Raw genomic sequence first — 230,686 nt, 5'->3', positions numbered from 1 at the left:
CCAAGACAACGTGGGAGCGGAACACCGGTTACACATGATGCAATGCGGTCTCAAGCCGTCCAGCATCAACTGGACCAAAAATATCGCGGTGTTGACCGATCACATACTTCGGACTATGCGGCCTCCGCTGTTAAGCGATCCAGATCTCCATCTGCGCAGTCGAGAGTGGAAAGTCGATGTCGCGAGTTGGCCTTTCATCTGTCCCCACCTTCGATGCATCAATAGCCGCGCTAGCGTCATCTCGATGCATATCAGCCCTTCTCCCGCGACAGCTCCTGGGGAGGCAGTCACCGTGAAGTTCTCAATGGACTCCACAACGCTTCACTAGCCGGGACCTCACTCAACTGTGTGACCTCCGGGACATGGCGTCAATTGAGGGGTTAAGCTTCATCTGAACTCCTCGGAGATGAGCGCGAGACCGGGATTGTCTCAAATCGTTCACTTGCCTAGGCAATCGACGTGCCAATCAAACAAGTTGCGCAATCCTTGCTTGAGGGAAGCAAAACGGCGACGTCACGTTGTTTCACGAACGGGCGAACTGACCGTCAAGGTAAACACAAGTGCGCAGCTGACGCAGGCACTTGCGTTGAGGATCGCGACCCCGCTTTCCACCCCGCAGGCTAGCGCTATTTGAAGTACACGCAGATTCCGTTGTCCCATCGCAATGTCCACATATCTCTCAAATGTCGGACATCCGCGCTTTTTGTCGGATTTGTCGAGAATAGAACGTGTTGTTCGCCTGTCCAGCTACCCATCACCCGCTGATTGATAACCGAAACTCACCTTTTTGGAGCGTCTGAGCAGTTGGCATGGTGTTTGCTCATCCGTCGTTGCCAGCGGCAGAGAACAGTCTGCCATATGATGCCGGTTCATGAACGAGCGGAGCGGAAGCGACATGACCGATCTTTATGTGTCCGCGTTTTACGAAGCGGCCAGCAGCCACCGGCGGACGAGGTCAACCCGACGTCACAACTTACAGACAACTCAAAGGTTAAGGAAAACGCAATGACCAAGATTTCTGAAAGGCCGTTCGAAACGATCGAAAACCCGGCGTCATCGCCGCTCAAGGCGGCAGATCAGTTCGGCGCATCCGTTGAAAAAGGAAACAAGCAGGTCACAGAAGCTTTTTTGAAGCTTGCGTCCGGCGCTGAAGCGACACAGAAAATGCTGCCGCCGATCATCGAAACTACAAATCACTTCGGCAACGAATTGTCGTGGAAGACGATCGCTGCACTGCAGGGGGAGACCGAGGCCAGCTTCTCGCATTTGCAAGCTTTGTTGAGCGCGAACTCGCCGTCGCAAGTCCTCGAACTGCAGTCAGCTTTCGTGCGCAAGCGCGCTGAGACAAGTTTGCAGCAAGCCAAAGAGTTTCGGGCACTCGCAAGCAAGGCGGTGGCGGAAATCTCAAAGCCGGTTAAAGACGCTTTTGACAAGGTACTGACGGACCTTAAGGCGACGTGAACTTAACTCTGCACTAAGATTCGCCCGCACCGACCGCGATCGAAGGCGTTGTCACTTTGTTTGAAATGTGGCCATGTGAACCGACACGGTGCTTTTCAGGCAGGCCGTTGCTTCCCACGCGGCCATGGCCTGTCGTTGATGGGTTCGAATTTGTACTGCGGAGGGGTTGGTCTGGGATGGACGAAAAGGTTTCGGACGGCGGAGAAGATCGACACGAAATGTTGCAATGAGCCGACCGACCGGGAACCCTGTCGCGTTCGCTCCCGTTTTCTGAACGGCAGGTGAGAATTCTCCGCTCGGTTGTTCAAGCCTTTATGCGAGCGGTGTTCCACGTTCGGCATGACCTGCCGTTGGCCGCCCCGTAGGAGCGCAATTTGTCGGTGATCCTACGCTTTGGCGGCATGCGCTGCTTCTTCAGAAGTCGCGTCAGCAGGCGCTTGGCCGCCTCGGTGTTGCGGCGCGTCTGGACGATCTCGTCGAGCACATATCCCTCCTGATCAACCGCTCTCCACAACCAGCATTTCTGACCGTTGATGCGCACCGCGACTTCATAGAGGTGCCAGACATCGCCTTTCGTCGGCGCCTTGCGGCGTATGCGGCGCGCATAATCAGGGCCGTGTATCGGCACCATCGGCGGATCGTCTCGTAGAAACGACGATCCCGCGACAGCATTTCCTCGGCATCGCGCAGGCTCAGATTGAAGCGGAAGTAGAGCCAGACAGCACGTCTACGATTTCGATCGAATAACGGGGTTCTTGTAGGTCGCTGCACCCACGGTCATGGGCGCGTTGCTACCTCAATTCCTTACCGCTCGATCAATGTCACAGCACTTGTCCTCAACATGTCGAGATGCCATTATTGTCCCATCGTTCGCCAAGTGCCTGCCGACCCGCCACCCCGTCGATGTCTACGAGGCTGCCGCGCGCTCATTGACAGGGGGCCAGTTTCGGCGTTGGCTGCTCTTCCGAGACCGGCACGCTCCGGACTCGGGCAGATCAACCAAATCCCGAACCCCTGTTCCGCGCAAACCTATTCCGCCCAGTCCGGGGTCGATGGAGAAGCCAAGAACCCTCGACACTGACACGAGCCTCTCCCGGCTTCCCACCTTTCGTGCCAGCTGGCGATGCCGCTCCTTGAGCACGTTGAACGCGCAACCACTGGCGACGCCCTTCAAATCAAAACGTGTGGTGCTATTTCGTCACGTCCTGACGACATGCTCGATGACAGTCCCAATAATTTGGAGTTCCGAAGCCGTATAATTCTCGTCCTCCACCATGTCGACCTTTCCGATTCTCCTGCTGTCAATGCGCCGAGCATCACAGACATCAGCGCGCAGTCAAATTACCCATTCGGATAGGCCCACGCCATGGGACTACCAGCGTAACGCATAGCGGCGGCAGTAGGTAGCGCTCTTGTCGCCTAGCTGCTTGCAATCAGGCGTCCACCGTCAACCGCCGCCAACGGGCGGCTGCTCCGCCTTTTGATCGCGAGCGAAGGAACACCCATGTGCCGACACCGGACGCCCGCTCCGCCACTGCGGCTTCAATGTTCGTGGCCCCGACCACCGATCCCACTCAAGGACTCGAGGGAGGTACAGGGATGCAGTTGCATAGCTTAAGGCTGTGGCGCCTTTGGATTGCGGCATCGCGCTAAGCGGCCGAAGTCCGGGGAACAGGCCGCCTGCCGTTAAGGTAGGCACTTCCACCGTCGGCGACGGCGCCCGTGAAAAACGCTTTGAAGAACGGAACGCAGCCGGCACCAACCGCGCCGGCCTGGGGCCCAAGATGCGATGCAAAAACCGGGGCAATCGTCAGACCTCGGGATGGTCCTTCGATCGGGTCGGAGAGAATTGTTTCGACGAGCCGTTCGTTAAGTTCGCTAGGCAGGCGCCCGCCGACAACGATGCGCACAGGATCGAAAAACGCCGTCGCTGTGCGCACAGCTTGCCTAAGCTGGATGCCGGCGCGAGCTGCCCAATCGCTCACGACAGCATCAGCCGCCGCCGGCATTGAGGCCATGTCATCGAAATCTCGGAGGTGGAAGCCAGCCGCCTTCAGCGTCGCGAGAAGATCCTGCCCCGATGGCCGTGGCTGATCGTAGGGATAGAGTACGCCTGGCAAGCAAGCATTGCCGTTCGCACCGCGATAAGGCCTGCCATCGATCACAGCGCCGCCGCCGACCCCGTGGCCGATGTGGATGAAGAACAGCGGATCATCGGCGGCGTCGCTTGCGAACACGTATTCACCGAGTGCCGCGGCAGTGCCGTCGTTCTCGACATGACAAGGCGTGTCGAAAGCGTCACGGAACGCTTCCATTGCCCGGGCATCTTCAAAAGCAGGAAAAAAAGGATGCGCCTTCAAAAGGTTCGAGGCGGTGCCGAAATTTCCGGGCAACGAAACGCCGATGCTGACAAGATCGCTCTTCTGGATGGCCAACTCCCCGAGCATTTCATCGACAGCAGCCTGAGCTGCTTCCGCCACTTCTATCGGCCTGCCGGTCATCACCTCCAGGGTCCTCGTTGCCAGGATCGAGCCGCCAAGGTCGATGATGACAACCTCCATGCGCGCGACAGAGAAGGTGACCCCGGCTGCGAAAAAGCGACTGGCCCGCAGTTGTAACAGCCGACGTGGCTGACCTTGCGCGCCGCTTCGATCCGGCTCCTCCGAAACCAGGCCGAGATCGAGTAATCCCCCGATCAGGCGCGTCACCGATGCCCCTGTCATGCCGGATAGCTGGGCCAGGTCGACGCGTGCCACTCTCCTGTTCTTGAACATCAGTTCGACCAGCCGTCGTTCGTTCAGCGAAAGTTCTGGTAGTGCAGGCATATGCGGTCCTGGTGCTCAATTGATCGCCCGGGAAAGCATTGCAAATAAAATTAAATTGCGCAATGTAATTAAACTGACACGATGCCCACGTAAGAGGGCATCGTCAGATCTGGGAGAACATCATGAAGCTTGCACTGGTTGTCTCATCGGCCGTCATTGCCGTAGCCACGGCTTTTCCGGCGCTCGCCGACGCGCTAACAATCTACAGCCCTCAAGGTGGCGAACGCGCTGCATGGATCGCTGAACAGGCCAAGGCCGCCGGCCACGACATAAAGCTGCTGAACGCGGGTGGCGGCGAGCTCTTCGATCGCCTGCTTGCAGAGAGGAACAACCCCCAGGCAGACGTCGTACTCGGCATGGTGGACACGTCGATGGCTTTGCTGAAGAAGGAGGGCTTCTTCCAATCCTATTCCCCACCTTGGGCGAAAGACCTGCCGGCGCGATATAAAGACGCGGAAGACATGGTCCACAAGTTCTGGCAGACACCCATCGTGCTCGCCTATTACCCTGACCGAATGGCGGATGCCGAGGCGCCGAAGAGCTGGCTGGATCTGACACGGGACGAATACAAAGGCAAATATGTGATCGGCGCCACTGGTGGGCAGACCACGCGGATGTACCTTGCCGGCATCCTCGTCCGCTTCCTCGACGCCGACGGCGAGGTATCCGATGACGGCTGGAATTTCCTCCGCAAGTTTTACGCGCATGCGATCATCGCCAACGACGCGGATTCTCAGACGGAGGCGTTCAAATCCGGTGGCGCCTCGATTGATCTGAATTGGCTCGGCGGCACGTTCAAGCTGGCCAAGGATCTCGGCGCTAACGTCAAGGTAATCGACACCGAGGGGGGCACGCCGATCATTTCGGAAGGCATAGCGATCATGGCAAAAACCGATCACCTCGACGAGGCCAAGGCGTTCGTCGATTGGTGGGGTTCGGCCGATGTGATGGCTGCCTACGCCGCCAAGTTCGGGCAGGTGCCTGTCTTGCCGGAGGCGCTGGCCAAGTCGCCGGCCGCCGTGCAGGAGAACGCCAAGCTCGTTAAGGCACAGCCGATCGACTGGGATGCGATTGCTCCAAAGCTTGATGGTTGGCTGCAAAAAATAGAACTCGAAATCCGCTAGTCGGCATAAAGACCTGAACTGATATGGAGGTCCGACCATGGTCGACAGCGTTCTATCTCTGCAAAATCTTACCGTCGGCTACCCTGGCATGACGGTGGTCCGTGATCTGAACCTCGAGGTTGCCGATGGCGCCTTTGTCTCTCTCCTCGGCCCTTCGGGATGCGGAAAATCCACGGTGCTGCGCACCATAGCCGGGCTAATGCCCGCGTTAGGGGGAAGAATTGTCCTCGAAGGACGCGATCTCACCAGCCTTCCCCCTGAGCATCGCAACATAGGTATCGTCTTTCAGAACTACGCGTTGTTTCCAACCATGACGGCGTTCGAAAACATCGCCTTTGCCCTGCGCGTCGCAAAAAAGCCAAGGGCGGAGATCGCAAGGCGTGTGCACGACGTCGCCGCGATGGCCGGAATCACCGACCAGTTGGACAAGAAGCCGGCAAGCATGTCTGGCGGACAGCAACAACGCGTGTCGATTGCCCGCTCGCTGGTGACCGGATCGCGCGTCCTGCTCTTTGACGAACCATTGTCTAATCTCGACGCCAAGGTCCGGGCCTCGATGCGCCAGGAGATCAAGCGTCTTCAAACGGAACTTGGCTTTACCGCCATCTTCGTCACGCACGACCAGGAGGACGCGCTAACCATGTCGGACGTCATTGTGGTCCTCAATAACGGCAGGGTTGAGCAGATCGGCGACGGTCGTACCCTTTATCGCAAGCCCGCAACGTCGTTCATTTGCGAGTTCATCGGCCTCTCCAATGAGCTTGCCCCGCCCTTGGCGGCTCGCCTTCTTGGCGGCCCAATCCAGGGGCGCAGCTTCGTGCGCCTCGAAGATGTCGAGCTTGGAACATCGGAAGGCATTCCGGCGCGGGTGAAACATGTCGAATTCCTGGGCGCCTACAGCCGCATCGACCTCTGTGTCGAGGGACACGCCCTTTCGGCGATGCTGATCGGCGATGCGCTGCCAGAGCCCGGAACTACCGTCTCTCTCGCTGTCCGGGCAAATGCTGCGCATGTCTTCGCCGAGGCCGCAGCATGACCCGCACGCCCGGCGTCGACCGCCTCCTCCACTGGCTCGGCTTGAGCGCGATCGCCTGGGCCGTGCTGACCTTTCTTCTCGTTCCGATAGCTGCCGCCCTGCACGCCGCCTTGTTCAGGCATGGCGGGCTGGAGATCCTCGGCGCCGTTGCCGAACTGGCGCACTCTCGCCGTGTTCAAGCCGCGCTGTGGAATACTATGTGGATGACGGGGATCACGATCGTCACCGTCACGATCGTCGGGATGTTTCAGGTTGTGGCGCTCGAATATTTCCGTGTCCGCGGGCGAGGTTTCCTCAAGATTGCCTTCTCCACACCTCTGGTCTTTGGCGGCGTCGTTGCGGCCGCCGGCTACAACTTCACGTATGGACCGGGCAGCGCCGTCACCGCCGCGCTTACGGCCCTCTTCCCGTCCATCCCGCGAGACTGGTTCATCGGCTGGTTTGGCGTTCTCTATTCCCATACGTTTCTTATGACCAGCTTCCACTTCCTGTTTCTGCGCGCCGCCATGCGCCGCGTCGACTATTCGACAATCGAGGCGGCCCGCAGCATGGGCGCGTCGGACATGACGATCCTGCGGCGCGTCGTCCTGCCGGTCATCATGCCGACCTTGCTTGCTGTCACGCTGCTGACGCTCCACACGGCCATTGGCTCATTTGCCGCGCCACAGGTCCTGGGCGGACGGGACTTCCACATGCTGAGCCAGATGGTCCTGACGCTGAACAGCCTGCGCAGGCCCGATATGGCAGCGCTGCTGGCGCTGCTGATGGGCATGGTTCTGATGGGACTGATCCTGCTGTCGCAATATTTTGAAGCCAAAGGCGTCTACAACGCTGGCGCGAAGGCCACGACAAACATACAGCTGCGGCAGATCCGCAATCCGTTTGTCGGGATTGCCATGCACGCAATGGCCTATTTGCTGGCCGCAATCTACCTGGTGCCGGTCGCGATTATCGTGCTGTTTTCCTTCGCTCCAGCTGCAAGCATCGGCATTCAGGTCCTGCCTTCCACCTTCACCCTTGACAACTACGCCCAGGTACTTGGCGGCGGCAGGGCATTCGTCCCCTTCTTCAATTCGTTGTTCATGGGGTCGCTCGCCGTCGTCGTCGGTCTCGCAATCACCCTCTTTGCCGTGCCGGTGATGGTGCGCAAGCGCGGTAGGCTGACGCAGGCGCTGAGCATCACTTTCTTCCTGCCCTGGATCATTCCGTCCATCCTGCTGGCGGTGGGATTGATTGTCGCTTTCGACGCGCCTAATCCGCTTGTCGGCAATGCGGTGCTGCTCGGCAGCTACTGGCTTCTGCCGATCGGATACGTGATCTTCAGCCTGCCGCTCATGGTCCGCTTCATGCGCCCGGCCTTCATCGGCATCGATCCCGCCTTTGAAGAAGCGGCCCGCGCCATGGGTGCCTCCGGTCCCTATCGTTTTCGCCGGGTCGTCCTGCCACTCGTGGCGCCGACCGCCATTCTCGTTGGCGGCATGAAGTTCAATAATCTGATGACCGAATATCCGCTGTCGGCCTTCCTTTACAACGTCAACAACCGACCGTTGCCGATCGCCATCGTTGACGGCGCGGTTTCGGCCGATCCCGACCAAGCCGCAATCAGCCTCGTCTACGTGACGCTGGTCATGGTCTTTTCGCTCACCGTCATACTCATCGCCGAACGCCTCAGTCTTGGCCGCACTCCGCAAACAAGCAACCTTTGAAATGGACACCAGAAAATGGACACTTGCATCACGGTCTGGCATTGGGCGACGCACGAACGCTGGTACGACGAGGGCATTCGACGTTCGCTCGAGCTGATCCGTGAAGCAGGCTTCACGCATATCAACTGGAACCCCGATTCCGGCAGCTCCTACTCGCTCGCAGACGCCGAGATCGAGTTCACCCGCCGCATCGTTGCCGAGGCTGGCCTGAAAACGCATTCGGTTCACGCCAGCAATGGCGTCAACCCCGTAAGCGAACTCGCCCATGCCGGGCCGGCGCCCTATGCCATGGAGACGCGCAAGAACATCCTTTCTCCCCACGAATGGCAGCGGCAGAGTGGCGTCGAGCTCTTGAAAAACCGTGTTGACCTGGCCGCTGCGCTCGGCGCGCCGAACGTCGTGTTGCACGTCGACATCACCGACGACACGTTTCGCGACTCAGGGACCGAATACTCTTTCTTTGAACCGCTTTACCGCTCGCTCGATGACATCGAAGCCTATTGCATGGAACGCAAGGTCCAGATCGCCGTCGAAACACTCGTCAAGGCAAGTGCTGAGAACTATCACAAACTCTATGCCCGGCTGTTTGACCACTATGACGCCAGTTTCATCGGTCTCTGTTACGACAGCGGCCATTGGGAACTGGTCGAGCCGGGCAAGGTATCCGTGCTGGAGCTCTATGGCGACCGGCTGTTGGCGACGCACATTCACGACAATTTCGGAGCAAGGGACGACCATTTGTTGCCTTTCGACGGCAGGCTGGATTGGAACGCCATCACCAAAGCCATTGCGGCGACCAGTTACGTCACGCCTTTGAACTTCGAGACGCCGATGGACCGCTACGTCCTGGCTGAGCTTTCCTACTATCGACGGGCACAGTCGATCGCTGTCCGGCTTGAAGGGATGATCGCAGCAGCACGCGGTCGAGCAGCAAATTGAACCACCATATTCAAAGCGCGGCCTGACTTGCTTCAGGCGTCACCGATGAAATTGCGGCCCTGGCGTCGCTGGGTTTTGCAGTCCTTCAAAAACTGCCACGAGATGAACGGCGGGGCGGGCGGCGTCACCGCCGTCGGCCGTGATGTCAAAAGCCTCGCCCGGAGGCTCATTCTAGCAAGGTTCCCGACGACGCCACCCTTGACTGATTATACTCAAGCGACGATCGGTCGATCGATCTCGACGGTGGAACCGCAAATTTGCCGCCGGCGTCCCGTTTATTCGGCGGCGGATCGACAGGACTGCTGTTACCGCAGGGCGTTTTAATCTCGCGAGAAATATACTGGCCACTGTTGCAGGGCAGGTCGTTGACGTCGAGAAAATAACTTTCTCTCATCGCGTTCTGATAAGCGACAACTTCTTTGACCGACAACGGCGCCGAGAAGATCGTCACTCCTTCAAATCCGGGCAATGCCTCTGTCCCATCGATCATCGGCCGGGTTTGCCCCGGCACACTGGCAGCGCCGATGACCCACGGCCCGACCGACCCGAATGTGACCGGCTTCGGCCGGCCGGTCGGCGTACCGGTGTCGAAAGGGAAATGCGGGAAGCCACCATCAAGCACAGCCTCATCCCACTGGTAAGCGGTAAATGTCAGAAAATAGGTGTATGGCGCGAACCGGTCGATGCGAACTTTGCCGTCAGGTGTGAAGGTATAATAAATCCACTCGGTCCCCGAGAAATCGCCTTTTGGTCCCAGGAGGCTCATGTCCCAAGGCTTCTGCCAATAAGCCGTTTGCTCCATCTTGCCTTGAAGCAAGCTTTTGGCAAAAGACCACTTTTGTCCACTTCGACTCGGCATGGCTCCTAAAGCGAAGGACAGATATGCGTCGTTGGAATTGGAACTCAGCAGGGATAAAGCGCTACCGCCATTGTCAACGGTATTTCCACGGGTCTTTTCGACCAAAAGGACCGTGAAACCTGTGGACGGGCTGACCGATGCGATCTGCTTTGTTTCGATCGACCAGCTCGGCGGAAAATTGAATGCCGTCTTATGCGTGTAGGTGTCAATTACCTGTTTTGTCTCATCGGGCACGGGATAATCGGCCTCTGCGGCAGAGTCGTGTATATACAGCTTCGGATAGGCGTCAAAAACAGGCACGATCTTGGGCGTGAGCGTCTGAGACACCTTTGCCGACGCGCTCTTAAGGCAAGCAGACTGGTCGGCGCATGAACCAGCATGGCTTGCCGCCGCAACAAGATACGCCATCATGAACAACGGCAGAGAGATGGTCTTTCCATATTTCATCGGAAGTTGCTCCTTGAGCGTGTGCGTTGCATTCAGCGGCTGAGTTCGCTGGTGTTGCGGCGCCCCAACGCGCGCAGCATGTCGCCGACCACATCGGGCCAGTCAGTGGTGATCAGATTGGTACGATTGACGATCGCCATCTCCGGATCGCCACGATAGTCCGGTACGATGCCTCCGGGAGCGTTCGACGTGGGATCGGTATTGTGCCCGAAGCAGCATTTTCCAGCGCTGTTGGCCACACCCTCCGGATAGTAATTACTCTCGTGATAGGTGGCGAAGCCCTGCTTTTGATCGACATAGCCGAAATAAGCCTGAAGACCGTCACCTCTATAGAATTGGTTCATTTCAAACTGGACTGGGAACGGCGCTCCATTCCACTGATCATAGACCGTGTCCTGATGAGGATCATTATTGGAAACCTTCACGCTGTCGTCGTCCGGGTTTTCGACTATGATCAACCCGCCAACGGCATTAGGATCGTAGGTGGTTCGATGTAGAAACGTGCCAACATCCACCGCATCCTTGCCTTTCAGCTTGAACACCACCGCCTTGCTGAGCTGCGGGTTCCCCTTGGCCGCGAGGATGTCAAGACAGTGTTGGATGAGCTCTGTGGGATCAGTGGGATCCTGGTCGTCGACCGCTCCCTTCACATCGACGATCATGACATAACCGCGCCCATCGTCAGTGAGATATTGGGCCAGGAGATCAAGTGCTGCAGAGAATGTCAGGAACTTCGCTGTGCGCCCCTGCGCGTCCTTGAACACGCGCCCATGGCGGTCGCGCAGATCGGCTTGCTGTATCTGCGAATAGCTCTGCTCATACAGCAGGCCGCTTCCGGTGGATTCCCGCTCGATCCGGTAGTCGTGAGATAAAATGACTTCCTTGTCTGCGGTAAACCGGGCATCGACCTCGACGGTCTCAATCTGTGAATTCCAGGCATCTTGCAGGGCGTAGGCTGAATTCTCGGGATAGACCTCCCAGGAGCCGCGATGCGCAGATAGCAGGACAAGGTCTTGGTCGGGCGTTGGCAATCTGAACATGTTCCTTGTGATTGCGCTGACGAGATATTGTGAAGACTTCACCGGGAGCAACGTCTCTGCACGGGCGTGGAATGAGAAACACAAAGCAACAACTGAAGTACAAATTAGTGATGCACGCATGATCAATCCTCAGAATAAGGTTTAGTCGCGATGTTTTGCCGATTGCTGTCGCGTTAAGCTCGAGATGTTGGCGATCGCCCTGCAAAGAGGTCGTCGTGGCGGTATGCGACCTCTTCAAGCGCCGATCCGCGAGGTATCTGCAAGTCTCGTGCCTATTCGCGCACCGCTTGCGTTTCCTCATTTGCCGGTGGACGCGGCCCGACCATGGCGACCCTTTTGTCGGGCCTCGAACATTTGTGTCCGGCATCAGACAAAAGGAAGGTGCGCAGGTCGACACGCGCACGGGTAGAACCTCAAAACACAGTGTCCCGCACTGGATCATCCGCACGAACCGCCGGCAGGCAGATCGAGATGCGTGGACAGAGCGCCCGACCGCCGGCGCGACAAGAAGTCTTCACAATTCACCATGACCGCTTAGGCACGCTCGAGTACGGCGACAAAGCCTTGTTTGAACCAGAACTCCGGCTCCTGCAGTTCAAATGGCATGACGCTTGCTTGCCCAGGCAAGGTGGGCCGAGGTTGGCTTGCGTTAGCCGCAACCCGAAAAGCCCCACGAAATTTTCCCAGAGGAGCACCATTGATGATCATGGAAAAGCAGGTCCCCATTGTCACCTTTCGCACTCGGGTCCGCGACGAGTCTATACCCGGCCCCAACCCCTACCGCTGGGAAGACAAGACAACCGACGACTATTTCGGCGGTAAGCGGGTAGTTCTTTTTTCGCTGCCAGGCGCCTTCACGCCGACCTGCTCCGCCTTCCAACTGCCTGATTTCGAGAACCATTATGCCGAGTTTCAGAAGAAGGGCATTGACGAAATCTACTGTCTCTCCGTCAACGATGCCTTCGTCATGAATGCTTGGGGCAAGGCCCAGGGGCTGAAAAATGTCAAGCTTATCCCCGATGGCACGGGGGAATTCACTCGAAAAATGGGCATGCTCGTCGCCAAGGACAATCTCGGATTCGGACTGCGCTCCTGGCGCTACGCTGCCGTAATCAACAATGGCGTCGTGGAGAAGTGGTTCGAGGAAGAAGGTTTGGCCGACAACTGCGAAACCGATCCGTATGGCGTTTCTTCGCCGCAAAATATTTTGAAATGGCTCAAGGCCCCAGCCTTCGCATGAGCAGAGGAGGCAACGACCAGCAGCTACCACTTTTCGCGCACAGCTGCGCCGAACGATAGGAGTTTGCTCGAACCATGAAGTCCTTTACAAGCCTTCATCAGCGTCAGCAGCAGTCGCTGGTTATTACACCTCAACTCATCGAGTCTATTCGCTTGCTGCAGCTGGCGCACACCGAACTGCATCAGTTCGTGGAACAGGAAATCGAGAAGAACCCATTTCTTGACCTGGCGTCGAATGACGGCGAGGCTCCAGGCGACGCATCGTCGGTTTCAGTGGAAGATTTGAATATTGGTGTGCGCGAGGACCACGTTGATCGACCGGCCGGGACGGACATGCCCGAGCTGTCCAGTCTGTGGAAATCAACCCGCGACACAGGCAACCTTCCGCCCGGGGAAAGGCCTTCGCTAGACGAGTTTGCCGCCTCAACCGAAACATTGCACGAGCATGTCGCTCATCAGATCGCCCTCACCGCCTTCACACCGCAGGAGCGCCTGATTGCTGGGGCGCTTGCCGATCATCTGGAAGAGACCGGGTATCTGCAAGCGGACCTTCAGGAGCTCGCCGAGAGGCTGAACATCCAGGAGGCTTATGTGGAGCGGGTTCTCGGGGCCTTGCAGCTCTTTGATCCACCGGGAGTTTTTGCGCGAAATCTCAGCGAATGCCTTGAGATACAGTTGCGTCAGCGCGATCGTTTCGACCCCGCAATGGCAGCTCTGGTCGCAAATCTCGAGCTGCTTGCGAGACGCGATTTTCGGGCATTGAAGCGTCGTTGCCGGGTGGATGAAGACGACCTTCTCGACATGTTGAAAGAAATCCGCGCCCTCGATCCCAAGCCTGGAAACCAATTCCAGTCCGCAGGGTCGGAACCCATCATACCGGATGTCTCCGTCATGCCCTCGCCTGGCGGTGGGTGGCATATCGAACTTAATCGGGACATCCTGCCCAAGGTTTTGATCAACCGGAATTATTTTGCGGAAGTGACCCGTCTGACCGCCCAAAGCTCAAAGGATCAGTCCTTCCTCAACGAATGCTTTCAAAACGCGAGCTGGTTGGTTCGCAGTCTCGATCAGCGCGCCACGACAATTCTCAAGGTGGCGACCGAAATCGTGCGCCACCAGGATGTCTTTCTGGAAGATGGCATTGCCCATCTTCGTCCTCTCAATCTCAAGACCATCGCTGACGCAATCAACATGCACGAGTCCACTGTAAGTCGGGTGACGTCGAACAAATACATGCTCACGCCTCGCGGTGTGTTCGAACTCAAGTATTTCTTCACGGTCGCCATCCCCTCCTCCCAAGGCGGTGACGCGCACTCGGCCGAAGCTGTGCGCCATCAGATCAAGGCAATGATTGACGCAGAAACGCTCGATGATGTGCTCTCCGACGATGGCATCGCTGCCAGGCTCAAGGACACTGGCGTCGACATTGCTCGCCGCACCGTCGCCAAATATCGCGAGGCGATGAACATCCCCTCGTCCGCGCAACGCCGCCGGGAGAAGCGGTTTGTATCGGCGGCCGCGGAGGGATAACGGTCTTCTCACCGCGAACCGACGTATCCTCAATCCAAATCGACCCCGCCCTTGGTCCCAACGAGGCCGCTTTTGCCTTCCTCTGCGCCGAAGCAGCCTTTGAAATCCCTGCACTCGTGGCAACTGGCCGCTGTACACGGCGAGAAACCTTCGGCCTCGTAGAGCGTACGGTAGAGATAATTCTTCCATCTCATATTTTGAGTGTTGCCGGACGCCAGCTTGGGGAAATGCGTGGCGAGCAAGCGGCTGAGCTCGACCGGGTCGCAGAGACCGAGCTCCTGCCATAGGTCGTCATCGCGCAAGGCACGCCGGGCGATGATTTTGGCAAAACGGGCGCTCGCGACATCGCCCACCAGGGCATGCGCGAACAGCATGCCTCGCAGAAGTTCTTCCTCCGCACCAATCGCGGGATCGCTCGCCTCTTCCAGCGAGAAGGCCGAGATGCACACCGCAGGGAACCCGCAGTTTATGATTTCGCGCAATTCGGTACGCGAAAGCCCTGTCGCCTCGGTCACCGTCGCCTCGCCGGCATCTATCTCCTCAAGCGCCCGTGAAAGGACGCATGCAAGCACATATTCATCAAATTCCCTCTCTACGTCCATCCAAGGCCACCGGCAGCTGCTGGGCGATTGTGGGGGTGGTCGCCGACTGGAGCCAGAGGACATCCGCACTCTGCGGGCGATGCCCTTTTCCCACAAACCGCGAATCTGAGGCATATGTGACATTGTGCTTTCGTTCCCTCGTTCCATTGATCGATTTCATCTGGGCGGCGACCGCAGCCTCGTCACGGGCCTTCAAGAGTTGTGCCAACTGCGCAAGCGAACTTCGGGAAACATTATGCTTTTCGCTCCACAGCTTAAGCGCCTAGGCGCTCAAGCCGGAAGCTCGTGCCAAATACTGATGTCGCACATTCGACAAACCCGGATGTAGTTGTCGGATCCCGATCATTTGTAGCCTAGCCGCTCGGATTGGAGCGGCGGCAACGAGAGCTCAACCGGAAGTGACAGACAGAGATGCGCGGGCGGACGTTTGGAAGTTGACGGGTTTCGGGATCTGCGATGTTTTACGACACAGGAAATACAACCCCGGGCGGTGAAGCTCTTGGTCTTCCCAGACGTCTTGGCACGGTACATGCACGGTCAACCGAAATGCGCCATCGACCAAAAAGGAATGATCTCATGATCACACTCACCGAGAATGCCGCCGCCGTAATGAACGTCACGCTTTCCCGAGCCGGGCAGGAGGGCTTTCGCATCGCGGTCGAGCCGGGCGGCTGCGCCGGCTATAAATACCTGGTGGGGCTGGAGAGCGCCCAGCGTCAGGGCGACGCCGTCATCGAAACAGATGGGGTCAAGGTGTTCGTTGACGCAAGCTCGCTACCACACGTCAACGGCATGACCATCGACTTCGTGATGGGCCCCGAATCCTCCGGTTTTGTTTTCGACAATCCCAATGCGCAAGAGAAGTGCACTTGCGGCAAGTCCTTCGGATGATCCCCGGCCAGGTGAGAGAGAGCCCATGTGGAACGACCGAAAAAAGGTCATGGCTCATATTTCATTCAGAAGAACACCGGTCTGGCGAGCAACCGAACATGCGAGAGACGCCCGAGCACATCATGCCATCCGCATCAGTCGAGATTGACCCATGAGATCAATCTATCTCGACAATAATGCAACGACCAGGGTCGATCCTGAAGTGGTTGAAGCCATGCTGCCGTTCTTTGCGGATCAGTTTGGAAACCCTTCGTCGGCGCACGCTTTTGGGTCCTCCATCCGCGGGTCGGTGAGGAAGGCGCGCCGGCAGTTGCAAGCGCTGATCGGCGCCGAGTTCGATCATGAGATCGTGTTCACCTCGGGCGGGACCGAAAGCGACAATGCGGCGATCCTTTCAGCGCTGGAGGTGATGTCTGACCGCACAGAGATCGTGACTTCCGCAGTCGAGCATTCAGCGGTGCTGACGCTTTGCGCTTATCTGGAGAAGACGCGCGGTGTTAAGGTTCACAGGATCCCTGTGGACCGGCATGGGCGTCTCGATCTTGACGCCTACGAGACCGCCCTCACCCCTCGTGTCGCAATCGTTTCGATCATGTGGGCCAACAATGAGACGGGTACCATTTTCCCTGTGGCTAGGCTTGCCGAAATGGCCAAGAACATCGGGGCGCTTTTCCACACGGACGCGGTCCAGGCGGTCGGCAAGGTTCCAACGGACCTGCAATCTACTGCAATCGACATGCTGTCGCTGTCCGCACACAAGTTTCACGGACCGAAAGGCATCGGCGCACTCTATCTTAGACGGGGCGTACCCTTCTCCTCACTGATCAAGGGAGGCCATCAAGAGCGCGACCGACGCGCGGGGACAGAAAATACGGCCGGGATCGTAGGTTTAGGCAAGGCTGCCGAACTCGCCTTGAAATCAATGGACGACGATACCCGATTAATCTCGCTCCGAGACCGGTTGGAGAACGGGATTCTCCAGCGTGTCCCAGGCGCCTTCGTTACCGGCGATCGGCTCAAGAGGTTGCCGAATACGGCGAGTATCGCCTTCCGACATGTCGAAGGTGAGGGGATGCTTCTTCTCCTCAATCGCTATGGCATCGCCTGCTCTTCCGGCTCTGCCTGTTCCTCCGGCTCGCTGGAGCCGAGCCACGTCTTGAGGGCAATGGGCATCCCTCACGCTGTGGCGCACGGAACAATCCGCTTCTCGTTCTCGCGCGATAGCTGTGACGAGGATGTCGACCGAGTACTCGAAGTCATACCTGGCATCGTGGAGAAGCTGCGGGACGATTCCCGTTTCGGCCGCGTGGCCAAAGCGAGCGGTCCGGCCCGTTCAGGGGAGATTTAGAAGCGCCATCATGGAACGACAAATCTTCCTCAGCGATACGAGCTGCATGACGGCTAGCGCTCACCCGGCATCGTTCAGTCACGCCGATTGCCAGGTCACCGCCAGTGCGGTGGTCACGGAGTACGTCCCGCGGCGTGTCATCGCAATGGACCTCTCGCTAACATCGGTGGATTGATTTCAACCTCCAGCCTATGCACCGTCCAGTGGCGACGCGACTGCCTTGCGATGGACTGCATATTGCTCCTCGAACCGCGCATTTCGCATGTTGCAGCGTGAGCTAGGGGAGAACGATCTGAAGATCACCAATCACGACAGGGGGAACCCAATGTGCCTTTGTTCCGCTGACAGCAGTCCCATTGATGTCAAGGACATCCTCAATCGGCTGAAAGGCCTATCGGCCGCGGAGGAGTTCTTCGAACTCCTTGGCGTCCTCTACGATCCGAAGGTTCTCGATGTCTCCCGGCTCCATATCATGAAGCGTATGGGCCAATACCTGGCGGCGGAGGACTTCTCCGACCTTCCTGACCAGGTAATCGCTGCCCGTGCCTGTGCCATACTGGAAAGAGCCTACGGGGATTTTGCGACCTCTGCGCCCCTCGCACACCGGGTGTTCAAGGTGTTGAAGGACCACAATCCGGACAGAGCGGTCACACCCGGCCGCGCCTTTGTTCCGTTATCATCCTTCCTGATGCCGTTCGAGAAGGAATGAGCACGGTTGCGACACGACAATGTCGGGAACCCTACAATCCAGTCATACGCTGACATGGCCCAAACCAGAGAGGTTTCAACGGGATAGCGAATGTCAGAGGGTTGGCACGGATGATGCAAGCAAGGTTATGAACTGACAAGCCCGCCATCCATCTAGGGAGGGAGTAAGAACCGGCCATGCACATCGTTATCTGTATCAAACAGGTGCCGGACTCCACACAAATACGTGTCCATCCGGTGACGAACACAATCATGCGTCAGGGTGTGCCAACCATTATCAACCCCTATGACCTATTTGCCATGGAGGAGGCCCTTAGATTGCGCGACCGTCATGGCGGCGAGGTGACCGTGCTTACCATGGGGCCGCCAATGGCAGAAGACGCGCTGCGCAAAGTGCTCACTTATGGTGCGGACCGCGCGGTACTCCTGACCGACCGCCATTTTGCCGGTTCCGACACTCTTGCGACCTCATTTGCTCTATCTCAAGCGATCGCGAAAATCGGTGAGAGCTTCGGCACACCTGACATCGTCTTCACCGGCAAGCAAACGATCGACGGCGACACCGCCCAGGTCGGGCCCGGCATCGCCAAGCGCCTTGACCTCCTGCAACTCACCTATGTCGCGAAGATCGCTTCCATTGATCTCGATGCGCGGGAGATCACTGTTGAGCGCCGCTCGGAAGGGGGCACGCAGACGCTGAAGAGCAAGCTCCCTTGCCTCATTACCATGCTGGAAGGCAGCAACGAGATCCGCCGCGGTTCGCTCGACGACGCGCTGCGCGCTGCGCGCAGTGCGATCGTGAAGTGGAGTGCAGCCGACGCCGGCATCGAGGACCTCACCAAATGCGGCCTGCGTGGCTCGCCAACCGTCGTCAAGAGAGTCTTTGCCCCGCCTGAGCGGGCGGAAAAGGCCGAGCAGATCGACACCACGGAAAAAACGCCGCGGGATCTCGCGGAAGAGTTGATCGCCGGGATCTTTTTGCGCCAGCCGGCGCTGAAAAGCGAACTCGCCTTCTGCGGCGATGCGTGAAAGGCAAGGAGCGACAATGTTGAGCACCAATCGAGAAAGCCCTCCTCCAGCCGTTGGCCGCGCCGCCATGAAGAAGGAGCTGCCCGAGCAGTTTAAGGCCCATCGGCACGTTTGGGTCTTCATCGAGCTGGAGCGCGGCAAGGTCCATCCCGTCTCCTTCGAGCTGCTCGGGGAAGGCCGCAAACTCGCCGACAAGCTCGGCGTCCAACTTGCCGGCGTCGTTCTCGGACCGCCGGGAGAGTTCACCTGGTTTGCCATTGCCGAGGCTTTTGCTTATGGCGCCGACCTTGCCTACCTCGTCGAAGCTCCACTGCTCGCCGACTACCGGAACGAGCCATTCACCAAAGCATTGACGGAGCTGGTTACCACCTACAAGCCGGAAATCCTGCTTTTAGGGGCAACGACGCTCGGCCGCGACCTTGCCGGTTCCGTGGCGACGACCTTGTTGACAGGCCTCACGGCGGACTGCACCGAACTCGATGTGGATGCGGACGGCTCGCTTGCGGCGACCCGGCCGACCTTCGGCGGCTCCTTGCTATGCACGATCTACACGCTCAACTGCAGGCCGCAGATGGCAACGGTTCGACCGAGAGTCATGGCCATGCCGCAGCGCGGGAATAACCAGATCGGACGCGTCATTCAACACGATGTGCCGATGATCGAGGAAGAGATCGTTACCAAAGTCGTCGGCTTCCTGTCTGATGGCCTGTCCGCGACGGCCAATCTCGCCTATGCTGATGTCGTCGTTGCTGGAGGCCTCGGTCTCGGCGCGGCGGAGAACCTGAACCTTGTGAAGAAACTCGCGCAGACGATCGGGGCCGATTATGGCTGTTCGCGCCCTCTCGTCCAGAAGGGCTGGATGCCGGCTGATCGGCAGATCGGCCAAACCGGCAAAACTATCCGGCCGAAGCTCTACATAGCGGCCGGCATTTCCGGGGCCATCCAGCATCGGGTTGGCGTCGAGGGAGCTGATCTCATTCTAGCCATCAACACCGACCCCAACGCGCCGATTTTTGATTTCGCCCACCTCGGCGTCGTCACCGATGCGATCCGTTTACTGCCGTCATTGACTGAACTCTTTACCCATCGGCTATCGCCGCACAGTCGCGATAAGCTTGCAAACTGAGGGCGCGCACCATGACCGAGGAAAAGTTCGACGTCATAGTTATCGGGGCCGGCATGGCCGGCAACGCAGCTGCTTACACGATGGCAAGCCGCGGCATGAAGGTGTTGCAGCTGGAGCGCGGTGAGTACCCGGGCTCCAAGAATGTGCAGGGCGCCATCATGTACGCGGACATGCTGGAGAAAATCATGCCGGATTTCCGGGATGACGCGCCTCTGGAGCGGCATCTGGTCGAGCAACGCTTCTGGATGATGGACGACACATCCCACATCGGGATGCAGTACCGCTCGGACGACTTCAATGAGTCGAGACCCAATCGTTACACCGTCATTCGCGCCCAGTTCGACAAATGGTTTTCACGCAAAGTGCGCGAGGCCGGAGCGACGCTTCTATGCGAGACGACCGCGACCGAACTCGTCCGCGATCCAAAAGGCAAGGTGATCGGCGTCCGCACCGACCGCGCCGGCGAGGCGATCCTCGCTGACGTGGTCGTTCTCGCAGAAGGCGTCAACGGACTTCTCGGCACACGGGCCGGTTTGCGAGACACGCCAAAGCCGGAAACCGTGGCGCTCGCCGTCAAGGAAATGCATTTCCTGCCCGAAGAGGTGATTGACCAGCGATTCGGCCTCAAGGCCAACGAAGGCTGCGTCATCGAGGCAGCTGGCACTATCACTCGCAACATGGCCGGGCTCGCCTTCCTCTATACCAACAAAGAGTCGATTTCGATCGGCATCGGTTGCCTCGTCTCGGAATTCGCGGTAACCATGGAAAGCCCTTATGACCTGCTCGAAAGATTCAAAAACCATCCTTCGGTGAAGCCGCTGATCGCCGGTTCGGAAGTCAAGGAATATGCGGCTCATCTCATTCCCGAAGGTGGTTACAAGGCAATCCCGCCGCTTTTTGGCCACGGCTGGGTGGTCGTCGGCGACGCGGCGCAGCTCAATAATGCGGTGCACCGCGAGGGATCCAACCTCGCCATGACGTCGGGGCGCATCGCCGGCGAAGCGATCGCCCAGATCAAGAACCGCAAGAAGCCGATGATCAAGGAGAACCTCTCCCTTTACAAGTCGATGCTTGAACAATCTTTTGTTATCAAAGACTTGAGGAAATACAAGGACATGCCTGCCCTGCTACACACCAATTCCCGCAACTTCTTCACAACGTATCCAAAGTTGCTGTCGCAGGCAGCGCAGAGCTTTATGCGAGTGGACAGCACTCCGAAGCTCGACAAGGAACGGGCGGCGACGGCCGCCTTCATCAAGGCACGCTCGCGCTTGGGTTTGGTTAGTGATGCGGTCCGCTTGGCGCTCGCCTGGCGCTGAAGGAGACATGAGATGACGACTGCAGTGACGAACATACGTGTAGAGGACAAGCTTTACCAAAACCGTTATGTCGTCGATTCAGGACGCCCGCACATTAGAGTGCGACCGCACGAGTGGCCGAGCGTAAATCTGTATGCCCTGACAAGTGTCTGTCCGGCCAAGTGCTACGAATTGAATGATCAGGGCCAAGTGGAGATTATTGCCGACGGGTGCATGGAGTGCGGCACGTGCCGCATCCTCTGTGAGGCAAGTGGAGACATCGAGTGGAACTATCCGAGAGGCGGCTTCGGGGTTCTCTTCAAGTTCGGATGAAGGCTTGCGTGAGGCAACGGCCGAGACCAACATCGCGCGTTTGCCGCCAGGCGCTTCATAAACTTGCAGAGGTGCGTGTTGTAAAATCGCATGAGAGATTACTGCAAATACACGCCAGCAGAGGTTCTGACAAAACGCTAGACAAACCCAAGGCCATACAATGACCCACATGCCCGCGCGATCGGCCGATGGAGTGGAATCCCTATCTGCGCTACCTGCTGAACCTGTGCGCCAAGCGGGCACGCAGCTCAGCGGAATCTATGAGATATCGAAGGTCCTGACTGCCCCCGCCCGGCTAGAGATCACGCTTGCCAATGTCGTGAACGTCCTCTCCTCCTTTCTGCAGATACGGCACGGAGCAATCGTTGTGCTCGACGCTGAAGGACAGCCCGAGATTGCCGCCACTGGCGACATTCCCCCCGCCTCTCCATCAGCCGCTCGAGGCGTCATACCGAAGGCCGTAATTGACCATATCGTGACGACCGGCACGCCCTTTGTCGTACAGGATGTTGGCAAGTCCGAGTTATTTCAAGCCGATCCGCAACCGCCTTGGAGCAGCGGCACTGTCCCAGTTACCTTTATTGGCGTTCCGGTAAAGGCTGATAAAAAAATAATCGGCACAATATCGATTGACCGCGTGAGAAACGGCACCGCCACCTTCTCCTCCGACGAGGATGTTCGCTTCCTGACCATGGTCGCCAATCTCGTCGGTCGGACCATCCGGCTTCATCGTTTCCTGAACCTGGACGTTCAGCGACCTATCGGGGGACAACAGAGACCGGAGAAGCCGCTCATCGCGCAGGCAAGCGCCCCGGGCCGGCATCCATCCGTCAAAATCGACGGCATTGTCGGGAATAGCCCTGCCCTCCAGCAGGTGGTTGAAACCGTCTCGGTCGTGGCAAGGACGAATTCCACCGTGCTCCTGCGAGGCGAAAGCGGCACCGGCAAGGAATTCTTTGCACAGGCAATCCATGAGCTTTCACCTCGGAGGAAGAAGCCGTTCGTCAAATTGAACTGCGCCGCGCTGCCTGAAGGTGTCCTGGAATCGGAGCTATTCGGGCATGAAAAGGGCGCTTTCACCGGGGCCATCGGGCAGCGCGCCGGACGCTTCGAATTGGCAAATGGTGGAACGCTTTTGCTTGACGAGATTGGCGAAATTTCGCCCGCCTTTCAAGCCAAGCTGCTGCGCGTCTTGCAGGAAGGCGAACTGGAGCGTGTGGGCGGCACCAGGACGCTTGCGGTCGACGTCCGGCTCATATGCGCCACGAACAAGAACCTCGAAATGGCTGTCGCAAACGCCGAGTTCAGGGCCGACCTGTATTACCGCATCAGCGTAGTTCCAATTGTCCTGCCGCCGCTTCGAGAGCGACCCGGCGATATTCCTCGCCTGGCGAAGGTTCTTCTTAACCGGTTCAACAAGGAGAACCAAACCGAGCTTACGTTTACCCCGTCGGCGATCGACGTGATGTCGCAATGCTATTTCCCTGGCAACGTCCGGGAACTCGAAAACTGCGTGCGAAGGACAGCCACCCTTGCGCGTTCAAGCTCGATCGTTTCGTCCGATTTCGCCTGCAAGAACGGCCAGTGCCTTTCCTCGCGCCTCTGGAAAGGAACCGAAGTGTCGCCCGGCGGCAATACCATCGGTGAACTTGCACGGAACAACTCGATACCTGCAGCGTCGCCGCGCGCGGCCGGGCGCACCGTCGCGTCGGAGGACGTATCTTCCGTCAAGGCCTGTGATCCAAACAGTGCCGGTTGTCCGGCAATGGAGTCGCGTCTCACGCAACGGGACCGGTTGATCGATGCGATGGAGAAGGCAGGTTGGGTCCAAGCCAAGGCCGCTCGTATCCTCGGCCTCACGCCGCGTCAGGTCGGCTATGCTCTACGCCAGCATCGCATCGAGGTGAAGAAGCTTTAACCGTACCGGTTGCGTTTTGCGCTTCTCGCATTTCATGTGCTTGAAGTACCTTCACGGCCAATTTGTTTGTCGCTGTCTGAAAGCTGACAAATCTGCGTTTGAACAATTGGGCGGAATCGGACAACAAAGGGAAATTATCGAAGTAAAACCATTCCGTGGGATGGCATAGCTTTTGCGTTTTGAAAGGCGACGTCAATCAGCAACGGAGCCTTCAATGTCCGCACCGATGATTTCGCTTGAGAGCCTGACCAGCAGGAGACCCTTGGATCAATTGCCGGTGACCGCGAAATCCAGTGGCTGCACATCCTCGTCATGTGACGTGTCCACAAAGCCGGTCGACATGGACCAGGCTATCTGGGCGAAGATCAAGAATCACCCCTGCTATTCAGAGGAAGCGCACCATTATTTCGCGCGCATGCACGTCGCGGTCGCACCAGCCTGCAACATCCAGTGCAACTATTGCAACCGCAAATATGACTGCGCCAACGAAAGCCGGCCTGGAGTGGTCTCGGAAAAGCTGACGCCAGACCAGGCGCTGCGCAAGGTCATCGCCGTCGCCAATGAAGTGCCGCAGCTTTCCGTTCTCGGCGTCGCCGGACCGGGCGATGCCTGTTACGACTGGAAGAAGACAAAGGAAACGTTCAAACGAATTGCCGGCGAGATCCACGACATCAAGCTGTGCATCTCCACCAACGGGCTTGCGCTGCCAGACCGCGTCGCCGAACTTGTCGACATGAATGTCGATCACGTGACAATCACGATCAACATGGTCGACCCTGAAATCGGCGCAAAGATCTATCCTTGGATCTTTCACCACAACCGTCGTTACACCGGCGTCGAAGGCGCCAGAATTCTGCACGAGCGGCAGATGTTGGCCCTGGAGATGCTGACCGCGCGCGGCATCCTCACCAAGGTCAATTCGGTGATGATCCCAGGCATAAACGACGAGCACCTTATCGAGGTAAACAAATCGGTCAAGCAGAGGGGCGCCTTCCTGCACAACGTCATGCCGCTGATTTCCAATCCGGCCCACGGCACCTACTACGGCCTGACAGGACAGCGCGGTCCGCGGGCGGTCGAACTGAAGGCGCTCCAGGATCGTCTCGAAGGCGGCGCAAAGCTGATGCGCCATTGCCGGCAGTGCCGGGCCGATGCGGTCGGCCTGCTGGGGGACGATCGCGGCCAGGAGTTCACCCTCGACAAGATTCCCGGAGAGATCACCTATGACCCCCACAAGCGCGAGACCTATCGGGAAGTGGTCGCGCGCGAACGAGGCGATCACGCCACCGCCAAGAGCGAGGCACTCGAAATCGTCAAGGCAGCCGGCGACGGGTCCTTCAAGGTCGCGGTGGCGACGAAGGGTGGCGGTCGCATCAACGAGCACTTCGGGCACGCGAGGGAATTCCAAATATACGAAGCTTCGCCGAAAGGCATCACCTACGTCGCGCATCACAAGATCGAACAGTATTGTCTTGGAGGGGTGGGCGAGGAAGCGACACTCGACGGTATCATCGCCGCGCTCGACGGCGTTGACGTCGTCCTATGCGCCAAGATCGGGGAGTTCCCCAAGAATCGGCTCATGGAGGCCGGGGTTCGGGCAACCGACGCTTATGGCTATGACTACATCGAGACCGCCATCGGCGCCCTTTACGCCGACAAGTTTGGGGCCGAACCGCAAGCTGCGACGGCCTAAGCGCTCTTATTCCAACATCTTCAGGAGTTTAAAATGGCCTTCAGGATCATTGCATCCCAATGCACCCAGTGCGGTGCCTGCGAGTTCGAATGCCCCTCCGGCGCGATCCGGTTCAAAGGTGAGGCCTACGTGATCGACCCGGAAAAATGCACCGAATGCAAGGGTAGCTTCGAAACGCAGCAATGCGCGGAGGTCTGTCCCGTGCCTAAGACCTGCGTTGCCGCGGCTGCTGCAATTTAACCTTCAGCATTGTCGGGGCTCCTGCGCAGAAGCCTTGAGCCCCTTCGCTGACATCTGCAGTTCTCAGAAGGAGGAACGCCCATGGGCCTTGGACGTGAACAGGGGGTCGAAATCCACAAGCCTCCACGATTTAGACCTGGCGAGCGGGTGCGGGCCAGACTTCATGTAACGAATGACGGCACCTATGCTGGCAAGAACATCGGCGAAAATCTGGTGCGGAAGGGCGACGAAGGCTATGTGCGCGACATCGGCACCTTTCTCCAGCAGTTTTACATCTATGCCGTCGAATGGGTCGATCGCGGCACTGTCGTCGGCATGCGCGCACGTGAACTGACGAGCCTCGAAAAAGCCGCGGCTGCCCCTAATGAAGGAATATCGACATGAAGGTCATGATTCGCAGAACGAGCGCCGGCTTGTCGGCCTACGTTCCCAAGAAGGATCTCGAAGAGCCCATCGTCAATGTCGAAACCGATGAATTGTGGGGCGGCACAGTTACACTCAGAAACGGCTGGAGGCTCGTCCTGCCCAAGCTATCGCGGGATACGCCTCTGCCGATCACCGTCGACGCGAGGAAGATTTCTGACGGGGATTGATGGTGCAAACGGCAGGCAAGGGAAACAGCATGAACACAGTCCTGACCTCGGACCGTCTCCTGGTCGTTCGCAACGGCGACGCCGTAAAATGGCTTGAGCTGCTAAAGGAAGCACTGACCGCGGACGGAGTAATCCCCTATCTCGGTCCGGATCTCCTCCGGCTGCAATCCACGGAACCCCCTGTACCGCACACCCCGCAAGCCGTTTCCGCCGCACTCAACACACGTACACCTGCCCCTTCCAGGATACGTAGCAATATGTGGTCAGTCGCGCAGTTCATCGAACAGCGGCGGCATCGCAAGACACTTCAGACTTGGATGGCGGAAATATTTGGAGCGCCCGTGGCGCCGACCGCTCTTCACGACTGGCTCGCAACGCTGCCGCTCTCCCTTATCGTCGACGGCTGGTACGACGGGACAATGCGTGCGGCCTTCGCCAAGACCGGCCGAACGGACGTCGTCGAGATACAAGGGGTGGCGCGCGCAAACAGCGTCGGCGATATTTGGACGAAAAACTACGATCTTTCCGGGAGGAACGTCGAACCCGCGCCCGTGGCAAGGACGGTCCTCTATACGCCGCATGGCAGTGTTAGGCCAGCCGCAAACTTTTTGGTGTCCGATTCCGACTATGTCGAAGTCCTAACCGAAATCGATATCCAGACGCCGATCCCTGAATTGGTAAAGAAACGACGGAGGGATCGTGGTTTTCTTTTCATCGGCTGCCGCTTCGACGATCAGATGCTCCGAATCTTCGCTCGGCAGATCATAAAGCGCTCCAGCGGCCCACATTTTGCAGTGCTTGATGCAGAAAGTCTGACCAAAAACGAACGCCGTTTCCTTGCAGCGAGCTCAATCACAGTTGTCGACCTGCCGATGCGCGAAGCCGCGGCTTTGCTTGCCCCATATGGCAGTGAGGCAGAGAGTGGGCAGAACCATACAGCGGCGGCCGGCGCGCATCCCTGTAGCCGCTAGAGCCGGACGAAGGCAAAAGTCGATCCGTTGCAAACAAAGGTCGGCTGATGGACTGCCACAAACAAACAGAAGCCCGAGGCCTGAATGTCTAAGGGCTAGTGATGGGCGCTATTTGGCGACCCTGCAGCAGGGTCGTCCCAGGCGTTGGCACCCCCCGCAGCTTTGCGGGGAGTGCCGACAAGCGCTTCGCAATGATAAGCTCCCCATTCGGAACCTTCCGTCAGCCAAGTTGAGCCATAATTTCGGATTGAATGGTGGCTGCGGTATATAGGGAAGCGTCCAGCGGCAGGCTCCCGAACGCTAGTTGACACAGAAGGTAGTTCGCGCCGGCCTCTTCCAGCTGATCAAGAAGAGTTTGTCGCACCGAAGCCGCTGTTCCTGCCACGCATAATTCACTTTCGACCGCCTCGTCAAAAGTCAGCGGCAGGTTAGGAGGAGTCTGGAGTTCGTTGAGATCATAAAGAAACTTAAAACTATTGAGCCAATGTTCGTAAGCAGACGCTGCGAGCGAACAGGCATGCAGTTCTGAAGCTCCGATCACGACCATGCGGAGCAACCCACGAAATGGCGCTTGATCGCCAGCGTCCGCATCGTGCTGTTGATAGGCGCGGAAAGCGTCAGTAACTTTGCGGACGGAAGAGGAAGGTCCGACGCAGGCAATATTCGCACCATGTGCAGCCGCCCAGCGAGCTGACTCGGGCCGGTTGGTCGCGATCCACGTCGGCGGATGGGGACGTTGATGAGGTCCTAGCGTCAGAGGAATGCTGCTCAGCTCAAAATGCTCGCCTTTATGGGACAGCGTGCCGCCTTTCATCGCATTTAAAAGGATTTCACTCGCTTCCGCGTAGCAGCCTGGCGCCGCGTCCGCACCAATCCCGAAATAACCCAACTCGGCCGAGAAAGAGCCGCGCCCTATTCCGAGCTCGACCCTACCGCCGCTCAAATTGTCCAGCATGCAGATTTCTTCAAACGCCCGCAGCGGATGATAAAGTGGCAGCAGCATGACCAAGGGTCCGACACGAAGCCGGCGCGTACGCTGTGCGACGCTTGATAAAAACAGATTTGGCGATGGCCCCCTCCCATGCGGGGTGCAGTGGTGCTCGGCGAGGTGATACGCATAAAAACCGAGGTCATCGCATACCTCTGCTAACCTTAGACGATCTGAATATTGTTCGGCGATGTCGCAGCCGTTCTCATCCAGATGATCGAAGATGCCGAAGGTTAGATTTGAAGGGGCGTTTGCCATTCGATGTCTCCAAGTATTTGGACCAAAAAACCTAGGTCCAGGCGATCAAAATGTGGCTTCGATCACGGTTCGCCGCGTGAGGACTTGCGATTGATGCACCGCGGACAACCAGTCCCAGACAATGGCCGCGTCGACCTCGTGCTGTGCGGAGATCTCAGTCCGACAATGATCTTGGCTGTATGATGTGTTTGCCGACAAGCGGCGACCAGCGGTATTTAACCGGCCGGCGCTACAGGCTTTCAGAAATATCCCTGACCGCTGAAATGAACGTGTCCATTTGCGTTCTCGTACCGATGCTGACGCGGATATAATTTTCCAAGCCGTCATCGGGAAAGACGGCTACAAGTATATTGCGCCTATCCAAAGACGCTTGCCACCATTTGCCATCTTGTCCCGGTGGCACGCGCGCAAGCAAAAAATTGGTGTGGGAAGGGATCACAGAAAATCCGAATTGAGACAAGGCGGTGGTTGCTCTCTGTCTTTCATGCTTAATATATCTGTGGTTCTCGTCGTAGTCGGCGCGGTGCGAAAGGATACTGATGCCCACCGCATGGCCGATCAGGTTCATGTTGAAGACATTTTGCAGATTGCATAGCCTCCCGATAAGCTCAGGATGACCAAAGCCGAATCCGACCCGAATTCCCGCGGCGGCGTACCCTTTCGAAAACGTTCGCAATATCAGGAGGTTGGAATGGCGATCCACAAGGCGAAGGGCATCATCGGGCGCAAAGTCGACATACGCTTCATCCACCACTATCAATCGGTCGGATTGATCGACCAAGCGGTCGATTTCGGCCACCGGAACGAATGTTCCAGTCGGATTGTTCGGATTGGCCAGCAGGATGAATTTCGCATCTTTTGCGGGACCGAGAAGCAATTGCTGTATCGGCAGCGAATAAGAGTCGCCCCATCCAACTTCGAGAAATCGAGCACCCTGCAACATGGCAAGTTTGCGGTTGAAGGAAAAACCCGGCGACACCATCGCCACGCTATCGCCCGGAGATAGAAAAGCTCTGTAGATGAGCCCCAGCAGTTCAGACGATCCATTGCCGGCGATCACCTGATCCTGGGAGAGGCCATAGGCATTGGCGGCTGCGGCCCGCAGGCTCAAATTGTCATCTTCGGGATACATATAATGCCGCTCGAGGGCCGAAAGGGCGCTTTGCATCACCATCATCGGTAACGGAAATGGATTCTCGTTCGTGTTCAGTTTAACGCAATTGGCATCCGGCGCCGATTGACTTGTTGGCACCGCATTCAACTGTGTCGCCACCTGCGTAAGCGCCGAAATCACGCTTTGCAGTTTTGCATCAGACATATCTTTTCTCCGTTTCAGTTAGCCGACCCATGAGGACGTGATCGGCTGTCTCCTGCTGAAGCCCATCTGGGCCTCGGACGTTCGAGCCGCCCGGGTGGGGCGACAATGAACATCCCGTCGTTAGATAGCCCGGGACCGCCGTGGCCGCCTCAAGCCTTCGCGTTAAAGCTCATTTCCCTCCTTTCGCCTGTCCAGGAACTGTTCGATCCTGAGCGCCAGCGCCGCGGGATCGTGCCCAACCGTTTCGAGATGCAGTTCAGGGCCCTCGGGCCTCTCGTAAGGCGACGATACGCCGGTGAAGTTCGCAATCTTGCCCGCAAACGCCTTCTCGTAGAGGCCTTTTGGATCACGCCGCGCGCACTCGTCGAGCGGCGTGTCGACGAAGATCTCGATGAACTCATCCTCCTCCATCAATTCGCGCGCCATGCGCCTCTCGTCGCTGAACGGCGAAATCAAGGAAACGAGAACGATGAGGCCCGCGTCAGCCATGAGCTTGGCAACCTCTGCTACCCGCCGGATATTCTCAACGCGATCGGCTTCGGTGAAGCCAAGGTCCCGGTTCAGTCCGTGGCGCACATTGTCGCCGTCGAGCACATAGGTGTGTTTGCCGCGGGCGTGCAGCAGACGGTCGAGCGCGTTGGCGATCGTTGATTTTCCCGATCCGGAAAGGCCCGTGAACCACAGGACCGCGGGCCGCTGGCCCTTGGCCGCAGCGCGCGAGCCTTTGTTCACGTCGGTTGCCTGCCAATGCACATTGTCGGCGCGCCGGAGCGGGAAGTCGATCATGCCGGCGCCGACCGTTGCGTTGGTCGCCCGGTCGACAAGGATGAAATTGCCCGTCGACCTGTTTTCCTTGTAGGCGTCGAAGGCGATCGGCGCCTGTGTCGAGATGTTGCAGACACCGACCTCATTCATCTGCAGCGATTTCGCCGCCTCTCGGGCGAAGCTGTTGATGTTGACCTGGTGCTTCAGCGCCGTGACCGTTGCGCTAACACTGTCCGTTTCCGTCCGCAGAATGTAGCTTCGCCCGGGAAGCATGGGGTTAGCGCCGAACCAGATGACATGTGCCTGCAACTGGTCCGCCACAAACGGTCTTGATGTGGGTGCTACCAGCATGTTGCCGCGCGAAGCATCGACTTCGTCCGTAAGCACAAGTGTCACGGCCTCGCCCTCAGCGGCGACGGCCAAACTCCCGTCGGAAGTCACGATCGCCTTGACTGACGAACGCTGCCCGGACTTTGCAACAACGACCGGATCCCCAACAGAGATTCTGCCGGAAGCCACTTGCCCGGCATATCCGCGAAAATCCGCATTGGGCCGCACCGCTAGTTGGACCGGAAAGCGGAACGGCCTTTCCTCAACGGGTGGGTCGAGTTGCACCGTTTCGAGATATTCGAGAAGTGCTGGCCCAGTATACCAGGGTGTGTCCTTTGATGCAGAAATGACGTTGTCGCCGAACCGCGCCGAGATCGGGATGGGCTGGATGCTGGCAAAGCCCAGTGTCTTTGCAAAGAGCATGTAGTCCACGGCGATTTCGTCGAAGACCGATTGCCGGAAGTCGACGAGGTCGATCTTGTTAACCGCCAGCACGACATGGCGAATGCCGAGCATCGAAGCGATATAGGAGTGACGCCGCGTCTGCTGGAGGATCCCCTGGCTGCTGTCTATCAAGATCACAGCCAGGTCGGCTGTTGAAGCGCCGGTCACCATGTTGCGCGTATACTCCTCATGGCCGGGAGTGTCGGCTACAACGAACTTTCGTTTCGCCGTGGCGAAGTAACGGTATGCGACGTCTATAGTGATGCGCTGTTCACGCTCCGCCTCGAGCCCATCGAGAAGCAGGGCCAGGTCGATCTCCCTCCCGTTGCCGGCACCGATGCGACCGAGATTTGCCAACTGATCCTCGAAGATCAGCTTTGCGTCGTAAAGCAAGCGTCCGATCAGCGTTGACTTGCCGTCATCGACCGAGCCACACGTGATGAACCTCAGGATCGACTTTTTGTCGTGCTCGGTAAGATGTGCCTCGTTGTCATGCGGCGGCACCGTTTGAAGATGCGACATCAGAAGTACCCCTCCCGCTTTTTTTTCTCCAGCGCCCCGGCTTCGTCCAGATCGATCAGGCGACTCTGCCGTTCCGATGTGCGCACCGTCAGCATTTCCCGCAAGATGTCCGGAACCGTGGCAGCGTCGGATTCAATTGCGCCTGTCAGCGGATAGCAGCCGAGCGTGCGGAAACGGACCAGGCGTTCCGTAATCTCTTCTCCAGGCTGAACTGGCATTCGGTCGTCATCGACCATGATCAGCACGCCACCGCGCCGCACCACCGGCCGGCGTGCCGCGAAATAGAGCGGTACGATCGGAATGCTCTCTCGCCGGATATATTGCCAAATGTCGAACTCGGTCCAATTGGAAAGCGGGAAGACCCGCATCGTTTCGCCCTGCCCGACGCGCGTGTTATAGGTCTTCCACATCTCGGGCCGCTGATCCTTCGGATCCCAGCCATGCTGCGCGTTGCGCATCGAGAAAATGCGCTCCTTTGCCCGCGACTTCTCTTCATCGCGCCTCGCTCCGGCGAGTGCTGCGTCAAAACCGTATTTTTTAAGCGCCTGCCTGAGCGCAATCGTCTTCATGAAATGGGTGTGGACGTTGGACCCGTGGGTGAAAGGCCCGATTCCCTGATCGATCCCGTCCTGATTGACGTGCACCAGAAGGTCGAACCCTACTTCGCGCGCTGTCCGGTCACGAAACTCGATCATTTCCCGGAACTTCCATTTGGTGTCGACGTGCAGGAAGGGGAAAGGTGGTTTGGCCGGGTAGAACGCCTTCGTCGCCAGATGCAGCAAGACCGACGAGTCCTTGCCGATGGAATAAAGCATCACCGGGTTGGAAAACGTTGCAACGACTTCTCGAAGCACATGAATTGCTTCCGCTTCAAGACGTTGGAGGTTACCATGCGACATATGATGTTTATCCCTTTGAGACGAATTCGTCATCAATCTCAAAGAATCTCGCATAAGGTCCGTCTGCAAAGTGACGGCGCAACGCGTCGAAATTCTCTACCGTTTCGTCCAGCGGCCGCCATTCCTGGCGCTGAAGGATCGCGCGGCCAGAATGCTGAAGCGATGGAGCGCCCAGAAAATCCCAAATTGTTTCCAAGCATGCGGCCGGTTCACTAAGGAGCCTCTCGTACTCGATCTCGAGCAAGCTGGCCGAAGCGAATGACTGCTCGACGCGAATGTGGAAATCCTCGGCGGCATTAAAGTAGGCCTCGCAGGAGGCGATGGGCAGTTTTACCCGTGGCGGCGGTGCCGCATCATCATCCGAAGTGAACTTAAGCCATTGCCGGCTTTGCCTTGCCTGCTCCAGCGACCGCAGGGACTCCAATGTATTTCGCCGGTACAAGAAAATGACCTTGAGCCCTGGCCAGCGGGCGAGCTCGTCAAAAAAGCCCGGGCGTTCTATAAACTGAGGCTCGTTGATCTTGCACCCAACATGCGTCACCTTCTTGTCGCTACGTCTCGGGAAGCGCAAGTAGGCGAGCTCGAGGAGCTCACGATGGCTCCGTAACAGGCGATCCTTATCGGGCCAATTTGTATCATAGGTGTTAAGTAACTCGCCATTGCTCAACACGTTCGGATGCTCATTTAGCAAAGCTTCGAGATAGTGCGTTCCAGTCCTCGGCATCCCAAGGATCACAAATGGTTCAGGTGACAGTGCGGAATGGGTCATTGCTTGTGTTCTCAACATTGTTCGCGAAGGTGCGTGCGGCGCCCAGCACTAGAATTCTCTTGTCGCGCAGAGCGGCGCGAGTTCATAACGCGCGGCTTTCTTCTGACAATTTTCAAATAAAGGTTACGGATCAAGGGGCGGCGTCATTTTGCATGAGGAAGCAGCACCGGTTCATGGCGACGCGTTCCATGCGCTGCAAGGTCGATCGCTTCCATGCAGGACTTCCTTGCACGCTTGCGATTGCTGTGCTGCAGTTGCTGTATGACGGTGGCGCCTGCCCCCAAGGAAGCGCGGGGCTTCTCACGAAAAAGCTGTCCGCCAGGCCGATGCCATCTTCCTGAAACCAGTTCCCGATATAAAGCTCCTCGGGTCGAACTGTCCCGACGCGGGCTGGCACAGCGTACATTTCTGCGGCATCAACAAAATTCATGCTCGCCTCCAGGGCTGCGCCCAATTGCCAGAGCCCGGCCTCCGTGGTCTGCTCCTTGCAGTTCACGGTGCCCAGGCCCCGCATGCTTATGTTGAGGCCGCTGCGGCCTGGTTCGCGAGACTGCATCGCGCGTCTCCTTCTTGTATCGGCGACGTCAAGGCATCAGACGCCGGCGAAACAGAGCCGCCGACAGGAAGAAGGGCAGTACTGCGTAGGAGCAGAGCGCACCGATATGGAGGCCGATGTTACCAGCCGGACGGCCAAGCAACGCCGGACGAATGAGGTCGATTGCATGTGCCAGCGGCAGGAAATGTGCTGCCTGCTGAAAAACGTTGGGCAATTGGGCGACCGGAAATACGGCGCCGCACAGGAACAACATAGGCGTGAGGACGAGCGTTTGGTAAAAAACGAAGTAGTCGTAGCTGGGAGCAAGCGCAGTGATGACCATTGCCAGACTAGCGAAGGCTAACCCAGTAAGCGCGATGACTGGCAGCGCGTAGAGGATGGACGGCCACGCAGCATAGCCCAGCAGTGTGGCAACAACTGTAATTCCCGCGCCCGCGAGAAAGGCCTTTGTGGCTGCCCACGCCAATTCGCCGAGAACGATATCGCCAAGCGTAAGCTGCGTGTAGAGGATTGCTTCCCATGTGCGCTGAGCGTGCATACGAGCAAACGCCGCGTAAATCGTCTCGAATGTCGCGGCGGTCATCGCGCTTGTCGCGACCATGCCGCCCGCCAAAAATGCCACATACGAGGTGCCGTCAATACGACCAACAACCACCCCGAGGCCAAAGCCGAGACCAAACAGGTAGATCATAGGATCGGCAAGATTACCGAGGATGGACGCAAGCGCAACCTTCTTCCACGCCAGATAGTTGCGGCGCCAGACCGCAATCCAATTCCAGGGGTTGGCGGGCAGGGCCGCAGCACACAGTTCACGCATTCTTCATTTCTCCATCTCGCGCCCGGTCAGCCGCAAAAAAACATCCTCCAGATTCGGCGGACGCTGCAGAAGGCGCAATCCCGCATGCCCGCGCAGTCGCAGGCGCACCCGCTCCGGATCGGGTGCATAACAAAAGAGAGTCTCGCCGCTCACCTCGGTGCGCTGCGCATACGGGCTGATGAGCGAATGCAGTTCATGCGGATTGCCGCCATAGATCTCGATGACCTGGCACCCGATCTGCTCGTCGATCAGCGCATGAGGACGGCCTTCAGCGATCTTGCGGCCTTTTTCAAGGACACACAGCCGATCGCACAACCGCTCGGCCTCTTCCATGAAGTGGGTCGTCAAGATAATCGTCTTGCCGCGCGCCAAAAGCGAGCGCAGGCGCTCCCAAATCAGGTGGCGCGCGTGTGGATCGAGACCGGTGGTCGGCTCGTCCATGACAAGCAGCTGCGGATCGTTGATCAGCGCTCGCGCCAGCGTCAGGCGCCGCTTCATGCCGCCGGACAATTCGGAGACGCGCGCATGCGCTTTGCTCTCGAGGCGGGCGAACTCGAGCAGCGACGGGATAATCGCTTCGACCTCGCGCTTGCTCATGCCGAAGTAGCGCCCGAACACCAGTAGATTCTCGCGCACGGTGAACTCAAGGTCGAGGTTGTCGAACTGGGGGACCACGCCGATGCGTGCGCGGGCCAAGCGAGCGCGAGCCGGCACCGGCACATCGAGCACCGTAATATGCCCTGCATCAGGCGATGTCATGCCGAGTACCATACGCGCAATCGTGCTTTTGCCCGCGCCGTTCGGTCCTAGCAGGCCGAAGCATTCTCCAGCCGCAACGCGGAACGACAGCCCATCGACGACTACCTTGCCCTCATATGTCTTGCTTACCCCGACGAGATCGATCGCTACCGTAGACATATGATCATCCAACCGTGGTGGTCACGTCGTGTGGCGATTGCTCAGTTATCTGAGTTCTCGTGAAGAGCTGGCCGTCGCACCATACGTGTCCAACACGTCCCCACTCGCATGCTGCAGCGGCATCAGGGAAAAAGCCACGTCCATGATAGTTGGCACTCGTGTTGCAAAGGAGCGGAATTCCAGTGATCTTTTCATATTCGATGAGCAGCTCGACGACTTTGTGTTGAGAGCTTCTGGATATTGTCTGCAGTCGGGCAGATCCGTCGAGATGTACAACAGCGGGGACTTTGTCCTGCCATTCCATTCGCGTCTCATGATCGAACAGCATGTATGGATCGGGCGTTCCAGGGCTGAAAATTTCCGGCGCACGATCCTCCAGGCATATCGGCGCTACGGGACGGAAGTGTTCGCGAAGTTTGATTTCGTTTAGAAAATCCTTCATTTCGGGCGAAGTGGCGGCTGCGAGAATGCTTCTACCTCCCAACGCCCTTGGTCCAAGCTCGGCGCGCCCGGAAAGGAAAACGACGGGCCTGTTGTCGGCGAGAATACGGGCTAGTTCCCGCATACTGCACGGCGCCGCCTCCCATCCGGTCGGGACGTGGCCACTTTGCAGGACCGGGCCACTGTAGACCGACCATTCAAGAGGTACGAAGCCTTGCTGCGCTACCATTGCGCTGCAAGCCGCGCCGATTGCAGAGCCGCTGTCATTCGGAAAAGGCGGCACCCAGACGGAATCGAAAAGGCCCGCCCCCCGCAGTGCGTTATTCCATTTGATATTGAGGCCGCAACCACCGGCAATGCATAAGTTTTGCTGTCCCGGATACGCATAGCGCTTCAAGGCGTTTGTCATTTCGCGGACGAGGAGACGCTCGAGAAAGAGATGAAACGACGCAAGCACATCTTCAGGCGCCTTTGCGGCCAATCGGGAGACGCTGGCGCCGAAAAAACAATGCACGGCCACAAGCGTCGACTCTGCGTTGTTGATAGCGGCGCGGTAACGTTGGGCAGGCTGGGTGTTGCCCGCAAAATGCTCATCGTAGAGCTCCTGGAACACCGCCACGATGTCTTCCTCAACCGACCCAAGGGCTATATAGGCCATCAACTTGCCGGCAATACCTAGATCCCAGCCTGCGCGGCTCGCCCGCTTATAAGGTCCGAAATAATGGCCTGCGGCAGCGTAGGCTTGGCCGATCACCGGGAACAGGCATTCGAGGAACCGTGCGCTGCGGCCATCCACATAATAGAGGCGCGGAAAGATGCAGCCATCCCACACCAAGCAGAACGCGGGTTGTCCGGCCTTCGCAAAGGGACTGGTGCAGTACGCGGAAGCCACGTGGCCCGTCACATGGGGATAGCTTTTGTAAGAAAAAACGCGGTCCTCAAGCATCAAACCGGAGCCCTCGAGGCAATCGAAAAGGCCCTCGAGATGGCGTTCAACATAAGGCGCCCCCTTAAGTGTTAGGGCGACCGCGCCACTGAGGACCTGGAACTGCGACTCGTCCTCACCGTCCCAGCCGTCGATGACAAACTGATCGACATCCGCGGCATTGAGACCGTGTTCTGCCAAAGCGGTGACAACGGCGTCGAGATTGTCGATCGCTTGATATCGCGGATTGTTATCCCGCTTTTCCTGCTCCACGCAGAAGACGAGACGTCCATCTTCGATAACGGCAATTGCCCCGTCATGGGTCAGCTTGATGCCACAGATGCGCATAATATCTCCAAGTCTAGCCCACAATTCCATTCATTGGGAATCGGCAACTGGCTTCCGGAAAAGGGAGAGCAGACAATCTTCGTTGATCGTTTCACCCCGGCACTCAAGACGCTCTACCTCCACCAAGGTTTCGTTCAGCATCGCGATGACCGTCTCGGCACCGGCAGCGTGACCCCAGCGCCGGCAACTGGCATCGCGTGCGGAGCCGAAGACCAGGTGTCCGCCTGGCGCGAGCAGCTGTACTATGTTGCCGACGGCCGCGCGCATTTCGGCTATGTCTCCGACATAGTAGAGAACCTCGGCCACCACGATCAGGTCAAACGGCTCGTCAGTCGAGAACTGTTGAATATCGGAGACAATCCAGCGGATGTGCGGCGGCTCCTTCATCCGTCGACGAGCGAGCGCGATCGCTCGCGGCACCACATCGATCACCGTGAGACGTTGGCAGGAGGGAGCTAGTCGTTCTGTGAATACGCCCGCAGCGCACCCTACTTCGAGTGCATTTGTGATAGGGCCTCGACCCAGAGACAATCGAAGCATTTGCGTGTGACGTTCCCGCTCAAACGGATTGCCGGCGAGTCGCCACGGATCCTCTGTCGCCAGTTCTCTACTCAATAATTCATGATTCATGTTCTGGGTCAAACTTGTCCACCTAGGTAAAATAACTGTCACTCGTCGCTGCAGACGACATCAGATGTCATAGGCCGCGCGGAATCGCGCGCGAGATTGAACCTGCGAAGCGGAGCCGACCGAACCGAGTACTCGGCAATGTTTGATGCAGCGATCGGTTGCGCGGGGGCCTGCTTTCCGCCCTTGTTTGATGCATCTGGAGTGAAGCCGCGCGACAGCCAATCGCTATTGCTCAATGTGCACAGCGCGTAGGCTTTCAGCGGCAAGAGGAGAAAAATATTGATGAACGTGTGCAGCGAAAAACCCAGAAACCGAAGCTGACGAGCACGAAAAGCCACCACGGTACAGCGTATAAACGTCATGGACACGATCATCAGGACTGTCCACCAAGGCACGGTGGCTGTCAGTGCTAGCTCTGCGAGCCCTGTCAGCACCGAGAGCGCGAGGAGTAGCGGGCCAAGATTCTGTCCGACGACGTCCAGTGTAAGATAGCGATCCAGGCTGGGCAGTAGGCGCAGCCCGAGCAGCGTGTCCCGGAAGGTGCTGCGTGCCCAGCGAAGTTGTTGGCGCAGATACGGCCCTAGTTTGTCCGGAACGACTGTAGCCGCGATAGCGCCTGGAACGTACTCGGTCCGAAATCCTGCCTTCAGCATGAGGATGGTGAGATGGCGATCCTCGCCGAAGTCGCTTGGCTTGCCCCGAAAAAATTGCGACTCGTACTGATCGAGCAGCGCAAGGAGCGCGGACCTGCGATACATGGCACATGGGCCGCAGCAGCACATAACGGCCCCGAAGTGAGCCTGTGCCGCACGCTCCTCGTTGCAGGCCAGCCAGTACTCCATATCGATCAACCGGGTCAACCAGGTGTCGCTCCGATTACTGGCCGTCAATTGCCCCATGGCCGCGCCGACCATTGGATCTTCCATCTTCGGCACAAGCCTTGCGATGACGTCGGGGGCAAGTATCGTGTCTGAGTCGACGTTCAGCACCAAATCTCCGGAGGAGCGGCGTATCGCGGCAATCTGAGCCTTGCGCTTACCAACGTTCTCGGGAAGCAGAATGATATTGACCCTGGGGTTGCGCGCGAAGCTGACATGTACAGATTTGACAGCTTCCCGATTTCTGGAACCGTCATCAACCACATAGATTTTAACTTCCCCGGCGTATTCCTGGTCTGCAATGGAAGCCAGACACTCCGAAAGCGTGTGTGGGTCTTCGTTGAAACAGGGGACGATGACATCGACACTCGGCAGCTGGCCGGAGCTGACCAAGTCCTCCGACGCTGATGAGCTGTTTGCCGGCACAGCGTAAACGACCTGCATGCTTTTATAAGCAGTCGAGAGCAGTGCATAGAGCGAGATGGCGACCGCGCTCGTTGTATCAAGCAGATTCATGGAATATTGCCTTCAATGGTCTCGAGGAAGCGCGCTGATGACAAACCCGCGGTCATGCAAAGCTGGAATGATCCGAGACAGCGCCGAGATGGTCTGGTAGCGCAGACTGGCGTCATTGCCCGGTTGCAACTCGCTGGGAGGGCAGCCGTCGTGCAAGAGAACAATTGCGCCCGGCCGGATGGAGTCGAGCACGGCACCGACAATCGCGTCCACGCCGGGGTTAGACCAGTCGCGCGGATCTACCGACCAGTGGACGGCGGTTAGTCCAGCGCTCGCCACCGTAATGAGCACGTCTTCGGTCCAGATCCCATACGGGGCGCGGATGTGCCGCACCGAGGCCTGTCGGGACGCGCTTTTGATCGCTCTGTTCGCGTCGAATATTTGACGTTGTACTTCGCTTGGTTCGCATATGGACAAGTCCGGATGCGTCATCGTGTGGTTAGCGACCTCGTGCCCTTCCGCGATTATTCGTTGGATCAGTTTTGGCTGATCTGCCGCGTACTCGCCAATGACGAAGAAAGTCGCCGGCACCCGGTATTCGGCCAGCACGTGAAGAACTTCAGGTGTAAAAATTGGATGAGGACCGTCGTCGAACGTTAAATAAACGCTAGGCCGGCCGGTGCCATCAGCGCACTCGCTTTGCACTTCGGACAAGTACTCGAGTTGTGTCATAGCTCTGGTCCGTTCCGATCGATCATCGTTCCGGTGGGCCAATCGGACATCGGCCGTCCAACTGGCAGAACGATGACAAGTGGATCCTCGACGCGCGTGGGCGGCTTGTCGAGACGCGCGTCGGGGAGAGTGGATCGCACGCGGATTCCCGACAAGACAGTCACCGGGCCGCGTCTGCCGAACCTTTCAACATGCTTCCGAAGCTCTGGCCGAACGGTACCAAAAGCGAATGGAACTTGAAGGTCCTGCAGTGTCGGAGACAAAGCATGGATTGAATGGGAGATCCCGAGCCCCTCAAGATTCGGACGTACCCCATATAAGCCTAGTTCGGCCACCAGCAGGTCGACTCCGGCAACCTTGATGAAACGGCGCAGCAATCCCATATGAGCCGCCACGCCACTTGAGTCATAGCCGATTGCCCGAAGCTCAGGCCTTGCTCCGGCCCAGCTTTGGCTCCCGCTGAACGGCTTTGCGTTGAAGACTCCAGTCGGCCCGTAGGTTTTCCGAAAGAACTCGGCAAGTTCGACATGGTCGGCGAGTTCCAGCTCGTTTTCCCAGCACAGCTTCCACCGCACCTCAGAGCGCATGCAAAGACCTCCTTGTTCTTTTTTCTTGCTGCTTTTTGAAGACCGCATTATGGGGCCGAAGCAGCGGTCAGTTCGCTGCGTGCCAGACACCGTCACCCGGGGTTCGCGATATTGGCCAAGTGAGATGATCGATCTTTCGACAGTGCTCGCGCCTGAAGTGACAAACTTGCTCAATACTTCCGACCTTCCTGAGCCACTCGCAATTTGTGTCGACTTACTTGTCTGGTAACCACCAAACTTGTCGGGTTATCGACATTTTTCCTATGCATCATCATGGGAGATTGGTAAAATTGATTGTTTGGATGGCATGTATCCATGCTGTGGATTGACCTGAACTTCATCATGCGCTCGACGCGCAGTGATGACCGCCCCGCAATGCCACTGCGGACGGACCATTGATTTAGGGCCAGTTGGCCGTCGTATGTGGCTTCCCCCGCTTAAGCGCCTATGTCGCCGATGAGCTGTCGAAGTGAATGCTGGAGAACCTGGCTTTACGCCACGTGCGCAAGGCTCGCCTCGGCCCCCGCAACGACGCGAGCGTTTCACCAAAAACCTCATGGAGAACCTAGGGCTGCCTTATTTCTTGACGCTGTCAATCCGGGTCCTGTTCGCCATCGACTGCAGAGGAGCGTGTAGACGCTCTTTTCGCCGCAGCATCGCCGCCATCGCCGCAGATCTCTTCTATGCGGCTCAGTAAGCTGAAAACATCCTGTAAAATCTCCTCATCGAAACTCCGCAACTTCACGATGGTAGCCAATAGCAACATCGCTTTGGTTTCAGTTTCCCCCCAAAGATGGGGTGCCGCCGGCGCGATGATCTCTTCCGGAGTTGCATCCAAAACCTCACAGACATGAATCAGTCGGCTCACGGTCAACCGGGAGACTCTAGTTTCGTACCGGCCGTAGACCTGTTCGCTGATGCCCAGCAGGGGCGCCAGTTTCGAGCGAGGCAGCCTTCGCTTATCGCGGGCTTCGCGAAGGCTGATGCTGATCAGTTTTTCGAGTTCGGCGCTCAGTGCAATGCGCCCGTCAAAAGGTTTACGATAGACCGGCTTGTCTATGCCCGGATCATCGACCTGTTTCAAACCGAGTTCATTAATCCATTGCTTCAATGATGGTCCTGACATTGCTCCGACTGAGGTTAATGCTGTGAAGCTCTTTATACGAAAAAGTGAGGTGCTTGGAACCATCAATATCAGGTTTTAGATCATCTTTGGCGCATTTCAGTCGGTCGGAACCTCGCTGACTTTGTATCGATTCGCTGATTCTACGTTATTTATCAATTGCATAACTGCCTGTCGCAGCGAGATTACATCGTGCGCAGATTAACGACTTGCGCCAAATTGGATACCAACGCATCTGTGGGGCTAAGTGAGAGTCGTTGTTGCAGTTCACTCATTCCAACCGCGGATGTCCGACGCATGACGGCAATCTTGATGTACCACATGGAGCACTTTCTATTCTCGGACACTCATCGACGACTGCGTCCGGTGCCTGTTGGACGTGATGCCACGATGACCGCCGTGTTGCCACATATTGACTGATCGAATCCAGGTAGACTGCCAAATTGCTGCTTACGCTGAGCTGAATATGCCATTTGTCCACGACGATTTTGGCATTTGGGGGTCGCGTGGGCCGCAAGCTTGTATGGGACATGCATTTGTGTCGTCACGATGCGCACCCTCTCTAGATAGGGCAGAGCTTGGAGCCCCCCCGTGCCTACCAATCCATGCTCGTCATAAGACAGAGTATGCTGCGTTCACCACGTTTGTCAGGGTACATCGACGCTGGCCTGAGAGCATCAGCTCATCAATGCCGAGCACAACCAGAGCAACAGCCTGACAGCCTGCAATTCGGGTGTCGGCGCCGGTTTTGCAATCTCACCCACCGTTCGCAACCCAACATCGCGTGCCACCTGAGCAAAGGCTCGTTCGATCGCTTGATCGGCAACGAGAGGGCACAGCGGCTTGTCATATCGAAGCCGCCGTTCGATGTCAGCCGAAATTTGTTTCAGTCACGGCAACTACAGCGTCGGACAAGAGCGATGATTAACGAACTGCTCTACCCTCGCCTTACCCGTGGCTCGATAGAGCGACATTTGGAACTCTGCACGCCTTCTCCGTACATGCCTCGGGGCGGGCACCGTAAAATTGCCTGGCTTGAAGAACTGACGCCAAGCAAAGCCATCCAACCACTTGGCTCGGACCACAGCGCGAACGTTGTTTGCTACGCCTCGATGGTCATCGACGCTTTCCGTGGGCTTCCAGGGCCCGGCACGCCCCCTCGTCGAGTACAAGCCAAATTGGATCGTCGCTTGCGCCTTGCACAAGCACCGCCAAGTCAAAATACTTTGTGAATCCAATATATAATAAGCAGCAGATCGAACGGTGGCGGCGGGCTGCGCTCTTACTAGCTCGCATTTTGCGCCAAATTGCTTTGCCGAGATATGTTTTCTCGTGTTCTATAGAACGGTTCCGACACAGAAGTCGGACTTGAAACGGAGATGACGAAACGACCAGAAAAAGAAAAACCGCTCCCGAAGAAATCCGGAAGCGGGTCTGTAAGAGAATAATTTAGCCAAAACCTTTCTCGCAGATCCATCCTTCCTTGTCAACAGAAAACACCATCTCGGTGAACGGCGGAGCTTTACCTGGTCCTCTACGGAGACGAGGGCATGGAAGATATCATCAGCTATCGACGACCGATAGGCCGCAGGATAACGCCACAACGAATCGAATTCTGCCGACGCGCGCAATCGGCAGAAATCGGAACAGTGACACGCGCTCAACTGGCAGTACTTGTTCAAAATCTGACCTGCACAGGAGTGATAAACGCGACGGAAAGCCATCTTTTACTGGCATTGGTCAACACCGCTCCCCCCGAGTCTTTCAATGAGTCTGGACGACCTATTGTGTTCAAGTCGAACAGGCAATTGGCCTTTGAGATCGGCCGTTCAGTCGGTCGGGTTAGCCGAATGCTCTCCCGTCTATTCGATGCTGGTTTGATAACGACGCAGGACAGCGGGAATTACAAACGATATCCGATCCGAAACGCTGATGGCGACATAACGGATGCGTGCGGAGTTGATCTTCGAATTCTGATCGTGCGTTATGCGGAGCTTCTTGAGCTCGTGAGACAGGCCCGTGCGGAAAAGAAGGCAGCTGAAGCCGCGCTTCGGCGCTATCGAGGAGCGTTGCGCAATACCCGTTATGCCCTGGCTGTTGCTGCTCATCTTGGCGCTGCAGAGCGCCAACGCGTCGCCGGTCGCATCGAGCGTATCAGCACTTACGTGAAAGTACCTGCTAAGGCGCCAAGCGAGTTGCTGCGCCGCGCTACGTTCCTGCTTGAGTGGACCATTGACCGGCTGATGCAGCTGACTCCTAAATATCAAGGTGAGCTCGGCGCTGAGAAATCGCCATGCGTGTATGCCGAAAACGGCATTCACAAACAGATTACACTCCCCTATCAATCTAAATGTAGTGAAGATGAGCAAAGTTTGGCTCGCCCCGAACGACCTAGGTTCTCGAAAGCTGGCTCCAGTAAAGGTGCGTTTGAAGAAAGCAGGCCAGACTGGCAGAACTCAGTCAACAAGCGCAATCACCGGCAAGCGCTGGTTTCTCTTCGAGATGTCTTGCGCGCAGCGCCGGCGCTTAGGGAACTCGGATACAAACCAAACACCTGGGCGGATCTTGTCCGGCTGACACCGGTGTTGTGCCGCTGCACCGGTATCTCAGAGGACGCCCGTCGCGGCGCTATCGAGAAGATGGGTGAGCCACAAGCCGCCGTGGCAGTAGCGATTACCTTAGAAAAAACAAATCGCCAGGAGGTCAGCTCGCCAAGCGGTTATTTGCGGGCAATGACTGAGCGAGCGGCCGTCGGCAAACTTTACCTTGCGCGGTCTGTTTTCGGACTCGCTGGCCGCAATTCCGAAGAGCAGAGCGTCGCGAGATCGGACACACAACTGCGTTCGCCGCATCTTTCTCGTATATTTCCTTCCACCGGCGATAATCTCCGCAGGCAGAACCAGAGAGATCGGCGACAACCACCGGCATCAGGGTTTCTGGTCACCGGCGCGGGGTGATCAGACGAAATTCACAGGTTTAAGGCTTGGGCTTGTGAGGTAGTGGGTGTCGATTGAGGCAACCGACGAAGACACGTGGGCTGTGACATCGAGCAAAGATCAGTACTGCCGGCTGTCGACCGACAGCTCCATATGACCTGGCTGAATCAACCCTGCTTCGTCACAGCCCTCTTTCGCTCTCGTTGTCAGCAGGGATCATTCGCTGCAAGAGCCGAATAAGATCGCGCCTCGTGTCGCTCGGAAGGCTTCTTAGAATCCGAGCCAAGGTTCGACAATCCTCGGCTTCCTCTGATGTGCGGCCCCAAAGGTGGGGCGCAACTTCAAAGATCATATCGATAGGCATAAAACCGAGAATCTCACACAGATGGATCATCCGGGTGACAGTCATTTTGGAAAATGCCCGCTCGTAGCGTCCGTATACAGGTATGGAAAGACCAAGCATCGGGGCAATGTCGGCGCGAGACAGGCCTCGAGCTTCGCGCATCTTCTTCAGAAATGCGCTGATCAATTCCTCCATATCCCCCAATGTTGTAATTTTGCCATCGAAACCCGGCTTTCGATAAATCGGCTTGTCAACCTCAGGATCGGTGGTGCTGACGAGGCCTCTTGAACGTCTGTAGCTTGCTAGATCTTCCGTCACCGCCCGTCCCTTTTCTCTGCCACTCGTGCTAGGTGTGCACCAGCTTGAACCGATTTGAACCAATTGTCACCGCCACACATCAGCTGCTTCTATACCTTTTCGGGTATCTTTTGACGCTATAGCAAATTTTTGAGGACTTAGCCAAATTGCTTCAGCAATGCAGGGAAAATCGGCCGGTCTCTCAAATCTGGAGACAACCGCAACCAATCAACAATTACATTGAATTTTCACCAAAATTAACATTTTGCTGCTCGTCAGGGCTTCAGTTGTATCTGACGGCGATATCGATCACCCTTGCGAATACGATCCACTTCGGTGTCTACTCATATCCCATTTGGCTAGCTCGGACGGCCCCGTCATCGCCTCAGGCTGCTCGTCAAGGGAGCCTTATCGGTTATCGCTCTGGTAATCCGCGCACGCCAATTTGATCTCCGAAACTCCGCCTCCCTCACTAATTGCGAGCCCGCCAACGGAACATAAGTGAAGCGGTGCCATGCGGTGCGGGCGCCAAGTCCCACGGAAGACCCGCGGTGCTGCGCATTGAGCAAGACCAACACCGCTAAGAAGGTCAGAGACCAGCGAGCCATGCCCACGGGATGTGGAGGGTTTACTGATTACGCTATTGAAATGGCGCGCGCGCAATACGACTCCACCCAAGGGGCGCAGATGTCTGAGTCATGGGCAATCGATTTATGAGGAAAAACCGCCTCCGAGCCCTGGTGCGCTTGCTCGCTGGGGGTTCGAAGGTGCGTTGAACCTCGATTCATCGGTCGTCAGGATCTGCTTTAGACAAGCTATGGGCCGATTCACGCGCGAGACCATACCCGGCCTCCTTCCTCGCCCGCCAATTTGCGAAGGATAGATACCCTGAAATTCGAAACCGCCGGGTAAAATACAAACTGCATCAGTCGCCACACCCTTGCTAGGCAATTTGATTTCCTTTGGCACGATGCTTGCTCGCCAATCCGCAGGCCGGATACCAAAACGTGGCAGCAATGCTCCCACCCGATCCGCCAACATACGAGGATAGCGGCCCGGACCGCGCTGGCGCGCTTCTGGTGCCACCACAAAATTTCACGCTCGGTCTAATCATTAACGGGAGAGAGCAAATGCTTATTGAACAAGCCGAATGCACTAACCTTCCCGCGTCATTCAATTGGGGTCACGCTGCAACGTCTCATGTACTATCCAAGTTCAAAAATGATCCAGGGACGCGCGATGGATTCCCGTGCATATTTGGACACAATTCTGTCAGAAGTGGCAACGTGCGCTTTCTGCTCGTGCCGTACAATGTCGACATATCCAAGTATGATTTTCACGTTCTTGCCAATGATTTGCGGTCGTACATCGATCAAGTTGATGTCAAATCCCTCCACGTGAGCAGGCACCGGCCTCTGCTGGTGCTCTTCGAGCCGGTAGCCATATTCACGACAGCCGATCAGTTCCAACAGGTATTCATCGAAGCGATGCAGTTTCTGCTCGACGTCGATCAGGAGGCTTGGCCAACAAACGTGTCCAAGGATCCCGACCACCATACGTGGACCATGTGCTTTCAAGGTTGTGAACTCTTCGTGAATGTCAGCCATCCGGCGCATGTTAACCGGAGAAGCAGAAACTTAGGCGATGGCTTAGCTTTCGTTATCAACCCGCGTAAGATTTTCGACATCGCCGCGCCGGATGATGCGAAAGGCAGGCGCGTCACCAAAACCATTAGGAACAACATCGACCTCTACGACGATGTCCCCCACAGCGCCTTGCTCGGGTCATACCTCCTAAGAGAAGCCCAGTGGCCGCAATACATGATCCCTGACAATAATGATTCACCACCCTTAAAGTGCCCATTGCGCTTCAAGTAGTGTGACGCATTAATGTCAGTTACTTTCCAAACTCCTCTTTCAAAATATCAACTCCCTCGGAGGCATTTGTGAGTGACCGAAAAGACGATACCGAAGGCCATCTTGGCGTCGTAACAGGTATGCTTCTGATAATTTCGGTAATACTTGGCTCAGGGATTCTTGTTCTTCCCGGTCTAGTATACGAGAAAATTGGGAGAGACAGCATCTATGCCTGGATCGGTTGCGCAGCGCTCTGCACGCCAATCCTTCTCACCATGATCATTCTGGCTGGTACGCATCCGAGCGCCGGTGGCGTTGCATATTATGCCAAACTTGCGTTCGGCCAATATGCAGAGCTGTTCGTGTCGCTACTATTTCTGGGCGCGACTGTATTGGGCTTGCCTTCGATCGCCATCGTGGGGGCAAGCTATTTGGAGAAGACAACTCATCTCGGCGTGGATATTCACGTCTTCGCTGCGCTTCTTATCTTACTTGCCGCAGGTTTCGCCTGCTCGAGTGGCGGGACACTTCGCAGTGTCGTAAACCTTGTCGGTGGAAGTTCATTGTTTATATTGTTGGCTATGCTTTTGGTTTTTCTTGTGCTCGAAACATGGGACAAAGACGTGCGGTTCGATCCACCCTCAAATTTCTCGGCAATCGCCAGCCAGGTTCCGCTGATTTTCTTTTCATTCACCGGCTGGGACATCGCCTGCCACTTGTCAGAGGATTTTCGAGAGCCAAAAGTGAACTTCGGGCGAGCGATGTTCTTTGCATTCATCGTGGTCTGCGGCGTGTATGTTGCTTCTGCAGCGATTGTGCAATTGGCGGAGATCAGGGCGAATTACAATACGCCGATGTATGAAGTTGGCTTCCAAGTCTTGCCATCTGCCCCGATCTGGCTGGTTCCCCTAATAGGTGTTTCACTGATCGCCGCCAATCTCTTCGGGTCAGTTATGGCAGTCTCGCGGCTTGTTGCGTATCTTTCGAGGAGGAATTTCCTCCCTGCAAACCTCAACGTTGAGCCTCGCAACAGTGTCTATGTCGTCACGGCCGCCCTCCTCCTCGTGCTGGCATGCGATCGAATAGGCGTTCTTAATATCGAAGTTATGTTCAGTTTGGCGGGAATGAACTTTCTTGCCATATACATATTATCGGCCCTTGCGTTAGTTAAACTACTCCAGACACAGATTTCCTCGCTGCTGGCTACGCTGATTATAGTCCCTTCTTTAGCGATTATGATGAGTGTTGTTTCATCTCTCTTATACATCGCGATCATTGCTCTATTGGCTTATTGGCTTGATCGAATTAGCCGGGGTGAGTGGTTCGAATGAAACACAAACTCGACAAAGAATACAGCGAGATCGCCTTCAATGAAGGCCTATTGCCTATCAAGGTAACACCATTCTACAAAACGAAAATAGAAGCCGAAGCCAGTGCGTTGGGTGAACCGGGGCCGCTTTGCCGAGTCGCATTCCCTTCGGAAGACAAAATTTCACTACGATCCCCCATCGAGGTCGATGATTTTGTAGGCGACAGGTCGAATACACTTGGCCACACCGGCACGATAATGAAGTACGCGAACCGAGTTCTTTTCATGGCGACTTCGCGCTGCTTCGGACACTGCCAGTACTGCTTTCGTACGAGTATGCTCGCAGGAAGTGCGGTAGCAGGCGGCTCCGAGATGGAAAACGAAAATCTCAGCCAACTACTCGATTTGCTTAGGGCCAATGCGAGTGTTACGGAAGTTATTTTATCGGGTGGTGATCCGCTGACGATACCTGGACCTCGGCTAGAATCGATCCTCGAAGGAATTTCATCTGTATCCACAGTGAAATCTATTCGAATTCATACTAGAGCCATAGTATATGAGCCGCGTGCTTTTACAGCGGAAAAGATGGTTCTGCTGGCCAAGCACAATGTCCGCGTCGTTTTTCACATCGCGCACCCATACGAACTCTGCGAGGTGGTGGCTGAAAAAATCTCGGAGCTTCGAGAGAAGAACGTCAGGCTATACAACCAATTTCCATTGCTGCGCAACATTAACGATCATCCTATGGTCCTCTACCGTCTGCTGGAAATTCTAGACGAGGTGGGCGTGCGCAATCTTTCAATCTTTATTCCTGATCCGATCTTCTTCTCTGCCGCATTTCGTGTGCGCCTGAGCCGCGTCTGGCAAATCGCTGATCAGCTTAGCCTCATTTCGCCATCATGGATAAATTCGACACGCTTCGTATTCGACTCGAGTCGCGGAAAAGTCAGACGAGAATATTACATAGGGAGGGACCCTGAAGCTGATATTGCCATCTTCATGCGAGGCAATGATCTAATCCGGTTTCCCGATTTTCCCGAACACCTCGATCTGCCGGGCTCGTTACCGAATATGCTGTGGAAGGAAGAGCGCTGAGCCCAGTACGTCGGTTGCTGTTGCAGCTTTTCTATTTTGCCAGTTGCAGGCCGCGAGCTTGCGAGTGACGTGGTCAGGCAGAGGCCACAGGTGATCCCGATGGCTGGCGGCAACTGGCTAGCTTCGCGAGCGTGAAGTTTATGTCGCCAACGAGGCCCATCACCGGCCGCTTTCAGGCGGACACCGTATCTCAGCCGGCGGGTGCAGTTCGTCGTACAGCACGCCACTTTTGACGGACGTCCCAAGAGCTCTGTCTGCGAAGATATGACGGCGCGGCCGCGTGCGGAACGGACACGACCCGTACTGCCTGCTCTTTAGCGACCACAGAAAAGCATTGAGCCCAAGCGCGCCCATGAATAATGCGAGCGGAATGAGATAGACGAGCATGTTCATGGTAGCGAGACCTCCGTCAACGAGGTAAAATCCTCGACATCAAATTTTTTCTCGGCCGGCTCCAACCGATGAGCCGCAGCGTTGGTCACCACAATGAGCTAAGACGTTGACATCGCCAAAGCGGCGATAAGCGGTGTTGCGTAACCGGCGATAGCGAGAGGGACGGCCAGTACGTTGTAGCCGAAGGCACGCGTGAAATTCTGGCGGATCAAGGTTGCCGACGTTCGAGCGACGAGAACGGCTTCGGGAATAGCATCGAGACCGTCGCTCAGGAAGACGAGGTCTGCCGCCTGGCGGCCAATGTCGGAGGCGGTAGCGGAGCCATAGAAACATGCGCTGGCGCCAGTGCCGGCGCGTCGACGGCCGTTTTTTCTTGCCACTTTCAGAAACAGTTCGCACGGGCAGGGCAATAAATCATTGATCTATGTCAATGATCGCTCGGGGTTTTCCCGCTGTGCTGCTTGCTCGAAGACAGTTGCGCCTTGCAAGCTGCTGGCTTGTTGCGTGACGGTCGCCGTGCCCAACACCCTCGTCGACTGGGCGACCCGGTGCAGGTGCATGGACACCTCATTTCAAAGGACAAATCAGCAAGGATGCCCACGTGCAGCCCGACTCCAGAATATGAAACGGAATTGCTCAATCTCAAAGAATAAGCAGGAGATAAGAAATGCGTTTTAAAACCGGTCCGATCGTTACAACGGCAGCCCTGGCCTTTTCGGCGGCGCAACTCATGGCGGCGGATCACCAGATCCGGATGCTCAACAAAGGCTCAGACGGCGCAATGGTCTTCGAACCAGGTTTCGTGAAAATCGCACCGGGCGACAACGTCACCTTCATTCCCGTTGACAAGGGCCACAATGTCGAAACATTCAAAGGCCTGATCCCCGAAGGGGCCGCCGAGTTCAAATCCAAAGCGAACGAAGAATATCGGGTAAAATTCGACGTTCCAGGTGCATACGTTGTAAGGTGTGCGCCGCATGCAGCGATGGGAATGGTGGCCCTCATTGAGGTCGGGGATAACCTCGACAACCTCGACGTTATTAGAACAACTAAGCTTCCAAATTTGACGCGCAAGCGCCTCGATGCCTACCTCATGCGAGCGGATCAGGAGGGCGAAGAGAGCCATAGCTTTAAATAGGGCTAGAGACGCTTGCAACAGCCCTGCGCCGCAAGTGCATCCAGCGATATGCTTGATGGCAGTGCGATCCTGCTCGCGGTCTTTGAACTGGATACGGATGTCGGTTCGGACCAAGTGGGTTTGGCAGGGGACCACTGCGACGAGCTGGTGGAGGAAAGTAAGCCCACGGTGAAGGCCGTCTTCGCGATAGAGGGCTTCTGACTGCCAGTCCTAGTGGTAACACTAGGAGTAGTCATATGACGAAGCATCCAATTGAGGTGATCACGTCCGTAGAGCGCCCGTCGGCGCTGGTCACGCGAAGATAAAGAGCGCCTGGTCGCTGCGTGCTTTGAGCCAGACGCGGTCATCTCCGAGATTGCCCGCGCGGCCGGCATCCATGTCAGCCAGTTGTTCCGTTGGCGCAAAGAGCTTTGCCGGATCGAGGAGCCAAGGTCTGATACGGCGACTTTGGTGCCGGTGATCGTATCCGAGGCCGCTTCGACAGTCTCTCCCGTTCAACCGGAATCGCCCACCACATCCCATCCTCGTCGGAAGCGTAGCGATGTGACAATCGAGCTTGGACGGGGTCGGCGCGTGCGCGTGGATAGCGACATCGCCCTTGGCCGGATTCTCGATTGCGTGCTGGGGCTGCGATGATTCCGGTTCCGAGTGGCGTGAAGGTCTGGCTGGCGACAGGCCACACCGATATGCGAAAAGGCTTCCCCGGTTTGTCGTTGATGGTGCAGGAGGCGCTGAAGCGCGACCCGATGTGTGGACACCTGTTCGTATTCCGCGGCCGCGGTGGCGGTCTGATCAAGGTGATCTGCATGACGGTCAAGGAGCTTGCCTGTTCACGAAGAAGCTGGAACGTGGGCGCTTCATCTGCGGCCGATGCCACGGTGGTGATCACGCCTGCGCAGCTCGCTTATCTGCTGGAAGGTATCGACTGGCGGATGCCGCAAAAGACCTGGCGGCCGACGTCGGCCGGATAAGCAAAAACACTGGAATGACGGGGTCGAATATGATCCCATCCTGTCATGAGCAATGCGATCGAAGAGCTTCCGGATGACCTTACCAGTGCGCTTGCACTGCTGGCCCAGGAACGTGCTCGGCGTGTCGCAGCCGAGGCTGAAGCAGCAACTGCCAAGGCAGAAGGCGCCAGTGCAAAGGCACTCGTATCGCATTCCGAGGCGCTGATCGCGCGGCTGAAGCTGGAGACCGACAAGGTTCGCCGCGAACTCTACGGCAGCCGGTCCGAGCGTAAGGCGCGGCTCCTTGAGCAGATGGAGCTGCAGCTCGAGGAGCTAGAAGCAACCGCCGGTGAAGATGAACTGGCCGCGGAGATCGCAGCCACAATCTCAGCCGTCAAAGCCTTTGAGCGCAAGCGTCCGTCCCGCAAGCCCTTTCCCGAACACCTGCCGCGTGAGCGCGTCATCATCGCTGCTCCCACGAATTGCGCCTGCAGCGGGTCGACCAAACTGTCGAAGCTTGGTGAGGACATCACCGAGACCCTGGAGATTGTCCCGCGTCAGTGGAAAGTCATCCAGACGGTGCGGGAGAAGTTCACCTGCCGCGAGTGTGAGAAGATCACGCAGTCACCCGCACCCTTCCATGTGACACCCCGCGGTTTTGCCGGGCCGAACCTGCTGGCGATGATCCTGTTTGAGAAGTTCGCCCAGCACCAGCCGCTCAATCGCCAGAGCGAGCGCTACGCCCGCGAGGGCGTCGACCTCAGCTTGTCGACGCTGGCCGATCAGGTTGGAGCATGTGCCGCGGCGTTGAAGCCCATTGACTCCCTGATCGAGGCGCATGTCCTTGCTGCCGAACGTCTGCACGGCGACGACACGACCGTGCCGATCCTGGCCAAGGGAAAGACCGATACGGGCCGCATTGACCAACTGCTTCCGTGGAATTGGACGCCGCCAGCGGCAGACGCTCAAGCGGCGTGATCTCCAACGGTTAAGTGTCGCTGCTCTACCTCTTTAATCCGTTCCTGCAGTGAACGCACCAAATCCCTTTGCTTGGGGATTGTAGCGCGGGTTTGCCGCATCGTGGGCAGACAGTGGCAATGGAGCCAGTCTTGCAACCGCAGAATAATCGCTCGTTGATTGATAGGCGTTTACACGGGCCGTGCATTTCCGTACCCAGCTTGGGTGTCGGATTTTTAGCGAGCCATTTGTCGCCTTCTTCAAGCCGAATGACATCTGCCATCTCATTTGCGGGGGAAAGCGCGGCCGATCGCTCGGCCCCCTTTGCCGTTCCTCTTTCAGCTGCTGCCCTTGCTGAGGTCATTTGCTGTGCCCTTGCCACAGCTCGCGTTTCGACGCGCGCCGGCTAAGCTTATCCAGCTTGTTCGTCTCGCTTCCAGATATCCGTCGGGAGCTTCGAGCAGCCACAGGTGTTGTGGCTGCCATTGCTTGATTGCCTTCGACCGCGGAGTTGCGCGTAGCATTTCATGCGGTCGCTTTGCGTTTTCGAACCCGTATGCTGGGTGCTGGATGAGAAGTTGAGATGGAATTCGGTGTCGCAACGATACCTGCTGAAAGCCGCTTCATCATCGACAGCCGAAATCTCCTGCATCTAGCGCCAGGGTTTCTCGTTGGATGCCGTTGTGCCCCGCTCCGGACGCTGCTCTGGCATCGGCTGGGTATCGCCTAGCCTGCTACCGCGGCTCCGCAACACGGTCCACGCCTTTCGCACAACCGCGACCGCAGCAGACGGCATCCCCGGAGTTGTTCGAGTACCGTGCCCATGAGCAGTCTGGTCACGTGGGAAAGACCGCGTGGTAAAGTGCAGGATGATCTTAAATTCATGAGATGGATGTGTGTCATCCAAACAATCAATTTTTGCGACCGCGCTTAATTCTGCATGAAGCTGAGGAACCCATTCAAAGCACCGGCTGTACCACTGATTTTAGCTGAAGAACGTTAGCAAATGCGAAAGCTCACATGACTGATGAAAAAATTCCGAAGCAACTGCGCTTCAGATCACAAAGGAGACCTTGCATAAAGTCTCCACATTTAAAGTGACGGAGCAGACTCACCGGATTGTATGGAAATTCCATACGGTACGTCGGAGGGCGCGCCGCGCCAACCAGATGATTGAAATTGAGGGAACGAGAGCAATGACAGATAGATTGGCAATCGAAATTATCGAAAAGATAAAAATTGTTACGGGCGCCGAAAAGCAAATCGACGTTGACACGACACTTGGAGATCTCGAAATCCAATCCCTCGAACTGACCGAAATCGTGATCGATCTGGAGGATACATACGGCATAGAAATCGAGATGGATACCTCCGAGGCTTGGAGCAACCTAAAAACGGTAGGCGACATCGTCGAGGCGACGCGCGCATTGATTGCATCCAAGAACTGAGGTCATCAGGATGGCCTATCCTCGCATCGTTATCACCGGGATCGGCGGCATCTGCGCCATGGGCCTCAGCGCTCCATGCATTTGGGAAGGAATGCGTGTCGGCCGATCGTCAATCGGTGAGGTGACCACGGCGCCGGTCGATGATCTGAAAATCCGCATCGGCGCGGAGATTAAGCAACTGCCCGGAGTCGAGTTCGACCGAAAGCGCCTCGTGACCATGGACCGCTTCAGCCTTCTGGCTGTTCTTGCTGCCGGCGAGGCGCTCAGGCAATCCGGTCTCGTGGTGGAGGCAGACAACAGCAGTCGCATCGGCGTAGTTGTCGGCACGGCAATCTTCGGAACCGAGACAATTGAAAAAAACTACCGCGCGATATTCATCGAGCGGAAAACCCATACCAATGTCTTTACCGTGCCTCGTGCCATGCCTGGCGCGCCAGCCGGCCAGGTCAGCATAGTCTACGGGCTACGCGGGCCTGTTTTCGGGGTCAGCTCCGCCTGCTCGTCGTCCAATCAGGCTTTCATATCGGCGTGCGATCAGCTCAGAACCGGTAGAGCGGACGTCATGCTAGCTGGGGGCACCGATACGCCCCTCACATTTGGTTCATTGAAGGCTTGGGAGGCGCTGCGCATCCTCGCCCGCGAAACCTGCCGGCCATTCTCGGCCGACCGTGATGGATTGGTTCTCGGCGAAGGTGCTGGCATCGCAGTGCTGGAAACCTATGAACATGCCGTAGCACGTGGCGCTCCAATCCTAGCCGAGCTTGCCGGTACCGGTATGTCCGGCGATGCCTCGGACATCGTCGCTCCGACCATTGAGGGCCCGGTCGCTGCGATGAACGCATGCCTCGCCGATGCCGGGCTGCTCCCTGAAGACATCGACTATGTCAACGCGCACGGAACAGGCACCAAATTCAATGATCGTTTCGAGACCAAGGCAATCCGCCATGTCTTTGGCAAACACGCGGATGCCCTGTCGGTGTCATCGACCAAGTCGATGCATGCGCACTGCCTGGGGGCATCCGGCGCCCTCGAGTTGATCGCTTGTGTCATGGCGATCCGTGAGGGAATCATTCCGCCGACCGCGAACCACCGCAAGAAGGACCCGGATTGCGATCTCGACGTGACGCCCAACATAGCCCGGGAGCGCAAAGTCCGGGCAGCCGTTAGCAATTCCTTCGCCTTTGGCGGCATGAACGCCGTGGTGGCTATAAGGGAAGCTTGATCGGTTGACGCGGAGCGACGTTTCGCCTGAAGGCCTTGACCGAATACGCAACAGAAGTTTGCTTGATGCTTCTGAGCGTTGGGCAGCATTTGGAGCTTGGGGTAGAGACCTGTAATGTTCATTTTGCACCGGAACCAGCATCGTTGCGCTCGACCATCTGGCTAGAATGCTGGACGCCGCCTCCAACCAGCTCGTCACCTGAGCGGCGCTCCTCCCCGGCCTCACCACTCGTGGAGGCGATATCTTCAGCGGACGCCTCTGTTTGGAAGCCCACGTGAGTGACGGTGCAGTAGTCACAGAGATCCGCCTCCCTCGTAAGTTTCCAATGGTCGATTAGGCGCCAAGGACTGTTCGTCACGATTCGCCCTCGGTCGTTGCCGTCGGACCGGCGCAACCGGGAGTGCCACGTTCGGGTGTCTTCGTCATAAGGAGTGAGAAGGCATTCATTGCCGTAGCGGATGAAGCTTTCGATATCGAATTCGCGTGCAACTCTGTCGAAATAATCGTTGATTTCCTCCTCCAACGGAAAGAACTTGCTCCAGTCGCCACCGGCAAAAGTGTAGGAGTAGAGATGTCCGGGCGTGTCCACCCCGCAACGGGGGTTGTGAGTGCCAGACTCCGCCGGGGCTGGTCTTGCTTTTCGATCTGGATATCGGGATGCGCTTGAGCCGATCGAGATAGCCATCCAGCACCGCTCAGCGCTGTTCGATATGTTCTTCAGCGCCTTGACGACCGCCTCTACGGGGGATGATCACTCATGGAGGCGGCAAGATTCCCAAATGTTCGTCCAAACATGACAACAAATGCCGCCTCATCGCTGAAAAAATACCGTCGGGAGAATATATCGTGGCTTATAAATTCAATTCTCAACCCCGAAGCAGACGGCAATTGCGCTATGTCCCGTAGGAAGTCGCTCGACCGATCGACCAGTATGCACCTTGAGGTCTCCCCCACAAACTTGTCACAAGGGGAAGCGTCTTCTGTTGGAATGCTCGTACTGTTCCGGGGCCAAAGTCTAGAACCGGCACTCCGTTACAAGATCGCCCGTCCTGATGATGCCATTGGACATAATCTCTCACTCTCTGCTCAAGTTGGCGGGCTAACCTGATCTCCGCATCCACCATCTTGGCTGTGCCAGTTACAAGTGCATTATTAATCCTCTGAGTTTCAGCCTTAGCCTACAACAATGGGCCACTCATCGAATTGCCGTTCCGGTCCAGTCCAGTGTGGTGAGCGTATTGTTCAGGACCTAAGTCCGGCGCATACTTTTGCTGAAACAGCTCCAAACTCTTATCCAGAAAGCTCACAACGGTTTCCTCTCGATGTGATGATGTGAAAAGCTGCGTACCAAAAAAATGCGTGCTTCAGGACGTGTTACTCACCCCCGGGGGCGAGGCAGAGTCTTTCGGCCAAGACCGTCTTTTGCTTGACCGATCCTGCGATGGTTGTTCCTCTTCCCTTCTACAATGTCCGCACTGTAATGCATGATCCGCGCCAAACCGCGAGATCGTTCCAAGCCCGAGATGATTCCGGCAGTCTTGTCCTAAAGCCAACATTGTCGGAAAGGGGACACTGCGCTCAGCGGTAGGTCCGAGCCGCACCGATCTTCATCCACAAGGTACGGTCTTCATCAGCGTGGGGCGGCGCCCAACCTTCGACTTGCAGCTTGCACCGCGCCACATCGATCGTTTCATGATCCGGCGTCTGCGCGACGGATTAAGCTGGCTTGGATGAGGAGAACGAGCTCCGAAGCCCTTCTGAAGATCCCGCTTTGTCGCGCGCGTCTTGCACATCTTTAGTGCAACTAACCTCGACGTTCTGGCACCGGAAGCTCATCGCGCAATCGCTTGATTGAATTCGCGCTCCTCCTCGTCTATCGGACTTCACCAGCCATCTGGAACATAAATGGGTCTTATCCAAACAATCGATTTTTCCGATCTGGGAGATTCGCGTAGCGTGTTCCGGCCGTGCCCCGCTGGGCCGGCGGAATGGTCAACGTTTGAGTGCACAGAAAGGAAATTTGCGTGACGTGGCTATATGCTGTTCGTGATTTCTGCGCGGATATTGTCGGCGACCCGTTTTTATCGGGTGCCGAAGATCTTTAACTATTGGGCTCGCCTCGTGACGAGGACGACCGCGTTGACGAAAGAGTCGCTCCGACCTGAGGTCGGCGCATTAGCCGGAGCACATAAATGCACGTCTCGATGTTGATCAGATGATCCAATCCTTCGTGAAATCGCTTGAGCTGGTTGTAGTCTTCGCTACCATTTGCGCCGCGATGGAAGTAATCTTTCCAGTTTTTCGATACAGTTTTGCGTCATACGTGCGCGGCGTGCGCAATTGGGTTATCCGCCTCGGATGGGGTGCGCTCGTCTGGCGCCTCTTCGCTGTGGGCTTAAGCTGGTTAGGGGTAAAGCCGCTTATCACAATCGATTTTGGCGCGTTACTTCACGCTGACAACGCGATTATTAACTGCGGGTTTGCTGTGTTGTCAGGGGTACTAGTCGCCATCGCGGGTGACTTCTTTTACTATTGGATGCACCGCGCTCAGCACGCGGTTCCAATTCTCTGGCGCATGCACGCCACTCACCACTCGATCCGCGAATTGACGGCATGGAACTGCAATCACCATATTTCCGAGCCACTCATTTATGCAGCGTTTGTAGCATTGCCACTCGCGTTGATCCACTTCGAATCCGGCGTCGTGCCAGTTGTTGCGATGACACTGATTACCTTTCAGGCCCACCTTTCACATTCCAGCACCCGCATCAATCTTGGGCCGCTTCGATACATCATTGGCGATAATAAGTTCCACCGCATACACCACTCAATAGAACCGCATCACCGGCACCTAAACTATGGGTTCTTTACAACCATCTGGGACACCATTTTTCGAACAGCCTACTGGCCAAAAGAGAATGAGTGGCCACAAGTTGGTCTCCGAGACCAGTCCGAGCCGCTTACCGTGCGCGACTACGTAATGTTCCCATTTGACCGAAATCGCTGGCGTAGATCAAAGGTCAGCAGTGGCGTAGAGGAGTGAACGATAGGAGACGTTGCGCTTCGTAAGGAGACCGTGCGCTCTGGACGGGTTGCGCCTGATGTAAAAGGCCCTCATCCGGCCAATAGAAGCGAACCGCCTCGGCTTCAGCTGCTCGATTCCCTCGCATGAGCTGGTGTATGCATGCTGTTCGTTTCCATTTCCTGCGGCCAACATGCAAAGAGAGGAGGAAGCTGCAGTTAGCTGATCTGCCCACTAACCTGGGAATACTCGCATCCTGTAGTGGCGTCGCCGTGTCAGAATCGGCGAAACGGTTCGGCAGTTACCTGTCCAGCCCGCTTTGCGCCCGATCCTGAAGCTGTGACAATCTCTCCCGACGACAGCTCACCCTCTTAGTACCGTGATGCCCGAAGCGAAAACATCCGCCTTAACCGAGCTGCATATGACAGTCGGAAACATCCGCAGCTACTGCTTGGAAGAACTGGGGGGTGAGCGGTTGATGTATGCGTCGAAGGCGGCGGCGACGGTGCGGAGCACAAAGCGACTGTCCTGCCGTACGCGGACGAAACCATTGTCGATGTCCAATATGCCGTTCGCGGCGAGCATGCCCAACTCCTGCTCGGCCGAACGGAGAAAATGGATCGGATCGAATCCGTGCGCCAGGCAGATCGCCGGGACGTTCGCTTCCAAATTGCACATTAATTGCTCAATGATTGCGGCCCGCAGGGCGTCTTCGTCGGTGAGACGATAGCCCCTTGATGTCGCTAATCGGCCCGCTGCAATGTATTGGCTATAGGTGGTTTGTGCGAGTTCGTTCTGCACATAGCCTTTGCCGAGACGGCCAATCGCCGAGGCGCCAAAGCCTATCACGGTCTCGCATGTATCTGCGGAGTAGCCCAAGGAATTGCGCCGCAAATAACCTCTTCTCTGCGCCATTGCAAGCTTATCATTCGGCAATGCGAAATGGTCCAGCCCGATTTGGAGATAGCCGGCGGCAACGAGCGTATCGGCCATCGCCGAGGCCTGTTCAGCACGAGAAGCCATATCGGGCAGTGCTTCTTCCTCAATCAAGCGCTGATTTTTTCTGTAAAATGGGACATGCGCATAGCCGAAAACCGCAAGTCGATCGGGCCGCATCGCAACAGCTGCCATCGCGCTCTCGGCACAAGACTGAACTGTTTGATGTGGGAGCCCGAACATCAGGTCGATATTAACGCTCTCTACTCCGTGGACGCGCAGGTTTTGGACTGCAGTCATCACCTGCGCCTGACTCTGGCCCCGGTTGATAGCTTTTTGGACGATAGGATCGAAGCTCTGCACCCCGAGGCTTGCGCGGTTCACCCCGGCTATTTCCAAGGCTTCGCCCATCTCCGTCGTGAACGTGCGCGGATCGATCTCGACAGCCACCGTAGCCGCTTTCTTGAATGCGAAGCGGCTGCGCAGGATTTTCATGAGCGAAACGAAGTTCGACGGCGGCATGATGGTCGGGGTTCCGCCACCGAAGTGCACGTCGCTCACCGGCAGTGCACGAGGTGCTTGCTCCGCGACGAGACGGATTTCCTCACCTAGCATCGCCAAATAATTGAGGATCGACGTATCCTGACGGGTGGTACTGGTAGGAAAGCCGCAATACCAGCACATTGACCGGCAGAACGGAATGTGAAGATAGAGCGAAACAGCATCGTCAGGTGACAGGTCCCTCAGCCATTCCTCACAGACCTTCGTGCCGATCTCCGAGGAAAACTCCTCTACAGTCGGATAGATGGTGTACCAAGGCAAGATGGCGTTGCCATCCGTTGTCGAGGTGAAGATCGGAGCCAACGACTTTGGACTCAGATGTGACCTAGAATGTCCAGATTTCACGCCTGTTCTTCCTTTCGATTCTCGGTACCTTGAACAAGGAGACGCAAAATTCAGACCAACAGCGTTGAAGATCCGGGACTCGATTTGGCAACTCGGCGCAATGTCACAGTTCCGACAATGTCGCAAAGGACCGGCACCGCGACGCCCCCTTGGCAGGCGCTCCTATTCATCGACGAACGCTAGCGGGTTGAAACGGCAGGCGCCGGATTCTTGCGGCGGGCGGTTATGATCTGGAGAGCCCGTCTTTCCCATGGACACAACGGGTCTTCAGACGCGTGACGGCATCTCGCTTGGCGACAAGCTCAACCCATTTTTAAAAAGGCTTGTGGAGGTTGTTGTGTCCAACATCTGCGTGGCCGGCAGCTTCTTCAACCTGGCCTTCTCATCTTAGTGCGCGTTCAGCCGCTTGGCCTGGTTTGGCGGGAAAATGCTTCACTGGGTCAGTTTGCTCCCCTGCTTGCGGCAGAGATCGGCAGCCTCGCTCCGGCCGCCTGCTCCTTCAGCACCAGAAATATCTGCAGTTCGGCACATCTCTGCCTCCTCGTTTTCCGTCCTATGATGGGCCCTCGCAATGCAAGCCGACTAGTCTTCGAGCTGTAAAAACTCGAAGCGCACTCGGAATTGTTGCTCTTCTCCTGGAGCAAGGTTGATATTATATTTTCGCTCCTCGAATGGGGTGCGGCTGCCCTCCATGTCGCCGTGGCCCGTACACGGTTCCAGCGCCAGAAAGTCCTGCTCTGGAAGCGACCATACGATCCAATGACGTGCGTCTGGTGCGTCAATTTTGATCGTGACGTTATCCCCAACAAGCGACAGCCTCTTACTGTTCGCATTCAAAAAACACAGCGCTTCATTTTGGAAAAGGCCTTCATTCAGGTAAAGGCAACGTCCGTCGAATGTAAGTTTTCGTTGATGAACTTGGATTAGCCCTTGGGAAGATATAGATGGAACGAGAGTGGATTCCTTTTTATTAAATAGCAGCCGCCAATCGTCTTTGAGCGGAGATAGTAGCGGCCAATTAAATCCGGGATGTATACCGATCGAGTAAGGCAATATAGTGCAAGTTTCCTTATTTTTCACTGAGGCATCGATATGCAATCGATTGTTTGCGATTTTGTACGCAATCTTGAAATGGAAATAAAATGGAAACATTGTATGGGTGAACGCATTGTCCGATGTTTCCAGTATCACCTCACTTTCTGAGTTAGACACCACGTCAAATTCCTGCATGCTGATAAAGCCGTGAACAGGCATCGGATAAACGCGTCCTTTAATCTCGACAAGCGAAGACTCGCTCCATCCGCATGAAGGAAACATCAGGGGACACGTCTGATTCCAACCTGTGCCGCCTCGCGGCCAAAGGAGGTCGGTTGCACCGACCCGCCACCCGATGAGCTCGGCTCCTTTTCGGTTGATGACTGCCTCCGAAATACCGGAACGAATAACCTCAGCATCCTGCATGAAATGTCTTACCTTAGCATCTTGGAAGCCGCGACGCGGTCTTTGCCGTCTGCAATTTTGCGATCACGTTTAGCAAGCCCTGCACCAAAATCACGGCGGCCGGTAGACATTTTGATTGCGCGTCACGGGTTCAGGGGAGTTTTCGGGATGACTTAGGCATATTTGCGCCAAGAAGAACCTCGTAATGATGACGCCCCGTGGTCAAACCGATATGTTAGGTTTGGCATTCGTTCGGCATGCATAGGCGATTGGTGTTCGCGCTCTCCGGCAAGAAGGTCAGCTTACAAGCAAGCCAAGCCTGGCAAGCCGGATATGCGAACAAAGCTCATCTGGCTGACAGTGGGCGGTCTTTTGGCAAATTGCCTGTTGTTGTGGTTGGCTTCGATTTCGCAAAGACAATCCCCCTCACTCCGATTCCAGCAAAACCGTTCTACTCAGATGCATTGGACCAAGCAAGATGCACGCGCAGTTCGCTTAGGCACCTCTATCCCGGCTACGAGCGGTCGCATCCTTCATCGCGGCTGCCGAATGACAAAGCAACAAACCGGCCAATTTCAGGACGCAAGTGCGCACGCCTAAAGACCGAAGTGTCACGAGGTTAATGAGATCGGTGCAGCATTCAAGCTTTCGTCGCGGACATGTGCAATGGGGCGCGACGAATGGGGTTTAATCACGCCGGGAAGATTGCGTCCGATCAACAAGTGTGTTGAATTTCGATTGCGAATCAAAAATCTTAGCTCTTGGGATTCATGGAATCCTCATGCACCAAGTGTGCGGAACAAACAAGGCGCGCTGCCCGCATACGGGCAAAGGCAATCAGCATCACAGTCAATGTCGGATTCGGATTGACGCAACGAAAGGATGTTACATGCGTGCGCCATCAGGTGCTGTTGCGGGACTGTGCTCTGCCTCCGCCACCATGTTCGCGGTGGGAATGGCATTTCTTGGCTACTGGGGCTTGTATGAGGCCGGCGGCTGGCGTAGCGCCGACGTGCTCATTGTGGTTTTGACGCTTGTCGGATTTGCTGCGCTTGGCTCGGTGCCCTGGATTGTTACCACCCCCGTTGCACGTGACGGCGAGGAGAAGGTGGCAGCCGCCAGGCGAGCGTTGGCGTTGGGGGTCATCTTGATTTGGCTATCTGTTCTCATCTCAGTACTTACCTAAGTTTGGATTTAACAGAAGATTCAGGCCTGGCGAACATTCGATCTGGACCAACGGACACCGGCGAAAAAATTACTGCTAAGGCCCGCGGATCGCCTGGTAGGTTTGAGTCGTTCGAACTATCGATCAACAAGCAGTTCGCAGAGAAGGTAACGGACGTCGTCAGCGTTCGATCAGCCGGGGGAATTGAGCCATTCTAGTGCCGGAGCCCGACGGGTCGGCGGGAACGACGGCCCTGATTGTGTTCACGACACGTCCCCGAGGTCTCCAGCATGATGATCAGCGCACCTGGGTCGCCCGGGCAATTTCTCGAAGTTTGATCGCCAGGAAATAGCATGCGCAAGTGCGCACCTCAACGAACACGGTGCATTGATACCCGCGGCGTTGACCCGGTCGGCGCCAAAGAATCACGTCTTCAAAAGGCGCAATTGCCGTCCGTCATAGCTCCGGCCCCCATTCGATTGACTATGCCACCTCACGGCCAGTCGCACCTCGCAAAACGACGACAAGCGCGCCAGCGACCATGGGGGATTTTGGCTGCAAGAATGGGACGTTCTGATGTATGCCCCCTGGAGAGTTGCGGTCCGCTGAACGGCATCCAACGGGCTAGCGACGCTTGACTCCGATCAACTGATGTACTTCATGCATCCGCGCCATGGATGAAAGAGAATATGCGTTTCAAGGGCCTTGACTTAAATCTCCTCGTCGCGCTCGACGCGCTGATGACCAAGCGTAACCTCACTGCGGCGGCACGCAGCATCAACTTAAGTCAGCCGGCCATGAGCGCTGCTGTCGCCCGGTTGCGCGCCTATTTCCGCGATGAGATGTTTACAATGAATGGCCGAGTACTCGTCCCAACGCCTCGTGCGGAAGGGCTCGCCTCAGCAGTCCGCGAGACACTCCTCCACATCCGGCTCTCCATCATTTCCTGGGAGCCATTCAATGCTCTCCAATCTGATCGGTGCTTCAGGATCCTCCTTTCCGATTTTATCTCGCTTACGTTTTTTGATAAGGTCGTGAAGCGTGTGGCGCAGGAAGCTCCTGCAGTCAGCTGCGAGTTTCTCCCGCTTGCCGACGATTTCGAGGAGCTTCTGCGAAGCGGCGACGTTGATTTTCTCATTCTGCCGGAGTTGTTTATGTCGAACGCGCATGCACGCGCGAGATTGTTCGACGAGACACTCGTCTGCATAGGCTGCGGTACAAACCAGCAGCTATCAGAGCCGCTAACATTGGAGAGATACATGTCAATTGGCCATGTTGCGCCCAAATTCGGAAATGCGCAGAGGCCTTCCATCGATGAATGGTATTTGCTCGAGCGCGGTTTCACTAGACGTGTTGAAGTCGTCGTGCAGGGCTTCAGCATGATTCCTCCAATGGTGTCGGGTACTGACCGTATAGGGACCATGCCGTTGCGGCTGGCGCAGCATTTCGCAAAAACAATTCCGCTACAGATCATTGAGCTTCCTCTGCCACTTCCTGCTTTCACTGAGGCCGTCCAATGGCCTGCACTCCACAATAGTAATCCGGCGAGCCTGTGGATGCGGGAGATCTTGTTGGACGAGGCGTCACGCGTGGCTTCGCCGCGTACCGCCTGGGGAAGGCACCTCGAACCCACCCTCCCGCAATCTGAGCGGCGCTGCCGATGATGGTAGTGCAATTTCACAGGCTGCTCCCTACTCTGGTCTAGACGCGGCCCTCTCGGCCGGAAGACGCCTTATTGTTGTATGGGAAGCGGCAAAGAGGGGGTCACTACAACACGATAAATTATCCTGAAGAAGCTTTGCACGGGCCCGCCGATCTGGAACCGTCGCGAGCAACGTTAACTGGAGGGCGCTCATTGATTTGACGCAAAACGCGTGCTCGGTCTTCCTCCGATCTAAGCGCTCTGCACGGCCCTGTCCAAAATATCGAGGCCACGTTGAAGAGTCGGCCTGTCAAGGGTCAGCGGAGGAAGAAGTTTGATCACCTGGTCTTCCGCGCCGCACCGTTCCACCACAAGCCCATCCTCGAAGGCATTACGGACAATAATTTCAGCCAGATCGCTTTTACCGCAGTCCAGCCCCAGCATCATGCCCCTTCCCCGGACCGAAAGGTTTAGATCTCCGTTGCGCTGCGCGACTTGTCGAAGGCGTTCTCCTGCGATACCGCCTAGCTCGACGACATCCTTGGATAGGGAATCTTGTGTCCAGTATTTTCGCAAAGCAGCCGACGCCGTCACGAGTGCCAGATTGTTGCCCCTGAACGTTCCACTGTGTTCGCCGGGCAGCCAGACATCAAGTTCGGGTTTCAACAGCAAAAGGGACAGTGGCAGCCCACAACCGCTGAGGGACTTCGACAAAAGCACGATATCCGGAGATAGGTTCGCGAACTCGAAACTAAAAAAATCGCCCGTTCGTCCGCAGCCAGCCTGAATGTCATCAACAATCAGCAGGATTTCATTCTTTCTGCAAAGCCGCTCGATCGACTGCAACCAGTCTTTGCTCGCAGGGTTGATGCCACCTTCGCCTTGAATCGTTTCCAGAATTACGGCTGCCGGGAGGTCGACACCACTGCTACGATCGTCAAGGATCCTGTCAAGATATTCCGTGGTATCATGATCGGCTCCCAAGTAGCCGTCGTAAGGCATGAACACTGCGCCAGCAGCTGTAAGGCCTGCTGCGTCCCGGAAGTATCGATTGCCGGTTACAGCGAGCGCACCCAAGCTTAGTCCGTGATAGCCGTTCGTGAACGAGATTATGTTGTGCCGTCCTGTAGCCTTGCGCGCAAGTTTCAAAGCAGCTTCAACGGCATTGGCGCCAGTTGGTCCAGCGAACTGAAACTTGTATGCGAGACCACGTGGACGCAATATTATCTCGTTGAAAAGCTCCATAAACTCCCGTTTCACTGACGTAGCCATGTCCAAAGCGTGGAGAATTCCATTTGTTTTTAAATATTCGAGAGCATTGCTAAGGATATACGGGTCGTTGTGACCATAGTTAAGAGCACTCGCGCCGGAAAGAAAGTCGATAAACTCGCAACTGTTCTCGTCCTCCAGAATTGCTCCTGCAGCCTTTTTGAACACCACCGGGAACGTCCGCGAATATGATCGCACATTCGACTCAAGAGTTTCGAACGTAACCAACGAGTTGGAGCTACTTTCCTGAAGCATGGTCTTTCTCCATCAGGCGCAATTGCGGCATCGACTGTCCAGCGGCCAACCCGCTCGCCGGTAAGCTGCTCGGCCCGGGCCACATTAAACCGCGGCGCACGTACATGCGCCTACCCAACATGGTAGTGGCGCCCACCGGTTAAAGGATTTTCAGAAAAGCAGACAGGCGGATTGGCATGGCATCTGCCTTTACGGGGAAAATTTCACGACGGAGGAGATTACTATGAAAACAGCCGGTATGCCTCTTTTGCGAACGATCGACAGCAAGACCGCGGCTGTATCCCAAGGTCTACCTTCGAACGGTGAACGCCTTCCTAACTTCATTATAATGGGAACGCCTGCGCAGCTGAACGGTCGGATACGCTCTTTCGTGCTAGCTAGTTGCGCAGGTATATGGTGATCCGCGCACTGCCTCAAAGGCATTTGCAGCATGGGTCACCTCATGGGATCGCCTCGGCTTATCGCCGATCTTCCGGGGCGTTGTTCGTGTGGATGAGTAAAGAACTGTATGTGGAGCAATGCATTGGTACGCTCGGACAAAGTGGCTTGGTGTTTGAGTCAGGATACATTCGTTCATGAATCTGGCGCGCCCGAGCAATCGCGCCCTCGGAATTCTCTTCGAGATGGACGCGCAGACTCGCACAACCTAACTCTGTCACGGCCGATCTTGAACCAACATAGAGGGACTGGTCGCCCACCACCGTGAGAAGCCTCAGGGCGAAATCAACGTCGCATAAAATACATAGACCGGTCTCATCCGTACAAACTGCATGGATTTCCCGTTGGTCGAGAAAATCCCGGAGTCTATTGCGTTCTTCGAGACTCCTGCACGACAACAGGGCTGAGTCGCGAGCGAGCGTCACCGTGCTCGCGTCCCCTTGATCTGTCACGAATGTGCCCGCCATTACCGTTCCGTCGTTCATGAGAGATTTGCAAGCAATGGTCACAGAGTGCTGCTCAGCGTAGTCCACCGCTCGATGGTGGAGCACTTTTGCACCATGTCGTGACATCTTTGCAGCCGTGCCGTAAGCAATCTCCGGGATTAGGCGTGCTCCCGCGACGAGATTCGGATCCGCCGTGTAGATACCGGGAACATCCGAGTAAATTTCACACACGTGCTCCCCCAGCATGGATGCAATCACAATTGCTGTCAGGTCAGAACTGTTTCTTCCAAGGAAGGTTATCCGACCACTGTCATCAACCCCCTGGCCGCCCGCGGCGACCACAACGTCATTGTCCTGGAGTGCTGCAATCAAATGCCCAGGATCTGCACTTTCCACCGATGCGCGACCAAAATCCGAATCTGTGCGAATACCGAGCGAATAGCCGTTGCAAGACATCACCGCCAATCCAAGCCGACTGACGGCTGCTTCCAACAAACAGGCGCTGAGCATCTCCCCCGTCGCAAGCGCGGCGTCCAGGTTTGATGGCCGCGCTTGGTCGTTAACGTCGAGCATCACCGATCTCAGCTTGTCAGTCGTTCCCGACATCGCGCTGACCACGGCAACAATCTTGATCTGGCCATGTGCGAGACGCTCGGCCAGGTGCCGAGCGACCCGACCGTAATCTTCAGGCCTTTGAAAGCTTGAACCGCCAAATTTTAGAACGGCTACATTCATATTTCACCAACCGCATTGTTTCCGACTGCAGCCGCAAACTTAGAAGCGCCCCGAATGGCGGCTTGATTTTGGGCTGTGCCCAGATCCACGTCGGACTCCAACTGTGACGGCTATGACGTGCAAGTCTAAGCGATGATGAAGTCGTCATGAACTACCGAGATCGGTAGGGCCGGTTGTTTACCTTCCTGTGCTTCGCGCCGACACTCGCCATCGTCATACAGCTGTAGCTTATGTTGCTGATTGCCGGGTGATCAATGTCGGAGGCATCACATGGCAACCTCCCAACACGACTTGGCGCCTGCAGTGGAGCTTCTGTTACAAGGACATTGGAACGACGAAGGAACGCTCAACTAGCTTGGCTTGTCTCCAGCCTGTTTTCGGCAATTCTCATTCACGGCGTCCGTTTGAGTCTCAGCCGCCGCCAAATCGCTACAGTAGCATCGACTGATTTAGCGCGGGCTCGATATCAGCCATCAAGGAACATATAGCCGTAGCCGTTGATTGCCGGGACGCCTCCAAGATGGACGAAGAGAATCCTCGACCCATCTGGGAAGAAGCCCCCTTGGACTAGGTCGATCATGCCTTGCATCGATTTCCCCTCGTAGACAGGATCGGTGATCATGCCCTCAAGGCGCGCGCATAAACGAATCGCCTGCTTTGTTTCCTCTGACGGAATCCCGTAATGTGGGTAAGCGTACTCCTCGAACAAGACCACGTCATCGTCGACAACCTCTTTGGTGAGACCAGTGAGCTTCGCAGCATCCCGCGCAATTTTTAGCACTTGGGCCCTCGCATGGTCGGGCGTCGCAGAAGCGTCAATGCCAATCACGTTTCGCGCTCTTCCGTCCTTGGCAAAACCGACGATCATGCCCGCCTGTGTCGAGCCGGTCACAGTGCAAACCACAATGTAGTCGAAGCCGAACCGAAGTTGCTCCTCTTGGACGCGAACTTCATCTGCAAAGCCGACGTAGCCCAGAGCGCCATACTTGTGAGCAGATGCCCCGGCTGGGATTCCATAGGGGCTGCCGCCCCTCTGCTTGACCTCATTAACTGCCTCTTCCCAACTAGGACGAATACCAATGTCGAAGCCTTTGTCGACCAAGTTTACCTCTGCTCCCATGATCCGGCTCAACAGTATATTGCCGACTTGGCTGTAAACGGGATTCTGATCCGGTACCCAGTTTTCCTGCACTAGTAGGCACTTCATTCCGATCTTGGCGGCAACCGCAGCGACCATGCGTGTGTGGTTGGACTGTACTGCCCCGATAGACACGAGCGTATCGGCGTTCGACGCGATCGCGTCCGGAACAATGTATTCGAGTTTGCGGAGCTTGTTTCCGCCAAACGCAAGGCCGGAGTTGCAATCCTCCCGCTTTGCATAAATCTCGACTTTCCCGCCTAGGTGCTTACCGAGACGGTCGAGTTTCTCGATCGGCGTGGGTCCGAACGTCAGGGGGAATCGATCAAACTTTTCAAGCATATCCTCTCCGGTAAATGTCAGGAAATCAAACGCAGCGGCGGACGACTGGCGCCTCAGCCGGGGGCGCTTCTAAGCGAATGCAGCATCTCCTCCGCTGCGGCATCGCGTGGGTAAAGAGAGCAGTCGTCGCGGATCATACTGCAGTTGGTGCGATCACGATCAAGTAGTAGTTTAAGCGTGATGACTGGCCGAATGCCTACCTTAAGGGAGCCGATGGTCGCGCCTTGGGTGAAGCTGGAGGACGTTGGAGTGCTCAGTTTCAGCCTGTTTGCGCGCTTGTGGCTGGATGGCCGCTTGTCCGGGTGGTGAATGCGTAGACCTTTCGTGATCGTTCTGGGCGCGATCGGACCACCAGAACAAAAAAAGCAGACGCGCGAAATAAGTGACCTGAAGAAGCAACGAAGCCGCTAAGGTGACCACGACTGCTTTGAGGATGGAAAGCGAGGCGGCATAAGCCGAAACAGCACTGGTGAACACGACCAGCACCAGGATGCGAAAGAAGATTTCAAAGGGCAAGGCCTTACTCCGGTTTTTCCGTCCCATTATCCAACTGCACTGTCTGCCTCGACATGAGTCTGGCAGTTCTTAGCGCAGACGCGGGCGCAGGCTCCGCAGCCAATGCACCGGCCTGGATGGTCTACGACCATGATCATGCGATTGAGGTGGCCGTCGAAGTCTTCATCCTCTTCATCGCAGGCGCCGATGATTTCGCCCGCTTCATCCACGCCATAGAGGCGCATGACCTCGCGAGAGCAGACTTTGAAACACCGTCCACATCCAATGCAGGTTGCGCCATCGACAGCCACCAGATATTTCGGCACCCAGCTGGAGCCGTCCCGCGTTGTGAAAGAGCCGGTCACTGAGAATTCTCCAACGTGGCGAGTTCTTCCTTTGCCGCTTCCAACTCTGCAAATGCGTTGAACGTTTTCCGGCCTACGGTTTTGACCTCGGTCCAGTTGATCGGGAGACCCTCGGCAAGGTAGTACAACTCCATCTTCGCTGTTGTGGCGCGTGACTGCAGTTTCCGGACCTTCGCGAGCTGCTCCTCAAGATTTGACACGATATCTTTCCTCGAAAGCGGTGCTTGATCAGGCAGATGCCGCGGCCAGATGGGGCGAGATGGCTGCAAACGCATCAACGAGCCTTCTCGTGCCGGCCTCCGCGAGCTTGCGAGGCGTCTTGAAACCGAACCGCTGGACATCGCGCAGGGTCTCGCCGCATTCAGAAAGGGCCTTTGACTTATCTCCCGGCGACAGGGCTTCCCCTTTAAGCGTCCTATGGAGAGCGGTGTTGTTCTCATGGTCGAGGCTCATAGATCTGCCCTCTTCTAAAGATGGGTGACGTGATCTTGGGAAGGACGCGCTGGCTCAAGGGCCGACGCGTCCTGTCGACAGCGGCAGTTTTATTGTGCCGCAACTACCGCTGTTTCCTTGGCCTGTAGTTCGGCCAGCATTTGCTCGTCGGTCTTCATGATGCCGAAGTCGAGCAGCATGTCTTCGAGCTCTTCCATGGTAATCGGGGTCGGAATGGTCCCTTGGCCCGAATTGGCATGGATCTTCTCGGCTAACGCGCGATATTCCCCGGCCTGTTTGGAGTCCGGCGCGTACTGGATCACCGTCATCTTCCTGAGCTCGGCGTGCTGGACGATGTTGTCACGCGGCACAAAGTGGATGAGCTTGGAATTGAGCCGGGCAGCCAGCGCCTCGGAGAGGTCGAGCTCGCGGTCCGTCTGGCGCTCGTTACAGATCAGGCCGCCGAGCCGCACGCCGCCGGAATGGGCATATTTCAGGATGCCCTTGGCGATGTTGTTGGCGGCATAAAGCGCCATCATCTCACCGGACATGACGATGTAGATCTCCTGGGCCTTGTTCTCGCGGATCGGCATCGCAAAGCCACCGCACACCACGTCGCCGAGCACATCATAGGAGACGTAGTCGACATCGTCATAAGCGCCGTTCTCCTCGAGGAAATTGATCGAGGTGATGACGCCGCGCCCGGCGCAGCCGACGCCCGGCTCCGGACCGCCGGACTCCACGCACTTGATGCCCTTGTAGCCAGCCTTCAGCACGTCCTCGAGTTCGAGGTCTTCCACCGAACCTTCCTGTGCTGCCAGATGCAGAACCGTGTCCTGGGCTTTGGCGTTCAGGATCAGGCGGGTGGAGTCGGCTTTGGGGTCGCACCCGACGATGAGGATTTTCTGACCGAGGTCGACCAGCGCTGCGAGCGTATTTTGGGAGGTGGTGGACTTGCCGATGCCCCCTTTGCCGTAGAATGCGATTTGACGCAAATCTGACATATTGCCTTCCTTCTTTCGTTCCATCCGTCGCGCAGTAAAAAGGTCGGCAGCTCGCGCCGCCTCGCATTCCAGCTTTCAAAACCCGTGCCATTCGGGCTGCACCATGCACGAACTCCCCAAACCTTTAATTTTTCAGCTGTTTACGCCATAGCCGTTTAAGCTGGGTTCGACAAACTCTTGTCGTCAAGCTGCCAAACCTGGACGAAGGGGTGTGGGTATTGTCCTTTGGATGTCACTGGGGGCAGGATCAACGAACAGCTGTCGCAACGATCGAGTTTTTAAGATCCGTAGCGCACGAAAGAGGCAGCGTGCCATTCGCCAGCCAAGAGAGATCGATCTGGCTTAAGAGGCCTGTTAGGCTTTGCACCACGCGTCGTATTGACGCCAATAATCAGCAGCGCCTATGAAGGCACAGTACATTGCCGTCGCAAAAAATCTCTGCTGTGCAGCTTCCATGAGAGGAATGCTGCCAGCCTTGACAGTCGTAGTCGGATGACCTGGATTGTCTAAGGGCGCGCTCCTTGGGAGTGCGCCGAAGAGGTGCCCGATAAGAAGGTATATGCGTTAATGGTGACTGAGTCCGTGAATGCGCTGGGAGAGTGCTTGACAAGAGGGCGGCTACGCGGCAGCAAAAGCCGAGCAGGGTCGCAGCTTTCTCTCGTCGACTATTCTGAAATGCTTCTGGACGAGGACGGTTAGGTCGCAAGACGAGCGATGACCTTAACGGCTGTGGATGAGGCCAGCATACGCGCTCTTGTTGACTTTCGGAAAGCCCGACTGACTGAAGGGGTCAGACGGTCAACTAAAAGTGGCGACAAATCTATAACACGGCGTCACAGATCTTAACACCATTGCTCCTCCGAAGGCAGCGAAGCTTATGCCCAAGCTCACCACCGTCGTGCCCGAGCGATGATCGCTGCAGAATCGGCCGATATTACTCTCCGGCGACAACATCGTCGCTCATCCATGGAAAGGCGATATCGGTCTTGCCCAACGGACGGTCGCAAAATTTCGGGAAGGAGTGCATCGACTTCTCGGTTCGACGTCGTTGAGGAAAGCCAGGTTTTGCAACGGTGGCCTTATGTTCTCTCGGCCTCGCGCGTGACAAAATCTGCGGCTCTGGAAAAACCTTCACTGTTCTCAGGCTCGAAGCATTCGTTGAAATCGCCGCATTCCCTGCAGCTGGGAGCGCTGCAAAGGGAAAAGCCTTCAGCCTGGCAAAGCTTGGGATAAAAGTACTTCTTCCACCTCGTCTTATGGATGTTGCCCGCCGCGAGCGCCGGAAAATGCTCGCGCAGCAATCGCTCCAGGTCGGCTTGGTGAAGGAGGCCGAGGTCCCGCCAAAGGTGGTCCTCACGCAAACAACGCCGGCAATGATCTTAGCAAACCGGGCGCCCTCCAGGTCTCCTGGCCGCACATGCGCTAAGAGCATATCGCTCAACAGTGCTCCTCACCATCAGGCGCGGAAGCACTCGCCTCCTTCCCGGCTATGGCGCGGATGAGCCTTGCGGGCAAACTGCAGGATGGGATTTCCCGCAGCTCGGCGAGCGAAAGGCCGCTTGCCTCGGTCGCGGTCGCCATTCCAGCCTCGATCTCTTCGAGTACGCGCAAAAAAACGCAATAAAGTACATCGTCGTCAAAACTCGACTTCAGGTCCATCTGGAATGGCCTGGCGTCAGGCAGTATCTGATAATTGTCTGAGTCGTCGCCCGCTACGCTGATCTGGCGTGCGGAGCCCGCGGCCGCTACCGCCGGAATCTGGTTTGATGCATACTTGGCATGTGCTGTCTTCCCTTTATCCAATGGTCGAACTCAATTGGGCAGATGACCCTTGGCGAGGCTGACATTCAGAAATTGTACCAGCTTGAGCATGCGAAAACCCTGAATCTGTGTGGTGGGCGGCGTCGAAGTTAGGAGCGACGACGAGCTGGAAATAACTAAGAAACGGCAAATCACATCCTACCGCTGCAAACGTCATAAATCCAACTTTCGATTTTAAAATATAAATCATAATGGTATAGTAGGAGAGTTATTCGCAAGCAGCGGTTTGCAGGGGAGTGCGAGCTACAACTGGGAGTACGGTATAATGGCCAACGTCCTGCGCAACCGCGCCAATGAAGTTGAACAGTTGCCGAAGTTATCCAGCAACATGCCCAAAACAGAGCTCTTGCTCAGGGGGATTTACAGAATATCGAAACTCCTGACTGCTCCCATCCCGCTGGAGACAACGCTAGCTGATGTAGCGAAGGCGCTTCCTTCACTCCTGCGAATACGTTCCGGCGCAATTATCGTTCTGCCCGCTGGAGGTGAACCGGAATTCATTGCATCTGCGGGGGTTACAGATCCTCACCTATCCAGAGCCGGAAATGTACGGCTAGCAATAGAGAAAATCGTGACTACGGCGCGAGTGCTTGTCATACCTGATACCTGCAATTCCGAGCTATTTCGGGCCAATCTTAAATTCTCGCCGAGCCGCGATGCCGTCCCAATTGCATTCATTGGCATTCCTATCCGGGCTGGACCGGAAACAGTTGGAATATTGTGGATCGACCGCGTAAGGGACGGCGCCGACCATGACGAAGACATTGGTTTCCTGACCATGGTCGCCGATCTTGTCGGGCAAACTATTTCATTTCATCGGACCCTGAACTCGAGCGGTACGCAGGTCATTCAGCCGAGACGGAAGCGCGAAGCCGCACAAAAAAACGACTTGGGCGCGCACCCGCCTGTCGGGATGAATCTTATCGCGGGGGAAAGCCCTGCGCTCAAGCAAGTGCTCGATATCGTGTCTGCCGTTGCAATGACGAATACCACCGTGCTTCTGCGAGGCGAAAGCGGGACCGGAAAGGAAATCTTTGCCCAAGCAATTCACGAGCTTTCCCCTCGCCGGAAGAAGGCTTTCGTCAAACTGAACTGCGCCGCACTGCCTGAAAGCGTGCTGGAGTCGGAGTTGTTCGGGCATGAAAAGGGTGCCTTCACAGGCGCTGTCTCGCAGCGAGCTGGTCGCTTCGAATTGGCAAATGGCGGAACGCTGTTACTTGACGAAATAGGCGAAATCTCGCCGGCGTTTCAAGCTAAACTGTTGCGCGTTTTGCAGGAAGGCGAACTAGAACGGGTCGGTGGAACCAAGACGCTCAAGGTCGACGTCCGCCTAATCTGTGCCACAAACAAGGACCTTGAGGCAGCCATCTCCAATGGGGAGTTCAGGGCTGACCTTTATTACCGCATCAGTGTGGTACCAATCGTCTTACCGCCGCTCAGAGAGCGCACCGGGGACATCCAACGACTTTCAAAAATTTTCCTCGACCGCTTCAACAGCGAAAACAATCGTGAGCTCGCCTTCACGGCGCCGGCGCTAGATCTGGTCTCGCAATGCTACTTTCCAGGGAACGTCCGTGAACTGGAAAATTGCGTCCGAAGGACCGCCACCTTGGCGCACTCAACAATGATCGTGCCGTCGGATTTTGCGTGTCGGAAAGGTCAGTGCCTTTCTTCACGTCTTTGGAAGGGAAGTCCCGGTGGCGTTAGTGCCATCGACAATTTAGCCTCGGCGAAAACAATGCCGATGCTTTTGCCGTCCTCGACCGAGCCCCGCGACACCTCGACGACAGAGGTTCCGGTAGCCAAACATTGCGATTCGAATGATCCGGCTCGCCCAACAATGTCACCGTGCGCGACAAAGCGCGATCGCCTGATCGACGCGATGGAAAAGGCTGGTTGGGTTCAGGCCAAAGCGGCTCGCATGCTCGGCCTCACGCCGCGCCAGATCGGGTATGCTCTGCGCCAACATCAAATCGAAGTGAAAAAATTCTAAGTAGCGTGATACCGTACCTCAAATTGAAGTGCCGAACTCGTTGTTCGTCTTTGTCGAGATCGTGGCAACCCTGTGTCGGAGCGGGTTCAACGAGCGAAATGTCGCTCACGTTGTGAACGCGTGAATTTCCTAAAAATCTCTGTCGCAGCACCTCAAAGTGCACACGATCTCGATCCTCATCCTGCGGCGCCGGATCGGGCAGCCTGGATGCAGGAGAGGGAGAACCTGTCGGGCGGCTGAGTGCCACTCAGAAACCGTCCGGCATTCCCCTGCCGGCCCCCACAGAGCACACGCCTGTCTATCAGTGTCGAGGAACAAAGCTGCGACGAACGGCGAAGGGCGACCACAAAATGAACTTGCTTCGTGGCTGACATCACATTTCTCGCCGTAACCGTCACTACTGGGAAGGCTTCATATGGAGTTGCCCCATATCGCGCTTCGGTACTCCTCAGGCTAAATTCGGAGACCCACCCAGCTCCTCTTACTACGGAAACCATCGCCACAGCACTTAAATAGCAGGCGCGCCGATTCCCACCGAGATCCGCAATAAGAATCTGTCCCTTCCCCTCTCGCATGTTTTGCAGGCTAATCCGCCTGGAACCCGATCGGTGATCGGGCTGAAATCATCCGCGTCTTGGATAACGACGAAATGCGAAAGGGCTTTATCCGCCTTGCCGTTGACGCCCTAAGACCAAGCGCAACTGTAAGGGTTGCGGCACACAGCACATGGTAATTCAGCTGAGGATGAGTGCGTCCGTCGCCGAACTACCCGGACCTTTTTGGCGCGCCACTTGGCGCAGAGGCCGGTGTACATCAAGCGACAAACATCATATATACCAGTAATTTCAACTAGATGCACGCTTTTCACCATGGACATGGCGTGGCCGCATAAAAACAAATCAAATCAAATTGGCGCAGACGCCATTTACACAGCACACGAAATCAGCATATTGCCGCGCGTTGTCGCTATCCCGAGTTGGCACATGAGCCGCATCGCTTTGCCAAAGCAATCTGGGCACGTACTCTTTCAAGAATTTAGAAGGCTAGAATATGAAAAATTGCGTATATCTGCTGGAGTCAGAAACTGCCATCTTTCGCGCCGCTGAGCTTTCTGATCGAAACAGCATTGCAGCGATCTCCAACTTAATTGGCAGTGATCTGATTCAGATGATCCGCTTCGATGACATGCACTCGCTATTTCTTGAGGAAGAAGCTTTACGGGCTGGGCTAACCGCATTTACGATCTTTGACGGTTACCCGACGCCTCTTGCCGGGAAGATCGCGCTTTTGGGAGGCAACGGTAGCCAACCCTATTGCTCCCCGTCGATAACAATGACGGAGGCAGCCCGACGTTTTCAATGTTGCCGGCCGGTGCTTGACCCTGTTTTTGTTCCGGCCGACCAAATGGCGCCAAAGGGCCTCGTTCTTGCAGGAGCACTGGAAAGCCTGCAAGTGCGTATTGATTGCCGCTCCCCGCTGCTCCTGTGAGACGCGCAATCATGAATGCGAGGGTCCAGGAGATAACTCGATTGCCCCATGCGCGACAGTGGCGAACGCGGCGGTACAAAGCGCAAAGTTTGACGCATCACAAATTCGCCGCATCCCGATGCCATAGGCTCGACGCGAATGCCGCGGCTAATGCTATTCGTTATTCCTCGGTCTCACCCGATCCGTCCGCTTACCATGCGCTTTGAACGGAAGTCGGGGCAGGCGTTGCCTTCGAACGCTTTAGCTGGTTGGGAAAATACCGAATTGTCCTATCGGAGGTTCTGGTCACCGCATCCGAAAGTACCGCGCGCTGAGAGGCATGCATGTATCCCCGATCGCAACTCGCTTTGCAATCAATCCTGCTCGAAAGGGCAAAGCGCCGCAATGTCTCGTCGATCAAACCGTTCCAGCCTTTTCCGTAGCTGCGCGTTTTGCAGCCTCAGCTTTCCGGCCAACTGACTCCTGAGCACCATGATCTCTTCATCGAGGTTCACCTCGTCTGCAGTGTGGATGACTTGGCAGACCTCGGAAACGTTCCCAATCGCGACCGCCTTGCCGCGACTTCGTCGCTTGTGCGATACAACCTCGACATCTCGATTGACCTCCGTAGCATCATGTGCAGCGGTGACGTCAATACCAGTACCACCAGATAGAGCTGGATTTGCGGCCTCCACGATCTTGGCGTCTTCGCGGTCGACTTCATAGCGGTCATCGCGTACAGCGGCTTCGGAACGCACCGTCTCTGCGGAAATTGCAGCGGACTGATCACGACGCTGTTCGCGTGCCGGTCGATCAGCGCCGTTCACACTCTCTTCGGCAGGCGTTCCAGTTGGAGCGGCAATAGCCAACGCGTCCGGCGTAGCTTTGTCTGTCGAGCCGTTTTCTCTCTTTCGTTCGCGTCCCGGTGATACCAGTCGGGCAAGAAATTTCCAGGGAGACGCCATCTCTTTGACCTCGCTTTCAATTCAGCCGGCAGGCTGCGAGTTCCGGCAACAGCATCCGCCGCCATGAAAAGGCACTTCAAAAGAAGCATGGAAAGCGGCCGGCGATTGACCGGCTGTTCACATCAATCGAGCTTGAGCCTCTTGCGCAGATCGGTATTTTCAGCGCGTAGTTTTTCAGCCAGAAGCTTGCGCAGTCGCTGATTTTCCTCTTCCAACTGCAAGAGGTCTGCCATCTCGTCGATCGCCACCATCGGCGCGGCCGAGGTGGTCGCTATAGCCTTTGGAGCACGTCGCACAGGTGTACGTTTGACGACCGCCGCGGCATCGGTCACCTTTGCCTTGCGCCCTCTTCTCTTCCTACCACTGTCGCCGCTCACACCAGCTGCTGGCTCTGCCGTAGCCTCAGCTGAAGACATCTCGAGTGCCGCAGCTTTTTTGGCGCGGGGTTTACGCTGTTTCGGTGCAGTAGCGGTTTCGACAACGGTCGGTCCATCGGCCTTGGTTGTCGTATCAGTCTCGTCGGCCATGCTCATCTCCTGTGTAACTGTTGCAGTTGTCAACGGCCCGGGAGGCTGTGTCAACAACGACGCCGCCGGATCTTGTTCCGGTAGAGACATTTCGCTGTCGGATTTGCTACTCTGAGAGCCATCTGACAGATACGGCATTGCCTCTTCCTGTAGGTCGCGGGCGACGGACTTCAGATCCACGTTGCCCCAAATCGAGTTTGACCTGGAATCGAGTTTTCGTCTGCCGGTTTTGTACTCGACGGCAAAAGTGCGTTGCATTTTTTTCAATTAAGAAGCCTTGGAGAATCCACGGAAAGGTTTGGCGATATGCTGGATAACCAGGAATAGGGATTGTCGGACTGCCAGTCCATACCCCCCGACTTGCCTGCTGCAAGTTTTCTTGGGGTAGAGTGATGTTCCTCCTGAAACGAGAAAGCAAAACCCGAGAGGACTAGTTCAGATCCTTCGGCCCATTCGGCGCTGTCATGAGTAGAAAGGGTCGAGCTTCATGAAAAGACGGCCTTTCCAATGATGGGAGTGGAAGGAACGGCCATGTCGCGGGGCTCCAATGGCACGGCGCCATGCGCAATGCGGCCGGCATCGATGGCAAGCGCGAAGGCCTCGGCCATGGCGGCGGGATCACCAGCGCCGGCAACGGCGGTGTTGAGAAGAACGGCATCATAGCCGTATTCCATGACAGCGGCGGCGTGAGACGGGCGGCCGATGCCGGCATCGACGATGAGCGGTACATCCGGAAAATGTGCTCGGAATGCCCGCAGCGCCATCGGGTTCACCGGTCCCATGGCGGAACCGATCGGCGCGCACCAGGGCATCAGAACGCGGCAGCCTGCATCCAGCAGTTTTTCGGCGACGACAAGATCGTCGGTCGTATAGGGGAAGACCTGAAAGCCTTCGCCCGACAGGATGCGAGCCGCCTCGACAAGTCCGAAGACATCGGGCTGCAGCGTATCCTGATGACCGATCACCTCAAGCTTGATCCAGTCGGTGCGGAAAACGTCGCGCGCCATCTTCGCTGTCAGCACCGCCTCCTGCACGCTGTGGCATCCGGCGGTATTCGGCAGCACGCGCACACCAAGCTCGCGGATCAGCTCGAAGAAGGCGCCACCCGCCTTGCCGCCGGCGGCCTCGCGCCGAAGCGAGACAGTGACAATCTCAGCCTTCGAGCGTCTCACGGCTTCTGCAAGGACGGCGGGTGACGGGTAGCGGGCGGTGCCGAGCAGCAGGCGGGAGCGGACTTCAACATCATAAACTTTCAGCATCTCAGCCTCCTTGCATCGGTGAGAGAATTTCGATGCGGTCGCCTTCGCCGAGCCTGAAATCGGCGCGGTCCTCGCGGTGCACCAACTCGCCGTTGACCGCAGTTGCGATCCAGCCGCCTTCGTAGTCCAGAGCGAGAAGCAGGTCTGCCAGCGTCGCGGCCGCGACCTCCTGTTCCTCGCCATTGATGATGAAGGTCATGAGGGCCTCCTTTCCGGTTGTCCTTGGTCGGTGAGAAGACGCCGCGCCACCTCGCCGGCCATGGCCGGCGCCAGCAAAAAGCCGTGGCGGTAGAGGCCGTTGACATGGAGAGTGCGTCCCTCTTGTGTCACCCGCGGCAGATTGTCAGGATAAGCCGGCCGCACGCCTGCGCCGGTTTCCGTCACCCGTGCCTCGCCGAAGGCAGGATGCATCGCATAGGCGGCATTCAGCAACTCCATCAGCGAACGGGCGGTAATCGGGCCGCCATCGTCGCTTTCGATCATCGTCGCTCCGATCATGAAGCGGTTTTCGTCCCGCGGCACGATGTAGATCGGGTGGCGCGGATGCAGCAGGCGGACGGGGCGGGAGAGACTGAGCTCGCTTGTTTCGACGCAGAGCATCTCACCTCGAACGCCGCGCAATCCAGGCAGCCGGCCGATCTGTGCGGCACCGGTGCAGTCGACCACCCGGTCATGATCAACCTCCGCTTCGCCGACGACGCCCAACGTCAGTCGCATTCGGGCGTCCTCAAGTCCTGCGGCCAATGCCGCGAGCGCCTGCCGCGGATCGAGATGCGCTTCCTGCCGGAAGAACAGCGCCCTGCGGAAGCGGCCGGCGAGATCCGGTTCGAGGGCTGCGATTGCCGCCTCGTCCAGCCATTCCCATCCGCTTGTCCGGCGGGAAAAGCGCTCGAGTTCGCCGGTATCGCGCCCGCCCGCCACGACAAGCGTTCCCCGGCGATGGACATGGCCCGGCAGTGCCGCCTCCCACCAGTCCGCGGCAAGGCGACCGAGCGTCAGCACCGGTTCTTCCGTGCTTTCCCGCTCGCACCACGGCGCCAGCATGCCGCCGGCAAAGCCGGAGGCCCCGGCGCCGACCGTGCCGGCCCGCTCCGCAAGGGTGACGCGGAAGCCGTGGCGGTACAGCTGCCAGGCCACGGTGAGGCCGGCAACGCCGGCCCCGTTGACGAAAATGGACGGGCCGGCGGTGACAGACGGGGTGGGGTTCTTTGCGGCAATGCTCATGGTTTCAGGCTCCAAGTTGAGAGTTGGAGCCCCAGTCAGTCAGCCGGAAAGATGGAAAGACCTCGGCATCGATTCCACGCGTGAATCCACACCATCGAGCGCTCGCACCGTTCCTACGCCAGTATGAACTGGATCAGGTTAACGGGTCACTGCGCCACAACCGGTAGGCCGCGTTGTTCAGCAGTATCTCAGCCCCTTGCCGGGCTCCCTGGTGAAGGCGGGAAAGTTAGTTCCACAGCAGCGACACTGTCAAGCCAAGGCCTACAGATCTTCGTCTCGGCCCAAGAAGAATTGGAGCATGAAGTTTTTACGCGCGGAGATTGAGTCTGCCGACTGTCACTCAGACAATCGAAGGCCGGCGTGAGAAGTCATTAAGCTGGACGATAGCTCACTGGGCAAACACAGTGCCATCAAACAGTTTCCTCGCCGTCCTGATTGTCCCTGCCCCGATGATCGACCCGCGGTCGTCGATATTGAGGAAAACCTCCATCGAACCTGTCGGATGTTCGACCAGGTAGCGGCCGTCTGCAGGCGCTGTGACGAGCTTGGCGGCCTTTGCGACACACGGCCCGGCCTATCGGCCTAACCTTGCGCGGCAACTGGATGCCAACCGCACTCAAGCAGAGTTTTTTAGGATTGTTTCTGAAACTGTGGTGCCGCGTTAAGTTTTCTTCCCAGAAGCTGGCTGCCGAAGGGATCTGAACCGGCCGACCCTGCTCAGATTGGTCAATTGCAAATCGGACGCCGAGGCATAACGCCTGTCCACAGAATTCGCCGCCCACTAGCGTTCCCTTGCGACGGCGTACCTAACGGCCGCGATGTCTCGTTCGGCTGCGGTTTCCTGTTGCAGCATGTCCACCAAAAAGCCATCGCCGGCGCCGAGGACGCACACGCCTGGTTACCCGTATTGGACAACATAGCGAGCAAGCGATACGCCAATATTGTCTTGATCTCACTGCCGACCTTGACTTGCCCGGCAGGCTTTCGGACGATGATCTTGTTGTACTGTGCAAGTCACCCCAGCGGTCGATTGTAACGGTGCGTACGAATGCCGCGCCAACGCTTTGGGCACTCTACGACGCGCTGCCCGAACACTTTGCTCCCTTTGACATAGGCGAAGTACTCGAACCCGTCACTAGCCTCCGGGAAGACCGGTCCTTTCAAGAAAGACTCCGCCGGGCCGCGCAAGCAGCTGAGAAGGTATATCCGCCCTCTCCCCACGCACAAGAGCAACTCTACCAAGGCGGATTTCCGCCGCCGCAGGCAAGGCTCTCATGGCACAGTTTCACAGTGCCCGCTGGGAGCAAAAGGCGGCCTTGGCACACAATTTTCAGGATCAGCGATATCGCCGCCTAGCGCTGCGGCTAATCTATTTTGAGCGTCCTGATCTCATGCCGGTCGACCTGGGTCAAACCTGGCAGACTGAACTTCATGCTCGGCTAATGGCTCCAGTCGAGGCGGAATCCCGATGGCGTTCAATTTCCGCCGGGCGCCAGGAAGCCGAACGATTGATCGTCGGCGGGCTCGATGGCGATCAACTTATACGCCAACAGCAGTTCCTGCACTACCTCGATGCCGAAGTGAAGAGGATCGCATTCGCCAAGGCGGCTTAACGCCGAATTTGTCACCGGACTTGCGGCTAGCCGGCCCTCAAACCGTGTAACCTTGGCTTAGGGCGATCACTGCCTGGATAATCCGCGAGTCGGCAGCTGACGCGCTGCCCCCTCAAGTGGCCAATTTTTACGTGCGCCTTCAGGTTGCTGGATATCAAAGATCTACTTTCTACGATCTGCGCCGCGAGGGGATTTCACGATTGTGAGGCGAGCGCGCTCGATCTCGACAGTGAAATCTCGTCTTAGCTAAAGGCGCTGCCGTCGAGACCCGTTCGACGGCAGCCAAGGTGCCCTTGGGAGGGCTGGGAGAAGATTGCATGCCGGGAGTTGCCTTCCATGCGGATCAGTCGCGAATTGCCGTTCCCGTTAGCGGGTCCAACCAATGCAGCTCTTCGAGATCGATCGTCAGCGGTAGCCGCTGATCGGGCTTCGGTGTCGCCGCTGGCGGGATTCGCGCGACCAGGCGGTTCGTGGACTCCACATGGCGAGCTCTGCAGTCTGCGAGCCAGCCGCTGCGGAGCACACTTTCCAGGTCTTCGCCCTTGCCCTATTCCGTTTCACTTCGGCCTCCCCCACGCGTCTTACTTATCTCATATCGCAAGGCCCGCCCGAGATCCGACAACAGCTTTTCGCGCCGGTCCTCCGAGAGCTTGACCAGGTTGTCGACCTTCCACCGCACTGCTGGCAGCTCTGTCGCTCCAGGCACTCCAAGCAAATCCCAGTCAGGTTCGCCGGCCGAGAGGAGAAAACGGTGATCTGGAGGCATTTGCGGGCATCGTACAACGCCTCCAGGGTCACGGGCTCTTCCGTCATGCCGGCAAACCCCGCCTCAAACTCCTGGCGCAAGTCTTTGCGCGTCGGCGCCAAGACCTCCCCCATCGGCCTGTTGTTGCTCAGGATGTAGAGGCGCGCCGCAGCTCATCAGATATGCCTTCATTCGCTTGGAGATCCCTGACGTCGAACAGATCTCGCGGGTGCTGCCGATCCAAGGCGGCGACGATCTTGCCAGCATAGAGGTCCGGGAAGGACACGACAGGAACCTCGGCATAGCCGAAGAGCTCTTCCACTCGGTCGCAAACTGCTCGTGTTTCAGGAGCGTAGACGCAGCCACGAATCACAGGCGTCACCTCTATCTTGATCTGCACACCGTTCATTCCGGAAAACGAGGCCCTGTCGAAGAATACGTCGCCCCAGGAGTCAGATCACGGCTACCGGGTTTCCATGCAATGCAGAGCCAGACTGAGGGTTTCCACAACATTGGCGGCGTAATCGGCACATCCGTTTCAGCACTGTTCCTGCTGGTGATGGGAATTGCCAATATCACCATCCTGAAAACCATCTGGGGCGCCTTCTCGCGAGCGCAACGCGGTGAGAAAATGTCGATGAGGACCTTGATGCGCTCCTGGCGGGAGGCGGCATGCTGGCGCACGTTTTTCGCGGCACCTTCAAGGTGGTCACACAGTCGTGGCATATGTATCCGATCGGCTTTCTCTTCGGCCTCGGGTTCGACACCGCCACGGAAATCGCGTTGCTGGGCATTTCGGTTTCGCAGACCGTGCAAGACTTGTCGTTCTGGACCATCCTTGTGTTCCCGATCCTCTTCACAGCCGGCATGTCGCTGATGGATACGACGGACAGCGCTCTGATGACAGGCGCCTACGGCTGGGCCCTTATGAACCCCGTCCGCAAGCTCTGGTACAATCTGACGATTACCGCCGTCTCGGGGATTGTCGCGATGTTCATCGGCGGCCTAGAAGCGTTCGCCTTGATATCCGAGCTCAAGCTACAGGGCAGTTTCTGGGAGGCGGCCGCTAAACTGAACGACAATCTCGAAAACCTCGGCGTAATCGTCGTGGGCATCTTCGTCGCAAGCTGGTTCTTTTCGAGGATGATCTATCGCATGAAAGGCTATGATCGCATTCATCGAGTGCGCCCTAAGACGAGGGGACTTAAGACGATCTCCAGGGTCCAGTCGGTTCAATGTGGCAAGCAGATCGCTTGTCATCGAGCAAGGGATTTGCTCAGCAGGTGTTATGGGGGTGCTGTATTGGCGCTCAGCCTCACGCCAAAACCCGCTGTCGCAGTTCGTGGGCGGTTCCCACTCGGCGAATTAGATCGAAATTGATGGAAATGAGCTCTAGATATCCCGCAGGAGCGACAAAGCACCATTACTGAACCTGGAGAATTCATGATGAATAATAGCGCCGGTGATGCAGTTTTTCGATATCGTGGCTCAACGTTCGATAGCATGATCGAAAGCCTAGGAGGAGTTTTTGGCACATTCGACGCCGAGCTCGTCGGTCGTGCTCAAGGCTTCCATTGGGCGATCGATCTATCGGCCTGTGAGAACGCAGTATTGATTACTGGTTACCATCAAAGAGGGTTTCAGTTCCGCGCTCAGTGGTGTTCCGGCGCGACCGAGCACCTATCGATCGTAGTGCCACGCAGAGGGGGCATGGGGGTCGGGTACGGCTCGCGTATGGCCGAGGCCGAACCAGGGAAATTGCTTCTCTACAGGAATTTCGAACGTGACAGAATCGCAATGCAGGGTCAATCCAACTTGATAGACGAGCTGGTGCTTAATTGGTCGTTGATCCAACGGACGATAGGAGAAACTTTCGATGTGCCGTTTAGTGGCTCGCTCGACCTGCTGCCAGAAGTGAATCTGTCGACGCCAGTTGGTAGGACAATCGGCAATATCACGGAAGCGGTGATGGACGGAATACGCGATAATGGCCCCCTCACTCAGTCTCCTGTAGCTATGGCACATATTACGCAGGCACTCGCCGACATCGTCATAAGGATGGTTCCTCATCGGTTGTCGCATCTGCTGAATGAGAAGCCTCACATGATTGCTCCCGGACATGTGCGCCGCGGGATCGAGTTCATGTGCGCCAATATCAACAAGCCCATTACAATGCCGATGGTGGCAGCTGCAGCGGGGGTTTCCACCAGAGCACTCGAAGCGGGATTCCGTGCGTTCAAACATACAACGCCTGCAGCCTATCTACAGATGCTTCGACTACGCGCAGCGCGGGAGGACCTGCTCGATCCAGAGAACCATATGCTTTTGAGCGAAATCTGCCTGAAATGGGGGTTCTTTCAGTTCGGCAGGTTTTCTGCAGTCTATAGAGCACAGTATGGAGAAAATCCGTCCGAAACCAGAAGACGCATCTGCGGATCACATTCTCGTAGCTCCGCCGGTAATGTCGGATGACGAAGGCACACCGCAAAAAGGACGACTGGTGTGCACGCGTGGGAAACGCGCCATGCCCCTAGATAGGCGCCTGCGCCGTCGGATGATCGAATTGTGCCGCTGATGTCGCCAGCGTCAATCACTGGGGTGCTCATGTAGTCGACAATTTGTCCTCTACAGCTGATCCTCTGCCGACATGCGGGTGTTCGGGCAACGGAAGCGATCTAGCCTCACGTCGCACCGATTTGCGGAGCGGGGGGCTTACTCTCACCCATGCCGATTAACCCACCCCGGAATATGCAGATTCGCGTTCAATATCCAATTCACGCATGAAAGTCCCGGTACCGGTTTGAGTGCTGTGAAACCGCCAATTTATATTACTAATGACGAACGCAGGATACGTCCACGTTATGGAAGATACATGCGTTTCAAAGGCCTCGACCTAAATCTCCTCGTCGCGCTCGACGCCCTGATGACCGAGCGTAACCTCACGGCGGCGGCACGCAGCATTAACTTAAGCCAGCCGGCGATGAGCGCCGCCGTCGCCCGGTTACGCACCTATTTCCGCGATGATCTCTTTATAATGGCTGGCCGAGAGCTCGTGCTATCGCCGCGTGCGGAAGGGCTCGCCTCGGCGGTCCGGGAAGCTCTTCTCCACATCCAGCTCTCTATCATTTCCCCGGAGCCTTTTGACCCGGCCAAATCGGACCGATGCTTCAGGGTCATCCTCTCCGATTACGTCACACTCGTTTTCTTTGAGAAGATTATAGAGCGCGCAGCGAGGGAAGCTCCTGGCGTTAGCTTCGAGTTTAGGCCTCCTGCTGACGACAGTGAGGACCTCCTCCGTCGCGGTGAGGTCGATCTGCTAATCCTTCCGGAAATATTCATGTCGAACGCCTACCCTCGATCGAAACTCTTCGACGATATCCACGTGTGTGTGGGCTGTGGCTCGAACAAGCAGCTGTCAGAGCCACTTACATTCGAGAGATACATGTCGATGGGGCACGTTGTCGTAGGGTTTAGCGGCACCCTTAGGCTGGGGATCGAAGAACGATATCTGCTCGAGCACAGTGGCAAGAGACGGATCGACGTCGTCGTACACGGCTACAGTTTAATTCCTCCAATGCTGTCGGATACAGACCGCATAGGGACCATGCCCTTGCGGCTGGCGCGGCATTTCGCAAAAACAATACCGCTCAAGATCGTTAAGCTTCCCCTGCCCCGGCACCTGCCATTCGTCGAGGCCGTTCAATGGCATGCGCTTCACACGAGTGATCCGGCAAGCCTCTGGATCCGAGAGATGTTGGTGGAGGAAGCGTCGCGCATGGTTTCGCCGCTTGCTATCGCCGAGTCTCTCATCAATCCGGACCAGCACGAGTTTTGTCCAGCTCATCTTTGATCCGCGAACTTCATCGGGGTTGGAGATAAAAACGGGCAAAATGGCACCGCTTGGCGGCATACACCCGTTCCCCAAAGAGGACGCCGCCTGCCCCAAGTCCCAGGGCTCTTACGCGCGATCATCCGCAGATCGATCTCTTTAACCGGATTTCATGGTGCGTCAGTTTGGTGGAGCAAGGCCGGCAGCTGTTAGCCAGTGTCTACCCGCAAGTCAGGCGGTCAGCGTCGGTATCGATTTTAGAGACGAGTTCTCCCGTCTGTCATTGATCTTCACCCTCTAGATGTTTGGTCCCGGCATTTGGTGGAGCGGATTGATGATAAAACGTTCGGGCTGTGAAGCCCATGCCTTGCATATGAACTCGTAGGGTGTGAGACCCTTGAGGGTCTTGAGCCTGCGGCCGAAATTGTAAGCGGCGACAAAGTCGGCAAGATGCTGGCGCAGTTGATCGGGCTTTCATAGTAGAAGCGTCTGACGGTGGCATCCTTGATGGTTCGGTTCATTCTCTCAACCTGACCGTTGGTCCATGGATGCTTTACCTTGGTGGTGCGGTGCTCGATATCATTGGTGGCGCAGGTGTATTCGAAGGCATGGGCCCGGAAACGTTCGCCATTGGCGATTGCTTCTTTGATCAGCGGCACAGCGGAGCCTCCAGCGCCGGGCGTGGTGAACTGGATCCCGTTGTCGGTGAGCACTGTGTGGATCTTGTAGGGGACGGCTGCAATCAAGCGCAGGAGGAACTCGCGCGAGACGGCGGTGGTGGCCTTCTCGTGCAGTTCGACGAAGGCAAACTTCGAGGTGCGATCGATGGCAACGAACATGTGTAACTTACCCTGTTCGGTGCGCACCTCGGCAATGTCGATGTGGAAGTAGCCGATCGGGTAGCTTTTGAACTTCTTCTTTGCCGGCCTGTCGCCGTCGACATCCGGCAGGCGGCCGATGTCGTGGCGCTGCAGGCAGCGGTGCAGCGACGACCGCGTAAGATGGGGGATCGTCGGCTGTAGTGCATAGAGGCAGTCATCGAGCGGCAGCAGCGTATACCGGCGAAAGGCAACGATAACAGCCTCCTCCTCGACGGAGAGCACCGTCGATCTAGGCTCTTTCGGGCCGGTCGGAAGGTCCGCAACAGAGGACCGCTTCCGCCACTTGGCGACGGTCTTCTGATTGATCCCATAACGCTTCGAAAGCGTCCTCAGGCTCTCTTGACTATGTTGTATCGCTCGACGGACTGCCTCTGTCGTCGTGGCGCTCCCATGAAGAACCTGGCCCATAACGCATCCTTTGATTCGGAAGACAAGGATGCCCCATCAAAGCCTGGGATCAAACATCTAATACAACACCGGTGTTGAGTGTCACGTTGACAGGCGAAGCCGCCTTGAGCTGCGTGCTGCCCCGCGCCACCCGCCAACCATCCGCACGCTCCAGGCGCGCAACTATCCGCAGCGTCGGCGAAGCAGCTGAGCTTGCGGTCGAGGGCAGGGAAAATGCTATCACCTTGGACTCGCCGTCGCTTCTGATGCGCGTTTCCGAGGCGCGACGTCGCGGATTATTTTGACTGGCGGTGTCTTCGAGATAAATCTCGAGATGACCCTTCGGGATAACCGCGCCGCCCTCGAACGTGACCGAGCCGCTGACCAGCGCCGACGGCGCTCGACAGAGGTGATGACTTCAATTGGGATGCTTCGTCATAAGCTACTCCTAGCGTTTGCACTAGGACTTCCGATGTTTGCATCAACCTCGCAAGGCGGCCTTCGCCGGCTTGCAATTACCCACATTTGAGTGTCGCTGCCATTTCAGTTCCGAGGCGAATGTCTGTCAGCCGGCTGAGGCCGCGCCAGACGACCGTATTTCCCGGAGCGGGTCTGATGTTCTTGCAAGGTAACCACCCAAACGAGCGAGTTTGATGAGACAGAAGTTTAGCGATCCCAGCGTAGCGTGCCGGTTGCCTGCGTTGCTGACCACTTGATCGAGGATTTCAATTTCCTGTTCGGTGAAAGCCGCGGTCGGTGGTGTTTCGGGCGCAGTGCGCGCGAGCATCGTCAACCAGAGCACTCTCCAGCTCATGATGCAGAACACGGCGACGAGGTTTGCCAGTGGCTCGGCCGTTCGTAATCTTGCGTCTTCAGCCCGGCAGCCAGACTTAAGGATCTTATGGAAGACCTCAATCTTCCAGCGCATCGCATACCATTTGATTTTTTCGACCGCCTCCTCGCAGCTATTCACCTCAAGATCAGTCGGTAGCTTCCACTCGATGCGTTGCGGCCGGCCGGAGGGTTGGGCTCCACCGCGTGGATGACGGTAAGATCCAAGGCAGGATATCGCTTCTTCTTGCCGATGGGCGACAGCACCCGGATCCGTTTGAATCGGATATTCAGGTGGACTTTGGTGACCTCATCAGTATCGGCGCGAACTTCGATGAGATGCCGGCCAACAGTTTCAACATCGCGCATTTCAGCCAATATTGTGTGATCCCCGCTGCCAGCGAGGCGATCGACGACCGTGCGCACAACGAAGTGCGTGCCAAGCTCCCTGGTCAGGCAGTAGAGCTCGTAGAAATCACTTTCGCGATCGCCTACATGAATACATCGGTCTGGCTGACCGAGAAGCCCGACAGATTGGCGCAGATTTTCAAGCCAACGGATGCTCTCCTTGGTTTCGATCGGAACACGTGTCGGATTGATCTTGCGTTTGAGCTGAGCCGTACCCTTGAACTTGTCGCGGCTCCAGAACTTGACGGCCGCCAATCCTAAGGGCAGCCCATCCAAGGTCACCGCAAGGCTCGAATGCATCAAAATACCGCAGACCGTATGGTGGCGCAGCCGCTCCTGTTTGTCACGGCCACTGTTGACGCTCTTCGTAAAGCCAACTGCATGCGGATTGCGGCGCTGATAGGTAAACTCGGTCGTGTCCTGGAGCACCAAGATCGGACCATTGAAGCATCGTAGCGTTGAGCGGTCGCGGCGAAATGACCGTTGAGGATATCGCCTTCCTCAACATTCGGGTTGGAGAAAAACCGATAAGCGGCTTTTGTGTTGACCCAGTCCTGGCAGGCGAAAGGAATGGAGCCGCCCATATGCTCTCCAAGCTGTCGTAAAAGTTCTGTGCAGCGTCGGGCAAGGCGAACATCCTTGAAAGACCCCACGTCTATTTCCTGCTTGCTCCAATGGCCGTCATTATCAGCCATTACATCGTCTCGAACCGACATAAAGCACCGCCTTAAAAGAATCAGGTGCTCGGCACAGAATCAAAGGTGAATCTTTCGATTCAAGATTTCAGCAAAGCTTTCGTAACCGAGTCAACCACTTATGGCTAATTGCAAGCCCCACCGGGGGCTTACCTTCATCCCCGGGAATAGGGCATTGGTATATTGCGCTGCACGGTCCAAACATTTAGAGAGTAGTTGGCGAGGTGGTGGCCTTCACGGTCAATCGCCCTCGTGTATGACGAAATCTGCGTCTGTAGAAAGACCATCGGTTTCCTCAGGGTCGAAGCATTCATTGAAATCGCTGCATTCCTCGCAACTAGGAGCGCGGCAAAGGGAAAAGCCTTCAGCCTCGCAAAGCCTGCGATAAAAATACTTCTTCCACCTCATCTTACGAATGTTGCCCGCCGCGAGCACCGGAAAATGCTCAATGAGCAATCGCCTTAGTTCGGCTTGGCGAAGGAGGCCGAGCTCCCGCCAAAGGTGGTCCTCCCGCAAGCAACGCCGGGCAATGATCTTAGCAAAACGGACGCCTTCCAGGTCGCCTGGCCGCACATGCGCTAAGAGCATATCGCGCAACAGTTCCTCCTCCGCATCAGGCGCGGAAGCAGTCGCCTCTTCCCCGGCTAAGGCGTGGATGAGCCCTGCGGGCAAACTATGGGTTGGCATATCTCGCAGCTCGGCAAGGGAAAGTCCGGTTGCTTCGGTCGCGGTCGTCATACCCTTCTCGATTTCTTCAAGTGCGCGCGAAAAAACGCAATAGAGTACATAGTCACCAAAACTCAACTTCAGGTCCATCTGGCGTGGCCGGCCGTCAGGCAGTTTTTATAGCTGTTTGACTTTTCGTCGGCTCTGCTGATCTGACGTGCAGAGCCTGCGGCTGGTACCGCTACCGTCGAAACCTGAATTTGAAACATGTTTGGGATGGTGCTCTCGTCCCGTTTCCGCTGGTCGAACTCCGTTGACCACACGACCGTCGCAAGGCGAACATTCAAAAGTTGTGCCAGCTTGAGCATGCGAGAGCTGCAGGGCGCAATTCAACCGCTTGATCGCCCTGGAGCCGAGAGCCGATCCCGACATCAAACGTCGCCAAGCGGACAAACCCGACACAGCTTTGGCTACGAGAATAATCGCGAACCACAATCTACGATGAAGTCGAACGGCGAGGTCACGGTTGTTTCACGCGGATAGGGGACATTCCGGTGACCTGAGGCAACTACCAGTCACGGCTTCACTTCCGCAATGGCGCAGAGTGGAGTGGGACGCGGCGGATAGGCAGCGGCATTCTCCCTTTGAATCTGAAGGAGGTCTCCCTTTGGTTCGCTTTGGCACATTTATTGCCCATGGATCGGCACGTCGGGTATCGGCGAAAATTCGGCCAAAGGAAATACTCGGCCTGACGATCTCGTCCTAAGGAGAAGCTAATGGGTACAGGAATGGATCAGATCAGTCCGCTGCAAGCTTCTAGGACCCTGGAAGCAGCAACGGCCTCCGAGGACTGGCGACGCGGCCCCGAGATAGCAAGTTTTCTTTTAGATAACGGCATGGAGGTGGTCGTCATACCTGATCACCGGATGCCGATCGTCACGCACATGGTCTGGTATAAAGCTGGCGGCGCCGATGAGCCTCCGGGGAGATCCGGCATCGCCCATTTTCTAGAGCATCTGATGTTCAAGGGCACGAGAAATCACCCGGCCGGCGAGTTTGACGCAAGGGTCGCGGAAATCGGTGGCCGGCAAAACGCCTTCACGGGGTTCGACTACACCGCGTATCATCAGATGGTCACGCCAGAAGCCCTCGGAACAATGATGGAGTACGAAGCCGACCGAATGAGGCATCTTCTTCTAACGGATGAAGTGGTTGCACCGGAGCGCGAGGTCGTTCGGGAAGAGCGGCGCATGCGCTATGAGAACGAGCCTCATGCTTGTCTTGACGAGGCGCTGCGAGCGACTCTCTATCAGAACCATCCCTACCGCATCCGGGTGATCGGCTGGATGCACGAGATTGAACAGCTCAATCGTGAGGACGCCCTAGCGTTTTACGACCGTTACTATCACCCGAACAACGCCATACTGGTGGTGGCGGGCGACGTGGATTCAACAACGGTGCGCAAGCTGGCGGAGAAGACCTATGGGGCAATACCACGGGGCGGAGACTTGCCGCCGCGGGTTAGGCCGCAGGAGCCGAAGCAAGATACGAAACGAACCATTGTGCTCACCGATCCACGCGTGACTGTGCCAGAGTTTGAAAAATCATGGGTAACGACCTCCTATGGAAGCTCCGAGCCTGGCGAGGCGGAAGCGCTTGATCTTCTGTCGGAACTTCTGGGCGGAGGATGGCACAGCCGGCTCTACCAAGAACTGGTGGTCAAACGAGGGATAGCCGGCACGGCCGGCGCCTATTTCAACGGAACATCGCTCGATCCATCGAGCTTCGGCGTCTATGGCGCGCCGCGCGGCGATGCGACGATCGAGGAGGTGGAAAACGCAATCGACGACGAAGTTGAAAAAATTATCGCAGGCGGCGTGACCGGTCCCGAATTGGAAAGGGCGAAGAGCCACTTGATTCGCTCGATGATATTTAGGCGCGACAGCCCGGCGGGAGTGGCCATGCTCTACGGCAAGGCGCTTACGACCGGCCGCACCGTAGACGATTTACACGCCTGGCCCCTGAGGATCCGTGCAGTGACGCCGAAAGACGTGCAGTCAGCTGCCCGGAAGTACCTTAATCTTGACCATTCGGTGACGGGATACCTGCTGCCGTGTGAAACTTCCGTTTCGGGAGCTAAATGCCAATGACAAAACTCAACACGTCGATTGAAAGCCCCAAACAACCGCTCGCCGGGCGCAATATGGACGTTGCGGCGCCGCGCCGCACCGCCCCGGCGATACAGAAAGTCGAGACAACGAGAGGGATAAAGGCCTGGCTGGTGGAAGATTATTCACTGCCGATCGTCACCATTCTGTTCGCGTTCGAGGGTGGCACCACGCAGGATTCCTCCGGTAAGGAAGGCCAGGTCAGGCTTATGACCTGGATGTTGGACGAAGGGGCTGGGGATCTTAGCAGTGAAGTGTTCCGGGACCGGTTGGACGATGCTGATGCTGAGATGCGGTTCCGGGCTAGAAGTGATGCAGTTTACGGCTACATGAGAGTGCTTGCCGACCAGAAGGACCCTGCGTTTGACCTGCTCCAGTTGGCCGTCGAGCAGCCGCGCTTCGACCAAGCACCTTTGGACCGCGTCCGCGCGCAGATGGTCACCGGGATCATCGCGGATGCAAAGGATCCAAACGTTGTGGCAAGGCGCGCTTGGAAAAAGGCGCTCTATGGCGATCATCCCTATTCCAGGCAGGCCGAGGGAACCGAGCAAACTCTTGCCACAATCACGGCCGCCGACCTAAAGGCACTGCATAAGCGGCTTTTCGCACGCGCCAACCTCACCATCGCCGTGGCGGGCGCAATCGACGCCAGCACCCTGAAGCATGATCTGGATCGGATATTCGCCGGGTTGCCAGCCACACCCTCCCTGGTGGCCGTGTCGGAAACGGCCCCTAGATTGGGGCGGGAAATACATATTCCGTATGACCTGCCCCAGACTGGGCTGCGCCTTGCCTATCCTGGGATAGCCGTCAAGGATCCTCAGTTCTTCCCAGCTTGTTTGATGAACCAAATACTCGGCAAAGGCTCGTTCATGTCGAGACTTTGGAAAGAAGTACGCGAAAAGCGGGGGCTTACCTATAATATCAGATCGCACCTCGTGAACAGCAGTCACAGCTCTATGCTCCGGATCTCTACGGGGACAAGTCCAGATCGCGCCGCTGAGATGCTCTCCATCATTCGTGCCGAAGTCCGGGAGATGGCAGAGAAAGGCGTAAGTCAGCAGGAGCTGGAAGCGGCGAAAAAAGAGGTCATCGGCAGTTACGCGATCGAGTGTCTAAACTCGTCCAGCGCAATCGTGGACACGCTGGTCGAAATTCAGGAGCGAGATGAAGACATCGACTTTATCGAGCGCCGAAAGCAGCTGATCCAGGCCGTAACTGTCGAAGACGTGGGCTCGGTCGCAAAGAGGCTGCTCCACGCCAATCCAGCAATTATGGTCGTGGGTCAATCAATTGAAGGATAATAGGGTTTCCATAGCTTTAGCTGCTGCGGTGCAGGCATGACGGGTCGCCGCCGACATTGTTCCTCATGATTTGAATGGCGATGTCATATTGTTTCACAAACGCGCGGACTTGGCGGTGAATTCAGTCAACTGCCGGTCACGGCTTTCCACTGCGCCATGACGCGGAGCCGATGAATGTAGGTGGATAGAGCCGAGTGTTCTGGTGCCCGGGACAAAAAGAGTTTGGGACGGCTGAGAAGACTGAGACAAAACGTTGCAAGCCGCCCGCAGGTCGAAGTCCCTGCATTGTACGTCTCGATTGCGAAGTGGCACGTGAGAATTCTCAGCGCGATAGGCTAGTGCGGTCGATGTTCGATAGCGGGCATCACGTTACGTCTTGCCGCCCCAAATGATCGGAGCTTGTCGGTGCCTATGCGCGTCGGCACCCGTCCTTGTTTCTTCAGCAGTCTGACCAGCACCAGCTTGGCAGCGTTGGTATCGCGGCGGGTCAGAACGATCTCGTGGAGAACATAGCTCTCCTGATCAACGACGGTCACAGCCAACGTTTCGGCCGCCGATGGAAAATAACGACCTCATCCAGATGCCAGACATTTTCGCGGCGGCTTCTTCCTACTGCTTGGCGTAAGCGGCCCCAAAACTTGAGACCCCATCGTCGTATCGTTTCGTGAGACACAACAATGCCGCGCCCCAACAACATTTCCTCGACGAACGCGATGTTCAGCGGAACGGAAATATAGCCCAACCGCATCCGCAATGATCTGCTGCAGTGCATAGAGGCACTCATCGAGCGGCAGCAACGCATACCGGCGAAAGGCAACGATAACAGCCTCCTCCCCGACGGAGCGCACCGCCGATCTCGGCTCTTTCGGGCCTGTCGGGAGGTCCGCAACAGAGGACCGCTTCCGCCACTTGGCGACGGTTTTCTGATTGACCCCGTAACGCTTCGAAAGCGTCCTCAGGCTCTCTTGACTATGTTGCATCGCTCGACGGACTGCCTCTGTCGTCGTGGCGCTCCCAGCCCGGCATCGTAAACGGATGAAAGGCCAGCGAAAGACGCCATCCGCAGATATCTCTCATGATCGGGCAATTTTTGCCCACAGGCTCATCGCCGCCGTGCGCAGTTCGCGTTGGTGGCCGAGGAGATGTCGTGGCGCGGGATTTGAAATCGGTTGGCGATCGGATCATGATGGAGACGAAGCGTTGTAGATGTGGCTGTGACTTGAAGCGCTTCATGATCCGCTCTCGCCGCCGGACTGGTTGGTGTGAATTCTCCGCCCGATTATTCATCCCTTTGTGGGAGCGATGCTCTACCCGCATGATCTCTCGCTTTGCCGCGCCGTAGGACTGCAGCTTGTCGGTGATCATCGCACGCGGCGACCGTCCCTGACCCATCAGGCGATTGGCAGCCTTTGCATTTCGGCGGCTTTGTACGAGAACCTCCAAGACGAAACCGTCGTGATCAACTGCGCGCCAGCCAATGCTTCTTGCCGCGGATTGAAACAACGGCTTCATCGAGATGCCACTTGTCCCCAAGCCGACCGGATGATCGACGATCCTACGGGCAGCCAGCAAGTCCTCGACCACTTGCAGGCTCAGAGGGAAACGGAAATAGAGCCACACGGCGTGGGCAATAACTTCAGCGGGAAAGCAATGTCGGCGATAGAGTGGATCACGGTCTGTCATGAGCCTTCATCGCACATCGAATTCCACATTCCGTTATGTTGACGATGCCGTACAGCCAGCGACGCCTGGTAAGATGTCCGAATTCGTAGATTGAGCGTGCGTTACCAATTCGAAGGGTGCCGCCAAGGCGCCCGCGCTTCCGTGGGTTTCCGATCAGACGAATATGAAGTCGGACGCGGTAAGGTGCATATTCGCGAGGTCGGCCACGCTATGTATCCCAGATAAGTGAGCAAACACATCCACATGATTAGCCGAGGAAACGTAGGCAAGATCCGCGGTAATCTAAGAAGGGCAATGCACGAAATGGCGAGAGCCGAGGGCCTTGCGACACCTCGAATTCCTCTAGCGGGCATCATCGCCGATGCCCGCCGGAGGACGTTCACTGGACCTTGAAAGAAATTGTTAGGAAGACACACCGAAAGCCGGCTGCGGCTCCCGCCTCGCAAGAGGCGGGAAAGCAAGCGCGATCGCCGCTGCGCCGAGTCCGACCATGGCCGAGCCGATGAACAGCCAGGAATAATTGGCGAAAGTATCGAAGATCCAGCCGCCGATCAGCGGCCCGAAGGCCATGCCGAGGCTGGAGAGCATCGTCGCGGCGCCCAAGACGGTGCCGATGATACGCTGGCCGAAATATTCCCGCGCCAGCACCGCATAGAGCGGCATCACGCCGCCATAGGCACTGCCGAAGACGATGGCGAGGGCATAAAACTCGGTCAGTTCGCTGACCAGGAGATAGGTCGCGAGCGCGGCCGCCTGCACCAGGAGGCCGGCGATGAGGACCGGCTTCACGCCGAGTCTGTCGGCGAGGCTGCCATAGAGCAGCCGGCCGCCGAGGCCCGCCAGGCCTTCGACACTGTAGATGCTGACGGCCGCCATCGGTGCGACGCCGCAGATCGTCGCATAGTTCACCATGTGGAAAATCGGGCCGGAATGGGCCGCACAGCAGGCAAAGAAGGTCAGGCCGAGCACGATGAATTGCGGCGACCGGAAGACTTTCGACAGCTGTGGCCGACCGCCTTCCGCGGCAAACTCGGTGCCGGCGTCGACGGCTTCGGCAGGCGGGCGCCTGACCAGCAGGGCGGCCGGCACCAGGAGCACCCAGGTAGCGATGCCGATGATCAGCATGGCGGGGCGCCATTCATAGGCCGAGATCAGCCAGCGCGCGAAGGGCGAGATGGTCATCGGCGCCACCCCCATGCCGGCGGAGACGAGCGACACGGCAAGCCCGCGGTTCACGTCGAACCAGGCGGTGGTCGCCGCGATCATCGGCGCGAAGAAGGCGCTGGCGGCCAGTCCGACCAGAATGCCATAGGTCAACTGGAATTCGATGAGCGTTGCGGCGCGGCTGGCGAGCACCAACGCCAGGCCGAGAAGCACGGACCCTACCAGCACGACGATGCGCGGCCCGAAACGATCGCTTGCCGCGCCCCACAGGAAACCGCCGAGACCCATGACGAGGAAATTCAGCGTCATGGCGCTGGCGATGCCGACATGCGACCAGCCGGTCGCGGTGGCGATCGGCTCCTGGAAAATCGCCAGCGAGAACATTGCGCCGATCGCGACGCACGACATCAGGGCGCCAACGGCGACGATGACCCAACGATAGGAAACACTCATGGCTTCATACCTCCATGCCGACAGAGTGATCGCGACGCGCGCAGCCGGTCCGCCGCTTTCCGCGCCTTGCGATTAAAGACGTTTGAACCGCTGCGATTTCGACAGCGCCCTCACATCTTTTTACCACCGTGCCGTTTAGAGCGTGCGGAACATCACCAGGGCGTCGACATAACCCTCAGTCGGATGAAGGAAGACGCCCGGCAGCCGGCCGACGATTTCGAAGCCGAGGGACTGCCACAGCGCGACGGCGCGCTGATTGCTGCTGACAACGAAGTTGAACTGCATAGCGCGAAAGCCCCGCAAGCGGGCATGTTCGAGCGAATGTTCATGCATCCGGCGGGCGACGCCGCGGCCGCCAGCAGCAGGATCAGTCATGTAGCCGCAATTGCAGACATGGCGCCCACCGCCCGCCTGATTGGCCTTGATGCAATAGGTGCCGAGGATGACGCCATCCTCTTCCGCGACGAAGGTCTCGCGGTCCGCTCCCATCCAGTAGGCGAGCGCATCGGCTTCGGAGAGATCGTTGTCGAGCGCATAAGTCTCGCCGGCACGGATCGTCGGGCCGATGATTCTCCAGATGGCGCTTCGGTCGTCATTGTTTGCGGGTCGGATCAGCATGGCCGTTTCTATCGAAGCCCGGCACCGGAGGCAACGGGCTGAGCCCTGTCAAACCCTCTCGAGCGCGATCGCAATCCCCTGCCCGACACCGATGCACATGGTCGACAGCGAATAACGTCCGCCGGTTTCGGCAAGTTCCAGCGCCGCCGTGCCGGTGATGCGGGCGCCCGACATGCCCAAGGGATGGCCGAGCGCGATCGCGCCGCCGTTGCGGTTGACCCGCTGATCGTCATCGGCAATGCCGAGCGCGCGCAGCACCGCCAGGCCCTGGCTGGCAAACGCCTCGTTGAGTTCGATCACGTGGAACTGCTCCTGGGTCATGCCGAGCCGCGCCATCAGCTTGCGCGAGGCCGGGATCGGCCCGATGCCCATCACCCGTGGAGGAACCGCGGCGGCCGCGCCGCCGAGGATGCGGGCGATAGGGGTCAACCCATATTTCCGCGCCGCCGCTTCCGAGGCGACGATCAGCGCCGCCGCTCCGTCATTGACACCGGAGGAGTTGCCCGCCGTCACCGTGCCGCCTTCCTTCTTGAAAGGCGTGGCGAGTTTTGCCAGAGCCTCGATCGTCGTCGCGCGCGGATGCTCGTCCTTGTCGACGACGATGGGATCGCCCTTGCGCTGGGGAATGGTGACCGGAGTGATCTCCTTCGCCAGCCGTCCGCTCGCTTGGGCAGTTGCCGCCTTCGCCTGGCTGCGCAGCGCGAAGGCGTCCTGATCGGCGCGGCTGATATGATAGTCCTCGGCGACGTTCTCGCCGGTCTCCGGCATGGAATCGACGCCATACTGTTTCTTCATCAGCGGGTTGATAAAGCGCCAGCCGATCGTGGTGTCGTGGATTTCGGCCGCCCGCGAAAAGGCCGTTTCGGCCTTCGGCATGACGAAAGGCGCCCGCGACATGCTCTCGACACCGCCCGCGATCATCAGCTCCGCCTCGCCGGCGCGGATGGCGCGCGCCGCCGTGATCACCGCATCCATGCCGGAGCCGCAGAGCCGGTTGATCGTCGTGCCCGGCACCGCAATCGGCAGGCCGGCGAGCAGCGCCGACATGCGCGCGACGTTGCGGTTGTCCTCGCCCGCCTGGTTGGCGCAGCCGAAGATCACGTCGTCGACCGCTTCCCAGTCGACGCCGCCGTTGCGCGCCATTAGCGCCTTCAGCGGGATGGCGCCGAGATCGTCGGCCCGCACCTGGGAAAGCGCGCCGGCGAAGCGGCCGATCGGCGTCCGGATATAGTCGCAGATGAAAGCTTCGGTCATGGCTTTCCCTTCAGAGTTTCGGAACGACGAGATCGGCCACCGGCCCCTCGACGTGCAGTCGCGCCCCGGTCATCGCCTGCAATTCCTCCAGCGACAAGGCGGCAAGCTTCTCGCGCAGGACGAAGCGCCCATCGACAATGTCGACGACGGCATGGCTGGTATAGACGCGGGTGATGCAGGCCACACCGGTCAGCGGAAACGTGCATTTCTCCACCAGCTTCGGCTCGCCCGTCTTGGTGACATGCTCGGTGATGACGCAGACCTGTTTGGCGCCATGCACCAGGTCCATGGCACCGCCGACGGCCGGCACGCCCTTGATGCCGACCCGCCAATTGGCGAGATCGCCGTTCTCGGCGACCTGATAGGCGCCGAGGATCGCGACGTCGAGATGGCCGCCGCGCACCATGGCAAAGCTGTCGGCATGGTGGAAGAAGGCCGCACCCGGCTTCAGCGTCACCGCCTTCTTGCCGGCGTTGATCAGATCCCAATCCTCTTCACCTTCGGCGGGCGGCTCGCCAAAATTGAGAATGCCGTTTTCGGTGTGGAAGATCGCCTGACGGCCGGGCGGCTGGTAGCGGGCGACCATTTCGGGAAAGCCGATGCCGAGATTGACATAGGCGCCGTCGGCAATGTCCTGCGCCGCCCGCCAGGCGATCTGCGCATTGGAAAGTTTGATGTCGTCCCTGATATCGACGGTCATATGTAAGCCACTCCGGCTCGGATGAGCTCTTCTTCCTGCTGCGGATGCGGGACGGCGACGAGACGGTCGACGAAGATGCCGGGGGTGACGACATGCTCGGGATCGATGCCGCCGGCCGGCACGATCGAGGAGACCTGGGCAATCGTCCTGGCAGCCGCCATGCACATCAGCGGATTAAAATTGCGGCCGGCCTTGTTGTAGGTGAGGTTGCCGTGGACGTCGCCGACCTGAGCCTTGACGATGGCAAAATCGGCCTTCAGCCAGCGCTCCTGCACATAATGGCGGCCGTCGAATTCGGCGACGACCTTGCCTTCGGCGAGTTCGGTGCCGTAGCCGGTCGGGGTGTAAAAGGCCGGAATGCCGGCGCCGCCGGCGCGGATGCGCTCGGCCAGCGTTCCCTGCGGCACGAGCTCAAGCTCGATTTCCCCGGCGAGATATTTATCCGTGAAGGCGCGCGGATCGGACGAGCGCGGAAACGAGCAGATCATCTTCCTGACCATGCCGGCATCGATCATCGCAGCAATCCCGATGCGGCCGTTGCCTGCATTGTTGTTGATCACGGTGAGATTTCTAGGGCCTTTGTCGATCAGGGCATGGATCAGCTCGATTGGCGCGCCAGAACCGCCGAAACCACCGATCATGACGATCGCGCCGTCACCGATCTCGGAGACGGCCGCCGCCGTGCTCCCGATTGTCTTGTCCATGCGGGATCTCCCAGTTCTCCATCAGGCAGATATTCGTGCCGCCCTCCTCCTCAGAGATAAGGCGCAACAGGAGGCCGCCGCAAGCAAATTTGTGCGTTATTTGACATTTGTTCGTATATCGCACATAGCATTACGAGGGAGATCGACATGCGTGAAACTGATTTTGTCAGCGGCTTTGCCCGCGGCCTGAAGGTCATCGAAGCCTTCGGCGAAACGCGCCAGCGGCTTTCGATCGCCGAGGCTTCGAAATTGACGGCGCTTGATCGCGCCACGGTGCGCCGCTCGCTATTGACGCTCGCCGAGCTCGGCTATGCCGATTATGACGGCAAGTTCTTCACGCTGACCCCGAAGATCCTCAGGCTTGGCCATGCCTATCTCGCAGCGACGCCGCTTCCGGCGCTGTTGCAGCCGCATCTCGATCATCTCTCGGAACGCGCCGGCCAGAGCGCCTCGGCGTCGGTGCTCGACGGCACCGAAATCGTCTATATCGCCCGCGCCTCGCAACGCCGGGTCATGTCGATCAATCTCACCCCCGGCAGCCGCCTGCCCGCCTATTGTGCCTCGATGGGCCGGGTGCTGCTTGCGGCGCTTCCCGAGAGCGAGGCGCGCGCCGTCCTTGCCCGCAGCGAGCTGAAGCAAAACACCGCGAATACCAAGACCGATCCAGAGGAACTCATCGCCGAATTCCGCCGCGTGCGTGCTGAGGGTTACGCCCTTATCGATCAGGAGCTGGAAATCGGTCTCTGCTCCATTGCCGTGCCTGTTGAAAACGATCGCGGCGAAACGGTCGCGGCAATCAATATCGGCGCGCCGGCCGCCCTCGTCCCGGCATCCGAGATGAAGGAGCGCTATCTCAAGCTGCTAACGGAAACGCAGGCGGCCTTGCGGCCGCTGCTGCACCGCTGACGGTAGCAGTCGCTGTAGAATTGCGCACCGGCTTTACCTTGGAAAGCGTGCAGAAGGTCGACCTCGGTTCGGTCGGCCGATGAGAGTTGCGTGAGGATTGCCGCCACCGAAGCGCTCGCGACCTCCGAAGAGAGCAGCTAGCTTTCGCATCGGGCCCTTAACACGCGATAATCGTAGCGCTCACGGCTGAATGTCATCGCGATACGGCTCGGCGCGCGTGTATAGCCGTTGCTCTGTCTACGAGACGTGCGGTCATATAAGCGAAACACGTGACCGCGCCGAGAAGGACCAGGAATGCGAAAGGGACGTTCAAACCAATCGAACCGGCGAACGGCTTGAAAACACCGATCACACCTCGATGCAAGATGTAGACGGGATAGGAGATATATCCGATCCACGTCGCTAGCCTTTCTGCTTTTGCAGGCATCTCCAGAAAGAGACCGAGCGTTACGATGAGCGGCGCCAAGGCAATCGCGAAGATCAGATCGTAGTATGGCCGCAACGCGACCGGAACCGGGGCTGCGATGCAGATCAGCAAAAGGAGGCATGGCGCCATCGCCGCCCAGCCTCTCCTCCATGCAGATGCGCCGTTGAATAGACGGCAGATGACAACACCTGCGGTAAATGAAAACATCACCCTCGGCAGTCCACCTACTGCTGATGGCCACTCCCAGCCAATATTCAACATACCGTAGTTCGCACCGACCAAAACCAAGAATGCAGCTGAGACGACGGCAACTCCGCAGAGGGCACGGACAGGGAGCCGGAAAAGCCACAGTGCGAAGACTATGTTGACCAGCAATTCCCAAAACATCGACCATGCCGGGCCGTTGATCGGAAACATCCCTTGCATTGGATGCGCTTGCAGGAAATACATCGGACTAGGTAGAAAGAACGTGTTCGTCGCCGTCGACACCAGAAGATCAATGTCGCTCTGAACCCGCAGTCCCCAACTCGTCAGCAAAATGATCTGTGTGAGACCGACGAGGACGCCGATCAAATAGAGCGGATAAAGGCGTTTGATGCGGGCTTTCATGAATGACTGGAATGGCAGACCGTGCGAAAGCCGTCTCCCGTAAATGTCGGCAATGATGAACCCGCTGAGAACGAAGAAAAAGTCGACGGCCAGATAAGCTGATGGTGCGTATCTCTCCTGGAAGTGTGTGGCAACAACACATATAGCGGCAAACCCGCGCATCGCATCGAGAGTATAGTAGCGGCTGCGGCCAATGATCGAAGTGTCTGCACTGTGGATCGCCGGTGACGAGTAACCGCGCTCAAGATCAGTCATCTTGTCGATTATCCTACGCTTGCGGCTGAAGGCCGTTTGAGAATGAAATTCGAGCCGCGAACAATTCGCCGCGGTGGACCAGGAAATCACACAGGGGTCGCCACTGCGCCTCTATCGGCCTTGCGTTGCCGAGCTTGCTTGATGCTGCCGATCAAGACATCCAAACGAGCTCTGCACAGAACGAATATCAAGCTGCAGTAAGCGATGCCACCTCCCAGGACTTCTATGGCCAGACGTGGGTACGGCGACCAATGACGCAGCAGTTCGTGGAGGAGCAAAAGGACTGCCACCATCGCTGCACTAGCCACGGTAGGCCGCAGGAACTGCGCCAAATATGCCGGGATGCTCAGCTCTATATGTTGCGACACCTTCCAGCTCGTGATCGGCCAAAACAACAAAACTTCCATCATGATGGCAAAGACGATCGTCGTCACGCCATAAGGGTAGAGAACTGCGATGGTCACGAGCGTGAGGAGATTGCGTGCCAGCTGGTAGTAAAACCACCAATCCATCTCTCCCTGGCTCTTTATCAAGGATGCCTGTACGTAGCCGATCCCAGCCATCAACCCGATAACGCAGTAGAATCGCACCGGCCAAACGGCCTCGATCCAGTGCGCACCGAAAATGGTCGTGATCGCATCATCCGCAACCGCCGCGAGGCCGATGAATACGGGGTACGAAACCAGAGCACAACCAAACGTCGCCATCAGGAATGCTTCCCGGACCTTCTTCGGATCGGCCCGCAATGAAGAAAGCAGCACATGCGTCACCGACGTCAGGCCGCCGGCGATGACGTTGTTGATCATGTCAAACAGACGTTTTGAAAAGTTATAGATCCCGAGCGCAGATGGGCTCAAGAGCACGCCGATGAGCAAGTTGTCCAAGCTCATCGTCTGTAAGAAGCGGGTGCCGGATGCAAAGAAACCATAGTGAAGCAGATCGTCGAGGCTTGCTCTCTTGATGTTCAATCCCGGAAACCAACCCGCACCCCAGAATGCGGCGCCGCACGATGCTGCCGTGGCGGCGATCTGTGCAATCGCAAGCCCCCACAAGCCGAAACCTGCGAGAACCAGAACAAGGCAGATGCAAGCGGACGTAATGGTCGCGATAACTGTACGGACGGCAACCAAATGGAACGACATCTTCCTGTTCACAATCGCGTTCGGAACGACGGCCGTGAAATCGAAGAATACCTTCAATCCCATGATGTAGATGAGATAGATGACTTCCTGATGCCCGACGTAGGCCGCGATCGACGAAGCGGCTAGACATAAAGCGCCGTAAACCAAAAACGAAAAAACCAGCGAAAGCAGGAATATCGTGTCGAGATGGCTCCGCCTTATCTCGGCTCTCTGGATGATCGCCTCGCCAAATGCAGTCGGTCCAAAACTGGCTGCAAACGAGACGATGCTGAATGCCAGCGCGACAAGACCGAAGTCCCGAGGCTGGAGAACGCGGGAAGTGACCACAAAAACAGCGAAGGTGAGGACCGTCGGAATAAGGGTACTTACTGCCGACCAGAAGGCACCCTTGACGGCTGCCGTGGACCGGTTCTCACTGACATGGCTGAAGAGAATATCGTCGTCTTGCAAAACCGACAAACTGAACTCCTACCAATAATCAGACTGTGGAAGGTTGAGGGACTAGATCGGGGGTGGGAATGCTGGGACTCAGATTCATGGGTCGGCTCGACTTGTACCAGGTTCCCCCGATCTCATAGGGCAGGCGAGACATTGCTGCGAAAATCTCGCTCGCATTCGTCGCTTTCTCGACCAGGGGGCTGTCGCCGGTCTGGCTACTGATGAAAGCGTGCAGACGGCTTCCGTCTCTCGCGACCGCGATATGCGGCTTATTGAGCAAGAGACAGAGAATATGACCGTGTAAATGGTTGGTAATTATCCGTTGCGCGCCGGACAGAATCCTCACGCCATAATCTACATAACGGGCAGCGACCTCCTCGCGATGCTGGACCATCATCGCTGAGCGGCTGAAGCCATATCGCAGCGCTGCGCTGACCACACTCGACATGCGCATGCGCGACAAACGACCTGGACCGTTGATCCAGTTTGTCAGTGGGCCGTCAACTATCGCTCGCGCCCCGGCGATATCGACATCGTCCTCAAGAGGCTGCATCACATACAGCACTCTAAGGGGATCAGCTTCGAAGGGTTTGAGCGTCTCGATACCGAATGCCGTGTCCGGGCCAGACTCGACGTCGCAATCAAAGTTTGCTCTTGCCAGCTCAAAGCTCTGGTCATCCCGCGTCATGAGAAAAAAGTTGCGATGCCGTGCAATCGTGCGCTTGGCGTAATCCTTGAGCGCCTCGTTTGCGAAGTGAATCGATTGCGGCATCTGGATGATTGTCCGATCCGGATATTTCCACATCAAACGGCAACGAATATCATCCCTGCCGGCCTGCAAATCGCCAAAATGGCTCCAGCCGCAAATGAAGATGGGAGCGTCGCCCGGCGTTGCTTTTATCTCGTCTATATTCTGAGATGCGCTACACGTAAGGACAGGCATTCGGCCCGTTACTTTTTTCAATACTTCCAGAAGACCGAGCCAACTTGCATAGTGTCCCGGATCCGTTGTTGATGGAAAGTCCATTATTATGTATGGCTGTCCAGGTTTTACAAATTTCCTTACTATCTCAAATAATTTTTGTCTTTGTCTTTGCAGAACGACTTCACCAAGATGATTCATATATTCAGCTTTATCGTGATTCTATCTCGTGACACTCACACACCTCGGATTTTGAGTCAATTCGACTTCAGCGCGACATAGAAGCGCACCAACTTTACATTACATTTTGGTAAGGTTAACTCGGCACGCTCTCGCGCGACCGTCGATCCAGTCATTGCCGCCGTAATCCCAGAGCAGATCGTCACCATCACTGCCGATGAGGGTATCGGGGTCATCGCTGCCCTGGATAAACTTCTCCCAGATCTCGAACTGTCCCATTGCAAATGCTCCTTGTGATGCAGTGCCCTAACGCAGCGGGATGCCTTCATACCGTTGATCGGGTCAGCTGAGTAATTTATTGTTTTGATGGAATATATCGACGTCACGGATGGGTGTGCGCGCACTTCGTGCACGAGGCACGCGGCAGGCGACGCCGGTCGCCGAGGTCGGTAACGAGTCGCTGCCTAGAGCGGGACGATTTTAGGTGGAACCGCAATTTGGATTGAACGAAGCCGCTTTCGCGGCATTTGGAGCGCGGGATTTGCATGTTGCGCTTTTGATTTGAAGGATTGGGCTGTTTTAGCCCAACCTTTGAACAGGAGATGACGATGACAGAGATAAGCCCGCTACGCCGGCGCATGATCGATGACATGAGTCCGCAATGTTTCGCCAGCGACGCAACGATCGTATTTGCATGCGTTGACGAAGTTCTCGCGCTATTTTCGGGCGATCGCCAGACCGTCTTGGACTGGAAGACGTGCGCGCGTTTCAGGTGCATCTGGTCTCATCGGGCCTATCATGGCCGGCCTTGAACCAGACAGTTTGTGCCTTGCGGTTCTTCTTTGGCATCACGCTTGGTCATGGCGAGATACCGGAGCGCAGCCTATGCCCGGACACCGGCCAAGCTGCCGACGATCCTCAACGGCGACGAGATCGTGCGGTTTCTGGAAGCGGTTCCGAGCCTGAGGACCCGCACCGCACTGACGACCGCTTATGCGGCGGGGCTGCGCGCCTCGGAAGCTGTCCATCTCAAGGTCCGCAACATTGATGGCGAACGCGGCATCATCCGCGTCGAGCATGGCAAGGGGGAAAGGATCGCAACGTGATGCTGTCAGCGCAGTTGCTCGCGATCCTGCGGATCTACTGGCAGCTGGCGAGACCCGAGGTCTTGCTGTTCCCGGGCCGGGACGAGACCAAGCCCATCGACGTCCAGGTTCTGTATTCTGCCTGCCGTTCGGCGTGCACTGCTGCCGGCATCGACAAAAGGGTAACGGTGCATACGCTGCGCCACAACTTTGCCACCCATCTTCTGGAGAGCGGAACTGACATCCGCATCATCCAGGTTCTGCTCGGCCAAACAAGTTGGTCGGAATGCATTGGAAAATCTAGGCATCGACTACATCGAGGTGCGGAAGCAGCTGATTGAGGCGGTAAGTGTGGGAGCGTCCCTCGGCGCATCGACCGGGCCGCGATGATCGTGGGACTCTAGCGGGCAGTATCTCAGAACGAAACGGCGGTTAGATTCGCGGCTGGCGCGCTTCGGAAGTAATCTTCAGCGCATCTGGCCGTTCGGGATTCCGGGCGGTGTACGTCCGGTTCGCGCTGTTAGCATCTTCATTCGAGATCGGCAGTCTCAATCGTTGAAAGGCCCACCCGCTCCCGGGTGGCGATGGGCTCCGCTGAAACAGAACCGAGCTAACACCAAGCGCTTGCGCGCATCCATCGCGTGAAAGAGATCAATTCGCCGGACATGACCAGCACAATTGATCGCGCTGGTGCGACGGGTACGACTAGGGCTAACGCGCGGCCAACTCTGATGAAGTCCGCGGATAGATGGTGAGCAGGTCAGAACCTGCGCTGGTCCAGTTGAGGGGCTTGGCCGTGACATCTGGCGAGATCATACGAGACGCCTCCTGCATCAAAATCTCCCGCATCCAGACGCTAGCCGGGTGACAATTGTGAAGGACAGGCCATTGAATGGCCTCGGTGAGTACAGGAAATGGCACAGGAAGCTCGACAATCTTCAGAGGTATTGTTCTTGCGAAATGCTGCGCCAGCCGTAAGGGTATCGTTCCTAAACGTTCTGTACCTGATACCACGGATGGGATCATGCTGAAGCCCTGCACGACGACCTCGATACGTCTATTCAAACCGTGCTCGGCCAACCACCATTCCTCGATGGTCGGCTTTCGCAAATTTCCGAACTTGAACGCAACGTGCCCCATTGAAATGTACTGCTCCAATGTAAGCGGTTGTGAAAGCTGTTTGTTCGTGCAGCAGCCCACGCATACGAATCTATCCTCGAACAACGCCGTGTGAGGATTCTTCGACATGAACACATCCGGCATGATTAGAAAATCGATTTCGCCGCGGCGGAGCAGCTCGTCGTAATCATCTGAGAGAGACAGGAAATCGAAGCTGACGGCGGGAGCCTCCCGCGCCACACGCTCTATCACCCTTTCAAAAAATACGAGGGTGACATAGTCGGAAACGATGATCCTGAATGTGCGATCTGATTTGGCAGGGTCAAACGGCTCCCAGGAAATGATGGAGAGCTGGATGTTCTGCAAAGCCTCGCGCACTGCGGGCGCGAGCTCTTCCGCACGCGGCGACGGAACAAGTTCGCGGCCAGCCCTCGTAAAGAGATCGTCGCGGAAATAGGTGCGCAACCGAGCAACAGCGGCGCTCATGGCCGGCTGGCTTAAATTGATGCTGCGCGCCGCCGCCGTGAGGTTACGCTCGGTCATCAAAGCGTCGAGAACGACGAGGAGATTTAGGTCAAGGCCCTTGAACCGCATTTTCTTCTCTCTTCATAGCGTGAATGTGCCCCCCAAGATCGGGATCCATTAGTCATACAATTTGGCATTTTACAGTCCGGATCTTGATTTTTGGCATTTTTTATTCGCAATTCGGACATTTAATACGAATTTATATATGGTGCCGTCATGTTATGGGCGTGCTCTACACGGAAAGCGCGCGATTTCTCCAACTTGCGCCCATATCGATCATCCGCCGGCGCCCGGGCTCACATCGCCCAGGAAATCTTATTGCCGCCGTCTTGACGAGATCTTCTCGCAGCCTCCCTATTGGGACGAAGCGGGCTCAGACTTGGGTGGTTGACCTCTGCGCCATAATCCGGCTCAACAGTATATTGCCGACTTGGTCAAAAACCGGAGTCTGATCGGGTACCCAGTTTTCCTGTACCAAGAGCACTTCATATCGATCTCTTTTATTCTCCTCGATCCTCATATTCACTATGTGCGCCGTCCCCAAGAAGCAGTGGGGTGCGGCGATCAATACGCACTTGCAGGCTTTCCAGCGCTCCTGCAAGAATGAGACCCTTCGGCGCCATTCGGTCAACCGGAGCAAAAACAGGATCAAGCACTGGCCGACAGCATTGGAAACGTCGCGCCGCTTCCACCATCGTTATGGATGGAGAACGATAAGGCTGACGACCATCGCCTCCTAAGAGAGCTATCTTCCCGGCGAGAGGCGTTGCGTGCCCGTCGAAGATCGTAAAGGCGGTAAACCCAGCTCTTAAAGCCTCTTCCTCAACAAATAGCGAGTGCATTTCGTCGAAGCGAATCACCTGAACCACGTCGCTGCCAATTAAGTCGGCGATCGACGAAATGCTGTTTTGATCACGAAGCTCGGCGTCACGAAAAATGGCGGTTTCAGGGTCCAATAAATAAACGAAACTTCTCATTTCTTAGCCTTCTAAATTCTCGACAAAAGCTCGTCCGCAGTCGCTCGGGCGGGGAGCGTAGCGACTTGAGTACCAACCGGAAATACAGCCAACGCGCGGCAATATGCAGATTCCACGGTGGCATGTAAATAGTTTCTGCGCCAATTCGGTTCCGAATCCTCAATCACTGATACTCGCCATGGGGCCATGGTCTCAGTTATATCGTTGACGTAAAAGGCTTTTCCATTTCTTTCACATGCAATTGGAGCTGAATGGATTGCCGTTTCTGCGCCAAGAACGTACATGCTTCTTTAAAACGCCTGAGGGTTCAGGCGTTAGCCAAGGATGTCGGAGCGGAGCCCGTTCACGCGACTCCATGCAACGAGGCGCCATGATTGGGGCATAAAGGCCAACGAGGAAGATAATGGATGCAAAGCACATTGTTCCCCAAGGTAGCTTCCTCATTGCGGACTATAAAGCCGCGGCCGTGATCGTAGCTGCCGTCATTCCGCTCGCATTCCAGAACGTCGCCGCAGCAGACCAGAAGGTGCTTCTATCCTATGAGGCGACGCCATCTGCAGGTTTCCCTCTGCCGCGGCTTACCCGGGCCAGCCATGATGATCGGGTGGTCTTTTCAGCGAAGGTGCTGAAGGAGTCGTGCCAAGAATTATATCGGTCAACGGTATCGACCCTATGACGTTGGAAACGGAAGTGACGCCCGCCGGATATCTCCTCAAAACGAACGCGTCGCTTCAGACCGAAGGAGAGTTAGATGATGTCACTACCGATCGGCTAGCGGGCTCTACATCTTTCGCCAATACAGTCTAGCGTTCTTGTCTCCCGTCTTGATGACAGGCAAGGCAAGACCGGCTTTGTCGTCGTTCGATTTCCGAAGGACAGTCTTAACGCAGCGGTCGCGCAAAGGTTTTTCGAGAGGGCCGATGCGACGAAAATGGGGTTGGGAGCCGGCTATACGGCATTCGGAGACGAGCAAATCTTCCTCAATGTGACCAATTCCCAAGGGGAACCTTACAGCGGTCTCGACAACGCTGCCTTCCTTGACGGCTTGAAGCGAACGGCTGCTGCGCTCCAAAACCAGAAGTCTCCGCTTCCGGTACGGCAGTCGCACGATTTATCGGCAATAATTGGGAGAGGTCCGAACAAGGCGAAGACTATATCAGCTTGCTCGGCGGGGCTGATTCCGGATTGGTGAAGAAGCTGAAAGAAATAAGCGCGGACTATGCAGCTCTTGTCGCAGAGACTGCTGAAAGCAACGGCTGGAACCGAGACGAATGAGACTCTCGTATTGCGTCAATGTCAATCGGCCTCCAAAATTGGCTCTGACGCAGATTTGGTGCAATTCTCTCATGTTGCACCGATCAGCCGAGCTTGAAGAAGATCAAGCTTTCCCCGTCCGTACATTTGGCGTTTCACCAGCTTGAGCTTGGTGATCTGCCCTTCGGTTTGCCCATTAGACCATGGTGAGACGATCGCCATCCGAACCGCCTTAATGTCTTTTTCTGCGCCGTTGCCAAAGGATGAAACCAGACTGTCGCGGGCGCGGTCGATCCAAGACGTGAGTTGGTTTTCCGCTTTGCGCCGAACCATCACATGGAAGTCGGTAATGATATCGCGAGTCGCAATGAGCAACGGGACGCCGCTTTCGATGGCCGCGATGGTGACGGATTCGGATTTCGTCAGGTTTTCTCTGTTGGTTGTTAAGAGGCGAGCGATCGTCCTGGCGGAGGGGTGCGGGTCAACGATTCCGCATCCGCCTTGTCGGCCCGCTTCCGCCGCGTGGCCCATTCACTCACGACCCGGCGCGAACCGCGAAAACCCTTTGCTCTCAAACGCCGCCATAGCTCAGTGCCGTTCCGCTTGCCGGCAGCCCATTGCGCGTCGAGCCATTCAAGATAGCTCTCCAACGAGCTTTCTCTGGACCGAAAGACATCGTTTCGTTGCCCTCTGAGCACCTGGCGGACCAAGCCGCGGCTATGACCAGTGCGGCGCACGATTTCCTTGATCGTCATGCCGTCCTTTGTCAGCGCCATGACGGCCGCGTTGGTCTGTTCCCGTCGGAGATAGCCTTCGTATTGAAGGCGTTCGGCCGCAGTCGTCAGCTTCGGATCGACGCGCGTTGTGCCAAGCGTCTTGCGGATCTGCCGCATCAATTTGCGGACCGCGTCCAGGAATGCACGGCTGGCACTCTCCATCAAATGCAATGCCAACCACCGAGGGCGGGGTCGACGTTGGCAGTCCTTGCCTGCTGATGACGCGCAGCAAGGTGTCGTTGCTGACGGGAAGCATCAGCCGCTGGGCAAAACGCGCCGCCGGGCGTCCTCCGAGCGCAAGCGCCAAATGGTGGACGACATGCTCAAGACGTCCAGTTCGTCTGGCATAGGGCGGCAGCACATCGCCGAACCGCTCAGCATATATCTGCCTCCCGCAGAGCACTGCATCACAAGCGAACCTTCGTGTCTGCACGAGCAGCCTGACGCGTTTCCCGGACAGGGGAAGGTCCGCGACCTGGCGGCAATAGCGACTTCGAACCGTTTGCGATATCCGTCCGCATTCCGGACAGCCGCGGTATTGCCGGCACGGGAAAGCAAGATGCAAGTTTCATTGTCAATGTGGGTGATGCGCTCGCGATGAAGCGTGCCGGTACCAAATCAGAGGGGCGAAACTTTGTGCTCGTCATGCTGATTCCTTTGTGGAAACCCGCAAGGCAGCATCGTTACAACTGCATCAAAACCGAGTCAGAGCCAAATTTGCAGGCCGAAAGACAAATGGACGAGACGTTGCCTATCCAGGCCGGCTTGCGCCAAACCTGCGAGGCATTGGAACGTGGGCCTGCGCACGTGGCCAGCCGCAGCGCCGGCCGGTTGTTCGACCAGAATAGCCCCCGTATATGACCCGTGGATTACGATCTTGATGTCGACGGGGCGCGAAATGCAGGCTCTACTTCGGCGACCCCGACCAGTGATGCGCCGCCAGACCCCGATAGTCGCTGCGTTCATTCATGAGATGCGCGACACCGTTCAAACCGTTCCAGCATTTTTCTTAACTGCGCATTTTGCAGCTTCAGCTTTCTGGCTAACTGACCCCTGAGGAACCTTATCTCTTCATCGAGGCTTAGCTCGTCTGCAGTGAGGATAACCTGGGAAAAGCTCTCACTCGCCACCGCGTAATTGAAGCGAATTCTTCGCTTGCGCGATGTGACGTCGAGACTTCCATTGATCTTCGTAGCGGAGTGTGCATCGGTGACGTTAGAACCAGTGTCGCCGGAAAGAGAGGATTTAGCAATCTCCATGATCTTGGCGGCTCCGCGTTCGATCTTATCGCGGCCACGGTTTTCGGCTTCATGCACAGGCTCTGCAGAAACTGCAGCGGCTTGACCGTTAGGCGATAGCTCCTCGCTTACCGGTAGATCGGCGCCATTCACTCTCGCCTCGGCAGGCGTCTCGATCGGACCGGAAATAGCCAACGTGTCCGGCGTAAGCTTCAGATCCGAGCCGTTTTCTCGCTTTTGTTCGCGACCCGGTGAGATCAGCCGGGCAAGAAATTTCCAGGGAGACGCCATCTATCCGACCTCGCGTTGTTTTATCCCGCAAGCAGCTAGTAAGTTTTAGTTCCGGCAGCAGAATTAACCGTTGCCAAAATTATATCCCGACAGGCGTGGAAATGCGGCCGGCGATGACCGGCGGCTTATATCAATCGAGCTTCAGCCGTTTGCGCAGATCGGCATTTTCAGCGCGAAGTTTTTCAGCCAGAAGCTTGCGCAGCCGCTGATTTTCCCCTTCCAACTGCAAAAGGTCTGCCATCTCGTCGATCACGGTAATCGGTGCGACCGGCGCTGCCTGGATAGACTTCGAAGCACGGCGCACAGGTGCGCGTTTGGCGCTCGCCGTAGCTTCGATCACCTTTGCCTTGCGCCCTCTCCTCTTCACACCACCGGGCCGGGCCTGTGCAGCTGCTGGCTCTGCCGTAGCGTCGGCTGACGCGTTCTCGAGCACCGCCGCTGTCTTGGCGCGCGGTTTGCGCTGTTTCTTCGGCGCATTTGGCGTTTCAACAACGGTCGGCACATCGGCACTGGTTGCTGTATCAGTCTCGTCGGCCATGCTCATCTCCTGTGTATCTGATGCAGTTCTCGACGCCTCGAGAGGCGGTGTTAACAACGACTGGGCTTGATCTTGTTCCGGAAAAGAAACTTCGCTGTCAGTTTTGCCACTCCGAGAGCTATCCGGCAGAAATAGCATCGCCTCTTCCTCTAGGTCGCGAGCGACGGACTTTAGATCCACGTTTCCCCAGATCGAGTTCGACCTGGAATCGGGTTTTCGCCTGCCGTTTTTGTACTCAACGGCAAAACTGCGTTGCATTTTTTTCAATATAAGAGGCCTTGGATCCACGGAATGATTTGATGCTAAGTCGGGAAATCACGAATAGCGACTACCTGACTACCCGTCTATAGCCGTCCACCGGCCTTCTGCTGGTTTTTTTCGGCTCCAAGCTAAAGTATCGCTCCTGCAGCGGCAAAGCGCGTGAACAATGGGGATCGGGTCGTCGCCGGCCAGAAGGACAACTCGGCAACTTGGTGTCTTGATTCGTTCAGTCCAGCGGGAAAATTAGTGAGACTTAACTTCGAATGATTCAGACCGGTGATGAGCAATCACACCGCACTGAAGACGCTTTGGCATCTTACCGGCAATGGAGGCTTGATGACGAACCGCGGCCACGGCGAGCGACATCGCCCGCGTCGAGGAAACAACCAACAGCGCCAGGAGTCTGACCAGGGGCGGATCAGAGCGACAAGGGCAATGTCGAGGCGCGATTCCATTCGTATCTCCACAGAACCCGATCTAAAAATCAGAGGGCGCCGTGCCGCGGGGGCAGGATACCGTTCAGATAGAAGTTTCCGATATGGTGGTATTTCCAGCGCACCGGATCATGCAGCGAATGCGTCCGGGCATTGCGCCAGAAGCGGTCGAGCCCATAGCTTTCGAGCGTCGAACGCGCCCCACCGAACTCGATAAGCTTGGTGGCGGCAAGCTGCGCCACTTCCGTCGCGAGCGCCTTGACCTCCGCGACAGCGATCGATGCCTCGGCTACGTTCACCGCCGTCGGTTCTGTGGTGGCGCGGTCGACAATCCGGCCGGCCCTTGCGAGCAGCGCATCGGCCGCATGCACTCTGATCGCCACGTCGCCGACGCCGTGTATGGTGTGCGGATCCTCATAACCGTGCTCGATCGCAAGTTCGAAAAATGGCCGCGCATGGGCTCGAACATAGGAAATCGTTTCGGCGAGCGCCCCGCGCGCGATGCCGACCTGCACGGCGGCATGGATGATCTGCGCGAAAGGACCCATCGGCGTCGGCTGTTCGAAGCTTCCATCATGGTCGACGATCTGGAACGGCGTCACTTCGACGTCGTCGAAGGTTACGGTGCCGCTGCCCGTCGAACGCTGCCCGAAGGACGACCAGTCGTCGACGAAGTCGAGCCCCGGAGTCGCCCGGTCGATGAAGATCAGATGGACGCGGCCGTTCGGTCCCTTTGCCACGGCGACGACGATGTGGGCGAAGAGGGAGCCGGTCGCGTAAAACTTCTGCCCGTTCAGGTAGAGCTTTCCGTTGCGATCGGCGAAATGCGTCTTGAAGTCGACCGGCGTCTTCGTGCCGATCTCGGTGAAGGCGTTGCCAAGACGGTCACCTTCCAGCGCGCGCCGGAAGTAGTGCTGCTTCTGCTCCTCGCTGCCGTTCAGTCGCAACGCCTCCAGCATGTAGAAATGGTTCTGCGGGATCTGCCCGATCGAGGAATCCGCAGCCGAGATGATGGCGGTGACCTCGGCCAGCGTCACCGCCGAGACGCCGGCGCCGCCATAGGCTTTCGGGATGCCGATCGCCCAGAGACCGCTCTGCGAGAAGCGGTCGATCTCGGCGAGCGGAAGGCGTCGTTCGCGGTCCCGCTGGGCGGCACCGACCGCGAATTCAAGCGCAAGGTCCCTGGCGATCCTGATGGCCTCCGCATCATCGCGGATGACATGGGCCAGGCTCCGACGCGGGGCGATGTGCGGCGCAGGACGGCCGGCGGTGAGCGCGGCCTCCCGGTGCAGCTTGCGATCATTCGTGCTCATCTTGGGCTCAGTTCCAGGCGTGGCGCGGCGGATGGACGCCGTTCAGATAATAATTGCCGACGTGGTAGAACTTCCAGCGCACCGGATCATGCAGCGTATGGACGCGGGCATTGCGCCAGTGGCGGTCGAGTCCATGCTCGGCGAGGGTCGAGCGCGCTCCCGCAAGTTCGAACAGTTTGTTCGTCGACAGGATCGCAATCTCCGTCGTCAGAACCTTGGATTCGCCTGTCTTGATCGTCGCCTCCGAGACCGTCTCCAGCGTCGGATTGGCGCGCGCCGCGTCGATCGCGTGGCCGGCGATCTCGAGCAGCGCTTCGGCCGCATGCAGCTTGATCTTCAGGTCGCCGATCTGGGCGATGGTGAAGAGGTCTTCGCCGGCCGTCGCCTTGCCGCTGTCGATCCAGGGGCGGCTATATTTGCTGACGAACTCGATCGTATCGTCGATCGTGCCCCGGGCGATGCCGACATCGATCGCCGACTGGATGATCTGCGAGACGGGGCCGCCCACCGTCGGATGGTCGAAAGAGGTGACCTTCAGCGCCCGCGCCTTCGGCACGCGCACATTTTCGATCTTGACCGAACCCGAGGCGGTGGTGCGCTGACCGAAGCTCGACCAGTTGTTGGTGACGGTGAGACCGGTGGCATCGCGGTCGGCAAAGACGAGATAGCCCTGGCCGGTCTCGTCGACACCGACGATCGGCACGATATGGGCAAGCAGCGCGCCGGTCGTGTAGAATTTCTCGCCGTCGACGATCACCTCGTCGCCGTCATGAACGACCTTGGTCTCGAAATCGGCGACCGTCTTGCTCTTCAGTTCGGAGAAGGCATTGCCGTATCGGATCCCTTCGAGCGCCCAGCCGAAGAACAGCTTCTTCTGCTCTGGCGTGCCGTCGAGATCGACGGTCGCGACGATCGCCAGATGGTTCTGGGTGATCTGCGCGATGGCCGGATCGGCTGCAGCGATGATGGCGATCACCTTGGCGAGCGTGGCATAGGAGACTTCCGGACCACCATAGGCTTTCGGCACGTTGATGCTCCAGAGACCGCTCTGCGAATAGGCGTCGAGCTCGGCGATCGGCAGCAGTCCCTCACGGTCACGCAATGCTGCCCCGACCTTGAAGCTCGCGGCCAGAGTCTCGGCGATCTGGATGGCCTCGACGTCGCTCCCGATCACATGCGCCGGCTTGACCGGGCGCGGACGGGGCGTGAAGGGATCGGTGGAATTGACGCGCGGGTGGACGCTGTAATCGATCGTGGTGTCGGTGATGCTTCCCATGGGAAAACCTCGTCGGGTTGGATTGGAATGTCAACTGGCATTGGCAAGCCTGATCGCCTGGTTGCGTTTGAAGGCTTCGATGTCGCGGTAACGGTCGGCCGGATGCGCCTTGGGCAGATAAGGCCCCTCTACTCACATTCGGGGTTAGTCCCGCAGCTCCCGATGCGAGCTATAGATCCGGTTCATCATGCAATCTGATGAATCCGAGCTCAACGGCTTTCAAGGCAGCAGTCATTCTGCTGCTGCAGTTTAACTTTCGCATGGCATTTCTAAGATGACAATTTACCGTGTGCTCCGATATGCTCAATGCCTTCCCGATCGCCCGCGATGATTTACCTTTCGCGGTCCAGGCGAGGCATGCTTTTTCGCGTTTTGAGATGGCTGGATACTCGCAGTTCATGGCCTTGTTTTGCATCGTGCAGTTCCAGGTTGTGTTTTGAGCAGACGAGAGGTTCGAACAACGCGCTTGTCACCGTGATCGGTCTCAAAGCGACCCTCAAGAACCGTGCCAGATCGTCTACTGTGGCGCTAACTCCGGGAAAACCTCAGTATTGCGGCCGGCAAAGTGACAATAGAAATCGGTTCCGATGGCGGCATGAGCTCTGAAACCTACCGACGCGACTGACGGGTGAAGAACCGTGCCTGAGCAAAGTACTCCGGTAGACACAGAGGCGTCTGCGCTAGCCGACGGGCTGACGGCAGATGGCGTCCCTGCGCGCGCCCTGGGGAGGCCAAGGATTTGGACCGGACCGTATCATTCCAATCCTTGTGCCTGCCCAAGGCACTCTTAAGCGATGAGGCAGCTCCCGTGAGCCGCCTGGGGGTGTTGGCCCGACGTTCAGGCTTTCCTGTAGGTTCCCTGCTTGAAATCCACTCGAGCCACTGGCGTGTAGCGGCCGAAACACTGGATGTCGATGTTTGCTTTGGCGGCCCTGAATGATCAGGTTTTGGAGGCATCGTAAACTTAACGGATGAAAGGCCAGCGAAAGACGCCATCCGCAGATATCTCTCATGATCGGGCAATTTTGGCCCACAGGCTCATCGCCGCCGTGCGCAGTTCGCGTTGGTGGCCGAGGAGATGTCGTGGCGCGGGATTTGAAATCGGTTGGCGATCGGATCATGATGGAGACGAAGCGTTGTAGATGTGGCTGTGACTTGAAGCGCTTCATGATCCGCTCTCGCCGCCGGACTGGTTGGTGTGAATTCTCCGCCCGATTATTCATCCCTTTGTGGGAGCGATGCTCTACCCGCATGATCTCTCGCTTTGCCGCGCCGTAGGACTGCAGCTTGTCGGTGATCATCGCACGCGGCGACCGTCCCTGACCCATCAGGCGATTGGCAGCCTTTGCATTTCGGCGGCTTTGTACGAGAACCTCCAAGACGAAACCGTCGTGATCAACTGCGCGCCAGCCAATGCTTCTTGCCGCGGATTGAAACAACGGCTTCATCGAGATGCCACTTGTCCCCAAGCCGACCGGATGATCGACGATCCTACGGGCAGCCAGCAAGTCCTCGACCACTTGCAGGCTCAGAGGGAAACGGAAATAGAGCCACACGGCGTGGGCAATAACTTCAGCGGGAAAGCGATGTCGGCGATAGAGTGGATCACGGTCTGTCATGAGCCTTCATCGCACATCCAATTCCACATTCCGTTAAGTTGACGATGCCGCTTGTTTCCGCCCCATGACATCGTCGGCCAGGCCGGTCAAGCGGCCCGTGAAGGTGGAAAATCTTCCGTGCCAGTCCGCGAGCGGACCTGAGAAGATCCCGCACCTACCGCGCAACGCCAGTTGACAGTCCGCCCGCCGCCGTGGGGCGGGCTTTTCGCCCTCCCCTCTGTCCGGGGAGGCTTCGCCCGAAAGGGCTTTCCCTTCGGGAAACACGCACTTAGGAGACAGTACATGACCGAACTCCCAAACTTCATCCGCCTCAACGAGGACGGCACCTATCTCGATGGCGTCGTGCTGGCGTCTGTGCTAATTAAAACCACGTTCTTCCACAGGTGCAATCTTGCTTCTGTCAAATAAAACCACCTCGTACGAGCTTCCATATTCCGTCTTCACTCCATCCAAGCCGTATCTCTGCGCCAAGGTAGCCCATGCGCTTAGTTCGTCAGGTTCCACTTGAGTACCCTGCTCATCCATGACCGCTAATTTAAGGGGCTTTTGCGCCTCGACAACAAAGTACTTTCCAGAACTACCTGCATAGCCGCGTGCCGCGTTTACATCGTTTTCTGAGGTCATCCAAATTGCTTCGCCCGTGTGCCCGCTTTGCCCTGAACCGCCCCACACCCCATCCCTATTAGCGTGGTTAAACTTTGTACCCGCTGGAAGTTCTTCCATCTTCTTCCTCTCCCAACCAACTGAGGCTGCAAGTTCTTCTAACTCCTTGCTCTCACCAACGAAGGCTGCCTGATGTAAGTGGTGAACGGTTTGCCAGGCTGTCGCGGATTTTACCGGGCTCGTGACCTCGTCGCCGACTGCTCTTAAAGCTCGGCGCGGTGGAATCTCGCGGCGACTCTCCCGGTACCACCCTCTGATTATTCGCATGCATTCGTTAGATATTTCGCCGCGATAATAGGCACATGTTTGGTATTCTCCCCATTCTTCGCGCGGTTCAAGTTCTGTATCCGCGCACTCAATCTTCCCATTCTTATAAGCAAGACATGCACCCTTGTCCTCAGCCGAAACCTGACTATTCGGTACGAGGACGATCACGGTCGCAGCAAGGATCATCCCCTTGCAGAAATACGGGGGATGCACTCGATGAAGCGGGATGGCCGCGGTGGCGGTCTCTTTCGGTGAGGATCTCACGTAAGGATTTCCTTGTGCTCGTTTGTGAATTGTCCGCCATCGCATCGGCTTCGCGATGCGACTTGCAACTTCTAAGTGCGGAGGAGAAGATGCTGGGGAAGGCTTGAAAAGTTTCGACATCCGCTAACACTTTGCGCTGGCTGCACGCGTGGGTGATGACGCAGGTAGCCCGTCCATGATTGTGGTGAAATAGAAAATATCGGGCCCGCTATCGACGCGAGCAACGGCCGCGTGTGGATCTCCGATCGCCGTTGGCACCATGCCGGGAGATTTGATAGATTCAGGTCTCTCACCAACATCGAGGCAACGTGATCTGGAATGGAAAAGCTCTTCACTGTACCTTCTCTCCCTTCTGCACATGTCTCGAGGCCTGAAGTCTGCCACGTACATTGGGCAAATCTCATGCCAATCGAAGGATAGAGCGGCGAAGATCGAGTTTACAGACTGGGAGCTCGAGAATGAATGACAATCAAGATTTGGCCGAAGGGCTTCCCATTCTTATTGTTCAGCCACGGTCGAGACGCAGCTTCCTCCAGGTACCATTATGATTTCGGGGATAGCTGGCGGATACAGTTGCGGCCGAGGAGTTCTCGAGGCTCGCTGCTATGCCAAAACACGCGAGCTGCATCGCTGACGCGAGGTCGCGACCGCGGCTTCGCCCGGCGCTTCGAATCTTAAGGTCGAATTCAACGCGCCAGCGCCAGGAAGTCCTGGAGTGGCCGACATCGACGAACCGCGGCCTAGCACCTTGGCAAGATTGCCGCTATTGCCAATGGCAACCGTGAGCTTGCCCGAGACTTTCGCTTCGTCCCTCTATAGCCGCGATGTGACTCGCCAAGCCTGCGGAGCCGCATTGGATCGCATTGCGGTATGCGCATCGAGATGCCCTTTGCCCGACAATGCAGGAATCCTACATTGCGGTTTCGACCCCGCGACGTTCTTCTATCGAGAGTTTCTCATCTGGCACGGCGATTGCTGGTGTATGGATCAAACACGTGAACCACTACAGCGCTGTCAGGTGATAGACTTAGGTTCTGATTCTTGCGACTCCGATCCAGAAGCGTTTCACTTCGAAATCAGTCTGTTGCGCACGAGATTTTCTCCTCGATAGAGCCAAAGACAGGGGCGCCTTCAATTCAACCTCAAACGGTAATGGCTATTTCCGGACGGCCGGGACTACCCGGCGGTTGTGCGACAGGGTTGTGGCATCCTAAAACTGCTGCTGCACACCGGGATTAGACGTGTAAATCAAAGGAAACGGTAATGGACAAATTTGAAGGCAGGCAACGCGCCCTGTTGACGACAGCAGCTTTGACGTCCGCGCTGATCAGTGTGCCTGGAGCAGGCACGCAGCCGCTGACGAACGGTCCGGCCCCTGAGGATCCGCCGCTGGCGGTGACGGACTTCGAGCGGGCGCTCACCATCAACGACCGCTATCGCCGGCTCGCTGTTAATCTCCCCGAAGTGCCTTTCTGGGTAACCGAGGAGACCTTCGCCTACCGCAGGAGCAGTCACGGCGAACACGAGTTCTTGCTGGTCAACGCCGCCACAGGCGAGAAGCGGTCTGCTTTCGATCAGGTCCGCCTAGCGGCTGCGCTGAACAAGGTGAGCCACAGGAGCCATAAGCCCGAAAACCTTCCGTTCGACCGCTTCAAACTGACCGACAGTGGTAGCAGGCTCATCTTCCGCAGCGGGAATGAGCTATGGAGCTGCTGACGTGCCTGACCTGCCACTGAACTTTCATCCAGCGGCGATTAGAGCCTCGGCGGTTTTGAACCGCCCCAGGATTCTGGACCAGCGGAGGCTGGAGTTTTCCGGCTTCACTCAGGGAGGCGGGCTGGTTGCGCCTCCGGAATTCATCAGCGAGATCGGCACCTTGTTACCGATCGCACCATGTGGCCGAACCTCATTGTAGTCTCTACGCCAATCCTCCATCTTTTCGCGGGCATCCGCAAGGGTCAGGAACCAGTGTTGGTTCAGGCATTCCGCCCGGAAGCGGCCGTTAAACGCCTCGATGAAGGCGTTGTCAGTCGGCTTGCCAGGGCGTGAGAAGTCCAAGGTCACGCCTTTGGCATAGGCCCAGAGGTCGAGATCGCGTGACACGAACTCCGTCCCCTGGTCGACACGGATCGTCTTCGGATAGCCGACCTGCCGGCATACCCGTTCCAATGTTTCCACGACATCTTCTCCCCGATAGCTATGCCGCGGATCAAGCACCGGCACATAGCGCGAGAAGGTGTCGACCACCGTCAGCACTCGTAATTTCTTGCCGGTCGCGAGTTGGTCGTGAACGAAGTCCATCGCCCAGACATCGTTGGGTTCAACGGCCTTTTGCCGGTCCTCCCGTAGCTTGGCTTTGACTCGGCGCTTCGGCGTTTTATTTCGTAGTTGAAGGCCTAAGCCCCTGTAAATCCGATAAGTTCGTTTGATATTGGTGCCCCAACCTTCGCGTTCCAGGAGTACATGAACACGACGGTAGCCGTAACGGACACGGGTCTCGCAAATCTCACGAATACGACGTTCCAGGCCGGCCTGATCGGCACGGCGAGAGGTGTAGTGGTAGGTCGACCGATCGAAGTTCAGTGCCCTACAAGCTTGCCGGATCGAGATCGCCCAATCGCGGCACATGCCCTTAACCACCTCCCGCTTGCGAGCAGGCCTTAAAGCTTTCGGCGGATGACATCCTGCAGCATCTCGCGGTCCAACGTTAGGTCCGCGACGATCTTCTTCAGCCGAGCGTTCTCGTCTTCGAGCTGTTTCAGCTTCTTCATCTCCGGCGGCAACATGCCAGCGTACTTTTTCTTCCAATTGAAATAGGTCGCCTGGCTGATGCCCGCCTTTCGGCAAATCTCCGCCACCGGCACACCTTCATCACCCTGCTTCAGAATGAACGCCTTCTGCGCGTCCGAAAACTGCGATGCCTTCATCGTCTTCCGTTCCTTTCCCAGCCAGGAAAATGCACCGGAAAACTCTAACCAAAACTGGTCCAGTTTGAAGGGTTCAGATCACCCACGATGGCACCATGCATGTCGAGCAGGGGCTTGTTCAGCCCGACCACTTGGCCGCGCTCCGCGCCTTGCGCATGAAAGATGGGCGGTTTACAATCTGAATGTCCGAATGTTCAAACATCCGCCACATGCCCTCGCCCTATCCCTGCTGAACCGCGATCGAAGGATTAGTTCAACTAAAAGCGCGGTGATGGGCATGCCTTTATCGCTGAACGACGAGGGCCTGCTTGACTCTTGAAATCAGAATGCGGGAGCCGTCCGCGGTGAAGTGCCCATAGTCGAATTGGACCGGGTCTCCGCTTTTTGTCCACACCACACAATCTGGGTTGCACATCGTCTTATAGGTAGAGATGTATGTTGCCCCGCTTCCGGCCAACGCGTCTTGAATGTCCAGACCGATGTGTTGTCGAGGCACCAGATGATCGGCGGCTTTAAATGGTTGCTTGTCGTAGAGACTGTGTGCGAGCAACCGCGGCAGGGATGATTTATACTCTGCCACTGGTCCGAAGACGACGATCTTTTTTGCAAACGGTGATAGGTAATCCACCGTCTTCCTGATGAGTTTCACGTCATCTTTTGTCCAGCGTCCAGCCAACACGAGAACATCGACTTTATGACTCGGCAAGAAATCCTTGAACATGTAGTTCATGAGTTCGATGCAGCGTTCTTCGCCTTCGGCGTCGAGAGTGGGACGACATCCTGATGCGTTCGCTTGAATGACATTGGCGCCCGAAAGCGCTCGTAGCCCGGGATATAGATGAGCGGCGTGACTATCACCGACAAGCGCTATGTTTTGCTGATTGTTTGATAGAGCCAGGCAGGCATCACGATCGTATTTTTCGATGCCGTCGTTTGACGTGAGGAAGCATTGTCCACTGCGAAAGGCCTTGGAAGGGTCGTAGTCAGCAAATTCCGCCACCCGTTCAACGGCCGTGTTGTCCTCGTTCATTTGATCGGCAGCGAGTTGCCCGACAAATGCCAGCATTGCTACCGATGCGATTGAAGCAGCCCCGGCGGCTACGGACACGGCAGGTCGGTATCTCATTGTTCGGAACGGCGTTTCGACAAATCGCCACGAAACATATCCGACGACGAGACTCAAAGCGATCGGCACCAATTGCCAGCCATGCTCCCATGCCCCGTACTGGTTCGAAAACACCCAAATCGGCCAATGCCACAGATAGAGGGAGTATGAGATCAGGCCTATGGCAGTGGCGGCCCTCAACGAGAGTAGCTTGCCAACAAGTGTGCCTGGGCCGGTCCAGATGATCAGCGCCGTGCCTGCGGTCGCGGGCAACGCCGTCAATCCGGGAAACTCGGACGTCTTCGACAGCAGCAATGCGCTGAAGCCGATGAGCAAAGCGCCAATTGCCGAAAGCACATCGTTGATCCGCGCATCAGCGAATTTCGGCAGTGCCGGTCCTGCGATGAGAGCGCCCACGAGCAGTTCCCAGGCGCGATACTGTACAAAATAAAAGGCTGCGGAGCGGTTGATTGGAACAGTGATAATGGAAGCAATGATACTGACCGCAAAAAGCCCGGCTATGGCCATCCCGGTTGCCCTGCGCCCATATCGGCCTGCCAGCATGACGATCAGGGGAAAAAAGATGTAGAACTGCTCTTCGACCGACAACGACCATGTGTGCAGGACTGGATTGAATTCCGAGGAATCATCGAAATATCCAGTTGTAAAATAGAAGTAAGCATTTGAGGCACAAAGTGCGGAGGAAGTGACAGACTTAAAGACCCGCAAGCTTTCGTAAGGCAGCATCGTAAAATAAGAAGCCGCCATCACAACGGCATACATGACCACGACAGCGGGAAGAATTCGTTTTGCGCGGCGACTATAAAAGTTTCCAATCGAGAATCGGCCATCCCCAACGTCAGCAAGAATGATTTTGGTAATCAGGTATCCTGAGATCACGAAAAAAATGTCCACCCCGATAAATCCACCGGGGAGAATGCGGTCAAATCCACAGTGATAAAGAATCACAAAAATTACTGCTACGGCACGCAGGCCGTCGATATCTTGACGATGCGTAATCATTTGGGCTCGATATTTGCCTCCCAGGATTTCGTACGTAGACCGGTTAATATGCAACCAGCATCAGGGTGAAATGAAAACTACTCGCCTTAGACGGGCTTCTAACCACAGCGCGAGACGACCTGAAGAGCAGCGGAGGGGCCGCACGCTTCATCGGGTGTTTTAGGGTTATTGCTTATTTCGTCTATGAAGCCGGTGAAAAGGAGAGCGATGTCCATCCGTTTCTCATTTCGACGGTGATTCAACTAAGGGGCACATTTTACAGCTGCCTTTCAACGGTTCCGCCGGCAATAGACGCTTTGCACGTCGGTAAATAAAATTCAGAGAACCTGAACTGTGATTGCTCAAGCTGCGTGCTAACTAACTTGGTGATGAGAAAGCCAGAAATTACGAAAAAAATGTCGACGCCTACGTAGCCAGCTGTAAGCGGCCCAATACGTGCGTGATAGACGACGACCAGTAAAACAGCCAAGCCACGCAACGCCTGGATGTCATTTCGAAAATCTCGGTGCATTCGGGGACCCTATTTAATTTTTGTCGATTCGTACGACCGATCACTCAGCGTTGGGGAGGCTTTTTCAGTCAGGCTCTTCTAAGCGACTGAGTTTCATGGCTATTGGCGCACAAAACTTATTCGTCTGCTGTCCGATGTAGCCCTCGTTCCAAGAGCACATTCGCGACGCTACGGCTCCGATTTGTTCCGTTTGCTACTAAAAGCCTCCATTCGCGCACCGCTTCGGAAGGCCATCAATGTATTTGATGGCGATCAAATGATGTCCTCTATGGATCATGGCACTTCTTCCGCAAAATCGATTGTTTGGATGGAAGCCATCCAAACGACGGATGGTCAAGTAGACATGCTGCGCTGACGCAATACGCTAACGTTTGTCGTGGCTAGCTTGTGCAGATGTGCAAAATCAATCATAGGGACGAAGCACCATGGGTGCGGGACATCGATAAGCCTGGTCATGGCGGAAGCGCACTGCGCAGATGTAGAGGACGAAGAATGGAAGAACGCATCAAAATCGACAATCGAGGTGACTTTGGTATCTGGGCGATCGAGGTTGCCAAGCAGATTGTCGGCGAACAGGGTTTTGATCTAGCCAAGGCGGCGCGTGATGGAACCGAAGACGCAGTCCGCGAAGCAGGCAATGCTCTTGGACAGGCTATTAACAACGCGCTGATGGCAGTCTATGACGGCCTCCTCGAGGGCGCGCCAGAATAGGCCTGCGACACCTCTAACGGCGGCTTAGCAATTCACTTCAAGAAATTCCTCATGCGTAGTGACCTTGCCCCGTTGAAATAATCCATTTTGAAGTAAGCTCTGGCCAGCCCGGCCACGCTTGTTTCCATGTAAATTGGCTGGGACTGAGCGGCGAGACCGATTGAGACCTGATGCCTCGGATCACCGAGGCGGATTTTACGTTCGTAACGAACAATGCCCGCGACTTCCGGAAGCTGTACGCGAAAAGAGTAATTGCATGCGGGCCTAGTGATCATTGTCCCGCAGGTGCTTCCCGCGCAGCAACGAGAATTGTTTGCCCTCATATTGCAGGATCTGCCAGGCGCCCAGGATATGGTCAACGCAGTCATCGAAGTGACCATCGACGGAGAGGACGCGGTTCTGACGCGCTATTCGCTCCCGCAAGCATAGTCGCTTCCCCCGTAACTCCTCGCTCTTTAGCCTGCCGGCGGCTCTGCCCAAGTCGATGAAGAGGCGAGAAGAAATCCGCTAGGGACGTCCGACGACTATGTTATCGTCTTGCTTGCCTGCCGGGGCAGTTCCCTTCGATCCATTATGCGATCTTCTTCGGGAGATCAGGTTTGACTGCTCTGCTTCACCTCTCGAATGTCACGAAAGTCTACCGCCAGGCGGCATGCTCGGCCGGCGCCTGATCACGCCGGTCAAGGACGTCAGCTTCGAAGTCGGAGTCGAACAGCAGATCCTGTCGATCGTCGGCGAATCCGGCTCGGGAAAATTGACGATCGCGGCAATGATCCTCGGCCAGACCACGCCGACGCAAGGGCGGCTGGATTTGTTGGCAAGACCGTCTCGATCCATAGCCGATCCGAACGCACGGCGCTCATGAAGGATGCCCGGCCGGTGCTGCAGAACCCCTTCGGAGCCTTTAATCCGCTGAAACGGGTCGACCGCTACCTCTTCGAGACGGCCCGGAATTTCTCAGGAAAGCGGCCGGACCGCAAAGAGGCCGAGCGCATGGCCGATGCCGCGCTCTATCACGTCGGCCTGACGCTGAAGAGATAAAAGGCCGCTGTCCCCACGAACTCTCCGGCGGCCAGCTCCAACGGCTCGCTATCGCCCGCGCGTTGATCCCGCAGCCCCGCCTGCTGGTTGCCGACGAGCCGGTTTCCATGGTCGACGCTTCGCTGCGCATGGCGATCGTCAACCTGTTCGGCCTCCTGAAAAACGAGCTCGGCCCTTCGATCATCTACATCACCCAAGACCTCGCCACCGCCTACTACATCAGCGACAACAACATCATCATGCGCAAGGGCGAAATCGTCGAACGCGGCCAGGCCCGCCCCGTCCCTGACAACCCGCAGCATCCCTATTCGCGGGCGCTGAAGGATGCGGTGCTGGCAGCCGATTTTAGCGCGGCGGTGTGAGCGCCGCGGAGGATGGCGAATGGCGGCGTCTCAGGAGGCGGATGCGATCTTCACATTCCCGCCATGTCCACCTCCCCCAAAGACCCGGCGTTCGCCGAAGGAGGAGCGGATCTGGCCATGGGGGCCGGGCAGGCCGAACTCGGGGAAGAGCAACTCGGAAACCCGGTAGGCTTCTTCCAGATGCGGATAGCCGGAGGCGATGACGGTATCGATCCCGAGTTCCTGATATTCCCTCAGACGTGCCGCGATCGTCTTCGGAGATCCGACCAGCGCGGTTCCCGCGCCCGTGCGGACGAGACCAATCCCCGCCCAGAGATTTGGAGAGACTTCGAGCTTGTCGCGGCGTCCCTGATGCAGGGCGACCATGCGCGCCTGGCCGACCGAATCCGAACTCTTCGCGAACACCTCCTGCGCTGCGGCAATCGTTTCGTCGGAGAGCTTGGAAATCAGCCGGTCGGCCGCGGCCCAGGCCTCTTCATCGGTCTCGCGAACGATGAAGTGGAGACGGATGCCGAAGGTGACGTGCTTGCCCTGCGCCGCAGCGGCCTTGCGGACCTTGGCAATCTTCTCTGCCACTTGCGCCGGCGGTTCGCCCCAAGTCAGGTACTTGTCGGTGATGCCGCCGGAAAAGGCGATCGCAGCGTCGGACGAGCCGCCGAAATAGAGCGGAGGACGCGGTTCCTGTACCGGGGGCAGGCCAAGTCTCGCATCGATGGCCTTGATATACTTACCGTCGAGGTTGGCCTTACCGGTCTCGACCAGCGAGTTGAACACCTGGAAGAACTCGCCGGCATGATCGTAGCGTTCGTCATGCGGCAGGAAAATGCCGTCACCGGCGAGCTCCTGGGCACTGCCGCCGACCACGATGTTAATCAGCAGGCGGCCGTTGGAAACGCGGTCGAGCGTCGCGGCGAGGCGCGCATAATAGGCCGGCGATGCCGTGCCCGGCCGAATGGCCACCAGGAATTTCAGCCGCTGGGTATGGGCGGCGAGATCCGCGGCCAGAATGAAGGATTCTTCGCACGCCGCCCCCGTCGGGATAAGCACGCCGGAATATCCCAGCCGGTCGGCAGCTTTCGCGATCTGGCGGAAATAGCCGGGATCCGCCGGGCGGCTGAGATCGTCCGACAGATAGGCGCCGTCACCGGACGAGGGGATGAACCATAGAAAGTCGAGAGGCTTGTCGATTGCCATTATTCCATTCCTGTCGAAAGCGGCGGAAGATTTCAGCCGAAATCATGAAAATCTATAGTTTTTATAAAGAATTTCTTCCAACTATCGCGCGGCTTCGAAAAGATCAGTTCTCTCGCGGCAGTCTCCAGGATGCACCGCCCGGCGGGATCGTCTCTCATCGCCTGCCAGCGAGATGTTTGTCATCAGTGCGGTCGAGGGATCGTTCCAGGAGTAACGACAGTTCGCGCTTCACGCTTGCAAAGCCTGGCGAATTGCGGTCCCGTCTGCGTGGCAGATCGACCGGCACAACCTCAAGGATGCGACCCGGCCACGGCCGCATCACAATGATCCGATCAGCGAGTGCGACCGCCTCCTCGATATCATGCGTGACGAGCAGCATAGTGCTGCCATTCTCGTGCCAGAGATCCGAGAGATGATCCTGCAGGTCAGTCCGGGTCATTGCGTCAAGCGCTGAGAAGGGCTCGTCGAGCAGGAGCACGGAAGGTCTGGTCACCAGGCCGCGGGCGAGTGCAACGCGCTGCGCCTGACCGCCGGAGAGCTCGCGAATCCAGCGGCCGCCATATCCCGACAGGCCCATTCGTGACAGCACGGCCTCCACCCGTGCCAACCGCTCTCCCTTGTCGAGGTGCCTGAGACCAAAGGCGATATTGTCCGTGACCGTCAGCCATGGAAAGAGTCGCGGCTCCTGGAAGACGATGTTGACTCGCTCGTCCGGCTCGACGAGACGGCGGCCGCCAAGCCGGATTTCGCCGCGCGTTGCGGGTTCAAGACCTGCGACCAGCCGCAGCAGGGTGCTCTTGCCGCAGCCGGAGCCGCCGATAATGGCCACGACCTCACCCTCACCGACCTGCAGCGTGAAGTCTTCGAGCGCGTGCGCCCCGTTCGGGTAGATCTTTCCGAGGTGGCTGATCTCCAGCATCTCAGTGCTCCCGGGCATGGTTGTCCTGCCAGCGCACGAAAGGTGCGGAAAGAGCGAGCAGGCATGTATCGGTGAACTTGCCGACCACGGCGAAGACCAGCATCGTCGCGAGAATCTGGTCGGGCTTTCCGAGCTGCTGACCATCGACCAGGAGATAGCCGAGCCCTTGCGAAGCGCCCATGAATTCGGCGGCGACGACGAACATCCAGCCGAGGCCGAGGCCTGCCCGCAACGCCAGCACATATCCCGGCAGGACCGAGGGCAGCAGGATGCGTCGTACAAGATCCAGGCCGGAAAGGCGGAAGACCCGGCCGACCTCGACACTCTTCCGGTCGACCCCCTGCACCGCGCCATAAACACCGAGATAGACGGGGAAGAACACGCCGACCGCGATCAAGGCGATCTTCGAAGCTTCGAAAATGCCGAACCAGAGGATGAACAGCGGAACCCAGGCGATGGAGGGAATGGCGCGCAAGGCCTGCAGCGTCGGATCGAGCAATCGTCGGAGGCTGGCCGAATAGCCTGTCAGCGCCCCCAGGACCGTGCCGACCACCGCGCCGGCGAAGAAGCCTGCGAGCACGCGCCACAGGGTGATGGCGACGTGTCCGGCGAGCTCGCCGCCGACCACCAGCGCAAAGACGGTTTCGAAGATGCGTGAAGGCGCCGGTATGAGACGCCCCTCGACCAGTCCGAGACGAAAGAGCGCTTCCCAGAGGGCGAGCAGCGACAGCGGAAAGAGCAAGCCGACGAGCGGACGATCAAACACCGAAAGGCGGACGGGCCGCCTCTCGATTTCCTGGTTCTCCGGCTGTCGCGCTGCGGTATCGAGCATTGCCATCGGCCTTCTTCCGGAGGTATGGCCCTATTGCCCAAGGAAGCGCCGAAGGACGGATCGATCAGGTCGGCTACGACGGCCTTGACATCCACCTCGGGCTTCAGCACGCTGGCCTGCTGGAGAGCGAGGCCCGCAGCCTCGATGGTGGCACGCTGTGCATCGCCGATCTTCGAACTGCTGAGGTCCGTACGCTCGAGCTGGCGGGCGATGACGGTGTCGGGCAACTTGGTCGCGGCGACGAGAGCGGCCTTCAGGGCCTCAGGCTCGGCGATCGCCTTCTTGCGCGCAACCACCCCGCCCGGTATCGAAAGGCGCCCGCTCCCGTTCATAATGCTCTTGTGGCACGATCGCGATATGCAGCGTAGCGCCGTTGTTCTGCATGATGGCGCGCGCCTCGACAGCCGCATTCTCGCGCTCCATTAGCTGCACCGTATCGGCTTCCAGCTTCTCGATCGGCGTAAACAACGCGTGGAGTTGGTCACGGGGGATCGGCGTGTTTTGCGCACCGGTGCGCAAATAAAAGCCGCCGGTAATCTTATTCTGATACGGCCGCAGGCGATGGTCAGGGAGAGCGAGCCACAGAATGAACCCTCCCGCGTCTAAATCGAGGAACTTCACATGAACGCCCAATGGCTTAGGGTCTATGTTGTCCTGAATGATTGAAGTGATGCGGCGTTGTAGGGCATCGCGATCACCCTCCATTGGCTCGAAGCGCGCGAAGACCCCCTCTTTTCATGTACGCCGACGATTAGGTGCCCAGGTCCAGCGTTCAAGAACGCCACGACATCATCAATGAAGTTTGACTTTCCACGTTGATCATCCAAGTTCAGGAGTGCCTTGAACTCATAGCCCTGCCCCTCGACAACTAGGCCGGACAGGATGCCATCAATAGTCGGCACCAGCGGTTGTTCGTTCATTCTTCGATCCTTTCAGTATTTGCCGATTAAATTCTGTTGGTAACATTTCATTGTCATGGATCGAGATCAACGCGCCCTTGAGAATCGCACCCTTAAACAACGTTATTTTTCAGGACATACCTGACCTACGGAAACAACTCTTGAACATCGCCGATATCGACCTCGACATATTTCTAGATGACGTCTGCTCAATCGACCAACGGCCTCGGGCACCGTCAACGACGCGCCCCTGGAACGAGGCACAACTTCGGGTTTTCCTCGAAGGCCCGTGCGGATTGAACCGCGATCCGTCCGCTCAGCGACCCAAGGGTTGGTATGTCGTCCACCACGATGAAGCATTTCCCATCTTGGAAGCGCTTTCCAAAAACGGCGCCGTGCCGATTACCCTGACCCACACCGACGCTCATTCAGATCTCGGGACCGGTTTGGGAGATCTATCCTGGATGGAAATCGGCGGAAGGCTTCTTGGCCTTGCTCCAAGTGAGCGCGCTGCGGCTGTCCCGCCGCATGGCAGGGAGCGCATTTCGCCGGCCAACTATCTTTCATACGCATTGGCGTGCCGGTGGCTGCGATCGCTGACCTATGTGCATCATGCGCAGAGCGGCGATGATCTTATGCCCTTCTTTTTCCGGGAATTCGACACTACGTGCGGCGTCCTTGAGTTGCGATACATCCCACGTCTCCGCGATGCGAGTTCAAAGGAAGAGCTCCGTGCTTTGCCGCACGCCGTAGAACCGCCAATACCGTTTCAGATGGTGTCGATTGAAGATTATCGGGCCGCCAAGCCGTTCGATTACGTGATCCTTTGCCAATCTCCCGGGTACACTCCGGTTGAGGCCGACGCCCTGGTCCCGATCTTTCGAGACTACGTCGACTTTGAACGCGATAATTGCCAAGGTTTTTCGGATTTAAGCGTGTATCCAACTGGCAAGGGAGGAACGCGGTGACTCTGGACGGCTTCCTTAGTTTTCTCGCGCTCTTCATCGCGTTTTACGCAATCGTCTCACCAGTGACGCGACTACGCGCGCAGCTGCACCTTGCCGTTTAGATTCCTTTGGCCCTTCTCGCAGTCTCGCTTGTTCTCTACTTCGAGTTCTTTTCGCTTTTGGGGCAACCGTGCCGATTGCCGAACGTCGGAGCCTGCTCCTGGCTGGTTTTCCCAAAAGATGGCAGCTTCACGCCGCCTCAGGCAGCTTTCCTCGTCGTGTTTGTCTGGATGATCCTGGCGTGGCGTCTAAACTTCCTCCTGAAACCAGGACCGCGCTCCCTGGTGACCATCGGCAAGATCGTGCAGACTTTGCTTTATGAGCATCGCTTTGCGGAACTGTTGGATTTCATACGCCCCCATCTCGGCCTCATAGAAACCGTAGCTGAACGGCGCCTGGGACGGCAAAAGGTGCACGACTGGGTGGCCGATGCAGACTGGCTGCGTCGCCAGAGAATCCGAACGTTCAAGCCGGTTGGGTCGGAAGGGGATGAGCCAGAGCAGCCGAGGGCGGGCTATGGCAAGCGGATCTATGAGGTTTTCCGGCGTCGAATTCGCTGGATGAAGCACATTGTCCCGGCGGGCCATAAAGCCCAGGTCGGCGCCGAGAACATCGCACGTATGCTGCTGCGCTCGGAGGAGTTCAGAAAGGTCCTCGTCACGATGCGGCCGGATGCTCTGCCGGACCTCATGGCGATCAAGCTGCAGCTTCGCTTCGACTTCTCTGACAAGGTCCTGCGGGATCTGATAGCTGACAGCGGCAGCAGGCTTTACCAGGAGATCGAACACAACCAGAATCTCGCGGTCAAAGGTGGCTATGCGATTCCGGAAGAGAATGTCCTATTGAGGTTTCTCTTCGGTGATGCCGAGGTCGCCCACAAGCTCGGAGCGTGGAAGCCAGTCGGCGATGCGGTCTAATAGTTAGGACACTGTGGCCGAGTTCACGGTACTGCATGACAAAATCTCCTTGCGAATTCTATAGTTGCTTCAGGGGCATTAGGCGCCGCGCAGCAGCGTCGCTGGCAAGCCTCGAGCTATTGATGTCATAAGCTATAGCCCGCGAGAACCCGAACCACCGCTTAAGACGGAGCCAGGACGCTCGTGATAAGCATCATGAATCACTATGCGTCCAGCTCAAGACCTCTGGTAATTCCGGACAGGTACATCCGAGCGTGGCTAAAGCGCCTCTATCAACGATCGCGTGATCGGTAAAATCGAACAATTGGATAGAGTGCATCCACGCCATGAGCATAAACGTCCGGAGAAAGCCCACGTGCAAACAAAACGGCGAGGCCGGGATCCCGGTCAAGTGTCCGCGCCGCGGCGACTGTCGCGGCTGCCCCATTTTGCTTTCGACGATGGCGAGCGAGAGGATCGCCGCATCGCACCTGGTCCACAGATCTGGGCTGGGCGCCAGCCCGCCGACCTAGTGGCAAAATTCGTCGAGGCGCTCGGTATGGCAGGCCTTCGGGATTGAAGCGGAGACCGGGGAGAATCACCTGCAGCGCGTCCTAAGGGGAGGGAAGATACGATAGTACAGCCGGGATTTATTACCTCCGGGTCGCCGATTTATGAGACCGGCTTGCAGCTGTCTCGCGATTGATCGGAGTTCGGGCCGTTGTCTGTGAAGAAGGTGCGCGAGCTTGGCTGCTGCCCCATTGACAACATCTTCTCGCCCTTTTTCCGTGGCGGGTTGCCCCCGCCGCGTTCGGACGGCCGGTTCCGGTCGATTCGAGTGGCGATGTAGCGATCCGACGAACAGGGCAACATTGGTGATATGACAGTCTACTATGTGAACTCAGCGACTGGCTCCGACCGCAACGGCGGAACGGGCGAGAACTCGGCTTTTGCGACTTTGTCCAAAGTGGAATCCTTGACGCTGAAACCGGGCGACAGCGTGCTGCTCGCCAAGGGAAGTGTCTTCAACGAGCAATTCGATATCAAATATTCCGGCACCGAGAGCGCGCCGATCAAGATCGGCAGCTACGGCACGGGTGCCGCACCCGTCATCCATAGCGGCGATGACGGCATTCACAGCCTTTACGCATCGAACATCGTCATCGAGAATCTCAAAATATCCAATAGCGGCGGTGCGGCCATTTATGGCGGCAATGTCTCGAACTGGACGGTCAGACACGTCGAGGTCGACAAGGCCGGATCGTCGGCAGAAGCGGGGTCGGTGACTTTTCGCAACAGCAAGAACGTCACGGTCGAAGACAGCAAGATATCTGATGTTAAAGGCGACGGTTTCTGGATCGAAAGGGTCGATGGCATCAAACTTCTCAACAACACGGTTACAAACAGCCATGGCGCCAGGGCCGATGCGGTCCAGGTGAACGACAGCAGCAATATTCTGATCCAGGGCAATCATCTCGATCAGACGCAAGCCGACAGTTGGAAAGGCGTCATAGCGCTGGTGCGGGCCACAGATGCAGTGGTTGAGGACAATACGATCATCGGCGGCGGCTTCGGCATCAGCGCGCCGGCGGGAAAAAATGTCGCCATCCGCGACAACGATATATCGGGCTTTCACGGTTACGACTGGTCTTTCGGCATCGGCCTGGGCGATCAGGGCAATTCAAGAGATTATGATATTGCAGGGAACCACATCCATGACGGTACGTGGGGCGTAGCGATTACCGCTACCGTCGACGGCACCAGCTATGTCCGCACTAACATCGAGGTTCACGACAATGTCTTCGACGACCTCTCGCAATCGGCGCTAAAAGTCGACCGGCCGGCATCGGGTTCCTTCTACAGCAATACCATCGAGAGCGGCGTCAAGGCTTACAGCATATCGCCTGCGATCGTCGATGCGCACAGCTTTTCCGTAAGCGGCAACCGTACAGTCGCCGATGTCGAGACGGTGCTTGCGAGCTCCGGCGCCAAGGGTGCCGCGGCGACGCACGCGGCCGCAGACCCCGCGATCGTCGCTGTTCATGATAACCTGAAGATCTTTACCGATACGGGCGACGCCCACCGCGGCAATCTTCTGGACAACGAAAGCTCCGACAAAGGAACCTTGGCGCTTCGCCGCTTCGGCGACGAAACCGTCGGCAAGCACGGCCTGACGCTGACAGGGGAGTCCGGCGTTATCCACGTGGATCGAGAAGGCAATTATGCCTACACGCTGGATGAAACGAAGCTCCCCCACCAAGACGGGCATGTGAGCGAAACCTTCAGCTATGGGATTAACGATGGAACTCCGCAGCATCACGATGCGGATACGCTGACCGTCTTCATCCATATGGATGGCCTGCTGAGCTGAGCGGCAATTCAGCCCGATTTCTCTCCGACCTTACCCCCTCAGGCCCCCGGGGCGGGCGCCGCGAAGGGTAAGGTTGGCGGCCCCCCAAGCCGCCCGTGCTCTGCGGTGGCCGAGCGCTTCTCGCCTTATCGTGCAACTTGCCTTGCGTGAATTATCACACGTTAGGTTACCGTTCGTTCACCTTTATCCTCGTTTTCTGGACTATTTTCTTATAAGTTGTATTCTTGCAGATGCGGACACCGCCAGGCGCTTATAGGGAGCGAGGAAGGCCCAATGGCCTGCAGCAGCCATAACGTAATCGAAGCCGTCTTCGCATGGCTCTCGCCCCCGACCGCATCCGAAATAATCGAGCGCGTCATGAAACGAAACGCGTCCTATAGCTCAATCCCTCGACAACGCGAAAATGCGTTCGCCGGACGCTCACGGTCATCGAATGACCTCACGAACATAGGTCGCCGTGCCAGCGGAGCTGATCGATACGCCCCAGACGCCGTCATGGATATAGTTGCCTGATATATCGTGGTTGCGCGTGTCGCCCGAGTCGCCGAGACCGATGGCGCAAGACCAGCTGTAGCCGCCATAGCTAGAGATATCGTTATCATGGATGGCGATATCGTGCCGGGCTGCGCGCTGATCCCGAAGCCGCCGCCGATGATGGTGTTCCCCTCGATCACTGCGTCCACGGGCCAGACGAGCGTCAGTACGCCCTCTCGCATCACGGCACCTGTTTGATCGAAATAATTGCAGCTGATGACGATGTTGCTGCTGTCGTTTAACTGTACGGTATCCGCCGCAGCGCCGTGGGCGTTGGTGACGGTGTTGTTGAGGAGCGTGACGCCCTTGATCTTCTCGATCCATATGCCGTCGCCGTTGACGTCGTTGATCGTGCTGTTTTCGATCGTGATGTTCCAGCCGGTGCGGAAGGTGATGGAACCGGATTTCGCCAACCCGGTATGATCGACCTCGACGTTACGAACGGTCCAATTTGAGACATAACCGCCATAGATGGCTGCTGACCTTACCCCGTTGAACTAATCCATTTTGAAGTAAGCTTTGCCCCATTTGTGAAGTGCTCCCCGATTTGGGCCGGCGGGAGCTGAAAGGATTGATCTGCACGGAAACATCGTGACTATCTTGCATGTTTCCACCATACATTCCCACAACGGAACTCAGTGCGGAAGCAGGGACTTAAAACTGATGCGACGATTACGTGCAATCGTCCTTGATTGCGATCCCCGTAGCCTGCTCTAGCCTTTATTTCCTAAGATCTGCGAAACAGGTTGGGGTGTTCCCGCCGTCTCGGCGGGCAAAACGGGATAGGCGATCTCCGGTACCTTTCCGGTCAGCGAGTTATGGAAGGCCACGATCAGGTCAACTTCTTCTTCCTTCAATGCTTCGCCAAGCTGGGCGGTCCCCATGATGGCGACGGCCTTGAGATCCCAAACCTTACCCGAATGAAAGTATGGCGCGGTGAGTGCTACGTTGCGCAGCCGTGCCGCGCGGAAGACATAGATATCGTCGGATGCATTCGTAACGGCAAAACGGCCCTTGTCCTTTTCCGGCAGGACGTCGGCGCTGGGCTTTTCAACAATGCCAAAACGGTAATAGCCCTCCCCCCCAACGTTGGTACCGGCATGGCACGATGAGCAGCCTTTTTCCATGAAAAGCGTCAGGCCCTGTTTCTGTTCGGAAGTCATGGCGGCTTCATCGCCATTGAGAAAGGCATCGAAGGGAGCCGGTGTGACCAGAGTGGCTTCAAAGGCTTCGATTGCCTTGGCGAAGTTGCCGAAGGTGACGGGATCGGTATCACCCGCGAAAGCTGCACTGAACCACTCGACATATTGCGGCATTGATTTAAGCGTGGCAATGACTTGACCCGGTGTATTGGCCATTTCGACACTGGATTGGACCGGTCCCTGAGCTTGAGCCTTCAGGTCTTCGGCGCGACCGTCCCAGAACTGTGCGATGTTAAAGACAGCGTTCAGTGCCGTAGGCGCGTTGCGCGGCCCCTTCTGCCAACCATGGCCAATCGAGGTTTCAAGATTGTCGTCGCCCCCGGTGGCTAGGTTGTGGCACGAGTTGCATGAGAAAACGCCGGACGCCGAGACGCGGGGATCGAAGAATAGTGCCGTGCCTAGGACGATTTTCTCCGGTGTGATCGGGTTGTTGACGACTGCCGGCGTGGTGGATGGCAAAGCCTTGAAGGTAGCCAGCGCCATTTCTCTAAGATCTGCGGGGATCGGATCCGCAGTAAAGGCGGTGGTTGCCAGCAAGCCGGCAGCCATCATAGTGAATAGGATTTTGATGGCCGGCAAACCGATCACATCGAGAGCTTCGATCACAAGGAGGTGCCCGAGTCCTCGGGCCTTACCGGCCGCCCATGCCGATGCAGGAGTTGGCCCAGCTGCTTGCCTGCCGGCCGTCTTCCGTCCCTGCGAAGAATTGCGGCAAGCGCAACCGGCTCTGAAGTAATCGCGGATTTCCTGCAGCAGTGAATCCATTTCATTATGAAACATCAGCCCCTCCCGGAGTTGCCATGACAGCGTCTCTATGGACATCGAGGATCTCGCCGGGTTGGAACGAATGCAGAGTTGGCATCCGCGCGAGGGGCTGCACCAAGTTCCTGCGCAGCCTTGGTTCGACTATCTCTGTACGACCTCTTAGTTTGTTTGCATCCGAATCGTCCTACTGCAGAAGGATCGGATGCAGGCCCCGGCGGAAAGTGTGCTTTTACATTTCGATTCTCCGCGCAATTTTCGTTGCTCTCTTGCGCCCTCCAAATGGCTGCACGCAATATGCCTGCCATAAGCAAAACTCTTTTTAATGCAGCGTAATCGGTCGAACCCGCCGTTTTGCATGCCCGACATTGTGATATATCGGACAATGCTACGCGACATTGAACCCTTACAGGCAGAGTTGCCAAAAGGTGGCCGCCGAGTAGGTCGGCACCGGCCCTGAGAAAGGCAACCGCGCTGTCCTTCTTTCCGTCTGACAATATCTGCGAGAAGGCAACGCGCGAGGCGTCATCGATTGCGACGTGAACGTGATCCCAGCCGGCACGCCAGCCTTTGCCTCTGCGCGAACTTTGGCGGGTGCGATCATGGATCATTTCTCCAGGCCGCTCGCGCTCATGGCGCCGCACCGGTTCGGCCGGCTCGATATCTGCCGGGAAAGACCGGCGGGTTTGAGCACCCGGCTCACCGTTGCCGCAGACACGCCTGTCTGCTTGGCGATGTGCTTGTCCGTCAGCCGCTGTCGGCGCAACACTGCAATCTCGCCGGCAATGTTGGCAGCGGTGCGTCTCGGACTTGTCCTCGGCCGCGACGACCGGTCCGCCGTGAAGGAAATCGTGCCCTGTACAGGTCATAGCCGCGGCTTGATCCGCCAGGTGCTCAGAGGGCAACGAAACGATGTCTTTCGGTGCTCCTGGAAGACTTTATTACTGCGCGAACGCCTAACTTGGGGCACAGCTAATACCAGCCGTCATTGAGCGTGACTCGCGTGGGGATTCCCAACGGCCAACGAATCTCAATCTTTGGCGCAAACAGGAGGTTTGCGATGGGTTCAGCGCTTTCTTTGCGTTCGGATTTCGACGGGTCCATGTTGCGGCGTCTGGCCCGTCAGACGCGCGATGCCGATCAGGCGCGGCGGCTTCTTTCGTTCGCATATGATGGTGGCTCGCGCGCCGATGCCGCCCGGCTTGGCAGCGTGACAGTTCAGATCGTGCGCGACTGGGTGGTGCGCTTCAATACTCGCGGTCCGGACGGGCTGATCAACGGCAAGGCTCCGGGAAAGCCTTCTCTCCTGAACGACGAACAGCGAACGGCGTTGGCGCAAGCCATCGAGCGCGGGCCGACGCCTTATCTTGATGGCGTCGTTCGGTGGCGTCTGTGTGATCTGGCCCAATGGATTTGGGAAGAGTTCCGCATCTCAGTGAGCGAGGAGACCCTGGGTCGCGAAGTGCGTGCCATGGGGTATCGCAAGCTCTCGGCTCGCCCAAGACATCATGCGCAGGATCCGGAGGCGGCGGAGGCATTTAAAAAAACTTCCCCGCCGCTGTGGCAGAAATCACCGCCGGTCCCGCCAGGACGAAGCGCGGATAGGCGAGAAGAACAAGATCACCCGCCGCTGGGCCAAGCGGGGATCAAGGCCCTCCGCGCCGCACGACCAGCGAACCCGGTCGGCCTATATCTTCGGTGCCATCTGCCCCAAGCAGGGCAAGGCTGCCGCTCTCGTCATGCCGTGGTGCGACACTCATCCATGAACCAGCACTTGATTGAGATCTCCCGCAACGTTGCTGACAATGCTTACGCCGTTCTCATCATGGACCAAGCGGGATATGTCCAACAATCTCGTCGTTCCTGAAAACATCACCATCCTGCCACTACCGCCAAAATCGCCCGAGTTGAACCCGGTCGAAAACATCTGGCAGTTCATGGGGGACAACTGGCTCTCAAACCGCGTCTTCAAGTCCTACGAGGATATCGTCGACCACTGCTGCTACGCTTGGAGAACCCTCCAGGAGCGCCCATGGAACGAGACGCAGCTTCCTCCAGGTACCATTATGATTTCGGGGATAGCTGGCGGATACAGTTGCGGCCGAGGAGTTCTCGAGGCTCGCTGCTATGCCAAAACACGCGAGCTGCATCGCTGACGCGAGGTCGCGACCGCGGCTTCGCCCGGCGCTTCGAATCTTAAGGTCGAATTCAACGCGCCAGCGCCAGGAAGTCCTGGAGTGGCCGACATCGACGAACCGCGGCCTAGCACCTTGGCAAGATTGCCGCTATTGCCAATGGCAACCGTGAGCTTGCCCGAGACTTTCGCTTCGTCCCTCTATAGCCGCGATGTGACTCGCCAAGCCTGCGGAGCCGCATTGGATCGCATTGCGGTATGCGCATCGAGATGCCCTTTGCCCGACAATGCAGGAATCCTACATTGCGGTTTCGACCCCGCGACGTTCTTCTATCGAGAGTTTCTCATCTGGCACGGCGATTGCTGGTGTATGGATCAAACACGTGAACCACTACAGCGCTGTCAGGTGATAGACTTAGGTTCTGATTCTTGCGACTCCGATCCAGAAGCGTTTCACTTCGAAATCAGTCTGTTGCGCACGAGATTTTCTCCTCGATAGAGCCAAAGACAGGGGCGCCTTCAATTCAACCTCAAACGGTAATGGCTATTTCCGGACGGCCGGGACTACCCGGCGGTTGTGCGACAGGGTTGTGGCATCCTAAAACTGCTGCTGCACACCGGGATTAGACGTGTAAATCAAAGGAAACGGTAATGGACAAATTTGAAGGCAGGCAACGCGCCCTGTTGACGACAGCAGCTTTGACGTCCGCGCTGATCAGTGTGCCTGGAGCAGGCACGCAGCCGCTGACGAACGGTCCGGCCCCTGAGGATCCGCCGCTGGCGGTGACGGACTTCGAGCGGGCGCTCACCATCAACGACCGCTATCGCCGGCTCGCTGTTAATCTCCCCGAAGTGCCTTTCTGGGTAACCGAGGAGACCTTCGCCTACCGCAGGAGCAGTCACGGCGAACACGAGTTCTTGCTGGTCAACGCCGCCACAGGCGAGAAGCGGTCTGCTTTCGATCAGGTCCGCCTAGCGGCTGCGCTGAACAAGGTGAGCCACAGGAGCCATAAGCCCGAAAACCTTCCGTTCGACCGCTTCAAACTGACCGACAGTGGTAGCAGGCTCATCTTCCGCAGCGGGAAAGAGTTATGGAGCTGCGACCTTGCGAGCTACACCTGCACCTACACCGAATTGCTTCCGAGCGATCCGGACTATCAGGAGGTGAGGTACGACTACACGCCGGCGGCGACAAACGATCCCGGCAAGACGAGCGTGTCGCCGGACGGCAAATGGAGCGCCTATATCAAGAACTACAATATCTTCCTACGCAGCGAGGACGGCTCCAAGGATGTTCCTCTGAGCTGGGACGGATCGGAAGGCAACTACTATGCCTTTTCCACGCTCCGCTGGTCTCCTGACTCGCGCCACCTTGCGGCCTATCGCATCCGTCCTGGTGAAAAGCGGGAGGTACACTACCTCGAATCCTCGCCAACGGACCAGCTTCAACCCAAATTTTCTTCCATCGTCTATCCTAAGGCGGGTGACGTGCTGTCAGTTCCCCAGCCGGTGCTATTCGATATTGCCGGTCGGCGCCCCATCGTAATCGAAAATGTCCTGTTTTCGAACCCGTTTCACATATCGCCGATAAAGTGGTGGAAGGACGCGCGCGGCTTCACCTTCTTATACAACCAGCGCGGCCATCAGATCTATCGTCTGATTGAGGTGGATGCCACCACCGGCCGCACGCGCGCGCTAGTCGAGGAGGCGAGCAAGACCTTCGTCAATTACCTACCGCTGTCGGGGGACCAGTACCGGACTGGGAAGACATTCCGTTATGATGTCGATGACGGCAAGGAGATCATCTGGGCGTCGGAACGCGACGGGCACGAGCATCTGTATCTGTTCGACGGCCGGACCGGCGCGCTGAAGAACCAAATCACCAGTGGTGATTGGGTGGTGCGGTCGGTGAACTATGTCGATCCGACCCAGCGTGTGATTTGGTTCGAAGCAAGCGGTATGAACCCGGACGAGGATCCCTATTTCGTCCACGCGTACCGCATTGGCTTCAACGGGAAGGGGCTGACCGCGCTCACACCCGAGCCGGCCAACCACCACATAGAATTCTCGGCCAGCGGCCGCTACTATGTCGACCTATCGTCGCGCGTCGATCTGCCAGCGCGCACGACGCTCTATCGCGCCAAAGACAACGCCAAACTGATGGATGTCGAGACCGGGGAAATCTCCGAGCTGATCGCTGCCGGCTGGCAACCGCCGATCAGCTTTCATGCTAAAGGGCGGGACGGTAAGACCGATATCTGGGGCGTCATTCATCTGCCGGCGAACTTCGATCCGAAGAGAAGATATCCAGTGGTGGAGAGCATCTATGCCGGCCCGCAGGGCTCGTTTGTCCCTAAATCATTCCGGCCGGTGACTGACCCGCTCACGCAATTAGGTTTCATCGTCGTGCAGATCGATGGCATGGGCACTAACAACCGCTCGCGCTCCTTTCATGACGTCATCTGGAGAAACCTGAAGGACGCGGGCTTTCCAGATCGCATCCTCTGGCACAAGGCGGCGGCCGTGGAGTTTCCTTGGTACGACATCTCCAATGTCGGAATTTTCGGTGGCTCTGCCGGAGGGCAAAATGCAGTGGGTGCGCTGCTCTTCCACCCCGAGTTCTATAAGGTTGCGGTCGCCAACAGCGGTTGTTATGACAACCGTATGGACAAACTCTGGTGGAACGAACAATGGATGGGTTGGCCGGTCGGAATTGAATATTCGCAGTCCTCCGACATAGACAATGCCCACAGACTTCGCGGAAAATTGATGCTGGTCGTCGGCGAAATGGATAAAAATGTCGATCCCTCCTCCACTTTCCAGCTTGCCGATCGGCTCATTAAGGCGGGAAAAGATTTTGAAATGGTCTATGTGCCTGGTGCGGATCATGGTGCGCCTGGCACTTTCACTAACCGCAAACTGCTGGATTTTTTTGTTCGCAACATTCTCCGGCAGAACCCGCCCAACTGGAACGCCGTACAGGTGGAGCTGCCGAAGGACAAATCAGGCGAGTGACGGGCGGAGAGCTTCGTGGTTTGAAAGATGCGATGATTACGGCCCTTCCAGCCCCCAGGCAACACGCGCGCGATTAGCTGGGCGTCGGCAGTGAAAAGTTGGAAATGTGCGTCGTAGGGGTCTTTTAGCGCTCTGCGGTAGTCGTCGTTACCTTAGCGGCTTCTTTGTTCGCTCTGGGTCACTTAGCCTGCTTTTTTGGTCTGGCGATCGCCGCGCTCCGAGCAATTGCCAAGGATCTATACATTCAGGGATTCGGCACGCGGCGAACATAGCTAAAGCTGATCAGGATGAAACCCAATACTCGTCCTCCACCTCGACGCAAGGCGCAACCGCCGCTCCCTTAATGGAGCGGGGATCGCTTCGAGGATCGATAGCGAGGCGGCATAAGCCGAAACAGAGCACGCGGCGTTGCGGGTACCCGACGACCAGGGGCCTCGACCCTGCCGGAAGTGCCCATTCGACGACAGGCTTGGCCGCAAGCGCGGCCGACGGCGCCCAGCGCGCAGCCGAACTGCTCGCCGGACAGGCTTGAAGGCAACCGCGGTCGACTTCGGGCCTATAGAAGGAGACATTGGCGCGCCTCTAGCAAAGCCGCTGTGGAACATTCCTGGCGTCAAGGGCAAAGCTTTCGTCGATTGTCAGAACGACGCTCACGAACGGGAAGGAAGAACGGCGCCCAGTTCGTTGAGACCGGACTTTGGTAGCGCTCGTCCTGACTCCCGCCCTGCGGCGAAAGCGGCTGGCGGGAGAGCGTGGACCGGAAAGTGCTGAACGTTAGCAAGAATGCCGGCCTTTGTGACGTCTCGATGCACGGCAAGATCGAGATCTGCGGGAAGGACGGGGGCGAGTTCCTCAACCGCGTCTACTGCAATGCTTGAAGCTGCCAGTCGGCAGGGCTCGCTATGGTCTGATGCTGCGCGAAGAACGGCATGATCTACGATGACGGCACAACCAGCCGCCTGTCGGATGATCACTTTTTCATGACGACCACAACAGCCTATGCGGCAGGCGTGATGAACCACCTTGAATTCTGCTCGCAGACGCTGTGGCCGGATCTTGACGTGCGGCTGGCATCGGCGACTGATCAGTGGGCGCAGATGGCGATCGCGGGCCCTAAGGCGCGGTTGATCCTGCAGTCGATCGTCGATGAGGATATTTCGAACGAGGCGTTTCCATTTCTCCGCGGCGATAGAAGTCTCACTGTTCGGCGGCCAGCTCCGCGGTCGGGCTCCACCGCCTGCCTGATTGGTCACATCTCGCGGATCTCGAATGATACATTCGAAACTTATCGTTCTACGCGGTTTCACAGAAAGCCTTTGGGACGACCTGGCACAGATGGGCGTCGAGTTTCCAACGCTAGCCATTGGGAGACACGCATGACGACAGTGATTAATGGCAACTAGGTCGCCGGTGCGGTAATCGAAACGGTCAAGGTGGCAGCCACTTCTTTGGAAAAACAAAGCGGTGTCAAAACCGGTCTTGCGGTTGTAATCGTCGCCAACGATCCTGCAAGCCGCACCTATGTCAATTCCAAGAGCAAAATGGCCGGGGAATGCGGTTTCAAGTCGGTGCAGCATACGCCGCCTGCCGAGACGACGCAGGAAGAGTTCGCTGCACTCATGTAGCAACGCTCAACGCCGACCCCTCCATTCACGGCATTCTCGTACAACTGCCGCTGCCGAAGCCGTTGAACAGCGAGCCCATCATCCAGTCGATCCTGTCGGAAAAGGCCGTCGATGGTCTGCATGTTGTCAACGCCGGCAAGCTTGCGTCCGGCGATCTCGAAGCCGGCCTGGTGTCCTGCACGCCAGCGGGGCGATGGTTTTCGTACGCCGCACGCATGGGGAGAACCTGTCGGGCATAAACGCCGTGGTCATCGGCCGTTCTTCGCGCACCAGGAACCTGTCGGCCGTCTGCCACAGGGCAGATATCCTTGTTGCCGCGCCGTCGGCCACCCGGAGATGGTCAAGGCGGATTGGGTCAAGCCCGGGGCAACGGTCATCGACGTTGCTATCAACCGCGCTGCAGCCCCGAAGAAGGGCCATGGAAAGACACGTCTCGTCTGTAATGTGGCATTTGCCGGGGCCCCGAAGGTCGCTGCGGTCATCACGCCTGTTCGAGGTGCGGTTGACCCAAATGACCATCGCCATGCTGATGGCGAACACGATGATTGCCGCCCGCAGAGCGTGCCACTATGTGCAACCGCGCATTTGCGGACTGTGGCAATCAGAGTCTAATCGTTCTTGCTAGGATCAGCAGATGCACCTCGGTCGTCGTCGGGGGCATATTCGATTGGCATGGCGGCAGATGAATTTGATATCGGGTAACGCAAGAAAAGCGATCTAGGATGACCGAGCAACTGACCATGGAGCGTTATTACAGCGCCAGATCCACGGGAGCTTCACAATGGTCACACATCCTAATGTACACCCTGCTTTAGTTGATACCCAAACGCTCACCGGCTCATGGAAGCTTACACGGTGGGTGATGGAAGACATGGACACAAGGGAACAAAAGGCCTCCCCGTTCGGGGAGCGCCCCGACGGCTATGTCTTCTTCTCATCATCGAATCGCATGTTCGTTCTCATCTCCGCCGAAAACCGCAAGCCGGCCGAGGGTGCGGACGAGCAGAGTGCCGCCTTCCGAAGCTTGTATACATACTCCGGTAAATATCGGCTGGAGAGTGATCGTTTCATCACGAAAATTGACATTGCGGGCGACCAGAACTGGGTGGGCTCCGAACAGCAACGGAGCTATCGCATCAACGGTGACACCCTGATCATTGAAAGCGCTCCGTCTACGCAGGCCGGGAAGATGGTGCGCGGTATCTTGGAATGGGAAAGAGAGCCTTAAGTCAAGAGTAACCGGCGCCTGTTCTTCCAGCGGTCATAACCACGTCGCCTAGTGCGGATTGGCTAACGCAAGATGATGACCAATGATGAGCCTGTGAGTCTTGGAAGATGCGAGCAAACCGCATGATCGCCACTACTGTCAGTGGAGAGAACTCCGCCGAGGTTTCCCGCCTCGCTGTGAAACCTGCTCGTCCAAACACAGGCCTTAATGTCGTCACGCTGGAACCAGATCGCGCGCCCGCATCTGAGCGGTATATTGCCAGCGGCGAACACGATCTGCTCGTCAGCTCGTATACCAACCACCTGTGCGGCTCGATCAACCGCTGCGCCGCCTGCTGTTTCATTCGCGTACGCGCGGATCCTTTTGCTTGGAAATTGCGGCTCGCCAACAGAAGCGCGCGTTTATCAGGAGAAACGATTCATCAACGCAACATGGAATGATCAATGCACTCGACCGCCACCGAGGCCGCTCTTGGCTGGCAGGATCAACGGAATGGAGTGGTCACCATCGGAACAAGGTTTCCATCTATTTCTCAGCCATGGCGGCGGTCCCTAGCGGTACAAAAGGGTCGGCTGTCAACCCATTCGACCTCATCCTTCGCCAAGGGTTCGTGGCGCAATATATATTGCGCTCCCATTGCCAGAGCTATTCGCGGAGACGCGGCAGGTATGATTGCGGAGCAACAGTGTTAGTGGCGAACTTCGGATCATGGGCGGACGAACTGACATGATCTTCTTTACTGCTGCACGGCGGGCGTCGGCACCGCCTCGATGTTGAACGCGGCTGCCATCAGCGCCTTGGTGTAATCGTCCTTGGGCGCGCGGAAGATTTCCGCGGAGGGACCTTGCTCCACCACCTTGCCGAACCGCATGACGATGACGTCGTTGGCGAGCGCCTTCACCACCTTCAGGTCGTGGCTGATGAAGAGATAGGCGAGGTCGTGTTTCTTTTGCAGATCGCGCAGGAGGTCGACGACCTGGGCCTGCACGCTCATGTCGAGCGCGGATGTCGGCTCGTCGAGCATGACGAAACGCGGCTTCAGCACCATGGCGCGAGCTATGGCGATGCGCTGGCGCTGGCCGCCTGAAAACTCGTGCGGATAGCGCCAGCGGGTCAGGGGATCGAGGCCCACCTCCTCCAGCGCCCAGCAGACACGCTGGTCGCGCTCCTCGGCGCTCAAGGCGCGCTCATGCACTTTCAGCCCTTCGGCAATGATATCGCCGACCGACATGCGCGGGCTGAGCGAACCGTAGGGGTCCTGGAAGACGATCTGCAGCTGGTTGCGTAACGGCCGCATTTCGCTGAAAGAATAACCGGCTATATCTTTGCCGAAAAAGGCAATCCGTCCCTGCGACGAGATCAGACGGGTGAGGGCAAGCCCGAGCGTGGTCTTGCCCGAACCGGATTCGCCGACGACTCCGAGCGTCTGTCCGGCGCGCAGCGAAAGATCGATGCCGTCGACCGCCTTCACATGATCGACGACGCGGCGCATCAGCCCCGCCTTGATCGGGAACCAGACGCGGATATCCGAGCCTTCCATCACCACCGGCTTCGACGGATCGGCAAGCGGCGGCTCGCCGCGCGGTTCGGAAGCGAAAAGATGGCGGGTATAGTCGTGCTTCGGATTGGCGAAGACCTCCTCGACCGTCCCGGTTTCGACGATCCGGCCCTTGGTCATGACGCAGACGCGGTCGGCGAATTTGCGCACGATGCCGAGATCGTGGGTGATGAACAGCAGCGACATGCCGTGCGCCGTCTTCAACTGCCGGAGAAGCTCTAGAATCTGCGCCTGTACGGTGACGTCGAGCGCTGTTGTCGGTTCGTCGGCGATCAGCAGTTCCGGCCGGTTGGCGAGCGCCATGGCGATCATGACGCGCTGGCGCTGACCGCCGGAGAGTTCGTGCGGATAGGCCTTCAACCGCTTCTCAGGCTCGCGGATGCCGACCTGGTTCAACAGTTCCAGCACGCGCATCCGCGCCGACTGGCCGGTGAGCCCCTGGTGCAGGGCGAGGATCTCGGCGATCTGCTTCTCGATCGTATGAAGCGGATTGAGCGAGGTCATCGGCTCCTGGAAGATCATGGTGATGTCATTGCCGCGCACCTCGCGCAGCGCCCGCTCCGATGCCTTCAAGAGATCCTTGCCCTTGAACAGGATTTCCCCGGAGGGGTGGCTTGCCGAGGGATAAGGCAGAAGGCGCAGGATCGAGTTGGCCGAGACCGATTTGCCGGAGCCGGATTCGCCGACGAGCGCTACGACCTCGCCTTTGGCGATATCGAACGAGATCCGATCGACGGCAAGCGAGGTTTCGCCGCCCTGATGAAAGGCAACCGAGAGATCGCGGACGGAAAGGAGCGGTTCTGTCATGTCACTCATTGAAACGTCTTCCTCGGATCGAAGGCGTCGCGCACGGCTTCGCCGATGAAGATCAAAAGAGAAAGCATGATCGACATGGTGAAGAAGGCCGTCAGCCCGAGCCAAGGCGCCTGCAGGTTGGTCTTGCCCTGGGCGATCATTTCGCCGAGCGAAGGGGAGCCGGGCGGCATGCCGAAGCCGAGGAAATCGAGCGAGGTCAGCGTCGTGATCGAGCCTGAGAGAATGAAGGGCAGAAAGGTGAGCGTCGCCACCATGGCGTTCGGCAGCAGGTGGCGCCACATGATGGTGCGGTTGTTGACGCCGAGCGCACGGGCGGCGCGGACATATTCGAAATTGCGGGCGCGCAGGAACTCTGCGCGCACGACGCCGACAAAGCTGACCCAGGAGAAGAGCAGCATGATTCCGAGCAGCACGAAGAAGCCGGGCGGCAGGATCGCGGCGATAATGAGCAGGATATAAAGCACAGGCATCGACGACCATATTTCGATGAAGCGCTGCAGCAAGAGATCGGTCAGGCCGCCGAAATAGCCCTGCACCGCCCCTGCCGTGACGCCGATGATCGCCGAGCAGATGGTCAACGCCAGGCCGAACAGCACCGATATGCGGAAGCCGTAGATAACGCGCGCCAGCACGTCACGCGCTTGGTCATCGGTGCCGAGCCAGTTGAGATTGCCGAGCGTGCAGCCGGGATCGTTCGCGCCTTGCGGATAACCTGAGCAACGCTCCTCCTTGGTCATCAGCCAGAAGGGGGGAGTCGGAGCCGAATGCGGAATGTTCGAGTTGACCGAGCGGTAGGAATAATGGATCGGCGGCCAGATCATCCAGCCATTGGCATTGATCTCATCTGCTATCACCGAGGAGCGGTAGTCGGTTTCGGCGAGAAAGCCGCCGAATTTCTCCTCGGGATAGTCGATCAACACCGGAAACAGGATCTCGCCCTTATAGGAGGCGATGATCGGCCGGTCGTTGGCGAGGAATTCCGCGAAAAGGCTGAGCACGAACAGCAGCAGGAAAAGCCACAGCGACCAGTAGCCGCGGCCGTTCGCCCGGAAATTCTTCCACCGACGGATATTGGTCGGCGACAGCAGCCCCTTGCGCGGCGGTTTGACCGGGGTTGCGGTGGCAGGGTTTGCGGCGGCGTCCATCAGACATCCCTCCGCTCGAAATCGATGCGCGGATCGATCCAGGTATAGATCAGGTCTGAGATCAGGCTGACGAAAAGACCGAGTAGCGAGAAGATATAGAGTGTCGCGAAGACGATCGGATAATCGCGGTTGACCACCGAGAGATAGCCGAGGCGGCCGAGGCCATCGAGCGAAAAGATGTTCTCGATCAGCAGCGAGCCAGTGAAGAAAGCGGAGATGAAGGCACCGGGAAAACCGGCGATGATGATCAGCATGGCGTTGCGGAAAACATGGCCGTAAAGCACCTGCCGCTCATTCAGACCCTTGGCGCGGGCGGTGACGACATATTGCTTCTTGATCTCCTCGATGAAGGAATTCTTGGTCAAGAGCGTCGTCGTAGCAAAGGCGGCTAGCGAAAGCGAGATCAGCGGCAGAGTGAGGTGCCAGAAATAGTCGAGCGGCTTCTGCCACCAGGCGAGCTGGTCGAAATTGTCGGAAACGAGGCCGCGCAACGGAAACCAGTCGTAGAAGGAGCCGCCGGCGAAAAGCACGATCAGCAGGATGCCGAAGAGGAAGCTCGGAACGGCATAGCCGACGACGATGACGCCCGAGGTCCAGACATCGAAGGTCGATCCGTCCTTGACCGCCTTGCGGATGCCGAGCGGAATGGAAATCGCATAGGAGAAGATCAGGATCCAGATGCCGAGCGAGATCGACACCGGCAGCTTCTCCTTGATGAGGTCGAGCACCGAGGTGTTGCGGAAGAAGCTCTCACCGAAATCGAAGCGGATGTAGTTCCACATCATCTCGCCGAAACGCGTCAGCGGCGGCTTGTCGAAACCGAATTGTTTTTCGAGCTTGGCGATCAGCTCCGGATCGAGCCCCTGGGCGCCGCGATATTTCGAGTTTTCTTCGCCGCCTCCTGCGCCGAGAAGATCCCCGCCACCGGACAGGCGCTGATCGGCGCTGTCGGCTTGGCCGGTCAGCTGGGCGATCACCTGCTCGACCGGACCACCCGGGGCGAATTGAACCACGACGAAGGAAATCGCCATAATGCCGACGATGGTCGGGATCATCAAAAGCAGGCGGCGAATGATATAGGCGCCCATCAGCCTTCAGCCTCCGGAGCCCACAGCCCCTGCATTGCAAGCCTGCTCATTTCGCGGTGGTGGACCACCAGGCATCAGGGAAGCCGAGGCTATAGGTCGGAAACTCCGCCGGATGCGTGATCGTGTTCCAGTAAGCGATCGATTGCTTGTCGCGATAATACAGTGGCACGACATAGTTCCCCGCCAAGAGCACTCGGTCCATAGCCTTGATCGCGGCGACCTGTTCATCGCGGTTGGGCGCGAAGATGATCATGCGAATAAGCTCATCGACGGCCGGGTTGGCGATGCCGGCATAATTGCGAGAGCCTTGCTGGTTGGCCGAGCCGGACCCCCAAAACATGGCCTGCTCGTTGCCGGGATTAATCGTCTCAACCCAGGTATTCCAGATCATGTCGTAGTCGAAGCTACGCACTCGGTTTGTATATTGCGAGGCATCCACAGTCCGAACCCGAGCATCTATCCCGATTTTCTTCAGGTTGTTGGCATAGGGCACCGCCCAGCGCTCCAACGTGGGGCTCGACAACAGGATCTCGAAATTCATTGGCTGGCCAGTTTTGGTGTTGACCATCCGGTTATTCTTGAGTTCCCACCCGGCTTCTTTCAACAATGAGATCGCGGTGCGGAGGTTTTCGCGACTTTTCTGCGGATCACCACCGACCGGATTGGAATAAGGAGTGGTGAAGACCTCCGGCGGAACCTTGTCCTTCAGGCCCTGCAATATTTCAAGTTCCCGCCCCTGAGGCAATCCGGAGGAGGCGAGGTCGGTGTTCCAGAAATAGCTGTTGATGCGCTGGTAGCTGTTGAGAGCAAGCGAGCGGTTCAACTCCTCAAAATCGAAACCGTAATTCAACGCCTTGCGAACCCTGATGTCCTTGAACAAGTCGCGCCGCATGTTGGGTACTAGAGCCTGCATGACGCCCTTTGCGCGCACTGGGTTGGCGACGTCCTCTTTCGTCACGCGCCCGTCCTTGACGGCGGGGAAATCATATCCGGTTGCCCAGCGGGCAGCGGCCGTCTCCTGCCAATAGTCGCTGTTACCGGCCCTAAAAGCCTCGAACTGCACGTCCCGGTCAGCGAAATAGGTGTAAGTGATCGAGCCAAAATTGTTCTGCCCGACATTCACGTTGAGGTCCTTGCCCCAATAGTCGTCGCGCAATTCGTAGCGGATCGTTGCGCCGGGCGAGAAGGAAGCGATTTTATAAGGACCCGAACCCATCACGGGCTCGAGCGTCGTCTTGGAAATATCGCGCGGCTTGCCGTCCGGCCCCGCACCCTCCCACCAATTCTTCGGAAGGACCATCAGCTGTCCAAGAATATTGGGAAGCTCCTTATTGTTCTTCTCGTCGAAGATGAAGGTCACGTCGCGTTCGCCCGTCTTCACGGCCTTAACGACATGCTTGTAGTAGTTGGACAGGAGCGGATTGAGCTCCTTCGATCGGTCGAAACTGAAAACGACGTCCTCCGGCGTCACCGAGCTTCCGTCGGCCCACTGGGCCTCCTTGCGCAGCCGGAACGTCGCTCGCGATACGTCCTCGGGAAAGGAAACGCCTTCTGCCAGCAGCCCATAGGAGGAGAGCAGCTCGTCATCAGGCGATTTCATAAGTGTTTCAAAAGGCAGGGTCAGGCCAACCGCCTTTACCCCCTTCGAAAGCAACGGGTTGAAGGTATCGTAGGTACCGGAGGCGGAAAGGCGCAGATTGCCGCCCTTAGGCGCCTCGGGATTGATGTAGTCGAAATGCTTGAAGCCCGGCTTGTATTTCAGCTCGCTGATGACGGAACTGCCGATCTGGAAATTTGGCTCCTGGGCTTTGACAGGCAGCGCCGGCGCGCTCAGCACCACAAGAGCGGCAACCAGACTTGTCCTCGACCTGATAAACCCTATTCGCCATCCCATATTATTTCGGTTCGGGCGAGAATAAGGGAAATAGAGGCGCAAACCACGGTGCACCTGGCCGATAAACGTGAGATTGAGTTTCTCCTGTGGATCGATCAGCGTACCCCCTCCCTGTGCGGCACCGACGATGCCTTCCTGGGCGAGGTTTGTAAGGGGACTGCGGAGCGTATGGCGGTTGACGAAAAATTGCTCTGCAGATGCCATTTCCCACGGCACCATGTCGGTCTCGTCATAAGCGCCGCCTGTGATCGCTTCGCGGATGCTATCCGCTATCTGACGCCAAAGCGCCACCCCCGTCTGCCTCTGAGCTCGCTTCACTTCAGCCATCATAAACCCTCTACCTGCACTAAAACGCGAAGAACCCGAAATTGTCGATCTTAAGTTCTAAGTTCTATACTTCTGTTCAAAGCGACCGGGCACAGCCTGCCATCCCTTGCGCGGGGCCGCAGCATCCGCCAACTTGATGACGCCGTGATAAAGTGCTTGCGGTACATCGATCAAATCGATTGCTTGGATGGGGTCCATCCATTCAATGAGTGATAGCTCAGCTTGCGACGTGCCGATTTCCATTCCTAGGGCACCGTCTTGAATGGAGTGGCGCCGAAGACAACACCCGTCATCGAGGCCAGCAGGAACGGTACGAGAATAAGTTTCTTCACGATAATCTCCAATTCCAATGAACGATTAGCGGCTGTAGGCGGCAGTGAAGGAGGCCTTGCCGAGCAACTTGTCGCCAAGGCCCTTGTTCAGCACGAAACCATGCAGCGCCGCCGTGCCCGTTTTCGGAACGCCGGCGGCCGTGTCGATGTCCTCGACGGACCGGAGCCAACTGGGCGCGCGCCTTTCGCGTTCGTGAGGTGATCTTGCGATGATGCCAGCTATCGAGCAGCATCAACGGTCCTATAATGGAACCAGCCCGAAACGAAATCTCACCGCCATTCGGACCCCGGAGAATAGCCGAAAGTCCAACGTGGCTCCTGGCCTGGGAGGGGCATCAACGCCTGTCATCAGGTTCACTCGGCTGTTGTCGATCCCTGCTCGACGACAGCCGTTTCCCCCGCGGCTTTCTATACCGGTCGTGCCGCAGCTCGGCTTAGCGCCCATCCTCGTCGCCGGCCACGGGGTAAATCTCTAGTGGCTATTCTTCATCCCAACGCTTCGCGCTCCATAGCGAAAGTCGTAAACATGCGCAGCCGCGGTCGGGAGCGAGGCCACGTGGTAACGACGCGAGACCTCCATGAATTCTTATAAATTGCTTGGAGAGGATGATGGCGAACACATTGCCCCTTTGCCCCCTGCAAATGAACTCGCTCCGGTGGCTGAAACAGGGCCGCACGCTTGAAGAGGTTGCCGTAATCGAGGGCCTAAGTATCGGTGACATAGAGCGTTGTTTGGCCGATGCATTGGTGCTGCTCGGAGTGGCGTCGATCGAGGAAGCCATTCTCAAGATCGAACACAGTCAATCGGAGTAAGCATAATATGCAGCTCCTAACCTGCTAAGCCCCCTGCATCACCTGCAGGCGGCTTGAACCTGCCAGCGTTCGGAGGCTAATCAAGCGTTCGTTCGAGGCAACTCACAGTGAGCAAAAATTGCTGTAACCGCCTGGGATTCTCAGTTGCGGTCGGAGCCTGGCCGCCCGGGCGATGACGCCTGGCTGCTGGCCCGCCCCGCTTCGATAAAAGCGCAACCGCCTCCCCCACGACAACGTGACATCGCCTATGCACCGGCCGCGCTGGACGATCACGAGAACCTCAATGGTGCCATGTGCCGCAAGGAAGCCGGTACCCTGTCGCAGTCATTGACGCTGCGACGGGTGCGTCGGCTGCTGAAGCGGATACGAGCTGGAGGCGCAGCGGCAACTGGGCACAAGACGATAGGCCGACCGTCGAACAACCGGATCATGCAAAGGATTTTGGCGGCCTACCCGCGGTTTCCCGACGCGGGAACATGAACAAGCGGAAGCGACGCAGCAACTGGAGGCTTGGCGCGCGAACCCGCCAGGCCTCCTGCGATCAGACAAAGGTGAAGTCGGAGGGGGCAAGGTACATGTTAGTCAGGTCTGAGACGCTATCTACCTCCGCCAAGTGAGCGAAGACATCCACGTGATCAGGCGAAGTAACATACGCTAACTCGACGGTCCTGGTATCGGCGTTGTGGTAGACGATGATGTCGCCGCCCCTCTCTCCGGATATAGCGCTCGTTGCGTCAGACCCGCTGGCGAAACTCTGGTCTGTGATTACCACGACGTGTTCACCGCTCGCACCCGAGGCATTGCCCTCATAGAAGGTATCAACGGTGGAACCCGCCTGAGGGTCGCCGTGATTGATAAAGTTCGCACCACTATTATCGTTGCCTAGTCCCTTCGCATCGAAAGCGACAGTATCTTGAGCCGGATTAAAATCCCCGATCGTCAGTACCGGGATCGGCTCAAAATTAGCCCCCCAGTGTATAGGGCCCGTCGGATAGTGAGAATGGAAAACGAACGTGTCGGAGCCTTCATGTCCTGCCACGAAGAATGTGCCTGCTTCACCATCGAGATCCTCGTCGTACGGCCTGCCGGAGAGACCTTCATCGCCATGATCGCCGCCCGGACCACCGATTATATCGTTACCATTGGGGCCCTCGATGATATCATTGGATTCTGTTTCCAAATACATGCTTCTAAAGCTCCTAATGTTACGAGGTTTGGTTATTACGGGACTCCCCATAACTGCGACCACCCACTCTGTGAAATTCTTTGTTTGAATACAAAGCATTGACGTTACGGATGATTAAGCGCACATCAAGAACAACGTGGGACCTCCCTTGGTGCGTGATCCGATTCTACGGCTGGTTCTCAAATCGGGTTTGTCACGTTGGCACGATTTGTCGTCACGTCGTGAATTGGCTCTTTGAATGCGGATGGTTGTTAAGCGTCTTGCTTCCACGCCGGGTTACCGTCTTTCCGAGGCCGTTGAGTGTGCGGTCGGGCACTTCGACGTGGCCACGGCGTACCACTTGGCCACCGGTCGACTGACAAGGTTACCGCCACCGTCCCTCACGGGACATCGGGGACCGTATTGATGGGGTTGTGTTCTCTATTTCGGCGTGGTGAGGTCAAGCACCTTTCTACTGTCCGTAGCTGCGGTTATTGATGTCTTCGCAGTATCGCGCTTGTCTCCGGATCGACTGTGCGGCCCTCACACTATGGGACCAGAAGAATGAGGCGGACCAATCTAATCGGCGACCTGACCGCAATAAACGACCGTACCAAACTACCACGCGAACTCACCCCATCTGTCGTCCTACGAGGGACATCTTTCCACCGCCGTGACGCTGCCGAAGACCGAGAAGGAGCGAACCAACGTCAAGCGGATCGCCATCGACCACACCGAATAGTACCGACCGCTACAAGCGCGCCGGTACAAACGCCCCCGACGAGCTTCGGCAACGGCGACGCTGTCTTACGGTCGCGATCGACAATACCGTCCCGGGCGCTGCGCTTTTGGTCGTAGCGCCAATGGGCAGCTAGTGGGCAAGCAGAGGTGGAGCAGGGAAGTCCAATACATTGCTCGTATAGCTTTCGACCAGCGCACTGAACGGAGTGCCGTCCTGAAGCTTCAGCACTGCATGATGTTCGAGAAGAAAGGGCGGTAGTACAAGAGATGATCCCGTTGCGGGTGTCGGTAGCTCCTTTTCTACGTCCCATCCTTCTGGAAGAGGCGACCACAGCAAATTGGAAGATAGATTTGTGCGGGTGAAATTAAGAGATTGGACGGCTCTGCCAAAGGCGACGTCGCTCGTATTCAACGCTTTATTCATGTCCATTGTCAGCCTTGCCGGAACATACCAATTGTCGGCCTCAGAAAGGACGCGATTGCCGCAAACGAGGCGGACATGTCGATAGGCGATGGGCTCGTCGGGGCCGACCGCCAGAAGTTCTCGGATGCGCCTATCGACGGGCTTGTTTCGCCCGCGAACCCGCTGTGCAACGATCTTAGAACCTTGCGGTGCGAGCTTGTGTCCGGCACACCAACGATCGAGTGTCAAAGTGGCGCTAGCATTACTCAGGAGATTTGCATTCAAGGTCTGGAGAATCGCAAGTGCCTCAATCCGTGCCGTTGGCGTGTTAGGCCATTGCACCGTGGTGAACGATTCCTGCGCCGATATGTTATGCGCGGTCAGCATGATCGTAGCAGCAGGTGCAAATGCGATAACCCGTATAAACTTCCAACAGTAAATTGACACGAAAAGTCATCCTTTGTGGCGAGTTTTCCTGAGCGTTGAGACGATATTTATTGTCAGGGAGGCTTTCCCACAAGCCCCGCTCCAAGGGGACTCTTAGAAGGCGGTGTGAGCGGACGCTGGGATGATGCGTGCCGCCGCGGACATAAACCGGCCGGTTTCCCAAGGCAGGAGTAACGTCCGTCATGATGCGCTCAGCAGCCATCATTGGTGCCATGATGATCCATGACGCAAATGGGTGCGATCCAAAGAATCGATTTTTCCAACAAGTCCAGTGCCGTTAGAACGCGCTGAATTTACTTAGCGCGACAGAATGACGGCTCTGCCACGAAGTTCTGACGGAATGATAGCTGGCATGGCGATTAAAGAGTGATTGTAGCTTCGCTCACGGGACTAGGTGAGTGCCTTGTGGCCCATATGCGAAAACCGGAGAGTGTATGTGCGGGATTGTAGGTATTGTCGGCCATCATCCGGTTTCGGACCGGCTGATAGACGCATTGAAACGCCTTGAATATCGTGGCTACGATTCGGCGGGCGTCGCGACGATCGACGGTGGAGCGCTCAATCGCCGGCGCTGTGAGGGCAAGCTCCTCAATCTTGAGGCAAAGCTGAAAGAACAGCCTCTGGCGGGCACAATCGGCATTGCCCATACGCGCTGGGCAACCCATGGCGCGCCGACGGAACGCAATGCCCACCCACATTTTAGCGACGGCATCGCGGTCGTCCACAATGGGATAATCGAGAATTTCGCCGAATTGAAGGATGAGCTGACCGCGGCCGGCGCCGAGTTCCAAACCGACACCGACACGGAGGTCATCGCGCATCTCGTGGCAAGACTTCGCCGGGACGGCATGGGCCGGCGCGAAGCTATGCATGCGATGCTGAAGCGCGTCCGAGGCGCTTACTCGCTGGCTCTGCTCTTCGAGGATGACCCTTCCACTATCATGGCTGCCCGTAATGGCCCGCCGCTCGCGATCGGTCATGGAAGCGGCGAGATGTTCCTTGGGTCGGATGCGATTGCGCTGGCGCCCTTAACCAACGAGATCACCTACCTGATCGACGGCGATTGGGCGGTCATCGACAAGACTGGCGTCCGTATCTTCGATATCGACGGCGAGGTCACCACCCGACCGCGGCAGATCTCGCTGGTGACGGCCCCTATGATCGACAAGGGCAACTATCGCCATTTCATGGAGAAGGAAATTTACGACCAGCCGGAGGCCATCTCCGATACCCTCAGTCATTACATCAACTTCAGCGACAACCCGGTGGTCGCGGTTTGGCGCGACACGGTCTTCGCCAACGTGCAAAGCTTGGCGATCTCCGCCTGCGGCACTGCGTACTTTGCCGGGCTGATCGGCAAATACTGGTTCGAACACTACGCACGTCTGCCGGTCGAAATCGATGTCGCGTCAGAATTTCGGTACCGCGAAATCCCGTTCTCGCCACAGGTGGCAGCTCTCTTCATCTCACAATCGGGCGAGACGGCCGATACACTTGCTTGCCTACGCTATTGCAAGGAGCACGGCTTGAAGACCGGTGCAGTGGTCAACGCGCCCGAATCGACGATAGCACGGGAGTCCGACACTGTGTTCCCGATCTTCGCCGGTCCGGAGATTGGCGTTGCGTCTACGAAGGCCTTTACATGCCAGCTCGCCGTTTTGGCTGCGCTCGCGGTTGCTGCTGGCAGGGCGCGTGGCACCCTTACGGAGAAGGAGGAACAGACACTGGTCGGCCGGCTTGCCGAGGTGCCACGCGTCATGGGGCAGGTGCTCAACAGCATCCGACCTAGGATTGAGCTTCTCTCGCGTGAATTGGCAAAGTGCCGCGCCGTACTCTATCTTGGCCGCGGCACCAGCTTCCCTCTGGCCATGGAAGGCGCCCTGAAACTAAAGGAGATTTCCTATATTCACGCGCAAGGCTATGCTGCCGGCGAACTGAAACACGGTCCGATTGCTCTCATCGACGAGAACATGCCGGTTGTCGTGATCGCACCGCATGACCGCTTTTTCGATAAGACCGTTTCAAACATGCAGGAGGTTGCGGCCCGCGGCGGACGGATCATCTTGATCACCGACGAGAAGGGCGCTAGCGCCTTGAAGCTCGACACGATGCAAACAATCGTTCTTCCAAATGTGGACGAGATCATAGCCCCGATGATCTTCTCGCTGGCGATCCAATTGCTCGCCTATCATACCGCCGTGTTTGCGGGCACTGACGTCGATCAGCCGCGCAACCTGGCGAAATCAGTCACCGTCGAATAGGCCGTCGATTCCGTAAGGGACGAATGACAGAGTGTAAATGACTTGTAACTGCTGAGCATTTGGAGATCAACATGCCGCAAACGAAGATATTTGGCTTCTCGGGCAACATAACACGACCGTCCACGACGCGCACATTCGTCGACCATATCGTCGGGCAATTGGCGATCAAAACGCAAGCGGTGGCGCAGTCCTTCGATGTCGATGACCTTGGACCTTCACTGTTGAAAGCCAAACGGCTAGACGACCTCAGCGCTCAAGCGCGCGGGGTCGTAGACCAGATGCTAGAGGCAGACGTCCTGGTCGTAGGCTCACCCACCTACAAGGGCAGTTACACCGGCCTATTCAAGCACTATTTCGATTTGCTCGATCCAACATCGCTGAGGGGCAAGCCTATCATCATCGCTGCGACGGGCGGGGGCGAGCGACATTCGCTTGTCGTCGAGCATCAGTTGCGCCCTCTGTTCGGGTTCTTTGAAGCGCTTGCGATGCCGACCGCAATCTATGCCACCCGTAATAACTCGCCCATGGAGAGGTGATTTCCGAGGCCATCCGCATGCGTGTAGGCCAGGCTGTCGAGGAAGCAGCGTACGCAATAGGATGACCAGACTCAGCAAACGTCGGCGCAACAGGCACTATTCTCCCACGCGAACCTTACGAGGCGATTTAGCCCTATTCACCGCCTCGCAGCCGACAAAAAACTGCTGCCTTGGATGGCGGAATAGCCCGACATCACTTGTCCCGCCAAGATGTTTTGAATAGTTGAGTTTTGTCACCTTCGAGACCGTCAGGCATTTCAACTTTGCACCACAACAGCCGACATTTTTGACGCCACGGTTGAGCGCGGACACCCGTGAACTGCGAGGAATTGCCATTTGAGAAAACCGTGTATCCTACTCGCTGCCGTTCTTGTCTGTGCAGCACTCCAGTTTCCCTCCGCTAATAGCATGGCTGAACAGGCGGCCGCACCTGCTTTGACCGTTTCTCTGACGGCGCCGGCAATACGAGACTGGCCGGAAACCGTTCCCGCGAGCGGCTGGCTGAAACCGTGGCAGGAAGCAATCGTTGCGTCCGAAACGAGCGGCCTGCGCATCACCGACGTCCTGGTCGATGTCGGCACCGTGGTCACGAAAGGGCAGACGCTCGCCCGGCTTTCGCAGGACAGCGTACTGGCAGACCTTCGCAAACAGGAGGCGGCTGTCGTCTTCGCCAAGGCAAATCTGACAAAGGCCAAGGCAAATGCGGATCTTGCACGCCAGCTTCGTTCATCCGGCGCTCTTTCCGACGAGAAGATCACCGAATATTTCGCCGACGAGCAGATGGCGACGGCAAGCCTGGCATCCGAGGAGGCCGCGCTCGACAGCGAAAAGATCAAGCTTGCGCAGACGACCATCACCGCCGCCGACGATGGCCTCATAATCTCGCGTTCGGGCGATCTCGGCGCAGTCGTCTCCACCGGCACCGAGCTCTTCCGCATGGTGCGCCAGCAGCGCGTCGAATGGCAGGCGGAAGTGTCGGCGCGTTATCTGCCGCGGATTTCGGAGGGTTTGAGCGTTGCGATCAACGGACCGGACGGTCACGCCATTGCCGGCAAGGTGCGGCTGGTCGGCCCCTCGGTCAGCACCGACACCAGCCGTGGGATCGTCTATGTTGCGCTTCCGTCCGAGGTTCGTCCGCGCACCGGCCTTTATGTCACTGGCAATGTCGAGCTGCAGACCACACCGGCGCTCACCGTCCCCGAGACGGCGATCGTGTTCCGGGATTGCATCAGCTACGTCTTTACCGCCGGCCAGGGCAAGCGGGTGCGGCGGGTCCGCGTGGAAACCGGCCGCCGCAACGATGGCGAGGTCGAAATCATCTCCGGCATCGACCGGTCGGCAAAGGTCGTCACGTCGGGCGGTGCATTTCTCTCAGACAATGACCTCGTGAAAATTGCGGAGAAAAACTGATGAATTTCTCCGCCTTCTCGATCCGCAATCCCATACCAGCGATATTGCTGTTTGTGATGTTTGGATTTGGCGAGCTTTGGGCATTCAAACAGCTGGCGGTTCAGTACTTTCCGGACATGGACCTTCCGACCGTCAGCGTTACCGCCACGCACGATGAGGCTGCGCCGACGCAGCTCGAGACGGAGGTTGCCCGCACCATCAAGGATAGCCTCACCTCCTTGAGCCATCTCGATCATATTCTCACAACGATCATCGATGGCACCGTCTCGATCAAGGTATCCTTCAAGTATCCCGGTTATCAGCCTCATCGGATCGAGATTAGAAGCAACAATGTTGACGAGCCTCATTTCGACGTGGAATCGCCTCTGGAGCGGCATCGCAAGAATCGGAACATTGTTCTATCACTTGATAGCGCTTGAAGGGTTCACGTGGTTTGTGGACCCACGAAGCAATAGTCGTGCCAGATGATAAGTACTGTAAATACAATGGGTCGAAATCGCTATGTCGGATTACTAACATTGTCGGACAGAGACATGTCGATGCGCCGCACTGCAATGCGGCTGCGTTGGGTTGGCGAGACACATGGGACGCCTATTGAAGGTACGAAGCAAACAGCCTGACGGGCAAGCTCACCGTTGTCGTCGGCAATAGCGGCAATCTTGCCCAGGTGTTGCAGGTGAATGACACGCTCAGCTCCTTCGCTAAGCCGCGGTTCGGCGGCGTCGGCACACTTCGAGGCCAGGTCTTCCCCTGGGACCTTGAGCTTCGGTGCATTCGGCAAAGGCGCGGTACGTATTCAAAAGCTGCAGGCGCTTCATCGGTGCAGCAACAGCACGACAAAAGGAACGTTGGTATTGTCTCAGCAATTTTCGATAGTGGACCTTCGCTGTCGCCAACGCCTCCGGTAGTTACAAAGAATGTCTGACCCTCTGTTATAACCGTTTCGTAACCGCGCATATTCGCTGGTAATCCTTTGTGTAGGAAAGGCAAATGGTTGGTCGCGCAGCGTCGTTCGCCAACTGCAAACATAGCATGAAGAAAATAGCCGCCGTCGGTGAGCGCTCCTACGGTCGACGGGACCATGGAGAGAGCGATGTTATATGCCAGGACGCTCGCATTCGGAATCTCCCTTAGTTTCCATATTACAAGAGAGGCTTACCATCTGTGGGAACCAATTGTCTCGCAGATCGATGCGCGAGCGGCGCCGCACAAGGCTTCCCTGGTGAAGGCGGGAGGCAGGGCTGCTAGGCTGGCGAGAACCAATCTGCGGCCAGTCAACAACTGGGGCAGGATTTCCTACCCCAGTCCCACTGATTAACGCAGGTCAGCAGACTAGGCGTTGCTCTCGATCAACAGCGGTACGACGTTGGTCGATGGGCGGATGGCTTGAGCCCAGCTGAAACCGCCCCACGACCAGCCATTGTTGATGTCGAAGGCAACTTCCCGATGGGACTTTGCGGTCAGATCGATGAGAATGCTCTGACTATACGCTTTCTCGATTACGGTGCCGGTATTCACCGTATTGGTGGAAAATGTCAACATGACCTTTTGGATCGGTATGATCGCATCTAGGCCATTGCCATAAAGTGGAAAAGCGCAGAGGGGCTGAGCTGTACTGTCGACGACTTCGGAAATCCCGCACGTAACCTGCGTCGTCGTCCGATTTTCGATCGAAATCACTCCTTCCGTGCCGTCGACGACGCTGCCCGTGCCTTGGGGCGTCTCAACTTCCAGCGTTTGACCGAGATCGATCGCGTAAGAGCTCAAGCCCTTGATCTGACCGTTGGGAATGATCGCGGACCTGGATGTGTAAGCCTCGTACTGGACTTCCCAAGACACCTCGGTGTCCAGCCCGAAATCATCGGATTTGAACCAGACGAGCGGCACGCCGCCGCCGGCACTTGTTTGCACTCCCTTGAAGCCAAAAAGGGAATAGTTGCCGCTCGACAGGGCTGCGACGGTATTCTGGCCCATGCTGATGGTTACGCCATAATCCGTGGCGCCAAGTAGGTTACCGATACTCGGCGCAACGGACCTAGCACGGTTCGATGAGGAATGGGCCTCTTCGGCAACGCCATCTACTACCGTCACGGCAGTTCCCTTGTATCCCAATTTCTTTGCGGCATGCTCCAGCGTGCTCGGAGCCATGACGAGGGTCCCGGTTGCATTAACCTTTTTCGAATCGACCTGCGTGTAGGCTAGGACTGCGGGATCGTAGCCGGCCTCTTCGACGATGGCCTTCACGTTGGGCACGGAAAGAGTTCCACCAGTTCTTTCAAAAATATACTGGGTCATCGCAGTGCTCCCTTGGTTCGAGTGCCGAAAAGGAGGCCCCCAAGTTCCAATCATAGCTCGGTTGTGACTGGGGAGCTCCGAAAGCAAACCGCCTGCCTCTCTGATTGAGTGTTCAGACCCCGGTAGTGCCAACTTGCCAATGGCATTCCCGTTTGCTTACGGCGATATCTTGTGCACGGACTGAACAATCCATGCTTCTGATTGCGTCACTCAAATCTTTGAGTGTTACACTATTTGACTGTTGAGGATACGCAATCCGCCATGGTTGCGCCCGCCGCCGAACACTAGACGATGATCATGCGAATGCCCGGCCATTGCATTATTCCGAGAGCGATTGATCTGATCGGACAGCGCCTGGAGCTACGGTTCTTAACCTCGCCATAAAAATGATCGCAAGCGCGCGCGGACCCTATCAGGCGTCTGACGACGCATAGCTACCAATCGCAAGCCAAAGCGTCTATAAGCGCCTGAAGGCCTATCTTGCTCGCTGCGCTCTGGAAGAGGGCGTGTTGCTCAGATTACCGGCCCATGCAGAGATCGCAGGTTCCATGGCGCCAGCCGCGGAGGTTAGCCGCTCGATCTCCGCCTTGAAGTGGGCCAAGATACCGGAAACCGGACGCCAGCGCCTCACCATCCTTCAGCCGAACGCCTTTGCTTTATGAACAATAGACAGCATCGGATTGATCCAGAGCCAAGCGTAATTTCAACCGGCACGCGACATCACCAAAAGACAATCTTGGGATCATCCCCGCGCGTCGTTGGCATCCTCAGCAAGTTTATGCGTTTTGAATTTCTTCCGGAACTCCATAGGACCTTGATCATAAAGTAAGCGCGATTTTCCCCGCACCTTCTGCAATTGAGTGAGCTTTGGCATGAGGTGTCCACCAAAATAGGTGGACACCAAGTGATGGAAGAAGGTCGAAAACTTGCCGTGCGGCTGGTCGGTCGGAATGGGAGACGCCGTTTCGATCAAAGTTCGAAAGACCGCCTTATTGCGGCCTGCCTTGAACCTGGCGCATCGGTATCGAAACTCGCGCGCGAACACGGGGTCAACGCGAACCTCGTTTGGAAATGGATACGGAAGCACACCCAGCCGCTTGCGTCGCCGCCGTCTTCGACATCGTCTTTTATTCCGGTGCAAATCACCGCGGCCAGCGACGAGTTTGAGTTTGGTGAAGAGCTGCCTCGGAAAGCAGAGAGGAACCGGCCGCTGCCCTCTCCAGCGAAGGTGAGCGCGTCACTGCCGAACGGCGTGAAGCTGACGCTGGAATGCGGTGACGTAGATGCATTGACGGCAATCATCGGAGCGCTGGGTCATGCGCGGCCGCAGACCTCTGCCGGAAGACCTGCCGCGTGAGCGTGTCGAATATGACCTTCCCGACGATCAGAAGGCTTGCCCGTGCTGCGATAGTCAAATGCATCGCATGGGCGAGGCCGTTACCGAGCAGCTTCATATTGAAGTCAAGGCAAAGGTCCTGCAGAACGTCCGGTTCAAATATGCCTGCCGCCATTGCGACCGCACCGGCATCAACACACCCGTCGTGATCGCACCGATGCCGACGCAGCCCCTGCCGGGCAGCATCGCTACCGCTTCGACGCTAGCCTTCGCGCTCGTCCACAAATACGTCGATGGCACACCGCTCTACCGCGTGGCGCAGACATTCGAGCGGGCCGGCGTGCCGATCAGCCGCGGCGCTCTCGCTCACTGGGTCATCGGTTCAAGCGAGAAGCATCTGCATCGCATCTATGACGCCCTGAAACTGCGGCTGCGATCGCAGCCTCTCATTCACGGCGATGAGACCACAGTCCAGGTCCTGAAGGAAAAGGACAAGGAGGCCACCAGCACATCGTATATGTGGGCTTATCGCAGTAGCGAGGATAGTGACCAGCCAATCGTACTGCTCGATTATCAGCCCGGCCGAGGCCAGATCCACCCCCAGACCTTCCTCGGTGACTACCGCGGCATATTGGTGAGCGATGGCTACACCGCGTGGCGCACATTGCATGGCGCAACCCATGTCGGATGCATGGCTCATTCACGACGGCGCTTCGTCGAGGCTCTCAAAACCCGGAAGAATGGAGGCGGACCGCCGGAACAGGCACTCCGGTTCTTCGAGCAGCTATACCGGATCGAAAAGCAGGCAAGAGACAAAACCCCGGATGCCGGTGAGACGACGGCTGATTGCATTCGCCGTTTCCGCCAACAGCACAGCTTGCCTGTCCTGAACGCCCTAAAGGCGTGGCTCGACGCCATCGCGCCGAAGGTCGTGCCGGATACCAAGCTCGGCGACGCCGTCGCCTACACCCTGAACCAATGGGATTACCTGACACGCTATACCAGCGACGGCAGGATGCCGATCGATAACAACATTCTGGAACGCGAAATCAGAGTTTTTGCCACCGGAAGAAAATCGTGGCTGTTCAGCGACACCGCCGACGGAGCCAAGGCCAGCGCAGTGATCTACAGTCTGATGCTCACTTGCCGCGCCTGTGGCGTAGACCCGCTTGCCTGGCTGCGCTACGTGCTCACTGAGTTGCCGCAGCGGGACGAAAGGGCCCACATCGTCGACCTGCTGCCGTTCAACTTCGCCAGAACCGAAGCCGCCTGACACAATACGGTTCCAAACGTTGATCCGATGCCAATCAACGGCTTGGCGTCAACGTGCAGCGAAAATCGCGCTTACATCATAAATCTTGCGGAACGCGGTTGAGAAATTATTCGGATCTTCGTAACCGACTCTGAGTGCGATGTTGAGAATACTCTCCGATCCTTCGCGCAATAGCTGTGCCGCCACCGCGCAACGACGCTGGCGCAGCCAAGTAATGGGACCGACGCCAAACGCCTGATTGAACGCCTTGTTCAAGGTATTTCGGTTCGTGCCCATTCTTGAGGCCAGTTCCTTGACGCCAACCGTACGGGCAATATTGACCTCAAGGAACCCACATGCGGATCGCACCATCGATGGAACGCCCACATTTGTCGGCATATCCGCGCGACCACTTGCCGACGGCATTCCAAAGAGCCGCCTTTGAATCTCCAAGGCGCTGAATGGATAAGTTATGTAGTCGGCGAAGCCGCGCCGAAGCAAGTTATCCACATCTGGAAGGGTGCGTGGGACTATGGCAATGGGCCCGAACGAAAGGGGCAGTCCGACCGCCGCGTCGTGATCCACGGCGACAAGCAAAACCGGATCCTTTTCCGCAGCGTTCGATTTCCTGGCCGAAACGCCGAGTGCGTCATCAAGCTCTCGCAGAATTTTCCGTAGTTCTCTCATTCTGCGCTCAGACAGGCCTGCCACCAGGAACCGGCGCACGCTTGTGATTTCCATATACACCCCCGCGAAATGCCCCGCCCAGGGCGGGTAGAGATTTGGCAGGGGCGAATGATCGCCACATGTAAAGTGCTCACGCATGATGAAATCCGGTGAAGCTGCAGTAGGGCCGTTGTTGGCCTCAAATCGAAGTCGGATGCGTTTCTCTGTGCGCAGTCTCACACACACGGCAGCAATTAGTCGGACTTGCCGGCAACGGTGCAGTTATGTGCGTTGATCAGCCAACGCCTTTAGATGCTCTAGGGGTGTGCAACAGTCCCGGTTGATCCGTATTCGACGCCATGTCACTCTCACTGGTTGATTAGACCCCTCAGAGGGCCATCAGAGACGCAGCAAATCCCGTGCCATCCGGATGAAACTGGCCGTAGTCGCAGCACACCTGTTGAAAGTGCCAGCTCCGAGTATGCCAAGTGCGGAGACGGCCGGCGCGAATGTCAGTATAGGGTTTGCAGCTTTCGACAGAATGGTGGCAATGGTGATAAATGAGCTGATCGCCCATGGCGAAGGTCCAGCACGGCAGGATCGGCACAGGCATTCAGGTTCTTACCCGGTACTTGGGCTGAGGCTCTGCATCCAAGAAGAGTTGGCCACTAGAACATCGCGACCGATCGTCAGACAGCACTGGTCGATTTTAGGACGCCCCTGTTGCTCACGGTTGATCGACAAGCGCTGTAGATGTAGCTTTCGCTTCCAACTGAACGAACCACACAGGAAACAGACTTCTGATGCCAACAGGTACGGTGAAATTCTTCAATGATGACAAAGGCTTCGGCTTCATAACGCCTGAGAACGGCGGACAAGATGTGTTCGTTCACGTGTCTGCCTTGCAAAATGGCGGCTCGCTCCGCGAAGGTGACAAGGTCAGCTTCGAGGTGGGACAGGACCGCAAGACAGGCAAGTCGAAGGCTGAGAACGTCTCTGTCCTCTAATCGGTGGACTGGCCTGCTGCCGGTTTCGTGGACACCGAGTTAAGGTGTTTTCAATGAAACTGGAGCGCATGAATGCAACGAAGGAAGTTCAGCCGCGAGTACAAGCTTGAGGCAGTGAAGTTGGTGCGAGAGCGTGGGGTCAGCGTTGCGCAGGCATCCCGCGATCTGGATGTTCATGAGAATGTCCTGCGCAAGTGGGTAAAGGAATACGGCTCCGACCCTGTGCAGGCTTTTCCTGGTCACGGGCAGATGAAGCCCGAGCAGCTTGAGATCGAGAGGCTTCGGAAAGAAGTCGCCAAGCTGAAGGCGGAGCGCGACATCTTAAAAAAGGCCGCCGCCTACTTTGCGAAGGACGTGATATGAAGTTCGCGTTCATTGCAAAGCACCGCTCGATCTGGCCGGTGGCATGGCTCTGCGAAGCGCTGGGTGTATCGCGTTCCGGCTTTCATGCCTGGTTACATCGGTCACCGAGCCAGCATGCCCGGTATGACGAGGCTCTGCTCGACAAGATCAAGGACAGCTTGAAGGACAGCGACCGCACCTACGGCGCGCGGCGTGTCTGGCATGATCTTCTCGCGGAAGGCTTTTCCTGTGGGCTGCATGCTGCATCGCGTCGAGCGTCTCATGCACGACAACGAATTGAGAGCAAGACCGAGAAGGCGGGGTTTGCCGAAAGACGACGGTGAGCGCCCGGTCATCATGCCGAATGTTCTTGACCGTCAGTTTTCGGCGGGAAGGCCGAACCAGAAGTGGGTGGCCGATTTTACCTATCTATGGACGGCTGAGGGCTGGCTCTATGTGGCTGCCGCCATCGACCTGTTCTCCCGCCGTGTCGTCGGCTGGTCGATGAATGCCAACATGACGGCCCAGCTCGTCACAGATGCGCTGATCATGGCGATCTGGCGCAGAGGCAAGCCGGATGCGCTTCTCCACCATTCGGACCAGGGTAGCCAATACACCAGCGAGCAGTTCCAGCGTCTCATGGCCGATCACGGCATCACCTGCTCGATGAGCCGGTCCGGCAACGTCTGGGACAATGCCGCGATGGAAAGCTTCTTCACATCACTCAAAACGGAACGAACAGCTCGCAAAGTCTACAGGACCAGGGACGATGCAAAGTCGGACGTGTTCGACTACATCGAGCACTTCTACAATCCGAAGCGTCGGCATTCGACACTGGGCTACCTCAGCCCGATGGAATTTGAAAACAAGGTCGGATTAGCCTAACTCGGTGTCCGAAAAACCGGCAGCAGGCCACTAGTCGCTCAGCGAAGCCGCACGCAATCCTTGAAGTCGCTTTTCGTCGGTGTCAGGCATTAATACGCGGACGTGGTTGGCTTCCGGTGCACGCTCCGTCGATTGCTTACTCTGACGGTAATCTCCTTTCCGCGAATTCAAAAGACGCAATTGGAGTTGTTTGCCGCAATGAGATACCAAGCTTAAGATCAGCGGGAGGGCGAGTTGTTGTTCGCAGGCCAGATCTGCGCATACCCAGCTTGTGACAAGGTGTACATTGGGTCCAACCAGCAAGATCCACTGCTGGTTGCTCGCATGAATCAGAGCGGCCTCCACTTCGCCCAAGCTTAGGCCTTTGTCGATCCCGTAATCCACGATGGCGTCGACGGTGACGCTGTCTGTGACGTTCATCGCGCGCAATGCCATAAAGTCCAGCACAAAGCGCTTATGGGCATCGGTATCCACGGCGGCTCCCATCTGCACGAAAGATACAGCAAACATTGCACGAATCCTTCGAGCTGGGGAAGCGGAATGGATGAGGATCGGTAGCCATTGCGGAGGATGCAGTGGTGGAGAGGCTCACCTGCCGCAGGAGGTTCACACGCCACTGGCTGTTATTCCGGCGAATTTTTGCTCCGAGCTCGGATCCCCTTGGGCGTCTAGATGAGGCCCGACATGAAGCGGAGTTGTTCCTGGTCAGCAACCCGCACTTCCGTGTGCGGCATTGGAGACACTCTCAGCCGTTCAGGGACGAAGCACCGCTCCAGCTTTTCATTGAGGGCACGTTAAGACAGGGTTCCCTGACTACGATGCAGAAGGCTTGCCAACATGACCAGTCCGGGCCTTTCAACACGGCGGCCAAGGACGAAACGAGCTGCCCGCGATCGCGCAGCGGTCGGAAGAGTGTGGGCGACAGCAATGCAACGCCAGAGCCCCTTCCGGTTGGTCTTCGGCGGTATGTTGGCCCAGGCTTTCGCTCGGCGGCCTTGGGCCATGGCAGTACTGTCGTAGCCCTTGTCAGCCAGCAGGATATCTCCGTCGCCGAGCTCGTCCGTCAGCGAGTCGGCCTCGGTGCAGTCGGCGATCTGCCCGCCGGTGAGACCGAGGTTGACGGGGCGACCTTCGGCGTCGACGAGCGCGTGGATTTTGCCCGTGAGCCAGCCACGGGAACGTCCCATGCCGCCATCGTCTCCATCCCCTTTTTCCCGTGGCTGCGTGCTGGTGAACGCGGACACTGGTTGAGTCAATCATGACGATGTCGCTATCGTAAGCCTCGGAAACGGCTTCAAGAAGCCGATCCCAGACACCGGCCTTCCGCCAGCGGATGAAGCGGTTGTAGGAGGTGGTCGGCGGACCATAGCGCTCCGGAATTTCCGCCCAGGGCGAGTCCGTCCGAAACCGCCACAGGATGCCATTTGGCACCCGCCGATCATAGACGCGGGGAAACCACGCGGTTTGTTGGGCAACAGCGGCGACAGGATTGCCATTCGTGGCCGGTGAGTTCGTAGCGGCGGCGCGTCATTCCAAGGCTCCCTCATTCGGAAGCCTTGAATCATCGGCGGGACTAAACAACAGGTAATTTTATGAGTTTACGGCCTAGTTCGAATGCCGCGAGAACGAGCACCGCCGCTTGGTTTGGAGGCTGAAGTGCACATCATTTTAGTGCGTCGGCTCCACGGTTCGGGTTACTCTCTGATAGTGCACCCAAACGGCCGCTATGTATCTGACGTGCCCCCGTTAAATTAGGCCATTCAGACCTGGAAATTTCCACTTATGATCCCTGGTGGGAAGAAGAGGAGAATTCGATGAAGGCCTCGAGGTTTTCGGAAGCGCAGATCGCATCTGTGTTGATGCAGGCGGCGGAGGACACACCGGTCGGCGAAGTGTGCCGCAAGGCAGGGATTTCGGACGCCACCTTTTACAACTGGCGCAAAAAATACGCCGGCCTGTGCCCTCGGAGATGAAGCGGCTGCGGCAGCTCGAGGAGGAGAATGCCAAGCTGAAGCGGATTGTCGCCGACCTGCGCGCTGTTATCGCCTGCATCGCAACAACGGTCGACGCAGCTTGGGGCGCTCCGACATCAGGTCGTAGAGCGCCCTCCCCGTTCGAGGCGGAAGCCTTTAGCAGCATCTCGCATCCAACAATCTGTATTTCCGAATTTTAGGATGCACGTATATAGTCCTTGATAATATCCGTTCTTTAGGGGTCGAGGGCAATGAACTGGAACGCATTGTCGACATTCACGCCCGTAGGTCTGACCCTGAGCGGTCGGCCAGTGCGCAAGGTCGTGCGCACGCTCGGCGACGCGGCTCATATCCTGATCAAGTACTGGCCGTCGGATGACGGCGAGGAATACGTCAGTGCCGTTAAAGCCTGCGTGGATGCGATTAGCGGCCGGATCGCGCCAGAACAGTTCCGGGAAGCATTTTTGCGTGCCGCCGATGAGGCGGGCATAACCACGCTCACCGTCGTTCGCCGACAGCGAACAGAAGAACGCGGCCAGTCGCGTCAGAGAGGATGAGATTGGCTTGATTTGCCAGCGGCTCGTTTGCCGTCCGACATCGCGAGCTCCGATGGGGAGGATTCCTTCGCCCGGGATCGATCCGGTTTTGGCTTCCTCGCCTATAACGAGTTCCTCTTTGCCTCCGCCTTTACCTTTTCCGACGAGACCCGCACGCTTCCTGTCGGCATCTCGCTCCCTGGGGGATCGGCTGGTCAAGTTCGGCCAGATGGCAGCTGCCTCGCTCGCCGGCATCGTACCGGTCTATCTGGTGGCGCTCTTCCTCCAGCGCTATCTCGTGGCAGGTCTCGCCCATGGCGGGCTCAAATGATCACCGCAGACGGCTCGGAAGGCTTTCGCTTCCGAATAAGCTACATACTGAACCATTTGGTTCAGTATGTAGGCCCTCCCCTCGATCTCTCGTTTGCGGCGCTGTCCGATGCGACCCGCCGCGGGATCATCGATCAGCTTGGGTGGGGGGACGCGTCGATCACCAGTCTCGCGGACACGTTCCAGATGACGCTGACCGGCATGAAGAAGCACGTCCAGGTTCTCGAGCGGGCCGGGCTCGTCGTCACGCAGAAGGTCGGACGGGTGAGAACCTGCAAGCTTGGGAAACGCGGCCTCAAGGCGGAGGCCGAGTGGATCGAGGCGCATCGCAGGCTGTTCGAGGCCCGCTTCGAAGCATTGGACGAAATCATCAGCGAGATAAAACAGGAGGGACGCGATGACTGAGCAAGTTAAAGGTGCATTTGGTGCGCAGATCCCCACGTCAGTCGAGCGCAAAGGGGATCGCGCACTTCTGGTAACCAGGACATTCGATGCGCCGCCGAGCACGGTTTACAAGGCGTGGAGCCAGCCGGAGCTGTTCCAACGCTGGTGGGTGCCGAAATCCGTGCCCGGCATTTCGCTCGTATCGGGCGAGATGGACGTCCGCACCGGCGGCAAATATCGGCTGGAATTCGGCGCCGGCGGTTCGGACACCATGGCCTTCTATGGCAAGTATCTCGAGGTGGTGCCGAACGAACGCATCGTATGGACCAACGACGAGGTCGACGAGGGCGCGATCACGACCGTGACCTTCGAGGGCCAGGGCGGCAGGACACTTCTGACTTTCCACGAAATCCAAGGAAGCGCTTGAGGAAGCGCTGCAGGGCTCGGCGGTCGCATTGCCGGAGCAGTTGGAGCAGCTCGACGAATTGCTGTCCAGCCTGGGCGGGTAGCGCGGGTCGGAAACTCGAGAGCTAAACGGCGGCTGAAAGTCCTTTCGTGCCCTCTGTCTCCCTGCTATCCTGAAAGCAAGGAGACGGCGCCATGAGCGAGACCCGAAAGCTGGCTGCAATCCTGGCCGCTGATGTGGTCGGGTACAGCAGGCTTGCCGGCGCCGACGAGGAGCGCATCCTGGCGAGATTGCGGGCACTGCGGAGCGATCTCATCGATCCGACGATCTCCGCCGCGCTCTAACCGCACGTCGATTAGGCGTAGAATATTCCGGCGGCGGTTCATAACCGAGGTTCGAATGGCACGCGTTCAAATGTCCGAAATCGAACCGATTGCCCGGACCATAGTGGAGCTCGCGACTGCTGACATGACGCCGAAGCAGCTCATCAAAGCTGTCAGGGCTCGGCACAAGGACGCGTCTAAAAGAGATATCACTGGCGCTCCCTTTTACGGGGTGATCATGGCATCGGAACAAAGCCCGGAGCGATCCAAGTAATTGCATGACTTGGCCTTCGATACCCGCAACTCACCCGATTTTGAAGCGGACCTGGACCGCGGCTAACCGTGGCGGCATGATTGAAACTCGTTCCATGCTCACCCTTTGAGGTCGCATGCGACCCCGTGCGGTAGCTTGCCGGCTTTTGCCCGGAGGTTATCAATCGAGTTCAACGCGCGAGAACCAGGTTCGCCAACAAGAACAGAAAGCTGAGGCTAGGCGATCCTGTGCTGCACCGAGGCGCTGGCGGAGGCGGGAAGCCCGGGTGGGCGACGTCACCGATGCGGACTGGCTGCGTGCTTTGGTGACCATGGATCCCGACCTTGCAGCGGCGGCGCGAACATTCGTCCAGGTAGCCTCAATCCAGGAACTGCTGACTCCCGAGTGAATTGCGCGCTGACTGCCGCGTCTGCCTTTGTCAGATCGCCATGGCGAACTGCCGCGTAGAGATGCGACAGCACCTGCGATCGCAACAGCGTGGGGGCGACCAAGTGGTGGGTGTCGTGTACGTGTGCCGCATCTTTCGCTAACCGGAGGGCGGTGTCGACAGCTATCACAAATCGCTTCATTGCGGTCTTCTCCTTGCGCCCGTACTAACAGACTTGCAGTACCCATCTGAACGTCGGCGAACATACAGCTACTGCAAGTCATTTCGGAAGGACGTGCCGGATCGGAATCAGTCGCCGAAAGGCCGACGACCGCAAGCGCCGCGACGGCTGACAGACAGCTAGGAGAGGCCGAGAGGTACCATATCTTTCCGGAAGTTCAATGCAGAAGCGGCAATTCCAGAAAAGTTGATACCAGGGTCGAACGCCGCGACCGCTGCGTTCCCGACGATCCACTATGCGATTCGAGACTTCGAAAGAGGCTCGGCAAGATGGAACCGTGCTCGTGCCCCCGTCAACTTTAGACCCAACCGATTTGCCGACTCTGCCACTCAATACGCTTGGCCAGGTCGTCCGGAGGATTGGCGTGAAAGAGTTCGCGAAACAGATCCTGGGTCTGCGACGCACGTTGCGGCACCAGATGATGTTTCGGCCCGCCACCGGTCTCCTGTTCCGCAATCGTCTCTCTGGCGATCTAGAACTGGGACTGGTCGTCGACGACAAGTTGAGCGAGCATCACGAAATCGAGTTTTCCAGAACTGGCGGATTGAAAAAGGCTGGATTCATCAAAGGAAGCGACGTAGCCGCGTAAAGCTCAAGCGCCATCACCTCCAAACCGTCGACGATCTTGATCGGCAGATCGTTGCCATGAAGGCGCAGGTTGATGCCGTGCCGCTTCGCGCAGTCAGCCCGTTCGAGCTGGGGAGCCTGCTTCGGGACTTGCTTGATCACACGGTGAACGAGCTGATCCTCAGCATCGAGAGGTCGATCAGGAAGCAATGTCCCGGCAGATCGTAAGCCAGATCGGAAAACTGGTCGAGCACGCCGCTGTCGAAATTAAAACTAACCAGCCGATCAACCCCATGCCGATCGGCGAGAGAGGAAAATTCGAACCGGGAGTACAGCTCTGGTCGCTTGCGAACCTCCACCGACGCCTGACGCTGTCGGAGCGGGGATCGGAGCTCCATGGACTATCAATCCTTATAAAGACCGAGGACTAGCGATCATCGCGGCGGGCCCGATTTTTTCAAGTCAGCAGATCGAAGACCTCATTTTCGCATCCAGACAGCCTATGTGACCAACGATCTCGGTATTATAGGCCTTGTGCTAAAAAGCTGGAGAATGGAGCGCTGGTTGTCGTCGGATTTTGCAATACTATCCATCTCCGCGGCAACCCATAAGGGCTATGCCCGCGACGCGAACAAAGACAGCTTCCTCGTCGACCATCGTCGGCATTCCCTGTAATTGCCAACTCAATCCGCATTGGAGGCGGCGATTTCGACCAGTTGGCGTGGCACGATCTGCCCTGTCGGCGGCCGCAATATCGCGTTACAATTGTAATTCTACGGGCTTACCGAAGCCTCGCCTGCTTGTTCACCCTTTCCCGATGCCTGCCGCGATGAGAGCCTGTGAGGCGACATATAGATGGGATATCCGGCTTTGCGTCTCAGCGTTGACCATTGTGGATTGCGGTGGTGCGCTCCTGGCTAATAGTAAAACGTCATGTCTTTCAACAGCAAGGGAGAAGCGCAACTGCGCGGTGATGTTGCGGGCGGCAAGTGTCATCCGCGACTATGGTTCCGCGAGCGCGACGAGGCGCCCGCGGATAGCCGTCGGCAACATGAAGTCGCCTCGTCGGTTAGACCTTGTGCAGGAAATCGACCACGCCGGTATCGAGATCATAATAGGCGGGCACGATCTTCACCTTGCCTTCCTCGACCAGGCGAGAAACGATCGCGCTTTCGGTGAGGATGCGCTCGGCGCCGTTGAAGGCATTGGCATGGACGGTCTTGTCGACAAAACTGTCGCCGCGATCGGTCTCCGCCAAAGCCACGGGCAGGATCGGCTGGGTCATCTTGCCGATTGAGCCTGCGAGCTTGGTGCCCTTGGACACGACCTCGCAGGCGGCGGAGACCGCCCCGCAACGCTTGTGGCCCATGACGACGATCAGCGGCGCATGCAGATGTTCGGTGCCATATTCGATCGTGCCGAGCACATCGGTGTCGACCACGTTTCCGGCATTGCGGGCAACGAAGAGTTCCCCGAGCGTCACGCCGCCGAATACAAGTTCCGGCACGACACGGCTGTCGGAACAGGTGAGCACGATCGCCCAGGGTGCCTGGCTCTTGGCGACGTCCCGCCGGCGCTTGGAAATATTGGGGACGCAGGCTTCCGCGTCGGCGACGAATTTCTTGTTCCCTTCTTGGAGTTTTGCCAGTGCTTCATCCGGCAGGAGGGCGGGGGCGTTCGAGGCGAATGCCGGCATGGTCATGCCAAAGCCTGCAGTCATGGCGGCCACGCCTCCGATGCCGGCAAATTTCAGCAGGGAGCGACGGCTGAGAGAGGAGGAATTGCATTCAAAGCACATGATATCAATCCTTTTGCAATATCCGGGATGGCTGCGGAGAAATGGCACCTGCTCCGAGTCATGTCCGGCGATTCTCCGGCAATCGGAGAATGGCCGATTGGGTTATGCCTTGATATGGCACTCATCAAGTGGAGTTTTGACGCATGGAAGGAGCTAAGCCAATCCTGAAGTATCGCCGCGGCCGGTACTGTCACATTGATTGAGCGGTAAGGAAATTGAGGTAGCAGCGCGCCCATGACCGTGCGTGCACCGACCTAGAAGAACTACCGTTATCCGATCGAAATCGTAGCGCGTGCTGTCTGGCTCTACTTCCGCTTTAATCTGAGCCTGCGCGATGTCGAGGAAATGGGGGCGGTAGGCAGGGCGAGGGAGAGGTGGATCATGACGGGGCGACCGCGCCTATCGATATATCACCAGCGCGATCGAACGTAGCGTTGAAGCGCTCCTTCGGCGAAGGCGTCAATGACTCGGATCTTGTTTCTTTGCGCCCAATCCAGCTTCGCAGGCGTTCGACATCCAGTTCCATCCGTTCACTCCGGTCTTCAGTCGAGTATTTGCCGCCAATGCAAATTCGGCGGCACTTCTGACGCAGGCAAAATATCAAAGCCCCATCGGCCGTTTGCAATCTCATCGTTCCATCTATCACATCGGTGGCGGTGATCCTCATCCGGCTTGGCTATCACAGCGATCGTTCCTTAGGAATTTCCAGAATAATTAACTTGGAGGACACTCGGCGCTGGAACCAATGACGGACAAAGCGCCATGACACATCTCTCCTTTCTCGATCGTCTTGCAGGACTTGACACCAATACAGTCTCGGACGCCCTTGATTTTCTCGATCTCGCCGGTGCGACGGTGGGGCTTCGTCCCCTCTGGGCTTGCCCGAAGATCGTTGGGCGCGCAAGCACCATCCAACTCGGGCCGAAAAGCGATACGGCGCCGACCGTTCACCTGATTTCCCCGGTGATTGCGCGCGTCAACAGCGACGACCGGGTTCTCGTCATTGCAGGCGGCATCGACGGCATTTCCTGCTGGGGCGATATTCTCGCGAATGCCGCCAAGACGCGCGGCCTGCGTGGCTCCGTCATTGATGGGTTCAGCCGCGATATCGAAGGCAGCGAGGCAATCGATTATCCGGTCTATGGTCGCGGCGTGACAATGGTCAGCGCGCGTAACCGCCTGATTCAACTCAGCTCAGGCGAGGCTGTCAGAATTGCGGGGGTCCTGGTTCACGAGAACGACTACGTCATTGCCGACCGATGCGGCACGGTGTTCGTACCGGCAGCCCGCATCGAGGAGGTGCTCGATCTCGGTGAGCGGATTGCGCGCCGTCAGGACGGGATGGTTGCTGCCGTCAGGTCCGGCCGATCGGTCGAAGAGGTGATGCACGACAAGGAATTCGAAGCGATCAGACAGGAGCAATCGCAATGACGAAGGACGATCGCGAACTGGTCGAGCTTTTCGCTGGGCTCGATACCCCCGGCGTCTCCGACGCGCTCGATAAGCTGGGTCTCGGCGGACGCTGCTTCGATGTCATGCCGCTCGCCAACTATAGCGGGACCGTGGTCGGACCGGCCTTTACAGTAAAGTATGTTCCCGCGGCCAGTCCACCCGGCACGGTCGGCGATTTCGCTGATGACGTCGCAGACGGCGACGTGGTCGTTATCGACAATGGCGGCCGCACCGACTGCACTGTCTGGGGCGACATCATGACCCAATATGCCGGCGTGCGGCGCTTCGCTGCAACCGTGATCGACGGAGTCTGCCGTGATGTCTCTAAGGCGCTCGGCGACAATTATCCTCTTTTCACCCGTGGACGCTTTATGCGCACAGGCAAGGACCGGGTCGAGGTCGGCTCGGTCAACGAAGTGGTCTCCATCGGCCAAGCCCGGGTCGTGCCGCGCGATATTGTTGTCGCCGATGCAAACGGTGTCGTTGTCGTGCCCCGCGGCCGGGCCCGGGAAGTTGCCGAGATTGCTCGTCAGATCGAGAGTGTCGAGTCGAAAATCCGTGAAGCCATTGCAGACGGCCAAACGCTGAAGCAGGCACGGGAAACTTTGGGCTACCACCTCCTCCAGAGGAAGCCGTCATGACCGTCGTTTCTCCTATGATGGACCTGCCCGCTGATGCGTCGTCGCGGGCGCTCGCTTTAGGCAGCTCGACGCTTTTCGAAGCATCTGGTCTCCCCTGCTCTGTCGATCCGGAAATACGTCCCGTATGGAACGGCGCTGCAGTCGCCGCACCCATTTACCCTTTGGCCTGCGCACCTGGCGACAATCTCGCCATTCATATTGCCATGGAGCGTGCCACACGGGGGAGCGTTTTGGTGGTCGCCACCGGCGATTATATTGCGGGCTACTGGGGCGAGGTTCTAACCGTTGCGGCCGAAGCGGCCGGCATTGCGGGACTTGTTATCGACGGGGGCGTGCGGGACGTGGCCGCACTTGCGGCGCGTCGTTTCCCTGTCTTCTCGCGCGGCATCTCCATGCGTGGCACCATCAAGGCAAGTGTCCCCTCAGTTGGCGCGCCACTGCTGTTCGGCGGCGTGCCCGCGGCAGCTGGGGATTTCCTGGTCGCTGACGATGACGGCGTTCTCATTCTGCCCAGGAGCGAAGTCGAGCGGACGCTTTCAAATGGCGAAGCGCGCGCGGCCAAAGAGCGCAGCATGATGGAAAGGCTCGCCGCAGGTGAGACGACACTTGAGTTGATGGGGCTTGGCGCCTGGAGAGACAAAGCATGAGCGAGGCTGCTATGCTCAATCGGCACCTTGCCACGGCCAAACCGTCCGCGACTTACCGGATGATCGATCGGGTTGCGGCGCGCCGCGAAACAGGCGCGAAGATTATTTCACTGAGCGCCGGCGAGCCAGATTTCGACACACCGGCTCATATCTGTGATGCCGCCATATCGGCAATCCGCGCGGGTCACACGCGCTACACCCAAGTCGCGGGCCTCCGTCCCCTGCGCGAGGCGGTAGCGGCCAAGTTCCGCAATGAGAACGGACTGGACGTCTCCTGGCAGGACACGATCGTCTGCAGTGGCGGCAAGCAGGTCATCTTCAATGCCTTGGCGGCGACATTGAATGAAGGTGACGAAGTTATCGTGCCGGCGCCCTACTGGGTGAGCTACCCAGAAATCGTGTCGCTCTGCGGTGCTGTGCCGACCATCGTCTCCTGCGGCGAACATACTGGGTTCAAGCTGACTCCGGCAGCTCTGGAAGCAGCCATCTCTTCGAAAACCCGCTGGCTTATCCTCAACTCACCATCGAACCCGACAGGCGCCGTCTACAGCCGAGACGAGTTAGCTGAGCTCGCGGAGGTCTTGCTGGCGCACCCGCATGTTCTCGTCCTTTCCGACGATATTTACGAGCACCTGATCTTCGACGGCGCGACATTTCATACCTTGGCACAGGTCGAACCGAGGCTTGCGTCGCGGACACTGACGATGAACGGTGTTTCGAAGGCCTATGCCATGACCGGCTGGCGCATCGGTTTCGGTACCGGCCCGCGCTGGCTGCTCGACGCTATGGAGAAACTCCAGGGGCAGCAGACGTCCGGGGCATGTTCAATAGCCCAACATGCGGCATTGGCGGCCCTGACGGGGCCGCAGACGTTCATCGAAATGGCGCGCGGTGTTTTCCAGCAACGCCGCGACCTGGCGGTTCGGATGCTAAACGAGACTCCCGGCATACGTTGCGTAACGCCTGGCGGGGCTTTCTATGCATTTGCCTCTTGTAAGGGCCTTCTCGGACAGACAACCCCGGCAGGCACGCGTCTGGAGACAGACGAGGACGTCGCGATCGCGCTGCTGGAAGAATGCAACGTCGCGGTCGTCCACGGAAGCGCCTTTGGGTTAGGTCCCTATATCCGATTTGCCTACGCCTTGGACACCGACACGCTTCGAATAGCATGTGATGGGATTCGGCACTTTGTGGACGCCTTGACGGACTGAGAGAGGCACGGATGAGCAACAACCGAACCCGCGAGGGATTGTCCTACCTGGATCCGGCCTCCCCTGAGCCCTGGGCAAGTTTTCTTGAGCAGATCGACTGCGTTACCCCCCACCTTGGATCGTTGTCGCGCTGGACGGAGACCTTGAAGCGGCCCAAGCGCATGATTATCGTTGATGTGCCGATTATCCGCGACGACGGGACCATCGTCCATTATGAAGGCTATCGCGTCCAGCATACCTTGTCACGGGGGCCCGGCAAGGGCGGCGTCCGCTTCCATCCGTCTGTCACGCTCAACGAGGTCATGGCCCTTGCCGGCTGGATGACGATCAAGAACGCCGCCCTCAATCTGCCCTTTGGCGGCGCCAAAGGAGGTATACGCCTCGACCCGCGCCAACACTCCGAAGGTGAGCTCCAGCGCATAACCCGTCGTTACACATCCGAACTCGGCGGATTTATCGGCCCTGCCCGCGACATACCGGCGCCAGACGTCGGCACGAACGAGCAGACGATGGCGTGGATGATGGACACCTATTCTATGAATAACGGGAGCACTGCCACCGGCGTGGTGACCGGCAAGCCGGTAGCACTCGGCGGTTCCCTCGGACGCCACGAGGCTACGGCTCGAGGTGTCTTCATCGCAGCTCAGCAAGCCGGCCGTCGGCGCGGCGTCCCCGTTGAAAGAGCGCGCGTCGCAGTTCAGGGTTTTGGCAATGTCGGGGGTACAGCGGCACGCCTGTTCGAGGGTTCCGGAGCAAGGATAGTTGCTCTGCAAGACCACTCTGCGACCCTGGTAGACGAAGCCGGAATCAATGTCATGGCGGCAAGCCAACACGTGGCCCGTACGGGACAACTGTCAGGCTTTCTGCCTCATGCGGAAGCCCCGACTGAGAACTTCTGGCTCGTGCCCACCGAGTTTCTCGTGCCGGCAGCGCTGGAAGGCCAGCTTCTTCCCGAACGGGCTAAGCGTCTGAAAACGAAGATTGTCGTGGAAGGTGCTAACGGACCGACGACACCGGCCGCGGATGATGTCCTCAACGAGCGGGGTATTCTCGTCGTGCCAGATGTTTTGGCCAATGCCGGCGGAGTGACCGTCTCCTACTTTGAGTGGGTGCAAGACTTCTCGTCCTTTTTCTGGACCGAAGATGAAATAAACGCCCGACTGGAGAGTATCATGGTTGGCGCCTTCGATTCCATCTGGTCTGTTGCTGACGAACGCAAAGTCTCGCTACGCACAGCCGCTTTCATCATCGCGTGCCAACGTGTTCTCTCCGCGCGCGAGCAGCGCGGCTTGTATCCATAAAACTATTCACGCGCGCTAGTGACCACATGCCGACAAATGAGGGATTTGCACCGATGAATGAGCCATTTCACAAAACCACGTTTCATCAGAGTCATGTCGGCGCTGATCTGACGGTTTCGGCCATATATCGCGATGGAGAAAGAGAGCCCTTCCTGTTTCTCCACGGTTTCGGATCCACGAAGGAAGACTACGCTGATTTCGTCCGCCAAGGCGCCTTCGACGGACATCCTTTCCTCGCATTCGACGCGCCGGGCTGCGGCGAAACGCACTGTTCCGACCTGTCGAAAATTTCCGTTTCGTTCCTGGCGGAGATTGCGCTTCGCGTTGCTGACGCCGCCGGCTTTGATCGGTTTCATCTCGTCGGTCATTCCATGGGGGGGCTGGCCGCCTTGGTGCTCGCTCACCAGAACCCGGACCGGGTTGTCAGCTTCGTTAACATCAAGGGTAATCTCGCACCGGAGGATTGTTTTCTTTCCAGGCAGATCCTCGATTATCCCGACGCCGACAATGAGCGATTCCTAAACGATTTCGTAGGGCGAATTCATGGCTCGCCGACATTTTCAAGCGCCCTTTATGCGGCCTCCCTTCGCTCTAAGGTGCGCGTGAAGGCCGTACGCCCGATCTTCGAATCCATGGTAGATTTCTCGGACAATTGGGATCCGCTGCCGAAATTCCTCAATTTGCCCAGCCCCAAGATGTTTATGTTTGGAGAGCAGTATGCCACCCTCTCCTATCTGCCGGCGCTTCGCTCATATGGGGTCCGACTGGCGGAGATTCCCCACTGTGGACATTTCCCGATGTATTCAAATCCTCCCGCCATGTGGCGTGAGATCGCCGACTTCATCGCAGCGGCATAGTCGATCGTCCAGATCCACCTGCGGCGTGGATGAACATATTCATTCATGCGCCTTTTGCTCGCCTCTGGACGCGAGATTTCAATTGCGACACGACCACGTCGACCATGGGATGAAAGCGGTTCTTGTTCCACGCCAGCGCTGCGGTGACGACCATTACTCTTTCCTTGAGCGGCCGGACCACAACGTTATCCGGCGCAAGTTTACGCATGGAAGATGGCACAAGAGCCAGGCCCTGGCCGCAGCTGACATAGGCAATCTGCGACGCTACCGACCGCACTTCGTGCAAAACGCGAGGTGCGAAACCGTGCGAACGGCAGACCGAAACCAACATATCGAAATAGACCGGGCTCACTTGGCGAGAGGACATGACCAGCTGCTCGGCTTCCAGCGATTTCAAGCGGACCCTCGGCAAACTTGCCAGAGGATGTTCCTTCGGCAGTGCAACGGCAAGACGATCCTCGGTCAGCGGCATGGTGGCAATTCCGCTGCCCAATTCTCCTTCGAGCCTAACGAAGGCAAGATCAAGCTCTCCGGCTTCCAGGCCGGGGATCGCTTCGACGCTATCGATCTCCTTCACGAAAACCGTAAGGTTCGGGTGGGTTGATCTAAGCTCATCGAGCAGTGGCGGAACTGTGTCAAGCATCGCAGACGTGATGGCTCCGACGTGCAGCACCCCGGACTGGCCTGCGGCGACCTCTTTGATAACCGTTTCCAGCTGTTCAACCTGGCCTGCAAACCTTCGGACAGCGGGAAGGATTGCAGCACCAGCTGCGCTGAGCTTGGTGCCACGCCGCGAGCGATCGAAGAGTTGCAGCTTGAGTGATTGCTCCAAAACCTTGATTTGCTCGGTGAGCGGTGGCTGGGACATCCCGAGTCGGCTCGCTGCGCGACCAAAGTGTTCTTCCTCGGCTACCGCGAGAAACATCCAAAGTTGACGAACAAGCCGGAAATCGACGACGCTCAAATTTTAGCTCCCCAAATCGATGCCTATTCCACATTCTATATCACGGAGCTACCAATACCAAACATTGCTAATCAGGTTCTTCGTTGACGCTTCTGGTTCAAATCCTTCAATGTTGGCCTGTACTCGGTAATCACCAAAGCTCTTTGTGATGCCCAGCCCAAGTGGCGGTAACACTGCGCCAACACCCCTGTGTTCCGCTTTTCCTATCACAGAGATAAGTTGGTAGAAATTTACATGTCATTAGCAGTGAGTAAGTTTGCTGAAAAATAACGACAAGGGAACAAATAATGAGGCTCAACAGAGGCTTACTTTTTCCGCTGCGCGATGTGCGGGCGATTGGGCGTCTTGGCGACACCGAACGCTGCCAGAACTCGTGTCCGTAGCTTCAAGCGGTCTCCAGTTCGTAAACTGAAACACCTATCCGCACCGACCGCCAAACATCGTCTGTGCGTGACCTCGCATTCGCCTTCTCGAACCTCACCAGCACACAGGGAGATACGCATGAAATCCATTATTTGCGCTGCAGCCGGCCTGGCGTTGATGGCCAGCACGGCTTCGGCCGAAACCGTGAAGATTGGCCTCCTCTTAGGCTTTACCGGACCGCTGGAGTCGATCGCTCCCCTACAGGCAAAATCGGCTGAACTGGCAATCACAGAAGTCAACAATTCGAAGGCCTTCTTCAAGGGCAGCGAACTTCAAGCCATTCGTGGGGATTCCACCTGCACGGACGCCGCGGCAGCAACTGCAGCAGCGCAACGCCTGGTGACATCGGAAAAGGTCGCCGCCATCGTTGGCGCAGACTGCTCGGGCGTGACCGGTGCGGTTCTTCAATCGGTCGCGAAGCCGAACGGAATTGTCATGATATCGCCGTCTGCCACTTCGCCAGCACTGAGCACTGTGAGTGACGATGACCTCTTCTTCCGCACTGCGCCTTCCGATGCCCGCCAGGGCGAGATCATGGCCACAACCATTCTGAAGCGCGATATAAAGAAGGTCGCGCTGACGTACACGAATAACGATTACGGCAAGGGTCTTGCGGACTCTTTCAAGGAAGCATTTGTGAGGCAGGGCGGCACAATCACCATTTCCGCACCGCATGAGGACGGAAAGGCCGATTATTCGGCGGAGATCGGTGCGCTTGCCTCGGCCGGCGGAGATCTTCTCGTCGTCGCCGGTTACGTCGACCAGGGCGGAAAGGGTGTTATTCAGGCAGCACTCGACAGCGGCGCCTTCTCCAAGTTCTATCTGCCGGACGGGATGTATGGCGACAGCTTGATCAAGGGGATCGGCGAGCCGCTCGCTGGCAGCTTCGGCGACGTGCCCGGCAACGAAAGCGAAGGTCACGCCAACTTCCTGAAGCTGGCCACGGCAGCAGGCTTTGACGGGACGTCATCTTATACCGGCGAATCCTATGACGCTGCGGCATTGGTGGCGCTTGCCATGCAGGCGGCAAAATCAACGTCAGGAGCGGATATCAAGAAGAAGGTCATGGAGATCGCAAACGGTCCTGGCGAAAAAATCTATGCTGGCCAGTTGGCGAAGGGCCTGAAACTTCTCTCGGAAGGAAAAAGCATCGACTACGAGGGTGTCACCGGCGTTCACCTGATCGGCCCCGGCGAGGCGGCGGGCAGCTATCGCATCTACACGATCAAGGATGGGAAGCAGGTCACAGACGTCTTCGAATAAGAACGGGCGTGGCGGGCTCCCGATTATGTCGGAAGCCCGCCTTGCCTATTCACTGCCGCCTGCGCGGTCCGCAACGCAAACGACGTGAGGGCAAGATGATCGTCGTCGAAAACCTGAGCAAGCACTTCGGCGGGTTTTGCGCCGTTAATAGCACCTCACTGAGGGTCAGAAAGGGGTCGATTACTGGTCTCATTGGTCCCAATGGCGCGGGCAAGAGCACGCTCTTCAACGTGATTGCCGGGCGAATGCCGCCAACGTCCGGGCGTGTTCTTATGAACGGTGAGGACATTACCGGTCTCAGCCCACATGAGCTTTTTCACAAAGGGATGTTGCGGACGTTCCAGATCGCCCATGAGTTCGGCTCCATGACAGTTCGTGAGAACCTGATGATGGTGCCTTCGGGACAAGCCGGTGAAGGTATTTACAACACATGGTTCCGCCGCAAAGCCATCGCCTCCGAAGAAAAGACGTTGTCAAAAAAGGCGGACGAAGTTCTCGAATTCCTGACGATCTCCCACCTTGCCGACCAGAAGGCGAGCCAGATCTCCGGTGGTCAGAAGAAGCTGCTGGAGTTGGGCCGGACGATGATGGTCGACGCAAAAATTGTCTTCCTCGACGAAGTCGGCGCTGGCGTTAATCGTACGCTCCTCAACACGATCGGCGACGCTATCGTCCGCCTCAATAGAGAGCGTGGCTACACCTTCTGCGTGATCGAGCACGACATGGATTTCATCGGGCGGCTTTGCGATCCGGTGATTGTTATGGCCGAAGGGGCCGTGCTTGCTGAGGGGCCGGCGGCCCACATCATGGAAAACGAAGCGGTGATTGAAGCCTATCTGGGGCGCGGCTTGAAAAACAAGGACAAAGCCCATGCCTGATTTCAATGGGGTCGTCGATCAAAAGGTCGGTCCATGGCATTTCTAATCGGCGAGACCATGACCGGCGGTTATGGGCCGGTGGACATCCTCCACGGCTGCACGATTGCTGTCGAGCGCGGCGAAATCGCAGTGATTGTCGGCCCTAACGGAGCCGGCAAGTCGACCGCGATGAAAGCAGTCTTCGGCATGCTGCCGCTGCGAGGCGGAAGCGTAAAGTTGGACGGCGAGGACATCACCCACCTCTCGCCCCAGGGTCGCGTGGCAAAAGGCATGGCGTTCGTGCCGCAGACCCACAACATCTTTCCGTCGCTGTCGGTTGAAGAGAACCTGGAGATGGGAGCCTTTCTGCGTAACGACGACATCCGCGACACGATGGAGCAGATTTATGCACTCTTCCCGATCCTGCGGGAAAAGCGCCGGCAGAGCGCCGGAGAACTGTCCGGCGGGCAGCGACAGCAAGTAGCGGTCGGTCGGGCCCTGATGACCAAGCCGAATATTCTGATGCTCGACGAACCGACGGCCGGTGTGTCTCCCATCGTCATGGACGAGCTTTTCGACCGGATCATTGAAATCTCCCGAACGGGGGTTTCCATCCTGATGGTGGAGCAGAACGCGCAGCAAGCATTGAACATCGCCGACAAAGGCTACGTGCTCGTACAAGGGGCCAACCGTCACGCCGATACGGGCGAAGCCCTCATGGCCGATCCCGTCGTTCGAAAAACCTTCCTCGGGGGCTGATACATGGACATCCTCAATGCTATCGTCGCGCTCCTGAACTATGTCGTCGTTCCAGCAGCTTCCTATGGTGCGCAACTTGCCCTGGGTGCCCTCGGCGTGACGCTTGTCTATGGAATTTTGCGTTTCTCCAACTTCGCCCACGGCGACACCATGGCGTTCGGGACAGCAATTACGATCCTGGGGACATGGTTTCTTCAGTCGCATGGCGTGAATTTTGGGCCTTTGCCGACTGCGCTTCTCGCCTTGCCGCTCGGCCTCATAGCCTCGGCGGCGATCGTCCTTTTCACGGACCGTTCCGTTTACCGCTACTACAGAAGGCGAAAAGTCGCACCCGTTACCTTGGTTATTGTTTCTATGGGCGTGATGTTCATCATGAACGGCCTGACCAGGGTGGCCATCGGCGTCCAGGAGCAGAATTTCGCCGATGGCGTCCGCTTTGTCATTTCCGCGATCCAGTTTCGCGCAATGACCGGCTTGGAAGAAGGTCTGGCGGTGCGGACGAGCACGGTCATCACGCTTGTGACAGCGGCTATCGTGGTGCTCGCACTCTTTCGGTTTCTTAACCGAACACGCACAGGCAAGTCGCTCCGCGCCTTCTCCGATAACGAAGATCTCGCCCTGCTCTCTGGGATTAATCCTGACCGAGTGGTCAAGATCACTTGGCTGATCGCCGCCTCCCTGGCAACCATTGCCGGTGTGCTCTATGGCCTGGACAAAAGCTTCAAGCCGTTCACCTACTTCCAGCTCCTGTTGCCAATTTTCGCATCGGCGGTGGTGGGTGGGCTAGGCAACCCCGTTGGAGCCGTCGCGGGCGGGTTCTTCATAGCCTTTTCCGAGGTCACGTTTACCTATGCGTGGAAAAAGGTTCTGGCTTACCTTCTTCCGGCAAACTTCGTTCCGGACGGCCTCGGGCAGCTCCTGTCGACCGATTACAAATTCGCTGTGTCATTTGCAATTCTCGTTGCCGTTCTGCTGATCAAGCCGACCGGACTATTTCGGGGTGCCTCCATATGAGACAAGTAAAACGCCCATTGATCCTCTATACTGCCGTCCTGCTAGCCTATCTTCTCGTCGGCCTCACGCAATCCTGGACGCTGGCGCTTACCTTGCTTTGCGATGGCCTGATTGTGGCCATTGCAGCACTCGGGGTAAACATTCAATGGGGCTATGCCGGTCTCTTCAACGTCGGCGTGGCCGGCTTCTTCGCCTTTGGCGGCCTTGCGGTCGCGCTCGTCGCGATGCCACTCAACCCCGAGGCTTGGTCTGCCGGAACCCCGATGATACTCGCGGCGCTCGCGTTCGGCGCGCTTATCATATTTCTGACTGCCCGCGTCTATCGTTCCAAGGCACCCGAAATCACGCGTCTTACCTTAGCCGCCGTGCTGCTTATCGCGGGCCTCATTGGCTTCCGAATCGTCTTTGATCCGGCGGTCGTTGCTGTCGAAGCGCTGAATCCGGCGTCGGCCGGCAATGTCGGCGGGCTCGGACTGCCGGTGCCACTATCCTGGCTCCTTGGCGGTATCTTTGCGGCTGGCGCCGCCTGGGTAGTCGCCAAGACAGCGCTCGGCCTGCGATCCGATTACCTTGCCATTGCTACGCTTGGCATCAGTCAGATCATTATCATCGTTCTCAAGAACGAGGAGTGGCTCGATCGAGGCGTCAAGAACATCACGAGCATCGATCGTTGGCCGGTACCACAGGAGGCTAACCTTCAGCAGCAGGACTGGTTTGGCGGAGCTGCGAATTACGTCGGGACCGACGTCCGTACGGCTTCCACTATCTTCGTCGCATTGTGCTTCGCATCTTTGCTTGCCGTGGTCCTTCTCGTCCTCGTGCTTCTCGCGGAGTGCTCTTTGAAATCGCCCTGGGGGCGAATGATGCGCGCGATCCGGGACAACGAAACGGCGGCAGAGGCGATGGGAAAGAACGTCAAACAGCGCCATCTCCAGGTCTTTATTCTTGGTTCCGCGGTCATCGGTATTGCGGGCGCGCTCTATGTGACACTGCATGGCCTATTCTCGCCGGTGAGCTATGACGACCCCCTCCGTTATACATTCCTCATTTGGGCCATGGTTATTCTCGGCGGCTCTGGCAACAATTGGGGGGCCGTGCTCGGCGCTTTGATCGTCATGCTGATATGGGGACAAGCCGAGAACCTTGGTCCTGCGCTTTTTCAGCTTTTCACTGCTCCACTCGCCGAAGGGCCACTCAAAGCCCATCTCATCGATACGGCCGTCCAGATGCGACTCCCAATGGTCGGGTTGATGCTATTGCTCGTGCTGCGATTCAGTCCGCGTGGGTTACTTCCAGAGCAGGAATGCGCCGATGAACGGAGCGTCCATATCCCGCAGATTCAACTGAGACGGGGATCTCGCAAGGCGCGTCTGTGCGAACGCAAACAGCAGCCTGAAAGTGTCGCGATAGGAGGCAATGGTGTTGGAACTTACACCTCGATGCAGTAAGCCCACGGTGAAGGCCGTCTTGCGATAGAGGGCTTCTGACTGCCAGTCCTAGTGGTAACACTAGGAGTAGTCATATGACGAAGCATCCAATTGAGGTGATCACGTCTGTAGAGCGCCGTCGGCGCTGGTCACGCGAAGATAAAGAGCGCCTTGTCGCTGCGTGCTTTGAGCCAGACGCGGTCATCTCCGAGATTGCCCGCGCGGCCGGCATCCATGTCAGCCAGTTGTTCCGTTGGCGCAAAGAGCTTTGCCGGATCGAGGAGCCAAGGTCTGATACGGCGACTTTGGTGCCGGTGATCGTATCCGAGGCCGCTTCGACAGTCTCTCCCGTTCAACCGGAATCGCCCACCACATCCCACCCTCGTCGGAAGCGTAGCGATGTGACAATCGAGCTTGGACGGGGTCGGCGCGTGCGCGTGGATAGCGACATCGATACGGATGCCCTTGGCCGGATTCTCGATTGCGTGCTGGGGCTGCGATGATTCCGGTTCCGAGTGGCGTGAAGGTCTGGCTGGCGACAGGCCACACCGATATGCGAAAGGGCTTCCCCGGTTTGTCGTTGATGGTGCAGGAGGCGCTGAAGCGCGACCCGATGTGTGGACACCTGTTCGTATTCCGCGGCCGCGGTGGACAGTGCGCTTCATAATGCATCCCTCCATCAAATTCCGGGCAACCGGACGACTTTATCGTATTGATAATCTTCATAAAACTTGGGGCGTCGATCGACGACACCCTGCACCCCTATCCGGACGGCTTCCGAGGTTAACGCATCTACCGGAACCATCCACGGCGAGCCGGGAAGGATTTGCGTTGCAGGAAGAACTCCTCTCTGCACCAGGCTTTTGGCCGATCCCACGCAAATACCGAGTTTCTCCGCCGCTTTCATCAAGCTGATCATCGGTATCTCCACTTTGGTGGCATCATATTCGGGAATTCCCAGACGCTCGCGCATGTCACGAACACGCACGGCCGTCCAGCTCTCGCCATCACCTGTCTTGCAAAGCATCCGATTGAGGGAGACCGCGAGTTCCCGATCTGGCCAATGTCCGCCCAGTTTGCGCAGTGCTTCGACGGCCGATGGTGCGAGCTCAGCAGGATATCTTCCGGTCTCGACTCGCGCCACACGCACCTCTGTGTGCCGACCTCCGGTCCAATGGATCAACAGCACCGCCTCGTTGGTCGCATCGTCGAGATCGCAAATAATCTCCTGAACCAGGATGTGAATGAGCCGCTGCTTTGTTCTCGTCTCAGTGGAGGGCGCATTCCAGACGGTCGGGAGATCCTGGGCAAGCTGCAGGAGTCGGCCACGATCGATGACGGGGCGCGCTGCTGACAGCGCGGACAGGTCCTTGATCTTGCGCTCAAGCACGCCCACTCGCTCCAGGGCATCATTCCATCGGGCCTCCAGTTCGCGTGCAACATGCCGCTTGGCCGGGTCCACAAGCTCATACCTGCGACTGGCCAACAGCGCTTCGTAGCGTGAGCCTTCGAGGTCCCGATCGAGTGCCGCAATGACATCTCTTCGGGACCGCTCGACTTGATCCGAGGCGAAGATTGCCGCTTCGACGGCACGATCAGACACCGCTTCCAGAATCTGGACCGCAACGGGGCGATCGACCCTGACGCCGCCAATGCCGATACAAAGGCCGACACCCACGTGTGCATCGTCGCCGCGGCACTGATAGCGATGCGCGTTGCCCTTCGCGCTGCCGTAGAAGACGCGCATCATTCGGCCACAGCGACCGCATCGCATCAGCCCGGTCAAAAGGGCACGACCGCCACGCGCTGACTTGCGATCGCAGTTCTTCTTCATGTGCGCGTTCTCGGCCAGTAGCTTGTGGTTCTCCTCGTATTCCCGCCAACTGATGTAACCTTGATGATTGTCGCGCAGCAACACGCTCCATTCATCCCGGGGTTTGCGCACCCCAGTGGCCTTGCGAGCGGACCATCGATGATCCGCGTTCGCTGTGCGCGTCTTCCGAAGGCGTAGGCGCCCGCATAGAGTGGGTTGTGGAGGATCTGCATGACGCTGTGGTACGCCGGCGCTTTCCAGACGAGCTTGCAGACCTCGACATTGCGCAGAACGACCGGCATCTTGATATCGGCCGACCGCAGCCACAAAAAGACCTGTCGTCCACTTCCCAGCTCCCGGAATTTGGCAAAGACCAGCCTGATCGTCTCAGCCACATGTTCGTCCGGGTCGATCTCGATCTTGCCCACTTCGCTCCAGCACAAGCCCGGCGGCAACATGAACCGCAGTTCCCCGCGTCCTGCCTTGGAATCGCGTGCTGCGATGCCGCGCTGACGCATCAAGCTAAGCTCATACTCCGACATCGTGCCTTTCAATCCAAGCAGCAGACGATCGTTGACGAGCCGCGGGTCATAGGCACCATCCGGATCGATGACCAGCGTACCGGCAAGTGCGCAAAGGTCGATCAGATGATGCCAGTCCCTGCCATTGCGCGCCAGGCGGGATGCCTCGATGCAATAGACCGCTCCCACATCGCCGGAGCAGACCTGTGCCACAAGCCGTTCGAATCCAGGCCGTTCCATGCTGCCTGAGCCGGAGCGGCCGAGATCGTCATCGATTACGGTCACCGATGCAAAGCCGGTCGTTGCGGCAGCTCCAGCCAGATCATACTGCCGGCGCTGACTTTCCAGATTGCCGGTGACCTGAGTCATTGTGGACTGGCGGACATAGACCACAGCGGCGCGGCCAAGATGGTCAGGCGTGATCTTCGTGTTCATCAACGCCTCCCGTCTTCGTCATTCTGTTCGCGTCCAAAGCTTCCAGCAGAAGATCCGCCAGCGCTTCCACCAACCCTTTGACGTTCTTGACCGCCGGAACCTGAAGATTTTGGCGCCCCAACTGCAGAACGAGTTGGTCGCGATTTTGATGTCGCCTGCTTCGCATCATCCTTCTCCTTCTTCCTCGAAGGACGGGATTTTGCTCCTCTTGCGTGAGTCGCGCCGAACGATGCCAGCGCCGCTGCCAATTCGTTGAGACCGGCAATGCTGATCTCAGGCAGCCCTAGCGCCATGGTAGTGCAATAGCTTTGATCGAACATCCAATTCGGCAACTCGCGGCACAGATCTGGACGCTCATCCGTGTAGATGCAGGTTAAACTTTTGCCACGCCTGAACGGTGAGACCTGCACTTTCTTCCCGAACAGCGGGTGCCAAGGATAGGCAATCGTCGAATAACGGGAAACGTATGCAGAATGTCGGTAGTTGTGGCGGTCTGATCAAGGTGATCTGGCATGACGGCCAGGGCGCTTGCCTGTTCACGAAGAAGCTGGAACGTGGGCGCTTCATCTGCGGCCGATGCCACGGTGGTGATCACGCCTGCGCAGCTCGCTTATCTGCTGGAAGGTATCGACTGGCGGATGCCGCAAAAGACCTGGCGGCCGACGTCGGCCGGATAAGCAAAAACACTGGAATGACAGGGTCGAATATGATTCCATCCTGTCATGAACAATGCGACCGAAGAGCTTCCGGACGACCTTGCCAGTGCGCTTGCACTGCTGGCCCAGGAACGCGCTCGACGTGTCGCAGCCGAAGCAGAAGCAGCGACCGCCAAGGCAGAAGCCGCCAGCGCAAAGGCACTCGTATCGCATTCCGAGGCGCTGATCGCGCGGCTGAAGCTGGAGATCGACAAGGTTCGCCGTGCACTCTACGGCAGCCGGTCCGAGCGCAAGGCGCGGCTCCTGGAGCAGATGGAACTGCAGCTCGAGGAGTTGGAAGCGGACGCCGGTGAAGATGAACTGGCGGCGGAGATCGCAGCCAAAGCTTCAGCCGTCAAAGCCTTCGAGCGCAAGCGTCCGTCACGCAAGCCCTTTCCCGAACACCTGCCGCGTGAGCGCGTCGTAATCGCCGCTCCCACGAATTGCGCCTGTTGTGGATCGGTTAAACTGTCGAAGCTTGGCGAAGACATTACCGAGACCTTGGAAGTCATCCCGCGTCAGTGGAAGGTCATCCAGACGGTGCGGGAGAAGTTCACCTGCCGCGAGTGTGAGAAGATCACGCAGTCACCCGCACCCTTCCATGTGACACCCCGCGGTTTTGCCGGGCCGAACCTGCTGGCGATGATCCTGTTTGAGAAGTTCGCCCAGCACCAGCCGCTCAATCGCCAGAGCGAGCGCTACGCCCGCGAGGGCGTCGACCTCAGCTTGTCGACGCTGGCCGATCAGGTTGGAGCATGTGCCGCGGCGTTGAAGCCCATTCACTCCCTGATCGAGGCGCATGTCCTTGCTGCCGAACGTCTGCACGGCGACGACACGACCGTGCCGATCCTGGCCAAGGGAAAGACCGATACGGGCCGCATCTGGACCTATGTCCGGGACGATCGGCCGTTCGGAGGGCTCTCTCCGCCGGCGGCCCTTTACTATGCCTCGCGGGACCGACGGCAGGAGCATCCGGAGCGCCACCTGAAGACCTTCAACGGCATTCTGCAGGCGGATGCCTATGGCGGCTACAATCCGCTGTTCAAGGTTGATCGCGATCCAAATCCTCTAAGGCAGGCGTTTTGTTGGGCACACTCGCGGCGTAAGTTCTTCGTGCTCGCCGACATCGCCGCAAATGCCAAGCGTGGAAAGAATGCCGCGCCGATCTCGCCTATGGCGCTCGAAGCCGTCAAACGGATCGACGGCCTGTTCGATATTGAGCGCGAGATCAACGGGCTTACGGCCGATCAACGCCTGGAGCGTCGCCGGAGAGACTGTCTGCCACTCGTCGATGATCTGCAGGTCTGGCTTCAAACCGAGCGGGCAAAGCTCTCACGCAGTTCTCCGGTGGCGGAGGCGATCGACTACATGCTCAAGCGCTGGGATGGCTTCACATCATTTCTGCAGGACGGCCGGATTTGCCTGACGAATAATGCGGCAGAGCGAGCGCTCAGAGGCTTTGCGCTCGGCAGAAAATCCTGGCTCTTCGCCGGATCAGACCGCGGTGCAGATCGTGCGGCCTTCATGGCCACATTGATTATGACGGCAAAACTCAACGACATCGATCCGCAGGTGTGGCTGGCCGACGTTCTTGCCCGCATCGCTGATACGTCGATTACCAGGCTGGAGCAGTTGCTTCCGTGAAATTGGACGCCGCCGACCGTCAACGCTCAAGCGGCCTGACCTGCGGCCTTCACCGGAGGCTTACTCGATGCTTCATGAGCCGATCTGTGAATCACCGCTCGATCAGCACGGCCAGGTCTTTCGTGCGTCTCATGACCGAACCTCCCAGCGCTTATCCAATCGCCGTACGGCATGGTTCATCAGTTCCGGCGTGGCGGACAGGTACCAGTAGGTATCGCGAACATTCGCATGGCCAAGGAAGGTGGAGAGTGTACCGGCAGTTCGCGTTCCACATCTTCGCCCGCGCGATGCCAGTTGATCAGGGTCTGGACGGCGAAACGGTGACGAAGATCGTGAACCCGCGGGGTGTCGACGTGCAGGAAGGGGAAAGGTGGTTTGGCCGGGTAGAACGCCTTCGTCGCCAGATGCAGCAAGACCGACGAGTCCTTGCCGATGGAATAAAGCATCACCGGGTTGGAAAACGTTGCAACGACTTCTCGAAGCACATGAATTGCTTCCGCTTCAAGACGTTGGAGGTTACCATGCGACATATGATGTTTATCCCTTTGAGACGAATTCGTCATCAATCTCAAAGAATCTCGCATAAGGTCCGTCTGCAAAGTGACGGCGCAACGCGTCGAAATTCTCTACCGTTTCGTCCAGCGGCCGCCATTCCTGGCGCTGAAGGATCGCGCGGCCAGAATGCTGAAGCGATGGAGCGCCCAGAAAATCCCAAATTGTTTCCAAGCATGCGGCCGGTTCACTAAGGAGCCTCTCGTACTCGATCTCGAGCAAGCTGGCCGAAGCGAATGACTGCTCGACGCGAATGTGGAAATCCTCGGCGGCATTAAAGTAGGCCTCGCAGGAGGCGATGGGCAGTTTTACCCGTGGCGGCGGTGCCGCATCATCATCCGAAGTGAACTTAAGCCATTGCCGGCTTTGCCTTGCCTGCTCCAGCGACCGCAGGGACTCCAATGTATTTCGCCGGTACAAGAAAATGACCTTGAGCCCTGGCCAGCGGGCGAGCTCGTCAAAAAAGCCCGGGCGCTCTATAAACTGAGGCTCGTTGATCTTGCACCCAACATGCGTCACCTTCTTGTCGCTACGTCTCGGGAAGCGCAAGTAGGCGAGCTCGAGGAGCTCACGATCGCTCCGTAACAGGCGATCCTTATCGGGCCAATTTGTATCATAGGTGTTAAGTAACTCGCCATTGCTCAACACGTTCGGATGCTCATTTAGCAAAGCTTCGAGATAGTGCGTTCCAGTCCTTGGCATCCCAAGGATCACAAATGGTTCAGGTGACAGTGCGGAATGGGTCATTGCTTGTGTTCTCGACATTGTTCGCGAAGATGTGTGCGGCGCCCAGCACTAGAATTCTCTTGTCGCGCAGAGCGGCGCGAGTTCATAAGGCGCAGTTTCTTCTGACAATTTTCAAAATAGTCACCTTCATCAAACGGCGACGGCACTTTGAACCCGAAGGCCGACCTCCTAATCAGGGTGAGGGCGTTCCGTAGCGTTGATAGATCGATTGGATCCCATCCAGCACCTCGCGTGACAGGCTGACTTCCACGCTGGCGATGCTGTGCTGCAATTGTTGCGCGGAGGTGGCGCCCACAAGGGTGCTTGAAACAAATGGCCGGCTCCTGACGAATGACAATGCGCCGTGCACCGGATCGATGCCATGTTCCCGGAACAGCGTTGTATATGCGAGTGCCGCGTGCTGCGCCCTCTCGCTGCTGTAACGGAAGAACCGTCCGAACAAGTTCAGGCGCGAGCCAGTTGGGCGCTGCCCCCCTAAGTACTTTCCAGTTAGCGTGCCCATCGCCAGCGGTGAGTACGCGAGGAGCCCCACCTGTTCACGCAGCGCCATCTCGGCCAGGCCGCTCTCGAAATCCAGGTTGAGTAGATTGTATGGATTCTGCATACTGATCATACGGGACAAACCTCGTGACTCCGCGTAATGCAGGAAGCGCCCAAGCCCCCAAGGTGTCTCGTTGCAGAGCCCGATGTGACGGACGCGGCCGCTTTTGACAAGCGCGTCCAAAGCCTCCAGAGTTTCCAGGACAGGGATCGTGTCGTCGTCGAGTTCATACTGGTGGTCTAGTAACTGGAAGACATTGGTGCTCCGGTCGGGCCAATGCAGTTGGTAAAGGTCGATATAGTCCGTCTGGAGCCTTTGTAGACTAGCGTCAACGGCCTCGAACAGATTGGCGCGTGTATAGCTGACACGCCCGTCACGCACGTATGGCAAGCTCGCTTTGCCTGCGCGAGCAGGCCCTACGGCTTTTGTCGCGAGTACGATGTCTTGCCTGCGGCGCGTCTTGCGTATCCAACTCCCGACGTAACGCTCCGCGAGCCCATGTGTCTCGACGCGGGGTGGCACAGGGTACATCTCTGCGGTATCGACAAAGTTTATGCCAGCATCCAAGGCTGCATCCAGTTGCACATGCGCCTCCACTTCCGTGTTCTGCTCTCCCCAGCTCATGGTGCCTAAACCGAGCATGCTTACTCTCAAGCCGCTGCTGCCCAATTCCCGAGACTGCATCGCGTATCTCCTTGTTATGTGTTGGTGAGTGGCGTCAAGGCATCAGACGCCGACGAAATAGCGCCGCCAATAGATGCCAAGCGCTCCGATATGCGCGCCCATGCCGGCGGCCGGACGGCCAAGCAACGCCGGACGAATGAGGTCGATTGCATGTGCCAGTGGCAGGAAATGTGCTGCTTGCTGGCAAACATCTGGCAACTGGGTGATCGGAAAGACCGCGCCGCACAGGAGCAACATGGGTGTGAGAACGAGCGTCTGGTAAGACACGAAATAGGCGTAGCTCGGAGCAAGCGCTGTGATGACCATTGCCAGGCTTGCGAAGGCTAATCCGGTGAGCGCGATGACTGGCAGCGCATAGAGGATGGGCGGCTTGTCGAGACGCGCGTCGGGGAGAGTGGATCGCACGCGGATTTCCGACAAAATTCTCACCATACCGTGAAGGCGAACCTCTGAATATGTTTCCGCAGCTCCGGCCGAACCGTCCCGAAAGCAAACGGAACTCCGAGCTCCTGCAGTGTCGGGAGCACGATGCTGAGCGAATGCCCTATCCCGAGCCCCTCGAGATCGGGACGCACTCCGTCCAATCCCAGCTCAGCCACCAACAGATCGACCGTGCCAACCTTTATGAAGCGGCGCAGCAATCCCATGTGAGCTGCGACACCACTTTGGTCATAGCCGATTGCCCGAAGCTCAGGCCTAGCTCCGGCCCAACTTCGGCTACCTTCAAACGGCTTTGCATTAAAGAGCCCAGTCGGCCCATAGGTTTTGCGAAAGAAGTCAGAGAGTTCTACATGGTCGGCGAGTTGCAACTCGTTTTCCCAGCACAGCTTCCACCGCACCTGAGAGCGCATGCAAAGGCCTCCTCTTTCTTGCCGCCTTGAAGCAATTATTGTCCGATGGAAGCATGGAGCAGTTGGCGCCATGTCAGACGGTGCCAGAAGCAATTGCTTGCCCATCGGTGTTCGACAATATTCGCGCTTGAGATGATAGACCTCAAAACCTTCGACCTTCCTGGCCCGTTGGTAGACTTCCCCGACTTACTTGTCCGACATTGCCAATCTTGTCAGGTTATCGACATTCTCGTAATGCATCATCAGGGGAGGTTGGTAAAATCGATTGTTTGGATGGCGTGCATCCACGTTATGGATAAATGAAAACACGCGTTTCAACGGCTAGACCTGACCTCCTCGTTGCGCTCGACTCCCAGATGAGAAAGCGCAACTTGTGCGTGGGACGCAGCGTCAACGATACTGATAATGACGTGCCTCCAATAGTTTAGGCCATTTGGAACTGGAATTTTCCACTTATGTGAACCGCCCCAGGATTCTGGACCAGCGGAGGCTGGAGTTTTCCGGCTTCACTCAGGGAGGCGGGCTGGTTGCGCCTCCGGAATTCATCAGCGAGATCGGCACCTTGTTACCGATCGCACCATGTGGCCGAACCTCATTGTAGTCTCTACGCCAATCCTCCATCTTTTCGCGGGCATCCGCAAGGGTCAGGAACCAGTGTTGGTTCAGGCATTCCGCCCGGAAGCGGCCGTTAAACGCCTCGATGAAGGCGTTGTCAGTCGGCTTGCCAGGGCGTGAGAAGTCCAAGGTCACGCCTTTGGCATAGGCCCAGAGGTCGAGATCGCGTGACACGAACTCCGTCCCCTGGTCGACACGGATCGTCTTCGGATAGCCGACCTGCCGGCATACCCGTTCCAATGTTTCCACGACATCTTCTCCCCGATAGCTATGCCGCGGATCAAGCACCGGCACATAGCGCGAGAAGGTGTCGACCACCGTCAGCACTCGTAATTTCTTGCCGGTCGCGAGTTGGTCGTGAACGAAGTCCATCGCCCAGACATCGTTGGGTTCAACGGCCTTTTGCCGGTCCTCCCGTAGCTTGGCTTTGACTCGGCGCTTCGGCGTTTTATTTCGTAGTTGAAGGCCTAAGCCCCTGTAAATCCGATAAGTTCGTTTGATATTGGTGCCCCAACCTTCGCGTTCCAGGAGTACATGAACACGACGGTAGCCGTAACGGACACGGGTCTCGCAAATCTCACGAATACGACGTTCCAGGCCGGCCTGATCGGCACGGCGAGAGGTGTAGTGGTAGGTCGACCGATCGAAGTTCAGTGCCCTACAAGCTTGCCGGATCGAGATCGCCCAATCGCGGCACATGCCCTTAACCACCTCCCGCTTGCGAGCAGGCCTTAAAGCTTTCGGCGGATGACATCCTGCAGCATCTCGCGGTCCAACGTTAGGTCCGCGACGATCTTCTTCAGCCGAGCGTTCTCGTCTTCGAGCTGTTTCAGCTTCTTCATCTCCGGCGGCAACATGCCAGCGTACTTTTTCTTCCAATTGAAATAGGTCGCCTGGCTGATGCCCGCCTTTCGGCAAATCTCCGCCACCGGCACACCTTCATCACCCTGCTTCAGAATGAACGCCTTCTGCGCGTCCGAAAACTGCGATGCCTTCATCGTCTTCCGTTCCTTTCCCAGCCAGGAAAATGCACCGGAAAACTCTAACCAAAACTGGTCCAGTTTGAAGGGTTCAGATCATATGATCCCCGATGGGAAGAAGAGGAGAATTCGATGAAGGCCTCGAAGTTTTCGGAAGCGCAGATCGCGTTCGTGCTGAAGCAGGCAGAGGATGGCACGCCAATCGGTGAGGTGTGTCGCAAGGCGGGCATTTCGGATGCGACGTTTTACAACTGGCGCAAAAAATACGCCGGCCTGATGCCCTCGGAGATGAAGCGTCTGCGGCAGCTTGAAGAGGAGAATGCTAAGCTGAAGCGGATCGTCGCCGACCTGTCATTGGACAAGGCCATGCTTCAGGACGTGCTGTCAAAAAAGCTCTGAGGCCTGCCCGCAAACGCAAGCTTGTCGATACGGTCAAGGCGGACTGGAAGGTCTCGATCCGGCGTGCATGCTCGGTGTTGAAGATCGACCGGTCGCTGTATGTCTACAAGTCCAGGCGTGGCGAGCAGGCCGAGCTGAAGCTGAAGATCAAGGACATCTGCCAGACACGGGTGCGCTACGGCTATCAACGCGGCACGTGTTGCTCAAGCGTGATGATGGCCGGTTAATCCGAAGCGAATCTATCGCCTTTACAAGGAGATGGGCCTCCAGCTCCGCAACAAGGTTCCCAAGCGACGGGTCAAAGCGAAGCTGCGGGCTGATCGCACGGAACCGACCCATTCCAATCATGTCTGGGCGATGGATTTCGTTCACGACCAGTTGGCTACCGGCCGTAAGATCAGGGTTTTAACAGTCGTCGATACCTTCTCTCGCTTCTCGCCGACAGTCGACGCCCGCTTCAGCTACAAAGGCGAAGACGTGGTGCAGACGCTTGAGCGGGTATGCCGCCAGGTCGGCTATCCAGCCTCCATTCGTGTGGACAATGGCAGCGAATTCATCTCGCGAGACCTCGACCTGTGGGCTTACCACAAGGGCGTCGTGCTCGATTTCTCCCGGTTCGGCAAGCCGACCGATAACAGCTACATCGAGTCATTTAACGGCAAGTTCCGCGCCGAGTGCCTGAACGCCCATTGGTTCATGAGCCTTGACGACGCGCGTGCGAAGATGGAGGATTGGCGTAGAGATTATAACGAGTTCCGGCCACACAGCGCTATCGGCAACAAGGTGCCGATTTCGCTTATGAACGGCTCATCGGCACCCCCGCCGAGCTGAGCCAATAATCCCGGAAATTCCAGCTCCCGCTGGCCCAAAATTGGGGAGCACTTCACAAAACCGCTGGAGCAAACTTAAAACTGGATAAAATCTGGGGGCAAGGTCAAGCCGCCCGGACCAGGGATGCCACGGATACAAAAGCTCGCGAACCTCGGGCCCGTGGGTGTTGTGTCGTCGTGTTGTACAATTGGCATCGCCCGCACAGCAGACTACAATCCAAACCACCTGTCAGTAGACTCGGGCTGACCGAGGACAACCTGTTGAGGCTCCACATCTAACGAGCAGCTCTGATCAGCCTTTCAGCAAGTTTTGTCTTGCGAGCGATGATCTCTGATCCCTCGTAGGAAAGGTGACCGCTATCTCGATAAATGAATTTGCCGTCGATCTCGGTCTTGCATGTTGTGTCATCGCAGAGAAAGTCGTGGTAAGAAACAACCTCTACGTCAGCCTTCGACGCCACTTGGTTCAATAAATCAAGTGTGCGGGATCGGAACTGGCGGTATTCGCTGACATATATTTTGCAGTCACTGTAGCGCCCGAGAATAACGCTTCCCCGTGCCTTTCGCTCGAGGCAATCACCGATATCGAAACTTGCGACCGGCGGAGGGGCAACAATAACGACTCGTTTGCCGAGGGCTCGAACGGCTTCGACGAGCGCCTTGATGCCTTCGACGGCTACATCCAGCGAAGTGTCAGCTTCGGTGAAAGTATCATTGTTTCTGTTAAGCAGCATGAAGTCCGTCGACACAGGCGTGGCGAATGGGCTGGCAATGGCAACGATACTGATCTCCGGTCGATTCTTCAGGATAGCCACAACACTGTCGTTGAAGTGAATACAGTCCTCAGCAAAGGCACGAGGATAATAGGGCGACGCCGACGCCTTCGAAAAGGCAGAAACTCCAATTGCGGGGAAGCAGCCGCTCATCGTGAGCTGAGCCAATCCAGCTTCTCCGACTGTCGTGGCCAAGCCGGGAACAACCGCCATGGCAAATGAATCGCCCCAAACCAGCAATTCAGGCTTTGCCGTTGTCTCGCAGTTCTTCGGGATTTCCTGAGGCGGCGATCCGGGACTGAAATCACATGCTCGTCCCAGGCCGTAATTGATCCGCCGGATCTTCGCAAAGTCAACGTTGCTCTCGGTTGCGGCGATAGCGACGGAGGGCGAGAAGCCCAGAAGAACTGATGTGGCAACGAGTCCTGAGGTCAGGCGTGCACGAGACATAACGTGCCCCCGGCGGAATGGCTCCTCCACGAAGTGATAAAGAGCCCAACTCGCCACCAATGAGAAAGCAACTGCCGCATAGATCACAGCGGCAGGAGGCTCGGTCATCCAAACCACTCTCACATAGACAAGGACGGGCCAGTGGATCAGATAGAGTGAGTAGGAGACATCCCCTATCCTTGCCATGCCTCGGACCGCCAAATTGTTCTTGCTAGGCGCAAGCAGGAGGATCAGGCTTGCTAAGCAGACCAAACCGGCATCCACTACGGGATGCGCGAGACCCATAGGGGCGCCGAGGATAAATGCCAGTGCCGGGAGGCGCAGCTTAGCAAGTCTGGTAGCCACGAGAGGGGTGGTGGGAAGCAAGGCTCCGAATGAACCAATGGCCATTTCCCAAAATCGGGTCGGCAGAAGATAAAATGCAGCGGATGGGTCTCGAGAAACCACATAGAGACATAAAATTACGCTGGCAACGAGAAGTGAACCAACTCCAGCCAGCCACCATCTCCTGGGAGCCAAGGCCAAGAACGCAGGCAGCAGCAGATAATACTGCTCCTCGACGGCAAGCGACCAAAAATGCAGGAGTGGCTTCGTTTCGGCGCCTCCGCCGAAATAGTCCGCCTGGAACCAGAAAACGATATTGCCGGAAAAAGTGAGCGCCCCGAGGACTTGATTTTGAAACTCCCGCAGGCCGACCTCTGACAGGAAAAAGGGGGCAGCGATCGTGGTAAGCGCAATGACGACGTAGGCCGCTGGCAACAGACGCTTCGCACGTCGAAAATAGAATTCCGAAAAGCTGAACCGCGATTGCTCAAGCTGCGTCCTGATTAGATTTGTAATCAGAAAGCCCGAAATCACCAAAAAAATGTCGACCCCAAGATAGCCCGCCGCAAAGGGTCCAATATGTGCATGATAAAGGACGACCAGCACAACAGCCAATCCCCGCAGAGCTTGGATATCAGTTCGAAATTCTGGCGGCATTAGCAGGACCTATGGCTTTTCAATTAATTGGATTGACTAAGGGTGGGGCAGCTGGAGCTGCCCCACAGCTTGGATTTAAGGATCGCGCCCTTCTGCAGTCTGCCCTTGGATTAATCGGCTGGTCTAGATGACGGAAAAAATCAGCACTTCACGCTGCACGTCGAGGACTTCCGTTGCGATATTGGTGATGACGGTCGCCAATTAGCCGGCCAACTGGCAGAACGATGACAAGTGCTTCATCAATGCACGTAGGCGGTTTATCGCGACGCGGCTCTGGTAGCGTGGAGCGTGTGAGGATGTCCGACAATATGGTGACCGGCCCGTGTCGACCAAACCTCTCTATGTGCTTCCGTAGGGCTTGCCGAACCGTGCCGAAAGCGAATGGGACCCCGAGTTCATGCAGTGTTGGAAGCATGACGCGAATTGAATGGCTGATGCCGAGCCTTTCAAGATCGGCACGCACTCCGTCCAATCCCAGCTCAGCCACCAACAGATCGACCGTGCCAACCTTTATGAAGCGGCGCAGCAATCCCATGTGAGCTGCGACACCACTTTGGTCATAGCCGATTGCCCGAAGCTCAGGCCTAGCTCCGGCCCAACTTCGGCTACCTTCAAACGGCTTTGCATTAAAGAGCCCAGTCGGCCCATAGGTTTTGCGAAAGAAGTCAGAGAGTTCTACATGGTCGGCGAGTTGCAACTCGTTTTCCCAGCACAGCTTCCACCGCACATCAGAGCACATGCCAACCTCCTTATTTTTGCCATGCCTGAACAGATCACACAATCGAAGCAGCAGGTGATTGTAGCGCTCAGAGGCTATCGTCAGCGATCGTAATGCCAGCCAATTGAGGTGGCAGAACGATTGTTAGCGCGCGTTCTAATGTGATGCGTTCTGACAAAGTTGCTACCGTCCTGCACCGCTCTCAATAGGCTGTCAATGTACTTAATTCGATCCGTCACGCGCTTCTAATGGCATCTTGTTTGATTTGAAAAATCTATTGTTTGGATGATATGCATCCACATTATGGATGAAGGCAGATATCACTTCAATCGTCTCTCCTTGCGCTCGACGCGCGGGATGACCACCGTAGCTCGACGGCGTCCATCGCCGTTCAGTCAATAAATCCAGAAGTTGGTGAGCGCGACGAACAGCCCTCCTTCCAATGATGCAAGATTTCAAGGCAGAGTCAGCCGGTTTTGATCAAGACCGGCGGATTGGAGGCTTTGGAATGGCGCTATTGCCAGCATCATACAATGCATCATGCCATGCATGATGCTAGCGAGTATCGGCGTGTTGAGCTCATCACCGGGCGTCGCAAGCGCCGGAATTGGTCGGACGAAGAGAAGATCGAGATCCTCGCTGTGAGCAATGAGGCCGGTGCCAATATCTCGGAGGTCGTCAGCGGTTCGGCGTCAGTCGGGGCCTGCTGGGCATCCGGCGCAAGACTGCTGGATTGACCGCTGCTGCATCGCGATCGACAAGCAACAGCTTCGTCCCGATTGTCGTCGAGTATGACAGTGCGTCGCCGGCAGGCGAAGGTCGCCCATCCGCTGGCCGCATCGAGATCAATCGCGACGATGCGCGTGCCATCATAAAGGGATCGGTTTCGCCATCCTTGGCCAGCACGATCATCTGTGCGCTACGCGGCAGGTCGTGATTGATTTCTCAGCGGTGCCGCGGATCATGGTAGCGACACAGCCCGTAGATTTCCGCAAGGGTATGAACGGTCTTTTCGTCTTGGTAGCATCCACTCTCGAGGCCGATCCGTATTGTGGCGATATCTTCGTATTCCGCGCAAAGCGTGGCGATCGCGTTCGCTGCCTTTATTGGGGCGGCTCGGGCATGATCCTGGCGACGAAGTGGCTGGAGAATGGAAGCTTTACCTTTCCTCCAATCAAGGACGGCCCAATGATCGCGGAAGTTTATCTGATCGAGCAGCAGATCCGAGGAGAGGGCGCTGAAGTGCGTTACCACGCGCGGCAATCAAGATCTGCCGCCATCATGCGGTCATTGAAGGCTCGCTTGCTTGAGCTGAAGGCCGATATCTCAACCCAGTCGGCTCTCGCAAAAGCCATCAACTATACGCTCAAGCATTGGACCGGTCTCACGGCCTTCCTCGACGACGGCACAATCGAAGTCGACAGCAACGTGGTTGAGCGATCGATGAAGTCTGTCGCCCTTACAAGGAAAAACTCAATGTTCGTCGGCAATGCCCGAGGTGGCGAGACCTTTGCCATTCTGGCGTCACTGATCAATACGGCATTATGCCGCGCGCGGCATAAGGCACTTTATGCCGACCGGCGAACTATGCCGAGTGCGTCTTCTGGCAGGAACGGCAAACCGTGCGTTCCCAGCCAGTTTGGCGGGTCGCCGTTGTTTGGCACTCGGCATAGTTCTCATGCTCAGAGGGTGTTCAGGAATTCCAGAAGCCGGTCGCTTGGTCGAAATCGCTCGGCCTTGGCGCGTTCGTACGGCTTCAGCTTTGCGAGTGCAGATTCCTTCAGTTCGAGATGCGCATGAAGATAGGTCAACGTCGTTTCCATCGCTTCATGGCCCAACCACAGGGCAATGACGGAGCAGTCGACGCCCGCCTGCAGCAACTCCATGGCAGCAGAGTGCCGCAAGACATGGGGCGACACCCGCTTTGAGCGAAGGGAGACGCAGTGCTCACGTGCTTTGGCGACATATTTGTTCAGCAGTGCCTGCACGCCGTCGGCGCTGAGCCTGCCACCGTGCGTATTCGGAAAGAGGGCTGTTGAGCCTCGCTTCCCTGGTTCCTTGAGCCAATAACGGAGGGCTTGCTGTGCAACCTTTGTGAGCGGCGTACAAAGAAGAAGCTCACAGAGAAACTCAGCGTTTCATCGACATTATCAGTGAGATGACGAACAAAAGAGATCCAGCGCTGAAATCCCTCATAGCGATGTGCAGACGGCAATTTCCCTAGCGCCATCTCAATTGCGATACTGTGGTCCCTTGAACGGCAGGAACCGATAAACGTTGCGTACAAAAGGGTTCGAACCGCAGACCACCACTCGTGATAGCTATGTGGTTGAAAGAACTACGTTCTTCTGTTCGCCGGCCGGAGAAGTTCCCTTCGATCCAATATGCGATCTTCTTCGGGAGATCAGGTTTGACTGCTCTGCTTCACCTCTCGAATGTCACGAAAGTGTACCGCCAGGGCGGCATGCTCGGCCGGCGCCTGATCACGGCGGTCAAGGACGTCGGTTTCGAAGTCGGAGTCGAACCGGAGATCCTGTCGATCGTCGGCGAATCCGGCTCGGGAAAATCGACGATCGCGGCAATGATCCTCGGGCAGGCCGCGCCGACGGAAGGGCGGCTGGAATTTGCGGGCAAGACCGTCTCGATCCATAGCCGATCCGAACGCACGGCGTTCATGAAGGAGGTCCAGCCGGTGCTGCAGAACCCCTGCGAAGCCTTTAACCCGCTAAACGGGTCGACCGCTACCTCTCGGAATTTCTCAGGAAAGCGGCCAGGACCGCAAAGAGGCCGAGCGCATGGCTGATGCCGCGCTCCATCACGTCGGCCTGACGCTGGAAGAGATAAAAGGCCGCTTTCCCCACGACTCTCCGGCGGCCAGCTCCAACGGGTCGCTATCGCCCGCGCGCTGATCCCGCAGCCCCGCCTGCTGGTTGCCGACGAGCCGGTTTCCATGGTCGACGCTTCGCTGCGCATGGCGATCGTCAACCTGTTCGGCCGCCTGGAAAACGAGCTCGGCCGATCATCTACATCACCCACGACCTCGCCACTGCCTATTACATCAGCGACAACAACATCATCATGCGCAAGGGCGAAGCGGCCAGGCCCGCCCCGTCCTTGACAACCCGCAGCACCCCTATTCGCGGGCGCTGAAGGATGCGGTGCTGGCAGCCGATTTTAGCGCGGCGGTTTGAGCACCGCGGTGGATGGCGAATGGCAATTCCTCAGGAGGCGGATGCGACCTTCACATTTCCGCCATGTCCGCCTCCCCCAAAGACTCGGCGTTCGCCGAAGGAGGAGCGGATCTGCCCATGGGGGCCGGGCAGGCCGAACTCGGGGAAGAGCAACTCGGAAACCCGGTAGGCTTCTTCCAGATGCGGATAGCCGGAGGCGATGACGGTATCGATTCCGAGCTGCTGATATTCCCTCAGACGTTCCGCGACCGTCTTCGGAGATCCGACCAGCGCGGTTCCCGCGCCCGTGCGGACGAGACCAATGCCCGCCCAGAGATTGGGAGAAACTTCGAGCTTGTCGCGGCGCCCCTGATGCAGGGCAACCATGCGCGCCTGGCCGACCGAATCCGAGCTCTTCGCGAATACTTCCTGCGCTGCGGCAATCGTTTCGTCGGAAAGCTTGGAAATCAGTCGGTCGGCCGCAGCCCAGGCCTCTTCATCAGTCTCGCGAACGATGAAGTGAAGACGGATGCCGAAGGTGACGTTCTTGCCCTGCGCCGCAGCGGCCTTGCGGACCTTGGCAATCTTTTCTGCCACCTGCGCCGGAGGTTCGCCCCAGGTCAGGTACTTATCGGTGATGCCGCCGGAAAAGGCGATCGCAGCGTCGGACGATCCGCCGAAATAGAGCGGAGGACGCGGTTCCTGTACGGGCGGCAGACCAAGTCTCGCATCGATGGCCTTGATATACTTGCCTTCGAGGTTGGCTTTACCGGTCTCGACCAGCGAGTTGAATACCCGAAAGAACTCGCCGGCATGATCGTAGCGTTCGTCATGCGGCAGGAAAATGCCGTCACCGGCGAGTTCCTGGGCACTGCCTCCGACCACGATGTTAATCAGCAGGCGGCCGTTGGAAACGCGGTCGAGCGTCGCGGCGAGGCGCGCATAATAGGCCGGCGATGCCGTGCCCGGCCGAATGGCCACCAGAAATTTCAGTCGCTCTGTATAGGCGGAGAGATCCGCGGCCAGAATGAAGGATTCTTCGCACGCGGCCCCCGTCGGAATAAGCACGCCGGAATATCCCAGCCGGTCAGCAGCCTTGGCGATCTCACGGAAATAGCCGGGATCCGCCGGGCGACTGAGATCGTCCGACCCCAGATACGCACCGTCACCGGATGAGGGGATGAACCATAGAAAGTCGAGAGGCTTGTCGATTGCCATTATTCCATTCCTGTCGAAGCGGCAGCCGTTGCAGATTGCCGCGAGATTGTGAAATTCCAAAAAATCAGAGGGCGCCGTGCCGCGGGGGCAGGATACCGTTCAGATAGAAGTTTCCGATATGGTGGTATTTCCAGCGCACCGGATCATGCAGCGAATGCGTCCGGGCATTGCGCCAGAAGCGGTCGAGCCCATAGCTTTCGAGCGTCGAACGCGCCCCACCGAACTCGATAAGCTTGGTGGCGGCAAGCTGCGCCACTTCCGTCGCGAGCGCCTTGACCTCCGCGACAGCGATCGATGCCTCGGCTACGTTCACCGCCGTCGGTTCTGTGGTGGCGCGGTCGACAATCCGGCCGGCCCTTGCGAGCAGCGCATCGGCCGCATGCACTCTGATCGCCACGTCGCCGACGCCGTGTATGGTGTGCGGATCCTCATAACCGTGCTCGATCGCAAGTTCGAAAAATGGCCGCGCATGGGCTCGAACATAGGAAATCGTTTCGGCGAGCGCCCCGCGCGCGATGCCGACCTGCACGGCGGCATGGATGATCTGCGCGAAAGGACCCATCGGCGTCGGCTGTTCGAAGCTTCCATCATGGTCGACGATCTGGAACGGCGTCACTTCGACGTCGTCGAAGGTTACGGTGCCGCTGCCCGTCGAACGCTGCCCGAAGGACGACCAGTCGTCGACGAAGTCGAGCCCCGGAGTCGCCCGGTCGATGAAGATCAGATGGACGCGGCCGTTCGGTCCCTTTGCCACGGCGACGACGATGTGGGCGAAGAGGGAGCCGGTCGCGTAAAACTTCTGCCCGTTCAGGTAGAGCTTTCCGTTGCGATCGGCGAAATGCGTCTTGAAGTCGACCGGCGTCTTCGTGCCGATCTCGGTGAAGGCGTTGCCAAGACGGTCACCTTCCAGCGCGCGCCGGAAGTAGTGCTGCTTCTGCTCCTCGCTGCCGTTCAGTCGCAACGCCTCCAGCATGTAGAAATGGTTCTGCGGGATCTGCCCGATCGAGGAATCCGCAGCCGAGATGATGGCGGTGACCTCGGCCAGCGTCACCGCCGAGACGCCGGCGCCGCCATAGGCTTTCGGGATGCCGATCGCCCAGAGACCGCTCTGCGAGAAGCGGTCGATCTCGGCGAGCGGAAGGCGTCGTTCGCGGTCCCGCTGGGCGGCACCGACCGCGAATTCAAGCGCAAGGTCCCTGGCGATCCTGATGGCCTCCGCATCATCGCGGATGACATGGGCCAGGCTCCGACGCGGGGCGATGTGCGGCGCAGGACGGCCGGCGGTGAGCGCGGCCTCCCGGTGCAGCTTGCGATCATTCGTGCTCATCTTGGGCTCAGTTCCAGGCGTGGCGCGGCGGATGGACGCCGTTCAGATAATAATTGCCGACGTGGTAGAACTTCCAGCGCACCGGATCATGCAGCGTATGGACGCGGGCATTGCGCCAGTGGCGGTCGAGTCCATGCTCGGCGAGGGTCGAGCGCGCTCCCGCAAGTTCGAACAGTTTGTTCGTCGACAGGATCGCAATCTCCGTCGTCAGAACCTTGGATTCGCCTGTCTTGATCGTCGCCTCCGAGACCGTCTCCAGCGTCGGATTGGCGCGCGCCGCGTCGATCGCGTGGCCGGCGATCTCGAGCAGCGCTTCGGCCGCATGCAGCTTGATCTTCAGGTCGCCGATCTGGGCGATGGTGAAGAGGTCTTCGCCGGCCGTCGCCTTGCCGCTGTCGATCCAGGGGCGGCTATATTTGCTGACGAACTCGATCGTATCGTCGATCGTGCCCCGGGCGATGCCGACATCGATCGCCGACTGGATGATCTGCGAGACGGGGCCGCCCACCGTCGGATGGTCGAAAGAGGTGACCTTCAGCGCCCGCGCCTTCGGCACGCGCACATTTTCGATCTTGACCGAACCCGAGGCGGTGGTGCGCTGACCGAAGCTCGACCAGTTGTTGGTGACGGTGAGACCGGTGGCATCGCGGTCGGCAAAGACGAGATAGCCCTGGCCGGTCTCGTCGACACCGACGATCGGCACGATATGGGCAAGCAGCGCGCCGGTCGTGTAGAATTTCTCGCCGTCGACGATCACCTCGTCGCCGTCATGAACGACCTTGGTCTCGAAATCGGCGACCGTCTTGCTCTTCAGTTCGGAGAAGGCATTGCCGTATCGGATCCCTTCGAGCGCCCAGCCGAAGAACAGCTTCTTCTGCTCTGGCGTGCCGTCGAGATCGACGGTCGCGACGATCGCCAGATGGTTCTGGGTGATCTGCGCGATGGCCGGATCGGCTGCAGCGATGATGGCGATCACCTTGGCGAGCGTGGCATAGGAGACTTCCGGACCACCATAGGCTTTCGGCACGTTGATGCTCCAGAGACCGCTCTGCGAATAGGCGTCGAGCTCGGCGATCGGCAGCAGTCCCTCACGGTCACGCAATGCTGCCCCGACCTTGAAGCTCGCGGCCAGAGTCTCGGCGATCTGGATGGCCTCGACGTCGCTCCCGATCACATGCGCCGGCTTGACCGGGCGCGGACGGGGCGTGAAGGGATCGGTGGAATTGACGCGCGGGTGGACGCTGTAATCGATCGTGGTGTCGGTGATGCTTCCCATGGGAAAACCTCGTCGGGTTGAAATGGAATTTTCAGCTGGCATTGGCCAGCGTAATTGCCTGGTTGCGTTTGAAAGCTTCGATGTCGCGGTAACGGTCGGCCGGATGCGCCTTGGGCAAATAAGGCCCCTCGCCGAACAGCTTCTCCCGCAGCGTGCCGGGACGATATCCGGTCGGATAGACGCCGCGCTTCTGCAGTTCGGGCACCAGGTAGCCAACGATATCCTCGAAGCTCTCGGGCGTTACGGCATAAGCAAGGTTGAAGCCGTCGACGTCGGTCTCGTCGACCCAGGCCTGGAGCTCGTCGGCGACGGTGGAGGGCGATCCCACGACCACCGGTCCCATGCCGCCGATACCGCCCCATTCGGCCAGCTCCCTGATCGTCCAGCGCTTATTCGGATCGCCTTCCGAAAGGCTCTCGATCGCCGAATGGATAGCGTTGGTCTCGACCTTGCGCACCAAATCATCCGGTGCGTAGCGGGAAAAATCGACGCCCGTCCAGCCGGACATGAAGACCAGCGAGCCGTCATAGGAAACGTAATCGAGATAGTCGCGGAATTTGGCGCACGCCTTCTCGTCGGTCTCGTCCACGATGACCGTCATCAGATTGTAGATGCGGAACTTCGACGCATCGCGCCCAACGGTCGCCGCCCGCACCCGGACATCGCGCACATAATTCTTCAGGATCGTCCTGGCCTGTGCCGCAACGAAGACGCACTCCGCATGCTCCGCCGCGAATTGCTTGCCCGGCCCGGAAGCGCCGGCCTGGTAGAGCACCGGGGTCCGCTGCGGCGACGGCTCGGTCAGGGCGTAGCCCGGGACTTCGAAGAAACGGCCCTTGTGGCCGATCTCGTGCACCTTCGAGGGATCGGTGAAGATGCGCTTCTCGCGGTCGCGCAGCACGGCACCTTCTTCCCAGGACCCCTCAAGGAGCTTGTAGATGACCTCCAGATATTCGCTCGCCACTTCGTAGCGGTTGTCATGCGCACGCAATCCGCCTTGCCCGATGTTCTTGGCGCCGCTCTCCAGATAGGAGGTCACGATATTCCAGCCGACGCGCCCCTTTGTCAGGTGGTCGGCAGTGGCCAGACGCCGCGCGAATGGATAGGGGTGCTCGAACGAGATCGAGGCGGTGATGCCGATGCCAAGATGTTCGGTGGCGAGTGCAATCGGCGCCGCGAGCTGGATCGGATCATTGACCGGAATCTGCGCCGCCTGATGGATGGCGTGGTAGTTGTTGGCCTTGTAGACGTCGTAATAGCCGATCACGTCGGCGATGAAGATGCCATCGAAGACCCCCTTTTCGAGCGTCCTGGCAAGATCCTGCCAGTAGTCCAGATCCTTGTATTTCCAGGATTTGTCACGGGGATGGGCCCAAAGGCCGGGCGACTGGTGGCCCACGCAGTTCATGTCGAAGGCGTTGAAGTGTATCTGCTTGGTCATTCCTCGATCCCATCCGGATTTCAGGCGTGGTCCCTGAAGCATCCCGATGCGGCATCCATTTAACAGTTATTATATATTTTTTATGTACTATTTCGGGGAATTTTTTTCCGGGTTTTGTCAGCGGGCAACCACCGGCTAGCCCTAGGTTATCACTCGCTGACCGGCCTCATCTGACCGCATCCGATCACACTTTTCCACGCGACCCGCCCTCTCGAAGCAAGAGGTGCCGCTGAATTTGAAAATAAATTCTATAATTTTTATGTACTTTAAATTCCTGTTGGTTAACGGCGCGGGTGATCTGTCGAATGATCCCCCCAAGGCCGACGCAGCTGCCACACGGATACCCGCTCCGTGGGCATTCCTGCGGCCGGCACCGTCGCAACCGAGGATCAATTCATGTCCAACCCCATCATCGACCAAGCCTATCGCCGCCGCACGGTGTTGAAGACCATGCTGGCATCAGGAGCGCTCCCTCTCCTGTCATCGGGAGTCTTTTCCTCCGCCCTGGCCGCGGACAACCGGTTCGCCGGCCGCACCCTCAATCTCCTGATCATTCAGCCGCATGTCATCACGGGCAAGAAGATCGCCGAGGATTTCGAGAAGCTGACGGGTGCGAAGGTCAACGTGACCGCGGTTCCCTACGACCAGGTCAGCGTCAAGGCGACCCTCGACTTTCAGTCCGGCGCCGGTGAATTCGACGTCATCGACTATTTCTATACCTACAAGGGTCAGCTAGCCGAGGATGGCGTGATCGAGGACGTGACCGACTTGATCGAGAAAGACAAGGCGGAAATCCAGCCCGACGACTTCATCCAGACAATTTATGACCAGTACACGCTGCATGACGGCCGTCGCTATGGCCTGCCTTATGACGGCGACAGCCACCTTCTGTTCTACAACAAGGAACTGTTCGATCGTTACGGCCTCAAGCCGCCGACGACCTGGGACGAATACAACGAAAACGCCAAAGTCATCACCGACGCGGAATCCAGGAACGGCATCTATGGTGCTGCGGTCCTGGGTGCGAAGATTCCCGTCATCATCCTGTCGACCTTTGCCAATCGCCTCACCGGTTTCGGCGGCAACTTCCTGAAGGCAGACGGCACCTCGGCCCTCGACAGCACCGAAGCCGTGGAAGCGCTGAAGTCGCTGCTCGCATCCGCACCGCATGCATTGCCGACGCCGCTCGAGACGCGCTTCGAGGAGGGGCTGCCTGCCTTCCTCAGCGGCAAGGCCGCCCAGATCGACTTCTGGACCGACCTCGGCGGCTATGCCCAGGATCCCAAGGGCTCGAAGATCGTCGACAAATGGGGCGTCACCCGCATCCCCGTCGGCGGCGCCAACAAGACGCCGCGGCTTGCCTTCAACGCCGGCTTCGGCTTCGCAATCACCAGCGGCTCGAAGAACAAGGACGTCGCCTGGGAACTGATCAAGCTCGCGACGAGCAAGGACTACCACGAACAACTGCTCACGCTGACCGGCTCCGGGATCGATCCCGATCGTCACTCCGGCCTCAACTCCGAGAAGTTCAAGGCCTTCCAGCCGCTCGTGCAGCCGCTGCTGGCAGACGGCGCGTTGGAAAACAGCCTCGCCTGGCCGACGGCCGTCTATGCCCCGAAGCTGGAAAATGCGCTGACCGATGAACTCGCGCTGGCCCTTGCCGGGACGAAGAATGCCGAACAGGCAATCGCCGATGCCCACAAGGCCTGGACGAACATCATCGAAGCCAATGGCTGATCATTGAGCCTCGGCCACCTGGCCGACGCAAAACACGAGACCCGAAGGCGTGCCTCGCGCGGGGCACGCCTTTCGAGAGAAGAACAACAGGCGCGATGACATGACTGCGATCGATTTTCCCCTCGCTCGAAGACGAGCCGCCTCACCGACCGCCGATCACCGCCTTTCGGCACACCGGCTCGTCCGCTGGCTGTGGATCTCTCCGATCCTGCTCGGGCTCGCTGCGACCCTGGTCTACCCCACGCTCTTCCTGGTGGCGCTTGCGCTCAGCAAGAGCACGCTCGGCAAACCCTTCCGCAGCTTTGTCGGATTGCAGCATGTGCGCGACGTCCTCCAGGATCCGCTGTTTGCGACCTCTGTGATCAAGAGCATCGCTTATGCTTTCGTCACGGCGAGCATCCAGCTGGTGATCGGCTTCCTGATCGCCTTGCTCTTCACCCGGCTGCTGAAGGCCGGACGGTTCCTGGTCAGCCTGATCCTGCTGCCGCTGATGACGCCGCCGGTGATGGTGGGTGTCGCATGGAAATTGATCCTCGCGCCGGCTGGAGGGCTCCTGAATGGACTCCTCCTGAACCTTGGCATTGTCGACGCGCCGGTCAGCTTCCACGGCGATCCTGTCTTTGCCTGGTTCGCCATCGCGGTTGCCGATGTCTGGCAATGGACGCCCTTCGTCGTCATCCTCAGCTTCGCCGCCCTTTCGACCATTCCCGAAGGCGTCCACGAGGCTTCGATCATCGATGGAGCAACATCTCTGCAACGCTTCTGGCACATCACGCTTCCGCTCGTGGCGGCGCCGCTCTCCTCGATTTATCTGCTGAAGCTTATCCTCTCCTTCAAGGTCTTCGACCTCGTCTATGTCCTGACGTTCGGCGGTCCGGGCTTTGCCACCACGGCGACCGGCTTCTCCATCTATCGCCGCGCATTGGAACAGTTCGATGTCGCCCGCGCCGCTGCCGAGACCCTGATCTACAGTCTGGTGATTGGCGCAGTGTTGTGGCCGGTCATCCGCATCCACCAGCATCTCGAGAGGAAAGACGCATGAAGATCAGGCGATCCGACATCCTGCTCGTTGCCGCGACCGCACCGATCTTCGTCTTCTTCACCCTGCCGATCGCCTATCTCGTCTCAGTGTCCTTCAAGACCCAAGACGACGTGCTGAGCGGCCATTTCCTGCCGACGAGCCCGACGCTCGACAATTGGCCGGCCGCTTTCGAGGCCGCCCATCTCTCAGGATTTATCGCCAACTCCGTTGCCGTCTCGCTGCTCGCCGGCGCCCTGACGTTGCTGCTTACTTTGCCCGCCGCCTACGCTGTGCTGCGGCTCGGCATAGGTGGCAAATGGCTCGCCGATCTCACTCTGTCGAGCTACATGGCGCCACCGATCGTGGCTCTGATTCCGCTGTTCTATCTTCTCAAGGCCACGGGGCTCCTCAACACCCATGCCGGCCTGGTGATGCTCTACGGCTTTGCCAATATCCCCGTCGCTTTCTGGCTTCTCACCCCGTTTCTCCGGCGCATGCCGCTGGAGATCGAACAGGCGGCGGCGCTCGACGGAGCCGGCCCTCTTCGGATCCTGGTCCATATCGTCGTGCCGATCATTGTACCAGGCATCGTGGCGACGCTGATCATCGTCTCGGTCCTCGCCTATAACGAGTTCCTGTTTGCCTCGGCCTTCACCTTTTCCGACGAGACGCGCACGCTTCCTGTCGGCATCTCGCTCTTCCAGGGGGATCGGCTCGTCAATTTCGGCCAGATGGCGGCCGCCTCGCTCGCTGGCATCGCACCGGTCTATCTGGTGGCGCTCTTCCTCCAGCGCTATCTCGTGGCAGGTCTCGCCCATGGTGGCCTCAAATGATCAGCGGAGACGATTCGCTGGGGCTGCGGAACTCTTCGCAAGCCAAGCAGCGAGGTCGGGACAGCCTGGTGACAGACGAAGGGGATGATTACTTGCGCGCATAGAGCTTATACGATCAAGGTGGGAGCAGTATTGCTGGTGTCGCCCATCATCGTCGGCGCTCCCGATTTGGATCGTAGCTACGGCTGTACGGATTCGGTAGCGCATGCGTCGATGATCCCGATGCTGTGTCTTCACTTTGACCTGACCTGATGTGGTGGACGGCCTCCGCTCCCGGCATCGCAATGTGCCAAAGTGTGGCTGTCGAAAGTCACATAAGGGAGAGCCGTCCATGGAGAAGATTACCACAATTGGTCTGGATATCGCCAAGCATGTATTTCAGGTTCACGGGATCAATGGTGCTGGCGCGACGGTGAGCCGCCGCAAGCTGCGCCGCGACGATGTCGTTGGATTCTTCAAGGCATTGCCGCCATGCCTGATCGGAATCGAGGCATGCGCGACTGGACACCACTGGGCTCGGGTTCTTATGGCGCTGGGTCACGAGGTTCGGCTGATGCCGGCGTCTTACGTCAAGCCATACGTGAAGCGGCAGAAGAACGACGCGACGGATGCCGAGGCGATTTGCGAGGCGGTAACGCGGCCGACGATGCGCTTCGTTCCAGTGAAGAGCGAGGAGCAACAGGGTGTGCTGATGCTGCATCGGGTCCGCGAGCTTTTGATCCGGCAGCGGACAATGCTGGTGAACGCCTTGCGCGGCCACTTGGCGGAGTTCGGCATCGTAACGCGACAGGGCATCGCCGGCGTCGGAATGCTGATCGCGTTGGTCGACGACGATGATCACGATCTCATCCCGCCGCTTGCGCGGTCCGCGCTTCTTCCGCTGATCGGGCAATTGCGGGAGGTGCACGAGAAGGTCAGCGAGCTGGATCGCCAAATTCATGCTTGGCATCGCTCGAACGAACTGAGCCGCCGCCTTGAGACGATCCCTGGAATTGGCCCGATCACTGCCAGCGCAATTGCCGCGACGGTGACCGACGCGTCGCTCTTCAAATCCGGCCGACAATTGGCGGCATGGATAGGCCTGGTGCCGCAGCAGAACTCATCGGGTGGCAAGGACCGCCTCGGAAGGATCAGCAAACAAGGCGATCCCTATCTCCGCCGGCTTCTCGTTGTGGGCGCGCACGCGGTGCTTCGTTTCAGCGGCAAGGCTAAAGTTGCACCGACGCGTTGGGCCGCCGACCTTCTGGTGAAGAAGCCGTACAACGTCGTCGCTGTTGCTTTGGCTAACAAGATGGCGCGGATCGTCTGGGCGCTGATGACGACGGGCAGGCGCTTTGAGGCGACCGCCGCCCTTTGAATGCTCACAGAGGATGCAGAAATTGGTGAGGTGCTGATGGCGTGATGGCGAACGGTCGAGCCGGGATCGGACAAACCCAATCAGTGGGTGCCGCTTGAAAGCGCGTTGACCTGTCTGGGATCCGATCAGCGGACTACATCAGGGCCAGCGGCATGAACGCGCCGCAATCAAAGGCCGTATACATGCCTGCACCCGACCAATCTGCCAGAAACACTAAACTGCCCCTTGCCACGCGGAGGCCGTCCATACATGCCCCTTGCCACGCGAAGGCCGTCCATACATGCCACTGAACTTTCACCCAGTGGCGATTAGAGCCCCGGCGGTTTTTGAACCGCCCCAGGATTCTGGACCAGCGGAGGCTGGAGTTTTCCGGCTTCACTCAGGGAGGCGGGCTGGTTGCGCCTCCGGAATTCATCAGCGAGATCGGCACCTTGTTACCGATCGCGCCATGCGGCCGAACCTCATTGTAGTCTCTACGCCAATCCTCCATCTTTTCGCGGGCATCCGCAAGGGTCAGGAACCAGTGTTGGTTCAGGCATTCCGCCCGGAAGCGGCCGTTAAACGCCTCGATGAAGGCGTTGTCAGTCGGCTTGCCAGGACGTGAGAAGTCCAATGTCACGCCTTTGGCATAGGCCCAGAGGTCGAGATCACGCGATACCGAACTCCGTCCCCTGGTCGACACGGATAGTCTTCGGATAGCCGATCTGCCGGCATACCCGTTCCAATGTTTTCACGACATCTTCTCCCCGATAGCTATGCCGCGGATCAAGCACCGGCACATAGTGCGAGAAGGTGTCGACCACCGTCAGCACTCGTAATTTCTTGCCGGTCGCGAGTTGGTCGTGAACGAAGTCCATCGCCCAGACATCGTTGGGTTCAACGGCCTTTTGCCGGTCCTCCCGTAGCTTGGCTTTGACTCGGCGCTTCGGCGTTTTATTGCGTAGTTGAAGGCCTAAGTCCCTGTAAATCCGATAAGTTCGTTTGATATTGGTGCCCCAACCCTCGCGTTCCAGGAGTACATGAACACGACGATAGCCGTAACGGACACGGGTCTCGCAAATCTCACGAATACGACGTTCCAGGCTGGCCTGATCGGCACGGCGAGAGGTGTAGTGGTAGGTCGACCGATCGAAGTTCAGTGCCCTACAAGCTTGCCGGATCGAGATCGCCCAATCGCGGCACATGCCCTTCACCACCTCCCGCTTGCGAGCAGGCCTTAAAGCTTTCGGCGAATGACGTCCTGCAGCATCTCGCGGTCGAGTGTCAGGTCCGCGACGATCTTCTTCAGCCGTGCGTTCTCGTCCTCGAGCTGCTTCAACTTCTTCATCTCCGGCGGCAACATTCCAGCGTACTTTTTCTTCCAATTGAAATAGGTCGCCTGGCTGATGCCCGCCTTTCGGCAAATCTCCGCCACCGGCACACCTTCATCACCCTGCTTCAGAATGAACGCCTTCTGCGCGTCCGAAAACTGCGATGCCTTCATCGTCTTCCGTTCCTTTCCCAGCCAGGAAAATGCACCGGAAAACTCTAACCAAAACTGGTCCAGTTTGAAGGGTTCAGATCATTTTGAATACGCCACGTGGCGCGGTGTGAGCAACCGGCGGAAACGCGAAGCTTTCATTTTGCGCAGCGTTGGAGCCGGTTGCGGCGATGGACCCGGCATAGTCGGCCGGGGTCCGATATCCGAGCGATGAGTGCGGCCGGAAATTGTTGTAATCTTCGGCCCATTCAGCGATGGCGCTTCGGGCATGATCGAGGCCGAAGAACAGGCTTTCGTTGAGCAGTTCGTCACGCATTCGCCCGTTGAAGCTCTCGACATAGCCGTTTTGCATGAGCTTTCCCGGCGCGATGTAATGCCACTCGACCTTGTGATCCTTCGACCAGGCAAGGATGGCATTCGAGGTGAGTTCGGTGCCGTTATCGGAGACAATCATTCCGGGCTTGCCGCGTCGTTCGATCAGCATCGTCAGCTCCCGTGCGACACGGCGGCCGGAGATTGAGGTGTCTGGAATTGCTGCCAGGCATTCACGCGTCACATCATCGACGATGTTGAGCACGCGAAACCTCCGTCCGCAGGCGAACTGGTCGTGGACGAAATCCAGCGACCAGCGGGCGTTTGCCTTCGCTTCGACCAGGATCGGAGCACGCGTGCCGACAGCACGGCGTCGGGCCTTTCGCTTGCGTACTGAAAGCCCTTCCTCGCGATACAGCCGATAGATGCGATTGACGCCGGACGGCTCTCCCTCCCGGCGAAGCAGGACGAACAGTCGACGGTAGCCGAAACGCCGTCGCTCATTAGCCAACTCGCGCAGCCTTGCTCGCAACTCGGTCTCCACCGGTCGGTTCGACCGGTAACGGATCGTCTCGCGATCGGCAGATATGATCTGGCAGGCCCGCCGTTCCGAAAGCCCCATGACGGTCTTCAGGTGCGTGACGGCTTCACGCTTGGCGGCGGGCCCTACCATTAATGGGATGGTCCGCCTCGTCCTCCCGTAGCATCATGAGGCAGTCAAACCAAAGGAGGTTGCAATGCACGACGCAATGTGCCGCGCCCAGCGGCTGTCTAGGGAATTGATATTGGCAAGAACATATTTCATGTCGTCGGCCTCGGAAACGATGGCGCGCCAGTCCAGAAAGTTCGCTTTCCACGCGACACGCTGCTGCAGTTCTTCGAGCGCGCAGCGCCGACGATTGTGGGGATGGAATCGTGTGCAGGATCTCAGTGGATCGCTAGGAAGATACAAGCATTCGGACATAAGGTGCGCTTGATCCCGGCACAATTTGTGAAGCCCTATGTCAAATCGAACAAGAGCGATATCATCGACGCGGAGGCGATCGCTGAAGCAGCCACGCGACCGACAATGCGATTTGCTGCAATCAAGAGCGAGGAACAAGCCGATCTTCAGGCGTTGCACCGAGTGCGGGACCAGATGATCGGCACAAGAACGCGCCTGATCAACCAGATGCGAGCCTTCTGTCTCGAATACGGAATCGCCCTACGCCAGGGCGCTGGTCTGTTCAAGCTCGACCTGCCACTGGTCCTCGAGGACCAGTCAAATGGCCTTTCCTCGGCAATGCGTAAGCTACTCGCAGAGCTGTTCACCGATCTGCGTCTATTGGAGAAGCGCATTGGTGACGTCACACGTGAGATTGAGGCGATCGCCAGTCGGGAGGATGCGGCTCGACGGCTCATGACGATCCCCGGGGTCGGAGCCTTGGGTGCGACTGCGCTCCTCGCCGCTATTGGTAACGGTCGGCAGTTCCAAAAAGCGCGCGATCTCGCGGCATGGCTGGGCTTTGTGCCGCGCGAATATTCGACCGGCGGCAAGCAAAAGCTACTCGGCATCAGCAAGCGAGGAAACCGGTACGTGCGCAAACTCCTCGTACATGGCGCAAGGTCATGCTTTCGGCATCTCGACCGAACACGAGACCGATTGGGGAACTGGCTGGACGGCCGTCAGGCTCGGATGCACCCGAACAAAGCCGTCGTCGCACTCGCAGCTAAGATGGCCCGAATTGTTTGGGTCGTTCTGACAAAGCCTGGAGCGCTCTACGAACGCAGAGACCCTGCCTTCACCTGACGATCCAAGCTTGATTGCAAGGCTCGGGAATAGTGATGACGAAACAGTGGATCAACATGCCGTGAGCCCTGCGCAAAAAAGCGGGCTTCGTGCCCGAACCATTTATTGGGAACGGCGTGTGCGGATCTCATCATGGCCTGGCTGCAACCGCAGCCCACTCGCGAGAGGCCGGATACATTTATGCAACTGAAATCGTCATTTACGATGTCGCGTACCCTTGCACGGACGAGACGGACCATACATTTTTTTGGAGAAGCTCGCGGAGTGCGGCCGCATCAAGCATCTGTTCGGCGAGCAGCTTCTTCAGCCTGGCGTTCTCGTCCTCAAGCGCCTTCAGCCGCTTCGCCTCAGAGACCTCCATGCCGCCGTATTTGGCTTTCCAGTTGTAAAACGTTGCTTCTGAAATTCCATGCCTGCGGCAAAGGTCGGCCGCCTTCGCGCCAGCCTCCTGCTCCTTCAACACCGCAATAATCTGCTCTTCCGTAAATCGCTGCTTCTTCATGCGTCCGTCCTTTAATGGGCCGGACCCATTCTGGAGGAAATTCGCAGTGGCAGGTCAAATGCTGTGAAGCCGAGGTGTTCACAAAACGCGTTTGGTTTGGACCTTGGCCGATGATGCGGATTGGATTTGTGCCATTCTCATAAATTGAAACAGCCGCCTCGAGAGCGATGTCGCCGCGCGGAAGAATGAGCTCGCCGCGGCCGGCAACCTTCGCTCGGTTGTACAGCCCCTGCAAGACTGCGGCATCCGTCATCGTCGCCCCGCCGCCGGTGAACTGCAGCTCTTCGGCCAGGCGATAGCTGTCAAGCCAGCGGTCTTTGTTCGAGCGGTTCTTGTAAAGCGTGTTGTTGTCGAATGCCCAGGTCGCCTTTTCCAGGAGATCGTTGACTTGAGGGAAAGTCTTGCTTTCCCGGGCCGTGCCGGCAGCATTGTCGACACGGCTCCACGAGCCTGAGCCAGACGCACCGGATTTTACAGACGCCGTTGAATGCTGCCGTTGCATCACCCATCACCCATGCCGAACTGTTGGCGTCATGGGCGAGATCGGCAAACAGCGCAGTACGGGAGGTGTAGATCATGGCATGCCTCTCGAATGTTGGTCACGCAGTAGCGCACGTAGGAGACGTTTCATCTCCGCAAGGCTGGCTAAATCTTCACGTTCTCAGGTTAGTGACAACGAAAATGTGTCCGGACATTACGTCCATGTCTTGAAAATGAGATCACCGGCTCCGTTCAATTCTGGTCAAGTGCTGTCGGGCTAGCTGTCGGCTTTTTTGGCTCGCCCACTTTGAGTCTCTCGCTTCAATAAAGAGGTCTTTCAACGAAGCTTTCTCTGCCTCAGTCAGGAACGAGACCCAAAGCATTGCGCGATCGGTCCATTCACCTGATTTTGCTTTCAACGCTGACGCAATAAGCTTGGCGAACGGAAAGGGTATTGTTTTTTTTGCATTGGAAGCTATTTGATCGAAGGCAGCCTTTACATCGGGGAAGGGCCGCTCCAGCAACAACCAAGCTCGATAGAAATCAGAGATTTCTTTTAGCTGGAAATCTCTACCATCTGCTTTAACTATCCAATCGCCAGCATCGGTGACGGTGATGCTCAGCCCCACATCAATTTGCAATTCTGTCACAGGTTGATGCATTACATGCCCTCGTGATGGAGATGGTCGAACCCTCGGGAACGCATCATTTGGTTAAATTGCTGTCGGACTTCAGGCGTCCAATTTCTCCAGAAATGGCCGCTCGCTTCGTTTGTCGACATCGCTCCATTCGATCCACGGCTAAACATCCCGCCAACTACGCTACCGGTGTCAGCCTTTATTGATGCCGCGAGTGGTGAATGCGTCCATCTTCCGTTTCCGACAATCAAAGTGGAGGTGTTGGGATCGAAGATATATTCGACGCTTCCACGCTTCGGCGAAAAATTTTCGAGTGCCTTCGTAGAGCTTGTTCCTGCATTCACGCCAAATGTTCCCGGGATCGGGCCCGAGCCCTTCCAAGTGGGGGCGGTAACTCCCCCGACGCTACCGATGCCTTGGCGGAAGGCATAGGGCCGGAGAAATCCACTCCCGGCTGTATTGGGCGAAAACGCTCAAACTCATCATAGGAAGGCGCGCCTCCAATGTGCAGAGGCGCGAACTTCATTTCGCCAGGATCGTCATCATCTACTCCGTCGCCATCTTGGTCATGAGGCATGGCCCCCGCCAAATGAGCTCCTTGTATGTTTCCTCCGCTCACTAGGCTGGCGTTTTGGGAAGATGTTATGGCGCCCGTACGAGATGAACGCTCGCTGCCGATATCGGTACTGCGTTGCCCCCACTTAATTGAATGCCCATTCGGATCACTTTTATTGACCGGATCGTTTTCGGAGTAGCTGTAACGGTTTGTGCCGACCCCCTCCTTGGTTGGGTCCCAATCATCGGGCGAGATGAACCGTCCGAAAGCCGGATCGTAGTATCTGGCATTGAGATACATCAGCCCGGTCTCGACATCGAAGCGTTCGCCGATATAGCTCTTCTTGGTCTGGAAGCTGCTGTTGGTGGCTTCGCCATAGGCGGCATAGCCGGTCTGCTCGACTTGGGTGCTGCTTTCGTTGGTTACCTGCCGCACCGAGGCCAGATGATCGCGGTGCAGGAAGAACTTCTCCTGTGTCGTGCTGCCTGCCGTGATGACGATCTTGGCGTCGGGATGCGGATAGAGGGTGTAGATATCGGTGCCCGGCGTCGTCCGGTCGATCTCGACATTGGCGTCGGGATAGAGAATGGTGCCGAGGCCCAGCTCTTCTTCACCCGGGCTCCGTCCGGTCCGTAAGACAGCGTCACCGTGGCGCCGTTCTGGGTCACCGTCGACAGCCGGTTGGCGCCATCCCAGGCAAGCGTCCGGGTTCCATCCGAGACCATGTTGCCGTTGGCGTCATAGTCGATCGCCTTGGCGCCGATCTGCGTTGCCGCATGCGGACGGATCGCCGTTGCCGCCGGATAGACATAGGCGCCGATCCGGCTGCGCGAGAGAAGGTTGTGATTGGTGTCGTAGCTGTAGGTCTCGTCGAGGCTATTGTCGCCGCCGTTGTCGGCGCCGGTCAGACGAGAGAGATCGTCATAGCCGTAGGTCCAGTTGTCGTTGGCTGTCAGCCCGGTGATCGTCTTGATGCGGCCGAGTTTGTCGCGGCTGTACTGATTGTCCATCAGCACCGTCGTCCCCTTCGCCGTCGTCACCCGGTCCAGCCAGCGCCGCGTCGGCGAATAGCTGAAGCTCGTCGTCACGCCGTTGGTATAGGTGATCGTCGTCGTCTGACCGTCGGCCTCATAGCTTGTAGAATCGATCAGTCCGGGAATGCCCGATAGCAGGTCGGCCTCGTTATAGAGCCAGGGCGTGGTCGTCTCGCCGACAGCGACGGTCGTCGGCGAATAGCTCATCGCCGTCGTCTTGCCGCTCGGTCCATGCTCGACCGTGGTGGTGTTCGTCACCCCGTCGATCGTCGTGCTGGTGATGCTCTTGTCGCCGGCACCGTTATAGAAGCGGGTATAGGTGACCGTCGCATTGGCATTCTCGGCCTTTGTCAGCATGCCGGCATTGTGCAACGAACCGCTGGCGGCGGGCTCGTCATAGCTGTTCTCAGCCAGCAGCGTCGGCACCGTCGCGCCCGGTTCCGTCACCTCTTTGCGAAGCACCCGGCCCATCTGGTCGTAGGCCATCGCCGTCACCGCGCCGCGGGCATCCATCTGGCGGATCAGCCGGCTGGCATCGTCATACTTATAGGACCAGTTGCCGAGATCCGGATCGCTTGCCGTCAGCCGGTTGCCGAGCAGGTCGTAGCTGTAGGTCCACTGCGCCCCCTTGGGATCGCGCACCCCCAGCAGACGGCCGAGCGGGTCGTAGCTGCGGTTCTCCGTCACCCATGCCGTGCCGAGCTGCGACTGCAGGGCAATGACATTGCCGTCGGCGTCAGCATAGCTGCGGTGCGGATGGTTCTCCTCGTCGGTCATCACCGTCAGCGACACCGGCAGCCTGGTGACGTCGGTCACAAGTGCCGACTGCGCCGCATATTGATAGAGCCTCTGGCTGCTGTCGGGATTGACCGTCTTGATCACCCGGTCCTGCCAGTCATAGCTGTTGACCGTCCATTGCGGCGTCTCGGTGGCGGCGTTGAACCGCACAAGCGAAGTCTGCCTCACGTTTCCACGGGCATCATAGACCGTGTCGGTGATCCGAGTAGGGCCGGTGGCCGAGGCTCCTGGTGTCTCGACCCGCCAGGGCCGGCCGAGCCCGTCATAATAGGTGCGGCTGAACACCTCGCCGGTGCCGTTGGTCCGCGGCGACAAGATCACCACCGCCTGCGTCGTCGGGCTGCCCTCGTTCTCATAACGGGTGTTGAGGTAATTGCCCGATCCGGCATTCACATAACCATAGGGCCGGCAATAGGCGTCATAGGTGTAGGTCTCGACGATGCCGTTCCAGTCGGTCTTCGTCGCCGGCAGGCCGCAGACCAGATCGTAGGTCGTCGAGCTGACGAAACGGCTGTCTCCGGCCAAGCTGCCGTTGGCGAAGTAGCGCGGGCTGCGCTCCGCCACCGGATAGAGATGGTAGCTGGTGTCGTAGTCCCATTCACTGCGGTTGCCGAGCGCATCGGTCTCGGAGACCCGGTTGCCATAGGCATCATAGGCATAGCTGGTCGGCGACACCCGCGGTGTGCTGCCGACGCTCATATAGGCGAGCTTCTGCGTCAGATTGCCCTTGACCGGCGGCGTCGCAACCGCCGTTGCATCGTCATAGAGATATTCCTCCTTGCTGCCGACCGGTGACGCCGCATCGACGCCGAAGCGGACCGTCTTCGAGGTCGGCAGCGCCACGATGTAGGCGGAGGTGTTCGGCGCGAAGGTGAACGTCGTCGTCTTCTCATCGCCCAAGGTGTTGACATTCTCGGTGCCGGCGGCATCCACCGTGCGGCCGCGATCCTTGACCTCGGTCACATTGCCATAGGCGTCGAAGCTGCGCTCCGTCCGCAGGTATGCCGTCGTGCCCCCTTCCGTCAGCTTCGTCACCGTCGCGATGTTTCTGGCCTTGTAAGGCTTTGAGGCGATACTGGCGTCGTAGGTTTCGGTGACTGTCTTGGATGCCGTGTTCGCGCTGTTGCGCAAAACCGTGGTGTCAGGCAACCCGTAACTGGCGAGATCCTGACGGTACGTCGTCACAACGATCGGAGCAGCGGTATCTCCAGACAGGATTGGTTTGGTCGTGGTGACGGTGCGATAACCAAGCAACTTCCGGGCGGCCGGATTGTAGAGGCCCCCCGAATAAGAATAGCTGGTGGCGGCAGAGTTTCCGCGTCCGTCATTGATCGTCACCCTCGTCACCGGATGCATGACGAACGGCAGATAGCTGTTCGAATAGCGGGTAGATGGCGTATAGTCGACCATAACCGTCGCGCCTGTCTCAAGGCTGACGGAGCGCATCAGGTTCGGATTCCCCGACCCGGCATTCGAAATGATCGTTGCTGTCTCCGACGACACGAAGTCGGGCAAACCGTCGCCGTTGAAATCGCCGGACAGACCGGAGCCACGGAAGGTGGTATAGACGCTCGATGAATGATCGGCCACGGCCGTTGCCACGAAGGTCTGCCGGAAAGCCCTTTGCGCTGACCACGCTGTCCATACCGTCGCCATCCGAGTCGAGGGCCATCAAGGACAGAGTCTTACCATACGTCTTATCGATAGCACTGATGAAATTGACTGCGCCGCCTATGCGATCTGCCCAAACAGTGAACCTCATAGCAACAAGCCGGCCGCTGGCCTTGCCGCAGCGGCTTGGGTCAAGCCGCTACCTGCTGCAGCCAGTTGCCGACATGTACGCCGGCCCCGGGGACACCGTTATAGTCGATAAAAACGTGCGGCGTTGTCGTGAAACAGTGCGAGGCGCTCGTTTGGAGAATAGCTGGCGGTGATGGACTTGAAACCGTCCATGATCTTGTCGTAGCTGCCGAACAGCTTATCGACCGGAAAGTTCGAAGCGAACATGCACCTCTCGATGCCGAATGCTGCAATCGCCTCCTCCACATAGGGCCGGATACTATCGACGGTCCAGGTCCAGTCGCCCATTCCGAGGCCTGAGATTTTGCAGGCCACATTGGGCGCCTGCGCAAGCATGCGCATCCCACTTCGCCACCCCTCGAAATGGCTCGGGCCGTCAACCTGCATGCCCGTGTGGTTCAAGATGATCTGCACGTCAGGAAAGGCGCGGGCAAGATCGAGAAATTCTTCCATCTGCCAGTAGTAGAGCTGGAGGTCGAAGCTGAGACCCCGGCGAGCAAGCTCCTTGAAACCCCTGCGCCACTCCGGCGTCTGGCTAACGCCAGATTCAGTCAGATAAGTCTTGGCGGGATCCTCGTGATAGTTCATCGACTGCCGGATGCCGCGGAAGTTCGCGTAAGACATGTGCTCGTCAAGCAGATCGCCGACGTCCGGCTTCCTAAAGTCGGCATATCCGACGATGCCGTGAGGAAAGCCGTGTTTGTCGGCCACGGCCTGCAGCCATCGGGTCTCGCCGGCCGGATCCTTCGGATCGTATCCAACGTCGAGATGGACTGCCTTTACGAGGTTCTGATTTTCCGCGTCGGCCAGAAAGTTGTCGATGAGGTAAGTCGTGTTGATGGCGGCATAGTCGCCGAAGGCAGACGGCTTCACGCCGTCCGACAGCCACGGATAGTAGTTGTTGTCGAGATCCCAGAGATGAAAATGCGGATCGATGATCGGGAGGTCTTTCATGCCTGCGGCCCTTCAAGAGATTGCCGAAAAGGACGCCGGCCAGAACAGCCGGCGTCCGCACCACCTAGTTGGCCGGCGGGAACACCCGTGCGATGACGGCCTTCGCTTCCGGCGAGTCGACTTTGTCAGCCGTCACCAGCGGCATCACCAGAGCGAGGTCTTTCTTGACCGGCGCACCGGAGATCGCGTTGAACACCTGCTGCGTCCCGTCGATGCCCTGTCCGACCGCCTCCTGGAAGAAGATGCCTTGGATCGCGTTCGACTTCAGCAGCGAGATCGTCGTCGGGCTGCCGTCTGCAACCGCGATGCCGACCTTGCCGGTAAGACCGCGGGTCTGCAGCACCTTCGCGGCACCTGTCCCGGCCTCATCATACATGCCGTAAATGGCCTTGATGTCAGGATGGGCGGTGAGCATATCATTGGCCTGCGTGACCGCCTCGTTGACGGTAAGGCCCCGGGTCTCCAGCATCTGCGCCAGATCGCAGCCGCTCGCCTTGAACGCCTCTTCTGCACCCTTCAGATATTTCTGGGCGTTCTCGCGGTCCTGCGGCAATGAGAGCATGCCGACCTGGTTGCCGCCGCGGTCCTTGGCAAGCTTGCAGACGAATTCGCCCTGCGCCTTGCCGGTCTCGTAATTGTTTGCCGTAACCGACGACGTGTAGTCTGTCTGGCCGGGCTGCGGGCCGATGCCGGCGAAGGCGATCGGGATGTTCTGCGATTTCAAATAGGCGAGGAGCGGCGGCGTGCTCGTCGAGCTCACGGGGCCGATCACGATCGCGTCGACGCCCTTGGTCACGGCAGTGCGGGCATTGTCCATCTGCTTGGCCGGCGAATTTTCCGACGTGTACTCGACATAGTCCATGCCGAGTTCCTTGGCCTTCTCCTTCACGCCGTAGCCGACCCACTGCCAGTAGGAGATGTCAAGCGACGGCGCGAGGTACGCCACTGTCTTCTTTTCCTCAGCTTGCGCGGCAGCCGAAATTGAAAGGGCCACCACCATTGCAACACCGGCAAACAACCTCACTGCGTGTTTCGTGCTCTTCATTTTCATTCCTCCTCCAAAGACCGGCTTTGCCGGGTTGATGTCAAACGGCCCCCCGCCGCGACTTGCTGAAGCGGTCGATGAGGACCGCGATGAGAATGGCGACGCCGGTGACCGACCCCTGCCAGAAGCTGTTGATGCCGATGAGATTGACGCCGTTCTGGATGACGGTGATCATCAGAGCTCCGAGCACCGCGCCGACCGCGGTGCCCGTGCCGCCGAGCAGGCTTGCACCGCCGATTACGACCGCCGCGATAGCCTGAAGCATCAGGCTCGACCCCGCCGTGGATTCGGCGTTGAGAATGTAGGAGATCGTCAGGAGGCCGGAGAACGATGCCAGCAGCGACGAGGCGACATAGGCCATGAATTTCGTCCGCTTGACCGGGATGCCAAGCAGATAGGCAGCCGTCGAACTGCTGCCGACGGCATAGAACCAGCGGCCTGCCACCATCTTCTTCAGGAAGAGTTCGATTGCGATCAGGAGGACCACGCAGAAGAGGATGTAATTCGGAACGCCCGGTATCAGGCTGCCGCTGTTGAGGACCCAGAAGTCAGGATCGCCGATCGGCATCGAGCGCCCGTTCGTGACGATGAAAGCGAGCGAGCCGGCAACGGCAAAGGTGATGAGGGTTACGACGAACGGCGCCAGACCGGCGATCGTGACGAAGAAGCCGTTGATCGATCCGAAAAGAAGTCCGACGCCGAGACCGATCAGGCTTGCCGAGATGCCGCCAAACCCGTTTGCCATAGCCTGCGCCGTCACCATGCCGGTCAAGGAGAAGACCGATCCGACGGAAAGGTCGATACCGCCGGTGATGACGACAAGCAGGACGCCCAGCGACATGATCATAAGAGGTGCACCGGCCTGTGTGATATTGGCGAAGTTGCCCCAGGTGAGCGCCTGCGGAACCTGCGAGCCGACCGCAAGGGCCAGCAGCACGATGGCCAGAGCGATCGCGATCTCGGTCCTGTAGGCGCTAAAGAGGCTTTCCCTCTGCCTGATTTGTGTTGTCGACGCCTCAGTCGGCGCGATATGTGCCCGGGTTCGAGTCATGCGGCCATTCCAGTCAAGGTGACAAGTTTCTCTTCACTGAAGTCGTCGCGATCCATCACGCCGGCACACCCTCCCTCGGTGTCGAAGGCGATGACGCGGTCGCAGACTTCCAGCAGTTCGACATTTTCCGTGGACCACCAGACGATCACTGTGCCTGAAGCGGCCATCTGTCTGATAAGCTGATAGATCTCACGCTTGGTTCCGATATCGACGCCTCTGGTCGGTTCCTCGAGGACCAGCAGCCGGGAGGGCAGGCCCAGCCAGCGGGCAAGCAGCAGCTTCTGCTGCGTGCCACCGCTCAGCGTGCTCGGCAGATCCCAGACGGAAGCGGCCTTCACCTTCAGGGCCTTCAGCAGATCGAGGCATTCGCCCCCTTCAGAGCCGCCGGCGAGGAGCGCGCCTCTGGTCACACGGCGGGACGCCATGACGTTATCGATGATCGGAAGACTGTGGAGGACTCCCTTGTTTGCGCGATCGCCGGTCACATATCCCGCTCCCAGGCGGGCGGCCTTGCGCGGCGATCGGAGCTGGTCCGGCCATCCCGCACGCGCAACCGTCCATCGCTTCTTCCGGGCGGCGCCCGTCAGCGCTTCGATCAGTGCTGCCGGTCCAGCCGGTGCGCCGGCCACGCCGAGCACGGTGCCTGGCTGCAGTTCCAGTCTGAAACCTGCCTCCTCGATGGTAATAGTGTCCGTCGCAGCGGAGGCGTCCGACCGGTAGTCGGGCCGCAGCGCCCGTTCCGGTGCATGAGAGGCTGCCACCTGCCCCATCTTTTCGATGATGCCGGCGTCCGTCAGCTCTTCCATCGGCCGACGATCGACCACCGTCCGGCCGTCGCGGATGATCGTGCAGACATTGGCGATCTGCCTGATCTCCTTCATCCGGTGCGAGACGAACACGACCGAAAGACCGGTATCCCGGGTCAGCCGCCTCAGGACCGCAAACAGCCTCTCCGTCTCAAGAGTTGTGAGATTGGCAGTCGGCTCGTCGAGGAGGATCAATTCCGCACCCGAAGAAAGAGCCCTGGCAATTTCGACCATCTGCCCTTCGTGGAGGCTGAGGCTCCCAACGAGCCTGTGCAAAGACTTGGCGGCGAAATCCTGGTCGATCATTCGCAGCGCGTCGTAGGCCTGTCCCGTTGCGGCGGTACGCCGAAACAAGCCCATACCTCTCCGTTGATGCGGCAGGGCAATGTTTTCGGCGACGGTCAGATGCGGCAGAAGCGCAAGTTCCTGGTGCACGACCGCGACCTTCGCCCTGCCATCGGCCTCGCTGCGTTCGCTGCCCCCGCTGTCGAAGAAGCGAATCTCTCCATCGTTGCGCGAGGCCGCGCCGGTGATGATCTTGATCATCGTCGACTTGCCGGCGCCGTTACCGCCAAGCAGCGCGTGAACCTCCCCGCGAGCAACGGAGAAGGCGACGCCTTTGAGGACCGAGGTCGCACCGTAGGACTTTGTAAGCCCTCGGACGGTGATGACGTTCTTGGATGTTTCACTCATCGAACGCTCCTCAGTAGATCGTCAGCGCCGGCACGAAGCTGACCGCGAGAAGGAGGAGCACGGCCATCCCGAAATACGGCCAGAGTTCGCTGGTCGTCGTTCCCAGCGGCGCCTTTGCGATCGACGACGAGATGAACAGGGTCGTGCCAATCGGCGGCGTGTAGAGTCCGATCCCGAGGTTGATGACCATCATCAGGCCAAGCTGGACCCGGTCGAGACCGATGGAATCGGCCAGAGGAACGAAGATCGGCCCGAGCAGGAGGATCGCCGGCGGCATGTCGAGCGGCATGCCGACCACCAGCATGATCAGGTTCATCATCAGAATGATCACGATC

General features: G+C 57.7%; 176 protein-coding genes, 49 pseudogenes and 1 riboswitch (1 of these 226 running past the window's edge). Of the genes and pseudogenes, 100 read left to right on the top strand and 125 right to left on the bottom strand.

Going from position 1 to position 230,686, the window contains the following annotated elements; genetic code table 11:
• The first annotated feature begins 1,005 nt into the window (after positions 1-1,005).
• Entirely contained in the window at positions 1,006-1,461 is a 456-nt protein-coding gene (locus NXC14_RS23210) for a phasin (protein WP_085780430.1), read from the top strand.
• A gap of 51 nt (positions 1,462-1,512) precedes the next feature.
• Here NXC14_RS23210 and NXC14_RS23205 read toward each other — a convergent pair.
• Both NXC14_RS23205 and NXC14_RS23200 read right to left on the bottom strand, forming a co-directional pair.
• A pseudogene (locus NXC14_RS23205) lies at positions 1,513-2,232 on the bottom strand (IS6 family transposase).
• Between the two features lie 878 nt (positions 2,233-3,110).
• Positions 3,111-4,286 carry an ROK family protein gene (locus NXC14_RS23200; RefSeq protein ID WP_085780429.1) on the bottom strand — a complete coding sequence of 392 codons (1,176 nt, stop codon included), beginning with the start codon at positions 4,284-4,286 and terminating at the stop codon, positions 3,111-3,113.
• Between the two features lie 122 nt (positions 4,287-4,408).
• Here NXC14_RS23200 and NXC14_RS23195 point away from each other — a divergent pair, with 122 nt between their 5' ends.
• From NXC14_RS23195 to NXC14_RS23180, 4 genes are read left to right on the top strand one after another with little or no spacing between them, the layout of a single operon-like run.
• Positions 4,409-5,410, top strand: a complete 1,002-nt coding sequence (locus tag NXC14_RS23195; RefSeq protein WP_198175538.1) for an extracellular solute-binding protein — start codon at positions 4,409-4,411, stop codon at positions 5,408-5,410.
• A gap of 37 nt (positions 5,411-5,447) precedes the next feature.
• Positions 5,448-6,446 carry an ABC transporter ATP-binding protein gene (locus tag NXC14_RS23190; RefSeq protein ID WP_085780427.1) on the top strand — a complete coding sequence of 333 codons (999 nt, stop codon included), beginning with the start codon at positions 5,448-5,450 and terminating at the stop codon, positions 6,444-6,446.
• Positions 6,443-8,152, top strand: a complete 1,710-nt coding sequence (locus NXC14_RS23185; protein ID WP_085780426.1) for an iron ABC transporter permease — start codon at positions 6,443-6,445, stop codon at positions 8,150-8,152. Before NXC14_RS23190 ends, NXC14_RS23185 begins: the two co-directional genes overlap by 4 nt.
• A gap of 15 nt (positions 8,153-8,167) precedes the next feature.
• Positions 8,168-9,091: a sugar phosphate isomerase/epimerase family protein gene (locus NXC14_RS23180; RefSeq protein ID WP_085780425.1), complete on the top strand. Its 924-nt coding sequence runs from the start codon at positions 8,168-8,170 to the stop codon at positions 9,089-9,091.
• A 166-nt stretch (positions 9,092-9,257) separates the two neighbouring features.
• On the opposite strand, the gene NXC14_RS23175 is transcribed toward NXC14_RS23180, so the two are convergent.
• Both NXC14_RS23175 and NXC14_RS23170 read right to left on the bottom strand, forming a co-directional pair.
• Entirely contained in the window at positions 9,258-10,397 is a 1,140-nt protein-coding gene (locus tag NXC14_RS23175; RefSeq protein WP_245362174.1) for a hypothetical protein, read from the bottom strand.
• Positions 10,398-10,429: 32 nt separating this feature from the next.
• A complete protein-coding gene (locus tag NXC14_RS23170; RefSeq protein ID WP_086083888.1) occupies positions 10,430-11,557 on the bottom strand; it encodes a glycerophosphodiester phosphodiesterase family protein in 1,128 nt (375 codons plus the stop codon).
• A 580-nt stretch (positions 11,558-12,137) separates the two neighbouring features.
• On the opposite strand from NXC14_RS23170, the gene NXC14_RS23165 reads away from it, so the two are divergent.
• Positions 12,138-12,677 carry a peroxiredoxin gene (locus NXC14_RS23165; protein ID WP_085780423.1) on the top strand — a complete coding sequence of 180 codons (540 nt, stop codon included), beginning with the start codon at positions 12,138-12,140 and terminating at the stop codon, positions 12,675-12,677.
• Positions 12,678-12,751: 74 nt separating this feature from the next.
• A complete protein-coding gene (gene rpoN, locus NXC14_RS23160) occupies positions 12,752-14,206 on the top strand; it encodes an RNA polymerase factor sigma-54 (protein WP_085780422.1) in 1,455 nt (484 codons plus the stop codon).
• Between the two features lie 29 nt (positions 14,207-14,235).
• On the opposite strand, the gene NXC14_RS23155 is transcribed toward rpoN, so the two are convergent.
• Complete coding sequence (locus NXC14_RS23155; protein WP_085780595.1) at positions 14,236-14,931, bottom strand: nitrogen fixation protein NifQ; 696 nt, start codon at positions 14,929-14,931, stop codon at positions 14,236-14,238.
• A gap of 453 nt (positions 14,932-15,384) precedes the next feature.
• On the opposite strand from NXC14_RS23155, the gene NXC14_RS23150 reads away from it, so the two are divergent.
• The 13 genes from NXC14_RS23150 (at position 15,385) to NXC14_RS23090 (ending at position 26,956) form a co-directional block, all read left to right on the top strand.
• Positions 15,385-15,699 (top strand): iron-sulfur cluster assembly accessory protein, encoded by a 315-nt coding sequence (locus NXC14_RS23150; RefSeq protein ID WP_085780421.1) that lies wholly within the window; start codon positions 15,385-15,387, stop codon positions 15,697-15,699.
• A 151-nt stretch (positions 15,700-15,850) separates the two neighbouring features.
• On the top strand, positions 15,851-17,047 hold the full coding sequence (gene nifS / locus NXC14_RS23145) for a cysteine desulfurase NifS (RefSeq protein WP_085780420.1): 1,197 nt from the start codon (positions 15,851-15,853) through the stop codon (positions 17,045-17,047).
• Between the two features lie 325 nt (positions 17,048-17,372).
• The gene (nifW, locus tag NXC14_RS23140; RefSeq protein WP_085780594.1) at positions 17,373-17,756 is read left to right on the top strand and encodes a nitrogenase stabilizing/protective protein NifW; all 384 of its coding nucleotides are present in this window, start codon (positions 17,373-17,375) and stop codon (positions 17,754-17,756) included.
• Between the two features lie 176 nt (positions 17,757-17,932).
• On the top strand, positions 17,933-18,784 hold the full coding sequence (locus NXC14_RS23135; protein ID WP_085780419.1) for an electron transfer flavoprotein subunit beta/FixA family protein: 852 nt from the start codon (positions 17,933-17,935) through the stop codon (positions 18,782-18,784).
• Between the two features lie 16 nt (positions 18,785-18,800).
• The gene (locus NXC14_RS23130; protein ID WP_085780418.1) at positions 18,801-19,910 is read left to right on the top strand and encodes an electron transfer flavoprotein subunit alpha/FixB family protein; all 1,110 of its coding nucleotides are present in this window, start codon (positions 18,801-18,803) and stop codon (positions 19,908-19,910) included.
• Positions 19,911-19,921: 11 nt separating this feature from the next.
• Positions 19,922-21,229, top strand: coding sequence for an FAD-dependent oxidoreductase (locus NXC14_RS23125; protein WP_085780417.1), 1,308 nt, complete (start codon positions 19,922-19,924; stop codon positions 21,227-21,229).
• A gap of 12 nt (positions 21,230-21,241) precedes the next feature.
• Entirely contained in the window at positions 21,242-21,541 is a 300-nt protein-coding gene (locus NXC14_RS23120; protein WP_020923576.1) for a ferredoxin family protein, read from the top strand.
• Positions 21,542-21,767: 226 nt separating this feature from the next.
• A complete protein-coding gene (nifA, locus tag NXC14_RS23115; RefSeq protein WP_244920114.1) occupies positions 21,768-23,459 on the top strand; it encodes a nif-specific transcriptional activator NifA in 1,692 nt (563 codons plus the stop codon).
• 214 nt (positions 23,460-23,673) lie between these two features.
• The gene (gene nifB / locus NXC14_RS23110) at positions 23,674-25,152 is read left to right on the top strand and encodes a nitrogenase cofactor biosynthesis protein NifB (protein WP_085780416.1); all 1,479 of its coding nucleotides are present in this window, start codon (positions 23,674-23,676) and stop codon (positions 25,150-25,152) included.
• A gap of 33 nt (positions 25,153-25,185) precedes the next feature.
• The gene (locus NXC14_RS23105; RefSeq protein WP_085780415.1) at positions 25,186-25,392 is read left to right on the top strand and encodes a 4Fe-4S binding protein; all 207 of its coding nucleotides are present in this window, start codon (positions 25,186-25,188) and stop codon (positions 25,390-25,392) included.
• A gap of 81 nt (positions 25,393-25,473) precedes the next feature.
• Positions 25,474-25,776 carry a nitrogen fixation protein NifZ gene (locus NXC14_RS23100; RefSeq protein WP_085780414.1) on the top strand — a complete coding sequence of 101 codons (303 nt, stop codon included), beginning with the start codon at positions 25,474-25,476 and terminating at the stop codon, positions 25,774-25,776.
• Positions 25,773-25,985: a putative nitrogen fixation protein NifT gene (gene nifT, locus NXC14_RS23095; protein ID WP_020923581.1), complete on the top strand. Its 213-nt coding sequence runs from the start codon at positions 25,773-25,775 to the stop codon at positions 25,983-25,985. Before NXC14_RS23100 ends, nifT begins: the two co-directional genes overlap by 4 nt.
• Positions 25,986-26,014: 29 nt before the next feature.
• Positions 26,015-26,956 (top strand): SIR2 family protein, encoded by a 942-nt coding sequence (locus NXC14_RS23090; RefSeq protein WP_085780592.1) that lies wholly within the window; start codon positions 26,015-26,017, stop codon positions 26,954-26,956.
• A 220-nt stretch (positions 26,957-27,176) separates the two neighbouring features.
• Here NXC14_RS23090 and NXC14_RS23085 read toward each other — a convergent pair whose 3' ends face one another.
• From NXC14_RS23085 to NXC14_RS23020, 14 genes are all read right to left on the bottom strand, one after another.
• The gene (locus tag NXC14_RS23085) at positions 27,177-28,202 is read right to left on the bottom strand and encodes an LLM class flavin-dependent oxidoreductase (RefSeq protein ID WP_085780413.1); all 1,026 of its coding nucleotides are present in this window, start codon (positions 28,200-28,202) and stop codon (positions 27,177-27,179) included.
• A gap of 229 nt (positions 28,203-28,431) precedes the next feature.
• Positions 28,432-29,520, bottom strand: a complete 1,089-nt coding sequence (gene hisC, locus NXC14_RS23080) for a histidinol-phosphate transaminase (RefSeq protein ID WP_085780412.1) — start codon at positions 29,518-29,520, stop codon at positions 28,432-28,434.
• A gap of 162 nt (positions 29,521-29,682) precedes the next feature.
• Positions 29,683-31,581, bottom strand: a complete 1,899-nt coding sequence (gene cysN, locus NXC14_RS23075) for a sulfate adenylyltransferase subunit CysN (RefSeq protein ID WP_085780411.1) — start codon at positions 31,579-31,581, stop codon at positions 29,683-29,685.
• Positions 31,581-32,480 carry a sulfate adenylyltransferase subunit CysD gene (cysD, locus tag NXC14_RS23070; protein ID WP_244920079.1) on the bottom strand — a complete coding sequence of 300 codons (900 nt, stop codon included), beginning with the start codon at positions 32,478-32,480 and terminating at the stop codon, positions 31,581-31,583. Before cysD ends, cysN begins: the two co-directional genes overlap by 1 nt.
• A gap of 7 nt (positions 32,481-32,487) precedes the next feature.
• The gene (locus NXC14_RS23065; protein ID WP_085780409.1) at positions 32,488-33,249 is read right to left on the bottom strand and encodes a sulfotransferase; all 762 of its coding nucleotides are present in this window, start codon (positions 33,247-33,249) and stop codon (positions 32,488-32,490) included.
• 130 nt (positions 33,250-33,379) lie between these two features.
• Positions 33,380-33,805, bottom strand: a complete 426-nt coding sequence (locus NXC14_RS23060) for a hypothetical protein (protein WP_085780408.1) — start codon at positions 33,803-33,805, stop codon at positions 33,380-33,382.
• Positions 33,806-33,833: 28 nt separating this feature from the next.
• Positions 33,834-34,622 carry an ABC transporter permease gene (locus NXC14_RS23055; RefSeq protein WP_085780407.1) on the bottom strand — a complete coding sequence of 263 codons (789 nt, stop codon included), beginning with the start codon at positions 34,620-34,622 and terminating at the stop codon, positions 33,834-33,836.
• A 3-nt stretch (positions 34,623-34,625) separates the two neighbouring features.
• Positions 34,626-35,540, bottom strand: a complete 915-nt coding sequence (gene nodI, locus NXC14_RS23050; RefSeq protein WP_085780406.1) for a nodulation factor ABC transporter ATP-binding protein NodI — start codon at positions 35,538-35,540, stop codon at positions 34,626-34,628.
• A gap of 4 nt (positions 35,541-35,544) precedes the next feature.
• Positions 35,545-37,254, bottom strand: coding sequence for a nodulation protein NodU (gene nodU / locus NXC14_RS23045; RefSeq protein ID WP_085780591.1), 1,710 nt, complete (start codon positions 37,252-37,254; stop codon positions 35,545-35,547).
• Between the two features lie 30 nt (positions 37,255-37,284).
• Positions 37,285-37,884, bottom strand: a complete 600-nt coding sequence (gene nodS, locus NXC14_RS23040; protein WP_085780405.1) for a nodulation methyltransferase NodS — start codon at positions 37,882-37,884, stop codon at positions 37,285-37,287.
• 38 nt (positions 37,885-37,922) lie between these two features.
• Positions 37,923-39,278, bottom strand: a complete 1,356-nt coding sequence (gene nodC / locus NXC14_RS23035) for a chitooligosaccharide synthase NodC (RefSeq protein ID WP_085780404.1) — start codon at positions 39,276-39,278, stop codon at positions 37,923-37,925.
• 12 nt (positions 39,279-39,290) lie between these two features.
• A complete protein-coding gene (nodB, locus tag NXC14_RS23030) occupies positions 39,291-39,950 on the bottom strand; it encodes a chitooligosaccharide deacetylase NodB (protein WP_085780403.1) in 660 nt (219 codons plus the stop codon).
• Positions 39,947-40,537: a NodA family N-acyltransferase gene (locus NXC14_RS23025; protein ID WP_085780402.1), complete on the bottom strand. Its 591-nt coding sequence runs from the start codon at positions 40,535-40,537 to the stop codon at positions 39,947-39,949. Before NXC14_RS23025 ends, nodB begins: the two co-directional genes overlap by 4 nt.
• 592 nt (positions 40,538-41,129) lie before the next feature.
• The gene (locus NXC14_RS23020) at positions 41,130-41,648 is read right to left on the bottom strand and encodes a helix-turn-helix transcriptional regulator (protein ID WP_086083895.1); all 519 of its coding nucleotides are present in this window, start codon (positions 41,646-41,648) and stop codon (positions 41,130-41,132) included.
• 1,562 nt (positions 41,649-43,210) lie between these two features.
• Between NXC14_RS23020 and repC the strand changes: the two genes are divergently transcribed.
• On the top strand, positions 43,211-44,617 hold the full coding sequence (repC, locus tag NXC14_RS23015) for a plasmid replication protein RepC (protein WP_085780400.1): 1,407 nt from the start codon (positions 43,211-43,213) through the stop codon (positions 44,615-44,617).
• Between the two features lie 160 nt (positions 44,618-44,777).
• On the opposite strand, the gene NXC14_RS23010 is transcribed toward repC, so the two are convergent.
• Positions 44,778-45,257 (bottom strand): helix-turn-helix transcriptional regulator, encoded by a 480-nt coding sequence (locus NXC14_RS23010; protein WP_085780399.1) that lies wholly within the window; start codon positions 45,255-45,257, stop codon positions 44,778-44,780.
• Between the two features lie 995 nt (positions 45,258-46,252).
• Here NXC14_RS23010 and NXC14_RS23005 point away from each other — a divergent pair.
• The 3 genes from NXC14_RS23005 (at position 46,253) to NXC14_RS22995 (ending at position 49,496) form a co-directional block, all read left to right on the top strand.
• On the top strand, positions 46,253-47,113 hold the full coding sequence (locus NXC14_RS23005; RefSeq protein WP_085780398.1) for a YqcI/YcgG family protein: 861 nt from the start codon (positions 46,253-46,255) through the stop codon (positions 47,111-47,113).
• Positions 47,114-47,181: 68 nt separating this feature from the next.
• The gene (locus tag NXC14_RS23000) at positions 47,182-48,423 is read left to right on the top strand and encodes an amino acid permease (protein WP_085780397.1); all 1,242 of its coding nucleotides are present in this window, start codon (positions 47,182-47,184) and stop codon (positions 48,421-48,423) included.
• Positions 48,420-49,496 (top strand): radical SAM protein, encoded by a 1,077-nt coding sequence (locus NXC14_RS22995; RefSeq protein WP_085780396.1) that lies wholly within the window; start codon positions 48,420-48,422, stop codon positions 49,494-49,496. The genes NXC14_RS23000 and NXC14_RS22995 overlap by 4 nt, the downstream gene beginning before the upstream one ends.
• 300 nt (positions 49,497-49,796) lie before the next feature.
• On the opposite strand, the pseudogene ccoS reads toward NXC14_RS22995, so the two are convergent.
• A pseudogene (gene ccoS / locus NXC14_RS33555) lies at positions 49,797-49,889 on the bottom strand (cbb3-type cytochrome oxidase assembly protein CcoS); the annotation flags it as partial.
• Positions 49,890-49,987: 98 nt separating this feature from the next.
• Positions 49,988-50,247, bottom strand: a pseudogene (locus NXC14_RS22985) (nitrogen fixation protein FixI); the annotation flags it as partial.
• A gap of 309 nt (positions 50,248-50,556) precedes the next feature.
• Between NXC14_RS22985 and NXC14_RS22980 the strand changes: the two are divergent.
• The 6 genes and pseudogenes from NXC14_RS22980 to NXC14_RS22950 all read left to right on the top strand — a co-directional run bounded on the left by NXC14_RS22980 (position 50,557) and on the right by NXC14_RS22950 (position 55,604).
• The gene (locus NXC14_RS22980; protein WP_085780394.1) at positions 50,557-51,027 is read left to right on the top strand and encodes a pseudoazurin; all 471 of its coding nucleotides are present in this window, start codon (positions 50,557-50,559) and stop codon (positions 51,025-51,027) included.
• Between the two features lie 12 nt (positions 51,028-51,039).
• On the top strand, positions 51,040-51,228 hold the full coding sequence (locus NXC14_RS32625) for a hypothetical protein (RefSeq protein WP_157131475.1): 189 nt from the start codon (positions 51,040-51,042) through the stop codon (positions 51,226-51,228).
• Between the two features lie 431 nt (positions 51,229-51,659).
• Positions 51,660-51,998, top strand: coding sequence for an IS66 family insertion sequence element accessory protein TnpB (gene tnpB, locus NXC14_RS22970; RefSeq protein WP_085780392.1), 339 nt, complete (start codon positions 51,660-51,662; stop codon positions 51,996-51,998).
• A 45-nt stretch (positions 51,999-52,043) separates the two neighbouring features.
• A pseudogene (locus NXC14_RS22965) lies at positions 52,044-52,898 on the top strand (IS66 family transposase); the annotation flags it as partial.
• 1,232 nt (positions 52,899-54,130) lie between these two features.
• Positions 54,131-54,382 carry a phosphopantetheine-binding protein gene (locus NXC14_RS22955; RefSeq protein ID WP_085780390.1) on the top strand — a complete coding sequence of 84 codons (252 nt, stop codon included), beginning with the start codon at positions 54,131-54,133 and terminating at the stop codon, positions 54,380-54,382.
• Positions 54,383-54,392: 10 nt separating this feature from the next.
• Positions 54,393-55,604, top strand: coding sequence for a beta-ketoacyl-[acyl-carrier-protein] synthase family protein (locus NXC14_RS22950; RefSeq protein ID WP_085780389.1), 1,212 nt, complete (start codon positions 54,393-54,395; stop codon positions 55,602-55,604).
• A gap of 118 nt (positions 55,605-55,722) precedes the next feature.
• Here the strand turns inward: NXC14_RS22950 and NXC14_RS33135 are convergent, their stop codons facing one another.
• Positions 55,723-56,289: a hypothetical protein gene (locus NXC14_RS33135; protein ID WP_198175566.1), complete on the bottom strand. Its 567-nt coding sequence runs from the start codon at positions 56,287-56,289 to the stop codon at positions 55,723-55,725.
• 1,530 nt (positions 56,290-57,819) lie between these two features.
• On the opposite strand from NXC14_RS33135, the gene NXC14_RS22940 reads away from it, so the two are divergent.
• Complete coding sequence (locus NXC14_RS22940; RefSeq protein ID WP_085780388.1) at positions 57,820-58,647, top strand: sterol desaturase family protein; 828 nt, start codon at positions 57,820-57,822, stop codon at positions 58,645-58,647.
• 423 nt (positions 58,648-59,070) lie between these two features.
• On the opposite strand, the gene hemN is transcribed toward NXC14_RS22940, so the two are convergent.
• A complete protein-coding gene (hemN, locus tag NXC14_RS22935; RefSeq protein WP_244920081.1) occupies positions 59,071-60,426 on the bottom strand; it encodes an oxygen-independent coproporphyrinogen III oxidase in 1,356 nt (451 codons plus the stop codon).
• 292 nt (positions 60,427-60,718) lie between these two features.
• On the opposite strand from hemN, the gene NXC14_RS32615 reads away from it, so the two are divergent.
• A complete protein-coding gene (locus NXC14_RS32615) occupies positions 60,719-60,859 on the top strand; it encodes a hypothetical protein (RefSeq protein ID WP_157131474.1) in 141 nt (46 codons plus the stop codon).
• 191 nt (positions 60,860-61,050) lie between these two features.
• Here NXC14_RS32615 and NXC14_RS22930 read toward each other — a convergent pair whose 3' ends face one another.
• The gene (locus tag NXC14_RS22930) at positions 61,051-61,929 is read right to left on the bottom strand and encodes a hypothetical protein (RefSeq protein WP_085780386.1); all 879 of its coding nucleotides are present in this window, start codon (positions 61,927-61,929) and stop codon (positions 61,051-61,053) included.
• Between the two features lie 868 nt (positions 61,930-62,797).
• Between NXC14_RS22930 and NXC14_RS22925 the strand changes: the two genes are divergently transcribed.
• Positions 62,798-63,094 (top strand): hypothetical protein, encoded by a 297-nt coding sequence (locus NXC14_RS22925; RefSeq protein ID WP_085780385.1) that lies wholly within the window; start codon positions 62,798-62,800, stop codon positions 63,092-63,094.
• A gap of 668 nt (positions 63,095-63,762) precedes the next feature.
• Entirely contained in the window at positions 63,763-64,737 is a 975-nt protein-coding gene (locus tag NXC14_RS22920; RefSeq protein WP_085780384.1) for a LysR family transcriptional regulator, read from the top strand.
• A 230-nt stretch (positions 64,738-64,967) separates the two neighbouring features.
• Here NXC14_RS22920 and ectB read toward each other — a convergent pair whose 3' ends face one another.
• The 10 genes from ectB to NXC14_RS33995 all read right to left on the bottom strand — a co-directional run bounded on the left by ectB (position 64,968) and on the right by NXC14_RS33995 (position 73,437).
• Positions 64,968-66,239, bottom strand: coding sequence for a diaminobutyrate--2-oxoglutarate transaminase (ectB, locus tag NXC14_RS22915; RefSeq protein ID WP_085780383.1), 1,272 nt, complete (start codon positions 66,237-66,239; stop codon positions 64,968-64,970).
• Between the two features lie 458 nt (positions 66,240-66,697).
• Positions 66,698-67,858, bottom strand: a complete 1,161-nt coding sequence (locus NXC14_RS22910) for a uridylate kinase (protein WP_085780382.1) — start codon at positions 67,856-67,858, stop codon at positions 66,698-66,700.
• Positions 67,859-68,324: 466 nt separating this feature from the next.
• A complete protein-coding gene (locus tag NXC14_RS22905) occupies positions 68,325-69,338 on the bottom strand; it encodes a 1-aminocyclopropane-1-carboxylate deaminase (RefSeq protein ID WP_085780381.1) in 1,014 nt (337 codons plus the stop codon).
• 201 nt (positions 69,339-69,539) lie between these two features.
• The gene (locus NXC14_RS22900; RefSeq protein ID WP_085780590.1) at positions 69,540-69,854 is read right to left on the bottom strand and encodes an exopolysaccharide production repressor protein; all 315 of its coding nucleotides are present in this window, start codon (positions 69,852-69,854) and stop codon (positions 69,540-69,542) included.
• A 26-nt stretch (positions 69,855-69,880) separates the two neighbouring features.
• Complete coding sequence (gene fdxB / locus NXC14_RS22895) at positions 69,881-70,198, bottom strand: ferredoxin III, nif-specific (protein WP_085780380.1); 318 nt, start codon at positions 70,196-70,198, stop codon at positions 69,881-69,883.
• Positions 70,195-70,398 carry a CCE_0567 family metalloprotein gene (locus NXC14_RS22890; RefSeq protein WP_085780379.1) on the bottom strand — a complete coding sequence of 68 codons (204 nt, stop codon included), beginning with the start codon at positions 70,396-70,398 and terminating at the stop codon, positions 70,195-70,197. Before NXC14_RS22890 ends, fdxB begins: the two co-directional genes overlap by 4 nt.
• A gap of 28 nt (positions 70,399-70,426) precedes the next feature.
• Positions 70,427-70,651, bottom strand: a complete 225-nt coding sequence (locus tag NXC14_RS22885) for a DUF269 domain-containing protein (protein WP_085780378.1) — start codon at positions 70,649-70,651, stop codon at positions 70,427-70,429.
• 89 nt (positions 70,652-70,740) lie between these two features.
• A complete protein-coding gene (gene nifH / locus NXC14_RS22880; protein WP_040140722.1) occupies positions 70,741-71,634 on the bottom strand; it encodes a nitrogenase iron protein in 894 nt (297 codons plus the stop codon).
• A gap of 1,079 nt (positions 71,635-72,713) precedes the next feature.
• Complete coding sequence (locus NXC14_RS34000) at positions 72,714-72,995, bottom strand: nitrogen fixation protein NifQ (protein WP_338049858.1); 282 nt, start codon at positions 72,993-72,995, stop codon at positions 72,714-72,716.
• 76 nt (positions 72,996-73,071) lie between these two features.
• Positions 73,072-73,437, bottom strand: coding sequence for a hypothetical protein (locus NXC14_RS33995; RefSeq protein ID WP_348630261.1), 366 nt, complete (start codon positions 73,435-73,437; stop codon positions 73,072-73,074).
• A gap of 283 nt (positions 73,438-73,720) precedes the next feature.
• Here NXC14_RS33995 and nifA (NXC14_RS22870) point away from each other — a divergent pair, with 283 nt between their 5' ends.
• Together nifA (NXC14_RS22870) and NXC14_RS22865 are read left to right on the top strand one after the other, a co-directional pair.
• Positions 73,721-75,448 (top strand): nif-specific transcriptional activator NifA, encoded by a 1,728-nt coding sequence (gene nifA / locus NXC14_RS22870; RefSeq protein ID WP_085780589.1) that lies wholly within the window; start codon positions 73,721-73,723, stop codon positions 75,446-75,448.
• A 1,050-nt stretch (positions 75,449-76,498) separates the two neighbouring features.
• A complete protein-coding gene (locus tag NXC14_RS22865) occupies positions 76,499-76,936 on the top strand; it encodes a protein psiB (protein WP_085780377.1) in 438 nt (145 codons plus the stop codon).
• A 353-nt stretch (positions 76,937-77,289) separates the two neighbouring features.
• Here the strand turns inward: NXC14_RS22865 and NXC14_RS22860 are convergent, their stop codons facing one another.
• The 6 genes and pseudogenes from NXC14_RS22860 to NXC14_RS32610 form a co-directional block, all read right to left on the bottom strand.
• Complete coding sequence (locus NXC14_RS22860) at positions 77,290-77,880, bottom strand: hypothetical protein (protein ID WP_085780376.1); 591 nt, start codon at positions 77,878-77,880, stop codon at positions 77,290-77,292.
• A gap of 122 nt (positions 77,881-78,002) precedes the next feature.
• The gene (locus NXC14_RS22855) at positions 78,003-78,674 is read right to left on the bottom strand and encodes a transcriptional regulator (protein WP_085780375.1); all 672 of its coding nucleotides are present in this window, start codon (positions 78,672-78,674) and stop codon (positions 78,003-78,005) included.
• 218 nt (positions 78,675-78,892) lie between these two features.
• Positions 78,893-79,666, bottom strand: a complete 774-nt coding sequence (locus tag NXC14_RS22850; protein WP_085780374.1) for a thiazole synthase — start codon at positions 79,664-79,666, stop codon at positions 78,893-78,895.
• Position 79,667: 1 nt separating this feature from the next.
• Positions 79,668-79,865 carry a sulfur carrier protein ThiS gene (gene thiS / locus NXC14_RS22845; protein ID WP_085780373.1) on the bottom strand — a complete coding sequence of 66 codons (198 nt, stop codon included), beginning with the start codon at positions 79,863-79,865 and terminating at the stop codon, positions 79,668-79,670.
• Entirely contained in the window at positions 79,862-80,890 is a 1,029-nt protein-coding gene (thiO, locus tag NXC14_RS22840; protein WP_085780372.1) for a glycine oxidase ThiO, read from the bottom strand. Before thiO ends, thiS begins: the two co-directional genes overlap by 4 nt.
• A gap of 93 nt (positions 80,891-80,983) precedes the next feature.
• Positions 80,984-81,109: riboswitch (TPP riboswitch) on the bottom strand.
• A gap of 169 nt (positions 81,110-81,278) precedes the next feature.
• Positions 81,279-81,401 (bottom strand): annotated as a pseudogene (locus NXC14_RS32610) (4-oxalomesaconate tautomerase); the annotation flags it as partial.
• 763 nt (positions 81,402-82,164) lie between these two features.
• Here NXC14_RS32610 and NXC14_RS22830 point away from each other — a divergent pair.
• The gene (locus NXC14_RS22830) at positions 82,165-82,503 is read left to right on the top strand and encodes a hypothetical protein (RefSeq protein ID WP_085780370.1); all 339 of its coding nucleotides are present in this window, start codon (positions 82,165-82,167) and stop codon (positions 82,501-82,503) included.
• A 547-nt stretch (positions 82,504-83,050) separates the two neighbouring features.
• On the opposite strand, the pseudogene NXC14_RS22825 reads toward NXC14_RS22830, so the two are convergent.
• Positions 83,051-83,654, bottom strand: a pseudogene (locus NXC14_RS22825) (nucleotidyl transferase AbiEii/AbiGii toxin family protein); the annotation flags it as partial.
• 72 nt (positions 83,655-83,726) lie between these two features.
• Here NXC14_RS22825 and NXC14_RS22820 point away from each other — a divergent pair.
• The 3 genes and pseudogenes from NXC14_RS22820 to NXC14_RS22810 form a co-directional block, all read left to right on the top strand.
• Positions 83,727-84,424: pseudogene (locus NXC14_RS22820) on the top strand (HoxN/HupN/NixA family nickel/cobalt transporter); the annotation flags it as partial.
• 267 nt (positions 84,425-84,691) lie between these two features.
• Complete coding sequence (locus NXC14_RS22815) at positions 84,692-85,720, top strand: helix-turn-helix transcriptional regulator (protein WP_085780369.1); 1,029 nt, start codon at positions 84,692-84,694, stop codon at positions 85,718-85,720.
• A 400-nt stretch (positions 85,721-86,120) separates the two neighbouring features.
• Positions 86,121-87,098: a LysR family transcriptional regulator gene (locus NXC14_RS22810; RefSeq protein WP_085780368.1), complete on the top strand. Its 978-nt coding sequence runs from the start codon at positions 86,121-86,123 to the stop codon at positions 87,096-87,098.
• Between the two features lie 276 nt (positions 87,099-87,374).
• Here NXC14_RS22810 and NXC14_RS22805 read toward each other — a convergent pair.
• The 6 genes and pseudogenes from NXC14_RS22805 to NXC14_RS22790 all read right to left on the bottom strand — a co-directional run bounded on the left by NXC14_RS22805 (position 87,375) and on the right by NXC14_RS22790 (position 91,214).
• Positions 87,375-88,366: pseudogene (locus tag NXC14_RS22805) on the bottom strand (IS481 family transposase).
• A gap of 49 nt (positions 88,367-88,415) precedes the next feature.
• Positions 88,416-88,724, bottom strand: a pseudogene (locus NXC14_RS33550) (hypothetical protein); the annotation flags it as partial.
• A gap of 186 nt (positions 88,725-88,910) precedes the next feature.
• Positions 88,911-89,318, bottom strand: a complete 408-nt coding sequence (locus NXC14_RS33990) for a hypothetical protein (RefSeq protein WP_338049861.1) — start codon at positions 89,316-89,318, stop codon at positions 88,911-88,913.
• Entirely contained in the window at positions 89,315-90,016 is a 702-nt protein-coding gene (locus tag NXC14_RS33985) for a hypothetical protein (protein WP_338049873.1), read from the bottom strand. The genes NXC14_RS33990 and NXC14_RS33985 overlap by 4 nt, the downstream gene beginning before the upstream one ends.
• Before the next feature lie 83 nt (positions 90,017-90,099).
• Positions 90,100-90,279, bottom strand: a pseudogene (locus NXC14_RS33980) (transposase); the annotation flags it as partial.
• A 240-nt stretch (positions 90,280-90,519) separates the two neighbouring features.
• Positions 90,520-91,214 (bottom strand): annotated as a pseudogene (locus NXC14_RS22790) (nitrogen fixation protein NifQ).
• 507 nt (positions 91,215-91,721) lie between these two features.
• Between NXC14_RS22790 and NXC14_RS22780 the strand changes: the two are divergent.
• Complete coding sequence (locus tag NXC14_RS22780) at positions 91,722-93,095, top strand: pitrilysin family protein (protein WP_245362208.1); 1,374 nt, start codon at positions 91,722-91,724, stop codon at positions 93,093-93,095.
• Entirely contained in the window at positions 93,092-94,417 is a 1,326-nt protein-coding gene (locus tag NXC14_RS22775) for a pitrilysin family protein (RefSeq protein WP_085780365.1), read from the top strand. The genes NXC14_RS22780 and NXC14_RS22775 overlap by 4 nt, the downstream gene beginning before the upstream one ends.
• 125 nt (positions 94,418-94,542) lie before the next feature.
• Here the strand turns inward: NXC14_RS22775 and NXC14_RS33545 are convergent.
• From NXC14_RS33545 to NXC14_RS22740, 8 genes and pseudogenes are all read right to left on the bottom strand, one after another.
• Positions 94,543-95,184, bottom strand: a pseudogene (locus NXC14_RS33545) (DDE-type integrase/transposase/recombinase).
• A pseudogene (locus tag NXC14_RS33125) lies at positions 95,179-95,397 on the bottom strand (IS481 family transposase); the annotation flags it as partial. The pseudogenes NXC14_RS33125 and NXC14_RS33545, both read right to left, overlap by 6 nt.
• Positions 95,398-95,490: 93 nt before the next feature.
• A pseudogene (locus NXC14_RS22765) lies at positions 95,491-96,100 on the bottom strand (IS6 family transposase).
• A 402-nt stretch (positions 96,101-96,502) separates the two neighbouring features.
• Positions 96,503-97,717, bottom strand: a complete 1,215-nt coding sequence (locus NXC14_RS22760) for an MFS transporter (protein ID WP_064808359.1) — start codon at positions 97,715-97,717, stop codon at positions 96,503-96,505.
• 135 nt (positions 97,718-97,852) lie between these two features.
• A complete protein-coding gene (locus tag NXC14_RS22755; RefSeq protein WP_085780364.1) occupies positions 97,853-98,335 on the bottom strand; it encodes an N-acetyltransferase in 483 nt (160 codons plus the stop codon).
• Positions 98,336-98,383: 48 nt separating this feature from the next.
• Positions 98,384-99,589: a 3-oxoadipyl-CoA thiolase gene (gene pcaF / locus NXC14_RS22750; RefSeq protein WP_085780363.1), complete on the bottom strand. Its 1,206-nt coding sequence runs from the start codon at positions 99,587-99,589 to the stop codon at positions 98,384-98,386.
• 10 nt (positions 99,590-99,599) lie between these two features.
• Positions 99,600-100,289: a CoA transferase subunit B gene (locus tag NXC14_RS22745; protein WP_085780362.1), complete on the bottom strand. Its 690-nt coding sequence runs from the start codon at positions 100,287-100,289 to the stop codon at positions 99,600-99,602.
• Positions 100,286-100,993: a 3-oxoacid CoA-transferase subunit A gene (locus tag NXC14_RS22740; RefSeq protein ID WP_085780361.1), complete on the bottom strand. Its 708-nt coding sequence runs from the start codon at positions 100,991-100,993 to the stop codon at positions 100,286-100,288. Before NXC14_RS22740 ends, NXC14_RS22745 begins: the two co-directional genes overlap by 4 nt.
• A gap of 147 nt (positions 100,994-101,140) precedes the next feature.
• Between NXC14_RS22740 and NXC14_RS22735 the strand changes: the two genes are divergently transcribed.
• A complete protein-coding gene (locus NXC14_RS22735) occupies positions 101,141-101,899 on the top strand; it encodes an IclR family transcriptional regulator C-terminal domain-containing protein (protein ID WP_085780360.1) in 759 nt (252 codons plus the stop codon).
• A 193-nt stretch (positions 101,900-102,092) separates the two neighbouring features.
• On the opposite strand, the gene NXC14_RS22730 is transcribed toward NXC14_RS22735, so the two are convergent.
• The 4 genes from NXC14_RS22730 to NXC14_RS32600 all read right to left on the bottom strand — a co-directional run bounded on the left by NXC14_RS22730 (position 102,093) and on the right by NXC14_RS32600 (position 106,151).
• The gene (locus NXC14_RS22730; RefSeq protein WP_085780587.1) at positions 102,093-103,190 is read right to left on the bottom strand and encodes an acyltransferase; all 1,098 of its coding nucleotides are present in this window, start codon (positions 103,188-103,190) and stop codon (positions 102,093-102,095) included.
• Between the two features lie 86 nt (positions 103,191-103,276).
• A complete protein-coding gene (locus NXC14_RS22725) occupies positions 103,277-104,791 on the bottom strand; it encodes a lipopolysaccharide biosynthesis protein (RefSeq protein WP_085780359.1) in 1,515 nt (504 codons plus the stop codon).
• Positions 104,792-104,810: 19 nt separating this feature from the next.
• A complete protein-coding gene (locus NXC14_RS22720) occupies positions 104,811-105,893 on the bottom strand; it encodes a polysaccharide pyruvyl transferase family protein (RefSeq protein WP_085780358.1) in 1,083 nt (360 codons plus the stop codon).
• Positions 105,894-105,992: 99 nt separating this feature from the next.
• The gene (locus tag NXC14_RS32600; protein WP_157131473.1) at positions 105,993-106,151 is read right to left on the bottom strand and encodes a hypothetical protein; all 159 of its coding nucleotides are present in this window, start codon (positions 106,149-106,151) and stop codon (positions 105,993-105,995) included.
• Between the two features lie 329 nt (positions 106,152-106,480).
• On the opposite strand from NXC14_RS32600, the pseudogene NXC14_RS33890 reads away from it, so the two are divergent.
• Positions 106,481-107,226: pseudogene (locus NXC14_RS33890) on the top strand (site-specific integrase); the annotation flags it as partial.
• Between the two features lie 442 nt (positions 107,227-107,668).
• Here the strand turns inward: NXC14_RS33890 and NXC14_RS22710 are convergent.
• Together NXC14_RS22710 and NXC14_RS22705 are read right to left on the bottom strand one after the other, a co-directional pair.
• A complete protein-coding gene (locus tag NXC14_RS22710; RefSeq protein ID WP_085780357.1) occupies positions 107,669-108,670 on the bottom strand; it encodes a LysR family transcriptional regulator in 1,002 nt (333 codons plus the stop codon).
• 431 nt (positions 108,671-109,101) lie between these two features.
• Positions 109,102-109,578: a protein psiB gene (locus NXC14_RS22705; protein WP_085780356.1), complete on the bottom strand. Its 477-nt coding sequence runs from the start codon at positions 109,576-109,578 to the stop codon at positions 109,102-109,104.
• A 403-nt stretch (positions 109,579-109,981) separates the two neighbouring features.
• Between NXC14_RS22705 and NXC14_RS33535 the strand changes: the two genes are divergently transcribed.
• The gene (locus tag NXC14_RS33535; RefSeq protein ID WP_244920083.1) at positions 109,982-110,254 is read left to right on the top strand and encodes a hypothetical protein; all 273 of its coding nucleotides are present in this window, start codon (positions 109,982-109,984) and stop codon (positions 110,252-110,254) included.
• A 668-nt stretch (positions 110,255-110,922) separates the two neighbouring features.
• On the opposite strand, the pseudogene NXC14_RS33530 reads toward NXC14_RS33535, so the two are convergent.
• From NXC14_RS33530 to NXC14_RS22655, 8 genes and pseudogenes are all read right to left on the bottom strand, one after another.
• Positions 110,923-112,107: pseudogene (locus NXC14_RS33530) on the bottom strand (transposase); the annotation flags it as partial.
• A 463-nt stretch (positions 112,108-112,570) separates the two neighbouring features.
• Complete coding sequence (locus NXC14_RS22685; protein ID WP_085780354.1) at positions 112,571-113,137, bottom strand: hypothetical protein; 567 nt, start codon at positions 113,135-113,137, stop codon at positions 112,571-112,573.
• A 130-nt stretch (positions 113,138-113,267) separates the two neighbouring features.
• On the bottom strand, positions 113,268-113,942 hold the full coding sequence (locus NXC14_RS22680; RefSeq protein WP_085780353.1) for a transcriptional regulator: 675 nt from the start codon (positions 113,940-113,942) through the stop codon (positions 113,268-113,270).
• Between the two features lie 478 nt (positions 113,943-114,420).
• Entirely contained in the window at positions 114,421-115,683 is a 1,263-nt protein-coding gene (locus NXC14_RS22675) for an SfnB family sulfur acquisition oxidoreductase (protein ID WP_085780294.1), read from the bottom strand.
• A 7-nt stretch (positions 115,684-115,690) separates the two neighbouring features.
• Positions 115,691-116,959 (bottom strand): SfnB family sulfur acquisition oxidoreductase, encoded by a 1,269-nt coding sequence (locus tag NXC14_RS22670; protein WP_085780293.1) that lies wholly within the window; start codon positions 116,957-116,959, stop codon positions 115,691-115,693.
• Between the two features lie 169 nt (positions 116,960-117,128).
• Positions 117,129-117,359: a helix-turn-helix transcriptional regulator gene (locus tag NXC14_RS22665; RefSeq protein WP_244920109.1), complete on the bottom strand. Its 231-nt coding sequence runs from the start codon at positions 117,357-117,359 to the stop codon at positions 117,129-117,131.
• Between the two features lie 609 nt (positions 117,360-117,968).
• Positions 117,969-118,578: pseudogene (locus tag NXC14_RS22660) on the bottom strand (IS6 family transposase).
• 357 nt (positions 118,579-118,935) lie between these two features.
• Positions 118,936-119,892, bottom strand: coding sequence for a hypothetical protein (locus tag NXC14_RS22655; protein WP_245362206.1), 957 nt, complete (start codon positions 119,890-119,892; stop codon positions 118,936-118,938).
• A 1,143-nt stretch (positions 119,893-121,035) separates the two neighbouring features.
• Between NXC14_RS22655 and NXC14_RS22650 the strand changes: the two genes are divergently transcribed.
• Positions 121,036-121,488 carry a hypothetical protein gene (locus NXC14_RS22650; RefSeq protein WP_085780351.1) on the top strand — a complete coding sequence of 151 codons (453 nt, stop codon included), beginning with the start codon at positions 121,036-121,038 and terminating at the stop codon, positions 121,486-121,488.
• A 108-nt stretch (positions 121,489-121,596) separates the two neighbouring features.
• On the opposite strand, the gene NXC14_RS22645 is transcribed toward NXC14_RS22650, so the two are convergent.
• From NXC14_RS22645 to NXC14_RS22635, 3 genes are all read right to left on the bottom strand, one after another.
• A protein-coding gene (locus NXC14_RS22645) for an IS3 family transposase (RefSeq protein ID WP_157131457.1) occupies positions 121,597-122,699 on the bottom strand; the annotation gives its coding sequence in 2 pieces (ribosomal slippage) (positions 121,597-122,438 and positions 122,438-122,699; 1,104 coding nt in all).
• A 283-nt stretch (positions 122,700-122,982) separates the two neighbouring features.
• Positions 122,983-124,827, bottom strand: coding sequence for an acyltransferase family protein (locus NXC14_RS22640; RefSeq protein ID WP_085780350.1), 1,845 nt, complete (start codon positions 124,825-124,827; stop codon positions 122,983-122,985).
• Between the two features lie 256 nt (positions 124,828-125,083).
• Positions 125,084-125,338, bottom strand: a complete 255-nt coding sequence (locus NXC14_RS22635) for an acyltransferase (protein WP_085780349.1) — start codon at positions 125,336-125,338, stop codon at positions 125,084-125,086.
• A gap of 492 nt (positions 125,339-125,830) precedes the next feature.
• On the opposite strand from NXC14_RS22635, the gene NXC14_RS22630 reads away from it, so the two are divergent.
• The 3 genes and pseudogenes from NXC14_RS22630 to NXC14_RS22620 all read left to right on the top strand — a co-directional run bounded on the left by NXC14_RS22630 (position 125,831) and on the right by NXC14_RS22620 (position 127,452).
• Positions 125,831-126,049 carry a hypothetical protein gene (locus tag NXC14_RS22630; RefSeq protein ID WP_085780348.1) on the top strand — a complete coding sequence of 73 codons (219 nt, stop codon included), beginning with the start codon at positions 125,831-125,833 and terminating at the stop codon, positions 126,047-126,049.
• Between the two features lie 77 nt (positions 126,050-126,126).
• A pseudogene (locus NXC14_RS33975) lies at positions 126,127-126,478 on the top strand (DUF5615 family PIN-like protein).
• Positions 126,479-126,648: 170 nt separating this feature from the next.
• A pseudogene (locus NXC14_RS22620) lies at positions 126,649-127,452 on the top strand (ABC transporter ATP-binding protein).
• Between the two features lie 30 nt (positions 127,453-127,482).
• Here the strand turns inward: NXC14_RS22620 and ssuD (NXC14_RS22615) are convergent.
• From ssuD (NXC14_RS22615) to NXC14_RS32595, 6 genes and pseudogenes are all read right to left on the bottom strand, one after another.
• Positions 127,483-128,649, bottom strand: a complete 1,167-nt coding sequence (ssuD, locus tag NXC14_RS22615) for an FMNH2-dependent alkanesulfonate monooxygenase (protein WP_157131472.1) — start codon at positions 128,647-128,649, stop codon at positions 127,483-127,485.
• A gap of 151 nt (positions 128,650-128,800) precedes the next feature.
• Complete coding sequence (locus NXC14_RS22610; protein ID WP_085780346.1) at positions 128,801-129,565, bottom strand: ABC transporter ATP-binding protein; 765 nt, start codon at positions 129,563-129,565, stop codon at positions 128,801-128,803.
• 1 nt (position 129,566) lies between these two features.
• A complete protein-coding gene (locus tag NXC14_RS22605) occupies positions 129,567-130,397 on the bottom strand; it encodes an ABC transporter permease (protein WP_245362205.1) in 831 nt (276 codons plus the stop codon).
• Positions 130,398-130,447: 50 nt separating this feature from the next.
• Positions 130,448-130,687, bottom strand: a pseudogene (locus tag NXC14_RS33525) (aliphatic sulfonates ABC transporter substrate-binding protein); the annotation flags it as partial.
• On the bottom strand, positions 130,659-131,018 hold the full coding sequence (locus tag NXC14_RS22595) for a hypothetical protein (RefSeq protein ID WP_157131471.1): 360 nt from the start codon (positions 131,016-131,018) through the stop codon (positions 130,659-130,661). The pseudogene NXC14_RS33525 and the gene NXC14_RS22595, both read right to left, overlap by 29 nt.
• Before the next feature lie 23 nt (positions 131,019-131,041).
• Positions 131,042-131,317, bottom strand: a complete 276-nt coding sequence (locus NXC14_RS32595) for an RNA-binding domain-containing protein (RefSeq protein WP_157131470.1) — start codon at positions 131,315-131,317, stop codon at positions 131,042-131,044.
• Positions 131,318-131,457: 140 nt separating this feature from the next.
• Between NXC14_RS32595 and NXC14_RS22590 the strand changes: the two genes are divergently transcribed.
• The 3 genes from NXC14_RS22590 to NXC14_RS22575 all read left to right on the top strand — a co-directional run bounded on the left by NXC14_RS22590 (position 131,458) and on the right by NXC14_RS22575 (position 135,570).
• Complete coding sequence (locus NXC14_RS22590) at positions 131,458-132,264, top strand: hypothetical protein (RefSeq protein WP_085780343.1); 807 nt, start codon at positions 131,458-131,460, stop codon at positions 132,262-132,264.
• A 176-nt stretch (positions 132,265-132,440) separates the two neighbouring features.
• On the top strand, positions 132,441-133,220 hold the full coding sequence (locus NXC14_RS22585) for a hypothetical protein (protein WP_085780342.1): 780 nt from the start codon (positions 132,441-132,443) through the stop codon (positions 133,218-133,220).
• Between the two features lie 859 nt (positions 133,221-134,079).
• Positions 134,080-135,570 carry a right-handed parallel beta-helix repeat-containing protein gene (locus tag NXC14_RS22575; protein WP_085780341.1) on the top strand — a complete coding sequence of 497 codons (1,491 nt, stop codon included), beginning with the start codon at positions 134,080-134,082 and terminating at the stop codon, positions 135,568-135,570.
• Positions 135,571-136,008: 438 nt separating this feature from the next.
• Here NXC14_RS22575 and NXC14_RS22570 read toward each other — a convergent pair.
• The 3 genes and pseudogenes from NXC14_RS22570 to NXC14_RS22560 all read right to left on the bottom strand — a co-directional run.
• Positions 136,009-136,583: pseudogene (locus NXC14_RS22570) on the bottom strand (right-handed parallel beta-helix repeat-containing protein); the annotation flags it as partial.
• Positions 136,584-136,817: 234 nt separating this feature from the next.
• Complete coding sequence (locus NXC14_RS22565; RefSeq protein ID WP_348630265.1) at positions 136,818-137,858, bottom strand: cytochrome-c peroxidase; 1,041 nt, start codon at positions 137,856-137,858, stop codon at positions 136,818-136,820.
• Positions 137,859-138,520: 662 nt separating this feature from the next.
• Positions 138,521-138,834: pseudogene (locus NXC14_RS22560) on the bottom strand (IS481 family transposase); the annotation flags it as partial.
• 294 nt (positions 138,835-139,128) lie between these two features.
• On the opposite strand from NXC14_RS22560, the pseudogene NXC14_RS22555 reads away from it, so the two are divergent.
• The 5 genes and pseudogenes from NXC14_RS22555 to NXC14_RS22525 form a co-directional block, all read left to right on the top strand.
• Positions 139,129-140,104, top strand: a pseudogene (locus NXC14_RS22555) (IS630 family transposase); the annotation flags it as partial.
• Positions 140,105-140,853: 749 nt separating this feature from the next.
• Positions 140,854-143,217: a S9 family peptidase gene (locus NXC14_RS22550; RefSeq protein ID WP_085780340.1), complete on the top strand. Its 2,364-nt coding sequence runs from the start codon at positions 140,854-140,856 to the stop codon at positions 143,215-143,217.
• 806 nt (positions 143,218-144,023) lie between these two features.
• A pseudogene (locus NXC14_RS33520) lies at positions 144,024-144,350 on the top strand (sarcosine oxidase subunit alpha); the annotation flags it as partial.
• 285 nt (positions 144,351-144,635) lie between these two features.
• Positions 144,636-145,467: pseudogene (locus tag NXC14_RS32590) on the top strand (tetrahydrofolate dehydrogenase/cyclohydrolase catalytic domain-containing protein).
• Between the two features lie 156 nt (positions 145,468-145,623).
• Positions 145,624-146,070, top strand: coding sequence for a lipocalin-like domain-containing protein (locus NXC14_RS22525; protein WP_085780336.1), 447 nt, complete (start codon positions 145,624-145,626; stop codon positions 146,068-146,070).
• 62 nt (positions 146,071-146,132) lie between these two features.
• Here the strand turns inward: NXC14_RS22525 and NXC14_RS32585 are convergent.
• The 6 genes and pseudogenes from NXC14_RS32585 to NXC14_RS22495 all read right to left on the bottom strand — a co-directional run.
• Positions 146,133-146,452, bottom strand: a pseudogene (locus tag NXC14_RS32585) (type IV secretory system conjugative DNA transfer family protein); the annotation flags it as partial.
• A gap of 354 nt (positions 146,453-146,806) precedes the next feature.
• Positions 146,807-148,444, bottom strand: coding sequence for an ABC transporter ATP-binding protein (locus NXC14_RS22515; RefSeq protein WP_085780335.1), 1,638 nt, complete (start codon positions 148,442-148,444; stop codon positions 146,807-146,809).
• Positions 148,441-149,589, bottom strand: coding sequence for an ABC transporter permease (locus NXC14_RS22510; protein ID WP_011423571.1), 1,149 nt, complete (start codon positions 149,587-149,589; stop codon positions 148,441-148,443). The genes NXC14_RS22515 and NXC14_RS22510 overlap by 4 nt, the downstream gene beginning before the upstream one ends.
• Entirely contained in the window at positions 149,589-150,677 is a 1,089-nt protein-coding gene (locus tag NXC14_RS22505) for a microcin C ABC transporter permease YejB (protein WP_085780334.1), read from the bottom strand. Before NXC14_RS22505 ends, NXC14_RS22510 begins: the two co-directional genes overlap by 1 nt.
• Positions 150,678-150,723: 46 nt before the next feature.
• On the bottom strand, positions 150,724-152,898 hold the full coding sequence (locus NXC14_RS22500) for an ABC transporter substrate-binding protein (protein WP_198175559.1): 2,175 nt from the start codon (positions 152,896-152,898) through the stop codon (positions 150,724-150,726).
• A gap of 57 nt (positions 152,899-152,955) precedes the next feature.
• Entirely contained in the window at positions 152,956-153,141 is a 186-nt protein-coding gene (locus NXC14_RS22495; RefSeq protein WP_085780332.1) for a hypothetical protein, read from the bottom strand.
• A gap of 698 nt (positions 153,142-153,839) precedes the next feature.
• Here NXC14_RS22495 and NXC14_RS22485 point away from each other — a divergent pair.
• The gene (locus NXC14_RS22485; protein WP_198175558.1) at positions 153,840-154,043 is read left to right on the top strand and encodes a hypothetical protein; all 204 of its coding nucleotides are present in this window, start codon (positions 153,840-153,842) and stop codon (positions 154,041-154,043) included.
• A gap of 541 nt (positions 154,044-154,584) precedes the next feature.
• Here NXC14_RS22485 and NXC14_RS22480 read toward each other — a convergent pair.
• Together NXC14_RS22480 and NXC14_RS22475 are read right to left on the bottom strand one after the other, a co-directional pair.
• Positions 154,585-155,229, bottom strand: coding sequence for a calcium-binding protein (locus NXC14_RS22480; RefSeq protein WP_085780330.1), 645 nt, complete (start codon positions 155,227-155,229; stop codon positions 154,585-154,587).
• An 850-nt stretch (positions 155,230-156,079) separates the two neighbouring features.
• Positions 156,080-156,799, bottom strand: a complete 720-nt coding sequence (locus NXC14_RS22475; RefSeq protein ID WP_085780329.1) for a hypothetical protein — start codon at positions 156,797-156,799, stop codon at positions 156,080-156,082.
• Positions 156,800-157,233: 434 nt separating this feature from the next.
• Here NXC14_RS22475 and glmS point away from each other — a divergent pair, with 434 nt between their 5' ends.
• The 4 genes and pseudogenes from glmS to NXC14_RS22455 form a co-directional block, all read left to right on the top strand.
• A complete protein-coding gene (gene glmS / locus NXC14_RS22470; RefSeq protein ID WP_085780328.1) occupies positions 157,234-159,060 on the top strand; it encodes a glutamine--fructose-6-phosphate transaminase (isomerizing) in 1,827 nt (608 codons plus the stop codon).
• A gap of 71 nt (positions 159,061-159,131) precedes the next feature.
• Positions 159,132-159,661: pseudogene (gene msuE / locus NXC14_RS22465) on the top strand (FMN reductase).
• A 271-nt stretch (positions 159,662-159,932) separates the two neighbouring features.
• The gene (locus NXC14_RS22460) at positions 159,933-161,006 is read left to right on the top strand and encodes an efflux RND transporter periplasmic adaptor subunit (protein WP_085780327.1); all 1,074 of its coding nucleotides are present in this window, start codon (positions 159,933-159,935) and stop codon (positions 161,004-161,006) included.
• Positions 161,006-161,293 (top strand): annotated as a pseudogene (locus tag NXC14_RS22455) (efflux RND transporter permease subunit); the annotation flags it as partial. The gene NXC14_RS22460 and the pseudogene NXC14_RS22455, both read left to right, overlap by 1 nt.
• Positions 161,294-162,338: 1,045 nt before the next feature.
• Here NXC14_RS22455 and NXC14_RS22445 read toward each other — a convergent pair.
• A complete protein-coding gene (locus NXC14_RS22445) occupies positions 162,339-163,301 on the bottom strand; it encodes a hypothetical protein (RefSeq protein WP_085780325.1) in 963 nt (320 codons plus the stop codon).
• Between the two features lie 904 nt (positions 163,302-164,205).
• Between NXC14_RS22445 and NXC14_RS22440 the strand changes: the two genes are divergently transcribed.
• A complete protein-coding gene (locus tag NXC14_RS22440; RefSeq protein ID WP_157131467.1) occupies positions 164,206-164,658 on the top strand; it encodes a transposase in 453 nt (150 codons plus the stop codon).
• Positions 164,621-165,910, top strand: a pseudogene (locus NXC14_RS22435) (IS66 family transposase); the annotation flags it as partial. The gene NXC14_RS22440 and the pseudogene NXC14_RS22435, both read left to right, overlap by 38 nt.
• A gap of 48 nt (positions 165,911-165,958) precedes the next feature.
• On the opposite strand, the gene NXC14_RS33515 reads toward NXC14_RS22435, so the two are convergent.
• On the bottom strand, positions 165,959-166,714 hold the full coding sequence (locus NXC14_RS33515) for an AraC family transcriptional regulator (protein WP_245362203.1): 756 nt from the start codon (positions 166,712-166,714) through the stop codon (positions 165,959-165,961).
• Positions 166,715-167,358: 644 nt separating this feature from the next.
• On the opposite strand from NXC14_RS33515, the gene NXC14_RS22425 reads away from it, so the two are divergent.
• Both NXC14_RS22425 and NXC14_RS22420 read left to right on the top strand, forming a co-directional pair.
• Positions 167,359-167,562, top strand: coding sequence for a cold-shock protein (locus NXC14_RS22425; RefSeq protein ID WP_085780323.1), 204 nt, complete (start codon positions 167,359-167,361; stop codon positions 167,560-167,562).
• 72 nt (positions 167,563-167,634) lie between these two features.
• Positions 167,635-168,789 (top strand): annotated as a pseudogene (locus NXC14_RS22420) (IS3 family transposase).
• 30 nt (positions 168,790-168,819) lie between these two features.
• On the opposite strand, the gene NXC14_RS33510 reads toward NXC14_RS22420, so the two are convergent.
• A complete protein-coding gene (locus NXC14_RS33510) occupies positions 168,820-169,299 on the bottom strand; it encodes a hypothetical protein (RefSeq protein WP_245362202.1) in 480 nt (159 codons plus the stop codon).
• Positions 169,300-169,448: 149 nt separating this feature from the next.
• On the opposite strand from NXC14_RS33510, the pseudogene NXC14_RS33505 reads away from it, so the two are divergent.
• A pseudogene (locus NXC14_RS33505) lies at positions 169,449-169,580 on the top strand (adenylate cyclase); the annotation flags it as partial.
• A gap of 150 nt (positions 169,581-169,730) precedes the next feature.
• On the opposite strand, the pseudogene NXC14_RS22410 reads toward NXC14_RS33505, so the two are convergent.
• Positions 169,731-170,320 (bottom strand): annotated as a pseudogene (locus NXC14_RS22410) (IS5 family transposase); the annotation flags it as partial.
• A 283-nt stretch (positions 170,321-170,603) separates the two neighbouring features.
• Here NXC14_RS22410 and NXC14_RS22405 point away from each other — a divergent pair.
• The 7 genes and pseudogenes from NXC14_RS22405 to NXC14_RS32560 form a co-directional block, all read left to right on the top strand.
• A pseudogene (locus tag NXC14_RS22405) lies at positions 170,604-170,821 on the top strand (transposase); the annotation flags it as partial.
• A 192-nt stretch (positions 170,822-171,013) separates the two neighbouring features.
• On the top strand, positions 171,014-171,319 hold the full coding sequence (locus NXC14_RS22395; RefSeq protein ID WP_085780320.1) for a DUF982 domain-containing protein: 306 nt from the start codon (positions 171,014-171,016) through the stop codon (positions 171,317-171,319).
• A gap of 366 nt (positions 171,320-171,685) precedes the next feature.
• Positions 171,686-172,033: a helix-turn-helix domain-containing protein gene (locus tag NXC14_RS22390; protein ID WP_085780583.1), complete on the top strand. Its 348-nt coding sequence runs from the start codon at positions 171,686-171,688 to the stop codon at positions 172,031-172,033.
• Positions 172,026-172,521, top strand: a pseudogene (locus NXC14_RS22385) (SRPBCC family protein). The gene NXC14_RS22390 and the pseudogene NXC14_RS22385 overlap by 8 nt, the downstream one beginning before the upstream one ends.
• A 91-nt stretch (positions 172,522-172,612) precedes the next feature.
• Positions 172,613-172,762, top strand: a complete 150-nt coding sequence (locus NXC14_RS32570) for a hypothetical protein (protein WP_157131466.1) — start codon at positions 172,613-172,615, stop codon at positions 172,760-172,762.
• 518 nt (positions 172,763-173,280) lie between these two features.
• Positions 173,281-173,403: a hypothetical protein gene (locus NXC14_RS33885; protein ID WP_281064614.1), complete on the top strand. Its 123-nt coding sequence runs from the start codon at positions 173,281-173,283 to the stop codon at positions 173,401-173,403.
• 584 nt (positions 173,404-173,987) lie between these two features.
• Positions 173,988-174,212 carry a hypothetical protein gene (locus NXC14_RS32560; RefSeq protein WP_157131465.1) on the top strand — a complete coding sequence of 75 codons (225 nt, stop codon included), beginning with the start codon at positions 173,988-173,990 and terminating at the stop codon, positions 174,210-174,212.
• Between the two features lie 136 nt (positions 174,213-174,348).
• Here NXC14_RS32560 and NXC14_RS32555 read toward each other — a convergent pair whose 3' ends face one another.
• From NXC14_RS32555 to NXC14_RS33500, 3 genes and pseudogenes are all read right to left on the bottom strand, one after another.
• Positions 174,349-174,588, bottom strand: a complete 240-nt coding sequence (locus NXC14_RS32555) for a hypothetical protein (RefSeq protein ID WP_157131464.1) — start codon at positions 174,586-174,588, stop codon at positions 174,349-174,351.
• A 671-nt stretch (positions 174,589-175,259) separates the two neighbouring features.
• A complete protein-coding gene (locus NXC14_RS22360) occupies positions 175,260-175,988 on the bottom strand; it encodes a carbonic anhydrase (RefSeq protein ID WP_085780315.1) in 729 nt (242 codons plus the stop codon).
• A 385-nt stretch (positions 175,989-176,373) separates the two neighbouring features.
• A pseudogene (locus NXC14_RS33500) lies at positions 176,374-176,514 on the bottom strand (protein dehydratase); the annotation flags it as partial.
• Positions 176,515-176,750: 236 nt separating this feature from the next.
• Here NXC14_RS33500 and NXC14_RS22350 point away from each other — a divergent pair.
• The 6 genes from NXC14_RS22350 to NXC14_RS22325 are packed head-to-tail and all read left to right on the top strand — an operon-like array spanning position 176,751 to position 182,097.
• Complete coding sequence (locus NXC14_RS22350; RefSeq protein ID WP_085780313.1) at positions 176,751-177,419, top strand: RraA family protein; 669 nt, start codon at positions 176,751-176,753, stop codon at positions 177,417-177,419.
• Positions 177,416-178,081, top strand: a complete 666-nt coding sequence (locus tag NXC14_RS22345) for an RraA family protein (protein ID WP_085780312.1) — start codon at positions 177,416-177,418, stop codon at positions 178,079-178,081. The genes NXC14_RS22350 and NXC14_RS22345 overlap by 4 nt, the downstream gene beginning before the upstream one ends.
• The gene (locus NXC14_RS22340) at positions 178,078-178,728 is read left to right on the top strand and encodes a dimethylmenaquinone methyltransferase (RefSeq protein ID WP_085780311.1); all 651 of its coding nucleotides are present in this window, start codon (positions 178,078-178,080) and stop codon (positions 178,726-178,728) included. The genes NXC14_RS22345 and NXC14_RS22340 overlap by 4 nt, the downstream gene beginning before the upstream one ends.
• Complete coding sequence (locus NXC14_RS22335) at positions 178,725-179,939, top strand: pyridoxal phosphate-dependent aminotransferase (protein ID WP_085780310.1); 1,215 nt, start codon at positions 178,725-178,727, stop codon at positions 179,937-179,939. Before NXC14_RS22340 ends, NXC14_RS22335 begins: the two co-directional genes overlap by 4 nt.
• Before the next feature lie 11 nt (positions 179,940-179,950).
• Positions 179,951-181,240 (top strand): Glu/Leu/Phe/Val dehydrogenase, encoded by a 1,290-nt coding sequence (locus NXC14_RS22330; RefSeq protein ID WP_085780309.1) that lies wholly within the window; start codon positions 179,951-179,953, stop codon positions 181,238-181,240.
• Between the two features lie 53 nt (positions 181,241-181,293).
• Positions 181,294-182,097 (top strand): alpha/beta hydrolase, encoded by an 804-nt coding sequence (locus NXC14_RS22325; protein WP_085780308.1) that lies wholly within the window; start codon positions 181,294-181,296, stop codon positions 182,095-182,097.
• A gap of 43 nt (positions 182,098-182,140) precedes the next feature.
• On the opposite strand, the gene NXC14_RS22320 is transcribed toward NXC14_RS22325, so the two are convergent.
• Positions 182,141-183,061: a LysR substrate-binding domain-containing protein gene (locus NXC14_RS22320; protein ID WP_085780307.1), complete on the bottom strand. Its 921-nt coding sequence runs from the start codon at positions 183,059-183,061 to the stop codon at positions 182,141-182,143.
• A gap of 501 nt (positions 183,062-183,562) precedes the next feature.
• On the opposite strand from NXC14_RS22320, the gene NXC14_RS22315 reads away from it, so the two are divergent.
• From NXC14_RS22315 to tnpB (NXC14_RS22285), 7 genes and pseudogenes are all read left to right on the top strand, one after another.
• Entirely contained in the window at positions 183,563-184,747 is a 1,185-nt protein-coding gene (locus tag NXC14_RS22315; RefSeq protein WP_085780306.1) for an ABC transporter substrate-binding protein, read from the top strand.
• A gap of 95 nt (positions 184,748-184,842) precedes the next feature.
• On the top strand, positions 184,843-185,625 hold the full coding sequence (locus NXC14_RS22310; protein ID WP_085780305.1) for an ABC transporter ATP-binding protein: 783 nt from the start codon (positions 184,843-184,845) through the stop codon (positions 185,623-185,625).
• Between the two features lie 33 nt (positions 185,626-185,658).
• Entirely contained in the window at positions 185,659-186,363 is a 705-nt protein-coding gene (locus tag NXC14_RS22305; RefSeq protein WP_085780304.1) for an ABC transporter ATP-binding protein, read from the top strand.
• 3 nt (positions 186,364-186,366) lie between these two features.
• Positions 186,367-187,377, top strand: a complete 1,011-nt coding sequence (locus NXC14_RS22300; protein WP_085780303.1) for a branched-chain amino acid ABC transporter permease — start codon at positions 186,367-186,369, stop codon at positions 187,375-187,377.
• Complete coding sequence (locus NXC14_RS22295; protein WP_085780302.1) at positions 187,374-188,825, top strand: branched-chain amino acid ABC transporter permease; 1,452 nt, start codon at positions 187,374-187,376, stop codon at positions 188,823-188,825. The genes NXC14_RS22300 and NXC14_RS22295 overlap by 4 nt, the downstream gene beginning before the upstream one ends.
• A gap of 74 nt (positions 188,826-188,899) precedes the next feature.
• Positions 188,900-189,307 (top strand): transposase, encoded by a 408-nt coding sequence (locus tag NXC14_RS22290; RefSeq protein WP_004675073.1) that lies wholly within the window; start codon positions 188,900-188,902, stop codon positions 189,305-189,307.
• A pseudogene (gene tnpB / locus NXC14_RS22285) lies at positions 189,304-189,456 on the top strand (IS66 family insertion sequence element accessory protein TnpB); the annotation flags it as partial. The gene NXC14_RS22290 and the pseudogene tnpB (NXC14_RS22285), both read left to right, overlap by 4 nt.
• A gap of 27 nt (positions 189,457-189,483) precedes the next feature.
• Here the strand turns inward: tnpB (NXC14_RS22285) and NXC14_RS33495 are convergent.
• Both NXC14_RS33495 and NXC14_RS33490 read right to left on the bottom strand, forming a co-directional pair.
• Complete coding sequence (locus NXC14_RS33495) at positions 189,484-190,722, bottom strand: zinc ribbon domain-containing protein (protein WP_245362200.1); 1,239 nt, start codon at positions 190,720-190,722, stop codon at positions 189,484-189,486.
• Entirely contained in the window at positions 190,635-191,573 is a 939-nt protein-coding gene (locus tag NXC14_RS33490; RefSeq protein WP_245362199.1) for a recombinase family protein, read from the bottom strand. The genes NXC14_RS33495 and NXC14_RS33490 overlap by 88 nt, the downstream gene beginning before the upstream one ends.
• On the opposite strand from NXC14_RS33490, the gene NXC14_RS33105 reads away from it, so the two are divergent.
• The 3 genes and pseudogenes from NXC14_RS33105 to NXC14_RS22260 all read left to right on the top strand — a co-directional run bounded on the left by NXC14_RS33105 (position 191,557) and on the right by NXC14_RS22260 (position 193,912).
• Positions 191,557-191,829: a hypothetical protein gene (locus NXC14_RS33105; protein WP_198175557.1), complete on the top strand. Its 273-nt coding sequence runs from the start codon at positions 191,557-191,559 to the stop codon at positions 191,827-191,829. The two genes, NXC14_RS33490 and NXC14_RS33105, sit on opposite strands and share 17 nt — an antisense overlap.
• Positions 191,830-192,060: 231 nt before the next feature.
• A pseudogene (gene tnpB, locus NXC14_RS22265) lies at positions 192,061-192,250 on the top strand (IS66 family insertion sequence element accessory protein TnpB); the annotation flags it as partial.
• A 45-nt stretch (positions 192,251-192,295) separates the two neighbouring features.
• Positions 192,296-193,912, top strand: coding sequence for an IS66 family transposase (locus tag NXC14_RS22260; protein ID WP_085780300.1), 1,617 nt, complete (start codon positions 192,296-192,298; stop codon positions 193,910-193,912).
• Between the two features lie 129 nt (positions 193,913-194,041).
• On the opposite strand, the pseudogene NXC14_RS33485 reads toward NXC14_RS22260, so the two are convergent.
• The 7 genes and pseudogenes from NXC14_RS33485 to NXC14_RS22235 form a co-directional block, all read right to left on the bottom strand.
• Positions 194,042-194,256, bottom strand: a pseudogene (locus NXC14_RS33485) (integrase); the annotation flags it as partial.
• Positions 194,257-194,442 (bottom strand): annotated as a pseudogene (locus NXC14_RS32545) (phosphoadenosine phosphosulfate reductase family protein); the annotation flags it as partial.
• Between the two features lie 7 nt (positions 194,443-194,449).
• Complete coding sequence (locus tag NXC14_RS22250) at positions 194,450-195,211, bottom strand: sulfotransferase (protein ID WP_085780299.1); 762 nt, start codon at positions 195,209-195,211, stop codon at positions 194,450-194,452.
• 172 nt (positions 195,212-195,383) lie between these two features.
• Positions 195,384-196,436, bottom strand: a complete 1,053-nt coding sequence (locus NXC14_RS22245) for an NADP(H)-dependent aldo-keto reductase (RefSeq protein ID WP_085780298.1) — start codon at positions 196,434-196,436, stop codon at positions 195,384-195,386.
• A 34-nt stretch (positions 196,437-196,470) separates the two neighbouring features.
• Positions 196,471-196,805 (bottom strand): annotated as a pseudogene (locus NXC14_RS33100) (ABC transporter permease); the annotation flags it as partial.
• Positions 196,800-197,287 (bottom strand): annotated as a pseudogene (locus NXC14_RS33095) (NodA family N-acyltransferase); the annotation flags it as partial. The pseudogenes NXC14_RS33100 and NXC14_RS33095, both read right to left, overlap by 6 nt.
• Positions 197,288-197,797: 510 nt before the next feature.
• Positions 197,798-198,900, bottom strand: a protein-coding gene (locus NXC14_RS22235; RefSeq protein WP_157131457.1) for an IS3 family transposase whose coding sequence is annotated in 2 segments (ribosomal slippage) — positions 197,798-198,639 and positions 198,639-198,900 — 1,104 coding nt in all. Because the reading frame shifts where the segments join, the coding sequence is not laid out codon by codon here.
• Positions 198,901-199,014: 114 nt separating this feature from the next.
• Between NXC14_RS22235 and NXC14_RS22230 the strand changes: the two are divergent.
• Positions 199,015-200,112, top strand: a pseudogene (locus NXC14_RS22230) (IS3 family transposase).
• A 274-nt stretch (positions 200,113-200,386) separates the two neighbouring features.
• On the opposite strand, the gene NXC14_RS22225 reads toward NXC14_RS22230, so the two are convergent.
• Positions 200,387-202,315: an acyltransferase family protein gene (locus NXC14_RS22225; protein ID WP_085780297.1), complete on the bottom strand. Its 1,929-nt coding sequence runs from the start codon at positions 202,313-202,315 to the stop codon at positions 200,387-200,389.
• Positions 202,316-202,463: 148 nt separating this feature from the next.
• Positions 202,464-203,054: a NodA family N-acyltransferase gene (locus tag NXC14_RS22220; protein ID WP_085780296.1), complete on the bottom strand. Its 591-nt coding sequence runs from the start codon at positions 203,052-203,054 to the stop codon at positions 202,464-202,466.
• 455 nt (positions 203,055-203,509) lie between these two features.
• Between NXC14_RS22220 and NXC14_RS33480 the strand changes: the two genes are divergently transcribed.
• From NXC14_RS33480 to NXC14_RS33470, 3 genes and pseudogenes are all read left to right on the top strand, one after another.
• Positions 203,510-203,770, top strand: a complete 261-nt coding sequence (locus tag NXC14_RS33480; RefSeq protein WP_245362198.1) for a transposase — start codon at positions 203,510-203,512, stop codon at positions 203,768-203,770.
• 226 nt (positions 203,771-203,996) lie between these two features.
• Positions 203,997-204,224, top strand: a pseudogene (tnpB, locus tag NXC14_RS33475) (IS66 family insertion sequence element accessory protein TnpB); the annotation flags it as partial.
• Positions 204,225-204,575, top strand: a pseudogene (locus NXC14_RS33470) (transposase); the annotation flags it as partial.
• Between the two features lie 140 nt (positions 204,576-204,715).
• Here the strand turns inward: NXC14_RS33470 and NXC14_RS22205 are convergent.
• Positions 204,716-205,138 (bottom strand): annotated as a pseudogene (locus NXC14_RS22205) (tyrosine-type recombinase/integrase); the annotation flags it as partial.
• Positions 205,139-205,356: 218 nt separating this feature from the next.
• Between NXC14_RS22205 and NXC14_RS22200 the strand changes: the two are divergent.
• Positions 205,357-206,151 (top strand): annotated as a pseudogene (locus NXC14_RS22200) (ATP-binding cassette domain-containing protein).
• 103 nt (positions 206,152-206,254) lie between these two features.
• On the opposite strand, the gene ssuD (NXC14_RS22195) reads toward NXC14_RS22200, so the two are convergent.
• The 4 genes from ssuD (NXC14_RS22195) to NXC14_RS22180 all read right to left on the bottom strand — a co-directional run bounded on the left by ssuD (NXC14_RS22195) (position 206,255) and on the right by NXC14_RS22180 (position 211,465).
• Positions 206,255-207,424: an FMNH2-dependent alkanesulfonate monooxygenase gene (gene ssuD, locus NXC14_RS22195; RefSeq protein ID WP_157131497.1), complete on the bottom strand. Its 1,170-nt coding sequence runs from the start codon at positions 207,422-207,424 to the stop codon at positions 206,255-206,257.
• 61 nt (positions 207,425-207,485) lie between these two features.
• Positions 207,486-208,748 carry an SfnB family sulfur acquisition oxidoreductase gene (locus NXC14_RS22190; protein ID WP_085780294.1) on the bottom strand — a complete coding sequence of 421 codons (1,263 nt, stop codon included), beginning with the start codon at positions 208,746-208,748 and terminating at the stop codon, positions 207,486-207,488.
• Between the two features lie 7 nt (positions 208,749-208,755).
• On the bottom strand, positions 208,756-210,024 hold the full coding sequence (locus NXC14_RS22185; RefSeq protein WP_085780293.1) for an SfnB family sulfur acquisition oxidoreductase: 1,269 nt from the start codon (positions 210,022-210,024) through the stop codon (positions 208,756-208,758).
• Between the two features lie 31 nt (positions 210,025-210,055).
• Positions 210,056-211,465 carry an LLM class flavin-dependent oxidoreductase gene (locus NXC14_RS22180; protein ID WP_085780292.1) on the bottom strand — a complete coding sequence of 470 codons (1,410 nt, stop codon included), beginning with the start codon at positions 211,463-211,465 and terminating at the stop codon, positions 210,056-210,058.
• Between the two features lie 396 nt (positions 211,466-211,861).
• Between NXC14_RS22180 and NXC14_RS22175 the strand changes: the two genes are divergently transcribed.
• The 4 genes from NXC14_RS22175 (at position 211,862) to NXC14_RS22160 (ending at position 216,413) form a co-directional block, all read left to right on the top strand.
• Positions 211,862-213,202, top strand: coding sequence for a sugar ABC transporter substrate-binding protein (locus NXC14_RS22175; protein WP_085780582.1), 1,341 nt, complete (start codon positions 211,862-211,864; stop codon positions 213,200-213,202).
• Positions 213,203-213,302: 100 nt separating this feature from the next.
• Entirely contained in the window at positions 213,303-214,244 is a 942-nt protein-coding gene (locus tag NXC14_RS22170; RefSeq protein WP_085780291.1) for a sugar ABC transporter permease, read from the top strand.
• Entirely contained in the window at positions 214,241-215,056 is an 816-nt protein-coding gene (locus tag NXC14_RS22165; protein ID WP_085780290.1) for a carbohydrate ABC transporter permease, read from the top strand. The genes NXC14_RS22170 and NXC14_RS22165 overlap by 4 nt, the downstream gene beginning before the upstream one ends.
• 331 nt (positions 215,057-215,387) lie before the next feature.
• Positions 215,388-216,413 carry an IS110 family transposase gene (locus tag NXC14_RS22160; RefSeq protein WP_085780289.1) on the top strand — a complete coding sequence of 342 codons (1,026 nt, stop codon included), beginning with the start codon at positions 215,388-215,390 and terminating at the stop codon, positions 216,411-216,413.
• A gap of 379 nt (positions 216,414-216,792) precedes the next feature.
• Here NXC14_RS22160 and NXC14_RS22150 read toward each other — a convergent pair.
• Together NXC14_RS22150 and NXC14_RS22145 are read right to left on the bottom strand one after the other, a co-directional pair.
• Positions 216,793-217,896: pseudogene (locus tag NXC14_RS22150) on the bottom strand (IS3 family transposase).
• Between the two features lie 73 nt (positions 217,897-217,969).
• Positions 217,970-218,878, bottom strand: a pseudogene (locus NXC14_RS22145) (IS3 family transposase); the annotation flags it as partial.
• 105 nt (positions 218,879-218,983) lie between these two features.
• Between NXC14_RS22145 and NXC14_RS22140 the strand changes: the two are divergent.
• Complete coding sequence (locus NXC14_RS22140; RefSeq protein WP_085780287.1) at positions 218,984-219,994, top strand: IS110 family transposase; 1,011 nt, start codon at positions 218,984-218,986, stop codon at positions 219,992-219,994.
• A gap of 250 nt (positions 219,995-220,244) precedes the next feature.
• On the opposite strand, the pseudogene NXC14_RS22135 reads toward NXC14_RS22140, so the two are convergent.
• From NXC14_RS22135 to NXC14_RS22090, 9 genes and pseudogenes are all read right to left on the bottom strand, one after another.
• Positions 220,245-220,496: pseudogene (locus NXC14_RS22135) on the bottom strand (transposase); the annotation flags it as partial.
• Between the two features lie 719 nt (positions 220,497-221,215).
• On the bottom strand, positions 221,216-221,638 hold the full coding sequence (locus tag NXC14_RS22130; protein WP_085780286.1) for a hypothetical protein: 423 nt from the start codon (positions 221,636-221,638) through the stop codon (positions 221,216-221,218).
• A gap of 316 nt (positions 221,639-221,954) precedes the next feature.
• On the bottom strand, positions 221,955-222,605 hold the full coding sequence (locus NXC14_RS22120; RefSeq protein ID WP_198175556.1) for an RHS repeat-associated core domain-containing protein: 651 nt from the start codon (positions 222,603-222,605) through the stop codon (positions 221,955-221,957).
• Entirely contained in the window at positions 222,593-225,604 is a 3,012-nt protein-coding gene (locus NXC14_RS22115; RefSeq protein ID WP_198175555.1) for a toxin TcdB middle/N-terminal domain-containing protein, read from the bottom strand. Before NXC14_RS22115 ends, NXC14_RS22120 begins: the two co-directional genes overlap by 13 nt.
• A gap of 258 nt (positions 225,605-225,862) precedes the next feature.
• Positions 225,863-226,756 (bottom strand): amidohydrolase, encoded by an 894-nt coding sequence (locus tag NXC14_RS22110; RefSeq protein ID WP_020919319.1) that lies wholly within the window; start codon positions 226,754-226,756, stop codon positions 225,863-225,865.
• A gap of 64 nt (positions 226,757-226,820) precedes the next feature.
• Entirely contained in the window at positions 226,821-227,801 is a 981-nt protein-coding gene (locus NXC14_RS22105) for a substrate-binding domain-containing protein (RefSeq protein WP_041679385.1), read from the bottom strand.
• A 40-nt stretch (positions 227,802-227,841) separates the two neighbouring features.
• Positions 227,842-228,852 carry an ABC transporter permease gene (locus NXC14_RS22100; RefSeq protein ID WP_085780282.1) on the bottom strand — a complete coding sequence of 337 codons (1,011 nt, stop codon included), beginning with the start codon at positions 228,850-228,852 and terminating at the stop codon, positions 227,842-227,844.
• On the bottom strand, positions 228,849-230,351 hold the full coding sequence (locus tag NXC14_RS22095; RefSeq protein WP_085780281.1) for a sugar ABC transporter ATP-binding protein: 1,503 nt from the start codon (positions 230,349-230,351) through the stop codon (positions 228,849-228,851). Before NXC14_RS22095 ends, NXC14_RS22100 begins: the two co-directional genes overlap by 4 nt.
• 10 nt (positions 230,352-230,361) lie before the next feature.
• A protein-coding gene (locus tag NXC14_RS22090; protein ID WP_020919315.1) for a TRAP transporter large permease subunit crosses the window boundary here: on the bottom strand, positions 230,362-230,686 show its end. The gene runs 935 nt beyond the window's last position; the window shows 325 of its 1,260 coding nt (coding positions 936-1,260); its start codon lies off the right edge, out of view; it ends in the stop codon at positions 230,362-230,364.

The sequence above is a fragment of the Rhizobium sp. NXC14 genome, from assembly GCF_002117485.1.
In the GTDB taxonomy this organism is placed as follows: Bacteria; Pseudomonadota; Alphaproteobacteria; order Rhizobiales; family Rhizobiaceae; genus Rhizobium.
Note: the sequence above shows the minus strand (reverse complement) of the source record. Positions and strands in the feature narration are given on the sequence as shown.

Bases quoted from the DNA above. Each gene is read 5' to 3' on its own strand.
- NXC14_RS22640 (WP_085780350.1), bottom strand. From the start codon at position 124,827: ATGATTACGCATCGTCAAGATATCGACGGCCTGCGTGCCGTAGCAGTA.
- NXC14_RS22100 (WP_085780282.1), bottom strand. From the start codon at position 228,852: ATGACTCGAACCCGGGCACATATCGCGCCGACTGAGGCGTCGACAACA.
- NXC14_RS22175 (WP_085780582.1), top strand. From the start codon at position 211,862: ATGTCCAACCCCATCATCGACCAAGCCTATCGCCGCCGCACGGTGTTG.
- NXC14_RS22810 (WP_085780368.1), top strand. From the start codon at position 86,121: ATGCGTTTCAAAGGCCTCGACCTAAATCTCCTCGTCGCGCTCGACGCC.
- ectB (WP_085780383.1), bottom strand. From the start codon at position 66,239: ATGCTTCAGGAAAGTAGCTCCAACTCGTTGGTTACGTTCGAAACTCTT.
- NXC14_RS22710 (WP_085780357.1), bottom strand. From the start codon at position 108,670: ATGCGGTTCAAGGGCCTTGACCTAAATCTCCTCGTCGTTCTCGACGCT.
- NXC14_RS22995 (WP_085780396.1), top strand. From the start codon at position 48,420: ATGAAACACAAACTCGACAAAGAATACAGCGAGATCGCCTTCAATGAA.
- NXC14_RS22650 (WP_085780351.1), top strand. From the start codon at position 121,036: ATGGACAAATTTGAAGGCAGGCAACGCGCCCTGTTGACGACAGCAGCT.
- thiO (WP_085780372.1), bottom strand. From the start codon at position 80,890: ATGAGCATTGCCGCAAAGAACCCCACCCCGTCTGTCACCGCCGGCCCG.
- NXC14_RS22220 (WP_085780296.1), bottom strand. From the start codon at position 203,054: ATGTGCTCTGATGTGCGGTGGAAGCTGTGCTGGGAAAACGAGTTGCAA.
- hisC (WP_085780412.1), bottom strand. From the start codon at position 29,520: ATGTCTGATGCAAAACTGCAAAGCGTGATTTCGGCGCTTACGCAGGTG.
- NXC14_RS22720 (WP_085780358.1), bottom strand. From the start codon at position 105,893: ATGAATCATCTTGGTGAAGTCGTTCTGCAAAGACAAAGACAAAAATTA.
- NXC14_RS22340 (WP_085780311.1), top strand. From the start codon at position 178,078: ATGACCGTCGTTTCTCCTATGATGGACCTGCCCGCTGATGCGTCGTCG.
- tnpB (WP_085780392.1), top strand. From the start codon at position 51,660: ATGATTCCGGTTCCGAGTGGCGTGAAGGTCTGGCTGGCGACAGGCCAC.
- NXC14_RS22910 (WP_085780382.1), bottom strand. From the start codon at position 67,858: ATGAATGTAGCCGTTCTAAAATTTGGCGGTTCAAGCTTTCAAAGGCCT.
- NXC14_RS22885 (WP_085780378.1), bottom strand. From the start codon at position 70,651: ATGAGCCTCGACCATGAGAACAACACCGCTCTCCATAGGACGCTTAAA.
- nifH (WP_040140722.1), bottom strand. From the start codon at position 71,634: ATGTCAGATTTGCGTCAAATCGCATTCTACGGCAAAGGGGGCATCGGC.
- NXC14_RS22905 (WP_085780381.1), bottom strand. From the start codon at position 69,338: ATGCTTGAAAAGTTTGATCGATTCCCCCTGACGTTCGGACCCACGCCG.
- NXC14_RS32555 (WP_157131464.1), bottom strand. From the start codon at position 174,588: ATGGAGCTCCGATCCCCGCTCCGACAGCGTCAGGCGTCGGTGGAGGTT.
- NXC14_RS22105 (WP_041679385.1), bottom strand. From the start codon at position 227,801: ATGAAGAGCACGAAACACGCAGTGAGGTTGTTTGCCGGTGTTGCAATG.
- rpoN (WP_085780422.1), top strand. From the start codon at position 12,752: ATGAAGTCCTTTACAAGCCTTCATCAGCGTCAGCAGCAGTCGCTGGTT.
- NXC14_RS23055 (WP_085780407.1), bottom strand. From the start codon at position 34,622: ATGCGTGAACTGTGTGCTGCGGCCCTGCCCGCCAACCCCTGGAATTGG.
- NXC14_RS23005 (WP_085780398.1), top strand. From the start codon at position 46,253: ATGCTCCCACCCGATCCGCCAACATACGAGGATAGCGGCCCGGACCGC.
- NXC14_RS32570 (WP_157131466.1), top strand. From the start codon at position 172,613: ATGAGCGAGACCCGAAAGCTGGCTGCAATCCTGGCCGCTGATGTGGTC.
- NXC14_RS32615 (WP_157131474.1), top strand. From the start codon at position 60,719: ATGGACACAACGGGTCTTCAGACGCGTGACGGCATCTCGCTTGGCGAC.
- NXC14_RS22130 (WP_085780286.1), bottom strand. From the start codon at position 221,638: ATGCATCAACCTGTGACAGAATTGCAAATTGATGTGGGGCTGAGCATC.
- NXC14_RS23025 (WP_085780402.1), bottom strand. From the start codon at position 40,537: ATGCGCTCTGAGGTGCGGTGGAAGCTGTGCTGGGAAAACGAGCTGGAA.
- NXC14_RS22670 (WP_085780293.1), bottom strand. From the start codon at position 116,959: ATGGGAAGCATCACCGACACCACGATCGATTACAGCGTCCACCCGCGC.
- NXC14_RS22575 (WP_085780341.1), top strand. From the start codon at position 134,080: ATGACAGTCTACTATGTGAACTCAGCGACTGGCTCCGACCGCAACGGC.
- NXC14_RS22345 (WP_085780312.1), top strand. From the start codon at position 177,416: ATGACGAAGGACGATCGCGAACTGGTCGAGCTTTTCGCTGGGCTCGAT.
- NXC14_RS22495 (WP_085780332.1), bottom strand. From the start codon at position 153,141: ATGGAAATCGGCACGTCGCAAGCTGAGCTATCACTCATTGAATGGATG.
- NXC14_RS22705 (WP_085780356.1), bottom strand. From the start codon at position 109,578: ATGAGAAGTTTCGTTTATTTATTGGACCCTGAAACCGCCATTTTTCGT.
- NXC14_RS33490 (WP_245362199.1), bottom strand. From the start codon at position 191,573: ATGAACACGAAGATCACGCCTGACCATCTTGGCCGCGCCGCTGTGGTC.
- nifW (WP_085780594.1), top strand. From the start codon at position 17,373: ATGTGCCTTTGTTCCGCTGACAGCAGTCCCATTGATGTCAAGGACATC.
- NXC14_RS22300 (WP_085780303.1), top strand. From the start codon at position 186,367: ATGGACATCCTCAATGCTATCGTCGCGCTCCTGAACTATGTCGTCGTT.
- NXC14_RS22525 (WP_085780336.1), top strand. From the start codon at position 145,624: ATGGTCACACATCCTAATGTACACCCTGCTTTAGTTGATACCCAAACG.
- NXC14_RS22510 (WP_011423571.1), bottom strand. From the start codon at position 149,589: ATGGACGCCGCCGCAAACCCTGCCACCGCAACCCCGGTCAAACCGCCG.
- NXC14_RS22635 (WP_085780349.1), bottom strand. From the start codon at position 125,338: ATGCACCGAGATTTTCGAAATGACATCCAGGCGTTGCGTGGCTTGGCT.
- NXC14_RS32595 (WP_157131470.1), bottom strand. From the start codon at position 131,317: ATGAACGAACAACCGCTGGTGCCGACTATTGATGGCATCCTGTCCGGC.
- NXC14_RS23180 (WP_085780425.1), top strand. From the start codon at position 8,168: ATGGACACTTGCATCACGGTCTGGCATTGGGCGACGCACGAACGCTGG.
- NXC14_RS22245 (WP_085780298.1), bottom strand. From the start codon at position 196,436: ATGCAGTCTCGGGAATTGGGCAGCAGCGGCTTGAGAGTAAGCATGCTC.
- NXC14_RS33510 (WP_245362202.1), bottom strand. From the start codon at position 169,299: ATGTTTGCTGTATCTTTCGTGCAGATGGGAGCCGCCGTGGATACCGAT.
- NXC14_RS22755 (WP_085780364.1), bottom strand. From the start codon at position 98,335: ATGCTGATCCGACCCGCAAACAATGACGACCGAAGCGCCATCTGGAGA.
- NXC14_RS22180 (WP_085780292.1), bottom strand. From the start codon at position 211,465: ATGACCAAGCAGATACACTTCAACGCCTTCGACATGAACTGCGTGGGC.
- nifT (WP_020923581.1), top strand. From the start codon at position 25,773: ATGAAGGTCATGATTCGCAGAACGAGCGCCGGCTTGTCGGCCTACGTT.
- NXC14_RS22290 (WP_004675073.1), top strand. From the start codon at position 188,900: ATGACGAAGCATCCAATTGAGGTGATCACGTCTGTAGAGCGCCGTCGG.
- NXC14_RS23150 (WP_085780421.1), top strand. From the start codon at position 15,385: ATGATCACACTCACCGAGAATGCCGCCGCCGTAATGAACGTCACGCTT.
- NXC14_RS23195 (WP_198175538.1), top strand. From the start codon at position 4,409: ATGAAGCTTGCACTGGTTGTCTCATCGGCCGTCATTGCCGTAGCCACG.
- NXC14_RS23190 (WP_085780427.1), top strand. From the start codon at position 5,448: ATGGTCGACAGCGTTCTATCTCTGCAAAATCTTACCGTCGGCTACCCT.
- nodI (WP_085780406.1), bottom strand. From the start codon at position 35,540: ATGTCTACGGTAGCGATCGATCTCGTCGGGGTAAGCAAGACATATGAG.
- NXC14_RS22170 (WP_085780291.1), top strand. From the start codon at position 213,303: ATGACTGCGATCGATTTTCCCCTCGCTCGAAGACGAGCCGCCTCACCG.
- nifB (WP_085780416.1), top strand. From the start codon at position 23,674: ATGTCCGCACCGATGATTTCGCTTGAGAGCCTGACCAGCAGGAGACCC.
- NXC14_RS23185 (WP_085780426.1), top strand. From the start codon at position 6,443: ATGACCCGCACGCCCGGCGTCGACCGCCTCCTCCACTGGCTCGGCTTG.
- NXC14_RS22360 (WP_085780315.1), bottom strand. From the start codon at position 175,988: ATGTGCTTTGAATGCAATTCCTCCTCTCTCAGCCGTCGCTCCCTGCTG.
- NXC14_RS22295 (WP_085780302.1), top strand. From the start codon at position 187,374: ATGAGACAAGTAAAACGCCCATTGATCCTCTATACTGCCGTCCTGCTA.
- NXC14_RS22260 (WP_085780300.1), top strand. From the start codon at position 192,296: ATGAACAATGCGACCGAAGAGCTTCCGGACGACCTTGCCAGTGCGCTT.
- NXC14_RS23155 (WP_085780595.1), bottom strand. From the start codon at position 14,931: ATGTCACATATGCCTCAGATTCGCGGTTTGTGGGAAAAGGGCATCGCC.
- NXC14_RS23105 (WP_085780415.1), top strand. From the start codon at position 25,186: ATGGCCTTCAGGATCATTGCATCCCAATGCACCCAGTGCGGTGCCTGC.
- NXC14_RS22815 (WP_085780369.1), top strand. From the start codon at position 84,692: ATGATGAATAATAGCGCCGGTGATGCAGTTTTTCGATATCGTGGCTCA.
- NXC14_RS22730 (WP_085780587.1), bottom strand. From the start codon at position 103,190: ATGACTGATCTTGAGCGCGGTTACTCGTCACCGGCGATCCACAGTGCA.
- NXC14_RS22850 (WP_085780374.1), bottom strand. From the start codon at position 79,666: ATGCTGAAAGTTTATGATGTTGAAGTCCGCTCCCGCCTGCTGCTCGGC.
- nodS (WP_085780405.1), bottom strand. From the start codon at position 37,884: ATGAATCATGAATTATTGAGTAGAGAACTGGCGACAGAGGATCCGTGG.
- NXC14_RS22480 (WP_085780330.1), bottom strand. From the start codon at position 155,229: ATGTATTTGGAAACAGAATCCAATGATATCATCGAGGGCCCCAATGGT.
- NXC14_RS33535 (WP_244920083.1), top strand. From the start codon at position 109,982: ATGGATGCAAAGCACATTGTTCCCCAAGGTAGCTTCCTCATTGCGGAC.
- NXC14_RS22930 (WP_085780386.1), bottom strand. From the start codon at position 61,929: ATGCAGGATGCTGAGGTTATTCGTTCCGGTATTTCGGAGGCAGTCATC.
- NXC14_RS33135 (WP_198175566.1), bottom strand. From the start codon at position 56,289: ATGGCTATCTCGATCGGCTCAAGCGCATCCCGATATCCAGATCGAAAA.
- NXC14_RS22515 (WP_085780335.1), bottom strand. From the start codon at position 148,444: ATGAGTGACATGACAGAACCGCTCCTTTCCGTCCGCGATCTCTCGGTT.
- NXC14_RS22780 (WP_245362208.1), top strand. From the start codon at position 91,722: ATGGGTACAGGAATGGATCAGATCAGTCCGCTGCAAGCTTCTAGGACC.
- NXC14_RS22095 (WP_085780281.1), bottom strand. From the start codon at position 230,351: ATGAGTGAAACATCCAAGAACGTCATCACCGTCCGAGGGCTTACAAAG.
- NXC14_RS22190 (WP_085780294.1), bottom strand. From the start codon at position 208,748: ATGAGCACGAATGATCGCAAGCTGCACCGGGAGGCCGCGCTCACCGCC.
- NXC14_RS22335 (WP_085780310.1), top strand. From the start codon at position 178,725: ATGAGCGAGGCTGCTATGCTCAATCGGCACCTTGCCACGGCCAAACCG.
- NXC14_RS22505 (WP_085780334.1), bottom strand. From the start codon at position 150,677: ATGGGCGCCTATATCATTCGCCGCCTGCTTTTGATGATCCCGACCATC.
- NXC14_RS22675 (WP_085780294.1), bottom strand. From the start codon at position 115,683: ATGAGCACGAATGATCGCAAGCTGCACCGGGAGGCCGCGCTCACCGCC.
- NXC14_RS23200 (WP_085780429.1), bottom strand. From the start codon at position 4,286: ATGCCTGCACTACCAGAACTTTCGCTGAACGAACGACGGCTGGTCGAA.
- NXC14_RS22920 (WP_085780384.1), top strand. From the start codon at position 63,763: ATGCGTTTCAAGGGCCTTGACTTAAATCTCCTCGTCGCGCTCGACGCG.
- NXC14_RS22165 (WP_085780290.1), top strand. From the start codon at position 214,241: ATGAAGATCAGGCGATCCGACATCCTGCTCGTTGCCGCGACCGCACCG.
- NXC14_RS22630 (WP_085780348.1), top strand. From the start codon at position 125,831: ATGGAAGAACGCATCAAAATCGACAATCGAGGTGACTTTGGTATCTGG.
- NXC14_RS22950 (WP_085780389.1), top strand. From the start codon at position 54,393: ATGGCCTATCCTCGCATCGTTATCACCGGGATCGGCGGCATCTGCGCC.
- NXC14_RS22735 (WP_085780360.1), top strand. From the start codon at position 101,141: ATGCGTGAAACTGATTTTGTCAGCGGCTTTGCCCGCGGCCTGAAGGTC.
- NXC14_RS22350 (WP_085780313.1), top strand. From the start codon at position 176,751: ATGACACATCTCTCCTTTCTCGATCGTCTTGCAGGACTTGACACCAAT.
- NXC14_RS23170 (WP_086083888.1), bottom strand. From the start codon at position 11,557: ATGCGTGCATCACTAATTTGTACTTCAGTTGTTGCTTTGTGTTTCTCA.
- NXC14_RS22395 (WP_085780320.1), top strand. From the start codon at position 171,014: ATGAACTGGAACGCATTGTCGACATTCACGCCCGTAGGTCTGACCCTG.
- nodB (WP_085780403.1), bottom strand. From the start codon at position 39,950: ATGACACAACTCGAGTACTTGTCCGAAGTGCAAAGCGAGTGCGCTGAT.
- NXC14_RS22685 (WP_085780354.1), bottom strand. From the start codon at position 113,137: ATGGCGTCTCCCTGGAAATTTCTTGCCCGGCTGATCTCACCGGGTCGC.
- NXC14_RS22565 (WP_348630265.1), bottom strand. From the start codon at position 137,858: ATGATGGCTGCCGGCTTGCTGGCAACCACCGCCTTTACTGCGGATCCG.
- repC (WP_085780400.1), top strand. From the start codon at position 43,211: ATGGAAGATATCATCAGCTATCGACGACCGATAGGCCGCAGGATAACG.
- nodC (WP_085780404.1), bottom strand. From the start codon at position 39,278: ATGAATCTGCTTGATACAACGAGCGCGGTCGCCATCTCGCTCTATGCA.
- NXC14_RS22550 (WP_085780340.1), top strand. From the start codon at position 140,854: ATGGACAAATTTGAAGGCAGGCAACGCGCCCTGTTGACGACAGCAGCT.
- NXC14_RS23065 (WP_085780409.1), bottom strand. From the start codon at position 33,249: ATGACCCATTCCGCACTGTCACCTGAACCATTTGTGATCCTTGGGATG.
- cysN (WP_085780411.1), bottom strand. From the start codon at position 31,581: ATGTCGCATCTTCAAACGGTGCCGCCGCATGACAACGAGGCACATCTT.
- cysD (WP_244920079.1), bottom strand. From the start codon at position 32,480: ATGTCGCATGGTAACCTCCAACGTCTTGAAGCGGAAGCAATTCATGTG.
- glmS (WP_085780328.1), top strand. From the start codon at position 157,234: ATGTGCGGGATTGTAGGTATTGTCGGCCATCATCCGGTTTCGGACCGG.
- nodU (WP_085780591.1), bottom strand. From the start codon at position 37,254: ATGCGCATCTGTGGCATCAAGCTGACCCATGACGGGGCAATTGCCGTT.
- NXC14_RS22330 (WP_085780309.1), top strand. From the start codon at position 179,951: ATGAGCAACAACCGAACCCGCGAGGGATTGTCCTACCTGGATCCGGCC.
- NXC14_RS22305 (WP_085780304.1), top strand. From the start codon at position 185,659: ATGGCATTTCTAATCGGCGAGACCATGACCGGCGGTTATGGGCCGGTG.
- NXC14_RS22740 (WP_085780361.1), bottom strand. From the start codon at position 100,993: ATGGACAAGACAATCGGGAGCACGGCGGCGGCCGTCTCCGAGATCGGT.
- NXC14_RS23130 (WP_085780418.1), top strand. From the start codon at position 18,801: ATGTTGAGCACCAATCGAGAAAGCCCTCCTCCAGCCGTTGGCCGCGCC.
- NXC14_RS22860 (WP_085780376.1), bottom strand. From the start codon at position 77,880: ATGGCGTCTCCCTGGAAATTTCTTGCCCGACTGGTATCACCGGGACGC.
- NXC14_RS23175 (WP_245362174.1), bottom strand. From the start codon at position 10,397: ATGAAATATGGAAAGACCATCTCTCTGCCGTTGTTCATGATGGCGTAT.
- NXC14_RS33515 (WP_245362203.1), bottom strand. From the start codon at position 166,714: ATGCGTGAGCACTTTACATGTGGCGATCATTCGCCCCTGCCAAATCTC.
- NXC14_RS23090 (WP_085780592.1), top strand. From the start codon at position 26,015: ATGAACACAGTCCTGACCTCGGACCGTCTCCTGGTCGTTCGCAACGGC.
- NXC14_RS22425 (WP_085780323.1), top strand. From the start codon at position 167,359: ATGCCAACAGGTACGGTGAAATTCTTCAATGATGACAAAGGCTTCGGC.
- pcaF (WP_085780363.1), bottom strand. From the start codon at position 99,589: ATGACCGAAGCTTTCATCTGCGACTATATCCGGACGCCGATCGGCCGC.
- NXC14_RS23165 (WP_085780423.1), top strand. From the start codon at position 12,138: ATGATCATGGAAAAGCAGGTCCCCATTGTCACCTTTCGCACTCGGGTC.
- NXC14_RS23210 (WP_085780430.1), top strand. From the start codon at position 1,006: ATGACCAAGATTTCTGAAAGGCCGTTCGAAACGATCGAAAACCCGGCG.
- NXC14_RS22110 (WP_020919319.1), bottom strand. From the start codon at position 226,756: ATGAAAGACCTCCCGATCATCGATCCGCATTTTCATCTCTGGGATCTC.
- NXC14_RS22160 (WP_085780289.1), top strand. From the start codon at position 215,388: ATGGAGAAGATTACCACAATTGGTCTGGATATCGCCAAGCATGTATTT.
- NXC14_RS23060 (WP_085780408.1), bottom strand. From the start codon at position 33,805: ATGCAGTCTCGCGAACCAGGCCGCAGCGGCCTCAACATAAGCATGCGG.
- NXC14_RS23125 (WP_085780417.1), top strand. From the start codon at position 19,922: ATGACCGAGGAAAAGTTCGACGTCATAGTTATCGGGGCCGGCATGGCC.
- NXC14_RS22745 (WP_085780362.1), bottom strand. From the start codon at position 100,289: ATGACCGTCGATATCAGGGACGACATCAAACTTTCCAATGCGCAGATC.
- NXC14_RS23135 (WP_085780419.1), top strand. From the start codon at position 17,933: ATGCACATCGTTATCTGTATCAAACAGGTGCCGGACTCCACACAAATA.
- NXC14_RS22485 (WP_198175558.1), top strand. From the start codon at position 153,840: ATGGCGAACACATTGCCCCTTTGCCCCCTGCAAATGAACTCGCTCCGG.
- NXC14_RS22185 (WP_085780293.1), bottom strand. From the start codon at position 210,024: ATGGGAAGCATCACCGACACCACGATCGATTACAGCGTCCACCCGCGC.
- NXC14_RS22655 (WP_245362206.1), bottom strand. From the start codon at position 119,892: ATGTCGAAACTTTTCAAGCCTTCCCCAGCATCTTCTCCTCCGCACTTA.
- NXC14_RS22665 (WP_244920109.1), bottom strand. From the start codon at position 117,359: ATGAACTGCGAGTATCCAGCCATCTCAAAACGCGAAAAAGCATGCCTC.
- thiS (WP_085780373.1), bottom strand. From the start codon at position 79,865: ATGACCTTCATCATCAATGGCGAGGAACAGGAGGTCGCGGCCGCGACG.
- NXC14_RS23120 (WP_020923576.1), top strand. From the start codon at position 21,242: ATGACGACTGCAGTGACGAACATACGTGTAGAGGACAAGCTTTACCAA.
- nifS (WP_085780420.1), top strand. From the start codon at position 15,851: ATGAGATCAATCTATCTCGACAATAATGCAACGACCAGGGTCGATCCT.
- NXC14_RS22500 (WP_198175559.1), bottom strand. From the start codon at position 152,898: ATGGCTGAAGTGAAGCGAGCTCAGAGGCAGACGGGGGTGGCGCTTTGG.
- NXC14_RS22955 (WP_085780390.1), top strand. From the start codon at position 54,131: ATGACAGATAGATTGGCAATCGAAATTATCGAAAAGATAAAAATTGTT.
- NXC14_RS22760 (WP_064808359.1), bottom strand. From the start codon at position 97,717: ATGAGTGTTTCCTATCGTTGGGTCATCGTCGCCGTTGGCGCCCTGATG.
- NXC14_RS22830 (WP_085780370.1), top strand. From the start codon at position 82,165: ATGGCACAGTTTCACAGTGCCCGCTGGGAGCAAAAGGCGGCCTTGGCA.
- NXC14_RS22315 (WP_085780306.1), top strand. From the start codon at position 183,563: ATGAAATCCATTATTTGCGCTGCAGCCGGCCTGGCGTTGATGGCCAGC.
- NXC14_RS23100 (WP_085780414.1), top strand. From the start codon at position 25,474: ATGGGCCTTGGACGTGAACAGGGGGTCGAAATCCACAAGCCTCCACGA.
- nifA (WP_085780589.1), top strand. From the start codon at position 73,721: ATGGCCAACGTCCTGCGCAACCGCGCCAATGAAGTTGAACAGTTGCCG.
- NXC14_RS32600 (WP_157131473.1), bottom strand. From the start codon at position 106,151: ATGGGACAGTTCGAGATCTGGGAGAAGTTTATCCAGGGCAGCGATGAC.
- NXC14_RS22940 (WP_085780388.1), top strand. From the start codon at position 57,820: ATGATCCAATCCTTCGTGAAATCGCTTGAGCTGGTTGTAGTCTTCGCT.
- NXC14_RS22610 (WP_085780346.1), bottom strand. From the start codon at position 129,565: ATGCTGGAGATCAGCCACCTCGGAAAGATCTACCCGAACGGGGCGCAC.
- NXC14_RS22980 (WP_085780394.1), top strand. From the start codon at position 50,557: ATGCGTTTTAAAACCGGTCCGATCGTTACAACGGCAGCCCTGGCCTTT.
- NXC14_RS22865 (WP_085780377.1), top strand. From the start codon at position 76,499: ATGAAAAATTGCGTATATCTGCTGGAGTCAGAAACTGCCATCTTTCGC.
- NXC14_RS22225 (WP_085780297.1), bottom strand. From the start codon at position 202,315: ATGCCGCCAGAATTTCGAACTGATATCCAAGCTCTGCGGGGATTGGCT.
- NXC14_RS22310 (WP_085780305.1), top strand. From the start codon at position 184,843: ATGATCGTCGTCGAAAACCTGAGCAAGCACTTCGGCGGGTTTTGCGCC.
- NXC14_RS22325 (WP_085780308.1), top strand. From the start codon at position 181,294: ATGAATGAGCCATTTCACAAAACCACGTTTCATCAGAGTCATGTCGGC.
- NXC14_RS22605 (WP_245362205.1), bottom strand. From the start codon at position 130,397: ATGCTCGATACCGCAGCGCGACAGCCGGAGAACCAGGAAATCGAGAGG.
- NXC14_RS22925 (WP_085780385.1), top strand. From the start codon at position 62,798: ATGCGTGCGCCATCAGGTGCTGTTGCGGGACTGTGCTCTGCCTCCGCC.
- NXC14_RS22775 (WP_085780365.1), top strand. From the start codon at position 93,092: ATGACAAAACTCAACACGTCGATTGAAAGCCCCAAACAACCGCTCGCC.
- NXC14_RS22250 (WP_085780299.1), bottom strand. From the start codon at position 195,211: ATGACCCATTCCGCACTGTCACCTGAACCATTTGTGATCCTTGGGATG.
- NXC14_RS23085 (WP_085780413.1), bottom strand. From the start codon at position 28,202: ATGGCAAACGCCCCTTCAAATCTAACCTTCGGCATCTTCGATCATCTG.
- NXC14_RS22445 (WP_085780325.1), bottom strand. From the start codon at position 163,301: ATGACCCAGTATATTTTTGAAAGAACTGGTGGAACTCTTTCCGTGCCC.